At 63.7% G+C, this 225199-nt stretch carries 213 protein-coding genes, 2 tRNA genes and 2 pseudogenes (1 of these 217 cut by a window edge); 120 read left to right on the forward strand and 97 right to left on the reverse strand.

The window, feature by feature from the left end; translation table 11 throughout:
• Window positions 1-148 precede the first annotated feature (148 nt).
• A pseudogene (locus Q7V46_RS10960) lies at window positions 149-220 on the forward strand (transposase); the annotation flags it as partial.
• A gap of 36 nt (window positions 221-256) precedes the next feature.
• Here the strand turns inward: Q7V46_RS10960 and Q7V46_RS20010 are convergent.
• The 3 genes and pseudogenes from Q7V46_RS20010 to Q7V46_RS10975 form a co-directional block, all read right to left on the reverse strand.
• Window positions 257-1483: pseudogene (locus Q7V46_RS20010) on the reverse strand (histidine kinase dimerization/phospho-acceptor domain-containing protein); the annotation flags it as partial.
• Window positions 1484-1632: 149 nt separating this feature from the next.
• A tRNA-Arg gene (locus Q7V46_RS10970) sits at window positions 1633-1707 on the reverse strand.
• Between the two features lie 54 nt (window positions 1708-1761).
• A complete protein-coding gene (locus Q7V46_RS10975) occupies window positions 1762-2685 on the reverse strand; it encodes a LysR substrate-binding domain-containing protein (RefSeq protein ID WP_304913585.1) in 924 nt (307 codons plus the stop codon).
• A gap of 154 nt (window positions 2686-2839) precedes the next feature.
• Here Q7V46_RS10975 and Q7V46_RS10980 point away from each other — a divergent pair, with 154 nt between their 5' ends.
• Window positions 2840-3484 carry an FMN-dependent NADH-azoreductase gene (locus Q7V46_RS10980; RefSeq protein WP_304913586.1) on the forward strand — a complete coding sequence of 215 codons (645 nt, stop codon included), beginning with the start codon at window positions 2840-2842 and terminating at the stop codon, window positions 3482-3484.
• A 105-nt stretch (window positions 3485-3589) separates the two neighbouring features.
• Here Q7V46_RS10980 and Q7V46_RS10985 read toward each other — a convergent pair whose 3' ends face one another.
• Genes Q7V46_RS10985 through Q7V46_RS11005 form a run of 5 tightly spaced genes read right to left on the reverse strand, consistent with a single transcriptional unit; the run spans window position 3590 to window position 12593 of the window.
• Window positions 3590-7867, reverse strand: coding sequence for a translocation/assembly module TamB domain-containing protein (locus Q7V46_RS10985; protein WP_304913587.1), 4278 nt, complete (start codon window positions 7865-7867; stop codon window positions 3590-3592).
• A 21-nt stretch (window positions 7868-7888) separates the two neighbouring features.
• Window positions 7889-9925 carry an autotransporter assembly complex family protein gene (locus tag Q7V46_RS10990; RefSeq protein ID WP_304913588.1) on the reverse strand — a complete coding sequence of 679 codons (2037 nt, stop codon included), beginning with the start codon at window positions 9923-9925 and terminating at the stop codon, window positions 7889-7891.
• Between the two features lie 7 nt (window positions 9926-9932).
• On the reverse strand, window positions 9933-11120 hold the full coding sequence (locus Q7V46_RS10995) for a VWA domain-containing protein (RefSeq protein WP_304913589.1): 1188 nt from the start codon (window positions 11118-11120) through the stop codon (window positions 9933-9935).
• 25 nt (window positions 11121-11145) lie between these two features.
• Window positions 11146-11739, reverse strand: coding sequence for a GNAT family N-acetyltransferase (locus tag Q7V46_RS11000; RefSeq protein ID WP_304913590.1), 594 nt, complete (start codon window positions 11737-11739; stop codon window positions 11146-11148).
• A gap of 11 nt (window positions 11740-11750) precedes the next feature.
• Entirely contained in the window at window positions 11751-12593 is an 843-nt protein-coding gene (locus Q7V46_RS11005; protein WP_304913591.1) for a MoxR family ATPase, read from the reverse strand.
• Window positions 12594-12750: 157 nt separating this feature from the next.
• Here Q7V46_RS11005 and Q7V46_RS11010 point away from each other — a divergent pair, with 157 nt between their 5' ends.
• The gene (locus Q7V46_RS11010) at window positions 12751-13401 is read left to right on the forward strand and encodes a cytochrome c (protein WP_370690329.1); all 651 of its coding nucleotides are present in this window, start codon (window positions 12751-12753) and stop codon (window positions 13399-13401) included.
• A gap of 243 nt (window positions 13402-13644) precedes the next feature.
• Here Q7V46_RS11010 and Q7V46_RS11015 read toward each other — a convergent pair whose 3' ends face one another.
• Entirely contained in the window at window positions 13645-14079 is a 435-nt protein-coding gene (locus Q7V46_RS11015; protein WP_304913593.1) for a DUF1841 family protein, read from the reverse strand.
• An 89-nt stretch (window positions 14080-14168) separates the two neighbouring features.
• On the opposite strand from Q7V46_RS11015, the gene pcaF reads away from it, so the two are divergent.
• Together pcaF and Q7V46_RS11025 are read left to right on the forward strand one after the other, a co-directional pair.
• A complete protein-coding gene (gene pcaF / locus Q7V46_RS11020; protein ID WP_304913594.1) occupies window positions 14169-15371 on the forward strand; it encodes a 3-oxoadipyl-CoA thiolase in 1203 nt (400 codons plus the stop codon).
• Between the two features lie 119 nt (window positions 15372-15490).
• A complete protein-coding gene (locus tag Q7V46_RS11025; RefSeq protein ID WP_304913595.1) occupies window positions 15491-16366 on the forward strand; it encodes a hypothetical protein in 876 nt (291 codons plus the stop codon).
• A gap of 19 nt (window positions 16367-16385) precedes the next feature.
• On the opposite strand, the gene Q7V46_RS11030 is transcribed toward Q7V46_RS11025, so the two are convergent.
• Entirely contained in the window at window positions 16386-17024 is a 639-nt protein-coding gene (locus Q7V46_RS11030) for a trimeric intracellular cation channel family protein (protein WP_304913596.1), read from the reverse strand.
• Window positions 17025-17086: 62 nt separating this feature from the next.
• On the opposite strand from Q7V46_RS11030, the gene Q7V46_RS11035 reads away from it, so the two are divergent.
• From Q7V46_RS11035 to Q7V46_RS11045, 3 genes are all read left to right on the forward strand, one after another.
• A complete protein-coding gene (locus Q7V46_RS11035) occupies window positions 17087-17836 on the forward strand; it encodes a sulfite exporter TauE/SafE family protein (protein ID WP_304913597.1) in 750 nt (249 codons plus the stop codon).
• Window positions 17837-17891: 55 nt separating this feature from the next.
• Window positions 17892-18509 (forward strand): ParA family protein, encoded by a 618-nt coding sequence (locus tag Q7V46_RS11040; RefSeq protein WP_304913598.1) that lies wholly within the window; start codon window positions 17892-17894, stop codon window positions 18507-18509.
• Window positions 18510-18611: 102 nt separating this feature from the next.
• Window positions 18612-19067, forward strand: a complete 456-nt coding sequence (locus tag Q7V46_RS11045; RefSeq protein ID WP_304913599.1) for a MaoC family dehydratase — start codon at window positions 18612-18614, stop codon at window positions 19065-19067.
• A 36-nt stretch (window positions 19068-19103) separates the two neighbouring features.
• On the opposite strand, the gene Q7V46_RS11050 is transcribed toward Q7V46_RS11045, so the two are convergent.
• From Q7V46_RS11050 to Q7V46_RS11060, 3 genes are all read right to left on the reverse strand, one after another.
• Complete coding sequence (locus tag Q7V46_RS11050) at window positions 19104-19427, reverse strand: hypothetical protein (protein ID WP_304913600.1); 324 nt, start codon at window positions 19425-19427, stop codon at window positions 19104-19106.
• 145 nt (window positions 19428-19572) lie between these two features.
• Window positions 19573-20046 carry a tRNA (uridine(34)/cytosine(34)/5-carboxymethylaminomethyluridine(34)-2'-O)-methyltransferase TrmL gene (gene trmL / locus Q7V46_RS11055; protein ID WP_304913601.1) on the reverse strand — a complete coding sequence of 158 codons (474 nt, stop codon included), beginning with the start codon at window positions 20044-20046 and terminating at the stop codon, window positions 19573-19575.
• A gap of 188 nt (window positions 20047-20234) precedes the next feature.
• Window positions 20235-20669 carry a ComF family protein gene (locus tag Q7V46_RS11060; RefSeq protein WP_304913602.1) on the reverse strand — a complete coding sequence of 145 codons (435 nt, stop codon included), beginning with the start codon at window positions 20667-20669 and terminating at the stop codon, window positions 20235-20237.
• Between the two features lie 472 nt (window positions 20670-21141).
• Between Q7V46_RS11060 and Q7V46_RS11065 the strand changes: the two genes are divergently transcribed.
• The 8 genes from Q7V46_RS11065 (at window position 21142) to Q7V46_RS11100 (ending at window position 27613) form a co-directional block, all read left to right on the forward strand.
• Complete coding sequence (locus Q7V46_RS11065; protein WP_304913603.1) at window positions 21142-22011, forward strand: biotin synthase; 870 nt, start codon at window positions 21142-21144, stop codon at window positions 22009-22011.
• 55 nt (window positions 22012-22066) lie between these two features.
• On the forward strand, window positions 22067-22690 hold the full coding sequence (locus Q7V46_RS11070; protein ID WP_370690330.1) for a DUF2244 domain-containing protein: 624 nt from the start codon (window positions 22067-22069) through the stop codon (window positions 22688-22690).
• Window positions 22691-22789: 99 nt separating this feature from the next.
• Window positions 22790-24004 (forward strand): cytochrome c oxidase subunit II, encoded by a 1215-nt coding sequence (gene coxB / locus Q7V46_RS11075; protein WP_304913604.1) that lies wholly within the window; start codon window positions 22790-22792, stop codon window positions 24002-24004.
• A gap of 43 nt (window positions 24005-24047) precedes the next feature.
• The gene (gene ctaD / locus Q7V46_RS11080; RefSeq protein WP_304913605.1) at window positions 24048-25667 is read left to right on the forward strand and encodes a cytochrome c oxidase subunit I; all 1620 of its coding nucleotides are present in this window, start codon (window positions 24048-24050) and stop codon (window positions 25665-25667) included.
• Window positions 25668-25695: 28 nt separating this feature from the next.
• A complete protein-coding gene (locus tag Q7V46_RS11085) occupies window positions 25696-25809 on the forward strand; it encodes a cytochrome oxidase small assembly protein (RefSeq protein WP_304913606.1) in 114 nt (37 codons plus the stop codon).
• A gap of 34 nt (window positions 25810-25843) precedes the next feature.
• Window positions 25844-26452, forward strand: coding sequence for a cytochrome c oxidase assembly protein (locus tag Q7V46_RS11090; protein ID WP_304913607.1), 609 nt, complete (start codon window positions 25844-25846; stop codon window positions 26450-26452).
• Complete coding sequence (locus Q7V46_RS11095) at window positions 26449-26670, forward strand: DUF2970 domain-containing protein (RefSeq protein WP_304913608.1); 222 nt, start codon at window positions 26449-26451, stop codon at window positions 26668-26670. The genes Q7V46_RS11090 and Q7V46_RS11095 overlap by 4 nt, the downstream gene beginning before the upstream one ends.
• Before the next feature lie 61 nt (window positions 26671-26731).
• Window positions 26732-27613 (forward strand): cytochrome c oxidase subunit 3, encoded by an 882-nt coding sequence (locus tag Q7V46_RS11100; protein ID WP_304913609.1) that lies wholly within the window; start codon window positions 26732-26734, stop codon window positions 27611-27613.
• Between the two features lie 98 nt (window positions 27614-27711).
• Here Q7V46_RS11100 and Q7V46_RS11105 read toward each other — a convergent pair whose 3' ends face one another.
• Window positions 27712-27960 carry a twin transmembrane helix small protein gene (locus Q7V46_RS11105; RefSeq protein ID WP_370690331.1) on the reverse strand — a complete coding sequence of 83 codons (249 nt, stop codon included), beginning with the start codon at window positions 27958-27960 and terminating at the stop codon, window positions 27712-27714.
• A gap of 72 nt (window positions 27961-28032) precedes the next feature.
• On the opposite strand from Q7V46_RS11105, the gene Q7V46_RS11110 reads away from it, so the two are divergent.
• The 5 genes from Q7V46_RS11110 to Q7V46_RS11130 all read left to right on the forward strand — a co-directional run bounded on the left by Q7V46_RS11110 (window position 28033) and on the right by Q7V46_RS11130 (window position 32359).
• Window positions 28033-28743 carry an SURF1 family protein gene (locus tag Q7V46_RS11110; RefSeq protein ID WP_304913893.1) on the forward strand — a complete coding sequence of 237 codons (711 nt, stop codon included), beginning with the start codon at window positions 28033-28035 and terminating at the stop codon, window positions 28741-28743.
• The gene (locus Q7V46_RS11115; RefSeq protein WP_304913610.1) at window positions 28727-29401 is read left to right on the forward strand and encodes a hypothetical protein; all 675 of its coding nucleotides are present in this window, start codon (window positions 28727-28729) and stop codon (window positions 29399-29401) included. The genes Q7V46_RS11110 and Q7V46_RS11115 overlap by 17 nt, the downstream gene beginning before the upstream one ends.
• 240 nt (window positions 29402-29641) lie before the next feature.
• Complete coding sequence (locus tag Q7V46_RS11120) at window positions 29642-30796, forward strand: heme A synthase (RefSeq protein WP_304913611.1); 1155 nt, start codon at window positions 29642-29644, stop codon at window positions 30794-30796.
• Window positions 30793-31698, forward strand: a complete 906-nt coding sequence (gene cyoE, locus Q7V46_RS11125; protein ID WP_304913612.1) for a heme o synthase — start codon at window positions 30793-30795, stop codon at window positions 31696-31698. Before Q7V46_RS11120 ends, cyoE begins: the two co-directional genes overlap by 4 nt.
• A 55-nt stretch (window positions 31699-31753) precedes the next feature.
• Window positions 31754-32359, forward strand: a complete 606-nt coding sequence (locus Q7V46_RS11130; protein WP_304913613.1) for an SCO family protein — start codon at window positions 31754-31756, stop codon at window positions 32357-32359.
• 162 nt (window positions 32360-32521) lie between these two features.
• Here Q7V46_RS11130 and Q7V46_RS11135 read toward each other — a convergent pair whose 3' ends face one another.
• Both Q7V46_RS11135 and Q7V46_RS11140 read right to left on the reverse strand, forming a co-directional pair.
• Complete coding sequence (locus tag Q7V46_RS11135) at window positions 32522-33496, reverse strand: tripartite tricarboxylate transporter substrate binding protein (RefSeq protein ID WP_304913894.1); 975 nt, start codon at window positions 33494-33496, stop codon at window positions 32522-32524.
• A 118-nt stretch (window positions 33497-33614) separates the two neighbouring features.
• The gene (locus Q7V46_RS11140; RefSeq protein ID WP_304913614.1) at window positions 33615-34646 is read right to left on the reverse strand and encodes a CDP-6-deoxy-delta-3,4-glucoseen reductase; all 1032 of its coding nucleotides are present in this window, start codon (window positions 34644-34646) and stop codon (window positions 33615-33617) included.
• 80 nt (window positions 34647-34726) lie between these two features.
• On the opposite strand from Q7V46_RS11140, the gene Q7V46_RS11145 reads away from it, so the two are divergent.
• On the forward strand, window positions 34727-35653 hold the full coding sequence (locus tag Q7V46_RS11145) for an SDR family oxidoreductase (RefSeq protein WP_304913615.1): 927 nt from the start codon (window positions 34727-34729) through the stop codon (window positions 35651-35653).
• Between the two features lie 10 nt (window positions 35654-35663).
• Here the strand turns inward: Q7V46_RS11145 and Q7V46_RS11150 are convergent, their stop codons facing one another.
• Window positions 35664-36638, reverse strand: a complete 975-nt coding sequence (locus Q7V46_RS11150; RefSeq protein WP_304913616.1) for a calcium/sodium antiporter — start codon at window positions 36636-36638, stop codon at window positions 35664-35666.
• Between the two features lie 107 nt (window positions 36639-36745).
• Window positions 36746-36832: transfer RNA gene (locus tag Q7V46_RS11155), tRNA-Leu, on the reverse strand.
• A 37-nt stretch (window positions 36833-36869) separates the two neighbouring features.
• Here Q7V46_RS11155 and cysM point away from each other — a divergent pair.
• The 4 genes from cysM (at window position 36870) to Q7V46_RS11175 (ending at window position 39820) form a co-directional block, all read left to right on the forward strand.
• Window positions 36870-37772: a cysteine synthase CysM gene (cysM, locus tag Q7V46_RS11160; protein ID WP_304913617.1), complete on the forward strand. Its 903-nt coding sequence runs from the start codon at window positions 36870-36872 to the stop codon at window positions 37770-37772.
• Window positions 37773-37939: 167 nt separating this feature from the next.
• Window positions 37940-38473, forward strand: coding sequence for an NUDIX hydrolase (locus Q7V46_RS11165; RefSeq protein WP_304913618.1), 534 nt, complete (start codon window positions 37940-37942; stop codon window positions 38471-38473).
• A 42-nt stretch (window positions 38474-38515) separates the two neighbouring features.
• On the forward strand, window positions 38516-38743 hold the full coding sequence (locus tag Q7V46_RS11170; RefSeq protein ID WP_304913619.1) for a sulfurtransferase TusA family protein: 228 nt from the start codon (window positions 38516-38518) through the stop codon (window positions 38741-38743).
• A 39-nt stretch (window positions 38744-38782) separates the two neighbouring features.
• A complete protein-coding gene (locus tag Q7V46_RS11175) occupies window positions 38783-39820 on the forward strand; it encodes a D-isomer specific 2-hydroxyacid dehydrogenase family protein (RefSeq protein WP_304913620.1) in 1038 nt (345 codons plus the stop codon).
• A 122-nt stretch (window positions 39821-39942) separates the two neighbouring features.
• Here Q7V46_RS11175 and Q7V46_RS11180 read toward each other — a convergent pair whose 3' ends face one another.
• A complete protein-coding gene (locus Q7V46_RS11180; RefSeq protein ID WP_304913621.1) occupies window positions 39943-42843 on the reverse strand; it encodes a valine--tRNA ligase in 2901 nt (966 codons plus the stop codon).
• 264 nt (window positions 42844-43107) lie between these two features.
• Here Q7V46_RS11180 and Q7V46_RS11185 point away from each other — a divergent pair, with 264 nt between their 5' ends.
• Window positions 43108-44256 carry an IS481 family transposase gene (locus Q7V46_RS11185; protein ID WP_304913622.1) on the forward strand — a complete coding sequence of 383 codons (1149 nt, stop codon included), beginning with the start codon at window positions 43108-43110 and terminating at the stop codon, window positions 44254-44256.
• Window positions 44257-44825: 569 nt separating this feature from the next.
• On the opposite strand, the gene Q7V46_RS11190 is transcribed toward Q7V46_RS11185, so the two are convergent.
• From Q7V46_RS11190 to Q7V46_RS11200, 3 genes are read right to left on the reverse strand one after another with little or no spacing between them, the layout of a single operon-like run.
• Window positions 44826-45032, reverse strand: a complete 207-nt coding sequence (locus Q7V46_RS11190; protein ID WP_304913623.1) for a DUF2783 domain-containing protein — start codon at window positions 45030-45032, stop codon at window positions 44826-44828.
• Window positions 45029-46759: an FAD-dependent oxidoreductase gene (locus Q7V46_RS11195; protein ID WP_304913624.1), complete on the reverse strand. Its 1731-nt coding sequence runs from the start codon at window positions 46757-46759 to the stop codon at window positions 45029-45031. The genes Q7V46_RS11190 and Q7V46_RS11195 overlap by 4 nt, the downstream gene beginning before the upstream one ends.
• A gap of 13 nt (window positions 46760-46772) precedes the next feature.
• On the reverse strand, window positions 46773-47381 hold the full coding sequence (locus Q7V46_RS11200; RefSeq protein ID WP_304913625.1) for a VOC family protein: 609 nt from the start codon (window positions 47379-47381) through the stop codon (window positions 46773-46775).
• A 272-nt stretch (window positions 47382-47653) separates the two neighbouring features.
• On the opposite strand from Q7V46_RS11200, the gene yaaA reads away from it, so the two are divergent.
• From yaaA to Q7V46_RS11225, 5 genes are all read left to right on the forward strand, one after another.
• Window positions 47654-48430: a peroxide stress protein YaaA gene (gene yaaA, locus Q7V46_RS11205; protein ID WP_304913626.1), complete on the forward strand. Its 777-nt coding sequence runs from the start codon at window positions 47654-47656 to the stop codon at window positions 48428-48430.
• Window positions 48431-48448: 18 nt separating this feature from the next.
• On the forward strand, window positions 48449-49339 hold the full coding sequence (locus tag Q7V46_RS11210) for a 2OG-Fe(II) oxygenase (RefSeq protein WP_304913627.1): 891 nt from the start codon (window positions 48449-48451) through the stop codon (window positions 49337-49339).
• On the forward strand, window positions 49297-50223 hold the full coding sequence (locus Q7V46_RS11215; protein WP_370690332.1) for an alpha/beta fold hydrolase: 927 nt from the start codon (window positions 49297-49299) through the stop codon (window positions 50221-50223). Before Q7V46_RS11210 ends, Q7V46_RS11215 begins: the two co-directional genes overlap by 43 nt.
• 18 nt (window positions 50224-50241) lie before the next feature.
• A complete protein-coding gene (queF, locus tag Q7V46_RS11220; protein ID WP_304913628.1) occupies window positions 50242-51093 on the forward strand; it encodes an NADPH-dependent 7-cyano-7-deazaguanine reductase QueF in 852 nt (283 codons plus the stop codon).
• 479 nt (window positions 51094-51572) lie between these two features.
• Window positions 51573-51869 carry an RNA-binding protein gene (locus Q7V46_RS11225; protein ID WP_304913629.1) on the forward strand — a complete coding sequence of 99 codons (297 nt, stop codon included), beginning with the start codon at window positions 51573-51575 and terminating at the stop codon, window positions 51867-51869.
• A 53-nt stretch (window positions 51870-51922) separates the two neighbouring features.
• Here the strand turns inward: Q7V46_RS11225 and Q7V46_RS11230 are convergent, their stop codons facing one another.
• Window positions 51923-52633, reverse strand: coding sequence for a Crp/Fnr family transcriptional regulator (locus Q7V46_RS11230; protein WP_304913630.1), 711 nt, complete (start codon window positions 52631-52633; stop codon window positions 51923-51925).
• A 113-nt stretch (window positions 52634-52746) separates the two neighbouring features.
• Here Q7V46_RS11230 and Q7V46_RS11235 point away from each other — a divergent pair, with 113 nt between their 5' ends.
• The gene (locus tag Q7V46_RS11235; protein ID WP_304913631.1) at window positions 52747-53283 is read left to right on the forward strand and encodes a DUF962 domain-containing protein; all 537 of its coding nucleotides are present in this window, start codon (window positions 52747-52749) and stop codon (window positions 53281-53283) included.
• A 13-nt stretch (window positions 53284-53296) separates the two neighbouring features.
• Here the strand turns inward: Q7V46_RS11235 and Q7V46_RS11240 are convergent, their stop codons facing one another.
• From Q7V46_RS11240 to Q7V46_RS11260, 5 genes are all read right to left on the reverse strand, one after another.
• Complete coding sequence (locus tag Q7V46_RS11240; RefSeq protein WP_304913632.1) at window positions 53297-54076, reverse strand: anti-sigma factor domain-containing protein; 780 nt, start codon at window positions 54074-54076, stop codon at window positions 53297-53299.
• 10 nt (window positions 54077-54086) lie between these two features.
• Window positions 54087-54659, reverse strand: a complete 573-nt coding sequence (locus Q7V46_RS11245; protein WP_304913633.1) for a sigma-70 family RNA polymerase sigma factor — start codon at window positions 54657-54659, stop codon at window positions 54087-54089.
• Between the two features lie 95 nt (window positions 54660-54754).
• Window positions 54755-55402 (reverse strand): plastocyanin, encoded by a 648-nt coding sequence (locus Q7V46_RS11250; protein ID WP_304913634.1) that lies wholly within the window; start codon window positions 55400-55402, stop codon window positions 54755-54757.
• 11 nt (window positions 55403-55413) lie between these two features.
• Entirely contained in the window at window positions 55414-55890 is a 477-nt protein-coding gene (locus Q7V46_RS11255; protein WP_304913635.1) for a group 1 truncated hemoglobin, read from the reverse strand.
• 55 nt (window positions 55891-55945) lie between these two features.
• Window positions 55946-56899, reverse strand: coding sequence for a DUF3034 family protein (locus tag Q7V46_RS11260; protein ID WP_304913636.1), 954 nt, complete (start codon window positions 56897-56899; stop codon window positions 55946-55948).
• Between the two features lie 260 nt (window positions 56900-57159).
• On the opposite strand from Q7V46_RS11260, the gene Q7V46_RS11265 reads away from it, so the two are divergent.
• The gene (locus Q7V46_RS11265) at window positions 57160-57756 is read left to right on the forward strand and encodes a ferritin-like domain-containing protein (RefSeq protein WP_304913637.1); all 597 of its coding nucleotides are present in this window, start codon (window positions 57160-57162) and stop codon (window positions 57754-57756) included.
• A gap of 105 nt (window positions 57757-57861) precedes the next feature.
• Window positions 57862-58413: a DUF3455 domain-containing protein gene (locus Q7V46_RS11270; protein ID WP_304913638.1), complete on the forward strand. Its 552-nt coding sequence runs from the start codon at window positions 57862-57864 to the stop codon at window positions 58411-58413.
• Window positions 58414-58506: 93 nt separating this feature from the next.
• Here Q7V46_RS11270 and Q7V46_RS11275 read toward each other — a convergent pair whose 3' ends face one another.
• Window positions 58507-59568, reverse strand: a complete 1062-nt coding sequence (locus Q7V46_RS11275) for a histone deacetylase family protein (protein ID WP_304913639.1) — start codon at window positions 59566-59568, stop codon at window positions 58507-58509.
• A gap of 189 nt (window positions 59569-59757) precedes the next feature.
• On the opposite strand from Q7V46_RS11275, the gene Q7V46_RS11280 reads away from it, so the two are divergent.
• The 3 genes from Q7V46_RS11280 to Q7V46_RS11290 all read left to right on the forward strand — a co-directional run bounded on the left by Q7V46_RS11280 (window position 59758) and on the right by Q7V46_RS11290 (window position 62780).
• On the forward strand, window positions 59758-60975 hold the full coding sequence (locus tag Q7V46_RS11280) for a 6-phosphofructokinase (RefSeq protein WP_304913640.1): 1218 nt from the start codon (window positions 59758-59760) through the stop codon (window positions 60973-60975).
• A gap of 123 nt (window positions 60976-61098) precedes the next feature.
• Window positions 61099-61431: a DUF1161 domain-containing protein gene (locus Q7V46_RS11285; RefSeq protein ID WP_304913641.1), complete on the forward strand. Its 333-nt coding sequence runs from the start codon at window positions 61099-61101 to the stop codon at window positions 61429-61431.
• A gap of 275 nt (window positions 61432-61706) precedes the next feature.
• Complete coding sequence (locus Q7V46_RS11290) at window positions 61707-62780, forward strand: hypothetical protein (RefSeq protein ID WP_304913642.1); 1074 nt, start codon at window positions 61707-61709, stop codon at window positions 62778-62780.
• A 46-nt stretch (window positions 62781-62826) separates the two neighbouring features.
• On the opposite strand, the gene Q7V46_RS11295 is transcribed toward Q7V46_RS11290, so the two are convergent.
• Window positions 62827-63672, reverse strand: a complete 846-nt coding sequence (locus Q7V46_RS11295; RefSeq protein WP_304913643.1) for an enoyl-CoA hydratase-related protein — start codon at window positions 63670-63672, stop codon at window positions 62827-62829.
• A 345-nt stretch (window positions 63673-64017) separates the two neighbouring features.
• Between Q7V46_RS11295 and Q7V46_RS11300 the strand changes: the two genes are divergently transcribed.
• Window positions 64018-65592: a methyl-accepting chemotaxis protein gene (locus Q7V46_RS11300; RefSeq protein WP_304913644.1), complete on the forward strand. Its 1575-nt coding sequence runs from the start codon at window positions 64018-64020 to the stop codon at window positions 65590-65592.
• A 19-nt stretch (window positions 65593-65611) separates the two neighbouring features.
• Here the strand turns inward: Q7V46_RS11300 and Q7V46_RS11305 are convergent, their stop codons facing one another.
• A complete protein-coding gene (locus Q7V46_RS11305) occupies window positions 65612-66880 on the reverse strand; it encodes a DNA polymerase IV (RefSeq protein WP_304913645.1) in 1269 nt (422 codons plus the stop codon).
• A 67-nt stretch (window positions 66881-66947) separates the two neighbouring features.
• Here Q7V46_RS11305 and Q7V46_RS11310 point away from each other — a divergent pair, with 67 nt between their 5' ends.
• A complete protein-coding gene (locus Q7V46_RS11310; protein WP_304913646.1) occupies window positions 66948-67673 on the forward strand; it encodes an SIMPL domain-containing protein in 726 nt (241 codons plus the stop codon).
• Between the two features lie 372 nt (window positions 67674-68045).
• Here the strand turns inward: Q7V46_RS11310 and Q7V46_RS11315 are convergent, their stop codons facing one another.
• The 6 genes from Q7V46_RS11315 to Q7V46_RS11340 all read right to left on the reverse strand — a co-directional run bounded on the left by Q7V46_RS11315 (window position 68046) and on the right by Q7V46_RS11340 (window position 75211).
• Window positions 68046-68552, reverse strand: coding sequence for an anti-sigma factor domain-containing protein (locus Q7V46_RS11315; protein ID WP_370690333.1), 507 nt, complete (start codon window positions 68550-68552; stop codon window positions 68046-68048).
• 219 nt (window positions 68553-68771) lie between these two features.
• Window positions 68772-69926 carry an alpha-hydroxy acid oxidase gene (locus Q7V46_RS11320; protein ID WP_304913648.1) on the reverse strand — a complete coding sequence of 385 codons (1155 nt, stop codon included), beginning with the start codon at window positions 69924-69926 and terminating at the stop codon, window positions 68772-68774.
• Window positions 69927-70318: 392 nt separating this feature from the next.
• A complete protein-coding gene (locus tag Q7V46_RS11325) occupies window positions 70319-71314 on the reverse strand; it encodes a tripartite tricarboxylate transporter substrate binding protein (RefSeq protein ID WP_304913649.1) in 996 nt (331 codons plus the stop codon).
• A gap of 36 nt (window positions 71315-71350) precedes the next feature.
• Window positions 71351-72505 carry a mandelate racemase/muconate lactonizing enzyme family protein gene (locus Q7V46_RS11330; RefSeq protein ID WP_304913650.1) on the reverse strand — a complete coding sequence of 385 codons (1155 nt, stop codon included), beginning with the start codon at window positions 72503-72505 and terminating at the stop codon, window positions 71351-71353.
• 140 nt (window positions 72506-72645) lie between these two features.
• Window positions 72646-73533, reverse strand: coding sequence for a LysR substrate-binding domain-containing protein (locus Q7V46_RS11335; RefSeq protein ID WP_304913651.1), 888 nt, complete (start codon window positions 73531-73533; stop codon window positions 72646-72648).
• 61 nt (window positions 73534-73594) lie between these two features.
• Entirely contained in the window at window positions 73595-75211 is a 1617-nt protein-coding gene (locus Q7V46_RS11340) for a bifunctional aminoglycoside phosphotransferase/ATP-binding protein (RefSeq protein WP_304913652.1), read from the reverse strand.
• A 276-nt stretch (window positions 75212-75487) separates the two neighbouring features.
• On the opposite strand from Q7V46_RS11340, the gene Q7V46_RS11345 reads away from it, so the two are divergent.
• The 3 genes from Q7V46_RS11345 (at window position 75488) to Q7V46_RS11355 (ending at window position 78093) form a co-directional block, all read left to right on the forward strand.
• Complete coding sequence (locus Q7V46_RS11345; RefSeq protein ID WP_304913653.1) at window positions 75488-76357, forward strand: alpha/beta hydrolase; 870 nt, start codon at window positions 75488-75490, stop codon at window positions 76355-76357.
• Between the two features lie 15 nt (window positions 76358-76372).
• The gene (locus tag Q7V46_RS11350) at window positions 76373-77164 is read left to right on the forward strand and encodes a hypothetical protein (RefSeq protein WP_304913654.1); all 792 of its coding nucleotides are present in this window, start codon (window positions 76373-76375) and stop codon (window positions 77162-77164) included.
• Window positions 77165-77235: 71 nt separating this feature from the next.
• A complete protein-coding gene (locus Q7V46_RS11355) occupies window positions 77236-78093 on the forward strand; it encodes a helix-turn-helix transcriptional regulator (protein ID WP_304913655.1) in 858 nt (285 codons plus the stop codon).
• A 124-nt stretch (window positions 78094-78217) separates the two neighbouring features.
• Here Q7V46_RS11355 and Q7V46_RS11360 read toward each other — a convergent pair whose 3' ends face one another.
• Complete coding sequence (locus Q7V46_RS11360) at window positions 78218-78718, reverse strand: bacteriohemerythrin (protein ID WP_304913656.1); 501 nt, start codon at window positions 78716-78718, stop codon at window positions 78218-78220.
• Window positions 78719-78846: 128 nt separating this feature from the next.
• Between Q7V46_RS11360 and Q7V46_RS11365 the strand changes: the two genes are divergently transcribed.
• The gene (locus Q7V46_RS11365) at window positions 78847-79179 is read left to right on the forward strand and encodes a DUF805 domain-containing protein (protein WP_304913657.1); all 333 of its coding nucleotides are present in this window, start codon (window positions 78847-78849) and stop codon (window positions 79177-79179) included.
• A 190-nt stretch (window positions 79180-79369) separates the two neighbouring features.
• On the opposite strand, the gene argH is transcribed toward Q7V46_RS11365, so the two are convergent.
• A complete protein-coding gene (gene argH / locus Q7V46_RS11370) occupies window positions 79370-80821 on the reverse strand; it encodes an argininosuccinate lyase (protein ID WP_304913658.1) in 1452 nt (483 codons plus the stop codon).
• A gap of 146 nt (window positions 80822-80967) precedes the next feature.
• Between argH and Q7V46_RS11375 the strand changes: the two genes are divergently transcribed.
• The 3 genes from Q7V46_RS11375 to Q7V46_RS11385 are packed head-to-tail and all read left to right on the forward strand — an operon-like array spanning window position 80968 to window position 83398.
• A complete protein-coding gene (locus Q7V46_RS11375) occupies window positions 80968-82029 on the forward strand; it encodes a sensor histidine kinase (RefSeq protein WP_304913659.1) in 1062 nt (353 codons plus the stop codon).
• 36 nt (window positions 82030-82065) lie between these two features.
• A complete protein-coding gene (locus tag Q7V46_RS11380) occupies window positions 82066-82812 on the forward strand; it encodes a LytTR family DNA-binding domain-containing protein (protein ID WP_304913660.1) in 747 nt (248 codons plus the stop codon).
• Between the two features lie 46 nt (window positions 82813-82858).
• Window positions 82859-83398, forward strand: a complete 540-nt coding sequence (locus tag Q7V46_RS11385) for a hypothetical protein (RefSeq protein WP_304913661.1) — start codon at window positions 82859-82861, stop codon at window positions 83396-83398.
• 130 nt (window positions 83399-83528) lie between these two features.
• On the opposite strand, the gene recJ is transcribed toward Q7V46_RS11385, so the two are convergent.
• The gene (gene recJ, locus Q7V46_RS11390; RefSeq protein WP_304913662.1) at window positions 83529-85289 is read right to left on the reverse strand and encodes a single-stranded-DNA-specific exonuclease RecJ; all 1761 of its coding nucleotides are present in this window, start codon (window positions 85287-85289) and stop codon (window positions 83529-83531) included.
• Complete coding sequence (locus Q7V46_RS11395; protein WP_304913663.1) at window positions 85286-86281, reverse strand: phosphoglycerate mutase; 996 nt, start codon at window positions 86279-86281, stop codon at window positions 85286-85288. The genes recJ and Q7V46_RS11395 overlap by 4 nt, the downstream gene beginning before the upstream one ends.
• Before the next feature lie 44 nt (window positions 86282-86325).
• On the opposite strand from Q7V46_RS11395, the gene Q7V46_RS11400 reads away from it, so the two are divergent.
• Both Q7V46_RS11400 and lolD read left to right on the forward strand, forming a co-directional pair.
• Window positions 86326-87582, forward strand: a complete 1257-nt coding sequence (locus Q7V46_RS11400; protein WP_304913664.1) for a lipoprotein-releasing ABC transporter permease subunit — start codon at window positions 86326-86328, stop codon at window positions 87580-87582.
• Complete coding sequence (gene lolD, locus Q7V46_RS11405) at window positions 87575-88336, forward strand: lipoprotein-releasing ABC transporter ATP-binding protein LolD (RefSeq protein WP_304913665.1); 762 nt, start codon at window positions 87575-87577, stop codon at window positions 88334-88336. Before Q7V46_RS11400 ends, lolD begins: the two co-directional genes overlap by 8 nt.
• Before the next feature lie 23 nt (window positions 88337-88359).
• Here lolD and Q7V46_RS11410 read toward each other — a convergent pair whose 3' ends face one another.
• Window positions 88360-88809 carry an META domain-containing protein gene (locus Q7V46_RS11410; RefSeq protein ID WP_304913666.1) on the reverse strand — a complete coding sequence of 150 codons (450 nt, stop codon included), beginning with the start codon at window positions 88807-88809 and terminating at the stop codon, window positions 88360-88362.
• An 80-nt stretch (window positions 88810-88889) separates the two neighbouring features.
• On the opposite strand from Q7V46_RS11410, the gene Q7V46_RS11415 reads away from it, so the two are divergent.
• From Q7V46_RS11415 to Q7V46_RS11440, 6 genes are all read left to right on the forward strand, one after another.
• Window positions 88890-89747 (forward strand): TatD family hydrolase, encoded by an 858-nt coding sequence (locus Q7V46_RS11415; protein WP_304913667.1) that lies wholly within the window; start codon window positions 88890-88892, stop codon window positions 89745-89747.
• Complete coding sequence (locus Q7V46_RS11420) at window positions 89744-90325, forward strand: DNA-deoxyinosine glycosylase (RefSeq protein ID WP_304913668.1); 582 nt, start codon at window positions 89744-89746, stop codon at window positions 90323-90325. Before Q7V46_RS11415 ends, Q7V46_RS11420 begins: the two co-directional genes overlap by 4 nt.
• A gap of 78 nt (window positions 90326-90403) precedes the next feature.
• The gene (locus Q7V46_RS11425; protein WP_304913669.1) at window positions 90404-91186 is read left to right on the forward strand and encodes a spermidine synthase; all 783 of its coding nucleotides are present in this window, start codon (window positions 90404-90406) and stop codon (window positions 91184-91186) included.
• A 24-nt stretch (window positions 91187-91210) separates the two neighbouring features.
• Window positions 91211-93022 carry a GspE/PulE family protein gene (locus Q7V46_RS11430; RefSeq protein ID WP_304913670.1) on the forward strand — a complete coding sequence of 604 codons (1812 nt, stop codon included), beginning with the start codon at window positions 91211-91213 and terminating at the stop codon, window positions 93020-93022.
• A gap of 140 nt (window positions 93023-93162) precedes the next feature.
• A complete protein-coding gene (locus Q7V46_RS11435) occupies window positions 93163-94089 on the forward strand; it encodes a DMT family transporter (protein ID WP_304913671.1) in 927 nt (308 codons plus the stop codon).
• A 179-nt stretch (window positions 94090-94268) separates the two neighbouring features.
• Window positions 94269-95066 carry an SDR family oxidoreductase gene (locus Q7V46_RS11440; RefSeq protein WP_304913672.1) on the forward strand — a complete coding sequence of 266 codons (798 nt, stop codon included), beginning with the start codon at window positions 94269-94271 and terminating at the stop codon, window positions 95064-95066.
• 21 nt (window positions 95067-95087) lie between these two features.
• On the opposite strand, the gene Q7V46_RS11445 is transcribed toward Q7V46_RS11440, so the two are convergent.
• Entirely contained in the window at window positions 95088-96026 is a 939-nt protein-coding gene (locus tag Q7V46_RS11445; protein WP_304913673.1) for a DMT family transporter, read from the reverse strand.
• A 153-nt stretch (window positions 96027-96179) separates the two neighbouring features.
• On the opposite strand from Q7V46_RS11445, the gene Q7V46_RS11450 reads away from it, so the two are divergent.
• The gene (locus Q7V46_RS11450; protein WP_304913674.1) at window positions 96180-97172 is read left to right on the forward strand and encodes a quinone oxidoreductase; all 993 of its coding nucleotides are present in this window, start codon (window positions 96180-96182) and stop codon (window positions 97170-97172) included.
• A 91-nt stretch (window positions 97173-97263) separates the two neighbouring features.
• Here the strand turns inward: Q7V46_RS11450 and Q7V46_RS11455 are convergent, their stop codons facing one another.
• The 5 genes from Q7V46_RS11455 to Q7V46_RS11475 form a co-directional block, all read right to left on the reverse strand.
• On the reverse strand, window positions 97264-97803 hold the full coding sequence (locus Q7V46_RS11455; RefSeq protein ID WP_304913675.1) for a porin family protein: 540 nt from the start codon (window positions 97801-97803) through the stop codon (window positions 97264-97266).
• 204 nt (window positions 97804-98007) lie between these two features.
• A complete protein-coding gene (locus tag Q7V46_RS11460; protein WP_304913676.1) occupies window positions 98008-99159 on the reverse strand; it encodes an aminotransferase class V-fold PLP-dependent enzyme in 1152 nt (383 codons plus the stop codon).
• Window positions 99160-99328: 169 nt separating this feature from the next.
• Window positions 99329-99838, reverse strand: coding sequence for a signal peptidase II (gene lspA / locus Q7V46_RS11465; RefSeq protein ID WP_304913677.1), 510 nt, complete (start codon window positions 99836-99838; stop codon window positions 99329-99331).
• A complete protein-coding gene (ileS, locus tag Q7V46_RS11470) occupies window positions 99838-102747 on the reverse strand; it encodes an isoleucine--tRNA ligase (protein ID WP_304913678.1) in 2910 nt (969 codons plus the stop codon). The genes lspA and ileS overlap by 1 nt, the downstream gene beginning before the upstream one ends.
• Before the next feature lie 143 nt (window positions 102748-102890).
• Window positions 102891-103982: a bifunctional riboflavin kinase/FAD synthetase gene (locus tag Q7V46_RS11475; protein ID WP_304913679.1), complete on the reverse strand. Its 1092-nt coding sequence runs from the start codon at window positions 103980-103982 to the stop codon at window positions 102891-102893.
• Between the two features lie 156 nt (window positions 103983-104138).
• On the opposite strand from Q7V46_RS11475, the gene Q7V46_RS11480 reads away from it, so the two are divergent.
• A complete protein-coding gene (locus Q7V46_RS11480) occupies window positions 104139-104696 on the forward strand; it encodes an HNH endonuclease (protein ID WP_304913680.1) in 558 nt (185 codons plus the stop codon).
• A gap of 47 nt (window positions 104697-104743) precedes the next feature.
• Here the strand turns inward: Q7V46_RS11480 and Q7V46_RS11485 are convergent, their stop codons facing one another.
• The 4 genes from Q7V46_RS11485 to Q7V46_RS11500 form a co-directional block, all read right to left on the reverse strand.
• Window positions 104744-106120 (reverse strand): alpha/beta fold hydrolase, encoded by a 1377-nt coding sequence (locus tag Q7V46_RS11485; protein ID WP_304913681.1) that lies wholly within the window; start codon window positions 106118-106120, stop codon window positions 104744-104746.
• A 74-nt stretch (window positions 106121-106194) separates the two neighbouring features.
• Complete coding sequence (locus Q7V46_RS11490) at window positions 106195-107310, reverse strand: acyl-CoA dehydrogenase family protein (RefSeq protein ID WP_304913682.1); 1116 nt, start codon at window positions 107308-107310, stop codon at window positions 106195-106197.
• Between the two features lie 91 nt (window positions 107311-107401).
• Entirely contained in the window at window positions 107402-108583 is a 1182-nt protein-coding gene (locus tag Q7V46_RS11495) for an acyl-CoA dehydrogenase family protein (protein ID WP_304913683.1), read from the reverse strand.
• A 78-nt stretch (window positions 108584-108661) separates the two neighbouring features.
• Window positions 108662-109399: a YceH family protein gene (locus tag Q7V46_RS11500; protein WP_370690334.1), complete on the reverse strand. Its 738-nt coding sequence runs from the start codon at window positions 109397-109399 to the stop codon at window positions 108662-108664.
• A 14-nt stretch (window positions 109400-109413) separates the two neighbouring features.
• Between Q7V46_RS11500 and purN the strand changes: the two genes are divergently transcribed.
• Window positions 109414-110028: a phosphoribosylglycinamide formyltransferase gene (purN, locus tag Q7V46_RS11505; RefSeq protein WP_304913684.1), complete on the forward strand. Its 615-nt coding sequence runs from the start codon at window positions 109414-109416 to the stop codon at window positions 110026-110028.
• Window positions 110029-110229: 201 nt separating this feature from the next.
• Here the strand turns inward: purN and Q7V46_RS11510 are convergent, their stop codons facing one another.
• The gene (locus Q7V46_RS11510; RefSeq protein WP_304913685.1) at window positions 110230-111849 is read right to left on the reverse strand and encodes a peptide chain release factor 3; all 1620 of its coding nucleotides are present in this window, start codon (window positions 111847-111849) and stop codon (window positions 110230-110232) included.
• Between the two features lie 198 nt (window positions 111850-112047).
• Here Q7V46_RS11510 and Q7V46_RS11515 point away from each other — a divergent pair, with 198 nt between their 5' ends.
• Both Q7V46_RS11515 and Q7V46_RS11520 read left to right on the forward strand, forming a co-directional pair.
• Window positions 112048-113316, forward strand: a complete 1269-nt coding sequence (locus tag Q7V46_RS11515; protein WP_304913686.1) for an RsmB/NOP family class I SAM-dependent RNA methyltransferase — start codon at window positions 112048-112050, stop codon at window positions 113314-113316.
• A 177-nt stretch (window positions 113317-113493) separates the two neighbouring features.
• On the forward strand, window positions 113494-114717 hold the full coding sequence (locus Q7V46_RS11520) for a fatty acid desaturase (RefSeq protein ID WP_304913687.1): 1224 nt from the start codon (window positions 113494-113496) through the stop codon (window positions 114715-114717).
• Between the two features lie 372 nt (window positions 114718-115089).
• Here the strand turns inward: Q7V46_RS11520 and rpmG are convergent, their stop codons facing one another.
• The 3 genes from rpmG to trxB all read right to left on the reverse strand — a co-directional run bounded on the left by rpmG (window position 115090) and on the right by trxB (window position 116759).
• Complete coding sequence (gene rpmG / locus Q7V46_RS11525) at window positions 115090-115260, reverse strand: 50S ribosomal protein L33 (RefSeq protein WP_068173845.1); 171 nt, start codon at window positions 115258-115260, stop codon at window positions 115090-115092.
• 12 nt (window positions 115261-115272) lie between these two features.
• A complete protein-coding gene (gene rpmB, locus Q7V46_RS11530; protein ID WP_056269541.1) occupies window positions 115273-115506 on the reverse strand; it encodes a 50S ribosomal protein L28 in 234 nt (77 codons plus the stop codon).
• A gap of 311 nt (window positions 115507-115817) precedes the next feature.
• Window positions 115818-116759, reverse strand: a complete 942-nt coding sequence (gene trxB / locus Q7V46_RS11535) for a thioredoxin-disulfide reductase (protein ID WP_304913688.1) — start codon at window positions 116757-116759, stop codon at window positions 115818-115820.
• A 148-nt stretch (window positions 116760-116907) separates the two neighbouring features.
• Between trxB and Q7V46_RS11540 the strand changes: the two genes are divergently transcribed.
• The 9 genes from Q7V46_RS11540 (at window position 116908) to lysS (ending at window position 127740) form a co-directional block, all read left to right on the forward strand.
• The gene (locus tag Q7V46_RS11540) at window positions 116908-117582 is read left to right on the forward strand and encodes a Crp/Fnr family transcriptional regulator (protein WP_304913689.1); all 675 of its coding nucleotides are present in this window, start codon (window positions 116908-116910) and stop codon (window positions 117580-117582) included.
• 110 nt (window positions 117583-117692) lie between these two features.
• On the forward strand, window positions 117693-120053 hold the full coding sequence (locus Q7V46_RS11545; RefSeq protein ID WP_304913690.1) for a DNA translocase FtsK: 2361 nt from the start codon (window positions 117693-117695) through the stop codon (window positions 120051-120053).
• A gap of 42 nt (window positions 120054-120095) precedes the next feature.
• A complete protein-coding gene (gene lolA, locus Q7V46_RS11550; protein ID WP_304913691.1) occupies window positions 120096-120734 on the forward strand; it encodes an outer membrane lipoprotein chaperone LolA in 639 nt (212 codons plus the stop codon).
• A gap of 13 nt (window positions 120735-120747) precedes the next feature.
• Window positions 120748-122064, forward strand: a complete 1317-nt coding sequence (locus Q7V46_RS11555) for a replication-associated recombination protein A (protein WP_304913692.1) — start codon at window positions 120748-120750, stop codon at window positions 122062-122064.
• 229 nt (window positions 122065-122293) lie between these two features.
• A complete protein-coding gene (locus Q7V46_RS11560) occupies window positions 122294-123223 on the forward strand; it encodes a branched-chain amino acid ABC transporter permease (RefSeq protein WP_304913693.1) in 930 nt (309 codons plus the stop codon).
• A gap of 18 nt (window positions 123224-123241) precedes the next feature.
• Window positions 123242-124339, forward strand: coding sequence for a branched-chain amino acid ABC transporter permease (locus Q7V46_RS11565; protein ID WP_304913694.1), 1098 nt, complete (start codon window positions 123242-123244; stop codon window positions 124337-124339).
• Between the two features lie 12 nt (window positions 124340-124351).
• Window positions 124352-125122, forward strand: a complete 771-nt coding sequence (locus tag Q7V46_RS11570; RefSeq protein WP_304913695.1) for an ABC transporter ATP-binding protein — start codon at window positions 124352-124354, stop codon at window positions 125120-125122.
• A 133-nt stretch (window positions 125123-125255) separates the two neighbouring features.
• Window positions 125256-125972, forward strand: coding sequence for an ABC transporter ATP-binding protein (locus Q7V46_RS11575; RefSeq protein ID WP_304913696.1), 717 nt, complete (start codon window positions 125256-125258; stop codon window positions 125970-125972).
• Between the two features lie 220 nt (window positions 125973-126192).
• Complete coding sequence (gene lysS / locus Q7V46_RS11580; protein ID WP_304913697.1) at window positions 126193-127740, forward strand: lysine--tRNA ligase; 1548 nt, start codon at window positions 126193-126195, stop codon at window positions 127738-127740.
• 222 nt (window positions 127741-127962) lie between these two features.
• Here lysS and Q7V46_RS11585 read toward each other — a convergent pair whose 3' ends face one another.
• The 3 genes from Q7V46_RS11585 to Q7V46_RS11595 all read right to left on the reverse strand — a co-directional run bounded on the left by Q7V46_RS11585 (window position 127963) and on the right by Q7V46_RS11595 (window position 131676).
• Entirely contained in the window at window positions 127963-129741 is a 1779-nt protein-coding gene (locus Q7V46_RS11585) for a 7TM diverse intracellular signaling domain-containing protein (RefSeq protein WP_370690335.1), read from the reverse strand.
• A gap of 181 nt (window positions 129742-129922) precedes the next feature.
• Window positions 129923-130879 carry an RNA polymerase sigma factor RpoH gene (rpoH, locus tag Q7V46_RS11590; RefSeq protein WP_304913699.1) on the reverse strand — a complete coding sequence of 319 codons (957 nt, stop codon included), beginning with the start codon at window positions 130877-130879 and terminating at the stop codon, window positions 129923-129925.
• Window positions 130880-131175: 296 nt separating this feature from the next.
• Entirely contained in the window at window positions 131176-131676 is a 501-nt protein-coding gene (locus Q7V46_RS11595) for a hypothetical protein (RefSeq protein WP_304913700.1), read from the reverse strand.
• Window positions 131677-131952: 276 nt separating this feature from the next.
• Between Q7V46_RS11595 and imuA the strand changes: the two genes are divergently transcribed.
• The 3 genes from imuA (at window position 131953) to Q7V46_RS11610 (ending at window position 137518) form a co-directional block, all read left to right on the forward strand.
• The gene (gene imuA, locus Q7V46_RS11600) at window positions 131953-132777 is read left to right on the forward strand and encodes a translesion DNA synthesis-associated protein ImuA (RefSeq protein ID WP_304913701.1); all 825 of its coding nucleotides are present in this window, start codon (window positions 131953-131955) and stop codon (window positions 132775-132777) included.
• Window positions 132722-134026 (forward strand): DNA polymerase Y family protein, encoded by a 1305-nt coding sequence (locus Q7V46_RS11605; RefSeq protein ID WP_304913702.1) that lies wholly within the window; start codon window positions 132722-132724, stop codon window positions 134024-134026. Before imuA ends, Q7V46_RS11605 begins: the two co-directional genes overlap by 56 nt.
• 159 nt (window positions 134027-134185) lie before the next feature.
• On the forward strand, window positions 134186-137518 hold the full coding sequence (locus tag Q7V46_RS11610) for an error-prone DNA polymerase (RefSeq protein WP_304913703.1): 3333 nt from the start codon (window positions 134186-134188) through the stop codon (window positions 137516-137518).
• 55 nt (window positions 137519-137573) lie between these two features.
• On the opposite strand, the gene Q7V46_RS11615 is transcribed toward Q7V46_RS11610, so the two are convergent.
• Both Q7V46_RS11615 and Q7V46_RS11620 read right to left on the reverse strand, forming a co-directional pair.
• Window positions 137574-137975 carry a type II toxin-antitoxin system MqsA family antitoxin gene (locus Q7V46_RS11615; protein WP_304913704.1) on the reverse strand — a complete coding sequence of 134 codons (402 nt, stop codon included), beginning with the start codon at window positions 137973-137975 and terminating at the stop codon, window positions 137574-137576.
• A gap of 2 nt (window positions 137976-137977) precedes the next feature.
• On the reverse strand, window positions 137978-138274 hold the full coding sequence (locus tag Q7V46_RS11620; RefSeq protein ID WP_304913705.1) for a type II toxin-antitoxin system MqsR family toxin: 297 nt from the start codon (window positions 138272-138274) through the stop codon (window positions 137978-137980).
• Between the two features lie 177 nt (window positions 138275-138451).
• On the opposite strand from Q7V46_RS11620, the gene Q7V46_RS11625 reads away from it, so the two are divergent.
• Both Q7V46_RS11625 and Q7V46_RS11630 read left to right on the forward strand, forming a co-directional pair.
• Window positions 138452-138880: an ankyrin repeat domain-containing protein gene (locus Q7V46_RS11625; RefSeq protein WP_304913706.1), complete on the forward strand. Its 429-nt coding sequence runs from the start codon at window positions 138452-138454 to the stop codon at window positions 138878-138880.
• 103 nt (window positions 138881-138983) lie between these two features.
• Window positions 138984-139262 carry a DUF2277 domain-containing protein gene (locus tag Q7V46_RS11630; RefSeq protein ID WP_304913707.1) on the forward strand — a complete coding sequence of 93 codons (279 nt, stop codon included), beginning with the start codon at window positions 138984-138986 and terminating at the stop codon, window positions 139260-139262.
• 11 nt (window positions 139263-139273) lie between these two features.
• Here Q7V46_RS11630 and Q7V46_RS11635 read toward each other — a convergent pair whose 3' ends face one another.
• On the reverse strand, window positions 139274-139741 hold the full coding sequence (locus tag Q7V46_RS11635; protein WP_304913708.1) for an EVE domain-containing protein: 468 nt from the start codon (window positions 139739-139741) through the stop codon (window positions 139274-139276).
• A gap of 65 nt (window positions 139742-139806) precedes the next feature.
• Between Q7V46_RS11635 and Q7V46_RS11640 the strand changes: the two genes are divergently transcribed.
• From Q7V46_RS11640 to Q7V46_RS11655, 4 genes are all read left to right on the forward strand, one after another.
• Window positions 139807-140550 carry a hypothetical protein gene (locus Q7V46_RS11640; RefSeq protein ID WP_304913709.1) on the forward strand — a complete coding sequence of 248 codons (744 nt, stop codon included), beginning with the start codon at window positions 139807-139809 and terminating at the stop codon, window positions 140548-140550.
• A 123-nt stretch (window positions 140551-140673) separates the two neighbouring features.
• Window positions 140674-141465: an alpha/beta hydrolase-fold protein gene (locus Q7V46_RS11645; RefSeq protein WP_304913710.1), complete on the forward strand. Its 792-nt coding sequence runs from the start codon at window positions 140674-140676 to the stop codon at window positions 141463-141465.
• Between the two features lie 169 nt (window positions 141466-141634).
• Window positions 141635-142861 (forward strand): multidrug effflux MFS transporter, encoded by a 1227-nt coding sequence (locus Q7V46_RS11650; protein ID WP_304913711.1) that lies wholly within the window; start codon window positions 141635-141637, stop codon window positions 142859-142861.
• Window positions 142862-142873: 12 nt separating this feature from the next.
• Complete coding sequence (locus Q7V46_RS11655) at window positions 142874-143863, forward strand: NAD(P)H-binding protein (RefSeq protein WP_304913712.1); 990 nt, start codon at window positions 142874-142876, stop codon at window positions 143861-143863.
• 71 nt (window positions 143864-143934) lie between these two features.
• Here Q7V46_RS11655 and Q7V46_RS11660 read toward each other — a convergent pair whose 3' ends face one another.
• The 4 genes from Q7V46_RS11660 to Q7V46_RS11675 form a co-directional block, all read right to left on the reverse strand.
• Complete coding sequence (locus Q7V46_RS11660) at window positions 143935-144297, reverse strand: nuclear transport factor 2 family protein (RefSeq protein ID WP_304913713.1); 363 nt, start codon at window positions 144295-144297, stop codon at window positions 143935-143937.
• 27 nt (window positions 144298-144324) lie between these two features.
• A complete protein-coding gene (locus Q7V46_RS11665; protein WP_304913714.1) occupies window positions 144325-144744 on the reverse strand; it encodes a VOC family protein in 420 nt (139 codons plus the stop codon).
• Window positions 144745-144809: 65 nt separating this feature from the next.
• A complete protein-coding gene (locus Q7V46_RS11670; protein ID WP_304913897.1) occupies window positions 144810-145205 on the reverse strand; it encodes a tautomerase in 396 nt (131 codons plus the stop codon).
• Window positions 145206-145318: 113 nt separating this feature from the next.
• Window positions 145319-145831, reverse strand: a complete 513-nt coding sequence (locus Q7V46_RS11675) for a cupin domain-containing protein (RefSeq protein ID WP_304913715.1) — start codon at window positions 145829-145831, stop codon at window positions 145319-145321.
• Window positions 145832-146021: 190 nt separating this feature from the next.
• Here Q7V46_RS11675 and Q7V46_RS11680 point away from each other — a divergent pair, with 190 nt between their 5' ends.
• Both Q7V46_RS11680 and Q7V46_RS11685 read left to right on the forward strand, forming a co-directional pair.
• A complete protein-coding gene (locus Q7V46_RS11680) occupies window positions 146022-146186 on the forward strand; it encodes a hypothetical protein (protein ID WP_304913716.1) in 165 nt (54 codons plus the stop codon).
• Complete coding sequence (locus Q7V46_RS11685) at window positions 146176-146742, forward strand: pyridoxamine 5'-phosphate oxidase family protein (RefSeq protein ID WP_304913717.1); 567 nt, start codon at window positions 146176-146178, stop codon at window positions 146740-146742. Before Q7V46_RS11680 ends, Q7V46_RS11685 begins: the two co-directional genes overlap by 11 nt.
• Window positions 146743-146763: 21 nt before the next feature.
• On the opposite strand, the gene Q7V46_RS11690 is transcribed toward Q7V46_RS11685, so the two are convergent.
• From Q7V46_RS11690 to Q7V46_RS11745, 12 genes are all read right to left on the reverse strand, one after another.
• Window positions 146764-147525, reverse strand: coding sequence for an SDR family oxidoreductase (locus tag Q7V46_RS11690; RefSeq protein ID WP_304913718.1), 762 nt, complete (start codon window positions 147523-147525; stop codon window positions 146764-146766).
• Between the two features lie 169 nt (window positions 147526-147694).
• A complete protein-coding gene (locus Q7V46_RS11695) occupies window positions 147695-149128 on the reverse strand; it encodes an aldehyde dehydrogenase family protein (protein WP_304913719.1) in 1434 nt (477 codons plus the stop codon).
• A gap of 16 nt (window positions 149129-149144) precedes the next feature.
• Entirely contained in the window at window positions 149145-150470 is a 1326-nt protein-coding gene (locus tag Q7V46_RS11700; RefSeq protein ID WP_304913720.1) for a TRAP transporter large permease, read from the reverse strand.
• A gap of 80 nt (window positions 150471-150550) precedes the next feature.
• A complete protein-coding gene (locus tag Q7V46_RS11705) occupies window positions 150551-151042 on the reverse strand; it encodes a TRAP transporter small permease (RefSeq protein ID WP_304913721.1) in 492 nt (163 codons plus the stop codon).
• Window positions 151043-151209: 167 nt separating this feature from the next.
• The gene (locus tag Q7V46_RS11710) at window positions 151210-152181 is read right to left on the reverse strand and encodes a TRAP transporter substrate-binding protein (protein ID WP_304913722.1); all 972 of its coding nucleotides are present in this window, start codon (window positions 152179-152181) and stop codon (window positions 151210-151212) included.
• Window positions 152182-152242: 61 nt separating this feature from the next.
• On the reverse strand, window positions 152243-153361 hold the full coding sequence (locus Q7V46_RS11715) for an NAD-dependent epimerase/dehydratase family protein (RefSeq protein ID WP_304913723.1): 1119 nt from the start codon (window positions 153359-153361) through the stop codon (window positions 152243-152245).
• 7 nt (window positions 153362-153368) lie between these two features.
• Window positions 153369-154166: a 2-oxo-tetronate isomerase gene (otnI, locus tag Q7V46_RS11720; protein ID WP_304913724.1), complete on the reverse strand. Its 798-nt coding sequence runs from the start codon at window positions 154164-154166 to the stop codon at window positions 153369-153371.
• Window positions 154167-154187: 21 nt separating this feature from the next.
• Window positions 154188-154865: an aldolase gene (locus Q7V46_RS11725; RefSeq protein ID WP_304913725.1), complete on the reverse strand. Its 678-nt coding sequence runs from the start codon at window positions 154863-154865 to the stop codon at window positions 154188-154190.
• A complete protein-coding gene (gene otnK, locus Q7V46_RS11730; protein ID WP_304913726.1) occupies window positions 154862-156139 on the reverse strand; it encodes a 3-oxo-tetronate kinase in 1278 nt (425 codons plus the stop codon). Before otnK ends, Q7V46_RS11725 begins: the two co-directional genes overlap by 4 nt.
• Window positions 156136-157059, reverse strand: a complete 924-nt coding sequence (ltnD, locus tag Q7V46_RS11735) for an L-threonate dehydrogenase (RefSeq protein ID WP_304913727.1) — start codon at window positions 157057-157059, stop codon at window positions 156136-156138. Before ltnD ends, otnK begins: the two co-directional genes overlap by 4 nt.
• On the reverse strand, window positions 157056-157820 hold the full coding sequence (locus tag Q7V46_RS11740) for a FadR/GntR family transcriptional regulator (RefSeq protein WP_304913728.1): 765 nt from the start codon (window positions 157818-157820) through the stop codon (window positions 157056-157058). Before Q7V46_RS11740 ends, ltnD begins: the two co-directional genes overlap by 4 nt.
• A 361-nt stretch (window positions 157821-158181) precedes the next feature.
• Complete coding sequence (locus Q7V46_RS11745; RefSeq protein ID WP_304913729.1) at window positions 158182-159387, reverse strand: serine hydrolase; 1206 nt, start codon at window positions 159385-159387, stop codon at window positions 158182-158184.
• 208 nt (window positions 159388-159595) lie between these two features.
• On the opposite strand from Q7V46_RS11745, the gene Q7V46_RS11750 reads away from it, so the two are divergent.
• The 4 genes from Q7V46_RS11750 to egtB all read left to right on the forward strand — a co-directional run bounded on the left by Q7V46_RS11750 (window position 159596) and on the right by egtB (window position 163852).
• Window positions 159596-160474 (forward strand): NUDIX hydrolase, encoded by an 879-nt coding sequence (locus tag Q7V46_RS11750; protein ID WP_304913730.1) that lies wholly within the window; start codon window positions 159596-159598, stop codon window positions 160472-160474.
• 85 nt (window positions 160475-160559) lie between these two features.
• On the forward strand, window positions 160560-161126 hold the full coding sequence (locus Q7V46_RS11755; RefSeq protein ID WP_304913731.1) for an NnrU family protein: 567 nt from the start codon (window positions 160560-160562) through the stop codon (window positions 161124-161126).
• 282 nt (window positions 161127-161408) lie between these two features.
• Window positions 161409-162521 (forward strand): PQQ-dependent sugar dehydrogenase, encoded by a 1113-nt coding sequence (locus Q7V46_RS11760; protein WP_370690339.1) that lies wholly within the window; start codon window positions 161409-161411, stop codon window positions 162519-162521.
• On the forward strand, window positions 162518-163852 hold the full coding sequence (egtB, locus tag Q7V46_RS11765; protein WP_370690336.1) for an ergothioneine biosynthesis protein EgtB: 1335 nt from the start codon (window positions 162518-162520) through the stop codon (window positions 163850-163852). Before Q7V46_RS11760 ends, egtB begins: the two co-directional genes overlap by 4 nt.
• A 401-nt stretch (window positions 163853-164253) precedes the next feature.
• Here egtB and Q7V46_RS11770 read toward each other — a convergent pair whose 3' ends face one another.
• From Q7V46_RS11770 to Q7V46_RS11790, 5 genes are all read right to left on the reverse strand, one after another.
• A complete protein-coding gene (locus Q7V46_RS11770; RefSeq protein ID WP_304913732.1) occupies window positions 164254-164907 on the reverse strand; it encodes a YHS domain-containing (seleno)protein in 654 nt (217 codons plus the stop codon).
• Window positions 164908-164928: 21 nt separating this feature from the next.
• On the reverse strand, window positions 164929-165756 hold the full coding sequence (gene phnE, locus Q7V46_RS11775; RefSeq protein ID WP_304913733.1) for a phosphonate ABC transporter, permease protein PhnE: 828 nt from the start codon (window positions 165754-165756) through the stop codon (window positions 164929-164931).
• 339 nt (window positions 165757-166095) lie between these two features.
• Entirely contained in the window at window positions 166096-166932 is an 837-nt protein-coding gene (locus Q7V46_RS11780; RefSeq protein ID WP_304913734.1) for an ABC transporter permease, read from the reverse strand.
• Between the two features lie 133 nt (window positions 166933-167065).
• Entirely contained in the window at window positions 167066-167953 is an 888-nt protein-coding gene (locus Q7V46_RS11785; RefSeq protein ID WP_304913735.1) for a phosphonate ABC transporter ATP-binding protein, read from the reverse strand.
• Window positions 167954-167975: 22 nt separating this feature from the next.
• Window positions 167976-168842: a putative selenate ABC transporter substrate-binding protein gene (locus tag Q7V46_RS11790; RefSeq protein ID WP_304913736.1), complete on the reverse strand. Its 867-nt coding sequence runs from the start codon at window positions 168840-168842 to the stop codon at window positions 167976-167978.
• A 145-nt stretch (window positions 168843-168987) separates the two neighbouring features.
• On the opposite strand from Q7V46_RS11790, the gene egtD reads away from it, so the two are divergent.
• Window positions 168988-169992, forward strand: a complete 1005-nt coding sequence (egtD, locus tag Q7V46_RS11795) for an L-histidine N(alpha)-methyltransferase (RefSeq protein ID WP_304913737.1) — start codon at window positions 168988-168990, stop codon at window positions 169990-169992.
• A gap of 36 nt (window positions 169993-170028) precedes the next feature.
• Here egtD and senA read toward each other — a convergent pair whose 3' ends face one another.
• Window positions 170029-171312 carry a selenoneine synthase SenA gene (gene senA, locus Q7V46_RS11800; RefSeq protein WP_304913738.1) on the reverse strand — a complete coding sequence of 428 codons (1284 nt, stop codon included), beginning with the start codon at window positions 171310-171312 and terminating at the stop codon, window positions 170029-170031.
• Here senA and senB point away from each other — a divergent pair.
• From senB to Q7V46_RS11820, 4 genes are all read left to right on the forward strand, one after another.
• Window positions 171284-172270 (forward strand): selenoneine biosynthesis selenosugar synthase SenB, encoded by a 987-nt coding sequence (gene senB, locus Q7V46_RS11805; protein WP_304913739.1) that lies wholly within the window; start codon window positions 171284-171286, stop codon window positions 172268-172270. The genes senA and senB overlap by 29 nt on opposite strands.
• 61 nt (window positions 172271-172331) lie before the next feature.
• Window positions 172332-173396, forward strand: a complete 1065-nt coding sequence (gene selD, locus Q7V46_RS11810) for a selenide, water dikinase SelD (protein WP_304913740.1) — start codon at window positions 172332-172334, stop codon at window positions 173394-173396.
• 98 nt (window positions 173397-173494) lie between these two features.
• Window positions 173495-173824, forward strand: coding sequence for a hypothetical protein (locus Q7V46_RS11815; RefSeq protein WP_304913741.1), 330 nt, complete (start codon window positions 173495-173497; stop codon window positions 173822-173824).
• Window positions 173825-173966: 142 nt separating this feature from the next.
• Window positions 173967-174188 (forward strand): hypothetical protein, encoded by a 222-nt coding sequence (locus Q7V46_RS11820; protein WP_304913742.1) that lies wholly within the window; start codon window positions 173967-173969, stop codon window positions 174186-174188.
• Window positions 174189-174195: 7 nt separating this feature from the next.
• Here Q7V46_RS11820 and Q7V46_RS11825 read toward each other — a convergent pair whose 3' ends face one another.
• The 3 genes from Q7V46_RS11825 to Q7V46_RS11835 all read right to left on the reverse strand — a co-directional run bounded on the left by Q7V46_RS11825 (window position 174196) and on the right by Q7V46_RS11835 (window position 178709).
• On the reverse strand, window positions 174196-175326 hold the full coding sequence (locus tag Q7V46_RS11825) for an ABC transporter substrate-binding protein (protein WP_304913743.1): 1131 nt from the start codon (window positions 175324-175326) through the stop codon (window positions 174196-174198).
• Between the two features lie 89 nt (window positions 175327-175415).
• Window positions 175416-176999, reverse strand: a complete 1584-nt coding sequence (locus Q7V46_RS11830) for a benzoate-CoA ligase family protein (protein WP_304913744.1) — start codon at window positions 176997-176999, stop codon at window positions 175416-175418.
• 138 nt (window positions 177000-177137) lie between these two features.
• Window positions 177138-178709 carry a 3,4-dehydroadipyl-CoA semialdehyde dehydrogenase gene (locus Q7V46_RS11835; protein WP_304913745.1) on the reverse strand — a complete coding sequence of 524 codons (1572 nt, stop codon included), beginning with the start codon at window positions 178707-178709 and terminating at the stop codon, window positions 177138-177140.
• Between the two features lie 152 nt (window positions 178710-178861).
• Here Q7V46_RS11835 and Q7V46_RS11840 point away from each other — a divergent pair, with 152 nt between their 5' ends.
• The 9 genes from Q7V46_RS11840 to Q7V46_RS11880 all read left to right on the forward strand — a co-directional run bounded on the left by Q7V46_RS11840 (window position 178862) and on the right by Q7V46_RS11880 (window position 189724).
• Window positions 178862-179803 (forward strand): helix-turn-helix transcriptional regulator, encoded by a 942-nt coding sequence (locus tag Q7V46_RS11840; RefSeq protein ID WP_304913746.1) that lies wholly within the window; start codon window positions 178862-178864, stop codon window positions 179801-179803.
• Window positions 179804-179931: 128 nt separating this feature from the next.
• Complete coding sequence (boxC, locus tag Q7V46_RS11845; RefSeq protein WP_304913747.1) at window positions 179932-181587, forward strand: 2,3-epoxybenzoyl-CoA dihydrolase; 1656 nt, start codon at window positions 179932-179934, stop codon at window positions 181585-181587.
• A gap of 135 nt (window positions 181588-181722) precedes the next feature.
• Window positions 181723-183150: a benzoyl-CoA 2,3-epoxidase subunit BoxB gene (gene boxB / locus Q7V46_RS11850; protein ID WP_304913748.1), complete on the forward strand. Its 1428-nt coding sequence runs from the start codon at window positions 181723-181725 to the stop codon at window positions 183148-183150.
• 334 nt (window positions 183151-183484) lie between these two features.
• Window positions 183485-184795, forward strand: a complete 1311-nt coding sequence (boxA, locus tag Q7V46_RS11855) for a benzoyl-CoA 2,3-epoxidase subunit BoxA (protein ID WP_304913749.1) — start codon at window positions 183485-183487, stop codon at window positions 184793-184795.
• A gap of 123 nt (window positions 184796-184918) precedes the next feature.
• Window positions 184919-185548 (forward strand): DUF3305 domain-containing protein, encoded by a 630-nt coding sequence (locus Q7V46_RS11860; protein ID WP_304913750.1) that lies wholly within the window; start codon window positions 184919-184921, stop codon window positions 185546-185548.
• Window positions 185545-186387 (forward strand): gamma-glutamyl-gamma-aminobutyrate hydrolase family protein, encoded by an 843-nt coding sequence (locus Q7V46_RS11865; RefSeq protein ID WP_304913751.1) that lies wholly within the window; start codon window positions 185545-185547, stop codon window positions 186385-186387. The genes Q7V46_RS11860 and Q7V46_RS11865 overlap by 4 nt, the downstream gene beginning before the upstream one ends.
• Window positions 186384-187070: a DUF3306 domain-containing protein gene (locus tag Q7V46_RS11870; protein ID WP_304913752.1), complete on the forward strand. Its 687-nt coding sequence runs from the start codon at window positions 186384-186386 to the stop codon at window positions 187068-187070. The genes Q7V46_RS11865 and Q7V46_RS11870 overlap by 4 nt, the downstream gene beginning before the upstream one ends.
• Window positions 187030-189105, forward strand: a complete 2076-nt coding sequence (locus Q7V46_RS11875; RefSeq protein ID WP_304913900.1) for a 4Fe-4S binding protein — start codon at window positions 187030-187032, stop codon at window positions 189103-189105. The genes Q7V46_RS11870 and Q7V46_RS11875 overlap by 41 nt, the downstream gene beginning before the upstream one ends.
• A 1-nt stretch (window position 189106) precedes the next feature.
• A complete protein-coding gene (locus Q7V46_RS11880) occupies window positions 189107-189724 on the forward strand; it encodes a molecular chaperone (protein WP_304913753.1) in 618 nt (205 codons plus the stop codon).
• 113 nt (window positions 189725-189837) lie between these two features.
• Here Q7V46_RS11880 and Q7V46_RS11885 read toward each other — a convergent pair whose 3' ends face one another.
• Window positions 189838-191943, reverse strand: a complete 2106-nt coding sequence (locus Q7V46_RS11885) for a cache domain-containing protein (protein WP_304913754.1) — start codon at window positions 191941-191943, stop codon at window positions 189838-189840.
• Between the two features lie 123 nt (window positions 191944-192066).
• The gene (locus Q7V46_RS11890) at window positions 192067-193452 is read right to left on the reverse strand and encodes a sigma-54 dependent transcriptional regulator (RefSeq protein ID WP_304913755.1); all 1386 of its coding nucleotides are present in this window, start codon (window positions 193450-193452) and stop codon (window positions 192067-192069) included.
• A 477-nt stretch (window positions 193453-193929) separates the two neighbouring features.
• Here Q7V46_RS11890 and Q7V46_RS11895 point away from each other — a divergent pair, with 477 nt between their 5' ends.
• From Q7V46_RS11895 to Q7V46_RS11945, 11 genes are all read left to right on the forward strand, one after another.
• Entirely contained in the window at window positions 193930-194160 is a 231-nt protein-coding gene (locus Q7V46_RS11895; RefSeq protein ID WP_304913756.1) for a formate dehydrogenase, read from the forward strand.
• A gap of 100 nt (window positions 194161-194260) precedes the next feature.
• On the forward strand, window positions 194261-197227 hold the full coding sequence (locus Q7V46_RS11900; protein ID WP_304913757.1) for a formate dehydrogenase subunit alpha: 2967 nt from the start codon (window positions 194261-194263) through the stop codon (window positions 197225-197227).
• A 107-nt stretch (window positions 197228-197334) separates the two neighbouring features.
• Window positions 197335-197937 (forward strand): formate dehydrogenase FDH3 subunit beta, encoded by a 603-nt coding sequence (gene fdh3B, locus Q7V46_RS11905; RefSeq protein ID WP_304913758.1) that lies wholly within the window; start codon window positions 197335-197337, stop codon window positions 197935-197937.
• Entirely contained in the window at window positions 197934-198182 is a 249-nt protein-coding gene (locus tag Q7V46_RS11910; protein ID WP_304913759.1) for a hypothetical protein, read from the forward strand. Before fdh3B ends, Q7V46_RS11910 begins: the two co-directional genes overlap by 4 nt.
• A gap of 13 nt (window positions 198183-198195) precedes the next feature.
• A complete protein-coding gene (locus Q7V46_RS11915) occupies window positions 198196-199413 on the forward strand; it encodes a formate dehydrogenase subunit gamma (protein ID WP_370690337.1) in 1218 nt (405 codons plus the stop codon).
• A gap of 33 nt (window positions 199414-199446) precedes the next feature.
• Entirely contained in the window at window positions 199447-199839 is a 393-nt protein-coding gene (locus Q7V46_RS11920) for a hypothetical protein (RefSeq protein WP_304913760.1), read from the forward strand.
• A gap of 108 nt (window positions 199840-199947) precedes the next feature.
• On the forward strand, window positions 199948-200862 hold the full coding sequence (locus Q7V46_RS11925; RefSeq protein ID WP_304913761.1) for a formate dehydrogenase accessory sulfurtransferase FdhD: 915 nt from the start codon (window positions 199948-199950) through the stop codon (window positions 200860-200862).
• Between the two features lie 140 nt (window positions 200863-201002).
• On the forward strand, window positions 201003-201635 hold the full coding sequence (gene upp / locus Q7V46_RS11930; protein WP_304913762.1) for a uracil phosphoribosyltransferase: 633 nt from the start codon (window positions 201003-201005) through the stop codon (window positions 201633-201635).
• A 266-nt stretch (window positions 201636-201901) separates the two neighbouring features.
• On the forward strand, window positions 201902-204445 hold the full coding sequence (locus Q7V46_RS11935; protein WP_304913763.1) for an ABC transporter permease: 2544 nt from the start codon (window positions 201902-201904) through the stop codon (window positions 204443-204445).
• 122 nt (window positions 204446-204567) lie between these two features.
• Window positions 204568-204996: a group II truncated hemoglobin gene (locus Q7V46_RS11940; protein ID WP_304913764.1), complete on the forward strand. Its 429-nt coding sequence runs from the start codon at window positions 204568-204570 to the stop codon at window positions 204994-204996.
• Window positions 204997-205524, forward strand: coding sequence for a TIGR02281 family clan AA aspartic protease (locus Q7V46_RS11945; protein ID WP_304913765.1), 528 nt, complete (start codon window positions 204997-204999; stop codon window positions 205522-205524).
• A gap of 132 nt (window positions 205525-205656) precedes the next feature.
• Here the strand turns inward: Q7V46_RS11945 and Q7V46_RS11950 are convergent, their stop codons facing one another.
• Window positions 205657-206286, reverse strand: a complete 630-nt coding sequence (locus tag Q7V46_RS11950) for a Smr/MutS family protein (RefSeq protein WP_304913766.1) — start codon at window positions 206284-206286, stop codon at window positions 205657-205659.
• Between the two features lie 497 nt (window positions 206287-206783).
• On the opposite strand from Q7V46_RS11950, the gene Q7V46_RS11955 reads away from it, so the two are divergent.
• Genes Q7V46_RS11955 through Q7V46_RS11965 form a run of 3 tightly spaced genes read left to right on the forward strand, consistent with a single transcriptional unit; the run spans window position 206784 to window position 210008 of the window.
• The gene (locus Q7V46_RS11955) at window positions 206784-208016 is read left to right on the forward strand and encodes a tyrosine-type recombinase/integrase (RefSeq protein ID WP_304913767.1); all 1233 of its coding nucleotides are present in this window, start codon (window positions 206784-206786) and stop codon (window positions 208014-208016) included.
• Entirely contained in the window at window positions 208009-208980 is a 972-nt protein-coding gene (locus Q7V46_RS11960; protein ID WP_304913768.1) for a tyrosine-type recombinase/integrase, read from the forward strand. The genes Q7V46_RS11955 and Q7V46_RS11960 overlap by 8 nt, the downstream gene beginning before the upstream one ends.
• Window positions 208977-210008: a tyrosine-type recombinase/integrase gene (locus Q7V46_RS11965; RefSeq protein WP_304913769.1), complete on the forward strand. Its 1032-nt coding sequence runs from the start codon at window positions 208977-208979 to the stop codon at window positions 210006-210008. Before Q7V46_RS11960 ends, Q7V46_RS11965 begins: the two co-directional genes overlap by 4 nt.
• A gap of 71 nt (window positions 210009-210079) precedes the next feature.
• On the opposite strand, the gene radC is transcribed toward Q7V46_RS11965, so the two are convergent.
• Window positions 210080-210772: a DNA repair protein RadC gene (radC, locus tag Q7V46_RS11970; RefSeq protein WP_304913770.1), complete on the reverse strand. Its 693-nt coding sequence runs from the start codon at window positions 210770-210772 to the stop codon at window positions 210080-210082.
• 130 nt (window positions 210773-210902) lie between these two features.
• Between radC and Q7V46_RS11975 the strand changes: the two genes are divergently transcribed.
• The 3 genes from Q7V46_RS11975 (at window position 210903) to serS (ending at window position 213841) form a co-directional block, all read left to right on the forward strand.
• The gene (locus Q7V46_RS11975; protein ID WP_304913771.1) at window positions 210903-211349 is read left to right on the forward strand and encodes a peptidylprolyl isomerase; all 447 of its coding nucleotides are present in this window, start codon (window positions 210903-210905) and stop codon (window positions 211347-211349) included.
• Window positions 211350-211486: 137 nt separating this feature from the next.
• Window positions 211487-212458, forward strand: coding sequence for a 4-hydroxy-3-methylbut-2-enyl diphosphate reductase (ispH, locus tag Q7V46_RS11980; protein WP_304913772.1), 972 nt, complete (start codon window positions 211487-211489; stop codon window positions 212456-212458).
• A gap of 63 nt (window positions 212459-212521) precedes the next feature.
• The gene (gene serS / locus Q7V46_RS11985) at window positions 212522-213841 is read left to right on the forward strand and encodes a serine--tRNA ligase (protein WP_304913773.1); all 1320 of its coding nucleotides are present in this window, start codon (window positions 212522-212524) and stop codon (window positions 213839-213841) included.
• A 71-nt stretch (window positions 213842-213912) separates the two neighbouring features.
• Here serS and Q7V46_RS11990 read toward each other — a convergent pair whose 3' ends face one another.
• Entirely contained in the window at window positions 213913-214866 is a 954-nt protein-coding gene (locus Q7V46_RS11990; protein ID WP_304913774.1) for an inositol monophosphatase family protein, read from the reverse strand.
• A gap of 321 nt (window positions 214867-215187) precedes the next feature.
• Here Q7V46_RS11990 and Q7V46_RS11995 point away from each other — a divergent pair, with 321 nt between their 5' ends.
• Both Q7V46_RS11995 and cysE read left to right on the forward strand, forming a co-directional pair.
• Window positions 215188-215940, forward strand: coding sequence for an RNA methyltransferase (locus Q7V46_RS11995; protein ID WP_304913775.1), 753 nt, complete (start codon window positions 215188-215190; stop codon window positions 215938-215940).
• Between the two features lie 10 nt (window positions 215941-215950).
• Window positions 215951-216721, forward strand: coding sequence for a serine O-acetyltransferase (cysE, locus tag Q7V46_RS12000; protein ID WP_304913776.1), 771 nt, complete (start codon window positions 215951-215953; stop codon window positions 216719-216721).
• A 34-nt stretch (window positions 216722-216755) separates the two neighbouring features.
• On the opposite strand, the gene Q7V46_RS12005 is transcribed toward cysE, so the two are convergent.
• The 4 genes from Q7V46_RS12005 to yjgA form a co-directional block, all read right to left on the reverse strand.
• Entirely contained in the window at window positions 216756-217232 is a 477-nt protein-coding gene (locus Q7V46_RS12005) for a peptidylprolyl isomerase (protein WP_304913777.1), read from the reverse strand.
• Window positions 217233-217254: 22 nt separating this feature from the next.
• Window positions 217255-218163 (reverse strand): hypothetical protein, encoded by a 909-nt coding sequence (locus Q7V46_RS12010; protein WP_304913778.1) that lies wholly within the window; start codon window positions 218161-218163, stop codon window positions 217255-217257.
• Between the two features lie 171 nt (window positions 218164-218334).
• Window positions 218335-218940, reverse strand: coding sequence for a molybdopterin adenylyltransferase (gene mog, locus Q7V46_RS12015; RefSeq protein WP_304913779.1), 606 nt, complete (start codon window positions 218938-218940; stop codon window positions 218335-218337).
• A 5-nt stretch (window positions 218941-218945) separates the two neighbouring features.
• Window positions 218946-219611, reverse strand: coding sequence for a ribosome biogenesis factor YjgA (gene yjgA, locus Q7V46_RS12020; protein ID WP_304913780.1), 666 nt, complete (start codon window positions 219609-219611; stop codon window positions 218946-218948).
• 127 nt (window positions 219612-219738) lie between these two features.
• On the opposite strand from yjgA, the gene pmbA reads away from it, so the two are divergent.
• Window positions 219739-221121, forward strand: coding sequence for a metalloprotease PmbA (pmbA, locus tag Q7V46_RS12025; RefSeq protein ID WP_304913902.1), 1383 nt, complete (start codon window positions 219739-219741; stop codon window positions 221119-221121).
• Between the two features lie 68 nt (window positions 221122-221189).
• Complete coding sequence (locus tag Q7V46_RS12030) at window positions 221190-222074, forward strand: DMT family transporter (RefSeq protein WP_304913781.1); 885 nt, start codon at window positions 221190-221192, stop codon at window positions 222072-222074.
• Window positions 222075-222198: 124 nt separating this feature from the next.
• On the opposite strand, the gene Q7V46_RS12035 is transcribed toward Q7V46_RS12030, so the two are convergent.
• Window positions 222199-223686 carry a YdiU family protein gene (locus tag Q7V46_RS12035; protein ID WP_304913782.1) on the reverse strand — a complete coding sequence of 496 codons (1488 nt, stop codon included), beginning with the start codon at window positions 223684-223686 and terminating at the stop codon, window positions 222199-222201.
• A 185-nt stretch (window positions 223687-223871) separates the two neighbouring features.
• On the opposite strand from Q7V46_RS12035, the gene Q7V46_RS12040 reads away from it, so the two are divergent.
• Window positions 223872-225199, forward strand: partial view of a 3-(methylthio)propionyl-CoA ligase gene (locus Q7V46_RS12040; RefSeq protein WP_304913783.1) — the 5' portion only. 316 nt of this gene lie beyond the right edge of the window; only the first 1328 of its 1644 coding nucleotides appear in the window; it begins with the start codon at window positions 223872-223874; its stop codon lies beyond the right edge, outside the window.

Below are 225199 nucleotides of genomic sequence, written 5' to 3' on the forward strand. Positions count from 1 at the left end.
TCAGGGCCAGCGGGCAACAACGCCTGCGTCAACAGGCCGGATATAAGAATGCAGCCCGCCAATACCGCCAACACACAAAGCGCTTGCAACTTGGGAGGCGTCCATATAGGAGCAGATCATCGGCTTCCTCAAGCAGGCCGAGGCCGGCATGCCGATCAAGGAGTTGTGCCGCAACGGCGGTTTCAGCGATGCCACGTTCTACAAGTGGCGCGCCAAGTTCGCCGACACGCTCGTTCTCAAACCCCGGACCATTGTCGGCCACCGTGAAGCGCCAGAGCTCACCTTCGCGCTGGGCCCGCACGGACACCCTCAGGTCGCTCCGCGCGCGACCGAACTTCAAGGCGTTGCCGATGAGGTTGACGAGCACGTGCTGCAGCAAGCCCGCGTCGCCCTGCACCACGGGCAGGTTATCGGACTGCACGACCTCAGGCGCGTCGGGATACTGCCCCGCCAGAGACGCCAGGCACTCCCGAAACAGCGCCTGCATGTCCACCGGCACGGCCATCAGTGGCGCCTGTTCCACGCGTGAGAGGCTCAACAGGTCGCTGACCATGCTTCGCGCTCGCTGCGTCTCGCGCTCGATGCGGCCCAGCGCGTCGTTCAGCTTCTCGCTGTCACTGCTTTGCAGGGCGCTGCGAGCCAGGTGCACCAGCTCACCCGCGTTGCGCAGCGGCCCGCTGAGGTCGTGTGACACCATGCCCGAGAACGATTGCAGGCCGTGCACGATCTCGCGCAGCTCGGTGGTCCGCTCCTCCACGGTGGCCTCCAGCGTCTCGGCGACGCGCTGCAGTTCTTCTTCGGCGCGCGCACGTTGCCGCAGTTCGACATCCAGTGCCTGCGCATTGCGCTGCAGGATGAGTGTCATGAGGAACACGTAGGACAGCGCCAGTGGCAGTGGCATTAGCGAGCGGACCTCGGCCAGACTCATGTCTTGCAGCAGACCGAACGTGACCAGAAGGGGATGCTGCATAAACGCCAGGATCAGCACAAGCTGTCCGCCCCAGCGGTCGCGCCACCAGAGCGTGAACATCCAGATGGCGCCTGCGGTGAAGATGGTCGCGGTGGCAATCGGGCCGGCATACGCCCAGCCCGAGAGGGCAGTATCGACCGCGAAGACCAGCAATGGCATGGCCAGGGCCACGCCGACGAACACCTGGTGCGCCGGCACGCCACCCGGGCGAAAGTGCGCCTGCAGGCCTGCCGCCAGCATGCCGATGGCGAGCAGCGAGCTCAGGGGGAGCCCGATGGCGGCCATCCGCTGATCCACAACGCCCGAGAGCTCACCCACACGCATGATTCCCAGTGTTGCACCGTAGATCACGGCAGAGCCTGCGAGCCAGCGCGCATAAGGCCATGAAGAACGGCTGGCGTTGAAAAGGAACACCGCACCCAGCGCAAGAATCACCAGCGCGGCGAAAAGGCGGACGTCACCAGCGTAGACGAGAGTGTGCATGCAGTGCGACGGTTGGATCGATGCCGTCATGCTGACACAGGCGCAGCGCGAACGCACGTGAAAGGGTGCACGCTAGTGGGTGAATGTGCGCTCCCCGCCACGCCCGGCTGTCTGGCTGCGCCGGGCATTGCGCCGTCGCCCGGGTTGGGCGCAGGCAGCGCCGAAGTCTGAACTGGCTTTGGTACCACCAACAGGAATCGAACCTGTATCTAGCGCTTAGGAGGCGCTCGTTCTATCCATTGAACTATGGCGGCGAAAACCGGCGAGCTCGCATTGTACGGGTGACCGTCGGGTCGGCTCGGTGGCCGTTACATGGGCGCTTGGCGCAGCTGTTTGCTGCACACCGGCACGTATTCGCCCAGGAAGTCCAGAAAACTGCGCACCGCCGGCGACAGGCCGCGGCGCGAGGGAAACACCGCGTGGACCACGCCCACCGGCATGGACCATTCCGGCAGCAGGCGCATCAGACGGCCGTCGCGCAGTTCGTCCTCACACATGTAATCCGGCAGCCAGCACATGCCGCTGCCGCCCAGCACCGCCCGCTTCAGGGTGAGCAGATCGTCGGCAATGTAGCGTGGCCGGTACTGCAGCACGGCCTCCCGGCCCTGGGTATGCGTCAGACGGACGCTGACTTGTCCATCCGCGGCCGACATCGCCACGCTGTCGAGCTGGCTCGCTTCTTCAAGGGTGACTGGCGTGCCCTGCCTTTCAAGCAGCGCCGGGCTGGCCACCAGCACGGAGCGGGCGTCGTCCAGCCGCTTGATGACCAGGCTGCCGCTTTCCTCCAGCGACAGGCGCACGCGCAACGCCACGTCCACGCCTTCCTTCACCAGATCCACCACGCGGTTGTTCACCTCCATCTCCACGCGCATCTGCGGGTGCCGCGCGAGGTAGATCGGCATCACGTCGGCCAGCACCGTCTGCGCCAGCGTGACCGGGCACACCACGCGGATCGTGCCGCGCGGCTCCGTCTGCGCATTGGCCACCACATCGGCAGCGGCCTGCGCCGATTCGCGCATGGCCTGACAGTGGCGCAAAAACGTTTCGCCCACCTCGGTCAGCGAAAGCTTGCGCGTGGTGCGCTGGAGCAGGCGCACACCCAGCTGCGCTTCCAGCCCGGCCACGCGTCGCGACAACCGCGACTTCGGCATGCCCAGCGCCCGGCCCGCCGCCGCAAAGCCACCGCGCTCCACCACCTCTGCAAACAGCAGCATGTCGTTCAGGTCCTGCATGGGGTCATCCTCGGGGTTTCGGGGTTTTGTGCGTTCTTATTGTCCTGAATATGGAACGATTTGTCTCGAAGTCACCGGCTTATCAAATATTGACCCGGAAATCACAATAGATGCAACGCCACCTGATGTGGCCCCACCTCATCTGGAGAACCCCATGAAACTGCTTCACATCGATTCCGCCATCACAGGCGACCAGTCCGTTTCCCGCCAGCTCACCGCCCAGGCCGTGGCCGCCTGGCAAGCCACCAACCCCGGCACCCAGGTGGAGCACCTGGACCTGGCCAGGAACACCCCGCCCCACCTCAGCGCAGACGCGTTGGGCTTCCGCACTGGCCAGGCCGCCGCAACCGAAACCCAGCGCCAGGAGAACGCCCTCTCGGAACAACTGGTGAGCCAGTTCCTGGCCGCAGACGTGATCGTGATTGGCGCTCCGCTGTACAACTTCACCATCCCCACCCAGCTCAAGGCCTGGATCGATCGCGTGGCCCAGGCGGGCCGCACCTTCACCTACACCGAACAGGGCCCCAAAGGCCTGGCCGGGGGCAAGACCGTGATCGTCGCCATCACCCGTGGCGGCGTCTACTCCACCAGCGAAGCCGGCCGTGCCATGGAACACCAGGAGAGCTACCTGAAGACGGTGTTCGGCTTCTTCGGCATCACCGACGTGCGCTTCGTGCGTGCGGAGGGCTTGGCCATGGGCCCCGATGCCAAGGCGCAGGCCGTGACCACTGCCGAGGGCGAGATTCGTGCGCAAGCCGGCGTGGCGGCGAACCAGCCTGTGGTGGCACAGGCGGCGTGAAGATTGCGAATTTGACCCAGCGACTCTCTTGAGTCGGTTTGATCAAACGGAAAGGGGAGTCTGGCACACGCAGACTCCCCTTTTTTGCGGCGAAATGGAGCAAGCTCAGTCGTACTGCACCGTGAAAATCAGATCCACCGCGTTCTCCGTCCCTGCCCGCGCCCGTAGCGTAAGGTGGCGCGACAGGTCGTAGAACATGGAGACCGTGCTCATGGCGCTGGACAGGCTGTGTTCGTAGCTCAGGTACAGGTCGTCTGACAGGCGCTTGCCCAGTGTGAAGGCGGCCTCGGTGGTGCTGCCGTCGGCGGCGCTGGTTTCGCCCTGGAAGCTCACTTCGTCCAGACCGAAAGTTTTGGCGAGTTCGCCGTCCAGCAGATCCTGATTCCCCCCCAGCAGCGCGCGGGCGGCCTGTTGCAGCACGAACACCTGGGCGCCAGCAGCGGAGGCGGGTCGGCCCAGCACCAGCCAGGCGAGTTTTTCACTGTCTGGCAGTTCGGGGTCTGAGAACAGGCGTACGCGTGGCACTTGTGCGCTGCCGGTGATCTGCACGCCCACGCGCTGACCCGTTGCTTCAGGGAGCTTGCGCACCGCCAGGATGTCGAGCGACGGGTTGTCGTACGGGCCGTTGAATCGCAGGGCGCCGGTCTCGATGTTCAGCTGTTGGCCGTAAGCACGGTAGGTGCCGCTGATGGTGCGCACTTCGCCGGTGATGCGGGGGTCGGGGGTGCCGGGGGTGCTGCGCACTGTGAGCGCACCGGCCAGGCGGGTTTCCAGACCTTGTCCCCGTACCATGAATTGTTCGCCCAGGTCCAGGTTGACCAACACATCGGCCTTGACCTGCTCGGCCAGGGTGGGCTGCACTTCCAGCGTGCGGGTGGTGCGCACGATCACGTCGCTGCTCAAGCTGGGGGTGGTCTCGTCGGGCAATACAAACAGGGCCGAATCTGCCTTGAGCTGGCCGCGCAGTTGGAGCTGTGGCCCAGCCAGCGCAGCTTTCACTTCACCCGACAAGGTGAGTCGTCGGTCGGCGCGGGAGGCCACGCGCAGGCGGTTGGCGGTCACCGTGAGATCAATGAAAGGTTGACGCAGGGCACTGCCTTCGATCCTCCGCCACTCGGCGGTGCCGGTGGCCGTGAGCGTGCCACCCACATCAGCGCCGCGCGGTCCGTTGAGGCTGAAACGCTCGATGGTCACGCGCTCGCCCGCCAGCGTGGCACGCAGTTGTCCGCCCGAGAAAAAGAAGCCATCGACCACGGAGCGCACGGCAAGGTCGTCGGCCTGCAGGTTGCCGCGCCACTCGGGGGCGCCGCGGGTGCCGCTCAGGGTGGCGTCGGCGGCCAGGGTGCCGCGCACGCGCCAGCCGGGCGGCGCCAGGGCCGACCACACGCCCACCTGAGGCAACCGCGCACGCGCGGTGCCGCGCACTGGCGCACTGGTCGGCCACCATCGTTCCAGCGCGTCAGCCGCGGCGGGGGCGCCAGCGGCGGCGGGTGCGGCGAGCTCGGTGGACAGGTCGGCGCTGGCTTCGCCCAACTGCGCGCTGTCCCATCGCAGGCGGGCCTGCACCGTTCGGCCCTCTACGCCGATGTCGATGCGCGCTTCGCGAACGCCAGCAGCCACAGGCTGGTTGCCGGTCGATCCGTTGGTGGCGGGAATGGTGACGGTGGCACGGCCATTGGTGTTCGCGCGGGTGGTACTGGCCTGGGTCGCTCCTCCCATTGCCACGGCTCGGTCGCTCAGCAGCAGCAAATCGCCGCTGGTGCGTTGCAGTGAGGCGCTCAGCCGCAGGGGCTGGGCAGGGTCGCTGGGCAGGAGCAGGTCCCATTGGCCATCGAAGACAAGGTCGCCGCCCAGTCCGGCGGCGCGCAAAGGCGGCAGGCCGCCGCCCTCAACTGTGCTCAGACTGTCCACCCAGGAGAGCGGCAGACCCCGCACCTGGCCTTTGGTCTGGAGGGCGCCTGCGCGCCATACGAGGCTTTCCCAGGCGAGGGTGGGCGCAGCAGCGGAGTTCGCGCCAGTGCCGCTCCCGCTGCGCTGCACTGCGTGGTCGGGCTGCACCTTCAGCACGCCGGCGCCCGCATTCAGCGCAAGCCCTTGTGCATCGCTATCCCACTGCAAGCGGATCGGTTGTTCAGATTGCAAGGCCCAGCTCGACGCAGCGGTTGCGTGCCCAGGCTGATCCACGTGCAAGCGCAGGCGGTTGAGCGCCAGCAGACCGCTTTGCCACGTTCCGTTGGTCTGGCTGAGCTGGCCGCTGCTTTGCAGGGCGGCGCGCCACGGGGCCTGGGCAGCCGTGCCGTTGAGCTCCAGTTGCAGGCTGTTCAAGCCGCCCTGGGCTTGCAGACGCAGGTCGCTGAACGTGGCCGGGCCGGTGGCAGCGGTTTGCACTTGCAATTGCGGCACGCTGAGCGATGCCTGCAGGCGGGGTGAGGGCGCTGGCGCGGTCGGTGAGGTGGACGCTGGAGCAGGGTACCCCAGTGCGCCCAGGCCACCTTGCCATTGCGCTTCCAGTCGGGCGTTGCCTTTGGTGGCGAGCCCAGGCTGGGATTCCAGAAATGCCTTCAGCGGCGGCCCCACCATGGGCAGGGCCTGCAGCCCGCGCAGCCATGCCAGCAAGCGCGCGGCATCGCTGATTTGTATGGTGGCGGCGCCATTGCCTTGGGCGTGGGCCAGTTGGCCTTTCCACTGGGCGCTGGCACCGGGCATTCGGGCATTGAACTGGCCAGCGTAGGTCAGGGCGACGGTGTCCAGCCGGCCTTGCGCGTCCAGGGTGGCACCGGCCATGGTCAGGCGTCCCTCTTTCAGATCGAGCAGGCCTTGGGTGGGTGTGTCGGCGGCGGGCGTCCAGCGGCCTTGCAGACGCAGTTCTTCCAGACGCAGTTCGCTCAGTGACCGGTTGCCGCTGACTGTGGTGCGGGGCGGCGTTGAAGATGGGGCTGCGCGCGCCTGAATGTCAACCGCCTGGGCGTTGCCATCCACCGCGCGGGCACTGAATTCGCCACCCAGCGCGCCGCTGGCCAGCTCGCTCCACAGCAGTGAAGGCTGGATGCTGTTGACCTGCAGCGCGCCTTGCCAGTTCGTTACCTGGGTGCCGTTTGCATCGCTGGTCACATCAGCCTGTGCGGTGCCCTGCAGCTGGCCGCCCGCCAGTTGCGCTTCCAGGCGTTCCACGGTCCAGCGCGTGCCGGTCTGGGTCAGCTCGACCTGGAGCCGTTCCAGGGGCAGCCGCTGCTGGTCGGCTGGGCCGCTGTTGGCGTTGGTCAGGTCGAGCTTGGCGCGCCAGGTGGCGCCGTCGGGCTCGGCCACGAGCGACCCTGACAACGCGGTGGTGGGCGCCTGTGGCCAAAGCACGGCCAGATCGAAGGCCTGTGTGGTGGCGTTGGCGCTGAGCAAAGGCTGCGTTGCCCACGGCATCACGCGTGCAACGGCCTCCAGCGCGGGGTCCGTGCGGGTGCCTGTGGCCGTGCCGGCGGTGCTTTGCACCTGGGCAGTGATGTCGAGCAGGGCGTCGGCCCCACCCAAAGTGCCGCGCGCCTTGGCCGTTGCAAGGAGGGTGATGGCATCGCTGGTGTCGGTGTCTTCTGTGGCTTCTTTGGGGGTGGCGCCAGGCACATGGGCCTCCAGTTCGCCCTGCAGATCGAGCGCGATCGGCATGGGAGCCGAGCCGCCCAGCGTGAGTTGTGCGCGGTAGTGTCCGCCAGAGAGTTCCAGTGCATCGATCACAAGCTGGTGTGTGACGGTGACGCTGGTGCCGCCTGTATCGGGCAAGGCAGGGGTGCCATCCACCAAGCCAGGGCCGTAGCGGTACCGACCTTTCGCGCCACCCAGCGTGAGCGCGTTGCCACCCTCCAGCGTGAACCGGTCTACCGACCAGGGCACGCTCACCGACAGCGGAAGGGTGAGTTCTTGCAGGGGCTCAGTAGGTTGAGCGATTTCGGGCGCAGGGGGACGCTGGTCGTTGACCCGCAATTCCTCTATGGACAGCCCTTGCACGTGAACACCCCGACCCATCAGGGCGTTCAGCCAGAGGGCGTTGTCCCAGTTGACGCGCACGCCGCGCGCCTGGACAGACAACCCGCCCAGCGACCAGCTCAGGTCACCAATGTGTCCGCCGGCGCGAAGGCTGCCCTGCACTTGCTGAATATCCAGTTGACCGACGCTTTCAGCGCGATCCTGCGTCCAGTTCTGAGCCCATGTCAGCGTCTGCGCCAGCGAGCCCGGCGTGGCTGCCCACACCCACAGGACCACAGCAGTTGCCAATAGCAGGCCCACCAGCGTACCTGGTACCCACAACAAGACCCACCACCCGCTTCGCTGGGGCTTGCGGCCGGTCACCGCAGCGTTGGTTTCGGCGTCTTCGTTGTGTGGGGTGGGCGCGCTCATGCGATGTGTCCGGTCTCGCGCTCAGAAGCTGAAACCAACGCTGAGGTGCAGGCGCAGGCGTTTGGCGTCCACACCATAGGCCAGATCGACCTGCAGCGGCCCGACCGGACTGTTGTAGCGGACACCGGCACCCACACCCACCTTCGCGCGCAGGTCGCCCGGCTGGTTGGCCACGGCCCCCGCGTCGACGAACACGACGCTTTCCCATGCGGTGCGCACCTCATCGCGCCAGATCGGCCGCTGCCATTCGAGGCTGCCCACGGCCATGTAGCGCCCAGGGGCCACGCCGCCGTCGGCCTGGGGAATGCCGATATCTCGCAACCCGTAGCCCCGCACACTGTTGTCGCCACCGGCCAGGAAGAGCAGGGTGCGCGGCAAGGGCGCGTCATCGGCTGCGGTGATGGCGCCCCCCTGCAGGCGCAGTGCCAAGCGGCCTGAGCGCCCGGCCGGCCGGGGTTCACCAGAGGGCGTGCCCAACGATGCCACCAGCCGTTGCGCGCCATCCAGAGGCAAATAGCCGAGCCAACGCACTTCGGTGCGCAAGAACGGCCGTTGCACCGAGCCCAGCGTGGTGCCCAGGCCCAGGGTGACGCCCAGCCCATGACCACTGTTGGGAAAAGGTACGCTGTCGAATCGGCGCCGCGTCCAGCCCACGTTGGCTGAGATGGCCTCTTTCGCATCCTCACCTTCAGCGAGTCGCAGCACCGGGTTGACCGCCACGGCCCGGTCGTACTGCACGAACCGGGTGCGATCCAGATCAGGTGTTTCCTGTGACTTGCCCAGCGTGACCCGCTGGCTGGTGGTGGTGGTGAAGTCGTCGAGCTGGCGGGCGGCGCGGGCGCCTGTGCGCCAGCGCCAACCATCTGCCGCCAGGGGTGCACTCCAGTCGGTCGACAGCAACTGGTCGTTGCGCTCGTACTGCAGTTTGCTGTTGGCGCGCCAGCCCAGGCCTGGCACCCGCAGGTTGGAATGCTCGGCCGACAGGCGCGGACCGTTGTCTGTGCTGCCGCCCACGCCCAGGGTCAGCTTCTGCTTCAGGTTCTCCCGCACCTGAACGACCACGGGCGCGGTCGCCTCGCCACTGTCGAAGTCCACATAGGCAAACACCGAACCGTAGTAGCCACTGTCGGCCACGCGCTGCTGCGCGGCTTGCAGTTTTTCGAGGTCGTAGTCGCTGCCGGGAGTCAGGCCGGCCAGGCGCGCCATGCGCTCGATACCGACAGCGTCGTAGCGCTCTGCGCCCTCCACCCGGATGTCGCCAATCTGCACCGGTGGGCCTGACTCGATCTCGACGTGCAGATGTGCGCTCTGGGTGGTCGTGTCGATGTCGGCCAGGCTGTTGGCAATGCGGCCGCGAGGGTAGCGTTGCGCCGTGAGCTCGCGCAAGGCACCGGACTTCACGCGGTCCCAAGTGGGCTGCGTGAAGGGCTGGCCGCTCACGGTTGCAGTGCCTGCGCGAATGGCCTCACGCTGTGCAGCGGCTTCCGGCGCTTCGGCAATGTCACCTTTGAAGTACACATTGGACGAGCCGATTCGGGTCAAGGGCCCTGGATCGACCTGAATGGTGACGGTGCCCAGCGGATGTGTCGTCGCTTCGGGGTCCGCAGGCTTCAGCGCGATATCGATCACAGGCGCGAAGTAGCCCCGTGTGCCCAGCAGATCGCGCAGGTTGGCGGGTGCGTTGACGAGCAGTCGCCCCAGCTCGGTGTCATCCAGATCGCGCAAGCGCTGATAGCGCTGCAGTTCGAGGTTGCGCGAGAGGAAGTCGCGCAATTCGGCCTCGGCGGTGGTCAGCTGAATGTCAAAGCGGGGCTCTGCCGGCGGTCGGGGTGTTCGCTGGGGACGATTCGGTGTGGCCTGGCCTGGTGTCGCTGCTGGCGATGCTTCTTCACCCGATCCGTCGCCCGCAGCTTCACCCGTACTGCCCTGTGTGACGGGGGTGCGCTCGGTCGAGTCGGCAGTCACTGCCTGGGCCAGTGCCCAGATCGGATTTGTGCCCAGGGCCGCCAGCAACAACAGCTGTGCGGTTCGCGCACAGCGTGGGGGGGGAAGATTCATTCAGGGCTTATTTCGACAGCATGCGCATCGTGTCTTCCAGTCCTTTCAAGGTCAGCGGAAACATGCGCTGGCCCATGAGTTGCTGGATGACACTGATGCTCTGTCGATACTGCCACACGCCCTGAGGTTCCGGATTGATCCATGCAAACTTCGGAAATGCATTTGTGAGCCGTTGTAACCATTCGGCCCCGGCTTCTTCGTTGTTGTATTCCACACTGCCGCCAGGCTGCAGGATTTCGTAGGGGCTCATGGTGGCGTCGCCCACGAAAATCAGCTTGTAGTCCTTGTTGTACTTGCGGATGATGTCCCAGGTTTCGAACTTCTCGGCATAGCGGCGCCGGTTGTTCTTCCACATGTAGTCGTAGACACAGTTGTGAAAGTAATAAAACTCCAGGTGCTTGAACTCGCTCTTGACCGCACTGAACAGTTCTTCCACCCGCTGAATGTGCTCGTCCATGGTGCCGCCCACGTCCATCAGCAACAGCACCTTCACGTTGTTGTGCCGTTCCGGAATCATCTTGATGTCGAGCCAGCCGGCATTCGCTGCAGTGGAGCGGATGGTGTCGGGCAGATCCAGCTCCAGTTCGTTGCCCTGGCGCGCGAACTTGCGCAGGCGACGCAATGCCACCTTGATGTTGCGCGTGCCCAGTTCCTGCGTGTCGTCGTAGTCGCGGTAGGCGCGCTGATCCCACACCTTCACCGCCGTCTTGTTGCCACCCTTGCCGCCAATGCGGATACCCTGCGGGTTCTGCCCGCCGTGGCCGAAGGGTGAAGTGCCACCCGTTCCAATCCACTTGCTGCCGCCCTCATGGCGTTCCTTCTGTTCTTCAAGCCGTTTCTTCAGTGTCTCCATCAGCTCGTCCCAGTCCATCTTGGGCGCGTTCGCCTTCTGCTCGTCCGACAGGATGCGCTCCATCTCCTGGCGCAGCCAGTCGGCGGGAATGGGTTTGGTGAAGTCCGCGATCATCTCCACGCCCTTGAAGTAGGCGGCGAACGCGCGGTCGAACTTGTCGAAGTGCTTTTCGTCTTTCACCAGCGACGTGCGCGCCAGGAAGTAGAAGTCGTCCATGCTGCAGGCATCTGGATTGGTCGGCCCGACCACATTGGCCTTCAAAGCCTCCAGCAGCACCAGGTATTCCTTGACCGACACCGGCAATTTGGCCGAACGCAAGGTGTAGAAGAAGTCGATCAGCATGGTGTTCCCCGATTTCAGGGTGGTTTCAAGCGCGCCGCGCCAGCAAATACAGCAACTGAGCCTTGGTTTCAGGCCATTCGCCCGCGCGCATGCTGTACATCACTGTGTCGCGCACGGTGCCGTCACGGCGCAGCGCGTGACCGCGAATCACGCCATCTTTTTTGGCGCCCAGGCGCTCGATGGCTGTCTGGGAGGCGAAGTTGTAGTTGTCGGTGCGCCAGCCCACTACCTGGCAGCCCAGTGTGTCGAAGGCGTGGCCCATCATGAGCAGCTTGCAGGTGGTGTTGACATGGGTGCGCTGGGTGCTTTTCGCATACCAGGTCCAGCCGATTTCGACCCGCTTTACGGCTGGGATGATGTCGTGGTAGCTGGTGCAGCCCAGCACCTTGCCGGTGGCTTCCTCGGTCACGGCGAAGGCGAAGCGGTGGCCCTCGTTGCGCATCTGCAAGGCGGTTTCGATGTAGGCGCGTGTCTGCTCGGGCTCGGGCACCGAGGTCACGCGCAGCTTCCACAGCTCGCCGTCTGCAGCCGCGGTGCGCAGGCCGTCTTCATGATCCAGTGAAAGCGGGATCAGGGCCACGCCGTTGGCGCGCAGGGTGACGGGTTCCACAAAGGCCATGGCGCAGGCCCTCAGCGGTTCCGCTGGTTCATGAAGACCAGCTTCTCGAACAGCGTGGTGTCCTGCTCGTTTTTCAGCAGCGCACCCACCAGCGGGGGCACGCTGACCTTGCTGTCGGCGCTCTGCAGGGCTTCAAGAGGAATGTCTTCGGCCATCAACAGTTTGAGCCAGTCCAGCAGTTCGCTGGTGCTGGGTTTTTTCTTCAGACCGGGCAGGTTGCGCACGTCGTAGAAGGTCTTCATCGCTGTCTTGAGCAGGTCCTGCTTCAGGTCGGGAAAGTGCACATCCACAATCCTGTGCATGGTTTCGGCATCCGGGAACTTGATGTAGTGAAAGAAGCAGCGGCGCAGGAATGCGTCGGGCAGTTCTTTCTCGTTGTTGGACGTGATGAACACCAGCGGGCGGTGCTTGGCACGCACCAGCTCACGGGTCTCGTAGCAATAAAACTCCATGCGATCGAGTTCGCGCAGAAGATCGTTCGGGAATTCGATGTCGGCCTTGTCGATCTCGTCGATCAGCAACGCCACCGGTTGATCGGCGGTGAAGGCCTGCCAGAGCACGCCCTTGACGATGTAGTTGTGGATGTCCTTGACTTTTTCATCACCCAGTTGCGAATCCCGCAGGCGACTCACGGCGTCGTATTCGTACAGGCCCTGTTGCGCCTTGGTGGTGCTCTTGATGTGCCACTGCAGCAGGGGCAGGTCCAAGGCCTGAGCCACCTCTTCTGCGAGCATGGTTTTGCCGGTGCCAGGCTCACCCTTGACCAGCAAGGGGCGCTTGAGCGTGATGGCGGCGTTGACCGCCAGCATCAGGTCTTGTGTGGCAACGTAGTTCTCTGAGCCTTGGAATTTCATGGGGGTTACTCAACAGTGTGACGGAACATGCCCGGTGAAAGGCGTGCGGTTCGAGATGGGCGTCAAGCTCTGGCTGATTGACGGGTCTATATAATCGCGGGTTGATTTTGATCAATCGACATTTCATTGTGCTTGCAAAATGAACCAACTGTTCCCCATGACCGTCCGTTCCCTTGTCGCCGCTGCGACCTTTTCTGCGGTCGCCTTGACCGCCCAAGCCCAGGGCCTCACCGGTGATGTGGAAGCTGGCAAGAGCAAAGCTGAAATGTGCATCGGTTGCCACGGCATCCCGGGCTACCAGAACAGCTTCCCTGAAATCCACAAGGTGCCCAAGATTTCAGGTCAGTCTGGCAGCTTCATCGCCTCTTCGTTGGCCGCATACAAAAAGGGCGATCGCAAACACCCCACCATGCGTGGCATCGCGGCCTCACTGTCCGATCAGGACATGGCCGACCTCGCCGCTTTCTACGCATCCCATGCAGACAAGACCGCGCCCGAGACCCCTCGCACCGCGAGCGTTGAAGTGGCTGCCTTGATCGAAAAGGGCGCCTGCGCTTCCTGCCACGGCGCCAACTTCAGCACCCCGATCGACCCCAGCTACCCCAAGCTCGGCGGCCAGCACGCCGACTACCTGTTTGTGGCCCTGAAGGCCTACACCGTGGAAGGCAACAATTTCGTGGGCCGCTCCAACGGCATCATGGCCGGCATCGCCAAGCAGTATTCACCTGCCGAAATGCGTGCCATTGCCAAGTACCTGTCCACAGTGGAAGGCGAACTCAAGGTCGTGCCCCAGTCGCGCTTCAGGTAGGGCACAGGTAGGGCACACCCCCCTGCGCTGCTGACGCGACTTCCCCCCTATCTGACGCCTTCGGCTTGGAGGGGGGACGGCATCTCGGGCCGGCAAAGCCGGACCCTTGATGCCCCTGGATGGGCACATGTCTCTCGTTGCGGGTCCTGTGTCCACCGCAAGCGGGTTTTGTTTTCGGTTTCCGGAGCGAAGTGTCCCCATTCAGCGACACCCAGGGGGTGACACGAAGCGGCGCGGGGGTGCTCAATCCTTCGTGGCTCGCTGCCGCACATGCTCGATATAGGCCTGCCCATCCGGAGGCCGACCCGACCGCTGACTTTCCCAGAGCATGCGCCCCAGGCACTCCATCACCTCATGGTGCGCCTCGTGCAGATCGCCACGGCGGGCGGTGAGTAGCTCAACAGCCTGGCGAATGCCAGGCGGCTGGTCGATGCTGCACTGCTCGCTGATGGACAGGTGCATGGACAGGTGCAGGAACGGGTTGTCGGTCTCTGGTGAAGTCGAGCCCATGCGTGCCAGCGCGGCATCCACATCGCCCAGTTCGCCGTGGTATTCGGGGTGCTCGGCGATCCACTGCGCGGCCAGCGTTTCAATGGCCTCCATGGGCTGATCTTGCGTCGACTTGGCATGCACGGCGCAGAAAAACCGGCGCACATCGGTTTGGGTAGGGCTGAACATGGGAGGGATTGTCCCGCAAGCGGCGAACACCGGGCCCGGGCTTGGGTACAGTTCGTACCCAGGTTCACAAGGAAACAAGGAGACATCCCATGACCGAAGCATTCATCTGCGACGCCATTCGCACCCCCATTGGCCGCTATGGCGGTGCCCTCTCCAGCGTGCGCACCGACGACCTGGGCGCCATTCCCCTCAGAGCGTTGATGCAGCGCAATCCCAAAGTGGACTGGGCAGCGGTCACCGACGTGATCTTTGGGTGCGCCAACCAGGCCGGTGAAGACAACCGCAATGTTGCGCACATGAGCAGCCTGCTCGCCGGCCTTCCGATGGAGGTGCCTGGCGCCACCATCAACCGCCTGTGCGGCTCGGGCCTGGACGCCCTGGGCACGGCGGCGCGCGCCATCAAGTCGGGTGAAGCCACGCTCATGATCGCTGGTGGGGTGGAAAGCATGAGCCGTGCGCCTTTCGTGATGCCCAAGGCAGAAAGCGCGTTCAGCCGGGCCAACGCGGTTTACGACACCACCATTGGCTGGCGCTTCGTGAACAAGCTGATGAAGGCGCAGTACGGTGTGGACTCCATGCCCGAGACCGCCGAGAACGTGGCAACCGAATTCAAGATCGAGCGCGAAGCGCAGGATCGCATGGCGCTGGCCAGCCAGCAGAAGGCAGTGGCGGCACAGCAGGCCGGGCACCTCTCGCGCGAAATCACGCCGGTGAGCATTGCGCAGAAGAAAGGTGATCCGCTGCTGGTGGACACCGATGAGCACCCCCGCGCCACCACCCTGGAGTCGCTGGCCAGACTCAAAGGTGTTGTACGGCCCGACGGCACCGTGACCGCCGGCAATGCCAGCGGCGTGAACGACGGTGCATGTGCCCTGTTGCTGGCCAATGAAGCCACGGCGTCGAAGAACGGTCTCACTCCGCGTGCCCGCATCGTCGGCATGGCCACGGCTGGCGTTGCACCACGCATCATGGGTATCGGCCCCGCGCCTGCCACCCAGAAAGTGCTGGCACTCACGGGCCTGTCGCTGGCGCAGATGGACGTGATCGAACTCAACGAGGCGTTCGCCGCTCAGGGGCTGGCGGTGCTGCGTATGCTGGGCCTGCCCGACGATGACGAACGGGTCAACGCATGGGGCGGAGCGATTGCGTTGGGTCATCCGCTGGGCGCCAGCGGTGCGCGGCTGGCCACCACGGCGGTGAACCGCCTGCACGCCACGGGTGGGCGATACGCGCTGTGCACCATGTGCATCGGCGTGGGGCAGGGCATTGCGCTGGTGATCGAAAAAATTTGAAGTCCCGCTGGTCCGCAGGGGCATGGCCCCTCGCAACCAGGGTACTTTGGGGTCGGCGGTCGTGCCCGCCCGGCTTCCGGGGTTAGATTGGGTCACTCTGGTTTCACAGGTGCCTTCCCATGCAGCGCTTTTTCGCCTCGATCGCTTTCGCCAGTTCCGTGGCCCTGACGGGGTGCGCGCCATTCCCACAAGTGGTTTCGACCAATGATCCACTTGAGGGGTTGTCTGCTCGGCAGGTATTTGATCGCAGCCTGGCGGTGCACGGAGGCGACTTGCGCAAGCACCCCGGCGACATCAACTTCGCCACCGACGGTCGCTGGTACCAGCTGATCCAGCGAATCCAGCCAGTGGTCACCGATGCACGCTTCAGAGTGGCCTCACAGGAGCGGTACCGACCCAGCGAAGGCCTCTACGCGGTGCGCCACACCGGGCCCGATGGTGTCAAGCAGGTGGTGCGGTCGCCTGAGACCCTGAAGGTGCATTACAACGGTGTGCCTGAAACTGATGCTGTCAGGCTGCGTGCCACCGCCATGACGTCCGACGCGTTCCGCATGTTTCACTTCGGACCCACGTTCTTTCTGGATCGCGCGCAGACCATGACCCGGCTGGCAGATGAAACCGAAAGGGGCGTGCGCTACCACCGGCTGCTGGTTGACATGCGGCCGGGTTTTGGCGAGGCGGCAAACGACCAGGCGGTGTTGTGGATCGACGCCGACAACTACCGCCTGTACCGCATCCACCAGACCCTCAACGGGTTCGAGACCACGCAAGGCGCTCATGTGGACACGACGTTTCTCGACTACCGCCGGGTCGGACCTTACCTGTTTCCGGTGCGCTTTCTGGAGCGTGTGCGCGGCCCCTTGCGGCTCAAGGCCCATGCCTGGGAAGTGACCGGCATCGAGCTGGATCGCGGTTGGCGTGCAGAGGACGTGCGGGGCGCTGAATTCGCCGGGCCGGCTGCGCCGCCGGTGGCGGACTTTTCGACCCGGCCCTGAACTGCCCCGGCCCGTCGGATCAGTGGCGCCAGGCGGGCAACTGCCAGTTCCGCCATAGCGCCAGCCCGCGCAGGCCCGCCGTCACCCCCACACAAGCCACCAGCGCCAGCCACCCGGGCGCTTGCAGGTGCCACAGACCCACATACACCCAACCGCCGGCAAAGGCGCAAACGGCGTAAGGACGGTGGTCGTGAAAAGCCGTGGGAATCTCATTGCACACCACGTCGCGCAACACGCCGCCAAACACGCCGGTGATCAACCCCATGAGTACGGCCACCAGCGCCGGCAGTTCCAGCACCAGGGCCTGGTGCACGCCTGTGGCCGCAAACAGACCCAGCCCCAGCGCGTCGGGCCACTGGATGGCCTTGGCGGTCGGTGCAAAATGGCGGCCCCGCATGAAGGCCATGGCCAGCACACACAACGCCAACACCCCCCAAAGCATCTCCACGTGGCGCACCCAGAAAAACGGCCGCTGGTCCAGCAGCAGGTCACGCAGGGTGCCACCACCGAACGCCGCCAGAAAGCCGACCACGCACACACCCACTGCGTCCAGCTTCTTGCGCGCACCTTCCATCACGCCCGACATGGCAAAGGCCACGGTGGCCGCAATTTCCACCAGCAGGCGCAGGGTCTCGCCCCAGAATTGAACGTTTTGCATCGCGATATTGTCCCCGAGGACAGTGATCTGTCCGGCCTCCTTACCTTTGATCCACTTCCAACATGCCCTTGATCACCGACCCGTACTTTTATCTGGTGGCGATTCCCGCCGTGCTGCTGCTCGGCATGAGCAAGAGCGGGTTTGGCGCCGGCTTCGGCTCGTTGGCGGTGCCCATGATGGCGCTGGCCGTCACCGTCCCACAGGCCGCTGCGATTCTCATGCCCGTGTTGCTGGTGATGGACCTGCTGGGCATGGCTGCCTTTCGCAACAACGTGGATCGCCGGCTGCTGAAGTTCCTTTTGCCATTTGGTTTGGTGGGTATCGTGATCGGCACCCTGCTGTTCAAGATGATGGACGCACGCCTGGTGGCTGGCATCGTTGGCGGATTTACCCTGGTGTTTCTGGCGCAGCGACTGTTGTTTCCACCCAAGCCCGATTCGGTTCCGCCACCCAGGTGGGTGGGCGCATTGCTCACAGCAGCATCAGGGTTCACCAGCTTTGTGGCGCATGCCGGCGGGCCTCCCATCAACGCCTACATCATCCCCATGCGACTTTCCCCGCTGGTGTTCACCGGGACCATGGCGTTTTTCTTCTTTTTCATCAACATCGCCAAGTGGATCCCTTACGCGTGGCTTGGGCTGCTGGACCTTCGCAACATGACCACCTCGCTGGCGTTGCTGCCGTTTGCGCCCATCGGGGTCTGGGTGGGGGTGCGGATTGCTCACCGCATCCAGCCGAAACTGTTTTACCGCCTGATCTACGCGGGCATGCTGCTGACCGGCATCAAGCTGCTGTGGGACGCGTGGGGCTGACGGGGTGGGCAGGGAAGTAATATAGGGTTCGTTTCCCTGTCCCGAGGAGCTCGTCATGCCCATCGTGGTGGTTGCCAATCCCAAGGGCGGCGTGGGTAAGTCCACGTTGTCCACCAACATCGCCGGCTATTTTGCCAGCCAGGGCCATGCGGTGATGCTGGGCGATGCCGATCGTCAGCAGTCGTCGCGCCTGTGGTTGCAACTGCGCCCGCAGGCAGCGCGTCCGATCCGCACATGGGAAGTCTCCCACGACCTGATTGCGCGGCCGCCCAAAGACGTCACGCACGTGGTGCTGGATACACCCGCAGGCCTGCACGGCTGGCGCTTCAAGGACGTGATGCGCATGGCTGACAAGGTGTTGGTGCCACTGCAGCCCAGCATCTTCGACATCTACGCCACACGCAGTTTCCTCGACGAGATCGCGGAATTCCGCCATGCCGACAAGCTCAAGATCGGTATCGTGGGCATGCGCGTCGATGGCCGCACCATCGCGGCCGACAAGTTGCAGGAGTTTGTTGGTGGTCTGGGTCTGCCCGTCCTTGGGCACCTTCGGGACACCCAGAACTACATCCACCTCGCGGCGCGTGGACTCACGCTGTTTGATGTGGCGCCGGGCCGGGTAGAAAAGGATCTTCTCCAGTGGCAGGGCATCTGCAAGTGGCTCGACAACTGAGGCAGTGACGCCAGACGTGCGCGACATCCGATACCGGCGCGATCACATCCGACTGTCCCGGCCTGGACAGCTTGAGATGCCATCGAACGCTAGAGTGCCCGCATGAGAACCTTTGAAAAATTGGCCGACCTGGCCGCTTGTGTGGGTCAGGAAGTGGCGGTCAGCGACTGGGTGACCATCACCCAGGAACAGGTCAATCTGTTCGCACAAGCCACGGGCGATCACCAATGGATCCATGTGGATGCCGAGCGGGCGAAGCAGGGCCCGTTTGGCGCACCGATCGCCCACGGCTTCCTGACGCTGTCGCTGCTGCCGGTGTTTTTCGAGTCATCGATGGCCGTCACCCAGTCCCGAATGGGCGTCAATTACGGATTGAACAAGGTGCGGTTCACCGCGCCCGTGCCTGTTGGCAGCCGACTGCGCGCCCGCATGACGCTGCTGGCGAGCGAGCCCATCGAAAACGGCGGCGTCCAGATGACCTGGTCCGTGCGGGTTGAACGTGAAGGCGTTGAAAAACCTGTCTGTGTGGCCGAGTCGCTGGTGCGGCGTTACCCCTGACTCGGTGGTATTGCGCTGTCGCGCGTTCGCGTGGCGCTACTTGATGTAGGTGATCTGCTTCGGGTCGAGCCAGCCTTCGAATACCTTCACCAGGCCATTGATGCGTTCGGCAGCAATGCCCTGGTCGTGGCGCTGGGAAATCAACAGGTAGATGTCGTTGCGCAGCATCCAGAGTTCGCGCGGGGTCTTGGCGTTTTCAATCTTGAGCCGCAGGCGTTGAGCCGGCAGGCTGGTGCAATCTTCAAACGCCAGCAGCAGGTCCTTGCGAATCGCAGCAAGGTCTTTCAGCGAAGCTGTTCTCGACTTTCGAAAGCCTGGCTTCAGTGACACCCGGATGATGCGGGCAATGGTGGTGATCAATGGAGTCTCCGGGCGATCGGGTGAATCGCGCTTGTCTCGCTGCGACTCATGGGTTGACCTGAGCCGCGCAAAAAATGGTCCCTGATTGTGCCCCACCTCAACCCCTCAGCGTGAGGGGGGCAGACTACCAGAAAGGTGATGCATTTCACGCTGACGTTGTTGCAAAGTCATGCTGGCGCCAGGCCTCGAACACCACCACCGCCACCGCGTTGGACAGGTTCAGGCTGCGCTGCCCCTGCTTCATGGGCAGCCTGAGTCGTTGGGGAAACGGAAACTGGTTTCGAATCGCATCTGAAAGCCCTTGGGTTTCCGATCCGAAAACGAGCCAGTCCCCGGGCTGGAACATGGTGTCGAACACATTGTGCTGTCCCTGCGTGGTGAGGGCAAACATGCGGTGCGGCTGTGGACTTTCGCTTTGCAGGAAATGGTCCCAGTCGGTATGTCGGCGAACTTCTGCGTACTCATGGTAGTCGAGGCCTGCGCGCCTCATTTGCTTGTCATCCATGGAGAATCCGAGGGGTTCGATCAGGTGCAGCACGCATCCCGTGTTCGCGCAAAGCCGGATCACATTGCCGGTGTTGGGCGGAATTTCCGGTGCAACCAGTACCACGTGAAACATGACAGTTGAGGAGCGGTGGTTCCAGGACCGTCCAGGCGGTCCCCGAACGGAGGTTGAGGGTCAATCGACAAATGGCGGCATGATACCGCCAGGTCCTGAGGTGGCGTTTTGAGTTGTCATGAATTCTCTGCATGCCGATGTTTGTGTCAATTCACTGAAAATTGGATTTCGTGTGGCGTCGCTGTTTTTTACACAGCGGGGGTGCGCGCAAACACCAGCGCGCTGACACGAGAGACGCCGACTCCCGCTAGCGCCTGTCCTGCCGCCTGAAGCGTGGCGCCGGTGGTGGTGACATCGTCGACGAGGAGCACATGCGTACCGGCGAAGCGGGATGATTCAGGCGGATTCACAAGAAACACGCCTCGCAGGTTGCGCATGCGTTCTTCACGCGACAGGCTGTGCTGGTCGGGCGCTTCACCTGTGCGCAGCAGTGCCTGTCTGATCTTCGGTGCCACCTTCGCCTGTGTGCCCAGGGCTTGATGGTGCAGGGCTTTCACCAGTTCCCAGGATTGGTTGAATCCGCGAGTGGCAAGCCGGAGTGGCGTGAGCGGTATCGGCACCATGGCATCGCACTCGGACACCAGTTGCCGGGCCAAAGGCGTGCGCAGTATCAATTCGGCCATGGGATTTGCCCAGCCGGGTTGTTCTCGGAACTTGAACTGGGCCACGATATGGTCCCAGGGATACGCATAGTCAACCGCGACCACACACTGCCCTACCGCTGGGCTTTCGATGCGTGTGACGCAGCTCCCGCAACGACCGGTGTCCACAGCCATGGGCGCAGCGCAGCACGTGCAACGCAGGCGAGGCGCGGCGAACCGCCGAGCGCAAGCTGCACAGATGGGCTGGGATGGCCAGCTTCCGCATACCTCGCAAATCGAAGGAAGCCAGTCTGCCTTGAGCTGGAACGGGAAACGCATCGCGCCAATATACTGACGAGGCTTTGGCGGCGGCCCTCTGACCCTGTCAGATGGCGCAACGACCACCGCTACAGCTGCCGCTGCTGACCCATTCAATCGGTTTCCCCTGCCTGATTTTCACCATCGTCGCGTTGTTTTGAGCACCTCCATCGCCCCTGAGAACGTTGTGCCCGGAATGGACGCCGTCGCTGCCAACCGTTGGCGCGCGCGTGCGCGCACGGGAAGCCCCTGGTTGCATGAGGAGGTGGCATCCCGGATGGTGCAGCGGTTGCCCTGGTTCCGGGAAAAGCCTGCCAGCTGGCTGCACTGGGAGCCTGTGAACGGCGGCTTGCAGGGGCACCGCAAGTTGGGCGAATACCTGCCACAGGCCAGGTGCCATGTGAGCGCCATGAATCTGCCCCAGGCGCTGGAAGCCACACGAGATCCTGCCAAAACATTCTGGAAGACTGCGCCGTGGGTGCGCAATCGGCAACCCATGGCTCCTGCACCGGATACCCGTGTCGCCATGCTTTGGGCGAACATGGCCCTGCACCTGGAGCCCATGCCTCAGGCCCTGTTGCGCCGGTGGTCCGATCGCATCGCCGTCAACGGATTCCTGATGTTTTCCTGCCTTGGTCCGGACAGCTTGCGCGAACTGAGGCAGGTTTACCGCCAAGTGGGGTGGCCAGAGCCGGCCCATGCGTTCACGGACATGCACGACTGGGGAGACATGCTGGTGCACAGCGGATTTGCCGAGCCGGTCATGGACATGGAGCGCATCACCCTTTCGTACAGTGGTGCCCCCACCTTGTTGGCCGATCTCCGTGATCTTGGGCGCAACCTGCAAGTCGACCGCTTCCGCGCTCTGAGAGGCCATCGGTGGCGCGATCGCTTGATGGCCGAAATCGAGGCCGGGCTGCCTCGAGATCAGGACGGACGCCTGCTACTGACTTTCGAGATCATCTACGGTCACGCATTCAAGCCACAGCCCAGATCAGCGGCGGGTGGAAGTCAGTCGGTGCCGGTCGACAAAATGCGCGCCATGCTGCGAGCAACTCGACGCTGAACCTGTGCGCGGGTATGGCGAGGGCTTCGGGTGATTGATCGAGTGCCTTGCCACCTTGTCCGACTCGGATGTGGCGTCTTTGTCAGGGGAGGCCCCGTTTGACCTCGCTACAATTGACGATTGTCAAAAACTTCTGGGCATATTCCCAGCGCTGACGTGCTTGGCTTCTGTCGGGTGCGGCCTTTTGAGGTGGCGGATGTTGAGTCCAGCGAGCGACGGGTTTCGGTTGGCCTCGGTATCTGATGCCGGCTGGCATTGGACCTTGCACCGCAACTGCTCGATAACGCCAGCCCAGCTGGCATGGGTGTTTGCCGGGTTGGGTGCAGTGTCACTGGCAGTGGCGGTTTTTTTCTGGTTTCAGGGTGCGGTGCTGGTCTTGCCATTTGCCGCATTGGAGTTGCTTGCTTTGGGCGTTGCGTTTTTTGCGACGGCAAGGCATGCCACTGACGGTGAGCGGATCAGTCTCCATCAAGGTCGCCTGGTGGTGGAGGTGGAGTCCGCGGGGAGGATACACAGGAGTGAGTTTGTCGCTGGCCGGGTGCGTGTGCAACCCGTCAGGGGCCACGCCTTGATTGAGGTTGCTGGTGACGGGCGTTCGGTCAGGTTGGGGCGTTTCATTCGCACCGATCTCCGGCCCGTGCTGGCGAAAGAATTGCGTCAGGCCTTGCTCAAGGCTTGAGAGTGGGTCGAGCAGGTGGGTATCCCGACTGGAGCGGGGCTGGAAAGTTTGTTCTAATCGGCATTGATATAAATCAATACTTATATTCGAGGCGGAAAAGTGAGTAAGACGAAAACGATGGGTCCGGGTGAAAAAACTTCCTGGCTGCACAAGCTGATCGCCGCGAAACAGGTGATCGTGGGATCGGTGCTCGGTGCTGGCGTGTGGATCACGGCAGCGGCGCAGCGGGTCAATGACCTTCCTGGCGGGCCAGCCGTCAACCAGCTCAACTTTGCACCGCCAGTCACACGCATTGCTGAAATGCAGCACTGGTTGCACTGGTTCATGATGGCCATCTGTGCCGTCATTTTCGTGGTGGTGTTTGGTGTGATGTTCTATTCCATCCTCAAGCACCGCAAGTCGGTTGGCCACAAGTCGCAGGTGCTAGCCGAACCGATCTGGGTGGAGCTGGGCTGGACAATCGTGCCATTGCTGATTGTGATCGGCATGGCTTTGCCGGCGACCAAGGTGCTGGTGGCACAGAAGGACACGACCAATGCCGACCTGACCATCAAGGCGACCGGCATGCAATGGAAGTGGGGCTACGACTACATCAAGGGTGAAGGCGAAGGCATCGGTTTCCTTTCGACACTGGACAACCACCACCGTGTCATGTCCAACAGTGGCAAGCCAGAACCCACCGATGACTACCTGCTCAAGGTCGACAATCCGCTCGTGGTTCCGGTGAACAAAAAAATCCGCATCATCACTACCGCCAACGACGTCATCCATTCATGGATGGTGCCTGCATTCGGGGTGAAGCAGGACGCCATTCCCGGTTTCGTGCGCGACACCTGGTTCCGTGCCGAGCAGACGGGCGACTTCTACGGTCAGTGCGCCGAGTTGTGCGGCAAGGAACATGCCTACATGCCCATTCATGTGAAGGTGGTTTCTGCCCAGGCCTATTCCGCCTGGGTGGCCGAGCAGCAGGCTTTGATTGCTGCTGCTGCCGATGACCCTACCAAGGTCTGGACCCTGTCCGATCTCGTGCAGCGCGGTGAGTCGGTTTACGCAGCGAACTGTGTGGCCTGCCATCAGGCTGGCGGACAGGGCGCAGGTCCCATCAAGGCCCTCGATGGCTCGGCGCTGGTGACCGATGCCGATCACAGCAAGATGATCAATGTGATGCTCAATGGAGCAGCCGGGGGTGCCATGCCCGCATGGAAACAACTCTCGGACACCGAACTGGCAGCGGTGATCACGTTTGCCAAGAACAATTGGTCCAACCGGACGGAACAGATCGTGCAACCAGCCGAAGTGCTGTCTGCTCGCTGAGAGCTGGTCACCGAAAACACATTGAGTCTCAAAGGAATCGACGATGAGTGCAGTTCTTGACCACCACGATGCGCATGGGCACGACCACGACCACCACGCCCCCACCGGCTGGCGTCGCTGGGTCTACGCCACCAACCACAAGGACATCGGTACCCTGTACCTGCTGTTCGCTTTCACCATGCTCATGGTGGGCGGCGTTCTGGCGCTGCTGATTCGCGCCGAGCTGTTCCAGCCTGGCCTGCAACTGGTGAACCCCGGGCTGTTCAACCAACTCACCACCATGCATGGCCTGATCATGGTGTTCGGCGCCATCATGCCGGCGTTCGTGGGCTTTGCGAACTGGATGATCCCGCTGCAGATCGGCGCATCCGACATGGCATTTGCCCGAATGAACAATTTCAGCTTCTGGCTGATGATTCCGGCCGCTTTGCTGCTGGTGGGTTCGTTCTTCATGCCCGGCGGTGCACCTGCCGCGGGCTGGACGCTCTACGCGCCCCTGACGCTGCAGATGGGTCCCTCGATGGACGCTGGCATCTTTGCCATGCACATCCTCGGTGCCTCGTCCATCATGGGCTCGATCAACATCATCGTGACCATCCTGAACATGCGCGCCCCCGGAATGACGCTGATGAAGATGCCCATGTTCTGCTGGACCTGGCTGATCACCGCCTACCTGCTGATCGCCGTGATGCCCGTGCTGGCCGGCGCCATCACCATGACGCTCACTGACCGCCACTTCGGTACCAGTTTCTTCAACCCCGCTGGCGGCGGTGATCCGGTGATGTACCAGCACATCTTCTGGTTCTTCGGCCACCCCGAGGTCTACATCATGATCTTGCCGGCCTTCGGCATTGTCAGCCAGGTGGTGCCCGCATTTGCGCGCAAGAAGCTGTTCGGTTACGCCTCCATGGTGTACGCCACGGGTTCCATTGCCATCCTGTCGTTTGTCGTGTGGGCACACCACATGTTCACCACCGGCATGCCGGTGACTGGCCAGCTGTTCTTCATGTACTCGACCATGCTGATCGCCGTGCCCACGGGCGTGAAGATCTTCAACTGGATCGCGACCATGTGGAAGGGTTCGATGACCTTCGAGACCCCGATGTTGTGGGCCGTGGGCTTCATTTTCGTGTTCACCATTGGGGGCTTCACCGGACTGATTCTGTCGGTGGCTCCGATCGACATCCAGATGCAGGACACCTACTACGTGGTGGCGCACTTCCATTACGTGCTCGTGGCAGGGTCGCTGTTTGCGATGTTTGCCGGTATCTATTACTGGTTGCCCAAGTGGACCGGTGTGATGTACAGCGAGACCAGGGGCAAGATCCATTTCTGGTGGTCGATGATCTCGTTCAACGTCACGTTCTTCCCGATGCACTTCCTGGGATTGGCCGGTATGCCGCGTCGCTATGCCGACTACCCGATGCAGTTTGCCGACTTCAACGCCATTGCGTCTGTCGGAGGGTTCGCGTTCGGATTCGCTCAGGTCTACTTCTTCATCGCCGTGGTCCTGCCCGCCATGAGGGGCATCGGAGAGAAAGCCCCGCAGAAGCCATGGGAAGGCGCCGAAGGGCTGGAGTGGGAGGTGCCCTCACCCGCGCCTTTCCATACCTTCGAAAACCCGCCCAAGCTGGATGCCACCGCGACCAAGGTCATCGGCTGACACCGATGCTTTGAACGGATACCCACCGATGAAAACGCCCGAACAAAAAAAACACAACCTGCGCCTGGGGCTGATTCTGGCGTCCGTGGCGCTGGTTTTTTTCCTCGGATTCATGGGCAAGATGGTGTACCTTGGGGGCTGAGGCTTCCTTGCACAATCGTTAACGAGCACCAGGCATGGGACTGAAGCGCGAGAATTTCAAGATGGTCGGCAAGCTCTGCGTGATTGCGCTGGGCATGTTCGCCTTTGGCTATGCGCTGGTCCCCATTTACCGGGCCATCTGCGAAGTCACGGGCATCAACATTCTGGCGCTCTCCGAGCGGGAAGTGCCCGGGCTTCGTCCTTCGCTGCCGGCCAATACGCAGGTGGACGAATCTCGGACCATCACGGTTGAGTTCGACGTCAATGTCCGTGGCCCGTGGCATTTCAAACCCGAGGTGCGTTCGATGCAGGTTCATCCGGGTGAACTTGCCACGGTGATGTACGAGTTTCAGAACATCCAGAACCGCACCATGGCCGCGCAGGCCATTCCAAGCTATGCGCCGCGGCAGGCGACCAACCATTTCAACAAGCTGGAGTGTTTCTGCTTCACGCAGTACACCCTGGAAGCTGGCGAAAAGAAGGCCTGGCCGGTGGCGTTCGTGATCGACCCGCGACTGCCGAAAGACGTCACCACGATCACGCTGTCTTACACCTTCTTTGAAGTCGGTGGCAAGGTGCCCGCAGCGCCAGTCGACGTGCCGCTGGCCACCGGTACCCCAGCGAAACTGCCAGGCGCGGTATGAACCCACCCGTCCACAAACGCGAGGGCTCCTGGACCGGCACCGTCAAGGCGGTGTTGTGGGGTTTTCTGGGTGTGCGGCGCAATTCAGACTACCAGGACGACATCGCGAAGCTCAACCCGCTGCACATCATTGCTGTGGGTGTGCTGATGGCGTTCCTGTTTGTTCTGTGCCTCATCTTTCTTGTGAACTGGGTCGTTGCATCAGGTGCGACCGGTTGATCCGGACATCGGTTTTCATTTTTCAGACATTCAAACAAGCGCTTTGCAATTAGGAGTGAGCATGTCAGCAGCATCCCACGGTACGACGCCCTACTACTACGTCCCCGGGCCTTCACGACATCCTGTGATGGCGGCCATCGGCCTGTTTTTCGTGATCCTTGGTGCGGGTCAGTGGGTCAATGGCGCAGCCTGGGGTGCCTATTCCCTGGCCTTCGGCATGGCCTTCTGGCTGGTGGTGCTCTACCAGTGGTTCCGAGATGCGGTCAACGAAAGCGAAAGCGGCCTCTACGGACACAAGATCGATCTGTCCTACCGCTGGAGCATGAGCTGGTTCATCTTCTCCGAGGTGATGTTCTTCGGCGCGTTCTTCACAGCCCTCTGGTGGGCCCGTGTGCAGGCCGTGCCGAGTCTGGGTGGCTTTGAGAACTCACTCATCTGGCCCGACTTTTCTGCCGTCTGGCCCAGCTCGCAGGCTGGTGCGACCGCTTCACCGGCCGGTATTGTTGAGCCATTCCAGACCATGGGCCCATTCTGGTTGCCCACCATCAACACGGCGCTGCTCCTGACCTCTGGCGTCACGCTGACCATTGCCCACCACGCTCTCCAGGTGGGCAACCGGGGCAAAACCATCGCGTTCATGTGGATGACCGTGTTGCTCGGAGTGATCTTCCTTTGCGTACAGGGCTATGAGTACTACCACGCCTATGTGGACCTGAACCTCAAGCTGTCGTCCGGCATCTTTGGCTCGACCTTCTTCATGCTGACCGGTTTCCACGGGTTCCACGTGCTTGTGGGCATGCTGATGTTGCTGTTCATCACCCTGCGTCTGCAAAGGGGGCATTTCACCGCCAAGAGCCATTTCGGGTTTGAAGGTGCGGCCTGGTACTGGCACTTCGTGGACGTGGTCTGGTTGGGCCTTTACATTCTTGTGTACTGGATGTGATGGTGGCGGGAGGCGGGTGGAATCCCCGTTTCGCGCCAAAAGAAAAAAGCGCCTGCTGGCGCTTTTTTCTTTGATCGGATGCAGAACTTTGATCGGGTTCAGCCCCGCAGCGGCAAGCCCGTGGGCTGGATCCAGCCCATCAAATAGCTGATCAACACCACCACAAACAACAATATGGAGAATCCCACCCGGAATGCGAGCGCACGTGCCATGTGGTTGTTGCGGGGTGTGTCCGGGTTGGTTGCATCTGCGCCGGTACCACGGTCACCGCGCATCATGAACACCAGCGCCACGGCGAGGCTGCCGATGATCGCCACAAAACCTGCAAGGACCAGATAGTTCATCATGTCCAAGATTATCGATCTTCGGCTCCCATGGCACGAGGTGGTTCTGTGAATACACGTGACTGGCGGTTCTGGATGGTGTCCGTGGCTGCGTTGTTGACCATGGCTGCGACCGGCGCATTGGGATTCTGGCAACTCGATCGCGCCGGGCAAAAAAGGGATCTTCAGGCCCGAATTGATGAGCGCGCCCAACTACCGGCCTGGAACGCTGCGGATGTGTTGAACATGGACGGTCCTGCTGCCGGTTTGCACCGCGTGGTGCAACTCTCTGGTGAATGGGTCCCCGGGACCACGCTCTTTCTCGACAATCGGCAGATGGCAGGGCGTCCCGGCTTTTTTGTGGTCACGGCACTGCGTCTGGAAGGCAGTGCAATGGCGGTGCTGGTGCAGCGGGGCTGGGTCCCTAGAGATTTTCAGGAACGCAGTCGTGTGCCTGAAGTGTTGACGCCTGACGGCATCGTTGCGGTCCAAGGCTGGTTGGCCCCGCCGCCGGGCAAGCTATACGAACTCGGAGAGGCGGGCACCGGCCCGATCCGGCAAAATATCGACATCGAGGGTGTCTCTCAAGAGTGGGGCGTGCCCTTGCTGGCCCTCTCTGTTGTCCAGACTGGTACCGCCACAGATGCACTTCGACGCGATTGGTCGGTTGTCACTGCTGGTGTGCAAAAACATCTCGGCTACGCGTTCCAGTGGTTTGGATTGTGTGCCCTTGCAGGCTTCCTTTACGTCTGGTTTCAGTTCATTTCCCCCCGCCGAAAGCGCAGTTCCCATGTCTCAGACGCCTGACGAACCCTTGACACTGACCGTGCACAGCATGCCCCAGCTGGATGCAGCCAGCGCAAGCCGTGTAGCCAGCACACGAGCTGGCCGTTGGAAAATGGTGCTGCTGCTTCTGGTCTGTGCGGCACCGGTGATTGCTTCGTACTTCACCTACTACGTGATCCGCCCCGAAGGTCGGCACAACTACGGTGAACTGATCGATCCGCAGCGACCCGTGCCGGACATCAAGGGGACCAATGCACAGGGAGACCCGGTATCACTGCTCGAATTGAAGGACCAATGGTTGCTCATCAGTGTGGCCGACAGCGCCTGCGATGACGCGTGCCAGCAGCACCTCTACCTGCAGCGCCAGCTCAGGGAAACGCTGGGGCGCGAGAAGGACCGGCTTGACTGGGTCTGGCTGCGCACAGGCGCCGGCGAAATGAACGAATCATTGCGCGCGGCCACCGATGCGGCCCAAGTGGTGCTCGTGGATTCAGACGCCCTGGCCACCTGGCTGGTGCCGGCTGAAGGTCGGCGCATCGAAGAGCACCTCTATGTGGTGGATCCTCTGGGCAACTGGATGATGCGCTTCCCTGCCGACCTCGATCCCAAGCGGGCCAAGCGTGACCTGGACCGGCTGTTGCGGGCTTCTTCGTTTTGGGACAAGCCAGGAAGGTCATGAAGCACCCCACTCGCCGCTTCGCGTCACCCCCCTCTCTCGCCTTCGGCGGGAGGGGGGCGATACCCGTGGCCCGGCGAAGCCGGTTCCACGGTATCTCTGGACCGCGGCATTTCTCGCCGGAGGGAGTACCCCTGCAGGGGGGAACACCAGCGCCCCGGCAGTGCCGGTTGCGCGGTGTTTCTGAAGTCACTACCTTCGGTGCCCTTTCTGCAGCGATTGGCCCTTTCCACAAGCGCTGACATGGACACCCAATCCCTCTACGATCTTGCGCCCGTTGCCCGGCTCATGCTGCTGGGCGTGGTGATTGCGCTGGGGCCGCTGGCCTGGGTGTGGCTGCGCAGTCGGCATGCCTCGCCTGCGCACCGCCTTCGTCTGCTCACCCTGGTCACGCTTTTTCTCACGTTTGACCTGGTGCTTTTTGGTGCGTTCACGCGTCTGACAGATTCGGGTCTGGGTTGTCCCGATTGGCCTGGCTGTTACGGCAGCGTGAGCCCCGTGGGAGCGAGTGCTTCCATTGCCGCTGCGCAGGAAGCCATGCCCACCGGGCCGGTCACGTTCCCCAAAGCGTGGATCGAGATGATCCATCGCTATCTGGCCACCGGTGTCGGGGTGTTGATCATGGTGCTCATGGCGGTGACGTGGGTGGAGCGCAGGCACGTCACGGTGTCGTTCTGGTGGCCCTTTCTGACTTTCGTGTGGGTGTGCGTGCAGGGGGCCTTTGGTGCGCTGACCGTGACGATGAAACTGTTTCCGGCCATCGTCACCCTCCACCTGCTGGGGGGCATGGTTCTGCTGGCGCTGCTGCGAGCGCAGGCGGTGGCCTACACGCTGGCCGAGCCTCGTGGTCCCATGTCGGTGCCGCTGGGGGGCAATCTCCGGAAATGGCTGTGGCTCGTGTTTGCGCTGGTGTGGGTGCAGATTGCGCTGGGTGGCTGGGTGAGCACCAACTACGCGGTACTGGCTTGCCGCGACTTTCCCACCTGCCAGGGCAGCTGGTGGCCTTCGATGCACTTCAGAGAAGGCTTCACTTTGTGGCGCGAGCTGGGGATGAACCGGTCGGGTGATGCCATCGCTTTCCCGGCGCTGACCGCCATCCACTACGTCCACCGGCTCGCCGCCTATGTGGTGTTGCTGGCCTTGCTCTGGATGGCCAGGCGGCTGTGGTCGGTGCCGGGCATGAGAGGCACGGCCGGGGCATTGCTGTTGCTCGCGTTGTGGCAACTGGCCAGCGGCCTGAGCAATGTGGTGCTGGAGTGGCCGTTGGTGGCTGCTGTGGCCCACACGGGTGGAGCGGCCGCGCTGGTTATCGTGCTGATGGGCGCGTTGTCTGGCAGCCACGCGGTCAACGATCGTTTCCACATGTCGCAGTTCAATATTTCCAAGTTGTCCAGATGAGTGCCGCGCCCACCTCGACCGTCCCCGTGGCCATGCTGTCCACCTGGCGCCAGTTTCACGCGCTGACCAAGCCGCGAGTGATCCAGCTCATCGTATTTTGTGCCTTGATCGGCATGGTGCTGGCTGTTCCGGGGGTGCCCAGCTGGGCTCAGATTCAGCTGGCTGCCACGGCGTGTTTCGGTATCTGGCTGGTTGCCGGTGCCGCCGCTGCCTTCAACTGCGTGGTGGAGCAGCGCATCGACGCCAAGATGAAGCGAACGGCCTGGCGGCCCACGGCCAAGGGCCAGCTCACCAACATGCAAACCCTCAGTTTCTCTGCGGTGCTCTGTGCAGCAGGATCGGCTTTGTTGTACTTCTGGGTGAACCCCCTCACCATGTGGCTGACCTTTGCCACCTTCGTGGGCTACGCGGTGGTCTATACCGTGATCCTCAAGCCACTCACGCCTCAGAACATCGTGATTGGCGGGGCCTCTGGTGCCATGCCGCCGGTGCTGGGCTGGGCCGCCATGACGGGCGTGGTGTCGCCAGAAGCGTTGATCCTGTTCCTGATCATCTTCCTGTGGACGCCGCCACACTTCTGGGCGCTTGCGCTGTACCGCGTGGAGGACTACCGAAAATCCGGTCTGCCCATGCTGCCCGTGACGCATGGATCTGAATTCACCCGGCTACAGATCCTGCTCTACACCTTCGTTCTGTTCGCAGCCTGCCTCATGCCCTTCATGATGCGCATGAGTGGCTGGTTCTACCTGGTGTCGGCGGTGTTGCTGAGTATCGGGTTCTGCGGCTATGCGTTTCTGTTGTGGCGGGAGTATTCCGACGCCCTGGCACGCAAGACCTTCCGCTTTTCCCTGATCCATCTCTCGCTGCTGTTCGCCGCGCTGCTGATCGATCACTACTTGTAGTCCCACTTGCGAACCTGTCGTGGGTGGCCCCTTGAATATCCGAACTGAGCTTCACATGGGCAACTCAAACCTCACCCGACGCCGCACCCTGCTCGCTGGCACCTGCGCACTTGCGCTGACCTTGGTGGCTTGTAGCGAAAACAAGCCCGCCTTCACCGGCATCGACATCACCGGAGCCAATTACGCCACTGGTTTCTCGCTGGTCGACCACAATGGACAACCGCGCACGCTTGCCGATTTCAAAGGCAAGGTTGTGGTGCTCTTTTTCGGCTTCACGCAGTGTCCCGACGTATGCCCCACATCCATGATCGAGATGGCCGAAGCCAAGCGATTGCTGGGTCCGGACGGAGACCGGTTTCAGGGCCTGTTCGTGAGTATCGACCCCGAACGCGACACGCCTGAAATCATGCGCGAGTACATGGGAAGTTTCGATCCCAGTTTTCTCGCCTTGTACGCCGAGCCTGACAAGCTACCCGAAGTGGCCAAGTCCTTCCGCATCCACTACAAGAAGGTCGCGGGACCCACGCCCACCAGCTACACCATGGACCATTCGGCGGGCAGCTACGTGTACGACCCTCAGGGCCGCATCCGGCTGTACAACCGGTATGGCACTGGACCGCAAGCCTTGGCCAACGACATCAAGCTGCTGCTGGACCAGTGAATCTCGACGGCAGCACGTCGCAGTCGCAGAGCGCGTCAGCGCAGTGAAGAAATCGAGGCCGCTGCTGGCGTGGCGCGCCTTATCCAGAGGCACCCGAGGAACCGGCTTGCCGGGCCTCTGGTGACCCCCTTTGAGGGGGTCGAGCGCAGCGCGGCGGGGGTGTCAATCCACCTTCGCCCCGCTGAGTTTGACCATGCGCTCGTACTTGGCACGCTCGCTGTTCATGAAGGCGCCGAAAGCCTCTGGCGTGCTGGGCGCAGGTTCGGCCATCAGCGTGGCAAACCGCGCTTTCACTTCGGGTGAGCGCAGGGCTTCGGTGAACGCGGCGTTGAGCTTTGCCACGGTGTCCGCCGGTACGCCGCTCGGCACCACCAGGCCCCACCAGGTGTCGATCTCGAAACCGGGCAGGGTGTCTGCCACAGTGGGCACATCGGGCATCACCGACGAACGCTGTGCGGTGGTGACCGCCAGCGCCTTGAGGCGTCCGGCGCGGATGTTGCCGGCGGCAGTGGCAAGGTTGTCGAAGTTGAAATCCACCTGACCTGCCAGCAGCGCGGCTTGTGCCGGGTTGCCGCCGCTGTAGGGAATGTGCACCGCAAAGATGCCGGTGCGGTTCTTGAAGAGTTCACCCGCCAGGTGTCCCGCGCTTCCATTGCCGCCGGAGCCATAGTTCAGCTTGCCCGGATTGCTCTTGCCGTATCTGATCAGGTCAGCCAGGCTGTTGATGCCCAGGCGCTGCGCCGTCTCCGTGTTGATCACCAACACGTTGGGTACGCGAAGCATCTGGGTGACGGGTGTGAAGTCCTTGACCGGATCGTAGGGGAGACTGCTGAACAGCCACGGGTTGATGCCATGCGAAGCGGTGGTGGCGATGCCCAGGGTCAGGCCGTCGGGAGCCGAGCGGGCGGCAGCGCCCACACCGATGTTCCCGCCGGCGCCCGCGCGGTTGTCCACGATCACCGTGCCCAGCGAACCCTTGACGGCTTCGGCCAGGATGCGTGCGGTCACGTCAATCGGGCCACCCGCCGCGAAGGGCACGATGATGCGCGTGGTGCTGCCCTGGGCCAAGCCCAGACCGGGGACTGCCAGGCTGGAAGCGAGCAGGGCGCCTTGGGCAAGCAGGTGTCGGCGTTTCATCATGGTGTTGTCTCCTGTGGGTGAATGGTTGCGTGGTCAGGCACGCCACGCAACCAGCCGTTGCTGGTCCGAGGTGCCGGGAAAAGCCACCGCCCACTTGAGCGGGCGACGGCGTGGCTCACAGTGTGTCTGCAGCGCTGGTGAAGGAATCGGCAAAAAACTCCTCAGATGGCAAGCCTGCCAGGGTGCTGTATTCGGCGCGCGCCGATTCCACGACGATGGGCGCACCGCAGGCATAGACCTGGTGGCCAGAGAGGTCGGGGAAATCCTCCAGTACCGCCTTGTGCACGAAGCCGGTTCGGCCGGTCCAGGCGTCCTCAGGCAGGGCGTCGGACACCACAGGCACATAGCGCAGGTTCGGCATGTCGGCGAGGCGGGCTTCGATCCAGGCATTCTGGTAAAGATCGGCCGGGCGACGGCCGCCCCAGTACAGGGTGGCTGGGCGCGTGATGTTCTTGAACTGCATGTGCTCGATGAGCGCCTTGATGGGTGCGAACCCGGTGCCGGAAGCCAGCAGCACCAGGGGTTTGTTGCTTTCTTCGCGCAGGAAGAAGCTGCCGTAAGGGCCTTCAATGCGAAGAATGTCTTTCTCCTTCATGGTGCTGAAGACATGGTCGGTGAACTTGCCGCCCGGCATGTGGCGCAGATGGAGTTCCATGCGAGGGTGATCGACCTGCGTGTGTGGTGCATTGGCCATGGAGTAACTGCGACGGTCACCGTCGCGCAGCAAGAACTCCACATATTGGCCGGCACGGTACTGAAAGGCGTCGCTGGCGGGAAGCTGAAGGTTCAGCACCATCACGTCGTGTGACGCGCGTTCCAGCGAGTTGACGCGCACCGGCATTTTCTTGATGGGAAATGCGCCAGCCTCGGTCACCTGGCGCGATTCCAGGACCACATCGCTGTGGGCCACGCCGCAACAGGTGAGCACATAGCCTGCAGCTTCCTCATCGGCGCTCAGTGCCTTGGCCTGGTGGACGCCGTGAACCACGGAGCCGCTCAACAGTCTGCACTTGCAGGAGCCGCAGGCTCCGTCCTTGCAGCCATAAGGAAGACCGATACCCTGGCGGATGCCGGCGACCAGCATGGCTTCATCAGGCTCTGCAGTGAATGTGCGGCCGCTGGGTTCGACGGTGATGTTGAATGTCATACTGAACGAAGAGGTTGAACGCGCGCCGATGCTCAAACGAGCGCCCGGCAACCCATCATTGTCGCAAATTCGGAAAATGCATGAGCCTTCTTGGCGCTTTGCCCGCACGCTTTCGGCGTGAACGGGTGTTGATCATCGGATGTGGAGACGTGGGTCAGCGGGCCGCCCGCGTGCTGGGGCAAGGCCAGCGGGTGCGATTGTTTGCGCTCACGTCGTCTGCGTCTCGCGGGCCAGGCCTGCGCGCGCAAGGCATCACACCCTTGCTGGGCAACCTCGACGAACCTCGCAGCTTGCACCGATTGGCAGGCCTGGCCACGCGCGTGCTGCATCTGGCGCCGCCCCCTTCGGGTGAGCTGATCGACTGGCGGCTCGACCCTCGCACCCGCGCCCTCACGCGTTCGCTGGCGCAGCGCTCCGTGCCGCGTGCGGTGGTGTACGGGTCCACCACCGGTGTGTATGGCGACCGGCAGGGGCAGTGGGTCAGCGAATCGTCGCGGGCACAGCCACTGACGCCGCGCGCCTGGCGGCGCGTGGATGCCGAGGCGGCGGTGCACAGTTGGGGACGCGCCAGCGGTGTGCGGACCACGGTGCTGCGCATCCCCGGTATCTATGCGCCCGACCGGGAAGGCGGCACGCCCCGCGAACGCCTGTTGCGCGGCACGCCGGTGCTGCAGGCCGAAGACGATGTCTACACCAATCACATCCATGCCGACGACCTGGCGCGCGCCTGTGTGCTGGCGCTCTGGCGCGGGCAGCCGCAGCGCAACGTGAACGTGGTCGACGATACCCAGCTGAAGATGGGTGATTACTTCGACCTCGCTGCCGACCTGTATGGACTGCCGCGCCCACCCCGCGTGGCCCGGTCCAGTGCAGGCGAACAACTGTCCCTCATGCTGTTGAGCTTCATGAGCGAGTCGCGCCGTTTGACGAATCACCGCATGAAAAGCGAACTTCGACTGGTACTGCGTTACCCGTCGGTCAGCGAAGGGTTGCGAGGCGTCTGTTGAGCTCGCAGGTTCAGAGCACGCCGATGGAGCGCATCAGAAACAGGGTGTAGCCCAGGTAAATTGCCACCAGCACCGCACCCTCCACGCGGTTGACGCGACCAGGTTTCCCCCGCCATCCCCAGCCCATGACGAACAGAAGCAGCGTCAGGCCAGCCATCACGCTGAAGTCGCGCGAAAGTACCTCGGTGACCACTTCCATGGGGGCGATGGCGCTGGCGATACCCACCACCGCGAGGGTATTGAACAGGTTCGACCCCAGTACGTTGCCCAAGGCGATGTCATGTTCGCCCTTGCGGGCGGCGGCCACGCACGAAGCCAGTTCCGGTAGCGAAGTGCCTACAGCGACCACCGTGAGCCCGATGATGAGATCGCTCACGCCCAGCGATTGGGCAATGGCCACCGCGCCCCAGACCAGCAGACGCGAGCTCGCGATCAGCACGAGCAGCCCCACAGCCAGCCACATCAGCGCGCGCGGCAGCGGCATCGCATGGGCTTGCAACTCGGTTGAGGTTTCAAATGCCAGTGCATCGTTGCCACTGCGCATGCCCACGACAATCGACCAGGTCATGAGCACGGCGAACACGCCGAGCAGGACCGCACCATCCATGCGGCTGAGCGCGCCATTCCATGCCAGCACACCGGCAAGCGCGGTCACAGCCGCCAGAATGGGAAGCTCTTTGCGCAAGATGAGCGAGTGCACCGTGATCGGGTTGACCAGTGCCGTGATACCCAGGATCAGCGCGATGTTGGCGATGTTCGATCCCCAGCCGTTGCCCAGGGCAAGGCCTGGATTGCCTTGCAAGGCGGCGTTGGTGGAAACGACCATTTCCGGGGCAGAGGTGCCAAACCCCACGATCACCATGCCGACCAGCAACGGCGGTACCGAGAAGTGGGTCGCTGTGGCAGAAGCCCCTTCCACGAAACGGTCGGCGCTCCAGACCAGCAGGGCAAGCCCGGCGAGCACAGCGAGAGTTGGCATCAGCATGAAGAACTCCGTCTGGCGGGTTTGGCCTGGGCAGGGGCCATCAACAGAATCAAGGGCGAGCAACAGAAAAGGCCGCACAACGGGTGTTGTGCGGCCTTTTCAAGGTCTGGTGCCGGGGGCCGGAATCGAACCGGCACGGTGTCTCCACCGGCAGATTTTGAATCTGCTGCGTCTACCAATTTCGCCACTCCGGCAGGTGTGAGAATCCGAAATTATGGCACAGTGCAGCGTATGAAATACCCAACGATCGAAGACGCTATCGGCAAGACGCCCCTGGTGGCCCTGCAGCGCCTGGGCGCTGCCGACAACGCGGCGCGAGGCAATGTGTTGCTGGGCAAACTGGAGGGCAACAACCCGGCGGGATCGGTTAAAGACCGACCAGCGCTGTCCATGATCCAGCGCGCCGAGGAGCGCGGGGAGATTCAGCCGGGCGACACCTTGATCGAAGCCACGTCGGGCAACACCGGTATTGCGCTGGCAATGGCAGCAGCCATCAAGGGCTACCGCATGGTGCTGATCATGCCGGAGGACCTGTCCATCGAGCGTGCGCAGACGATGAAGGCTTTTGGAGCAGAACTCATCCTCACGCCCAAGAGCGGTGGCATGGAGTCCGCCCGCGACCTGGCCGACAGGATGGCACGCGAAGGCAAGGGCAGGGTGCTGGACCAGTTTGCCAACGAGGACAACCCCCGCATCCACTACGAGACCACAGGGCCTGAACTGTGGGAGCAGACCGGCGGGCGCATCACCCACTTCGTGAGCGCCATGGGCACCACCGGCACCATCACTGGGGTGTCGCGTTTCCTGAAAGAGAAGAATCCGGACATCCGCATCATTGGTGCGCAGCCCAGCGAGGGGTCGCGCATTCCGGGCATCCGCAAGTGGCCACAGGAATACCTTCCCAAAATCTACGATGCCTCACGCGTGGACGAGCTGGTGTACGTGAGTCAATCTGACGCTGAGGACATGTGCCGCCGATTGGCGCGAGAAGAAGGCATTTTTGCCGGCATCTCGGCGGCGGGCGCCTGCTGGGTGGCCATGCAGGTGGCGCAACGGGTGGAAAACGCCACCATCGTGTTCATCGTCTGTGATCGGGGCGACCGGTATCTGTCCACGGGTGTGTTTCCGGCGTGATTCGGATCACCCCCTGCGCCGCTTCGCGGCTTCCCCCCTCTCTTGCGCGCCTTTGGCGCTTGGAGGGGGGACGGCATCTTGGGCCGGCGAAGCCGTCCCTTGCTGCCCTTGGACTTGGCGCTGCCGCAGTTCGCTGCGGCCGCGCTCCGGAGCGGTGAGGTCATGAGATGAGTGTTGATTACAAGTACTGCCCGATGTGTGCCTCGCCTCTGAAAATGCTGGGGCAGGAGGAAGACGGGGGCTTCAAGGAGCGGTTGCGTTGTGCAGGCTGTGGATTCACGCACTGGAACAACCCCACGCCGGTGCTGGCGGCGATTCTGGAACTGAATGGCCAGGTTCTGCTGGCCCGCAATGCGGCCTGGACTTCCCGCATGTTCGGCCTGATCACCGGGTTCATGGAAGCGGGTGAAACGCCCGAAGAGGGCATTTGCCGCGAAATCGCGGAGGAGACCAGTCTTCGGGTAGACAAGCTGCAACTGGTGGGCGTGCACGATTTCCAGCGCATGAACCAGATCATCATCACCTACCACGCGGTGGCTCACGGTGAGGTGCGCCTGTCCCCCGAGCTGGTCGAATACAAGCTGCTGGCACCCGCGCAGGTGAAATGCTGGCGGGCGGGCACCGGGCTGGCGCTGGCCGACTGGCTTCGTTCGCGCGGACATGAGCCGCAGTTCATGGAAGATTTTTCGTCGGGAGCCTGAGGCCCGGCGACGCTTAGAATCACGCCTTTCAAGGAAACTTTCATGCACGTCAACAAAGAGCTTGATGCCCGTGGCCTGAATTGCCCGCTGCCCATACTGAAGGCAAAAAAAGCACTTGCCGACATGACCACCGGCCAGGTGCTTCGCGTGATCTCGACGGACGCTGGGTCTGTGCGTGATTTTCAGGCCTTTGCCAAGCAGACCGGCAACGAGCTGGTCGAACAGCAGACCGTGGGCGGCGATCACATTTCCGTGCTCAAACGCCGCTGACCTCAGCGTGCATCACTTGCTTGCAGGCTGAATCAAACCATGGAAGTACTCCTGGTCGATCCATTGGTGCCGGAGGCATTGGCATGGCTTCAGGAGCGGCACGATGTAAGTTTCAGGCCGGAGTTGGCCGACGACACCACTGAGCTGCGCAAGCACACCTACAAGACCCGGGCCATCGTTTTGCCGCCCTATGTCGTGGTGTCGCAAGAACTTCTGAATTTTTCTCCAAAATTGGAGGTGGTGGCGCGCATGCAGGTGTCCGCCGACAACACCGACCTGGAAGCCTGCGCGCGCCGCCAGGTGCGCGTGGTGCAGGCGCGCAGTGCCACGGTGCGCTCCAATGCGGAATACATCCTCTACGGCTTGCTGATGCTGTACCGCAGGGGCATGGTGAGCGCCCTGCTGGGGCGCAAGCTCTCGCAGATCCGCATGGGGCGGGAACTGGCGGGCAGCACGGTGGGCCTGCTGGGGCTGGCGCCGGTGGCGCACACGCTCGCACCCATGTTGCGCAGCCTGGGTGTGCGCCTGGTGGGCTACGACCCGGCGGTCCATCACGCTGCTCCCATCTGGGACAAGCTGGGTGTCGAGCCTGTCACCGTGCATGAATTGCTGGGCCGTTCAGACGCGGTTTCTTTGCAGGTGGTGTACGCCTCGCGCTTCCGGGGCTGGATCAACGAGCGCATGCTCAGTCACTGCAAGCCGGGACAGCTGTGGGTGGGGGTGAGCCGCTCTTCGCTGTTTGAACCGGAAGCCTTGGCGCTGGCGCTCTCTGATGGACGCATCGATGCTTGTCTGCTCGATGGCGCCAGCCCCCAGTTCGCCGCCGAGGGCACACCTTTGCATGGAGCGGCCAATCTGCATCTGACACCCCGGCTGGGTTCCCACACACGGGAAGCCAAGCTTCGGGCAAGCTGGTACGTGGCCCACCGAATTCATGAAACGCTGACGCCTTCCATACACAGAGATGTGCCACAAAGCGACTTTTCCGCACTCGACAGCCTGGATTTCGCCGATCCGGAAGGTCCGCCATCGATGACACCTTCGCAGTGGGATTCGCTGGCGGTACAGAAGCAGTAGGCTGAAACACCCCCCGCGCCGCAGTGCGGCTTTTCCCTCTGGAAGGAGGACGGTAGCTTAGGCCCGGCTCAGACGGTTCCCCGGTACATCTTGATGGCGTGCCTGTGGGCGGCAGGGATGGGTCAATTCAGGCGGCCCAATTGTTCCCGCACCTTGGCCAGTGTGGCCGTGAAGTCCGCCACGCGCTTTTTCTCCTGATCGATCACCGCTGGCGGGGCCTTGGCCACGAAGGCTTCGTTGGCGAGCTTGCCGTTGGCCTTGGCGATCTCGCCTTCAAGCCGGGTGGCTTCCTTGCCCAGTCGGGCTTTTTCAGCCGCCAGGTCGATCTCCATGAACAGGCACAGGCGCGCTTCGCCCACCACCGCCACCGGGGCGGCCTGTGCGGCGGCGGCCCAACTGGCTTCGTCGTCGAACACCCGCACCTCGTTGAGTTTGGCCAGGGCTTGCAGCACCGGGCCCGCGGCGCGCATGAAGTCGGCGTCGCCCACGGTGTACAGCGGCAGGCGCGTGGCAGGCGACACATTCATTTCACCGCGCAGCGCGCGGCAGGCGTCGACCAGCGACTTCAGCTTGACGACGTGTGCGATGGCGGCTTCATCGATCTTGCTGGGCTGGCTCTCCGGGTAGCGCGCCACGCTGACCGATTCACCTGGCAGGCCGGCCACCGGTGCGACTTTCTGCCATAGCTCTTCGGTGATGAACGGAATGACGGGGTGCGCCAGGCGCAGGATGGCTTCCAGCGTGCGGATCAGCGTGCGGCGGGTGGCGCGCTGCTGCGATGCGTCGCCGGTCTGGATCTGCACCTTGGCGATTTCCAGGTACCAGTCGCAGAACTCGTTCCAGACGAAGTCGTAGATGGTGTTGGCCACGTTGTCCAGCCGGTACTCGGCGAAGCCCTTGGCCACCTCGGCTTCCACTTTCTGCAGCACCGAGCTGATCCAGCGGTCGGCCTGGCTGAAGCTCAGGTAGCCGTGGAAGGGCTGGTCGACGGCACATTCTTCCTTGGTGTGGTCCTTCAGACCGCAGTCTTGCCCCTCGCAGTTCATGAGCACGAACCGTGAGGCGTTCCAGAGCTTGTTACAGAAGTTTCGGTAGCCTTCACAACGCTTGCTGTCGAAGTTGATGCTGCGGCCCAGTGAAGCGAGCGCGGCAAAGGTGAAACGCAACGCGTCGGCACCGTAGGCTGGTATACCTTCGGGAAATTCCTTTTCGGTCTGCTTGCGCACCTTGGGTGCGGTCTCGGGCTTGCGCAGGCCGGTGGTGCGTTTGTCCAGCAGGGCGCTGAGGTCGATACCGTCGATCAGGTCCACCGGGTCGAGCACGTTGCCTTCGCTCTTGCTCATCTTCTGACCTTGCGCGTCGCGCACCAGGCCGTGGATGTAGACGTGCTTGAACGGCACGCGGCCGGTGAAATGGGTCGTCATCATGATCATCCGGGCCACCCAGAAGAAGATGATGTCGTAGCCGGTGACCAGCACGCTGCTGGGAAGGTACAGGTTGTAGTCTTCGGTTGCGCCTTCCTTCTGATTCGGCCACCCCATGGTGCTGAAGGGCACCAGGGCGGATGAATACCAGGTATCGAGCACGTCAGGATCGCGCATGAGCACTTTGCCCGGTGCCTGTGCCTGCGCCTCGGCTTCGTTGCGCGCCACGATCACGTCGCCATCTTCGGTGTACCAGGCCGGAATCTGATGGCCCCACCAGAGCTGGCGGCTGATGCACCAGTCCTGGATGTTGTTCATCCACTGGTTGTAGGTGTTGACCCAGTTCTCGGGCACGAAGGTCACTTCGCCCGATTGCACGGCGGCAATGGCCTTGTCGGCAATGGAGGTGCCGCTGGTGTTCTTCTCGTTGCCCTTGGACTGCATGGCCACGAACCATTGATCGGTCAGCATGGGTTCGATCACCTGACCGGTGCGGGCGCAGCGCGGCACCATGAGCTTGTGTTTTTTCACTTCAACCAGCAAGCCGGCGGCTTCGAGGTCGGCCACCACGGCCTTGCGGGCCACGAAGCGGTCGAGGCCACGGTATTTTTCGGGCGCGTTGTCATTGATGGTGGCGTTGAGTGCCAGCACGCCGATGATGGTCAGGTTGTGGCGCTGTCCCACGGCATAGTCGTTGGCATCGTGCGCGGGCGTGACCTTGACCACGCCGGTGCCGAAGGCGCGGTCCACATAGTCGTCGGCAATGACCGGAATATCTCGGTCGCACAGTGGCAGCTTCACCATCTGTCCGATCAGGTGGATGTAGCGTTCGTCTTCCGGGTGCACCATCACGGCCACGTCGCCCAGCATTGTTTCCGGGCGGGTGGTGGCCACGGTCAGCGTGCCGCTGCCATCAGCGAGTGGGTAGGCGATGTGCCATAGAAAGCCGTCTTCTTCTTCACTCTCCACTTCCAGGTCAGACACCGCCGACATCAGCACCGGGTCCCAGTTCACCAGGCGCTTGCCGCGATAGATCAGGCCTTGTTCGTACAGGCGCACAAAAGTCTCGGTCACCACGGTGGAGAGTTTGTCGTCCATGGTGAAATACTCGCGGCTCCAGTCCACCGAGTCGCCCATGCGGCGCATCTGCGTGGTGATGGTGTTGCCGCTTTCTTCCTTCCATTCCCAGACCTTGGCGACGAAGTTCTTGCGCGCCTCGGTGGGTGTGGGCCCCATCTCGTGGCGGCTGATGCCTTGTGCCTGCAACTGGCGCTCCACCACGATCTGCGTGGCGATGCCGGCGTGGTCGGTGCCTGGCACCCAGACCGTGTTGTGCCCGCGCATGCGGTGATACCGCGTGAGGCTGTCCATGATGGTCTGGTTGAACGCGTGGCCCATGTGCAGCGTGCCGGTCACATTGGGCGGGGGCAGCTGGATCGCGAACGAGGGCGCCCCTGCCTCGGCTACACCGGTGCCCCGGAAGCCGGCACGGCCATGGCCTTTCTGTTCCCAGAAAGGGCCCCACTGGGCTTCGATGGCGGCGGGTTCGAAGGACTTCGACAGGCTGTCGAGTCCGGGCTGGGCGGGCGTTTGGGACATGGTGGGGATCCGGGGATAGTGGCGGGGGTGCGGGTGGATTGGCCCGCTCCCGGCTGGGAAACCCTCGATTTTACGGGGCGTGCCTTGCTGGCTAGCGCTGAGGATTCCGTTGTCTGTGTGTTTTGTCTTTCGTGGCGTGCCGGGTCTCGCCCCGGCGGGCGAGTTACCTTTCTTTGCGTCGCTGTATGGACCGGAGACATAGGAAACAGGTGTGCGGAGACATAGGAAACACTTTTCTTGCGCGAACAGCGCAAGGAGAGCCCTATGCCCTGGACACCGAGAGCCCTGATGGACATCAAACGCGAGTTTCTGGAACTGGCCCTCCAGGAGGGTGCCAACCGTCGAGAACTGTGCCGCCGCTTCGGCATCAGCCCCAAGACTGCTTACACCCTGCTGGCTCGGCATGAGCAGGAAGGTGTTGCCGCCCTGGTGCCACGCTCAAGAAAGCCGAACAACAGCCCCTCGCGCAGCTCAACCGAGGTGGAGCGCGCCGTGGTTGAGCTGCGTGCTCAGCACCCCGGCTGGGGTGGTCGCAAGATCGCGCGGCGCTTGAGCGAGCTCGGGCTTCTCAACGGGCCACCCCCGAGCACCGTCACCTCCATCCTGCACCGCCATGGCTTGATCTCTTGCGAGGCCACCCAGGCCGCCCAGCACTGGATCCGTTTCGAGCACGATCAGCCCAATGCGCTGTGGCAAATCGACTTCAAGGGCGACTTTGCCACCCACCAGGGCAAGTGCTATCCCTTGACTCTGCTGGATGACCACTCCCGTTTCAATCTTGCGCTGCAAGCCTGCGCGAATGTGAGGACCTCCAGCGTGCAACCTCATCTGGCAGCTGTGTTCCAGCGCTACGGCCTGCCTGCACGGATCAACGCCGACAACGGTGCGCCTTGGGGCAGTCCGAGCTCGCCGGGGCAAAGCTTGAGCGAGTTAAGCATCTGGCTCATACGTCTTGGCATACATGTGAGCCACAGCGCGCCCTACCACCCCCAAACCAACGGCAAGGTCGAGCGCTTTCACGGCTCCTTGAACACGGAAGTGCTGGCTGGGCGCAGCTTTATCAGCCTGGAGCAGGCGCAAACCGCGTTCACGCACTGGCGAGGTGTGTACAACCACGAGCGCCCGCACGATGCGTTGAATCTTCAGACGCCAGCCAAGCGCTACCGAACCAGTCCGATTCCATATGCGCAGACACTACCGGAGATTGAATACCCCACGGGGGACACCGTGGTCACGGTGAGCTGGGACGGGCAAGCCAGCTTCAAAGGGCACAAGATCAAGGTCTCCAGCTCCTTGCTCAAGCTGCCCATCGCGTTCCGAGCAGATCACGAGCGCGATGGCGTCTACGATGTGTTCTTCTGCCACCAGCGCTTCATGCGCCTGGATTTGAACCGCTTGACCACCGCTTCCTGAGACTTCGAGGTGTTTCCTATGTCTCCGCACACCTGTTTCCTATGTCTCCGGTCCATACACGTCGCCAAAGAAAGGTAACCCAAAGAAAGGCGACCCTGCTGCCAGTGACCCCTGCGCTGCGCTCCGGGGCAACCTGTGGTGCTCGCAGCGGGCGGGGTCCGTGCAAACTCGGCTATCGCCTCAAACATGCACGGCCTTTATTCCGCCCGCTGCTGCGCTCCTCGGCACCGGCAGAAGGGGCCCGAATGCGGGATCGGGCTCCCCCTCGAACAAAAGCCCCTGCATCAGGAGAAGGCCCTTTCTGCGCGAGCCGAGGAGCGCAGGCCTGGGCGGATGAAGGGCTGCGCATGTCTGAGCGCAGCGAGTTTGCGCAGACCCCGCCCTGGGTGAGCACCGCAGGGTGCCCGTAGCGCAGCGCAGGGTCTCGCGCAGCAGGGGTCGTTTTCATTGCCTGCTTTCTTTGTCGACACAAAGAAAGCAGGTGCGCCGCCGGGCGCACATCCCGGCACGCCACGAAAGGAAAAACACAGCGACAACGCAACAATACCAACCCGAGAGCCACCCGGCCCTCAAGAGGGATCCGCAGCGGGAACAGGCATCTTCCGCGCCGCCTCAACACACTCCCCCAACACCCTCGCATCCCCCACCTGATTCGCCAGCAACAAAATCAGGCGGGCATTGAGCAGCTCGGAAGCCTCCCGACTCAACCCGACGTGCGCATCCATCAGCTGCTCGTAAAACCCGTCGGCATCCTGAAAATGCGGTGTCGTTTTCATTCGGTGTCTCCTCGCAATCCCAGGGAGCGCTCAATCGCCGCCACCAGTTGGCCGTTCACGCTTTCGCCGCTGGCGGCCAGGTAGCCGTCGGGCCGCACCAGCGCCCAGGCGTGGCCAAACACATGGCAGGCGCCTTGCAAGTGGGCCTGTGGATCGCGCACATGCTCCACCGCTTGCGCGGTGGCGTCGATGCCGAGCACCTGCACGCTGCGCACCGGTGCGTCAAAACAAAGGCGGCGCAGGCGTTGCAGTGCCGATGGCGACAGATCACCAAACACCAGTACCAGCAGATCACCGGCGGCCCAATCGAGCAAGTCGTTGACGCGGCCTCTTGATCCGTCGGCCCAGGCAAAAGACACGTTCTGTACCGACTGCCCGGCGGCACTGCCCGGTGCGTAGGTGCATGCCCTTGAATGACTGTAGGGGTTGGCCACCGCCATGCGGCCGGTGTTGATCAAGCTGCGTGCGAAAGGGTATTGCCGGGCCAGGCCGATGGTGGCCTGGCGGAACAGTCGTTCGGCGCCATCGGCGGGCCGCAGAAAGCGGGCGGTGCGGTTGGTCACGCACACGTTTTGCTGCGCCGCTTCCAGGCGCTCGTCGCCATAGCTCTCCAGCAGAGCCGCGTCGGCTTTGCCGCGCAGCACGGCCGCGAGTTTCCATGCGAGGTTGTCGGCGTCGGCCACGCCGGTGTTGCCACCGCGAGCGCCGAAAGGGCTGACCACCTTGGCCGCATCGCCCATGAGGAACACGCGGCCATGGCGCAGGGCGTGCACACATTCGCTGCGGTAGGCGTAGGGGCCTACCCAGACAATCTCGACCTCCACATCGGGGCCGAACTGCCGGGCCAGTCGCTCACGCACCACGTCTTCGCGACTCACAAGTTCGGGGTCGGCGTTGGGCGCCATCTGGTAGTCGATGCGCCAGACGTCGTCGGCCATCAGGTGCTGCCACACCGCCCTGTTTTCGTTGAACGGGGCTTCGATCCAGGTGTGCCGCTCCACCGGCGGGCGGGTGCTGAAACGCACGTCGGCGATGCACCAGCGGTCGTCGCCTCGGCGCGAGTCAAACGGGACGTCCAGCCATTGGCGCAGCGGGCTGTGTGAGCCGGTGGCATCGATCACGTGGTCGGCTTCCAGCGCGTAGGTGCCCGCGGGCGTTTCCACCGTGAGCGTGGCGTAATCGGCGTTCTGCTCGAAAGCGGTCAGTCGGTTCTGCCAGCGCAGTTCGACTGTGCCCAGATCGTGGATGCGATCGACCAGAAAGCTCTCGATGTAGAACTGCTGGATGTTGATGAACGGCGGCTGACTGCTGAGGTGGAAGTTGCCCTGCTGGCGCAGGTCGAAGCTGTACACCTCGTCTTCACCGGCAAAGGTGCGGCCCACGCTCCACTGCGTGCCTTTGGCGGCGATGCGTTCAAAAATACCCAGGCGCTCGAAGATTTCCAGCGACTTCTGCGTGTAGCAGATGCCGCGCGACGAAGCGCCCTTGACACCCACTGTGTTGTCTTCGTCGATCAGCACCGCCTTCACCCCCAGGCGCGCCAGCGAGCAGGCCAGCGTGAGACCGCTGATGCCGCCGCCCACGATCACGATGGGGTAGCGCTCCACGGTGCCGCTGTGCAGCTCCGGGGGTGGCACAAACGGGTACTCCGGCAGCACATAACCGGCACCGCTGGTGAATTCGTAGTGATTGGTGAGGGCGGTGTCGCGGTAAACAGGGGGGCTCATGGGCGCGTCCCGTTCAAGGCTGCGTGCGTGCGATCACTTCAGGTCGGTCGTTCTGCTGTGGCTTGAGTGGGGCGGCCGTCTTGCCTTCAGCCCGCTCCTTGCGCCATTGCTCCTTGCGCACTGTCCATTCGGCCAGGCGGACGTGAGCGGTCTTGCTTTCTTCCAGCATTTCAAACTCGTCAGCCAACTGCGCTGTGAGTTCCAGGCGGATGCCGTTGGGATCGAAGAAGTAAATGCTTTTGAAGATGTGGTGGTCGGTCACGCCCAGCACCTCGATGTCGCTGGCTTCCAGCCGGGCCTTGGTGTTCTCCAGCTCTTGAATGGTGTTCACCCTGAAGCTGATGTGGTTGACCCACTTTGGTGTGTTCGGGCTGGGCAGCGCGGCCACATCGTCACCGAGGTCGAAAAATGCGATGAACGAGCCGTCTTGCAGGCGGAAGAAGAAGTGGGTGTACGGGCAGTATTCGCCGGTGCTCGGTACCACGTCGCTCTGGATGATGTGATACAGCGGCAGACCCAGGATGTCTTCGTAGAAGCGGCGCGTCTCTTCAGCATCCTTGGCCCGGTAAGCGTAGTGGTGCAACTGCTGAATGGGTGCTGGCGGGGGCAGGGTGGTGGGCATGTCGGTCTCCTGAAAGCCGGTAGGCAATTCACCATTGTGCAATTCATTTCCCAAAAGGAAATTCTTTATCGCTTACTCCGTGCCAGTTTGAGGGTTTCCCGGTGCGCTGTCGATGGGTTGGGAACAAATATTCCACTCCCGGCGCGGATGGCGAAGGGCAAAGTGTGTTGGTCAGAATGAAGCTGAACATTGCACTTGAACCAGGCCTCGGCCAACCCAGGCGTTTGGCGGGGGTGGCGGTTGGTTTTCTGCCCCATGCCAAAATCGCGCGCATGTTGTTCCTCATCTCTCCGGCCAAAGCGCTCGACTACGAGACGCCGGCCCACATAAACACCCACACCCAGCCGCTTTTCATGAACCAGGCCACCGAACTGATCGGTGTGCTGCGCGACAAATCACCCCAGCAGGTGGCTGAACTCATGGGCCTGTCGGACACCTTGTCTGGCTTGAATGTGGCGCGTTACCAGGCCTGGCGGCCGAAGTTCACGTCGCGCAATGCCAAGCAGGCGGTGCTGGCATTCAATGGCGACGTGTATGGCGGTCTTGACGCTGCCCACCTCGACGAAGCCAGCCTTGAATGGTTGCAGCAGCACCTGTGCATCCTGAGCGGTCTTTACGGCGTCCTGCGTCCGCTGGACCTGATGCAGCCGTACCGGCTGGAGATGGGCACCCGCCTGGTGACGCCCAAGGGCAAGAATCTGTACCAGTTCTGGGGTACCCAGGTATCGCAGCACCTCAACGAGCGCGCACGCGCCGAGTTGAGCCCGGTCGTGATCAACCTGGCCAGTGAAGAGTACTTCAAGGTGGTCGATCGAAAGACACTGGTGCCGCGCGTGGTCACTTGCGTGTTTGAAGAGCGCAAGGCCGATGGCTACAAGGTGATCAGCTTCATGGCCAAGCGCGCGCGTGGCCTGATGGTGCGGCATGCGGTGCTGCACCGGGTGACCACGCCCGAGCAGCTCAAGGCCTTTGACGCCGAGGGCTACCGGTTCGTGCCAGCCGCGTCCGGTACGGATCGGCTGGTGTTTCGACGTGAGCAAAAGGCCTGAACGGCACCTGGAGCAGACATGAGCCAGATCATCACCATCGAATTGCGGAAGTGGATTCTTGAGCAGTCTGCGGCAGGGCATTCGCATGAATCGATCCTGGCCGCCATGATGACCGCCGGCTGGGCGCGCGATGTGGCCAGTCACGCGCTGCAGAACACGCTGCCGGCACAGCAACCTGGACCACCTGCCGTGGAGGTGGCCGACACGGCGGTGCAGTCGCCAGAGCAGGGCGTTTTGACTCGGACAGCCAATGCGAAGGTTCCCGACCTGGATCTGAGCCGATCACCTCGCAAGGTAGACGCTGGCGATCGCTCCGTTGACGTGCTGGCCACACTGACCCAGCCGAGGGTGGTGGTTCTGGGCGGCTTGCTCAGCGACGAAGAGTGCGATGCCCTGATCGCAGCGGCCCGCCCGCGCATGGCACGCTCGCTCACCGTGCAGACCCAGACCGGTGGCGAAGAGCTCAACCCTGACCGCACCAGCAACGGCATGTTTTTCAACCGCGGTGAAAGCGAGTTGATCACCCGCATTGAAGCGCGCATTGCCCGGCTGCTGAACTGGCCGGTCGACCACGGAGAAGGCATGCAGGTGCTGCACTACCACCCCGGTGCCGAGTACAAGCCGCACTATGACTACTTCGACCCTGCCGAGCCGGGCACGCCGACCATTCTCAAGCGCGGGGGGCAACGCCTGGCGACGCTGGTGATGTACCTCAGCGAACCGGCCTGCGGTGGTGGCACCACTTTTCCTGATGTGGGCCTGGAAGTCGCACCCCAGCGCGGCAACGCGGTGTTCTTCAGCTACGACAGGCCCCACCCCACCACACGCACCCTGCACGGTGGCGCGCCGGTCATCGAAGGCGAAAAGTGGGTGGCTACCAAGTGGTTGCGCGAGCGCGTCTTTACATGAAGGTGCTGGGCAACGGACTGCAGTTCGAAGTCGAGGTATCTGGCGATCCCCAGGCGCCTGCCGTGTTGCTCACCATGGGCCTGGGAATGCAGCTCACGGCCTGGCCCGACACCCTGTTGCAGGCGCTGCGCGATGCAGGCTACCGGGTCATCTGCTACGACAACCGCGACATCGGGCTTTCCACGCACCTGGACCATCTGGGTGTACCCAACATGGCATGGCAGGTCATCAGGCACCGGCTGGGCTGGGCACCGAAACCTCCGTATGGGTTGCAAGACATGGCACAGGACGCTCTGGGCATTCTGGACGCGCTCGACTTGAGACAGGCCCATCTGGTGGGTGTGTCCATGGGGGGCATGATCTCCCAGCGCATCGCAGCCACGGCATCTGAGCGGGTGCTCAGCCTGACCAGCATCATGAGTTCCAGCGGCGCCCCTCGTCTGCCGGGGCCACGCAGCGATGTGATGCGTGCATTGCTCAAGCGCCCGCGCAGCCGTTCGCCCGAAGACGTGGTGGCGCACACGCTGGAGATCTTCCGCCTCATTGGCAGCCCGGCGTACCCGCAAGACATGCCGGTCTTTGAACAACACCTGATGGCAGGTGCCCGACGCAGTTACCATCCCGAGGGGGTGGCCAGGCAGCTCATGGCTGTCGTGGCCGACAGCGGACGCCACAGCTTGCTTGATAAAGTGTCCTGCCCCACCCTGGTGCTGCATGGGACTGCCGACCCGCTGGTGCCCATGGCGTGCGGCCAGGACACCGCAGCGCGCATTGCCGGCGCCCGCTTCACTTCCATCGAAGGCATGGGCCACGACTGGCCGCCTGGGGTGGCGGTGCAACTGGCCCAACATATCGTTCCCCATCTCAAGGCCGCCCGAGCCTGATTTCCCGACTTGCTGATCATGAATGCCAACATCCCCGAACACTCCCAGCTTGGCAAGGCTTCTGCCTACGCCGATCAGTACGACGCTTCACTGCTGTTCCCGCTGCCACGCGAGCCCAAGCGGGTCGAGATCGGGATCAAGGGCAGCCTGCCGTTTCTGGGTGCCGACCTGTGGACCGCGTTCGAGCTGAGCTGGCTCAACCTGCGCGGCAAACCACAGGTGGCGCTGGCCCACATCACCGTTCCCTGTGAGAGCACGCACATCGTCGAGAGCAAGTCGTTCAAGCTCTACCTGAACAGCTTCAACAACACCCGGTTCGAGAGTGCCGATGCGGTGCGTGACCGCATTCGCAGCGATGTGGGCGCGGCCATCTGGCAGGGTGGGGCAATTCAGTCATCGCCCGGTGTGCGTCTGCTCCTGCCTGAGCTGTTCGACTGCGAACCGGTTCAGGAACTCGATGGCCTGTCGATCGACCGGCTTGATGTGGAGTGCACGCGCTATGAACCCGCGCCCGATCTGCTCACAGCCGCGTTTGACGAAAAGCCGGTGGATGAAACGCTGGTCAGCAACCTGCTCAAAAGCAACTGCCTGGTGACTGGCCAGCCCGACTGGGGAAGCTTGCAGGTTCGTTACAGCGGTCCGCAGATCGACCAGGCCGGCCTGCTGCAGTACATCGTGAGCTTTCGCAACCACAACGAATTCCACGAACAGTGCGTGGAGCGCATTTACAGCGACATCATGGCGCGCTGCAAGCCGGCCAAGCTCATGGTGTACGCCCGCTACACCCGCCGCGGCGGGCTCGACATCAACCCCTGGCGCAGCAGCCACCCACAGTTGCCGCCGGCCAATGTGCGAACGGCGCGCCAGTGATTGGTTGCTGGGAAGGGTCGATCATTTCGACCGGTACGACAGGGCGTTGAACTGGGGCGCTAAAAAAGAACATTAGGTGAATTGATGATTCACCCTTATCATCAGTAGATTCCTTTCTGGATGCGCGTGCACCATACGCTGATCCAAAGAGGCTGCCAGACACCGCAAATCTTGCGCACTGGCTTCGCTCTCGGCCCCTCGCCGAACCAGCCCCCTTCGCCAAGCCGCGAACCGCTGGGCTTCTTTTCTGGCTCCATTCACACACGGCAGTTGCCCGCTTGCGCCGCAAACTGCCGATCTCCCTCCACTCGCCAGGTTCCTGGCACAACCCCGACCGATGTCCCACCTTGCGTGCGCACGTGTTCGGATGCACCTCCGGTGCGACACCCTTTTCAGGTGGAATCGAAAGAAACCGCCATCTCCCCGCGTCGTGAAGCCGTTTTTTCTGGCTGAACACGCTTCTATCGAAAGGCTCTCCTATGAGCAGCAAACTTTACGTGGGCAACCTGCCCTACTCCGTTACCGACGACAGCCTGCGCAGCAACTTCTCCGAATACGGTGCAGTGGCTTCCGCCAAGGTCATGACCGACCGCGAAAGCGGCCGCTCAAAGGGCTTCGGCTTTGTCGAAATGGGTTCCGAAGCAGAAGCCCAATCCGCTATCGATGGCCTCAATGGTCAATCGGTTGACGGCCGCTCGATCGTGGTCAACGTGTCCCGGCCGAAAGAAGCCGGCAGCACCGGCGGTGGTTACCGTTCGGGCGCTGGTCGTTACTGATCCAGCAGGCTTGTCCTGAAAAAAACCGGCGCCTTGCGCCGGTTTTTTTTCGTCTAGGAATGTCCGATGGCCTGCAGCGCATCCAGGTCGAGGATTTCGATTTCACCGCGTGAGACACGCACGATCTGCCGCTCACGCAAGTCGTGCAGCAACTGGTTCGTGGTCTGGCGGGTGAGGCCCAGCATGTGCGCCAGCTCTTCCTGCGTGATGGCGAGCACGCGTCTCGTGGCTTGTTCATTCGCCCCCAGGCCATAGCCTCTGGCCATCAGCAACAGGCGGCGTGCCAGTCGCTGTGCGCTGGTCAGCGCGGTCTGTTCCTCCAGGCTCACGAATGCCAGGCGCATTTTGTCTGCCATGAGCAGACCCAGGTCGCGCCAGTGCTGCGGGTGCTGGTCCAGCCAGGCTTGCAGCTCGCGGTGAGGCACTTGCAACACGGTGGTGGCTTCGTGCGCGTGGGCGTCGTGGGTGCGCGCTGCGTTGTCGAACACCGCGATTTCACCGAACCATGCCGGTGGGCCCAGCAGCACCAGCAGAGTTTCACGTGCGGCTTCGGGCGCGCCGTCGTGACCGGAGATGCGCACCGATCCGCTGATCACCGCGTAAAGGCCGCAGGGCGGGCTCTGCCGCAGAAACAGCACCTCACCCGCTTGAAGATGACGCACCTGCCCCATGCCGACCAGCGCATCGGCAAACGCCGGCGGCAATTGGCGGAACCAGCGGCCCGATTGCAGGATGGGCAGGTGTTGCGCTGGATCGTTGTTCATGGGGTCGCGCATAGGTGTAAACGCGTGGAGGTTGCCATTGTGTCGGCTGCCCGACAGACGATGGTCGGGAGCGTGAATGAACATGCGGGCCACGTCAACATATGAGGTGACCCATGAAAACCCTGACCGAACACCTTTCCCATTACGCCGCCTACCACCTGGACGCACGCAACGTGGCCACCCATGTGGTGGGCGTGCCCATGATCATGCTGGCGGTGGCCACCATGCTGGCCCGCCCGGTCTGGCTGGTGGGTGGACTGCCGGTGTCGCCCGCGGTGCTGGTGAGCCTGGCCTGCGTGCTGTTCTACCTTCGGCTGGACCTGCGGTTCGGCCTGACCATGGCGGTCTGGCTGGCTGTGTTCGTGGCTTTTGCTCACGGGCTGGCCGCGCAATCCACGGTGCTGTGGCTCACAACGGGCATCGGCCTGTTCGTGGTGGGCTGGGCCATTCAGTTCCTGGGTCACTACTATGAAGGGCGCAAGCCTGCGTTCGTGGACGACATCGTGGGCCTGCTGATCGGCCCTCTGTTCCTTGTGGTGAAGCTGGCCTTTGCGCTGGGTTGGCGGCTGGACCTCAAGGCCGAAATCGAGCGGCAAGTGATGCGGCCCCGGGCACAGACAGGCTCAGGGTGCAGCGGCCTGACTGTCTGAGCGGCTCAAGCTGTCACAGCATTTTCTGAATCAACGCACCCTTGAACAGCACCGGTCCGGTCGGGCCGGTTTCGCTGGGCACGCCGCCCTTGGGTTCCAGGCTGATGGCCAGGGTGGGCACTTCGCGCACGTCGGCTTCACCAGCGGTCAACTGAAGCAGCCGTTCTTCGCTCAACACCCCCAGTGAACGGGGGCCGCCTGTGGGCGGCAATGCCCAGAGCTGCAGCGATTTGTCGGCTGCTTCCTGGAAGCCCCCCACACGCTGCAAGGTAAGGCGACCGCTCTTGGGATCGAACGTGACCAGCATGGCCGCACCGGCCTGTTCGTCGTTGAGCACCGCCACGTATTCGATGGCGGGTGTGGCCTCCAGTTGCGCCTGAAGCTCACCAATCCGGGCACCCAGGTCGTCGCGCAGGCCCACCGCTGTCACCACGGCGAGCACGGTGGCCAGCGCGCCAGCTGCTGACGCACTGCGCCACACGGTGAGGTTGCGCCACCAGCCACCCGACGCCGGCGCGGGCGTGGGAATGCGGACCGCGGCCATGGAGGCCTCATCGCGTTCGGCCTGCACCAGGTTGTTGATGCGTGTCCACACGGCAGGTGAGGGCGTGTGGGTGGTCTGCAGTTCGTTCATGCTGGCGACCCGGCTTTGCCAGATGAGCGCGGCGGCGCGCACCGGCGCTTTTTCCCGGGCCAGGGCTTCAAAGCGGCGGCGCGCGCCGCCCCGCAAGGTGCCCAGCGCGTAGGCGGCGGCGAGTTGATCGAGCAGTTCAGGATGGTCGTGGATGTTCATGTGCCACCCTTCACGCGAAACGCGCCATGCATTGGCGCAACTGGTCCAGCCCGCGCCTGATCCAGGTTTTCACTGTACCCAGTGGCAGCTTGAGTTGCTGCGCCAGCTCGCCATGGCTGAGGTCGCGCAGGTAGGCCAGGCTCACCACCTCGCGCTGTTTGTTTTCCAGTTTACCCAGGCATTGGTGCAGTGCCCAGGCCTGCTGGCTGGCCAGGCTGGTGTCCATGGGGTTGGGTGAATCGCTCTCCAGCGTTTCGGCCATGGTTTCGTCCATGGTGTCGGTCAGATGGTCGCGCTCGGCCTTGCGGCGACGCAACAGATCCAGCGAGCGGCTGCGCACGATGAGTCCAAGCCAGGCCATGGGTGGGCTCAGACTGGCGCGGTAGTCCGGCGCGGTGCGCCAGATCTGCAGGAAAGTGTCCTGCAGCGCATCTTCTGCCCATTCGCTGTTGCGCACCACGCGCAGTGACAGGCCATAGAGCTTGGGCGATGTGAGCTCGTAGAGTGCCTTGAGGGCGGCTTCTTCGCGAGCCGCCACGCGGTCGATCAGGGACATCAGCAGGGCGTCGGGTTCGAGACTCATGCGCGCATTGTGAGGGAACCCTGCCGCAACTGCCCATTTGGGGGCGGATTGGCGCGCCGGCCCATGGCCGGCCAGCCGCAGCTGCCCATGTGATTTCACAATCGCCGCCGACGCGGAGTGACCTGGGTGGGCACGCTCACGGCGGTGACCGGTGCGATCATCAGCTCCGTGGGTTTGCCTTCCAACAGTTGGTCGCTGTGCCACACGCGCACGCTGGCGGCTCCTTCGGGCACGTTGCGCATGGTGGCCACGCCGTTGGCGTCGGTCTGCACCGTAAAAGGCGAGTCGGTCACGTAGACGAAGCCACGCATCGAACCGTGCAGGTGGCAGCCCAGTTGAAGGGCACCGGGCTGGGCCAATGTCACTTCCGCTGAGGCAGGCGTACCGCCTTCGATCCTGCCGGCCAGACGCAGCTCGATGCCGCTTGCGTTGCCGCTCGGATTGGTGACGCCAACAGGTACGCCACGCACGTGATGTTCCCACCCGTCGTTGTTCACGAAGGTGACGCGAGAACCGACCGGCAGCACGCTGACCGCTGGCACGAACTGCATTTTTTCTTGCGAAATGATGGCCTGCACCGGTGCAGGCGGGGTCGGCCGTGTGCCACCTGCAGGTTCGATCACGACCACGGCGTTGGGCAGCGGTTTGCCATCGCGTGCAAGCACGGTGACCTGCACGGTGGCGGCCTGCGCGATCATCGCGAAAACCGCAGCACTGGCCAGCAGCATGGGTTTGCAGTTCATGTCGAGGCCCTTCAGCGTGTGTTGATCACGTCGCGGTGCATGGGTGCCAGCAGCGCCAGCATCTGGTTCTGGCGCTTGAAGGGAATGCCTCGCGCGTCCATGCTTTGTTGCAGCACTTCCACCAGCGCATTGAAGTGACCTTTGGTCACGTCCATGTTGGCATGGGCGGTTTTCATGTCGGGACCGTTGTAGACGCAGGGGCCACCGGTGAGCTGGCAGAGCTGGTCGGTCAATGAGCGTGAAAGATTGTCGAGGTTGGTGTCGGCGAACTGATCGCCGATGCGTGGGTCGGTCTTGAGGCGCACGACGAAGTCATCCATGAGGCTGCGAATGCCGGCCTGTTCTCCGAAGGCCAGATAAAGGCCCGAGGCTGGGGCCACTGGGTAGGCCGACGCGGCCGAGGGTGCCATGGGCGCGGACTGTGCGGTGGCATGGCTGCTGCCTAAGGCCATCAGAGCGAGAGAAGCGCAGGTGATGAAGTGTTTCATGATTGGTTTGAAAAAAGGGTGGATACAGGTGGCACAAGTGGCGAAGTACCGGCGCTCAGAACGCAAACTGGGCCGACACATACACGCCCGTCTGCTTCTTGTTGTTGGTGGTGGCGGGCACCACGCGGCCCAGGTCCACATAGGCTGCGGTCAGCGACACGTTCTTGCTCGGCGCCCAGGCTATGAAGATGTCTTTCCAGGCGTCGGCGCGCAGGCCATCACCCAGGCCGGCGGCGGCACCGGCGCGCTGCAGCTTGTTGGGCATGTCGCGGTATTCGAATCCCACTGCGATGTTCTTGCTGATCAGGTAGGCCACTGAAAACTCGGGCAGAAATTCGTAGCCGTTGTCGGCACCTCCCAGGCGTGCGCCGTGGCCCAGCAGGCCGTTCTGGTTGGCTTTGGTGGCGCGCAGCGTGGCGTTGACCAGCACGCCTTGCGCAAGGAACAGTTTGGTGGCGTTCACATACACGTCGGTACCACTGCGCTTGGCACCCAGGGCATCGAGCGTGGCATCCAGCCCGCTGGACTGCAACTGCTTGTGTTGCACACCCACAGCAATCTGTGGCATCAGCGTGTTGCTGTCGAGGATCGCGTCGCCGGCGACGCGCACCTTGGCACCAAAGATGTTTTGCTTCAGGTCCAGTCCGGGCAGGCCCAGCAGTGTTCCGGTGATGCCGGTGTCGAAGTTCTGGTGGCCGAACGAGAGTTCCAGACGGTCGTTGAAGCCCACGGCCACGCCCGTGGCGGTCAGGCCGTAGTCCTGCGTTTCGACGCGGCTCAGATAGGCCGACATGCCGCGCTCGCCTTCGGTGGCCTGGGTGCCGATCACGGCCCAGGGCGAAATGCCGCCACCGGCGGCACCTTCGATTGTGCTGACGCCACCTGTCAACAGCAGCTTGCCGGTATCGGCATGTGCGGGAGTGGCGACGGCCAGCAGGACGGCGGCGGTCAACGGCAACAGGCCCCTGCTGAGCAGGGCGCAACGGTGAGGAGTGGCAAGCAGGTTCATGGGGGTGGTTGGAGGTGGGTTTGGTACAGGGAGCTTTGAGCGCCGAACCCCTGCACAAGGCTATTTGGGGTCGACATCATCAATACGCGCCACCGTCGCGAATGGATTCATGTCGGCATGAGAACTTCTAAAGACGAGCAATTTGCTTGGTTTTTCTGAATCCAGTTCCGGTGTGTCCTGCGTATTGACCGTGACGGCTGTCACACATGGCGCCCCGTCAACCAATGAACCCTCACATCAACAAGTCAACAGGACACACCATGAGCACCCTCCAGAATCCCCCATCCCTGATCACTTCACCGGCTTCGCGCCGTGGCTTCATCCGCGGTGGCGGCGCCCTCTCGGCCGTTGCGGTGGCACTGCTCGCAGGCAAGGATGTGATGGCGCAAGGCATGAAGAGCGACACGTCGAAGGACGTGGACATCCTCAACGTGGCTCTGGGTCTGGAGCATGAAGCCATCAACGCCTACCAGCTCGGTGCAGGCAGTGGCCTGCTGCAAAAGCCTGTGCTGGACGTGGCAGTGCAGTTCCAGGGGCACCACAAAACCCATCGCGATGCGCTGGTGGCCACCATCCAGAAACTGGGCGGGAAACCTGTGGCCGAGATGAAGCTTGAGGAATACGCCAAGGCGCTCAACGCTGGCGCACTCAAGAGCCAGGGTGACGTGCTCGACCTGGCCGCGCGCCTGGAGCTGGGCGCCACGAATGCCTACCTGAGCGTGATTCCCGCACTGGGCGACCGCGAGCTGGCCAAGGTCGCCGCGCGACTCGCGGCCGACGAAACCATGCACTACACGGTGCTTACCAGTGCGCTGGGCCGTTCGCTGCCACCAGGCGCACTGTCTTTCGGCGCCTGAACATTTGAGTCTCCAAGGACCGGGGCGGTCATGCGCCGCCTCGGCCTTTATTGCTGTCACTTTTGTTTTTTCAACCCTGCCTACAAGCACTTCGAGGAGTTACCCATGATCATCAAGACCACCCTGGCCGCTGCCGCCGCCCTTTCCCTCGCTGCCTGTGCCTCCAACATGAGCGCACCGTCACCCATGACGTATTCCCAGGCTGCCCTTCCCGCCGCCGTGCAGGTGCCCGCCGGCAACAAGGTGGTGATGGAAACCGTTGGCGTGGGCCAGATCACCTACGAATGCCGTGTCAAGACCGACATGCCCGGCCAGTACGAGTGGGTGTTTGCGGGCCCCGACGCCAAGCTGATGGACCGCAGTGGCAAGCAGGTGGGCACGTACTATGGCCCGCCCGCTACCTGGGAAAGCATGGACGGTTCCAAGCTCACCGCCACCCAGCTCGCGGTGGCACCCGGTGGCACGGGCAACATTCCGCTTCAGCTGGTGAAGGCCAACCCCGCCATGGGCATGGGCGCCATGCAGGGCGTGAGCTACATCCAGCGCGTGGCCACCAAGGGTGGCGTTGCGCCAGCGATGCCCTGTGGTGCAGCCAACACGGGTGTCAGGCAGATCGTGAACTACGAAGCCGACTACATCTTCTACAAGGCGGGCTGATCTTTGCCCGACCGGACCAGAGGGCACCTTCTGGGGCCTTCGGGTTCGATCTTTGCATGGCTGTGGATCTGGCCATGAACACGGCTCATGCGTTCATGCCGCGTGGTTGAATCCTTCCAGCAGATTCACAGCATTGGTGCCCACCGCCTCTACTGCGTAGCCGCCCTCGAAGGTGAAGAGCGTGGGCTGACCGGCACTGGCCAGCGCTGCACCCATGGCGAAATAGTCACCGCTCTGAAGCGTGAAGCCTGAGATCGGGTCGCCTTCAAAGGTGTCCAGGCCCATGGGCACCACCAGCGCGTCCGCCTTGAATGCGGCAACAGCGTCCAGCGCCTGGTCCAGCGCCGCGCGCCAGGTGGCAAAGTGGGTGCCGCGTGGCAGCGGCAGGTTCAGGTTGAAGCCTTCGCCTGCGCCGGTCCCTCGCTCGTCTGCATGGCCGAGGAAGAACGGGTATTCGGTCGTCGGGTCTCCGTGGATGGAGACCGTGAGCACGTCGTCCCGCTCATAAAAGATGGTTTGTGTACCGTTGCCATGGTGGTAGTCCACGTCCAGCACAGCCACCCTTGCCAGACCGCCGTCGCGCAGGGTCTGTGCGGCAATGGCGGCGTTGTTCAGGAAGCAGTAACCGCCAAAAAAATCCGGCCCGGCGTGGTGGCCGGGGGGGCGGGAAAGTGCGAAGGCACTGCGTTGGCCGGCGAGCAACGCTTGTGCAGCGGCCAGTGCGCAGGCTGCGCCGCCACGCGCAGCCGCCCAGGTGCCAGCGGTCAGTGGTGAGCCCGAATCGAACGAAAACAAACCCAGGCGCGCGGCGAAGTTGTGTGGCAGAGCGTCGGTACGGAAGCCGTTCGGATTGCCCAGAGGCCACACAGAGGGCAGGGCATCACGCTGCGCGTTCTGCGGGTCCATGGCCACCCATTCGTCCCAGGCGCTGACCAGAAATTCCAGGTAGCGTGCACGGTGTACGCGTGCGATGGCCGCATCCAGCTCGGTGTCGCCCACTGCGGGGGTTTCCAGTGCCCCCAGAGGGCGACGCTGCAGTTCAGCCAAGACAAAATCCAGGCGCGCCGGTACTTCGTGGCAGGGCACCATGCGGCCACGAAACATTTCTTCACGTCCCTGGTGCAGGTTGTGGTGGGGGTTGTAGATGGTTTTCATGTGTGGTGCGCTTGCGTTCCATGGTTCGGACCAGAAAACGGGCTGTGATGGTCTCGAGCAGGGAAATCAGTCTGACCCTGCCTGTGAAGAAGGAAAGTGTGCCACTTGGAAATGGGCGCCGCGCCGTGCATCATGATGCAGTTGCCGTCGTGCGGCGTCCGAACTCCCCTACCTATTCAAGGAAAACCCATGCCATCCGGAAAAATCCTCGTCGCCCAGGGTGGTGGCCCCACCGCCGTCATCAACCAGTCGCTCGTGGGGGTGGCGCTGGAGGCGCGGCGTTTTCAGCAGGTGCAGCGGGTGTACGGTGCTCGCCATGGTGTGCGCGGCATCGTGGATGAAGACTTTCTCGACCTCACCCAGGAAACCAGCCACAACCTGGAAGCGGTGGCCAACACGCCGTCTTCGGCGCTGGGCTCCACCCGCGACAAGCCCGACCTCAAGTACTGTCAGGAAATCTTCAAGGTGCTGCGCGCGCACGAGATCGAACACTTTTTCTACATTGGTGGCAACGACTCTTCGGACACCGTGCGCATCGTCAGCGAAGAAGCCCGCAAGGCCAGCTACCCACTGCGCAGCATCCACATTCCCAAGACGATCGACAACGACCTGGTGGGCAGCGACCACACGCCCGGTTTCCCATCGGCTGCGCGTTTCGTGGCGCAAGCCTTTGCCGGTGCCAACCTCGACAACGCAGCCTTGCCTGGGGTGTACGTGGGCGTGGTCATGGGACGGCATGCGGGTTTTCTGACCGCGGCTTCGGCGCTGGGCAAGAAGTTTCCCGATGACGGCCCGCACCTGATCTACGTGCCTGAGCGTGTGTTCGACATTCCCCGATTCCTGGCCGACGTGAAAGCCACTTACGAGCGCTTTGGACGCTGCGTGATCGCGGTGAGCGAGGGCATTCACGACGCTTCGGGCCAGCCCATCATCACCCAGCTGGCCAGGGACGTGGAGAAGGACGCCCATGGCAACGTGCAACTCTCAGGCACCGGCGCACTGGCCGATCTGCTGTGCGAGGAGATCAAGACCAAGCTCGGCATCAAACGCGTGCGTGGCGACACCTTCGGCTACCTGCAGCGCAGCTTCATCGGCTGCGTGTCGGACGTGGACCAGCGTGAGGCCCGCGAAGTGGGCGAAAAGGCGGTTCAGTTTTCCATGTGGGGTGGCGTGGATGGTTCGGTGGCCATCAAGCGCACGGGTTTTTATTCGGCCGACTACGAACTGCTGCCGCTGGAGGCCGTGGCGGGAAAGACGCGGGTCATGGAAGACGAGTTCATCACCGCCAGCGGCACCGATGTGACCGATGCCTTTCGCCTTTATTTGCGGCCGCTGCTGGGTTCGGGTATGCCGGACGCCTTCCGGCTGCGCCCCAACGGGGTGTCCAAAGTGTTGAACACCCGTTAGCAATATTGCAGGAAATGCCCGCCCTTGTCGGGAACCGGATGGCCATTGGAAGCTTCCCAGGATCAGGTTGGAATCTGACGCACCACCTTCACGACACATCCATTCGGTGTTTTTTTGACTGTCATGTTGAAGTATTTCCTCATCTTGGCCGCCAGCGTGCTGTTGAGCACGGGCGCCCACGCCGACAACTGCGAGCCTCTGCGTGCTCGGATCGAGGCCAATATCGCTGCCAAAGGCGCGACGGGCTTTACGGTCACCGTGGTCAACGCAGATGCCGTGGTCTCGGGTGACACCGTGGGCACCTGCGGCCAGGGCACGAGGAAAATCGTCTACGCGCGAGGTTCAGATGCTCCTGGCGGTGCAGCCGCGCGCCCCAAGCGCACATCCTCAGACGAGGACATCTGGGTCGAGTGCCGCGACGGATCGATGGTCAAAGGCGGTGGCTGCAAGCCCTGAAAATCCATGCCACGCCTTGTTCAAGCCCTCAATCAGAACGGGTGTTGTCTTCCCACCTTGCATGGCTTGCTGGTATGAATTGCCGGGTAACGCGGGGGTTGTTCTGGCCATCAACGACCAGAAAATCCACGAAACTGCAATCATGAAAGCTGCGTGAAGACAGCACAGTGGGCGGGTGACTCCGACCAGCAGAGCCCCCTTGGCTCCGATCCTCACCAAAAAGATCGCTCACTGACCGCTTGTTCTGGCGATTGCCTTCTTTTTTGAAGTGATGAATGATGACCTCTGACGCGCACAGCTATCTGTCTGGCCTTTCAAATCCCTTCCCTTCATCCCGCGTGACAACCAGTCACAACCAGGCTTTTTCCACGTTTCTCCCTTCCGGGTTCCGCAATCTGCGAAAGCAGCGCTACCGTGGGGAAGATTTCGATATTTCTGTCTCTGCGCTGAGCTCTGTGGACCAGGAGCACATCCGGAAGCTCTATGGGTTTGCCAAGGGCATTTACGTTCGCTGGGTAGAGATGCGGGATGCGCCGGATTGGGACGCGCTGAGGAGGATGGTCCTTTCCTTCCTGTCGCCGCCCCTGTCCACATCGGCCAAAGAGCTTGGTGTGGACTCGCTGGCGCACTGTGCGCGGGGTGAGGCAGAGCAGGCGCTGGGCAAGGTGCTTCACGATCTTCGGGGTGGGGCCCTGATGCCGCTGCAACTCTACGCGCACATGGCCGAATGGGATGCCGATCCAGTGCATCTCCGAAGCGCGGCCTTCCTTGCCCGTGATCAGGCCAAGATCATGAGAAACGTGTTGCCGGATCTGGATCCAGAGGTCCGCAGCGCCGATGAGGCCGAGAAGCCCCACTACATCCAGGCCGTGGTGGAAAAGTGGGACTTGTTCCGGTTCGAACGCGCCAATCAGGCGCCGGGCCATGTCAACGTCACCTGTGCCTACGACGGGCTGCTGGCCTCCTGCTGCCTGGAGGCTTCTGCGGTCGACCGGATCGTCTACAACTACATCAACAACGCCATTCGATTCACCGCAGGTCCTGTCATCAACATGGAGATCGTTCCTGTCGGTGACCACGCGGTGCGTTGGATCGTGGCCAACCCCATCACCCCCGACCAGGCCGAGTGGCTCAAGAAGAGCACGAACGGGGATTTGTCCAGCCTGTTTCGGGGTGGGGTGACACGGGGAGGCAATGGCCTGGGTCTTTCAAACTGTGCCGACTTTGTGGCGGCAGCGTTTGGCCTGCCTGACATCAATGCCGCGCTGGAGGGCAAGTATCTGGGAGCGGTGGTGGAGGATGGCTGGTACCTGGCGTGGGCGCACTGGCCTTCCCTCTACACCCAATAAACAAGAGCGGCGGGCGCCACCCGTTCCAGATCCGCGTATCTGCGCCTCAGCCCAGTTCCTTGAACCCCTGCAGGCGCGCCAGTGGTGTGAACTCGCCTGCCCGTTTGTCCTTCATGGCGGCAATGGATTCGCGCACGTGGGCGTTGCTCCAGATCGCGCCCTGCAGCCAGCCCATCTGGCGCAGGCTGTCTTCCACCGAGTGGTCGCGCGCATAGGTCACCGCCTGCTTGGTGCCCCAGATGGCCACCGGGGGTTTGCTGGCGATTTCTCTGGCGCATTGCAGCGCGGCGGACACCGTGGCCTCGTGCGTGTCGAACACCTCGTTGACCAGGCCATAGGTCAGCGCCTTGCTGGCGGGCATACGTCGGCCCGTGTAGGCCATTTCCTTGACCACTGCAAACGGAATGAGCTTGGGCAGGCGCTGCAGTGTGCCCACGTCGGCCACCATGCCGATGTTGATTTCCTGGATGCAGAAGAAGGCGTCGGCACTCGCGTAGCGGATGCAGGCCGTGGTGACCATGTCCACCGCGCCGCCAATGCAACCGCCCTGGATGGCGCAGATCACCGGGATGCGCAGGTTTTCAATCTTGGTGAAAGTGGCCTGCATGTCGGTGAGCAGGTCGAAGATGGCGGCCCGGCCTTCGGGGCTCTGGTCGTCCATCTGGATGGCCCCGGCAAAGGTTTCCAGTGCCATGCCTGCGCTGAAATGCTTGCCGGTACTGCTGATGACCAGTGCCCGGGCCGTTCCTTCGTTGTGAAGGGTCGTGAGCACCTCGTCCAGCTCGCGCCAGAACGTGGGATGCATGGTGTTCATGGCCTCCGGGCGGTTGAGCACCAAGTGGGCGACTTGGTCTTCAAGCCTGAATTCGAAGCATTGAATGTCTGATTGCATGGTGATCTTCAGCCTGAGTGAATGAGCGGTGGCCCCGGAGATGGGTGATTGTGTCAAGCGCTCGGTGGCTCGCTATGTCTCTTGGGTGTCTTGATCTATCTGTCATGGACAAAATTGATTGACGAACGCAAACCGCAGGTCGATGGACCTCGAAATTGCTGCACCGCTGATACTTGAAATAGTTTGTCATAGACAAAAACAATCCGGGTGATAGATCAAGTTTCCCTGTGGAACGTCGAAACCCCATCAGCGACAGTTTGTGCCACGGAGCTTCCGTGCCGACGCGCAAGACCTGCACCCGGAAGGCGTTGCAGGCGATTCAACAATTATTCAGGAGCGTCTTTCATGGCTTTCGGTTCAATGACGGTGGGCAAGCGGCTGTATGTGGGCTTCGGCCTGATGCTGGCGATTCTGGTGGCGGTCGCTGTGATGGCGATCATCAAGGTGCAGGCGATCAACACAGCGCTCAAAGCCAACAGCGAGGAACATGCAGCCATTCAGCGCTTCGCGATCAACTTCCGCGGTTCAGCGCACGATCGGGCCATTGCCGTGCGCGACGTGGTGCTCAGCAGCTCCAGTGCCGACCGCGCCAGGGAGGTCGCCACCATTGGTGAGCTGGCCCGCTTCTACGCGGACTCCGCAGGACCGCTGGAAAAGCTGCTGCAGACTTCAGCCGATGCCAGCCAGCTGCGCACGCTCTATGGCGAGATCCAGGATATCGAAAACAGGGCTGTGGCCACCACCCGCACCGTGATCGGGCTGGTGGATGCCGGCGATAACGAGCGCGCGCAGGCGCTGCTGTGGAACGAAGCCAAGCCGCAGTACGTGGCCTGGCTCGGCGCCATCAACAAGCTGATCGACTTCGAGGAAGCGAGGCTGCAGGAGCAGAACGCGGTGGCCATGGGAGAGGCCGGTCGCTTCCTGTCGCTGATGCTGGGTGCCCTGGTGGTGGCCCTGTTGTGCGGACTGGGTCTGGCATTGACGATTTCGCGCAGTATCGTGCGCCAGCTGGGCGCCGAGCCGGAGGAACTTGGCCAGGTGGCACAACGCGTGGCGGCGGGCGATCTCAGCCCTGTGCGCGGCGCCTCCAGCGCAGCGCCCGAAAGTGTGCTGTCGTCACTGGGGGCCATGCAGGCCAGCCTGGCCCATGTGGTGGGTCAGGTGCGCACCGCTTCCGACTCCATCGCCATCGGCTCGACCGAAATCGCCACTGGCAACGCCGACCTTTCACAGCGAACCGAGCAGCAGGCCTCCAACGTGCAGCAGGCCGCTGCTTCGATGGCGCAGATGAACACCACCGTACAGGGCAACGCGGACACCGCGCGCCAGGCCACCCAGCTGGCAGGCTCTGCGAGTGCCGCAGCCGAAGAAGGCGGCAAGGTGGTGAACCAGGTGGTGGCCACCATGGACGACATCTCGGCCAGCTCGCGCAAGATCGGCGACATCATTGGCGTGATCGATGGCATCGCTTTCCAGACCAACATCCTGGCGCTGAACGCCGCCGTGGAAGCCGCACGAGCAGGTGAACAGGGAAGGGGCTTTGCCGTGGTGGCCAGCGAAGTGCGCAGTCTGGCACAGCGCAGTGCCGGCGCCGCCAAAGAGATCAAGGAACTGATCGGCGCCAGTGTCGACAAGGTCGAGGCGGGTTCGCGCCTGGTGAGCGAGGCTGGCACCGCGATGGACGACATCGTGAGTCAGGTGCGTCGTGTTTCCGACCTCATCAGCGAGATCAGCGCCTCCACCATCGAACAAACCACCGGGATCGGTCAGGTCAGCGGTGCGGTTTCTCACCTGGACCAGACCACACAGCAGAACGCCGCGCTGGTGGAGCAGAGCGCCGCAGCGGCGGCGAGCCTGGAGCAGCAGGCGGGCAGGCTGGCCGAGGTAGTCAAGACTTTCAGGCTGGGACACACCAGCTGAACCTGCGGGTACGCTGAACTCAGAACAGCTGATCCATCGTCAGAGCCGGTGTGCTGGGCGGAACCGCGCCCAGCGTGGTCACTTCATCGGCCCGTCTGAGCGAGCCCACGCGCACCCCCAGCAGACGGATGCGCCGGCTCAGATCCACCCGTTTGAGACACAGACCGGCCTGGCGGCGCAGGGTGGCAGCGTCGTCGGTGAAATGCTCGATGGTCACATCGCGCGTGACGATCTGGAAGTTCTCATAGCGCAGCTTCACGCCGATGGTTTTTCCCATGTAGCCCTTTCGCTGCAGGTCGGCTGCCACCTGTTCGCACAGGCGCGTGAAGATGGCACCCAGTTCGACGCGGTCGCGCACCGCGTGCAGGTCGCGCTCAAAAGTGGTTTCGCGGCTCATGCTCACCGGCTCGCTCTCGGTCACCACCGGTCGTTCGTCGCGACCCCAGCTCACCTCATGCAGCCAGGCACCGTAGCTTTTGCCGAAAGTGTCGATCAGCCAACCTCGATCGCGTGCGGCCAGTTCGCCAATGGTATGGATGCCATGGCCTTGCAACTTGGCGTCGGCCTTGGGGCCTACGCCGTTGATCTTGCGGCAGGGCAGGGGCCAGATCAGGCTTTGCACGTCCTCAGGCATCACGACGCTGATGCCGTTGGGCTTCTTGAATTCGCTCGCCATCTTGGCGATCAGCTTGTTGGGCGCCACGCCGATGGAGCAGGTCAGGCCGGTCGCCTGGAAGATGCTTTTCTGGATCAGCCGCGCCAGCACGCGCCCACCCTCGCGCTGCCCGCCAGGCACCTCCGTGAAATCGATGTAGACCTCGTCCACGCCCCGGTCTTCCATCACCGGGGCAATTTCTGCGATGGTGTTTTTGAACAGTCGCGAAATGCGCCTGACCTCGTCGAAGTCCACCGGCAGCAGGATGGCCTGCGGACACAGCTTGGCCGCCTTCATCAGCCCCATGGCCGATCCCACGCCGAACTGCCGTGCCGGGTAGGTGGCGGTGGTGGCCACGCCGCGCCCGGTGTAGTCGGCCAGGCGTGGAAAGAAGTCGACTGGAATGCGGTCCAAAGTGTCCGGTCCCCATTCGCGATCGGGGAGGGCGCTGCGCAGGCGCGCGAACACGTCGGCTTCACGCCGCCGCCCACCACCAATCACCACGGGCAGGCCTTTGAGCTGCGGGTAGCGCAGCAGCTCCACCGACGCAAAAAAGGCGTCCATGTCCAGGTGGGCGATGCGCCTCTGATTGGGGCGATGTAAAGGGGTGGGCGAACTCACGCGGGCAAGCATAGCGGGATTACCATGGCAAGCATGTGGCGCCTGCCGCTCCCAACGTTGCCCACGGGAAAGACCTCTCATGAACACACTGTCTCGTCTGCTCACCGCCTTGCTGGTCGCTGCAGGTATTGCGCTCGCCGGCTTCGCCGTCGGTCAGGGCCTGGAACGCTTTCGCATGTCGGATCGCTCGGTCACGGTCAAGGGGCTGGCCGAGCAGGCGGTGGAGAGCGACTTTGCCATCTGGACGCTGGGCTTTCGCCGTGCGGGCGCCGAGTTTGGCGCGGTGCAGCAGGCGCTTTCGGGCGACCGCGACCAGGTGGTGGCGTTCCTGAAATCGCGCGGCTTCACCGACGACGAGATCGAGGCCCGGCCGCTGCAGGTGCAAGACCTTTACGCTCGCGAGTACGCTCAGGCAAACCAGCCCTTTCGCTTCAACGGCACGGGGCAGGTGCTGGTGAAGTCGGCCCGCGTGGCCGACGTGGAAAGCGCCGCCCTGGCGATCGACCCGCTGATTCAGGCCGGCGTGCAACTTGGCGGCGAAAACGAAGGCGGCCGCAGCGGCCCGCGCTACCAGTTGCGCGGCTTCAACGACATCAAGGCCCCGTTGCTGGCCGAAGCCACCCGCAACGCCCGGGAACAGGCCGACAAGTTCGCTGCGGAAGCCGGCGCCCGCCTGGGGCCGCTGAAGAACGCCAACCAGGGTGTGATCCGCATCACCGGGGATGATGGGAATGACTTTGATGATGGTGGTTCACGCACCAAGCGGCTAAGGGTGGTGAGCACATTTGAATATGAGTTGAGGTAGCCCGTTCGCGATTCAGGCTGTGGCTTTGCTCCCTCGCCCCTCTGGGGAGAGGGTTGGAGTGAGGGGCCACGCGCGCCCATTCTCTTCTCCTACGGCTGCTTGGTTTGGCCGGGTCTCGGCCCGGCGGCCGAGTGACTTTCTTTGTCTCGCCAAATAAAGTCACCAAAGAAAGGTGAGCCGGATGCGCTGTCCCTCCGCTGCGCTGCGGGCACACTGCGTTGCTCGGTCCAGGCGGGGTCTGCGCAAACTTGTCCGCTGCGCGGCCTTCGGACATGCGCAGCCCTGATCCGCCCGGCCCTGCGCTACTCGCCAGCGCATGACGGCGGCAGGTGGGGGCGAACTTCCCCTCAGGCGGGGAGTATCCCCATCCACTCACACCGACTTCTTGATCCACCAACCCTTGAACAACCAGGGCAGACTGGGCCCGGTTGCAGCCGACACACCACCCCTGTTTTCGGCACTCACGCCAATCTCGGTCGCGCCTTCCAGTGCGTCTGCCGCCACGGGCATCTGAAACGTTTGGTACTTGCTTTCCACCACGCCCAGTGAGCGTGGCGCGGCGTCGCCAGCGATGGCCCAGATCTGCATCGAATCCTCGCGGCCTTCGCGCACGTCGTTCAAGCGTTGCACCAGCAGCACGCCTTGCTGCGGGTCGTGCGTGATCAGCATGGCGGGCAGGTTCTGGTTGTCCTGCAGCACGGACACGAACCGAACCTGCGACGTCTGGTCCAGGCGGCCCTGCAGGTGGCTGATCTGCGCTTTGAGCTGTTCGAACATGCTGGCACTGGTGGCCCAGGCCAGCAGCAGGGCAATCATCAGCACCACGGAAGCGATGCGCCACCAGGGGCTGACGCCGGTGCGGGGAGAGGGTGAGTTCATGGAGCGTGAAGAGAGGAGTGGAAAAAGGCCGCGTACATTGTCCGACAAGCTCAACGGCCCGCATTGCGACATGTCAACCAAACCTCTTTCCGGTGCGAAATGCCCCGTCCAGCAACACCCAGGCTCCGGCTTCGCCGGTCCGAAGGTGTGCCCCCTGGAGGGGGTGACGGGCGAAGCCCGGCGCGGGGGTGGGCTCACCTTTCGGCGCGGGGGTGGGCGTCAGACTAATGGAAACGTTCCAGGCAGCAAGATGGACTTGTCCACCGTGTCCACTTGGGTGTGCCCGCAGAAAGCCATGGTGATATCGAGTTCCCTGTGCAGGATCTGAAGGCACTTGGTGACGCCGGCTTCACCCATGGCGCCCAGTCCATAAAGGAACGGCCTGCCGATGTAGACGCCTTGCGCGCCCAGGGCGCGGGCCTTGAGCACGTCCTGCCCGCTGCGGATGCCGCCGTCCATGTGGATTTCGATCTGCCCGCCCACAGCATCGACGATGGTGGGCAGGGCTTCGATGCTGCTCTGTGCGCCGTCCAGCTGTCGGCCACCATGGTTGCTCACGATCAGTGCATCGGCACCGGACTGCACCGCCAGCCTCGCGTCTTCCACGTCCTGAATGCCTTTGAGGATCAGCTTGCCGCCCCAGCGGTTCTTGATCCACTCCACGTCTCCCCAGTTGAGGCCTGGATCAAACTGTTTGGCGGTCCATTCGCTGAGGCTGCCCATGTTGTCCACCCCGCTCACATGACCCACGATGTTGCCGAACTGACGGCGCTTTGTGGCTAGCATGCCCAGCGCCCAGCGCGGCTTGGTGGCGATGTTGATGATGTTGGGAAGGGTGAGCTTGGGTGGTGCAGACAGGCCGTTCTTCAGATCCTTGTGGCGCTGGCCCAAAATCTGCAAGTCCAGCGTGAGCACCAGCGCGCTGCAGCCTGCGGCCTTGGCGCGGTCGATCAGGCGTTCTATGAACGCGCGGTCTTTCATCACGTAGAGCTGAAACCAGAATCCGGGTCCGGCATGCTCCGCCACGTCTTCGATGGAGCAGATGCTCATGGTCGACAGCGTGAACGGAACGCCGAACGCACGCGCGGCGCGTGCCGCCAGGATTTCGCCATCGGCGTGCTGCATGCCGGTCAGACCTGTGGGGGCGATGGCCACCGGCATGGCGACCTTCTGGCCGATCATGGTGGTGGCGGTGGATCGGTTCTCCATGTTCACCGCCACCCGCTGACGCAACTTGATTTTCTGGAAGTCGTCGTTGTTGGCGCGGTAGGTGCTCTCCGTCCATGAGCCGGAATCGGCGTAGTCGTAAAACATGCGCGGTACGCGTTTCTGGGCCAGCACGCGCAGGTCTTCGATGTTGGTGATCACGGCCATAGGTTTGTCTCCGGAGTTTTTTTGGGTTGCCGCGATGTTAGCGAGGTGGGCCGCAAAAGGCTTGTGAAAGCGCAACTGCTGAGTTTGAAATTTTTGATGAGACAGTCACTTGGGCGTGGCCTCATCCCCGCCTTCCCCCAAAGGGAGAAGGGGCCATACGGGCTCCCTTCCAGCAGAGAGCGTTTGCCTGCGACAACTTTCTGGCTCCTTCCCCCTCTGGGGGAAGGCTGGGAAGGGGGCTCGGCGCACAAAAACGCCATGCCCATCCCATCCAGGCCTGCAGACTCGGTCAAGCCAGCCGATCCGCTACCAGCCCGATGACGATGGAAGGCAGTGGCAGCACACACTTGCGAATCGCAGATGCCCCTTGTCAGACACGCCTGCCCAGCCGCTCACTTTGCCGTGATCTTCTGCTCCTTGATCAGCTTGCCCCATTCGGCAGACTCTCGCACCACATCGGCAGCCAACGGCCCGGCCGACATGTAGGCGGGTACGGCACCCTGCTGGGCCGCCACCTGCGCAATATCCGGCGCATCCATGACGGTTTTCAGTGTGTCGCTCAGGCGCTGCACGATGTTGGCCGGCGTGCCCGCCGGTGCCAGCACATACAGGCGCGGCACGGCAGAGAAGCCGGGCAGGGCGTCAGAGAGGGGCGGAATGTCTTCAGCCCCGCTCAGCTTCACCGGGTTCATGACCGCCAGGGCGCGCAGCTTGCCCGCACGGGCCTGGGAGATGGCCGATGTGGCGCTCACCACGCCAATGGGCACATGACCACTGATCACATCTGAGATGATCAGCGATGCCCCGCGGTACGGAATGTGCACCACGTAGCTGCCGGTCTTGCCCTTGATCATCTCAAACCCGAGGTGGTGCACCGTGCCCACGCCTGATGTGGCGTACGAGTAGCGGCCAGGGTTGTCCTTCAACATCTTCACGAACTCTGCCGGTGTCTTGGCGGGCAGTTCGTTGTTCGTCACGATCACCAATGGCAGGGTGAAGACGCTGGCCACTGGCGTGAAGCTCTTGATGGGATCAAAGCTCATTGGCGGCTGCAGGTGCTGCGCGATCAGCAGCGAACTGTCGCCCAGCATCAGGGTATAGCCGTCAGGTTCAGCGCGCGCCACGTTGTCACCAGCGATCAGGCCGGCAGCGCCTGCGCGGTTGTCCACCACCACCTGCTGGCCCAGCAGCGGCGACATGCGTGCTGCGATCAGCCGCGCCATCGCGTCGACCCCGCCGCCGGCCGCGTACCCCACGACCATGCGCACCGGCCGTTCCGGCCAGGCCTGTGCCCAGGCGCTGGTGCCCGTGGCTGCGGCCAGAGCAGCCACCACCGCCCACCGGCGGTTCAGTGAAATGCCTGTCTTGTTCCGTTTTCCGTTCTGCATGCTTGTCTCCTTGTGTTGTGTCTTGTTGTGTTTTTTTCAGGCCTTGCCTGCGCCCCGTGAGCCTGGGCGTTTGGCCAGTTCGGCCAGTCGCTCCGGATTGGGGTTGAAGCCCAGGCCCGGTGTTTCCGGCAGGCGCAGCACGCCGTGCTCGGGTTTGGGCAGGTCGTCAAACACCAGTTCACAGCACTGCACGGCCACCGAGTGGTATTCCACCAGCGATCCATTGGCCAGCCCAGCGTGCAGATGCATGTTGTGGTGAGGCCAGGCCCCGCCGTTGGCGAAGCGTGTGTTGAAAGCCGCGGCCATGCCGGCAATGCGTCCGCACTGGGTGAAACCCCCGCTGATGCACGCATTGGGTTGCACCACATCCACCGCCTGCGCCACCAGCATGTCGCGAAAGCGCGATGCCAAGCCTTCGTTCTGCCCGGCGGCCAGCGGAATCGAGGTCTTGGTCCGAAGTCGCGCCAGATTGGGAATGTCGTTCTGCGACACCGGTTCTTCAAAGAAGCTGATGTCGTAGGGCTCCACCTTCTTGGCAAGTGAAAGCGCGTGAAAGTAGTCGAGGCTGCAGTTGGCGTCGATGTAGATCTGCACGTCCGGTCCCACGGCCTCGCGCACGGCGCGAATGCGCTGCACGTCCTCGGCAATGACCCGGTCCATCGGCCGGGGTTCGTCGCGCCGCGCCAGCGCGTGGTGGCCCACGGTCATCTTCAAGCGCGAGAACCCGCGCTCCACCCAGGCGCTTGCAGCGGCAGCCAGTTCGCCACGGTCAAAAAATGCAAAGCCGAAGGTGGCGTACACCGGCACTTCAGAGCGCGCACCCCCCAGCAGGCGCCAGCATGGTTGCTCCAATGCCTTGCCCTTGATGTCCCACAACGCCAGGTCGATGGCTGCAATGGCATGACTCGCGTAGCCAGACTGCCCGCGCGGTGTGAGCAACCAGTACAGCCGCTCCCAGATCAGCTCGTGACGCATCGGGTCCATGCCGATCAAATGGTGTGCGGCAATGTCGTTGACGATGCTGCCAATCACTTCTTCTTCGGTGATGGCGGTCATGCCGGTGCCAATGAGGCCGGTGTCGGTCTCGATGGTGACGAGACAGACGGACAGGCTGGTGGTTTGTGTCCGGCTCGGCGATTTGACTTCGACCGGCAGGTTCAGCGGCGTGGCGCTGACGCGTGTGATTTTCATGTTGTCTCCTGCGTCACCATGTTGGCAACGGTTTTTCTTGTAGGGCTTGTGTGCAGTTTATGAACGGCTGTGCGTTCGCGGCAATGGCATGCGGCAAACGCTGCTTTCGCGAAACGCGAAAGCTCCACAAACCGCTGGGATCAGCTCAGGAGGGCACGAACCAGAGTGGCCGCAGCCGGCGCCAGCGGTGCATCGGTCCGGGTGGCAATATGGTGGGTGCGCCGTGCCCACGGGTCGGTCAGCGGTACGGCCGTCAGCGGCAGATGCGCCAGTTGTGGCGCCACGGCTTCCAGCGGCAGCACGCCCACGCCCAGGCCGGCCGCCACCATGCGGCACACGGCGTCAAAACCGCGCATGCGCATGCGAACGTTCAGCGGCTTGCCCGCGCTGGCCGCTGAAGCGGTCAGCCGGTTGGACAGTGCCGTGCCGTCAGAAAGCGTGATGAAGGGTTCGTCCAATGCGTCTGCCAATCGAAGGCGCTTGCGGCTCGCCAGCCGGTGCGAGCGCGGCGTCAGCAGCACCAGGGTATCGGTGAAGAACGGGGCAAACTTCAGGCCGGCGGGTGGCACAGGCAGGTCCACGACCCCAAAGTCGGCCCGACCTTCGATCAGCGACAGCGGAATCTCAGGGCTGCCGCGCTCTTCCAGATCGATGTGGATCAGCGGGTGCGCTGTCATGAATTGCGCCAGCCGTTGTGGCAACACCTCCAGCAAAGCCGACGTGTTGGCCACCACGCGCACCTGACCCTGCATGCCCTGGCTGTAGCCCTGCAGGTGTTGCGCCAGGCGGTCGGCGTCGGTCAGCAGGGCGCGGCTGCGTTGCACCAGCATCTGGCCCGCCGGGGTGAGCTTGACGCCGCGTGAAGATCGTTCGAAGACTCGGAAGCCCAGCGCTTCCTCCAGTCCCGTGATGCGTGAGCTGGCGGCTGCCACGGCCAGTTGGAGCCGTTCGCTGGCTGCGCTGATCGAGCCCAGGTCGGCGGCAGCGATCACCACGCGCAGGGTGCCCAGGTCAATCGATTCGTTCATTGGGGTCAGGATGGTTTTGAAAATTTTTGTGGCTGAGTGATCAGAACTCAGTCCTTGGACGCTACCCTGCGTCTGCGGTGGAGCCTGTCCGGCCGACGCTTTCTGGCGTCAAAGCGGCCTCGCGTTCGGCTGGGGTCAATGGTTCCACCCAGTCCAGTTGCTTCTCCAGCACTTCCACCGTGGCTTCCGACGCATCAGCCCCGCGCGCCTGGCGCTCGGTGATGCGCTGGCGCAGCACTTCCACTGGTGCGTCGCAGGCGAGGATGTGAAACGGCACGCCCGCACCCTGCGCCAGCGCCGCAAATTCGGCGCGTTCGGCCGCCCGCAGAAAGGCCGCATCCACCAGTACCGTCCAGCCGTCGGCCAGCAGCAAGCGTGCGCGCGACAGCAACGAGGCATAGGTGTCGCTGTTCGACTTGGGGGTGTAGAGCCCGCTGTTCAGGCCCGATCCGCTGGTCGCGAGCGCACTCATGCCATGCAGTCGTTTGCGCTCCACATCGGAGCGCAGGCGGATCGCTCGCCCGCTGGCCTCTGCCGCCAGCCAGCGGCTGGAGGCCCAGGTTTTGCCGCTGCCCGAGAGGCCGTGGGTGATGAGCAACAGCGGTGCGGGTGGGTGGGCGATGTCCCGCGCCAGCGCGAGGTAGCGCCTGACTTCGGCCAGGCTTGCATCGGCCTCGGGTGAGCTTCCGGCGCCACCCAGCTGCCCCAGGCGAATCGCCGCCACCTTGGCGCGCACCCCGGCGCGGTAGCTGGCATAGAAAGTCCACACGGTGTGCGCCGATACATCGCCACTGGCGTCGAGCCAGGCGCTCAGCAGCACGTTGGCCAGGCCGGGGCGGGCGTGGGCCAGCAGGTCCATCCAGGCAAAGGCCATGTCGTTGGCCACGTCGATCCAGCGCAGTGAGTCGTTGAACTCGATGGCGTCGAAAGGCAACACCTCGACTTCGCCATCGCCACCTATCAGCACCAGATTGGCCAGGTGCAGGTCGCCGTGCCCCTCCCGCACGCGGCCCTTCTGGCGCCGCCGCGAGAGCAGCGGTTCGATGGCGTTGTAGCGCTGTTCGGTCCATTCACCCAGCTCGCGCACCAGGGCGGTGTCGGCGGGGTCGGTCAGGGCCGTGCGCAGGGTGTCGAAATTGTCGCGCGGCCAGCGCATGGCCGCGGTCGGATGGCCCCAGGGCTGGTCGCTGGTGGCCACGGCGGCCCGCGCCTGAAACAGCGCCATGCGCCACGCCAGCCCAGCCATGTGCTCGGGTGTCAGTGCTCCGCGCTCGCACAGGTGGTCGAGCCGGGACGCCTCGTCAAAGCGGCGCATCTGCACCGCGAATTCGATCGGCTGCCCCGCGTCTGCCTTGCCAGGCTCGCCCCAGCGCGGCTGCCCGGGTGTGCCCAGGATGGGCAGTACCCCCAGGTACAGCTGTGTGGCTGGCCGGCTGAGATTCTGGAAGCGCCGGTTCACCCGAACCTCCGTCTCGCAGGCCTGGCGGCGCAGGGCCAGGGTGCTGAAATCCATGAAGGGAAACCGCACCGGCTTCTTGATCTTGTAGGCGAATTCGCCCGCGAGCAGCACCCAGGCGCCGTGGGTTTCCATCAGCTCCACTTTCTGCACCGGGTGGGGAAAGCGTGCCGGTTCCAGCAGGGCGTTGATAAGGGGGGGCAGGTTGTTGGTTGATGCCATGTATTCCACTGTACGGGACCCGAGGCCATGAATGGCATGACCTTTGTCAGTCGGCCTGCCAAAGAACCCGGTTTTTCGCGCTGGCTTAAAGGCTGTCATGTGCGATTTCAGCGCCGCTGAACATGCACGACACCCATGTCAAACCAGTACAAGCGCCGCGCAGCGTTGTTCCCTACCATCGGCGCGCCGACCCACTCTCCATTCGATTTGTTGCCCATGCAGCGGCAAGCAAACCTCATCCGGTCGGCATCCTTCCACCCTCAGGAGACAAGCTTCATGACCACGCAACCGAGCTTTCGGCGCATCGCCACCACCAGCAAAATGGCCCTTGCATTGCCCCTCGCGGCAATGGCCTTGGCCGCACAGGCCCAGACCAATCCACCAACCTCCGCCTCGCTCAATGCCACGGCAGGTCCTCTGTCTGTGAGCACGTCATCTGTCTCTTCGTTCGCCGCGCGCGGTTTCGGCGGCGGCACCATCTACTACCCCACGGCCACCGGAAGCTACGGCGTGGTGGCCATCAGCCCCGGCTACACCGCCCGCCAGTCCAGCATCGCCTGGTTGGGCCGCCGCCTGGCCACGCACGGATTTGTGGTCATCACCATCGACACCAACTCCACCCTGGACCAGCCCCCCAGCCGCGCCACGCAGCTCATGGCCGCGCTCAACTACGTGGTCAACAGCTCCAGCACCACTGTGCGCAGCCGGGTCGACGCCAGCAAACAGGCCGTGGCAGGGCATTCCATGGGCGGCGGTGGCTCACTGATCGCCGCACAGAACAACCCGACCCTCAAGGCGGTCTACCCGCTCACCCCATGGAGCGTGTCCAAGAACTACAGCGCCGTTCGTGTGCCCACCATGATCATCGGTGCCGATGGCGACTCCGTGGCATCGGTTTCTACGCACGCTCGGCCGTTCTACAGCAGCCTTTCTTCCAACGTGTCCAAGGCCTACGGCGAGCTGAACAACGCCAGTCACTTCACGCCCAACAGCACCAACACACCCATCGGCCGTTACGCAGTGACCTGGATGAAGCGCTTTGTGGACAGCGACACGCGCTACTCGCCTTTCCTTTGCGGCGCACCGCACGACAGTTACGCCACCCGCACGGTGTTTGATCGCTACGAGCAGAATTGCCCGTACTGAACGGGAGCCTCTGCCATGCCATCTGAAGACCATCGCCTGATGGCCCTGCTGGGCCATGGGCACAAGGTGTCTGACCGGCCTCCGTCCGCGCGGCGCAGCCCCGTGCTGTGGGGCATGGCGGTGGTCGTCGCCGTGGCGGCTGTGTTCTGGGCCCTGGGGGCGCGCGAAAGCACCATCCCAGCGGCCAGCGACGCGGCCGCTGCCGGCGTTGCCGACAAGAACGCGCTGCGCTGGTGGAACCATCCCGGCCTGGGCGCCCACGAGGCGTCCAAGGTGGAGGAGCCTCCTGTGGCAGAGGCGCCCGAGCCAGTGCCCGTTGCACCCCAGGCGTCGAAGCCTGGACTGTTCCAGCTCGATGCCACTGGGCAACTGGCGCTGGACGAGCGGACCCGGTTGGGCGTGGAATCGCTGGTGGCATTGACGGCACCTGAACAGATGCCCGCTGCACTGGAAGCGCATGTGCAAGGGCTGCCGCCAGAAGCCGCTGCCGCCGCGCGCGAGTTCGTGGGCCGGTTTGAGAGCTATGTGGACGCACAAAAAAACACGTACCCACCGGGCAGGGCGCCGTTGGTGCCTGAAGAGGGCCTGGCCGAACTGGCAGGCTTGCAGGCCCTGCGGGAGTCCTACTTTGGGCGCGAGGCGTCTCAACGCATGTATGGGGAAGAAGACGCAGTGGCCAGGCGCCTGCTGGAGCTGATGCGGGAAGACCCGGTGCCCGATGCACCGATGGAAATCAAGGCCATGCGCGCCCAGGCGCGTTACGATGCCGAACGCGATGGCGGTGGTGGCAGCGCACTGCCCCGTTAGAGCTGTTCCGAAGGGTGCGGGCGATTCGGAGCGTTGAAAGGGAGGCCCGCAGAAGCGACAAGGGAGCCCGCATGACCGCGATGCCGCCGAGTTCGAAAGTCCCGCCCATCATGGGTGGCCCTGCACACGGTGCACATGATGGGGCACGCGCGCGGCTGCAGGGCGACAGCTTCACCTACGTCTGTTCCGGCCTCGAAAGCCGGGCGTGCAGGCACGCGGTCACGCTGCTGCACACGCTGGACGCGTTCACTTCGGTGGATGTGGAAACCGAACATGGCACCACACGCGGCCAGTTGGTCTTGGTGGCGCCCCTGGTACCTCGCGTGTTGCGCGCCGGAAACGTTCCCTTCGTGATGGTGGACCTCGAACCCTCGCATCCGCAATATCGCCGGCTCCGAAACACAGATCCATCCGCAGGTGTTCTGTGCCTTGACCATTTGAATCTCAATGTCCTGCGAGACATCGGCAGCCAGTTTCTGCACCAGAAGCTGACTGGCCGCGCACTGGACAAGGCCGTGCGCGACGCGGTGAACCAACTGGCCCAAGCTTTCCCCCAGCCACCCGAGCTGGACGAACGCGTTCGCTGGATGATGTCTGCCATCGACCAGGAGCCTTCGCGCAGCCTCTCGGGCCTGGCAGAAGAGCTGTCCCTGTCCATCGAACACGCATCGCGCCTGTTCTCTAGCCAGGTGGGCGTGTGCCTGCGCACCTACAGCCTGTCCAACAAGATCCGCTACGCCGCCCGCTACATGGGTCGCGGCCACTCCCTCACCGAAGTGGCGCAGATGGCCGGGTTCGTGGATTCGGCCCATTTCGCGAAAGTGTGGACCCGCTGCTACGGTCGCCCGCCGTCGGCTTACTTTCCTGCGAAGAAGACCCGCATGGATGAGGCGAATCTGCCGGGGTGGATTCAGCCACCGTTGGAGTGATGCCGGGTCGATGGGGTGCCGTTGACACAAGAGGCGCAGCCACCAGTCCCGGCAAGACGCCCAGATTGGCTTGCTGAACAGGTCGCTGATCCATTCGAGCGCGCCGCCAGCGGCGGCGCATTCTTCAACTGCAGCTCACACTGCCACAGCCGCTCATGCTGGCCGGGCGCACGCGGCTGGGGTCTGCCAGGGTTTCGGTCTGGGTATTGAAGCCCACCGATTGCAGGTGCAGCGCCAGGCCAGCGTCCATGCTGGCGGCGTGCTGGGGGAACCATTCGGCCAAAGCCTCGGCCAGGCGCGTGATGATCTCGGTATCGCCCTGCGCAAAGTGCGTTTCCACGGCCCGCATGGTTTCCAGAATGGTCGCATGGTGAGCGGCGTGGCAGTTGTCGGCCGAGAAGCCGGTGGCCAGCATCCAGCGTTCTTCTTGCGCGAAGTGGTCCACCGTGTGGGCCAGAAACACTTTGTACAGCGGCAGTTGCTGGTCGGTGGGCGTGGTCAGCAACTGATTGAGTTGCGCCACGAACTCGGCATGGGTGTCGTCCATGCGGTCGTCGCCGACCGAAAGGGCGGTGGACCATACGAGGGCAGGCGACGTTTCAGGTGCAGTGGCAACAGAGTTCATGAGCATCACTCTACCTCTGGCTGGAGGCGGTCACTTTGATGCGGGTCAAGCCCTGTTGGCGGCGAGGCCGGCCGGGTTCCAGCCACTATGATGCGCAGAGGGTCAATCATCAACAACCGGAGGGCGAGATGAATTTCGGGGATGCAATCAAAACCTGTTTCAGCAAATATGTGGGTTTTGAAGGGCGCGCGACGCGCTCCGAATACTGGTGGTGGGTGCTGTTCGTCGTGCTGGTGTCCATTGCACTGGGTGTGCTGAAGCTGCAGATGCTCAGCGGCATCTTCTCGCTGGGTATCCTGCTGCCGTCGCTGGCGGTGGGGGCGAGGCGCCTGCACGACATCGGCAAGAGCGGGTGGTGGTTGCTCATCAACCTGGTGCCGCTGGTGGGGTGGCTGGTACTGCTTTATTTCGCGGTTCAGCCAAGTCAGCCGGGCAGCAACGAGTATGGCGGTGGACAGTGAACACCCCCCACGCCGCTTCGCGTCAACCCACCCTCTCAGGCGCCCTTGGCCTGGAGGGGTGGCGGCACCAGAGGCCCGGCTGAGCCGGTTCCTCGGTGCCCCTGGATTGTGCTGCTTCAACCGTGGTGGCAAAGCTTTGGAGTGGATCCAGCCGCGAGAGAGTTTTGCTTGAGGTGTGGGAAAGGGACACTCAGCCCAGTCTTGCGCGGTGCCGGGCAATTTGATGCAGTACCTGCACCGGCGCCGTGCCACCCAGCGTGTTGCGTGCGTTCAGGCTGCCGCGCAGGCTGAGGCATTCGTACACATCTTTTTCAATGGTGGTGTTGAAACCTTGCAGCACCGCCAGCGGCAGTTCAGACAGGTCGCAGTTGTGTGACACGGCGGCCTTCACCGCATGGGCCACAGTTTCGTGCGCGTCGCGGAACGGCAGGCCCTTCTTCACCAGGTAGTCGGCCAGGTCGGTGGCGGTGGCGTAGCCCTTCTTGGCTGCTTCTTCCATGGCGATGGCGTTGACGGTGATGCCGCCTTCCTTCACGCCGGTGGCGGGGTTCGGCTGGCCACCCACCATTTCCACGAAGATGCGCAGCGTGTCTTTGAGCGTGTCCACTGTGTCGAACAGCGGTTCCTTGTCTTCCTGGTTGTCCTTGTTGTAGGCCAGGGGCTGGCCTTTCATGAGCGTGATAAGACCCATGAGGTGGCCCACCACACGGCCGGTTTTGCCGCGCGCGAGTTCGGGTACGTCGGGATTTTTCTTCTGCGGCATGATCGATGAGCCGGTGGTGAAGCGGTCGGCAATTTTCACGAAGCCGAAGTTCTGGCTCATCCACAGAATCAGTTCTTCGCTGAAGCGGCTGATGTGCACCATGCACAGGCTGGCGGCGGCGGTGAATTCGATGGCGAAGTCGCGGTCGCTCACGCCGTCCAGGCTGTTCTGGCACACCTGCGGCTCGCCTTTTTCATCGACCATGCCCAGCGTGCGTGCCACGCGTTCGCGGTCCAGCGGGTAGGTGGTACCGGCCAGCGCGGCCGATCCCAGCGGAAGGCGGTTGGTGCGGCGGCGCACCTCAAGCATGCGCTCGGCGTCGCGGCTGAACATTTCCACGTAAGCCAGCAGGTGGTGCGCAAAGCTCACTGGCTGGGCCACCTGCAAATGGGTGAAGCCGGGAAGGATCACGTCCACGTTCTTTTCTGCCACGTCCACCAGCGCGGCCTGCAGCTCTTTGAGCAACGGCACGATCAGGTCGATCTCGTCGCGCAGCCAGAGGCGCACGTCGGTGGCCACCTGGTCGTTGCGGCTGCGTCCGGTGTGCAGGCGCTTGCCGGCGTCGCCCACCAGTTGGGTCAGGCGCGCTTCGATGTTCAGGTGCACATCTTCGAGATCGAGTTTCCATTCAAAGCTGCCGTCTTCGATCTCGCTGCGGATTTGTGCCATGCCCCGTTCGATGGCTTCGCGGTCATCAGCACCGATGATGCCTTGCGCGGCCAGCATTTCTGCGTGGGCCAGGCTGCCGGTGATGTCGGCCAGCCACAGTCGCTTGTCAAAAAAGACGCTCGCGGTGTAGCGCTTGACCAATTCGCTCATGGGCTCCGAGAATAGGGCAGACCAGGCTTCGGATTTCTTGTCGAGTTGATTGGTGGACATGGTGTTGCCAGCGGCTGGATGGAAATATGGACGGCGGGTTTCGCCAGAGGCATGGGCGGCAGCGGGTATTTGAGGATCGCTGCAGCAGACAGCACGACCGCGAGGCACCGGCCGCCCCTTTGACGGCCCTGACCTGTGATGCACCCATGAAAGATTCCCGAATTTTATCGACCTTCCAGGATCTGTCCCAGGGCGGCGGCACCCTGCCACTGTCGCAGATGCCCGAAATCGCGCGTCAGCGTGAAATGGTGTTCGACACCTGCAAGGTGGGCGTGGTGATGCGCGCGGTGCTGTTTGTGCAGACCGTGGTGGTGGTGGCTGCCATGTTCAAGGCGCAGACCTGGATGACTTTGTTCACCGAAGTGGCCGTATTCACCAGCGCGGCTTTGCCTGCTGTGCTGGTGTGGCTGCTGGCGGCTTGTGCGCTCAAGCGCCCTTTGAGTCTGCTGCCCATGCCAGCCCAGTGGACGGTGGGCGTGGTGGCTGGAGCGCTGGCAGGTTTGTACGGGTGCGGTCAGCTGGCCTGGATGGGTCTGCTGGACCATGCGCCCTGGCTGGCCAGCGCAGCGGCTGGTGCGCTGATGGCATCTGTGCTGGTGGCGGCACTGGTGTGGCGGGCCAAGGCCCGCGCGCCTGCCGGTACCACAGCGCAGCTGGCAGAGCTGCAGGCGCGCATCCGGCCGCATTTTCTGTTCAACACGCTCAACAGCGCCATTGCGCTGGTACGCGAAGAACCCGCCAAGGCCGAAAACCTGCTGGAAGACCTGAGCGAACTCTTTCGCCATGCCCTGGCAGACACCAAGGAAGCCGTGCCCCTGTGGCAGGAGCTGGAACTGGCCGAACACTACCTGGCCATCGAGCAGGTGCGGTTTGGTGACCGGCTCAAGGTGGAATGGAGCATCGACGAGACCGCTTCAAAGGCCAAGCTGCCGTCGCTGATCCTGCAACCGCTGGTGGAAAACGCCGTCAAGCATGGGGTGGAGCCCAGCCCCGAAGGCGCGGTGGTGCGCATCAGCACCAAGCGGCGCGACGGGGTGGTGATCATCAAGGTCACCAACACCGTGCCGGCTGGCAGCGGCAAGCGTGGTCATGGCCTGGCGCTTGACAACGTGCGCCAGCGCCTGACGTTGCTGCACGACGTGCAAGGCCGGTTCCAGAGCGCCCTCGTCAAGGGTGTGTTTCAAGTCCGGCTTGAAATACCGGTATAAGCAGACATTCAAGCCGGCTTGGCGACGGAGCACGACATGACACTGAAGGTATTGATCGTTGACGATGAAGCACTGGCAAGGTCGCGGCTGCGCACCCTGCTGGCCGAATGCACCGAGCCTCGCGCCGATGTGGTGGGCGAGGCCGGCAACGCCGTGCAGGCCATGGAGCACATCCAGCGTGGCCAGTGCGATCTGGTGCTGCTGGACGTGCACATGCCGGGCGTGGACGGCATGGCACTGGCGGGTGCACTGCGCCAGATGGAAGCGCCGCCTGCGGTGGTGTTCGTGACGGCCTATGCCGAACACGCCGTTCACGCCTTTGAACTGGAGGCGGTGGACTACCTCACCAAGCCGGTGCGCCGCGAGCGCCTGCAACAGGCCCTGCAGAAGGTGCTGCGCCAGCTCAGCGCGGCCGACCAGAACATCCATGACATCGGCGGCATGGGCGAAAGCCTCATCATCCAGGAGCGGGGGCGCAGCGAACGCGTCGCTTTGACGGATGTGATCTACCTCAAGGCCGAACTCAAGTACATCACCGTGCGTACCGCCGAAAAAGAGCACATCTACGACGGCGCGCTGAGCGATCTGGAACAGCGCTATGCGCATCTGTTTGTGCGGGTGCACCGCAACGCGCTGGTGGCGCGCCGTGCCGTGCGTGCGGTTGAAAAACACAACGACCCGGTCGACGGCGAAGGCTGGACGGTGCGGCTTGACGGCGTGGAAGAACGTCTGGCGGTGTCTCGCCGGCAGCTGGCCGCCGTGCGTGAAGCCCTGATGGCTTGAAGGCATTCGCACTTGGAAAAATAGTGTGAACAGGTAACGCATCGGGTTGACCGAATTGCTGACCATTCGCCAGCGCTCGGTGTTTTCCGGCTTTCACTACCAGGTGGTGAACGACAGCGAGACCGTACTCGCCGACCTCACCTGGCCCAACTACGCGCAAGCCCGCAATGCGCGTCTCAAATGGCACAAGCCGGGTTCACCCGATGGTGATCTGAAGATCGAGATGCCGCAGGGGGTTTACCGCATCGGGTTTGAATTCCTCACTCGTGCGTTTGCCAACGACCTCCGGTTCTTCCTTCAGCAAGGTGACGATGTCCAGGCCATGGCGGAGGTGATTTTCCCGAAGGACAGCATCAAACGTCACGAAGTCTTTCTGAGGCAACCCATGCAAGCCAGACTGGTTCGCGCCAACCGGTGGACGCGGAAACGCTATCTGCTGGAAGTGGACTGCAAAGTGATCGGTAGCATCCAGGAGCCACACTGGTTCAGCATGAAGCGCCAGTTGCGCATCGACCTGCCCAACGACATGCCGGTGCCGCTGCAGACCTTTCTGGCGTTCCTGGTCATCAATTCGGCGTTTCGTTGAAAACCCACCGGAGCATCCAGACAGATCCAGCGCGCGTGACCCATTCCAGAAACACCGCGGAACTGGCTTTGCGAGGCCGCAGGTGTTGCCCCCCAAGGGGGGTGACGCCGTCAGGCGGCGCGGGGGGGAGTCAAATCTCCGCGGCTTCCACCAGGAATCGCACCCGCCGCTGTCCCTGCCATTCGTCTGCGTCGAGCCGGAAGGCCAGCTTCACCCTTGCAGGCAGCGGCTCGGTGTGGCCGAACCAGATGCCGTCGACCGGCTCGCCCTGGTGCTTGAGCTTGAGCGCCAGGTGCTTTTCGCCAACCAGCCTCTGCGAGACGATCTGCACTTCTTCGCAGAACACCGGTGGCGCAAAGCCTTGGCCCCACACCTCCTTGTGCAGCGTGTCGACCAGATCGGCGCGCCGGTACTGGGTGTCGAGCGGGCCGTCAGCTTCAAAGCGGCGTTGCAAGGTGGCCGCGTCCAGCCATTCGTGGGCCACCTGTTGCAGGGCGGATTCAAAAGTGTCCAGGTGCTCTTCTTCGATGGTGCAGCCCGCCGCCATGGCGTGGCCACCAAAGCGCAGCAGCACGCCGGGGTGTCGCTTTGCCACCAGGTCGAGCGCGTCTCGCAGGTGGAAGCCGGGAATGGAGCGCCCCGAACCCTTGAGCTCGTGCTCCTTGCCGTCGGCCGCACTGGCCGCGAACACAAAAGTGGGCCGGTGCAGTTTGTCTTTCAAACGGGAGGCGACGATGCCGACGACGCCTTCGTGGAAGTCCGGGTCGAACACCACCATGGCGGGCGGGGGATCTTCGGATTCGTCGAACATGTCTTCGGCCAGCATCAGCGCCTGTTCGCGCATGTCGCCCTCAATGGCCTTGCGCTCGCGGTTGATGCCGTCCAGCGCGCGCGCCAGTTCATCGGCGCGGCCAGCGTCATCGGTGATCAGGCATTCGATGCCCAGCGTCATGTCGGCCAGTCGGCCGGCGGCGTTCAGTCGGGGCCCCAGGGCAAAGCCGAAGTCGAAGCTGGTGGCCACCTCCGGGCGCCGCCCGGCCACCTGGAACAGCGCCGCCATGCCGGGCGGCAGGGCACCGGCGCGCACCCGCTTCAGGCCTTGCGCCACCAGGCGGCGGTTGTTGGCGTCGAGTCTGACCACGTCCGCCACCGTGCCCAGGGCGACCAACGGCAGCAGGGCGTCCAGTCGCGGTTCCGTTCGGACCGAGCCGGTCGAAACCTCTGCCATGTTGTAAACCCCGCGTTCCCGCAGCTCGGCACGCAATGCCAGCAACACATAAAACATCACGCCCACGCCCGCAATGGACTTGCTCTCGAACGTGCAGCCGGGCTGGTTCGGGTTGACGATGATGCAGTCTTGTGGCAACACCACTTCGCCGTCCTGAACCGCGGGCAGGTGGTGGTCGGTGACCAGCACGTTCAGCCCGAGCTCGCGGGCAGCGCGCACGCCCGCCACACTGGCGATGCCGTTGTCCACGGTCACCAGCCAGTCGGCTCCGCGTTCCTTCACACGGCGGGCAATCGAAGGGGTCAGGCCGTAGCCGTCGGCCACGCGGTCGGGGACCAGGTATTCCACGCTGTCGAAACCCATGGGCGCACCCAGCAGGCGCAAGCCGCGCACCGCCACGGCGCAGGCGGTAGCGCCGTCGCAGTCGTAATCGGCCACGATGCAGATGCGCTGCCGGGTCGTCATGGCGTCGGCCAGTGCACGTGCGGCTTCCTGGGCGCCAAGCATCTGGCTGGGTGGCAGCAGGCGGGCGAGCGCATCGTCCAGCTCGTCCTTGCTGGTGATGCCGCGCGCGGCAAACAGGCGGGCCAGCAAGGGGTGCACGCCACCTTGTTCCAGCGCCCAGACAGCCCGTGGGGGCACGTCTCGTGTGATGATTTTCATAAGGATTCGAGCACTTTCCAGGCCGGGGTGGTCCCCAGCAGATTCTTGAAACGTTGACCCAGGCGGGCGGCTGCGCCGCGTCGCACACTGGTCCAGCGCTGCGCGTGGCGTTCACCACACAGGGTCAGCACCACAGGTTCGCCGCGCCGGGCGGCTTCGCGCAGGGCGCGGATGTCGGTGGCGTCCAGCTCGGACCAGGCCGATTGCCAGGCTGCCCAGTCGCCGCGCAAGGCGGCCTGACGCAATGGTTGGGGCATGTTGGGTGCGGCGTTGGCCGCGGGGGCCACAGCCGCAGCGCCGGCGCCACTCACCCAGAAACCGTTGACGATGTGCTGCCGGGCCGCCTCCCGCGCGTCGTTCACCGGGTGGGTGTAGAACAGCATCTGGGCCTCGCTCTGCAGCCGTTTGAGCAACTGGCTGCCGGCATGCTGGAGCGGGTTGCCGGCCATCCAGCCATCGACAGAGCGCCCACTGACGCGATCCAGGCTGGCGCAGGCCAGGCCACGCAGGGCTTCGCCGCTGGCGTGCCACCGGGTGGGCCTGTTGTAACGCAAGGGGATGCCGTCTTCGAGGCAATACGGTGCCAGTGCGTCAAAGAGGGGCCGCGCATGGGCGTCGTCCAGGCCGAACTGGTCGGCAGGCAGCAGGGTCACCTGGTCCATGCCCACCTGAAAGTGGCAAGGCGTGAACCAGGCCTGTGGCGTGGTGGGTGCATCGCTGAAAGCCGCTGCCCAGGGGGTCTGACCATCGGGAAAGGCCGTTCCGTCGGCCTGCACGATGCCCATAGCAGCCGCCTGAGCCCGTTCGTGCGGTGCGCTGAGGGTGTGGTCGTCGCCCTGGTCGGTGTGCTCCAGCACCAGTTCCGCCAGCAAGGCGTCCAGCTGCGGCAGCTTCAGCGACTTCAATTGGGCCTGGCATTCGGGCGCGCTGGCGCTGGCAAAAGGAACCAGCAGGTGCAGGCAAGGCTCAAGAGCCGTGGGTGGGGCAGACATGTCCGCATTGTCGGGGATGCCACAATCCCGCCTGGAAACCACACATGCAAACTCCCTACGAACTCATTCTTGGCTGGCGCTACACGCGCGCTGGCCGCGCCACCCGGCGCAACGGCTTCATTTCCTTCATCTCGGGTGTGTCCATGCTTGGCATTGCGCTGGGCGTGGCTGCGCTCATCATCGTGCTGTCGGTGATGAACGGCTTCCAGAAAGAAGTGCGCGATCGCATGCTGGGGGTGCTCTCGCACATCGAAGTGTTCGACGCCGCCGGCCAGGCCATCCCGAATCTGGCCGGCACCATGGCCACCATCGAAGGCCACCCGGAGGTGATCGGTGTGGCGCCGTTCGTGGCCGCGCAGGCCCTGATCGCCCGGGGCGAAGACATGAAGGGCGCCGTGGTGCGCGGCATCGACCCCGCGCTGGAACCCAGCGTGACCGATCTGGCCGCCGATCTGGCCGACACGGTGCTGCCGCGGTTGGTTCCTGGCGAATTCGGCATCGTGCTGGGGGGCGAGCTGGCCCGCAGCCTGGGCGTGATCACCGGCGACACGGTCACCCTGATCGCGCCCAGCGGCCAGGTCACGCCCGCAGGCGTGGTCCCCCGTATCCGCCAGATGAACGTGGTGGGCGTCTTCGACTCAGGGCACTTTGAATACGACTCGGCCCTGGCCATGCTGCACATGGACGATGCGGCACGCATTTTCCGTGTGGAAGGGCCCACGGGCGTGCGCGTGAAGATTCGCAACCTGCACCAGGCCCGCGAAGTGGCGATGGACCTGGTCTCGCAACTCGATCAAGGCCTGCTGGTGCGCGACTGGACGCGCCAGAACCGCACCTGGTTCGCGGCGGTGCAGCTCGAAAAACGCATGATGTTCATCATCCTCACGCTGATCGTGGCGGTGGCTGCGTTCAACCTGGTGTCCACGCTGGTGATGACCGTGACCGACAAGCGCGCCGATATTGCCATTCTGCGCACCCTGGGCGCAAGCCCCGCCAGCATCATGGGTGTTTTCATGGTGCAAGGCGCGATGGTCGGTGTCATCGGTACCGGTCTGGGCCTGCTCCTGGGTCTGGGCATTGCGTTCAACATCGATTCCATCGTGCCTGCGCTGGAAAGTCTGCTGGGTGCGAGTTTCCTGCCCAAGGACATCTACCTCATCAGCCGCATGCCCAGCGACCCGCAGCAGAGCGACATCATGCCGATCGGCCTCATTTCCCTGGTCCTCTCGTTTGTCGCCACCATCTACCCCAGCTGGCGCGCCAGCCGCGTGAATCCAGCGGAGGCGCTTCGTTATGAGTGAATTGAACCCCCACGCCCCGCCCCTGCGCGGGTCGCTGCCCCCCGAGGGGGCCGCCCATGGCCTGGGGCGGCCCGGCGCCACGGGCGAAGTGGTGCTTCGAGCAACTGGCCTGACCAAACGCTTCACCGAAGGCCGGCTCGATGTTACGGTCCTCAAAGGGGTGGACCTCACGGTGCGCGCCGGCGAAACGGTGGCCATCGTGGGCGCGTCCGGTTCCGGCAAGAGCACCTTGCTGCACCTGCTGGGCGGTCTGGACGCCCCCACCAGTGGTACGGTCGAACTGATGGGCCAGGGGCTTGCGGGACTGAATGCATCGCAGCAGGGCGATCTGCGCAACCGGCACCTGGGCTTCGTGTACCAGTTTCACCACTTGCTGCCCGAATTCAGCGCCCGCGACAACGTGGCCATGCCCCTTTGGATCCGCCGCATGCCGCGCGCACAGGCCGGCGAGCAAGCCGCGCAAATGCTCGCACGCGTTGGCCTGGCTGATCGGCTGCACCACAGGCCCGCCGAACTCTCCGGTGGCGAACGCCAGAGGGTGGCCATAGCGCGCGCACTGGTGACACAACCCGCCTGTGTGCTGGCCGACGAACCCACCGGCAACCTGGATCGCAGCACCGCCGAAGGCGTGTTCGAACTGATGATGCAACTGGCCCGTGACCAGGGCACGGCCTTCATCGTGGTCACGCACGACGAAACCCTGGCCGCCCGCTGCGCCAGGACGCTGCGATTGACCACAGGAGAGCTGACCTGAGGCGTCGTAGGCGACGCGGGGGTCTACTTCTTCTTGAACAGCAGCGGCTGCGCCATGCCTTGCACATGGATCCGCAATTGACCATCCAGCACCTGGTACCGCTGGGCATGCCGAAGCGCCTCCATGTAGCGTGACTCCTGCTCCCCAGCGCCGCCCATGCAGGCCATTTTGGTGGAAGCCATCTGGCGGAAGATGATGTTTTCACTGTCAGTGACCACCGCGCCCACAAAACGATTGCATGAGCCGTTGCCAGCCACACGACCGGATTCCGGGAACTGCAGGCTGGCTTCGGATCGGTCCATCACCGGCTGGCCATTGATGCTTTCCAGGCGCCACTCGGTGCCCACCAGCGCCACCGCACCGGCCGGTGCTGAACTGGCGCCGGCGCAGGCGGCCAAGGTCGCGAGCAGGGGCGGCAGCAGCCAGGCCATCCGGCGCAAGGTGCCTTGTGAGGACGAGAGGGGTTTGTTCATGGTGATGCTCCGCGCAAGGAAAATGAAGACGATGGGCTGTCACCGGTGATGCCAGCCTTCACAATGGTGGTTATACCGCCATGTGGATCGACACCCATTGCCATCTGGATGCCCCTGAATTCGGCCCTGACCATGCGCTGGCCGAATGGGCTCGTTCGAGCGCCACCGCTCTCGGCGTGGGCCTGTGTGTGATCCCTGCCGTGATGCGCGCCAATTTCGACACGGTGCGCTTGCTGGCGCACCGGTTGGGCGACGCTTACGCTCTGGGCATCCACCCGATGTGTGTGCCGCAAGCGGTCGAAGCCGACCTTCAGGTGCTTGACCACGCCCTCACCGAACACCGCACCGACCCGAGACTGGTGGCGCTGGGAGAGATCGGCCTGGATTTTTTCGTCCCCGCCTTGTGCGAACCGGCCATGCGCGAACGGCAGACGTGGTTCTACCGCGAGCAGCTCAAGCTGGCACGCAAGCACCGGCTACCGGTCATCCTGCACGTGCGGCGCAGCGCCGACGCCTTGCTGAAACACTTGCGCGATCTGCCCACAGGCAGCGGCATTGCACACGCCTTCAACGGCAGCGATCAGCAGGCACAGGCGTTTCTGGACCTGGGCTTCAAACTGGGTTTTGGCGGCACCGTCACCTTTGAGGCCGCGCAGAAAATCCGTCGCCTCGCGGCTTCGCTGCCCCTGTCGGCGCTGGTGCTGGAAACCGATGCACCCGACATCCCGCCTCAGTGGCTCTACACCACTGCCGCCGAACGCAGCGTCGGGCAGGTGCAGGGTGTCAACTCCCCGGCCGAACTGCCGCGCATCGGTCAGGTGCTGGCTGACCTGCGCGGACTGTCCACCGACGTTCTGGCCGCTGCCACCAGCACCAACGCCTGCGCCGCACTGCCACGCCTGGCGAAACTGATTGCTTCAGCGGCGCCCGCTGCATGAGCCGGCTGCAAGGCCTGCCCCCGTTGATTGATGACCATACCCGTTTGCTGGTGCTGGGCAGCTTTCCGGGCGTGGCGTCATTGCGCGCGCAGCAGTACTACGGCCATCCTCAAAACCATTTCTGGAAGATCCTGGGAGCTCTGTGGGGCATGCCGCTTGCCACGGCGTCGTACCCGGAACGCATCGCATCCTTGCGTGCCCACGGGCTTGGGGTGTGGGACGTCTACCAGGCATGCCAGCGGGAAGGCAGTCTGGACGCCGATATCCGCCAGGGCGAGCTCAACGATTTCGGCGTGGTGGTCCGCACCTGCCCGTTGCTGGAAGGCGTGGCGCACAACGGCGGTGAGAGTTATCGTCATGCGCGCCATGTGGCTGCTGCGCTGGGTGGGCGAATGGCCGCGAGTCCATCGGATGCACTTGAAGATGACGCAGACCCGAAGCCTGTGCTGCTCCACCGCCTGCCATCGACCAGCCCAGCCAATGCCAGTTGGTCGTTCGAACGCAAGCGTCAGGCGTGGGAGGCGGTTTTGCGCCGCCATGGCATCGCCACCGTGAGGACGTCGGCCGTGAATCCATAATGGGTGTTTGACCGATTCAGCTCGTTCCATGCACTTTTCTTTCCTTGTCTTTGGCCCTTTGGTTCATGGAGCTCGCACATGAGGGCCGGCGCGAATGCCAATGCCCGTAAGCGCACAGGGCCGCAGACCTTGCCCGAAGTGACCCTGTCCGAAGACGGCGAGGTGCGTTTCCTGCACCTGGGCACCGAATGGATTCAGGGGACCATGCTGATCGATGCGCCCTTCGACATCGAGCTGGACTATGTGCAGCGCATGATGGCCTGGCTGCTGTTTGTGGAGCCCGATTCGGTGCCCAAGCGGCGTGCCATGCAGCTCGGTCTGGGATCGGCGGCGCTCACCAAGTTCTGCTTCAAGGCGCTGCGCATGGATACCACAGCCATTGAAATCAACCCGCAGGTACTCGCCGCCTGCCGGGGCTGGTTCAAGCTGCCAGCCGATGGACCGCGTCTGCGCGTGCTGCTGGCCGATGCCGGACAGGAGATCCGCAACCCGGTACACACCGGGCAGTACGACGCCCTCCAGGTGGACCTGTACGACCACGAGGCCGCTGCACCTGTGCTCGACAGCCCGGATTTTTATGCCGACTGCCGCTCGGTACTGAATGACGACGGCATCATGACCGTCAATCTGTTTGGTCGCGATGCCAGCTACGAGCGCTCTTTGCAGAGCATCTGCGCAGCGTTTGGTGCTGAGGCGGTGTGGGCTTTCAAACCCACACGCGAGGGCAACACCATTGTGCTGGCCCAGCGCACCGCCGACCGACCCACCCGCATGGCGCTGCTCGCGCGCGCTGAAGCGGTGCAGTCGCGCTGGCATTTGCCGGCGGTGAAGTGGTTGCGTATTTTCAAGCCGGTATCCTGAGCATGAACGACTTCTGAACATCGCATGAAATCCACCGCTCAGACTCCTTTGGCCGATACCCCGCAGGGCCCGCTCGACTGGCGCTCGCTGGTGGGGTGGCTGCGCGATGACGGCGTCATTTCGGCCGACGAAGCCGAGCGCACGATCACCCGTTGCGCCTCCGCCCACAGTGCACAGCATCCGTTGCAGCGGCTGGCCGTGGTGGGCATGGCGCGCCAGGCCGACGGGCACGTGCTGGACGCCGAACTGCTCACCCAGTGGCTGGCCACGCGCAGCGGGCTCAGCTACATGCGCATTGACCCGCTCAAGGTGGATGTGGGCAAGGTGGCTGACGTGATGAGCGCCGCCTACGCCGAGCGACACAAGGTGCTGCCAGTGCAGGTGGGACCGAGCGAAGTGGTGGTGGCCACGGCCGAACCCTTCATCACCGACTGGGTGTCCGAAGTGGAGCGCCAGACGCGCAAGACGGTGCGCATGGTGGTGGCCAGCCCCACCGAGATCACCCGCTACACCGCCGAATTTTTTGCGCTCGCCAAGTCGGTACGGGCCGCCAGCAAGAGCGGCGGGCAGGGCGGCTTCGGCAGTTTCGAGCAACTGGTGGAGCTGGGCAAGACCAACAAACAGCTGGACGCCAACGATCAGGGTGTGGTGCAGGTGGTCGACTGGCTCTGGCAGTACGCCTTCGACCAGCGCGCCAGCGACATCCACCTCGAACCCCGACGCGAACAGGGCGTGATCCGTTTCCGCATCGACGGTGTGCTGCACCCGGTCTACCAGATGCCCATTGGCGTGATGAACGCCATGATCGCGCGCATCAAGCTGCTGGGGCGCATGGACGTGGTGGAGAAGCGCCGCCCGCAAGATGGCCGCATCAAGACCTTGCGTCCCGGCGTGGGCGCGGTGCGTGGCGACGAGGTGGAGATGCGCCTGTCCACGCTGCCCACCGCCTTTGGCGAGAAGCTGGTGATGCGCATCTTCGACCCCGAAGCCACAGTGAAAGACCTGAGCGCTTTGGGCTTTTCCACCCACGATGCCTCCCGCTGGGAAGGGCTCACGTGCCGGCCGCATGGCATCGTGCTGGTGACCGGCCCCACCGGGTCGGGCAAGACCACCACGCTCTACGCCACGCTCAAGCGCCTGGCTACTGAAGAGGTCAACGTGAGCACGGTGGAAGACCCGATCGAGATGATCGAGCCCGCCTTCAACCAGACCCAGGTGCAGCCGCATCTGGACCTGGACTTCGCCCAGGGCCTGCGCGCCCTGATGCGCCAGGACCCGGACATCATCATGGTGGGCGAGGTGCGCGACCTGCCCACGGCTGAAATGGCGGTGCAGGCCGCATTGACGGGCCACCTGGTGTTCACCACTTTGCACACCAACGACGCCCCCTCCGCCATCATGCGGCTGATGGAACTGGGCATTCCGCCCTACCTCATCAACGCCACCGTGCTCGGCGTGCTGGCACAGCGCCTGGTGCGTACGCTGTGCCCGGCCTGTCGCAAACGCGAAGACGAGTCGGTCGCCGAAGCCTCCAGCGCCGCGCTGGCCGATCTGGTCAAGCCCTGGAAGGTGAGTGGCCGTTACCGCCCCTACCAGCCTGTGGGCTGCATCGACTGCCGCATGACCGGCTACCGTGGCCGCACCGGCCTTTACGAACTGCTGGAGGTGACGGAAGCCTTCAAGGACCGCGTCAGCCGCGAGCCGCGACTGGAAGTCTTGCGCAAGCAGGCCGTGACCGATGGCATGCGACCCTTGCGGCTCGCCGGGGCGATGCGGGTGGCAGAAGGCAAGACCACCCTGGACGAGGTGCTCGCCAGCACACCGCCGGTGAGTTGAGCGCCGCGGCGCATGGGCACGAGGCTGGCCATTGAGCTTTGTGCCTTTTTCGGTTTTCGCCCCGGGTGTATCCGGTGCCATCCAGGCGCGTGGAGTGTCCCTTCCATCAGGCGCCTCCCCTCATCTGTCGATAATCCAGCATGTCTGCCTCGACCTCCGTGTCCTCTCCCCACCTCGCCACCGGGCTGCTGCTCGCAGGCGCCGGGTCGATTGCCTTCAGCGGCAAAGCCATCATCGTGAAGCTGGCCTACCGCCACGGTGTGGACGCGGTCACGCTCATCATGTATCGCATGCTGTTTGCGCTGCCCCTGTTTCTGGCGCTGGCCTGGTGGGCCACGGTGCACCAGGACCGTGGCGAGCGCGTGCCCCTGACCACCCGAGACGCACTGGGCGTGCTGGGGCTGGGCGTCACCGGCTACTACCTCGCGAGTTTTCTGGACTTCTGGGGGCTCGAATACATCAGCGCCAGCCTTGAGCGGCTCATTCTGTACCTCAATCCCACGCTGGTGCTGTTGCTGGGGTGGGTCATCTACAAGCGCCGCGTCACCGGACTGCAGGCCATCGCCATGTTGGTGAGCTACGCCGGTGTGCTGCTGGTGTTTGGTCACGAAGCCGACTTCGCCGGCCCTGATGCGATATTCGGCGCGGCGCTGGTGTTTGCCAGCGCCATCAGCTACGCCGTCTACCTTGTTTACAGCGGCGAACTTGTCCAGCGGCTGGGTTCGATGCGCCTTGTGGGGCTGGCCACCAGCGTCGCGTGTGTGCTGTGCATCCTGCAGTTCTTGCTGCTGCGCCCCATGAGCGCGGCGGTGGTGGCGCCGGAAGTGATCTGGCTGTCGCTGCTCAACGCGACGCTGTGCACCTTCGCTCCTGTCATCATGGTAATGATGGCCATCGAGCGCATCGGTGCAGGTCTGGCAGCTCAGACCGGCATGATCGGACCCATGTCCACCATCGCCATGGGCGTGCTCATTCTGGACGAACCGTTCAACCGCTGGATCGTGGCAGGCACGGTGCTGGTGGTGGCGGGCGTGTTTCTCGTGACGCGGTTCGGGAGGGGAAGATGACACCCCCGCAGCGCTTCGCGCTTCCCCCTCCAGGGGGCGATACCAGTGGCCCGGCGGAGCCGGATCCACGGTATCTCTGGACCTCAGACTCTCCTCGCCGGAAGGGCTTGGGTTCATCGTTTCAGAAAACCGTTGGTGCCGCTCCGGCGCCATTGAAATACTTTTAAGGAGAACACAAAATGGATCTGGGTATTGCAGGCAAGTGGGCGCTGGTGTGTGGGGCCAGCAAGGGATTGGGACTGGGCTGCGCGCAGGCGCTGGCCGCAGAAGGCGTCAACGTGGTGATGGTGGCGCGCGGAGCAACCGTTCTTGAAGCTGCTGGGGCGGCCATTGCGCAGGCGTCCCATGCCGTGAAGGTGCTCACCGTGGCGGCCGACATCACCACGCCCGAAGGCCGAGCTGCTGCGCTGTCGGTGGCGGGCGGCCCGGGTACGGCGTTCGACATCGTCGTCAACAACGCTGGCGGACCGCCGCCGGGCGACTTCCGCAGCTGGGACCGCGAGGCGTGGATCAAGGCGGTCGACGCCAACATGCTCACACCCATCGAGCTGATCAAGGCCACGGTCGACGGCATGGCCGAGCGCGGTTTCGGGCGCATCGTCAACATCACCTCCAGCGCGGTAAAGGCGCCGATCGACATCCTGGGGTTGTCCAACGGCGCACGCAGTGGTCTCACGGGCTTCGTGGCGGGTGTGGCACGAAGCCCGTTGGCAGCGCAGGGTGTGACCATCAACAACCTGTTGCCCGGCAAGTTCGATACCGACCGCATCGCGGCCACACTCAAGGCTGCGTCTGACAAGACCGGCCAGAGCATTGAAGACATTCGCCGCGCTCAGCAGGCCCAGATTCCAGCCGGGCGCTACGGCAACCCGCAGGAATTTGGCGCGATCTGTGCGTTCCTCTGCAGCATGCACGCGGCCTACATGACGGGCCAGAATGTGCTCGCCGATGGTGGTGCCTACCCGGGCACGTTCTGAAAACCGGTCGCGGTGCTGCGATCAGCGCCGCGAAGACACCAGAATCCCGCCCACGATGAGCACGAACCCCAGGGCGTGGTAGGCCCTGGGGGGTTCGTTCAGAAGGGTGGCCGACATCAGCGCTGCAAACAAAGGCGTCAGGTTCGAGAACACGCTGGCCATGGCGGGCCCCACCCGGGAGACGGCCGCCCCCCAGCAGCGGTAGGCCAGCAGGGAAGGCCCGATGGCGACAAAGATCAGTCCGGCCACCAGCGGCCAGCCCCAGACGATGTGCGATGCACCTTCATCCAGCGCCGGCAGCAGCCACCACTCGCCTGCGGTCATCATGCTGGACCACCCCAGACCCATCACGATCTGCGCCAGCAGAAACGCCGACCAGTCGGCCTTGATGGCGGAAGGCTCGGAGCCCGGTTTCGGTTTCGCCAGCAGCCAGCTGTACCAGGCCCACAGCAGCGAGGCCAGCAGCATCCAGGCATCACCCGGCACCAGTTGCACCGCCTGCAACTGCGCCCAGTCACCTCTTGAGAGCACCACCGCCACACCGGCCAGCGAAAGCACCGCGCCGATCGCGGCCCGGCGCGAAACTGCCGCACCATAAAAGAGGCGTCCCAGCAGCAGCATCCACACCGGCGTGCTCGAAGCCACCAGCGTCACGTTCATCGGGGTCGAAGTCTTGAGCGCGAGGTACTGCAGCGCGTTGTACAGGCCCACGCCCAGCAGGCCCAGCAGGGCAAAACGCCGCCAGTGCGTCCACAGCGGGCTGCCCGGGCGCAATACCCAGCCAGCAATCGGCAGCAGCATTGCAAACGCCAGCGACCACCGAAGGAAATTCAGCGTCAAGGGAGGCACGATGCCCTGCATCATCCGGCCCACCACGGCATTGCCCGCCCACATCAGGGGCGGGAGGATCAGCAGCGCGAGCGTGGTGGGAGTGAGGCGGGCAGATGGGTTCGCAAACATGGCGCCACTGTAACCACCGCCGCATGCCCTGTGCTGTTGCGGGGCTGACGCCTGTGCGGGCGGAGAGCCCGCGTGTTTCGTGGCAGCATTGGCAGTAGCATTTGCGAGTGCTTCGCTTCGCTCATTCCATCCATTCCAGACGAGGAGATAAACATGACCCAGACCAGTCGCGCCGTGCGCATTCACGCCCATGGTGGCCCCGATCAACTTGTGGTGGATAACGTGGAGGTGGGAGACCCGGGTCCGGGGGAGGTGCGCATCCGTCACCACGCGGTGGGCTTGAACTACATCGATGTGTACCAGCGTACGGGTCTCTATCCCAACACCATGCCGCTCCAGCTGGGCATGGAAGGCGCCGGTGTGATCGAGGCGGTGGGTGCCGGCGTGACGCACCTCAAGGTCGGCGACCGTGCGGCTTATGCAGCCAATCCACCCGGCAGCTATTGCGATGTGCGCGTGATGCCAGCCATGAACGTGTGCCAGTTGCCGGACGCCATCGACTTCGAAACCGGTGCGGCGATGATGCTCAAGGGCCTCACCGCGCAGTACCTGCTCAAGCGCTGTCTGCCGGTGGAAGGCCTGAACGCGGGCGATTTCGTGCTGTTTCATGCCGCCGCCGGCGGTGTGGGCCTGATCGCCTGCCAGTGGGCCAAGGCGCTGGGCCTGCGCCTCATTGGCACGGCCGGGTCGGACGACAAGTGCGCGCTGGCCAAGGCGCATGGTGCGGAATTCACCATCAACTACCGTCAGGAAGATTTCGCTGCCCGCGTCAAGGAAATCACCGGCGGCAAAGGCGTGAAAGTGGTCTACGACTCCGTGGGAAAGGACACCTTCGACAAATCGCTGGACTGCCTGATGCCGTTTGGCCTGATGGTGAGTTTTGGCAACGCCAGCGGCCCGGTGGCACCGTTCGCGCCTGGCATCCTCGGCCCCAAGGGGTCGCTGTACGTGACGCGGCAAACCTTGTTCAGCCACATCACCAGCCGGGAGCGCACCCAGGCCATGGCCGACGACCTGTTCGCGGTGGTGGAAGCCGGCCAGGTCAAGATCCGGATCGACCAGCGGTTTGCACTGACCGAAGTCCAGGCGGCCCACCGCAGCCTGGAAGCCAGAGAAACCACAGGGTGTACCGTCATTCTTCCCTGATCAGCGCCGTCCGGGGTGCGTGTGTTCGCCCCCCGGACACCATCGCAAAAAAAAGCCACCCGAAGGTGGCTTTTGATGGAGCTGGGTTCGATCAGAACTTCACGCCCACACCGACGGTGATGCCGTCGACCTTGATACCCTTGCGGTCGTAGTAGCGCATGTAGTCGCCGTTGATCGAAAGGGCGGGTGTCACTGCAAAGCTGGCGCCACCACCATAAGCGAAGCTCGTGCCTCGGTCGGAGATGCTCAGGTTGCCTGCGCTGGCGCTGACCTTGGTGGTTGCAATGCCGGCACGACCGAACAGTTCCACGGTTTCGCCCAGGCGGACCTTGGGCTTGATGAAGACGCCAGCCACGTTGTCCACCTTGCCTTTGAGGCTGGCGCCACCCACACGCACGTCGTCCGATTGCATGCCCAGGCCCAGCAGACCTTCAACGGCGAGATTCGGGTTCAGTTCGTAACCAATGATGCCGCGAACCATCGAAGGATTGACCTTGGCCGAGAAGGCGGTGTCGGTCTCTTCGAAGTTGAGGTGGCTGTAGCCAAGTTCACCGTACATGCCTTGAGCCTGTGCGGTGGCCGCGGTCAGTGCCACAGCGGAGATGGCGACGATTTTGCCTAGATGTTTCATGCGAGGGGTCCTCCGATAGAGAGTGTGAAAAATGCCGCCCTCAAAAGGGGCAACACTTCAGTGGACCACCCATTCGCATCGTTGTTCCTGCTCACAGGGAAAGCAGGCGCTACGTGTGTCTCAATAGGTAAGTGCGCGGGTGAGCGGGGATGGCTCAGGTTCTGCAGATACACCCTAAAACACCTCGGTCTCGCAGGTGGATTCTCAGGTGGATGCCGCCATCTCGGTCACACCCATGGTCTGCAGTGCCTGCTCAAGACGGTGCAGGGTGGCGGGCACGTCATGCCATTTGTCGAGTCCGAACAGGCCAATGCGGAAAGTGCGGAAATCGGCCGGTTCGTCGCACTGGAGCGGCACACCTGCGGCGGCCTGCAGGCCTGCGGCCAGGAATTTCTTGCTCGACTGAATATCAGGATCGGTGGTGTAGCTCACCACGACGCCGGGCGCCTTGAAGCCCTCGGCGGCCACACTGGAAAACCCATTCCTTTCCAGCAGCTCGCGCACCTGGCGGCCCAGCTGGATTTGTTCTTCGCGCACGCGGGTATAGCCGTAGGCCTCGGTTTCCTTCATGGTGTCGCGCAGGCGCAGCAATGCGTCGGTGGGCAGGGTGGTGTGGTACGCGTGGCCCCCGCCTTCGTAGGTCTCCATGATCTGCAGCCATTTGCGCAGGTCCATGGCAAACGTGGTGCTCTGCGTGTGGTCGATGGCGGTGCGTGCGCGCGCGCTGAGCATCACCATGGCGCAGCAGGGCGAACTGCTCCAGCCCTTCTGAGGCGCCGAGATCAGGATGTCCACGCCCGTGGCCTGCATGTTCACCCACATGGCGCCCGAAGCAATGCAGTCCAGCACGAACAGGCCGCCCACCGCGTGCACCGCGTCGGCCACGGCGCGCAGGTAGTCGTCGGGCAGCATCATGCCGGCGGCCGTTTCCACATGGGGGGCGAACACCAGCGCAGGCTTCTCGCGCGCAATGGCTGCCACCACCTCGTCAATTGTGGCGGGCGACCAGGGCGCCTGTGACTCATCGGTGGCGCGGCGCGCTTTCATCACGGTGTGGCTGGCGGGAATGCTGCCCATCTCAAAGATCTGGGTCCATCGGAAACTGAACCAGCCGTTGCGGATGACCAGCACGTGCTTGCCGTGGGCAAACTGTCGCGCCACCGATTCCATGCCGAAGGTGCCACTACCGGGCACCAGCACCGCCGAATGAGCCCCGTACACGCGCTTGAGCATGGCCGATATGTCGGTCATCACGCCCTGGAAGCGCTTGGACATGTGGTTCAGCGCGCGATCGGTGTAGACCACCGAAAACTCGTAAAGACCATCGGGATCGATATCGGGCAGCAGTCCGGGCATGGGAGGTCTCCTGGTAGGGTCTTGCAATCAGACTTTCAGATTAGCACAGGCCCTGCCCGATCGCAGCTTCTGGGGCCACTGGCGATCCAGCCAGGTGTGCTGCGTTGCCGGGCCCAGGCTGCCGCCCTCTTCTTTGCGAGCCGCGCGCAGCCGCGCCCCGGCAGCCCGGTCAGCGTGCGCGCCGGATGCGAAGGATTTCGTCGAGGATCAGGCAGATGGCACCGATGGTGATGCCCGCATCGGCAACGTTGAAGGCCGGGAAATGGCCGCCATGGAAGATGCCGGAGAGGAAAGCCCAGTGGAAATCGAAGAAGTCCACCACATAGCCGTGCAACGGGCGGTCGATCAGGTTGTTGCCGATGGCGCCACCCAGGATGCAGGCCAGCGCAAAGGAAAACAGCCGCTGCCCCCGGTGCGCACGCAGCATCCAGACGATGAACACCGTGGCAACGACACCGATGCCGGTGAAGAACCAGCGCTGCCAACCCCCCGCCGAAGCCAGGAAGGAAAAGGCCGCGCCAGAGTTGTGCACTCGCACGATGTTGAAAAAGCCCGTCACATAGGTGCTGTCGCCCAGCTCGTAGTTGAGCAGGATGAGCACCTTGGTGAGCTGGTCCAGCAACACGATGAGTGCGGCCAGACCCAGCCAGGGCCAGATGGGAGCGCGGTCGTTGTCCATCAGGCGACCTTGCGAGCTTCGCCCATGCCCGTACCTGCCGCTTCGGCCAGGTTGCTCACACAGCGGCCGCAGATCGTGGGGTGCTCAGCGTGGCTGCCCACGTCATCGCGGTAGTGCCAGCAGCGCTCGCACTTGGCGGCGGTGGCGGGCACCACCTCGATGTCCAGCGCGTCCCCTTGCAGCAAAGTGACCTGGGACACGATGAACACGAATTTCAGATCGTCGCCAAGCGAGGACAACAAGGCGTAATCAACGGCAGGCATGGTGATGCGCACGGTGGCTTGCAACGAAGAGCCCACCTGGCCCGCTTCGCGAACGGTCTCGATCTCCTTGTTCACGGCGTTGCGCAGCTCGCACACACGCTCCCACCGGCTGAGAAGGGCGGTATCGGCCGGAGCCATGCTCGCAAAGGTCTCGAAGAAGATCGAACCCTGGTTCTGCGGCCCCGCCAGCACCGGCCAGGCCTCTTCGGCCGTGAAGCTCAGGAAGGGCGCCATCCAGCGCAGCATGGCGTGGGTGATCTGGTGCAGCGCGGTCTGGGCGCTGCGGCGGGCCAGGCTCCTGGGTGCCGTGGTGTAGAGGCGGTCCTTGAGCACGTCGAGGTAGAACGCACCCAGATCTTCCGAGCAGTAGACCTGCAACTTGGACACCACCGGGTGGAACTCATAAACCTCGAAGTGGGCGAGTACCTCGGCCTGAAGCTGTGCCGCGCGGGCCAGGGCGTAGCGGTCGATCTCCAGCATCTGGTCGAATGGTACGGCGTCCCTGGCCGGGTCGAAGTCGCTCACGTTGGCCAGCAGGAAGCGCAGCGTGTTGCGAATGCGACGGTAGGCATCGACCACGCGGGCGAGGATCTTCTCGTCGATGTTGAGGTCACCCGAGTAGTCGGTGGATGCCACCCACAGGCGAACAATTTCCGCGCCCAGCTTGCTGTTGACGCTCTGGGGCTCCACTGTGTTGCCCAGGCTCTTGCTCATCTTGCGGCCCTGGCCGTCGGTGGCGAAACCGTGGGTCAGCAGACCTTTGTAAGGCGCGCGATCATGGAGCGCACAGCCCAGCAACAGCGAGCTGTGGAACCAGCCGCGGTGCTGATCGTGTCCTTCGAGGTACAGGTCTGCTTCGGGGCCGTTGTCGTGGTACGGCAGGCGGTCGTAGGCCTGCGCGTGGCTGCCGCGCAGCACATGCTGGAAGGTCGATCCCGAGTCGAACCAGACCTCCAGAATGTCGGTGCTCTTGGTGTAATTCGGCGCGTCGGTCGATCCCAGGATCTCTTCGGCAGTGACACGGCTCCAGGCTTCAATACCGCCTTTCTCCACGATGTCGGCCGCCTGATCGAGAATTTCCATGGTGCGCGGGTGCAGCTCGCCCGAATCCTTGTGCAGGAAGAACGGCACCGGCACACCCCAGCTGCGCTGGCGGCTGATGCACCAGTCGGGCCGGTTGGCGATCATGTCGCGCAGACGCACCTTGCCGTTTTCCGGGTAGAAGCTGGTCTGTTCGATGGCGTCCAGCGCCAATTGACGCAGGGTCCTGGTCGCCTTGTCCCTGGTGAAAACGCCCTCGCCCTCATCCATGCGCACAAACCACTGGGCCGCTGCGCGGTAGATCACTGGGGTCTTGTGGCGCCAGCAGTGCGGGTAGCTGTGGGTGATGGTCTGCGTGGCCATCAGGCGACCGGCGTTCTTCAGCGCCTCCAGGATCACGGGCACGGCTTTCCAGATGTGCAGGCCACCGAACAAGGGAAATTCCTCTGCGTAGGCGCCATTGCCCTGTACCGGGTTCAAGATGTCGTCGTACGCCAGGCCGTTGGCGACGCAGGAATTGAAGTCGTCCAGGCCGTAGGCGGGCGACGAGTGCACGATGCCGGTGCCGTCGGCGTCGCTCACATAATCGGCCACATACACGGGCGACAAGCGCTGGTAGCCCGCATCCACGTCGAACAGCGGGTGGCGGAAATTCAGGCCGCCGAGCTTGTCGCCTCGGGCGGTTGCCAGCACAGTGCCGGAAAGGCCGAAGCGCTCCAGGCATTTCTCAACCAGGGTTTCGGCCAGCACCAGGCAGCCCATGGGCGTGTCCACCAGTGCGTAGGTGAATTCGGGGTGGGCATTGAGCGCCTGGTTGGCCGGTATGGTCCAGGCGGTGGTGGTCCAGATCACCACGAAGGCGGACTTGCCCGCGGGCAGGGTGGGCAGACCGAAGGCGGCGGCGAGCTGGACTGCATCGTCGGTTTCGAAAGCCACGTCCAGCGTCTCGCTTTTCTTGTCGGCGTATTCGATCTCGAATTCCGCCAGCGAAGAGCCACAGTCGAAGCACCAGTACACCGGCTTCAGGCCGCGGTAGACAAAGCCACGCTCGATCACGCGTTTAAACGCGCGAATTTCACCCGCCTCATTGGCCGGGTCCATGGTGCGGTAGGGGCGTTCCCAGTCGCCGAGCACGCCCAGGCGCTTGAAATCCTCGCGCTGCTGGCCGATCTGTTCGGTAGCGAACGCGCGGCTCTTGGCCTGCATGTCGTCACGCGAGAGTTTGCGCCCGTGCAGTTTTTCGATCGCATTTTCGATCGGCAGGCCGTGGCAGTCCCAACCGGGGATGTACTGGGCGTCAAAGCCCGCCAGCTGGCGGCTCTTGACGATCATGTCCTTGAGGATCTTGTTCAGTGCGTGACCGATGTGCAGCTTGCCGTTGGCGTAGGGCGGGCCGTCATGCAGCACAAACAGGGGAGCACCGTGGCGCGCCACGCGCAGGCGCTGGTACAAACCTTCATCGTTCCACGCCTGGACCCAGCCCGGCTCGCGCTTGGGCAGGTCGCCACGCATGGGGAAAGGCGTGTCGGGCATGTTCAGCGTGGTGCGATAAGCACCGCCACCGGCGTCTGACTTGGCGGGGGGAGCAGCAGGTTTCTCAGCCATGATGGGTTCGGATAGGGCTTCGACAGGCTCAGCCCGAACGGACCGGATGCTGCTGGGACACACAAGCCACGCAGCGTGGGGAAGAGGAGAAAACCGATCGCCCTGAGCCTGTCGAAGGGCAGCGACCGGGACCGCTCATGTCGTCAAATTCGGTCGCGGGTGGTTTGGCGGTGGGTCTGCACGTAGGCCTGGGGCGGCAGCGCGGCAAAGAAGGCACGTGCGTCGTCGCAGTCGTTCGCTATTCCCCTGGTAAGGGCTTCCAGACTGTCGTACTTCAGTTCATCGTGCAGTTTGTGCAGCAGTTCCACACGGATGATTTTACCGTAGGCCTCCCCCTCGTTCAGGGCGCTCGCCATGGCCTGCGGCCATTCGAGGCAATGGGTCTCCAGCAACACGCGCCCGCCATTGACATCACCCGGGTCGAGCGAAGGTCGTATGCCAAGGTTGGCCACGCCGGGGAGCGGCGCTGAATCAGGCTCAGGGCCGAGCCCATGCACATGCACGGCGAAGATGCCGCTGGCGGCTGGCTTCCAATGGGAAAATCGCAGATTGAGCGTGCGAAAACCGTCGCCTTTGCCTGCTGCGCTGGCACCCAGTTCGCGGCCCAGCTTGCGCCCGTGGACCACGTGCCCACTGATGCTGTAAGGACGGCCAAGCAGGGCCGTCACATCGTCCATGCGACCGGCAGACAAGGCTTCTCGCACCGCCGAGCTCGACACCCGTAACCCATGCACCTCATAGCTCTGCATGCGCGCCACGTCGAAACCCATTCGGCCGCCCGCCGCGTCCAGCATGGCGTAGTCGCCTTTGCGCTGCGCACCAAAACAGAAATCGTCGCCGACCAGCACGTAACGCACCCCCAGCGCCTGAACCAGCGTGTCTTCTATGAACGATGGCGCTGTCTGCGTGGCCAGGGCAGCGTTGAAAGGCAACACCACGCATTCGTCAACACCACAGCGCGACAGTTCCTGGAGCTTGTCGCGAAGCGTGGCGATGCGGGCCGGGGCCAGCTCGGGTTTGCGGTGCAGTGCGGCGAAATAGTCTCTGGGATGCGGCTCGAACGTCATGACGCAGCTCGGCACATGGCGGTGGCGGGCCTCGCTGTTGAGCAATGCCAGCATGGCCTGGTGCCCACGATGCACACCATCGAAATTGCCGATCGTCAGCGCGCGGCCTGCTGCCGCCTGGCTGGGCTTGTTCTGTTGCAGGTTCCAGAGTCCTCGAATGATTTTCATGGGAGATATTGCATCCGGCACGGGCTTTGCATGGTGGCCGGTATTTTTGTCACAGAAGCACGGTATATTGACACACGCAGCTCGCGCGCCATCGTGGCGGATGCGCGGTGTGCTGAAGGCAGATTGTCCGGTTGTGTTTCAACATGGAGGTGGGTCTTGAAGGTTCTGAAGCTGTCTGCTCAGGGGCTCCCGCAGTCCTGGATCAGCCTGGAAGAAGCGGTGCTGCACTACGCTGCGGATGAAGTGCGCTGGGAAATGGGCGCGGAGATTGCCGTGTTCCACGGTGGTCACAACGCGGTCACCGGGCTGCAGTCGATCATCACCATCAACTCCATCATCGGCACCCAGGGGGTTCCGCGCATCAATCCCTTCGACCTGCGCCCCACCTTGACCAACAGCAAGCTGTTTGCGCGCGACCGCAACGTGTGCGCCTATTGCGGCAACCACTTTCACGAAGAAGACCTGACCCGGGAACACATTCAGCCGTTGGGGCAAAACGGGCGGGATCTCTGGATGAACGTGGTCACGGCGTGCAAGTCGTGCAACCACCGCAAGGGCAACCGCACGCCCGAGCAGGCCCACATGCCGCTGCTTTACGCACCCTATGTGCCCAGTCTGTGGGAGGATTTCATCTTGCGCAACCGCCGCATTCTGGCCGACCAGATGGAGTTCCTGATGTCCCATTTGCCGAAGACGTCGCGTTTGCACGCCTGACAAAGCCGATGTGGGCCAGTCCAGCAAGGACCGCTCCGGTTGGGATTTCAGTAGGTCAGCTCAAGCACCACCACACGGTTTTCCACTGCGGGCCATGTCCGTCCGGTGATCTGCTCTCCATTGAACACAGCAGTGATGGGGCGCACACCTTCCTGAGCCAGATTGAGCTTGGTGCTTGACACACCTGCGCCTGAGGATGGCACACCCGGCAAGGCCTTGCCATCCAAAGACATGGTGTCGCGCTCGGCATCGAAGTAGCCGCGAGGGCGGGTCAGGGTGATGGTGGATTTGGCGTCCTTGTCGGCAGCCGCTGGACGCTCGGCACGCAAATGAATCAGATCGCTGGAGCGGGGAAACGGGCTGCGGTAGATATGGGTGGTGGCATAGCCCGGTGCGCTGATCACGAATTCGTAGGGTACCCCCGCTTGCGCCGTGAACGGCCCCCACTGTCCGTCCGTACCCACAACCTTGCTGTGCGCGGCTTCGCCCAACCTTTCGCCGGTGGCGGGCTGGGTCGCGTAGACCGCGAGTTGGGCGCCGGGTAGCGCCAGGTTGTTGCTGTAGTTGCCGGTGGCCGGGTCGGTGGGCACCAGACCGAGTCCCGTGATCTTGCCATTGAGCACGATCGGAGTCTTGGGCTGGATGATGGAAGTGGTCGCATCTTTGCCGGTGATGAACCGGTAGGTGGCCTCGAAAGCCGCCTGCGAAAACGAAGTCTCGCGGTGGTCGACGCGTGGCAACACCACGTTGTTCGCACCCTTGAGTGCGGGGCCGTCGAAGCTCACGTTGGTGGGTGTGCCTTTTGCACCGATCCACAAACCGTCCGGCTGGGCAAACTTGTCGTTGTTGTCCGAGCGGATCGTCATCCACTTCACTGGCCCGGTGACTTCGTCGCCAGCGGCGTTCTTGGGTGCATTGAGCGCGGTGAGGAAGGGTCCCGTGCCTGAAAATTCATTCGCTTCGCGAAAGCCCTTGACGGCCCACACGCCGTGGTTGGGCGTGCCACCCAGAACGGCGTGGCTCACTGTCTTGTCGCCGCCACCATTCTGGATGTGGTTGCGGATCGCGTAGCCACCGCGTGAGTTGCCGACCAGCACCACCTGCTTCGCACCGGTGGATTGCAGCACCTTTTCCACTTCGCCTTTCAGGAAAGCCATGTGTTCGGTGGTCGACGTGCGCCCGGGCTGGGCCTTGCTGTCGTCGTCGCGTGCGAGCGGGTAGGGCAGGTTGATGGCATGCAGGCGCTCGCTGGGCCAGCCGTTGGATTCAAATCGCCAGACCGTGGTCTGCCAGATCGAGGCCGAGTCGCCGTTGCCGTGCACGAACACGATAGGCGGATGTGCTGCATCGGGTGACGTGGTGGCGCAGGCGGTTAGAAACAGGCCGCTGGCGGCCAGGGTGAGGAGCGTGCGGCGTGTGGTCATGGGTTGACGTGGATGTGTGAGCGGGGTGAAACAAATCGGCCCGCATTTGCGGGCCGTTGATGGAAAGGGAAGGCTTAGGCGAAAACACCCGCCGTGTCCTGCATTCGCTGCGACACCTCGCCCAGGTGGTGCAAGCTGTCTCCATACGTCATTTCAAGCTGCGTGAGCTTCTTGAAGTAGTGGCTGACGATGTATTCGTCCGTCACGCCAATGCCGCCGTGCAGCTGCACCGCCTGCTGGCCCACGAAGCGCATGGACTGCCCCAGCTGCACTTTGGCGCGCGCCATGGCTGCACGGCGCTCGGTTGTGGGCGCGTTGAGCTTGAGGCTGGCGTAGTAGCTCATGGAGCGTGCCAGCTCCAGCTGCATTTTCATGTCGGCCACGCGGTGGCGCAGCGCCTGGAAGGTGGCGATGGCCACGCCGAACTGCTTGCGTGTGTTCATGTACTCGACGGTGATGGACACCGTCTTGTCCATCACCCCAACCGCTTCGGCGCAAGCGGCGGCGATACCGATGTCCACGCCATGCTCCAGCGCGGTCAGACCATCGGTGGTGATCAGTTGGGCCGGTGCATCCTTGAGCGTCAGATCTCCTGCCCGGCTGCCGTCCTGCGTCAAGTGGCCGCTCGTGTCCACGCCCGATGCGGTCCTTTCCACCAGGAACAGCGCCATCTTGCCCGCAGCCATGGCAGGCACCACGTAGGCGTCGGCCTGATCAGCGGCAGGCACGAGGTTCTTGGTGCCCGAAAGGGTCCAACCGCTGCCCGCCGGGGTAGCGGTGGTGGTGCACACATCGAGCTTGTAGCGGGCCTTGCGCTCCTGCTGTGCCAGCACCACCAGTGCCTCGCCCGAAGCCATGCGGGGCAGCCAGGCCGCCTTGAGTTCTGCCGGGGCATAGCCGCCGAGCACACCTGAAGTGATGAGTGTCTGGGCGAGCGGTTCGAGCACGATGCCACGTCCCAGCTCTTCCATGACCACCATGCCTTCGACGGGGCCCATGCCCAGGCCACCGTCGTCTTCGCTCACATAGAGGCCCGCCAGTCCCAGCTCGGCCAGCTCGCCGTAGGCGACGCGGTCAAAGCCGCCAGCGGTGACGATGGCTCGGCGGCGCTCGAAGTCGTAGCCCTTTTCCACCCACTTCTGAACCGCATCGCGCAACGCGCCTTGATCTTCACTGAAATCGAAGTCCATTTGTATCTCCTGAAGCCGTTGTTTCGGTGCCTGTCAAATGCGCATTGCTGTGCTTCTTGCAGGGCTGTGACAGGTGCCGCCGCAGCGGAAGTTATCCAAGCACCGTCTGAGCGACGATGTTGCGCTGCACTTCGTTGCTGCCGCCGTAGATGGTGGTCTTTCGCATGTTGAAGTAGGTCGAGGCGAGTGGCGCGTTGGCCACGACGCCGCCAGGGAAGTCGCCTTGCCAGCCGGCCTCCATTGCTTCTTCAATGAAGGGCAGGCTGTAGGGGCCAGCGGCCAGCATCATCAGTTCGGTGTAGCGCTGCTGGATTTCGCTGCCCTTGATCTTGAGCAGACCGGCGATGTCGAGCGAGTTTTTGCCTGACTTTTCGGCCGAGAGCACGCGCAGCACCAGCATTTCCAGTGCCACCACGTCCACTTCCAGCAGTGCGATCTGGTCACGGAAGCGCGTGTCGTCCCAGACGCCTTCGGTCTTGGCAATGCGCTTGAGTCGCTCCAGTTCGCGCTTGGCGCGGTTCACATCCGCAATGTTGGTGCGCTCATGGCTGAGCAGGTGTTTGGCGTAGGTCCAGCCCTTGTTTTCTTCGCCGATCAGGTTTTCTGCTGGCACTTCCACGTTGTCGAACCACACCTCGTTGACCTCGCACTCGCCGTCGAGCAACTTGATGGGGCGCACCGACACACCAGGCGACGACATGTCTATCAGCAGGAAGGAAATGCCGGTTTGTGGCTTGCCCTCGGTGCTGGTGCGGACCAGACAGAAGATCCATTCACCGTACTGGCCCAGCGTGGTCCAAGTCTTCTGGCCGTTGACGATGTATTTGTCACCCTGGCGCTCGGCGCGGCACTTCACGGAAGCAAGGTCGGATCCCGCCCCTGGTTCGCTGTAGCCCTGGCTCCACCAGACTTCGCCACTGGCGATGCCGGGCAGAAAGCGCTCTTGCTGCTCCTTGTTGCCGAAGGCCATGATGACGGGGGCGACCATCACGGGGCCAAAGGGCACCACGCGCGGCGCACCGGCGAGGGCGCATTCTTCTTCGAACAGATGTTTCTGCACCGCGTTCCAGCCCGGGCCGCCAAATTCCTTGGGCCAACCCCAGCCCAGCCAGCCTTTTTTGCCCAGAATCTTCGCCCAGCCCTGCAAGTCGTCTCGCGTCAGTCGCAGGGCGTTGTGGACCTTCTGTGCGGTTTCGGCTGGCAGGTTGGCTTTGACCCAGCCGCGGATCTCTTCGCGAAACGCCTGTTCTTCAGGCGTGAATGCCAAATCCATGGGATGTCTCCTGGTGGCCGCCACGTGCTTGTGACGACATATTGAACAACACCCTGCAGTTTGGCACGACCGTTCGTTTTATTCCTGTCCGGGCTGCGACAAGCCGAGTTGTTCATGCAGGTTCTTCATCTGGTCTTGCAAAGTCGCCACGGTGTCTTCCAGCTGAGACAACCTCCGCGTGAGCGCGATCACGTCGTCTTCCGTGGCCGAAGTCCCCGAGACTGAGAATGGGCCCGGCGCAAGCAGCGCCGCATCCACCGGACCGCAGAGCAGGTGCGCCCACCGCTGTTCCCTGGCGCCCGGCGCTCTGGGCAGTTTCACGACCAGTGGACCGCCTTTATCTTCACTGCGATCCTGCAGCTCTTCCAGGAACGCGTCAACCGACGCAATGTCCAGAAATTTGTACCACCGTTCGGAGTTGAGTCGCAGTTCACCCGCTGTTTGTGGCCCCCTCAGCATCAGCATGCCCAGCAGCACGGCTGACTGCTCGGGCACGGCGACCGCGCGCATGAAGTTGTGTTCAAAGCGGGTGACGCGGCTGCCGCTGCTCTCCAGCACCAGGTGCACAGCGCGCAGTCCGTCCAGCGCCTCCAGCACCTGTGCTTCGGCCAGTTGCATCACCGGATCCCGGCTGGATTTCTGGTTGCAGCCCGTGACCAGCGTGTTGAGCGTGAGCGGGTAGCTGTCGGGTACCGTGCGGGCTTTCTCCATCAGTGTGCCCAAAGTCCGCGCTTCTGCGGCGGACAGCGGCCGTTGCCCAAAGTCGTGTCCCCGTGGGCGGGACGTTGAGTTGAAGGGGGTGAGGTCTGAGGTCATTACACTTCCCGGCCATGTCTGGCGTGAACAAAAACATCGTGATTCTGATCTCTGGCGGCGGCTCCAACATGGCAGCCATCGTCCAGGCGTCGCGTGAAAGGCAATGGGCGGCACGGTTTGGCGCGAGGGTGGCGGCGGTGGTCAGCAACAGGGCCACGGCCCAGGGACTGGAGTGGGCAGCCAGCGAAGGCATTCCGTCGGCCGTGGTGGATCACCGGCAGTTTGTGCAGCGTGAAGCCTTCGACCATGCCCTGATGGCCGAAATTGACGCCTACAGCCCCGTCTTGGTCGTACTCGCAGGCTTCATGCGCATTCTGACGCCAGGATTCGTTCAGCACTACGAAAACCGGCTGGTCAACATTCACCCGAGCCTGTTGCCGGCATTCACCGGATTGAACACCCACCAGCGCGCCATCGACATGGGCTGCCGTTTTGCCGGTGCCACCGTGCACCGCGTCACCAGCGAACTGGATCACGGCGCGATCCTCGATCAGGCCGTGGTGCCCGTGCTGCCGGGCGACACGGCAGAGGCGCTGGCCGCGCGGGTGCTGACGCAGGAACACATCATCTACCCGCGAGCGGTGGAGCGGCTGCTAGTGTGCTGTCCCGCAAATAGTTGCATGAAATGAAGCCGATGAATTCGCGCCCAGGGCAAGGCGCAAACCGCAGCGATAGCCTGTGCTATCGCGAGGATTTGCAACGCAGCCATGGGTGTGAAGGCACAGTTTCATATGCAAGTTATTTGCGGGACAGGACACTAGTGGCATAGGGTCTGCTCACACTGTTTCCAGTCCATTCTCACTTGGAAAAACAGTGTGAACAGACCCTAATCAGACGCCCTTTGCGAACACCAGACCCGCGTGTTCCCGCATGGCGTGGAACCTGATCTTGGGCCAGTTCGCCTCCACCGCACGCAGCGTGGCGGCATGGTCCACCAGCAGGGTCGGGGCGTCCACCGCGTCCAGCGCCACGCGGTGGCTGTTGGCATCGATGAACTTCTTGAGTTCGATTTCGCCGCCGTCTTCCGGTGCGCAGGTCACCCAGCGGGCCACCTGGTAAGGGCTGCCCATGATTCTGGCCTTCACGCCGTATTCGTGCTCCAGCCGGTGCGCCACCACTTCAAACTGCAACTGCCCTACGGCGCCCAGCAGCAGCACCGAGCCCGCGACCGGGCGGAACACCTGAATGGCTCCTTCTTCACCCAACTGGGTCAGACCGGCGCGCAACTGCTTGGTCCGAAGGGGGTCGGCCACTTCCACGCTGCGGATGATTTCCGGGGCGAAGAAGGGCAGGCCCGTGAACTGCAGGTTCTCACCTTCGGTGAGGGTGTCACCAAGCTGCAGCACGCCATGGTTGGGGATGCCGATGATGTCGCCGGCAAAGGCCTCGTCCAGCAGCTCGCGTCGCTGAGAGAGAAAGCTCACGACGGTGTTCGGCCGCAGATCCTTCCCGCTGCGCACCACTTTGAGTTTCATGCCGCGCACAAAATGGCCGCTGGCCAGCCGCACGAAGGCGATGCGGTCGCGGTGTGCCGGGTCCATGTTGGCCTGGATCTTGAACACCACGCCGGTGAACTTTGGTTCTTCCGGCTTGACCACGCGCTGCAGGGCAGGGCGCTCGCCAGGTGGAGGCGCCAGATCCACCAATGCATCGAGCACTTCGCGAACGCCGAAGTTGTTGACCGCCGAACCAAACAGCATGGGCGTTTGTTTTCCGGCCAGAAAATCGGCTTCGTCGAACGCGGGCGACGCACCCGCCACCAGCTCCAGTTCTTCGCGCGCCTGCTCAAACTCTGAGCCAAATCGCTCGCGGCTCTGCGGGTTGTCCAGGCCTGGCATGACTTCTTCGTCGCCACCCCGGCGATCTTCGCCGGCGGCGAACACGCGCATCTGGTCGGCGCGGCGGTCGTAAACGCCCCGGAAGGTCTTGCCCATGCCCACGGGCCAGGTGAAGGGCACCACCGTCATGCCGAGTTCGCGCTCGATCTCGTCCATCAGATCCAGTGGGGCCTGCACCTCGCGGTCCATCTTGTTCACGAAGGTCAGGATGGGTGTGTTGCGCGCCCGGCAGACCTGCAGCAGGCGCCGCGTCTGCGGTTCCACACCATTGCCCGCGTCGATCACCATCAATGCCGCGTCCACGGCGGTGAGCACCCGGTAGGTGTCTTCAGAGAAGTCCTGGTGGCCGGGTGTGTCGAGCAGGTTGATCACGCAGTCGCGGTATTCCATCTGCATCACCGACGAAGCCACCGAAATGCCGCGCTGCTTCTCGATCTCCATCCAGTCGGACGTGGCGTGGCGCGCAGCCTTGCGCGCCTTGACCGAGCCAGCGATGTTGATGGCGCCCGAGAACAGCAGCAGTTTCTCGGTGAGCGTGGTTTTACCCGCGTCGGGGTGGGAAATGATGGCGAACGTGCGGCGACGCTTCACCTGGGTGGAAATATCGGACATAGCCCTCCATTATCCCGCGCCATCCCAAATCCCAAATCCCAAATCCCAAATGCCAAGCCAGCCACCGGAGCGCGTAACTGGTCCAGCACACGCCGAAGCACGGCTTTGCCGGGCCAAGGGCGTGGTCCCCCTGGGGGGGAAGACGCGAAGCGGCGCAGGCGGGCGGGTGACCACGGCGCAGGGGGGCGACAATACCTTATGCACCCCAAAGCCTTGATAGAAGAGTCCGCGAACCTGATTGAACAGGTTTTCAAGTTCGAACACCCCGCCGACGCTGTGGTTTCCCGTTATTTTCGAGAGCACCGGTCGCTGGGCCCACGCGAGCGAGCCACGCTTTCCGATACGGTGTTCAACATCCTGCGCGAGCGCCTCAGGCTTGAATGGCTGGCGCGCTCGGGCAGCGGGTCCAAGTGGCGCCGGCTGGCGATACTGGCTTTCCCAGGCGACCGGGATTTCCTCAAGAGTGCGCTCACCGATGCTGAAAAAAATTGGCTGGATGCCTGCCTGGCGGTGACCGATGCCGACCTGCTGGCGCCTCATCGCCACAACCTGCCCGATTGGCTGGCGGTGGCGCTGCGCGCGCAGGTGGGTGCCGAATTCGACGAACTGGCGCAGAGTCTGAACCGGCCAGCGCCCTTGGACTTGCGTGTCAATGTCCTGAAAAAGAAGCGCGAGGCCGTGCTGAGCGAACTGGTTCAGGCGGGCCTGGTGTGCGAGCCCACGCCGTATTCGCCTCTGGGAATCCGCCTTCGGGGCAAGCCGTCCCTCAGCAAGGTACCGGCCTTTGTCCAGGGTGACGTGGAGGTTCAGGACGAAGGCTCGCAGTTGCTGGCGTTGTTGCTGGATGCCAAGCGCGGTGAAATGGTGGTCGATTTTTGTGCGGGTGCCGGTGGCAAGACACTGGCGATCGGCGCGGCCATGCGCAACAGCGGCCGCCTGTATGCCATGGACACTTCTGGCCACCGGCTCGATGCGCTCAAACCCCGCCTGGCCCGCAGCGGACTCTCGAATGTGCACCCGCTCGCCATCGCACACGAGCGGGACGACCGCATCAAGCGACTGGCCGGCAAGATCGACCGCGTGCTGGTGGACGCGCCGTGCTCCGGTCTGGGCACATTGCGCCGCAACCCCGATCTGAAATGGCGGCAGACCCCTGAAACTGTTGCCGCGCAAGCTCAGTTGCAGACGGCCATTCTGAAAAGTGCCGCCCGCTTGCTCAAGCCAGGCGGTCGCCTGGTGTACGCCACCTGCAGTCTGCTTCAGGCTGAAAACGAAGACGTTTGCGAAGCGTTTGGCCAATCCCACGCCAACTTTGACCCTGTGCCTGTGGCCGGTTTGCTGGAAACTTTGCACGTGCCTGGTGCCGAATCGCTTTGCGCAGGTGAGCAGCGCCAGTGGTTGCGCTTGTGGCCCCATCGGCAGGGAACGGACGGCTTCTTCGCTGCCGTCTGGCAGAAAAAAGCTTGAAAACCGGTCAAAACACCTGATCTGCATCAGTAGTTCCCACATCTGGCCCCGCTTTCGGTCCCATCTGCAGTTGGTGTTTTGCGGCGGGCCTCGTAAAATCAGGAGATATCAAGCCCATTCAGTCGGGCGGGTGAACTGATGCCTCTCGCCATCGTTGGGCGACTCTCAAGGATTTCAATGAATGCATTCGATACCGCGATCCCTGCCCTGTGGACCGGTTTGATCCAGTTTCTGGACCAGGGCCTGACCGGCGCGAGCTGGTGGCAGGCCATTCTGGTGGCGCTCCTTCTGGCGCACGTGACCATCGCCAGCGTCACGATCTACCTGCACCGCCATTCGGCGCACCGTTCACTGGATCTGCATCCCATTGCTTCGCATTTTTTCCGGTTCTGGCTCTGGCTGACCACCGGCATGGTCACCAAGGAGTGGACGGCTATTCACCGCAAGCACCACGCCAAGTGCGAGCACGAGGGGGATCCGCACAGCCCGGTGGTGTTCGGCATCAAGAAAGTGTTCTTCGAGGGCAGCGAGCTGTACCGCAGCGAAGCCAAGAACCAGGAAACCCTGGAGCGTTACGGCCACAACACACCTGACGACTGGATCGAGCGCCATCTGTATACCGGTCGATCCAAGTTGGGTGTCAGCCTCATGCTGATCATCAACGTCATGCTTTTCGGCGCGATCGGCCTGACGGTCTGGGCCATCCAGATGATCTGGATTCCCATCACGGCGGCCGGCATCATCAACGGCATTGGCCACTGGTGGGGTTACCGCAACTTCGAGGCGGCCGATGCCAGCACCAATGTGTCTCCGTGGGGCATCCTGATCGGTGGGGAAGAACTGCATAACAACCACCATACCTACCCGACATCTGCCAAGTTGTCGGTGAAGCCTTATGAATTCGACATCGGCTGGATGTACATCACCATCCTGAAGTCGGTGGGGCTGGCCACCGTCAAGAAGCTGCCGCCCAAGATGTCATTTGGCGACGTGAAGCCGGTGGCAGACGAGAAGACGCTGGAGGCCATCATTGCCAACCGCTACGAAGTGATGGCCGGCTATGCGCGTGAAATGCGGGCAGCATGCAAGAGAGAAATTGCTGCGCTGCAATCCCGCCGTGGCGATGCGTCGGCACTTCAGGTGGCCGGTCGTTGGTTGCACCGGGACGAGGACAAGGTGCCTGCTGCGGTAAGACCGCAGCTGGCGCAGGCCCGCGCCGAGCACCCGGTGCTCGACAAGATGATCACCATGCGTGAGGAGCTTCGCGCCTTGTGGTCCAGCACAAATGCCACGCGCGAACAACTGGCTGCTGACTTGCAAGCCTGGTGTCGCCGGGCGGAAGAGAGCGGCATTGTCGCTCTGCGCGATTTCTCCATTCAGCTCCGCTCCGCGCGGGTCTGAGTTGATGAGCAGGCGTGGCGGCCTGCCAACCAAAAAACCACCTTGCGAGGTGGTTTTTTTTCGCCATTCGCTTTGAAAGGTCTTCGGGCGCAACGAGCATGTACTGGTGGGCATGCCTCTTGTGGCCAGCGTTCCATGACCATGGCGAGACAGCACAGTGGTTGCATGCGATGCACGTCCGCTCCGAAGGCGCTCAGACCCGCAGTGCGTAGCACGGAGGGTGGGTCCAGTGAGCGCGACGCAGGTGACCATTTGCGCCCCGATTTTGACGACCCGACGCCATGACCGCCTATCCTCAAGGCTCAAGGCTCAAGGCGAAAAAAAGCCGCTGTGAAGACAGCGGCTTTTTCCGTCAGGAGATCCTGTGCCGAATCACTTCAGCTTGATTTCCTTGTAGTCCACGTGCTTGCGTGCCTTGGGATCAAACTTCTTGATCAGCATCTTCTCGGGCGTGGTCTTCTTGTTTTTGGTGGTGGTGTAGAAGTGACCGGTACCCGCAGTGGATTCCAGCTTGATCTTTTCGCGTCCGCCTTTGGTTGCCATGGTGTGTGCTCCTTAAGCCTGGCCGCGTGCGCGCAGGTCTGCGAGCACGGCATCAATGCCGTTTTTGTCGATCAGTCGCAGGGCGGCACCGGAGACGCGCAGACGCACCCAACGGTTTTCGCTCTCGACCCAGAAACGACGGTATTGCAGGTTCGGCAGGAACCGGCGCTTGGTTTTGTTGTTGGCGTGGGAAACGTTGTTTCCGACCATGGGCTTCTTGCCCGTTACGTCGCAGACGCGTGCCATGAGGACACTCCGATATTGTCAAACGGCCGCCACCCGAGCGATGGGGGCCTCACCTCGCCAGAAAAAGGGTGGCGGTAACCCGAATTTGCAACGCACAGCCCAATGGGCCAAATCGCAGCAAAGCCGCACATTATAGCCCGATGCGACAGATGTGGCTACCGCCAGTCGGCCCGCAGCAGCCAGGTCTCCGAAGCATGGTGACTCATTCAAGGGGCACCGCGGAACGGGCTTCGCCCGGCCGCAGGTGCCGCCCCCCTCCCAAGCCGAAGGCGCCAGAGGAGGGGGGACGCGCGCAGCGCGGCGGGGGGAGGTTACGAATTCTCCAGAAATCGCTGGGCATCAAGCGCCGCCATGCACCCGGTGCCGGCACTGGTGATGGCTTGGCGGTACACATGGTCCTGGACGTCCCCAGCCGCAAAGATGCCGGGCACGCTGGTCATGGTGGCCATGCCTTGCAGGCCGGATCGGGTCACGATGTAGCCGTCTTTCATTTCCAGTTGGCCTTTGAACAATTCGGTGTTCGGGCTGTGGCCGATGGCGATGAAGCAGCCCTTGACCGGCACGTCTTCCGTTTCACCCGATTTCACGTTCCTCAACCGCACACCGGTCACGCCCGTGTTGTCACCCAGCACCTCTTCCAGCGTGCTGTGCAGTTTGAGTTCGATCTTGCCTGTGGCCACCTTTTCCATCAGCTTGTCGATCATGATCGGCTCGGCCCTGAACGTGTCGCGGCGATGCACCAGGTAAACCTTGCTCGCGATGTTGGACAGGTAGAGCGCCTCTTCCACTGCCGTGTTGCCGCCACCGACCACGCTACAGACTTCGTTGCGGTAGAAAAAACCGTCGCAGGTGGCGCAGCCCGAGACACCTTTGCCCATGAACGCTTCTTCAGATGGCAGGCCGAGGTACTTGGCCGATGCACCGGTGGCGATCACGAGTGCGTCGCAACTGTATTCACCGCTGTCGCCCTTGAGCACGAAAGGTCGTTTGGAAAAATCGACCGTGTGAATGTGGTCAAACACGATTTCCGTTTTGAAGCGCTCGGCATGGGCCAGAAAGCGCTGCATCAGGTCTGGGCCCTGCACGCCGTCCACGTCGGCGGGCCAGTTGTCCACCTCCGTGGTGGTCATGAGCTGGCCACCTTGTGCTATGCCCGTGATGAGCACGGGGTTCAGGTTGGCGCGAGCGGCGTAAACGGCTGCGGTGTAGCCAGCGGGCCCGGAGCCGAGGATCAGTACTTTGGAGTGCTTCATTGATGCGGGCCCTGTAGGGTGGATGGGGCCAGTGGTTTAGAGTATGGGGGGATTGCTGTCGATAGAGCGCCGTCGCCTGGTTGCGATGGCAGTGGCTGGATTGTATGAAAGTGCGCTTTTCGCGCCATTCGCAACAAGGAATACACGCATGTCCATCCTGTCCAATCTGGATCTGATTCGCAGGGTTCCCCTGTTCTCCACTTTGACCCAGGCTCAGGCGGAAGCCGTTGCCGATTCGGTGGTCAAGCGCCGTTACCGGCGTGGCGAATGCATTGTTGAGCAAGGTAAAAAGTCGAACTGCCTGGCCATTGTGTTGACGGGGCGTGCGCGCGTGGTGACGACGGACACCCGTGGGCGGGAAGTGATTCTGGCCACCATGAATCCGGGTGACTACATTGGAGAGATGAGCCTGATCGACAACCAGCCGCATTCGGCCACTGTGCGCGCGGAGGTGCAGACCGACGTGCTGATCCTGGGCCGGGTGGAGTTCGCCCGTTGCCTGCCGGAAAACACCTCCATGGCCTACGCGGTGATGAAGGGGTTGGTACAGCGTTTGCGTCATGCCGATCGCAAGATCGAGTCGCTGGCTTTGATGGATGTGTACGGCCGTGTGGCGCGTGCCCTGCTGGAGTTTGCGCAAACTGGCAGTGACGGTATGTTGACCATCCGTGACCGTGTGTCCCGACAGGACGTGGCCAAGATGATCGGCGCTTCCCGCGAGATGGTCAGCCGCGTCATGAAGGATCTGGAAGAGCGTGGATTCATCGAGGTGCGCGAGGACGGCAGCACGGTGATCAAAGAGCGATTGAACTCGCTGGGTTGACGCCGCAGCCGCCTGGCTCGGTGCCAGGCGACCCGGTCGGGTCGCAACGTTTCGCGACCTGAATCCACTCTACCTTGGGGTAAGCTTGCCTCTGCATTTCGACGAGGCTTATGACTTATTCACTCAACACCCTCAACGCTGACCGCGCCAGTGCGTCTGCCCCTGGGGTGCCCCGTTTCACGCAGGAAATTGGTCTGGTGCTCGGCGCTGCGGCGCTTGCTTTCTGGTTGCTCGCCTTGTTGAGCCATTCACTGGCGGACCCCTCCTGGAGCACCACAGGTACCCGGGCAGAGGTAGGAAACTGGGGGGGGCGCCTGGGCGCGTTGCTCGCCGACGGCAGCTATTTTTTGCTGGGCTTTTCGGTCTGGTGGTGTTTTTTCATTGGTCTTCGCGCCTGGTTATCGGGTCTGGCCAGGTGGATTCGTGGCCACCAGGGGCTTGACTCGGGTGATACCACGCACGCTTCGGCCAGCGGCCGGCCATGGCACCGGCCGTGGGTTCGCAGGGTGTTGTTCTGGCTGGGCTTGCTGGCGCTGATGTGCGCCAGTGCGGTATTGGAGTGGAGCCGGCTCTACCGCATCGAGGACATGCTCCCAGGCCATGCAGGCGGCATGCTGGGGCAAGCCCTGGGCCCGGTGGCCATGCAATGGCTGGGGTTCAACGGGTCGACCATTCTGATGCTGGCGATACTGGTGCTCTGCCTGCCGCGCGTGTTTCGCTTCTCCTGGGGACATTGGGCCGAAGTGGTGGGGCATACCCTGGACGGCTGGTTTGAAGCCCGCCGTGAGAAACGCGAGGCGGTGGAGGATCAGCGCATCGGTGAGCAGGCCGCGCGAGAACGCGAAGTGGTGGTGGCTGTGGAACGGGTCGAGAGCGAAGAGCACCACCCCACGCCCATGGTGATCGAGCCCACGCTGGTGGACGTGCCCAAGAGCGAGCGGGTGGCCAAGGAACGGCAGAAGCCGTTGTTCAGCGAAATGCCCGACAGCAAGCTGCCGCAGGTGGATCTGCTGGACAGCGCGCCACTGCATCAGGTCGGTGTCGACAGCCAGACGCTGGAGATGACCAGCCGCCTGATCGAAAAGAAGCTCAAGGACTTTGGGGTGGAGGTGCGGGTCGTGGCCGCCGCGCCAGGCCCTGTGATCACGCGCTACGAAATCGAACCTGCCACGGGTGTGAAAGGTTCACAGATCGTGAACCTGGGGCGCGATCTGGCGCGGTCGCTCTCGCTGGTCTCCATCCGGGTGATCGAAACCATCCCGGGCAAGAACCTGATGGCACTCGAGCTGCCCAACGCCAAGCGCCAGATGATCAAGCTCAGTGAGATTCTGGGCTCACAGGTTTACAACGACGCCAAGTCGCTGCTGACCATGGGACTGGGCAAGGACATCGGCGGTCAGCCGATCGTGGCCGATCTGGCCAAGATGCCGCATTGTCTCGTGGCCGGCACCACCGGATCGGGCAAGTCGGTCGGTATCAACGCCATGATCCTGTCGCTGCTCTACAAGGCCGATGCCAAGGATGTGCGCCTGCTGCTGATCGACCCCAAGATGCTGGAGATGAGCGTCTACGAAGGCATTCCACACCTGCTGGCACCGGTGGTCACCGACATGAAGCACGCGGCCAACGGCTTGAACTGGTGCGTGGCCGAAATGGAGAAGCGCTACAAGCTCATGAGCAAGCTGGGTGTGCGCAACCTGGCTGGCTATAACGTAAAGATCGATGAGGCCAATGCGCGCGGCGAAATCATCGGCAACCCGTTCAGCCTGACCCCCGAGCAGCCCGAACCGCTGGAGCGACTGCCTTACATCGTGGTGGTGATCGACGAGCTCGCCGACCTGATGATGGTGGTGGGCAAGAAGATCGAGGAACTGATCGCGCGCCTGGCCCAGAAGGCAAGGGCGGCGGGCATCCATTTGATTCTGGCCACCCAGCGCCCCAGCGTGGACGTGATCACTGGCTTGATCAAGGCCAATATTCCCACCCGTCTGTCGTTCCAGGTCAGTAGCAAGATCGACAGCCGCACCATCCTCGACCAGATGGGTGCCGAGAGTTTGCTGGGCATGGGTGACATGCTTTACATGCCGTCCGGTACGGGATTCCCGATTCGGGTGCATGGTGCGTTTGTGAGTGACGATGAAGTGCACCGTGTGGTGGCCTACCTGAAAGAACAGGGCGGCGAGCCCAATTACATCGACGGTTTGCTGGAGTCCAGCGTCGGTGATGGTGAAGGTGGCGACATGTTTGGCGAACCCGGCGCCTCCAGTGGTGAAAAGGATGCGTTGTACGACCAGGCGGTGGAGATCGTTCTCAAGGACCGAAAAGCCAGCATTTCGTATGTGCAACGCAAACTCAAGATTGGTTACAACCGCGCCGCGCGTTTGCTGGAAGATATGGAGAACGCTGGGCTGGTCAGTGCGCTGACCTCCAGTGGGCAGCGCGACATTCTGGTGCCATCGCGCTCAGACTGAACGCAGCAGGAAACCTTGTCGGTGCAAACCGATCTGAAGCAGATGATCAAAACTTTTATGGCGGGCTGCGCGTTTGCGCTGGCTTCAATGGCCGCTCAGGCCGATGGGCTTCAGGACCTGGAGCGTTTTCTCAAGGAAGTCGGCAGCGCCCGTTCCGGTTTCACCCAGGTGGTGACATCGCCCAAGCGGGCGGGCGAGTCCGTGGCTCGCAGCAAAACATCCAGTGGGAGCTTCGAGTTTCTGCGACCGAACCGCTTCCGCTTCGAATACACCAAGCCGTTCGAGCAAACCATCGTCGCCGATGGTGAAACCTTGTGGCTGTTCGATGTGGATCTCAACCAAGTGACCGCACGCAAGCAGCAGGAGGTGCTGGGCAGCACACCCGCTGCCTTGATCGCTGCGGGCACCGATCTGCGGGCCTTGGGCGAAGTGTTCGAGCTCAAGGCCGCCCCGGCGCTTGACGGCATGGAGTGGCTGGAAGCGCGCCCGCTGGCTCGCGACGGCCAGCTCCAGATGGTCCGGGTGGGATTCAAGCTGGGGCAACTGGCCGTACTGGACATTGAAGACAGCCTGGGGCAGCGCTCGGTGCTTACGTTCACCGGCTGGCAGGGCAATGCCCGCTTGACGGCGGAGCAGTTCCGGTTCCAGCCTCCTCCCGGCGCGGACGTGATTCGCCCCTGAAGCCCCTCTTTTTGTGAGATCCCCACCCGCCAAGGGCGCTGCGTCCCAGCTCGCTCATGCTCCACTGGCCGAGCGCTTGCGGCCGCGTGTGCTGGGTGAAGTGATTGGGCAGCAGCACCTGCTGGGTGAGGGAATGGCACTGCGGCTCGCATTTGAATCGGGTCAGCCGCACAGCTGCATTTTGTGGGGCCCTCCGGGCGTGGGCAAGACGACCATTGCACGGCTGATGGCCGATGCATTTGATGCGCAGTTCATCACCATCAGCGCAGTGCTGGGTGGTGTCAAGGACATCAGGGAGGCCGTGGAACGTGCTGAAAGCGCGCGCACCGGTCTGGAGGCCCAGCGGACCATCGTTTTCGTGGACGAAGTGCACCGCTTCAACAAGAGCCAACAAGACGCCTTTTTGCCTCATGTGGAGTCGGGCTTGTTCACCTTCATCGGCGCCACCACAGAAAACCCTTCGTTTGAAGTGAATTCGGCGCTGCTGTCACGCGCGGCGGTCTACGTGCTCCAGCCGCTGGCAGAGGGCGACCTGCGTCAGATCATCGAGCGGGCTCAGGGCATTGATGCAGTGCCACCCATGGCAGATGCAGCGGCCGGGCGCCTGATTGCCTACGCCGACGGTGATGCCCGCCGGCTGCTCAACACGCTGGAGACATTGGCCGTGGCAGCGGCCAGCGAACAACTGGCGACCGTGACCGACGACTGGTTGCTGCGTGTGCTGGGCGAGCGCATGCGCCGCTACGACAAGGGCGGTGAGCAGTTCTACGACACCATCAGTGCACTGCACAAAAGCGTGCGCGGCTCGGACCCCGACGCCGCCTTGTACTGGTTCGTTCGCATGCTCGATGGGGGCGCCGACCCCCGCTACATGGCCAGGCGATTCATCCGCATGGCCAGCGAAGACATTGGCTTGGCCGACCCGCGTGCGCTCAGGATGGCACTGGACGCCGCAGAGGTGTACGAACGCCTTGGCACACCAGAGGGTGAGCTGGCTTTGGCGGAGTGCGTGGTGTACCTGGCCGTAGCGCCGAAGTCCAACGCGGTCTACAAGGCCTACAACGAGGCCAGGGCGTATGTGAAAAAGGACGGTACGCGACCCGTCCCCATGCATTTGCGCAACGCGCCGACCCGGCTCATGAAAGCGCTGGACCACGGCAAGGGCTACCGCTACGCCCATGATGAAGCCGATGGTTTTGCAGCCGGCGAACGCTACCTGCCTGATGGCATGCCGGATCCGGGCTTTTACCGACCGGTGGAGCGCGGCATGGAAATTCGCATCGCAGATAAGCTACGAGAGCTTAAAAAACGCAACGATCAGAATTCCTAATGCATCGCCAGTCGTGCTGATGCAATCCACTTCGGAGATCGCGTTCTAGGGAAAACCCGTGTCTGCTAAGGGCTTACGCGCATGGGGACTGCTTTGTCGCGTCGCTACAATCCGCCCACCAACCCGCAGTCTGCACCGTTACAAGGTCGAGTCTGGCGGGTTTTTTGCTAGGTTGAAGCGGACCGTCTGATCACGAATCGGGCGGCAGACAAACACACGGAGAACCTTCATGGACGTATTGCTTCAGCAGATCATCAATGGTCTGGTGCTGGGCAGCATGTATGCACTGGTGGCCTTGGGCTACACCATGGTGTACGGCATCATTGGACTGATCAATTTTGCCCACGGCGACGTGCTCATGGTGGGTGCACTCACCAGCTGGACGATCATCGGTGTGATGCGGGATGCCTCGCCGGGCATGCCGCTGTGGCTGGTGCTGGTGGTCGCCACGCTCATTGCGATGGTGGTCTGCGCCGCGCTGAATTTCAGCATCGAAAAGCTGGCTTACAGGCCATTGCGCAACTCACCCCGGCTGGCGCCTTTGATCACGGCCATCGGCATGTCGATCCTGTTGCAGACGCTCGCCATGATCATCTGGAAGCCGAATCCCAAGCCCTATCCCTCGCTGCTCTCGCGTCAGCCCATCGAAATAGGCGGCGCCGTGATCTCGGTGACGCAGATCGCCATCCTTGCCACCACCGTGATCGTGCTTGCGTTGTTGATGTGGATGGTCAACCGCACGAACCTGGGGCGGGCCATGCGAGCCACCGCCGAAAACCCGCGGGTGGCCGCGCTCATGGGCATCCGTCCAGACGTGGTGATCTCCGCCACCTTCATCATCGGCGCCATGCTGGCGGCGATTGCCGGGGTGATGTGGGCATCCAACTACGGCACGGTGCAGCACGCCATGGGCTTCATGCCCGGTCTCAAGGCATTCGTGGCCGCGGTCATGGGTGGCATCGGTAATCTGGGAGGTGCCGTGCTCGGGGGTGTTCTGCTCGGGTTGATCGAGGCGCTTGGCGCCGGCTATCTGGGCAAACTCACCGGCGGCTTCCTGGGCAGCCAGTACACCGACATCTTTGCCTTCATCGTGCTGGCCCTGGTGCTGACCCTGCGTCCTTCGGGTCTGCTGGGGGAGCGTGTGGCCGACCGAGCCTGACCGGTAAGGAGCACCCTCATGCTGAACTCCAAAGCCTTCAAACTGATCGCGTTCGTGGCGTTGGGCCTGGCCCTTCTGCTGCTGCCCATCGTGCTGCAGTCCACCGGGAGCAACTCCTGGGTGCGCATCATCGATGTGGCCTTGCTGTATGTGTTGCTGGCCCTGGGCCTGAACATCGTGGTCGGCTACGCCGGGCTGCTGGATCTGGGCTTTATCGCCTTCTTTGCCGTGGGGGCCTATCTGTACGGCTTGCTCGCATCGCCCCATCTGAGCGAAAACTTTGCCTACATCGCAGCCATGTTTCCCAATGGCCTGCACATGAACTTCTGGCTGGTGATGATCTTGGCCGGCTTCGTGGCCGGGGTGGTCGGACTCATACTGGGCGCGCCGGTGCTCAAGTTGCGAGGCGACTACCTGGCCATCGTCACGCTGGGCTTCGGCGAGATTGTGCGCATCTTCATGCTCAACCTTGACCGTCCGATCAACCTGACCAACGGGCCCAAGGGCATCAGCAACATCGATGCGGTCTCGGTGTTCGGGCACAGCATGAGTCAGCGATTGACACTGTCGCTTGGCGACTGGAGCTACACCTTCCAGCCGGTGACGTTGTATTACTACCTGATCCTGTTCTTCGTGCTGATGGCCATCGTCATCGCCCACCGGTTGCAGGACTCGCGCATCGGACGCGCCTGGATGGCCATTCGCGAAGATGAAATTGCGGCCAAAGCCATGGGCCTGAACACCCGCAATCTCAAGCTGGCCGCGTTCGGCATGAGCGCCACTTTCGGTGGCGTGGCTGGCGTCCTGTTTGCGTCCTTCATGCGCGGTGTCTATCCCGAGTCCTTCATCCTGATGGAGTCGGTGATGGTGGTGGCCATGGTGGTGCTGGGTGGCCTGGGCCACATTCCGGGCGTGATCCTGGGTGCGCTGGTACTGGCAGGCTTGCCCGAGTTGCTGCGCCATGTGGCGCATCCGCTCACCGCCATGACAGACGGTCGCCTGGGCCCAGAGATCCTGCGCCAGTTGCTGATTGCGTTGGCAATGATCATCATCATGTTGATGCGCCCGAAGGGTCTGTGGCCCTCGCCTTCGCACGGCAAGTCCCTGAGCAAGTGAGGAAGGCGAACCATGTCTGAAACCATTCTGAGAGTCGCCAACGTCTCCAAGCGCTTCGGTGGTCTCCAGGCCCTGAGCGATGTGGGCATCGAGATCAAGCGCGGCCAGGTCTACGGCCTGATCGGCCCCAACGGCGCGGGCAAGACCACATTCTTCAACGTGCTGACCGGCCTTTACACGCCTGACAGCGGCTCGTTTGAACTGGCCGGCAAGCCTTACACGCCCTCGGCCGTGCACGAGGTGGCCAAGGCGGGCATCGCACGCACGTTCCAGAACATCCGGCTGTTCGCCGAAATGACTGCGCTGGAAAACGTGATGGTCGGGCGCCATGTGCGCACGCATTCGGGATTGATCGGGGCCATGCTTCGCACGCCAGGGTTCAAGCGTGAGGAGGCCGAGATCGCCCAGCGCGCACACGAGTTGTTGAACTACGTGGGCATCGGCAAGTTCGCCGACTACAAGTCGCGCACGCTGAGCTATGGTGACCAGCGACGTCTTGAGATCGCACGCGCACTGGCCACCGATCCGCAACTCATTGCCCTGGACGAACCCGCTGCGGGCATGAACGCCACAGAAAAAGTGCTTTTGCGGGAACTGATCGACCAGATCCGGAAAGACAACCGCACCATCCTGCTGATCGAGCACGACGTGAAGCTGGTGATGGGTCTGTGCGACCGTGTGACCGTGCTCGATTACGGCAAGCAGCTCTCGACCGGGTCGCCGGCAGAGGTGCAGCGCGATCCCAAGGTGATCGAAGCCTATCTGGGCACGGGTGGAGGCTGACTTGGTCCACCCCCGCGCCGCTTCGCGTCACCCCCTCAAGGGGGCAACATCTGCGGCCCGGCGGAGCCGGTTCCGCGATGTTCTGGATGGGGACATTTCGCGCCGGATGAAGTAACGAACAAGGAATCTGGTTATGGCAAACACACTCCTCAAAATCAGTGGCCTGAAGGTCGCTTATGGCGGCATCAAGGCTGTCAAGGGCATCGATCTGGAGGTGCAGGAGGGCGAGCTGATCTCGCTGATCGGCTCCAATGGCGCCGGCAAGACCACCACCATGAAGGCGGTGACCGGATCGCTGGCATTTGAAGGTGGCGATATCGAATACATGGGCAATTCCATCAAGGGCAAGGGTGCCTGGGATCTGGTGAAAGAGGGCCTGGCCATGGTGCCTGAGGGGCGCGGCGTTTTCACGCGCATGTCCATCACGGAGAACCTGCAGATGGGCGCCTACATTCGCAGCGACAAGGCGGAGATTGCGAGCGACATCGAACGCATGTTTGTGATCTTCCCTCGTCTGCGCGAGCGCAAGGATCAGTTGGCGGGCACCATGAGTGGTGGCGAGCAGCAGATGCTTGCGATGGCTCGCGCCCTGATGAGCCGGCCGAAGGTGCTGCTGCTGGACGAGCCCTCGATGGGACTCTCGCCCATCATGGTCGACAAGATTTTTGAGGTGGTGCGAGATGTGTCCGCACAGGGCGTGACCATTCTCCTGGTGGAGCAGAATGCCCAGCGGGCGCTGCAGATCGCTCACCGGGGCTATGTGATGGACTCGGGTGAAATCACCATGACGGGTTCTGGCAAGGATTTGCTGACCGATCCCAAGGTGCGCGAGGCTTATTTGGGACACTGAGTTCCCCCCGCGCCGCCTGCGGCGTCACCCCCACGGGGCAACGCGGTGCGGCCCGTCCTGAGCTTTGTCGAAGGGCGGTTCCGCCGCGTTCTGGTCTGCGACACTTCGCGCCGGACACGACACACTTCAGTCGCATGCTGGGAGAAGGTGTCTTTCCGCCGGAACTTACAATGTCGGGTTGCGCTTTTCTAGCGCAACCCGTTTTTCATTGCAGAGCACCATGACCATCGATCACGCACCGTCCCTTCCTGCCGCCGACGACAACCAGCTGATTGCCGAGCGTCGGGAAAAGTTGAAAGCGCTTCGGGAGGCGCAGCGGCAGGGCAAGGGCGTTGCGTTTCCGAACGATTTCAAACCGGTGGACAAGGCCGCCGAGCTGTTTGCCTTGCACGGTGAAACGTCGAAAGAGGCGCTGGAAGCCACGCCGGTGCGGGCCAGCGTGGCTGGCCGCATGATGCTCAAGCGGGTGATGGGCAAGGCGAGCTTTGCCACGGTGCAGGACGCGTCCTTTGGCCCATCTGGCGGACGCATCCAGATCTACCTGAACAACGAAAGCGTGGGCGAGGCGGTGCATGCCGCGTTCAAACACTGGGACCTGGGCGACATCATCGCGGTGGAAGGTGTGCTCATGCGCACCCGCACGGGTGAGCTCACCATTCACGCGGACAACATCCGCCTGATCACCAAGAGCCTGCGGCCGCTGCCCGACAAGTTTCACGGCGTGCACGATCAGGAGATCAAGTACCGCCAGCGTTATGTCGACCTGATGACCGACGAGTCGGCCCGCAAGCGTTTCGTGGCGCGCAGCCATGCACTCTCCAGCATCCGTGATTTCATGGTGAGCCATGGTTTCCTGGAAGTGGAAACGCCCATGCTGCACCCGATTCCGGGCGGTGCCAACGCCAAACCCTTCGAGACCCACCACAACGCCCTGGATCAGCAGATGTTCCTGCGCATCGCACCGGAGCTCTACCTCAAGCGCTTGCTGGTGGGCGGTTTTGACCGTGTGTTCGAGATCAACCGCAATTTCCGCAATGAAGGCATCAGCGTCCGGCACAACCCGGAATTCACGATGATGGAGTTCTATGCGGCCTACTGGAACTACCGCGACCTGATGGATTTCAACGAGGCACTGATCCGCCACGTGGTGCGCCAGGTGCATGGCGATGTGCCCTTGAGCTATCAGGGGCAGCCGGTGGACGTGATGTCGCCGTTCCAGCGTCTCACCATACGTGAAGCGATTCAGAAATACACCGATGCCGGTGACCAGGTGGACGACGCCGCCTGGTTGCAGGTGCAGCTGAAGACGCTGGGTTTGAGCGAAGCGAAGCACCAGCTTTCCACCCGCAGCCTGCCGAGCTTGCAGGTGATGTACTTTGAGGAAAAAGTCGAAGACAAGCTCTGGAACCCGACCTTCATCATGGATCACCCCACCGAGATCTCGCCACTGGCCCGCGCCAATGATGCGAATCCGGAAGTGACCGAGCGCTTCGAGCTCTACATCACCGGCCGGGAATTTGGTAATGCGTTTTCGGAACTCAACGACGCCGAAGACCAGGCCGCGCGCTTCCAGGCCCAGGCTTCGGCCAAGGACGGCGGTGACGAAGAAGCCATGTTCTATGACGCCGACTACATTCGTGCGCTCGAATACGGCATGCCGCCGGCTGGCGGCTGCGGTATCGGCATTGACCGGCTGATGATGCTGCTGACCGACAGCCCCAGCATCCGCGACGTGATTCTCTTCCCGGCGTTGCGCCGGGAGGCTTGACCCACCCCCGCGGCGCTGCGCGCCACCCCCTCAAGGGGGCACACCTTCGGACTGGCAAAGCCGGATCCTGGGTGTCGCTGGCGCTGGATGAAGGCATTTCGCTCAGGATGGTGCGGCGCTCCCGCAGCGCTTCGCGCTGACCCTCATAGAGGGGCTGAGGGCTTGTGAATTCAGGACAGCGCAAGCGCCCCCAAGCGCCCCCAAGCGCCTCAGAAGAACGTTCTAGAAGTTCACAGTGTGGATGCTCTTGCGATTGTCTTTGCGCAGATCGTCCAGGGTACCGCGCAACCACTGCAAATGGGCTTGAGCGTCTTGCAGCAACTCCAGTCCAGGCTCGGGCAGCATCGCCACCACGATCTTGAAGCGCAGCGTGGCGCCCACTGGCAGCTGGGCTGACGGTCGAAGGCCTCCCGCGAGAATCTGGGTGGCCGCAGCCACCGCCTGAGCGGCCCTCATCGGGCCCTCCATCAGGAGTGCAAAGCTGCTGTCATCGACGCGCGTGGCGGTGTCCACATCGCGTGCCACGGCCCGCAGCAGCGAGCCTGTGAGCACCAGCGCCCGATCGGCCACTTCGCGGCCGTGCTCGCGTTCGAACCAGGCATGGTTGTCCAGGTCGATCAGAAGCAGGGCAATGGAATGGTGGTAGCGTTGCGCGCGCACCAGGCTTTCGTGCAGCCGCAGCATGCCGTTGTGGCGGTTGGTCAGGCCTGTGAGCGGTTCGGTCAGGGCCAGCGCGCGGGCACGGGTCTGGGCTTCGTGCTGAATGGACGAGCGCTGCAACAACCCGTAGAACAGCAGGGGCGCCTCGATGGCGGCCGCGATCACCATGCCGTATTGCGACAGAAACCCGGACGACAGCAGATCCAGGTTGCGCATGACCGGAAGCGTACCGGTCAGCAGCACGGGCAGGATACCCAGCGCGATCCAGCGGACCCATCGATCGCCGGTACGCCAGGCGGCCCACAGCATCGCATAGACCAGAACCATCGTCGCAGCGCCACCCAGGGTCACCGCTCGCAGGCTGAATGCTGAAGGCGCCAGCCGATCCCACACCACCAGAAGCAAGAGCACAGTGGCCAGTGCGAGCGCCGTCTGGTTCAGGCCACGACCCAGCCTGCGAGGCTGAACCACATGCCGCACGAAAAGCAGCCCCACCACAGCCACCATGGGCAAAAGCACAAATTCGGCCATGCCGTTCCAGCGCGGAGAACCGGGCCAGAGGAACTGACCTGCCACGCCAAGCGAGGAAGCCAGCGCCAGACCCAGCACCGTGATGTAGGCCGCGTAAAAAGCAAAGCTGCTGTCTCGAAACACCGCAGCATTGGCAATGGCGACGGTTGCCAGCAGCAACACCATGCCGAAATAGGCACCCAGCAAAAATTGCTGATGGATGCGAAGTTCCCGCAAGGTATTGTGGTTGTGGATGGTCAGCGGACCCGAGAACGGCACGCGGGCGTGCTCGATCCGAACCCAGTAGGTGACTGGAGCGTCGATTCGCGTGTCCAGCGCCATCACGGGAAAGCGGTCGGCATACACCCAGTCGTTCACAGCCAGTCTGTCACCGGCTCGCTGTTCGTTCCATTGACCATCGGCCGCACGGTGGAAAAGGCTGACGAGATCGGTACCGGAATGGGCCAGCTCAAGCTCCCAGTGAACGAGGTTGTCTTTCACCTGGGCGTCAAAGCGCACCCACAGCGCGGCTCTCTCTCCCAGGTTCACCCTGTGCTGCTGGTCGCGCACGGCGAAGGGCAATCGATGCTGGTGTGCCTCAACCCATTGCACCGTTTTGTCGCCATCCGGATCCACCCAGTAAAGACTGCGTTGGGCCAGCGGAATGCTGGTTTTCGCTCCACTGAGGACAATTGGTTCCAGGACAGCGGCTTGGGCCCATGCGCCAGAGGGTAGGAACAACAGGCACAGCGTCAAAAGCCTGAGCTGATGGAACAGCCTGACGAGCACACAACGGGTCTCGAATGAATGCGTTTTTCGGACGGAAAGCATGTGCGATTGTGTGCTGCCTGAGAAGGCGGTCGATTCAACCTTCCGACGGTTGCCTCGCTGTGGAGGTCAACCGGCCTGATGGGTGACGCCAACCGCATGAAAAAGCCCCGAGACAGCTGACTGGCTCGGGGCTTCGTGTGGCGAGATGGGTGCCTGCATGGCACCATCGCGGAAGGGGCGATCAGGCGTATTCGGCCAGGGCCTTGCGCATTTTCTTCATGGCAGCCACTTCAATCTGGCGCACGCGCTCTGCGCTCACGCCGTATTCGGCGGCCAGTTCGTGCAGCGTCATACCGCCCGATCCATCGTCGTTGACCTTCAACCAGCGCTCACTCACGATTCGGCGCGAACGGTCGTCCAGCTCGCTCATGGCCCGTGCGATGCCTTCGGTGGCCAACCGGTCGCGATGGGCAGATTCCAGCATCGCTGTGGGTTCGTGGTGGGCATCTGCCAGATAGGCAATCGGCCCGAAGCTGTCTTCACCGTCGTCACCTGGTGAGGGATCGAGCACCACGTCGCCGCCCGAGAGCCGGGTTTCCATTTCGCGCACTTCTTCCGGCTTCACGTTGAGCTCGCGAGCCATCACGCCCACCTCGGTGTCGGAAAGCACCTCGCGGTGGGTGTCGCCGTTCAGCGCCTCGGAGCGGAAACCCTGTTTGCGTGAGCGAAGGTTGAAGAACAGTTTTCGCTGCGCCTTGGTGGTGGCCAGCTTGACCATGCGCCAGTTCTTCAGGATGTACTCATGGATCTCGGCCTTGATCCAGTGCATGGCGTAGCTCACCAGGCGCACGCCCTGGTCGGGGTCGAAGCGCTTGACCGCCTTCATCAGGCCGACATTGCCTTCCTGGATCAGGTCGCCGTGCGGCAGGCCATAACCCAGGTACTGGCGCGCGATGGACACGACCAGGCGCAAGTGCGACATGACCAGCTGGCCAGCGGCCTCGAGATCGTTATCGTCACGCAGGCGGCGGGCAGCGCTTTGCTCTTCGTCCAGCGTGAGCATGGGCATGCGGTTGACGGCCGAAATGTAGGCGTCGAGATTGCCCAGGGCGGGCAGCGTCAGCGAGCGGCTGGCCCATGGGCTGGCCACCGCCAGGGTGGCGGTGGGCAAAATGGCGGGGGCAAGGGATGCAGACATGTTCAGAACCCTCCTCAGGTTGTCTTCCAATGATGTTAGCACTCCATGAGACAGAGTGCTAATAGATTGGTTCCCTTGACCGCATGGTGAGCCGTACCTAATGCCGTGATTCCGGACATCCTGGGTGCCGAAGAAGCCAGCCGGGGAGCTGATTTCTTGTAAATCAATGACTTACGTCTTTTTCGTTTGCTGGCGTGGTTTCAGCCGAGCCTGTACATCCAGAGGGCTGTCTGCATGAAAAACCAGGTCTCCCCTGGCGGTGATGCCTGGCCCGGTGACCGGTGTTCCCGTGGGTTTCAAAGGCGCGACAAAGAGCGGTCGTAGAAAGCGTTCGGGTAGCCCTGGCTGTCTTTGGCAGCAGATGGGTTGCCGATCTGAAGGGTGTTGCCGCTCACTTGCAGCAACACTTTCGCAGAACCCTGGTCCGACGTTCCGGCGAACTTGTCGGCGGTCACGGCGCCCACCGCCTTGGTGCCGTCGTGAGACATCACCATGCGGGTGAACACTTTCTCGACTCGCACGGCAGGACCGGAGCACGAAGTGCCGATGTAGGCATAGGCCACCACTTCGCCTGTGAAGCCGGTGGCCGATGCCTTGGTGAAGTCGGCGCGCAGGTGGGCCGAAGCACCTTTGTCGTCATAGCACTCGCTGAGCCAGGAGCCGATGTATTTGGACACCACGTCGTCCGATGGATCGTTGGGGAGGGGGTCGTCGTTACCGCCGCCGCAAGCGGTGAGTGCCGCGATGGCCAAGCTCAGCGTGACCAGTTTGAAACCATGGCGGAGTTGCGTTTTCATATCCATATCCTGAAAGAAGTGAGCAATGCATCACAGGGGAGGGGGCAGGTGACCGGGAGAGCACCTGTTCAAGTGATGCCATTCTGGCGCAGGAAGTTTTTTGATTTGCAGCGTTCACGCTGCAGATGTAACCGAAGACCTTTCAGTAAAGGCTGTGTCGGTCCATTTCCAGCGAGGATGACGTGACTTTGGCCCACCGGACCCGTTGGCAACCCAAGGTGTTGCTGGACAGTGTGCCGGCTTTCGGATACTGTACATGCATACAGTTTCATCGCCATGTCAGCCAACATTGAATCCCTTTCGCCCAGCGTTTTGACCATTGAGCGCAACCCCGCCGCCCGTCGCCCGGCGCTCTCGCCGGGTGGGTTGCCTGCGGCCGTGGCGGCGGCGCTGTGGCGGGGCGATCAGCTGGGCAGCCCGGTGTCGGCGGTGTGGCCCAGTGGTTTTGCCGAGCTGGATGCCCAGTTGCCCGGTGGCGGCTGGCCCGGCCATGCGGTGACCGACATCCTGAGTCCGCACAGCGGCACGCTGGAATGGCGCCTGCTGGGGCCGCTGCTGCGGCAGGTGTGTGCGGCCGGGCGCAGCGTGGTGGTGGTGGGGCCGCCACAGCAGCCGCACCTGCCGGGGCTGCGGTCCGAGGGCATTTCCGAGCGCCACCTGGTCTGGGTGCAGGCCGACACCGCGCCGGAACGCCTGTGGGCGACCGAACAACTGATCAAGGCCAACGCCTGCGGCGCCTTGATCGCCTGGTTGCCTCAGGCTCGGCAGGAGCAGGTGCGCCGCCTTCAGGTGCTGGCGTCCGGATGCGAAGGGCCGGTGTTTCTGTGTCGGCCCGCGTCGGCGGCACAGGTGTCGTCGGCTGCGCCGCTCCGGCTGCAGGCCCGGGTCGGCCTGGACTGGGAGCTGCACATCGACATCGTCAAGCGCAAGGGGCCGCCGCTGTTGCAGGCCCTGCGCCTGCCGTCGGTGCCCGGCGGGCTGGCGTCCGTGCTCACGCCCCGCTTGCGCCTGCCCAGCGCCTTGATCGTTCCCAGAGAGACAGACGATGTTGTGGTCAGCCCTGCTGCTCCCCAGCGCCGACGACACAGCCTCTTCCACTGACGCGGCGCTGCGTGCGCTGGCCACCTGGGCGTTGCAATTCACGCCCCGCGTGGCCGTCGCTGACGGTGCCGTGCTCATGGAGGTGGAAGGCAGCGTACGCCTGTTCGGGGGCCGGCGAGCGCTGCGCGACCGCGTGTGGAGCGAAGGCCGCGAACTGGGCGTGAGTCAGCTGGCCTGGGCGCCCAACAGCCTGGCGGCGCTGGCGCTGGCGCGTGCCGGCATTGAAAACGGTTTTCGCCAGCCGCTGCCCGTGCTGCTGGATGCGCTGCCCATGGAATGCCTGAGTGCCGTGCACCCGCACCGGCTCACGCTGGCACACATCGGCTGCCGCACTCTGGGCGACGTGCGGCGCTTGCCGCGTGGCGGCATGGCCCGGCGGTTTGACAAGCACCTGCTCGCTGCCCTTGACCAGGCCTACGGCCTGGCCCCTGAGGTGCACCAGTGGGTGGCGCTGCCGGAACACTTTCATGAACGGCTGGAGCTGATGTTCCGCGTGGACGATGCGCCAGCCTTGCTGTTTGGCGCACGTCGCCTGCTGCTGGTCATGAGTGGCTGGCTGGCCGCGCGCCACAGCGGCGTCACGGCGTTCACGCTGCGCTGGGCGCACGACGCCATGCGGTCCAGGGCAGCAGGCGAAGGCGGCGAGATCACCATCCGCACGGCCGAACCCACGCGCGACATCGAGCACCTGTGCCGCCTGTTGGCCGAGCATCTGGCGCAGGTGAAACTGCTCGCACCGGTGGGCGACCTGGCGTTGCACGCGCAAGAGGTGCACCGGCTGAAGGAGCGCAGTGCTTCCCTGTTGCCCGACGCGGTGCGCCAGGGCGAAGCGCTGCACCTGGTGCTCGAGCGCCTGGCCGCGCGGCTGGGGCCACAGCGGGTGCTGCGCCCGGTGCTGCGCGAAGACCATCGGCAGGAATGGATGTGCCACTGGCAGACTGCGCCAATGCCGTTGCCGCGCAAGCCCGCCCCCGCGCCTGACCTGCCGCAGCCCACGTTTGTGCTGCCCATGCCGCTGAAGCTGGCCGTGCGCGGGAACCGGCCCATTTACCAGGGCGAACTGCAGTTGCTGCTGGGGCCGCAGCGGGTGGAGGGCGGCTGGTGGGACCGCGATGAGGCGGCCGGCATCGCGCGCAATGTGGTGCGCGACTACTGGGTGGCGCTGTCGCAGCAGGCGGGGGTGTTGTGGGTGTTTCAGACGCGTCTGGATGAGGCGCCTGCGTGGTTTCTGCATGGGCACTTTGCATAGCATGAAGAACACCCCCCGCGTCGCCTTTGGCGCCACCACCCTGCAAGGGGGGCGACATCTGAGGCCCGGCAGAGCCGGTTCCTCGGTGTCTCTGGATGGGTGTTGCTTCTTGCGTGACAGACGGCGCCCCGGTGTGATGTTCAGTCCGGAGAGGCGCTCATGAACATCGCCGCCCTCCCCAACTACGCCGAACTGCGCTGCCTCTCCAACTTCAGCTTCCTGCGCGGCGCGAGCAAACCTGAAGAGCTGGTGGAGCGCGCCCAGGCGCTGGGCTACAGCGCCCTGGCCCTGGTCGACGAATGCTCCATGGCCGGCATCGTGCGCGCGCATGTGGCCGCGAAAAAGCAGGGGCTGAAACTGCTGGTGGGTAGCCAGTTCCAGGTGCAGTGCGACACCCCGTTCACCCTGGTCGTGCTGGCCACCAACCTCAACGGTTACGGCAACCTCTGCGAGTTCATCACCCGCCTGCGCCGCTCGGCACCCAAGGGCACGTACCGGCTGGGGCTGGACGGTGTGGATGCCGATGCCTTGCACGATTGTCTGGCCATCGCCGTGCCCGACCGCGCCTGCGACCAGGCGCAGATGGACGTCATGGCGCGGTGGTTGCTGCAGCGCTTCCTGGGCCGTTGCTGGCTGGGCGTGGAACAGTTGCGCCGGCTTGATGACGAGATGCTGCTGCACAAGCTGCGCCAGAGCAGCGAACTTACCGCCGTGCCGCTGGTGGCCGTGGGCGACGTGCGCATGCACCTGCGCTCGCGCAAGCCCTTGCACGACGTGCTCACTGCCACGCGCATCGGCCAGCCACTCACCGCCTGCGGTTTTGCGCTGGCGCAAAACGCCGAGCAACACCTTCGCTTGCGCTCGGCCCTGGCCCAGCGCTACCCGGCCGAGCTGCTGAGCGAGACCCTCCATGTGGCCGAGCGCTGCAGTTTCTCGCTCGACGAACTGCGCTACCAGTACCCCAGCGAAGTGGTGCCATCCGATGAAACGCCCACCAGCTACCTGCGCCGCCTGACCGGGGAAGGTGCGCGGCGGCGCTGGCCCGCAGGCACGTCGGCCAAGGAACGGCAACAACTGGAGCACGAGCTGGCGCTGATTGCCGAGCTGGGCTACGAGCACTACTTCCTTACCGTGTACGACATCGTCGCTTTTGCGCGCTCGCAGAACATCCTCTGCCAGGGTCGGGGATCTGCGGCCAACAGTGTGGTCTGCTACTGCCTGGGCATCACCGAAGTGGACCCGGCGCGCGCTTCGGTGCTGTTCGAGCGCTTCATATCGAAAGAGCGCAACGAACCACCCGACATCGACGTGGACTTCGAGCACGAACGGCGCGAAGAAGTCATTCAGTACCTGTACCGCAAATACGGGCGCGAGCGCGCCGCACTCACCGCCACCGTCATCTGCTACCGCCCGCGCAGCGCCCTGCGAGACGTGGGCAAGGCGCTGGGGTTTGATGAAACCGCGCTCGACGTGCTGGGCAGCGGCCACCGCTGGTGGGACGTGGATGGCCTTGCGCCCGAGCGCATCCGCGAAGCGGGGCTCGACCCCGAAAGCCTGGCCGTGCGCCAGCTGGTGATGCTCACCGGCCAGCTCATGGGATTTCCGCGCCACCTCTCTCAGCACACCGGCGGCTTCGTGCTCACGCGCGGCCCGCTCTCACGCCTGGTGCCCATCGAAAACGCCACCATGGCCGACCGCACCGTCATCGAATGGGACAAGGACGACCTTGACGCCATGGGTCTGCTGAAGGTGGACGTGCTGGCGCTGGGCATGCTCACCGCGATCCGCAAGTCGCTCGCCTTCATCAGCCAGCGCAAGGGCTTTGAATTTCGCCTGCAGGACATCCCCGACAAGGACGACGCCACCTACGACATGATCTGCGCCGCCGACACCGTGGGCGTGTTCCAGATCGAGAGCCGCGCACAGATGAGCATGCTGCCGCGCCTGCGCCCGCGTGAGTTCTACGATCTGGTGATCGAAGTGGCGCTGGTGCGGCCCGGCCCCATCCAGGGCGGTGCGGTGCACCCCTACCTGAACCGTCGGCAAGGCAAAGAGCCGGTGGACTATCCCAAGGGTCTGGACGCTGCGCTGAAGCGCACGCTGGGTGTGCCCGTGTTCCAGGAGCAGTGCATGCAGATCGCCATCATCGCGGCCGGCTTCACCCCCGGTGAGGCTGACGGCCTGCGCCGCGCCATGGGTGCCTGGAAGCGCACGGGCGGCCTGGGACAGTACGAACACCGCCTGATCGACGGCATGACCGAGCGCGGCTACGAGCTGGACTTCGCCAAGCGCGTGGTGGAACAGGTGAAAGGTTTTTCCAGCTACGGTTTTCCCGAAAGCCATGCGGTCAGCTTCGCGCTGCTGGTCTACGACAGCTGCTGGATCAAACGCCACCACCCGGCCGAGTTCCTTGCCGCCATGCTCAACAGCCAGCCGCTGGGTTTTTATTCACCCAGCCAGCTGGTGCAGGACGCACAACGCCATGGCGTGGAAGTGCGGCCGGTGGACGTGATGGTGAGCGACTGGGACTGCACGCTGGAAGAGGCAACTCCTCCGAGCGAAGTGTCCGACTCCCTCTCCCTCTGGGAGAGGGCAGGGGTGAGGGCCGGCCCACCAGAAGCCCCAGCCAACGCCCATGCCGTTAACTCACTTTCCCGCCATCGGAAGAGGGTTGGGGTGAGGGCTGTTCCCGAGTCCACCATGCCCGCCGTGCGCCTGGGTCTGTGCATGGTCAGTGGCTTGTCGAAAGACACCGCCGAACGCATCGTCGCCGCGCGTGAAGGAGCCGATCCAGCACACCGCACGGAACCGGCTTCGCCGGGCCGCAGGTGTGGCCCCCCTGGGGGGGTGACGCGAAGCGGCGCGGGGGGGGGCTTCCTTGACCCAGAAGACCTTGCCCGCCGCGCCGAGCTGGACCGGCAGACCATGCAGCAACTCGCCGCCGCCGACGCGCTGCAATCCCTGAGTGGCCACCGCCGCCAGCAGGTTTGGGACGCCGCTGCACTCAAGGCCCCTCCCGAGCTGCTCAAGGAAGCACCGGTGGACGAAGCCTCACTGGCCTTGCCCGAAGCCCCCGAAGGCGAAGCCATCGTCTGGGACTACGCCAGCCTGGGCCTGACCCTACGCCGCCATCCGCTGGCCCTGTTGCGCGAGCGCCTGCAGGCCCGTCGTTTCATGACCGCCGAAACCCTGAACAGTCTGCCCAACGGCAAACTGGTGCGCGCCTGCGGCATCGTCACCGGCCGCCAGCAGCCCGAAACCTCCAAAGGCGTGGTCTTCGTGACGCTGGAAGACGAAACCGGCGTGGTGCAGGTCATCGTCTGGAAAGCCCTGCGCGACCGCCAGCGCACCGAACTCATCCGCTCAAGGCTGCTGGCCGTGCGCGGCGTGTGGCAGCGCGAAGGCGAGGTGTGCAACCTCATCGCCGGCCACCTGGAAGACCTGACGCCGCTGCTGGGCAGGCTCGCGACGGAGAGTCGGGATTTTCATTGAGCGTGATTAGGCGGGTAGCCGTTCATCGTCAGTCATAACGTTTGGCACCTTCAAATTAAGCGGAGCGAATTTCAGTCAACAACTCCGGATGTCGATCCAGCACCTGGAGCAATTTCACCAACGCCAGCGGCGGCTTGGTCTTGCCGTTCTCATACCGGGAAAACGCATTCACACCACCCCCAAAAATCTCGGCTGCCTCACGCTGGTCCAGTGCGAGCTTCTTGCGCACGTTGACAATGAAGGCAGGGTCCACGATGGTGGCGTTCACTTGTTTGTTGAACGCCAGCATGGCGGTGCTGACGCGGGCGGCTGCCTCAGAGTCGAGCACCGCTTCGCCGCAGGCAGGGCAGTAGTCGCCTGTAACACCCGGGATGGCGGTAGTTTCGCCCTTGTAGGTGTAGGGCATGTCGCGGGTGTCGTGCACCAGTTTCGCAGCGCCGCAGGCAGGGCATTTCATGATCAGAGTTCCTTGAAAGACACGATGAGCACGTCGTCAACGACGGTAAGCTTCAGATAGACATCGCCCACCGATGTGGCGGGGCGGTACACGTCTTGCCAGATGCGGTGGTCGGCGTGGGTGGTCATGCTTTTGTAGAAGTCTGTTGGGGTCAGCGCCATCACCACAGCCATGATGCCTTCGAAGTCCAGTCCCAATGCGGCGGCGCCAGCCAAAGCCGAAAACGTGGACTTCACTTGCCCTGCGCTCACCAAGCTTTTGACCACCTGCAGCTTGCAATGCGGCGTGCCTTTTTCCATCCCTACTCCCTTTTTGCTGAAAGATTAACCAAAATGGTTAAATTTGGCAAGTAGGGTATTGATGAAGATCGGTTGGGAGGTGGTGGACTGATGCCCCGTCGCAGTCTGTCCGCATTCGCTTGTGTGAGAGACTGCAGCGCTCTCGAACTCACAGCGCGCAGACGCCCCACCCATCCGATGTCCGATTGGAAACACCAGCAAATGATCAAGGCCTCGGCATGGCCGCTGGCCGCCGAACTGCTTGCCCCCGATGTCGATTTCACGGCCCGGCTGGAGGGGGGCCTGGTGCCCCTGCATTGGGCTTGCCGGGAGGGCAAGGCCGGGGTGGTGAAGTACATGGTCGAGCACGGTGCGAACGTGCACGACCTGACCGACGATGGCAAGAGCATGCTGGAGCTGGCGATCCCATCGAACAGCTTTCAGACGGTCATGCTGCTGATCGACCGGCTCAAGGCCACGGGTGCATCAGCACCCGATGAAGCGCTGAGAAAGCGGTTGAACAATGCGTTCAGCAAAGGCCACCCCGACGCCAAAAACCGCCTTCAGCAGACGCTGCGGGATTGGGATCGCATCGCCAAGACATCGCCTTCGTCCAGATCGACCTGACCGTCTGAGATCGCAAGCCTCGTTTCACATCACCGCTCCCCACGGGTTGAAGCCGCGCCAGCGGCTTAGTACCATGGTGCCATTGCCACCGCAGGAGTGAACCATGTGCCGCAACATCAAGACGCTGTTCAACTTCGAACCACCCGCCAGTGAGCTGGAGATTCGTGACGCTTCGCTGCAGTTCGTGCGCAAACTCAGCGGCTTCAGCGTGCCGTCGAAAGCGAACGAAGAAGCGTTCGAGCGCGCTGTGGCCGAGGTGGCGGAATCGGCACGTCGGCTCATCCGTTCGATGGTGACGAACGCCGAACCCAAGAACCGCGAGGTGGAGGCGCAAAAGTCACGTGAGCGATCGGTGCAGCGCTTTGTCGTGACGCGCCACTGATGTGTCGACCCTCAACTACCCAGCATCCGCTCCGTGATCCACCGCCAGTGCTCCGCACTCACCGGTGTGATGGAGAGCCGGCTGCCACGCTGCAGCACCACCATGTCGGCCAGCTCGGGTGTGGCGCGCATTTCGGCCAGGCTGAGCAACCGCGTCTTCTTTGCGGCCTTCACATCTCGCAGCAGCCAGCGCGGCGCATCAGGCTTTGACTTGGGATCGAAGTAGGGGGATTCGGGGTCGAACTGGGTGGGGTCCGGGTACACATCCGAAGCCACATGGGCGATGCCTGCGATGCCCGGTTCTGGGCAACTGGAGTGATAGAACAGCACGCCGTCGCCCACCTGCATGGCGTCGCGCATGAAGTTGCGGGCCTGGTAGTTGCGCACGCCGGTCCAGGGTACGGTGGCTTTCGGGGCGGCCAGGGCGTCGTCGATGGAGCACTCGTCGGGCTCGGATTTCATCAGCCAGTAGGCGGTCATGGCGGGATCTTAGGCCAATCTGTCAACGGCTTCTCAAAGCGGCCGACTTGCCGTAGGCTGCGCCCATGCTGGATACCTTGTGGCCTTTGCTGCTGTTTTTTGCCTTTCCGCTGGTGCTGGTGGTATGGCTTGCACGCAGGCAAGCCCGGGAACGCCAGCAGCGTGAAGACAGCTTGCGCACAGCCGCTGTGACGCGCGGGTGGAGCTTCGATGCACAGCAAAGCGGCAGCTTGCAGAGCCTGCGCTGGCAAGGCGTCACTGTCGGCACACGCTGGACGCTGGAATACCGCCTCCACCGCAGGAGCAAGCGCTCGAAAAATACGCAGGTGCACAGGGCGGTGTGGTGGGCCGATACCTTTCGCGGCCCGGCCTCTCCCGTGCTGTTCATTGGCGTGCCCACGGATACACAGAACCCGATGCTGAAATTGGCGCAAAGCGAAGGCGTGCTGGCGTCGATGGCGCAGAAGGCCGCCGGTTTTGCGTTGGACAAGGGGCTGGACGCGTACTTCGGAGAAGAAGCCGGGCTTGAGGTGGATGCTCGCCTGCTCAAGCCGGTGGAGGCCGCTGGGCTGCCAGGCTTTATGGTGATGGCTGCCGATGTGCCGCAGGCGATGTGGTTGCTGGGAGATGGCTGGTCGAAGTCGCTGGAGGCGCTGGTGCAAAAGGCGGGGGCGAGCATTGCTGACCGGCCCTGGGTACTGGTGTTGCCGCGCCGTGTGTATGTAGCCCGCCCGGCACCGATGCGCACAGAGCAAGACGTGCAGACCATGGTGGACGAAGGTCTGGCGTTGGTGGCGTCGCACGTCTGAATTGGTCGTGCACGTGGGCCAAGCCCCGCAAAGGTGCGGGGCCTTGCAGGGCAATGATCCGGGGGAGTCGACGCAGTGCCACACTGCCTTTGCCTCCCTCCGTGTTTTTTTCTGATTGTGCCCATGCCCACCAACGACATCGTTGCCGTCTCAAGCCTTCGTCATCGCGCAAGGCGTGTGCTCTGGATCTTCACTGCTGTCGCTGCTGGCCTGCTCGGTGGCTGTGCCTTGCCACGGGCCGCGCAGGTGCCCATGGAGGCGCTGTGGTTGCCCGCTTCACCCAATCAGCCGGGCCGCACCCTCATCGTGTTCCTGCCGGGTTCGCAGGAAGTGCCGCAGGACATCGTGCGAGAAGGATTTGTGGAGCAGGTGCGTGCGCGCCATCCCACGGTGGATGTGGTGGTGGCCGACGCGCATGTGGGCTACTTCCGCAACCGGAGTTTCGAAGACCGCCTGCGTGCCGATGTGATGGCAACGGCCCGCGCGCGTGGTTATGAGTCGATCTGGCTGGCCGGCATCTCGCTGGGCGGTTTCGGCTCGCTGATGTACGCCAGAAGTGCGCCCGGCGAAATCGAAGGGGTGATCGCGCTGGCGCCCTTCATCGCGTCGCGCGATGTGCTGGCCGAGGTGGCCCAGGCCGGCGGGCTGGCAAGCTGGCAACCCACGCTGCCGCTGAAGGCCGACGATTACCAGCGCGACCTGTTGCTGTGGCTGAAGGGCTACGCCGATCCCGCGCAAGTTCGCCCACCGCTTTTCATCGGCTACGGCACCCGTGACCGGCTGGAGCCCTTCCCCGAACTGCTCGACAAGGTGCTGCCAGCCGAACGCCTGCTCAGCGCGCCCGGTGGCCATGACTGGTCGCCCTGGAAGGCCATGTGGGCCGACGCGCTGGAGCGGGCGCCACTGAAGCCCTGAGAACGGTCGGCCAGCCTTGGTCGAAAGCCTATCGGCGGGCAGGTGGGCAGAGGGAGCAAAATCCGGGTAGCCTCAGCGGAGGTTGTTGTTCCTGCACGCCAGGCCGCCTCGAACCAGAATTTTCCGACTGCCATGTCGGCGGCGAGTTGCCGCCGCTCTCGCCTCCCCCATGATTCCATCCCCCACCCGCCAGGCCCCGCACGGTCTGCTCATCGCCAATCTGCTGGGCCAACTGGCGTTTGGCCTGCTGGCCATGACCATCTGCCTGCCCTCCATGCAGGAATGGGCCGCGCTGCTCGGCTCCACGCAGGCCGCCGTGCAGCTCACCTTCAGTGGCTATGTGGTGGCCTATGGCCTGCTGCAACTGGTCTACGGGCCTTTGTCAGACCGGCTGGGGCGCAAGAACGTTTTGTTGTTCGGCCTCACGGTGGCGGGTGCGGGGTCGGTGCTGGCGGCGCTGTCCACCGACATGGCCACGCTGATTGCCGCGCGTGTGTTGCAGGGTGCCGGCAGTGCTGCGGGCATGGTGGTGGGGCGCGCGATGGTGCAGGACCTGTTCCAGGGCCCCGAACGCACCCGCGTGATGGCTTACGTGGGCATGGCCATGGGCCTGTGCCCACCGTTGGCCACGATTCTTGGCGGGCAGTTGCACGTGCGCCTGGGATGGCAGGCGAACTTTGTGTTGATTGCCGGGCTGGCGGTGGTGCTGTTCGTGGCGGCCTGGCGCGGCCTGCCGGATCACCGGCCATCGACCACGGTCCAGCCGCACTGGCTGCGGGCCATGGTGTCGTCGTACGCCCAGCTGGGCCGGGAACCGGCGTTCATCCTTTACGTGTCGATTTTGGCCATGACCACCGCCACTTTCTACGCCTTTCTGGGTGGCGCGCCCATCGTGCTGGGCAGCTACGGCGTGCGCCCCGACGGCATCGGTTTCTACATCATGTTTGTGCCGGGTTCCTACATCCTGGGCAATTACCTCACCACCCATCTGGTGCACCGCGTGGGTGACCGCCGCATGATGTGGCTGGGCCAGTGGTTCACCCTGGGGGGCATTGGCCTGATGCTGGTGCTGGCGCTCGCCGGGCTGAACACCCCCTTGGCCTTCGCCCTGCCGCTGATGTTGCTGGGCGTGGGCAACGGCTTCCTGGTGCCGCCGGCGCTCGCCGGCACGGTGGGTCTGGTGCCGGCACTGGCCGGTTCGGCCGCTGCGGTGGCGGGTTTGATGCAGCAGATGCTGGGTGCGGTGGGTGGTTTTGCGGTGGGCTTGTTCACGCACGAGACCGCGGTGAACCTGGGCTGGCTGATGATTGGTCTGGCCATGCTGGGTCTGGTGGCGCAGGTGCTGCTGCGCCGGGTGGAGCCCAAACCGGCGGGGCCGGTGCGTGCCGCGCACTGAGGGACATCACGCATGGCGCAACGGGTCTTCTGCATCGGCGCCACCGGCACCATTGGCCGCGCCACGGTGCTCGCGCTTGTGCGGCACGGGCACGAGGTGGTGTGTTTTGTTCGCCCCAACTCGGGGGTGGGCGGGCGCTTGGCGCCACAGGAATGTGAGCGCTTGTGGCCCGGCGCCACCGTGCGGGTGGGCAACGTGACCGACCCGGTCTCGCTGGTCCGAGACGGCTTTCAGGGCGAGCATTTCGACGCGGTGGTGTCGTGCCTGGCATCGCGCACCGGCACCCCACGCGACGCCTGGGCCATCGACCACCAGGCCCAGCTGCACGTGCTGGCCGCCGCCAAGCAGGCCGGCGTGGCGCACATGGTGCTGCTCTCGGCCATCTGCGTGCAGAAGCCTTTGCTGGCGTTCCAGCACGCCAAGCTTGCGTTTGAAAAGGCGCTGATCGCGTCCGGCCTCACGTATTCGATCGTGCGCCCCACGGCATTCTTCAAGTCGCTGTGCGGCCAGGTGGAGCGCGTGAAAAAGGGCAAGCCCTACCTGGTGTTTGGCGACGGCACGCTCACCGCCTGCAAGCCCATCAGCGACGGCGATCTGGCCGACTATCTGGCGGCTTGCCTGATGGATGCCAACCTGCACAACCGCGTGCTGCCTATTGGCGGGCCGGGTGAGGCCATCACGCCGCGCGCGCTGGGTGAACACCTGTTCAAGTTGCTGGGCCAGCCGGCCCGTTTCAGGCAGGTGCCGGTGGGTTTGCTGGACGGCATCATTGCCGGGCTCGGCGTGGCGGGGCGTGTGGTGCCCGCGCTGGCAGACAAGGCCAAGTTGGCACGCATTGGCCGCTACTACGCCACAGAATCCATGCTGGTGTGGGACGCGGAGGCTGGTCGGTACGACGCGGCGGCCACGCCTTCTACTGGGAGCGAAACGCTGTGGGCGTATTGCGAGCAACTGGTGCACGGGGCCGCTGCGCCGGAGCGGGGGGATCATGCGGTGTTCTGAGATCTATTCGCGCGATCAAGGAAGCTGATTCGACCGCCAGCTTTGGGCCCGGAGCGGACGCCGCACTTGCACTACAACACGTCCGGGACTGGCTTCCCCTGAGCGCGCAAAAAGCTGAACTTGTCCCAGTATCCCCGTTGAAACACGATGTGCGAATCACGCACCTGAAAGAAGCCGCAACCGCGCAGCCCAAGCGGGTCGCGCCATTCGAGTGCTGCCCATTCGCCATCCTCCAGGACTTGTTCGACGATGCACTCCATATTGGCCAATGCGAATCCAGACTCGAACATCTGGCGGATTGCCGCGCGCCCTACAACAGGAGATTCGGCCACCTGATAGTTCGTTGCATCCTCCGTATACATCTCTGTAAGGGCATCAACATCTGCACGGTTGAACGCTTCCACCCAGGCGAACACAAGCTCCCGCGGTGTCATGACTTCTCCTTTGCGTGGCTGCTCTCGTCATTTGTGTGGCCAACTTTTGTTCTTCGAACTCGGTTGCAACAGGTCCCACAGATTGCCATACAAGTCTTTGAACACAGCCACAGTGCCCTGCGCCTGTTCCTCAGGATTTCGAGTGAACTCGACCCCGACAGTCTTGTACCGTTCATAGTCGCGCCAAAAATCATCTGTATAGAGGAAGAGGAAGACACGACCACCGGTCTGCTGGCCCACGGCGGCCAGTTGACTCTCTGACGAGGCCCGTGCCAACAGCAGGCAAGCTCCTGCATGTCCATGCGGACGAACTACAACCCATCGCTTTTCCTGCGAGGGTATGGGCGTGTCTTCGACAAGTTCGAAGCCAAGTTTGCCGACATAGAAATCGAGTGCTTCTTCATAGTCGCGTACTACAAGCGAAACCAAGCCGAGTGACTGCTGCATTGGTGGTCGAATGTCTGTTTTTGGCCGACTGTAGCCGGTCTCGGCCTCAGGCTCTCAGAGCTGTCTCACGCCTCGCCGGGCTTCCAGTCTGGGCTGTAACCGCCAAGCGCCGGGTGGTACATCTCGTCCCCGTCGTGCTGAGTGAACTCGACGTTGAGTCGGTTCTCTTGCAGGCCGAGAATGTCAACGCAGTGCTGGCAGAGGGCCTTTGCTACTTGCATTCGCAGCTCGGCGGGCCGGCCTCTGCGGATGTCCAACATAAGCATTGAGACGGGAGTCGGCTCGTCCCCTATCTCTGGAATTCGCCACACCCCGCCCTCGCCCAGCTCACGGATGGCGACGCTGATTCGCCGAATGTCCACGGACATCATGCGCGCGTAGGTTTCACTCATCGCCGCGGCCAACCGCTTCTTGTCGCCTACGGAATAGCTGCAGGTCACGTCTAACTGAAGGTACGGCATAAAAAATCGATTGAACGAAGTGAGCGAATGTCCGGTCGTGGCCGACTGTAGAAGATATTCTTCAGCATTCTCCAACCGACACCCAGCCAGATAGATTGCCAAACGCTTGAGGCTCAAACACCCCCATGTGGATGCGTCGGGTCCACCCACAGCACCTGCTCCGGCTTCTCCACCGGCTCGATGTCCAGATTGATTGCCACCGCCTGGCCATCACTGCGGCAGAGCACGCACTCCAGCACCTCGGTGGGGCTGGCGTTGATTTCCTGGTGGGGCACGTAGGGCGGTACATAGATGAAATCGCCGGGGCCGGCTTCGGCGGTGAATTCGAGTTTTTCGCCCCAGCGCATGCGCGCACGACCCTTCACCACGTAGATAACGCTCTCCAGCGGACCGTGGTGGTGGGCGCCGGTCTTCGCGTCGGGGTGGATGGTCACGGTGCCGGCCCACAGCTTTTGAGCGCCCACGCGCGCGAAGTTGATGGCGGCCTTGCGGTCCATGCCGGGGGTGCTGGGCACTTTGCCGTCGAGCTGGTTGCCCGGCACCACGCGCACACCGTCGTGCTTCCAGGGTGCATCGCCAGGGTGATTTTCGGCGGCATGGTGCGGGTCGTCGTGGGGGCTGGACATGGCATCTCCTGGGTGGCGGTGTGTGCCTGTTCACTCTAACGCCGGTCTCGGGTGCGTCAAGTCCACTGGCATCGCCTGACCTCAGTCGGCTACGGGTCAAGGCAAGCATTTGCCGCACACGGTACGCGGGGGCGGGAGAATACGCAACGCATTTGCGCGCTGTGCGCGTCACGCCACCTACGGAGATCCCATGCAAGAAGACGAACGCTGCTGCGGCACTGGCACCTGCATCATTGACGAAAACGGTCTGTGCTGGTGCGGCCAGCGCTGGAACGGTCAGACCATGTGCCGCCCAGAGTCCGCAGGCGATGACGCCGAGACGGCGCACCAAGAGCGCGTGCCGGATGCCGACTGAGGCCACCCTGGCAGGCGACACGCTGATCGGTCGCATCTGGCACGAACTGGAACGCGCCACGCGGGAGCGTGATCACGCCTGGCGCACGCCGGTGCTGGCCACGGTGGGCAGCGACCACACACCGCAGGCGCGCACGGTGGTGCTGCGCGGGGCCGATCAGCAGCGCGGCGAACTGCGTGTGTTCACCGACGGGCGCAGCCCCAAGGTGGCTGAGTTGCGAGCCAGCCTGCAGGCGGTGCTGGTGTTCTGGAGCGCACCGCTCAACTGGCAGTTGCGGGTGAGGGTGGCCATGCAGGTGCTGGACAGCGGCGCCGAGGTGGCGGCGGCCTGGGAACGGATCGCTCGGTCGGCGGCGGCGTGCGACTACCTCGCACCTGCCGCGCCGGGGCAGCCGCTGCCGGGTTCAGAAGCGCAGGCGGATGCGCCTGGCGACGCGCACCATCTGACGGTGCTGGTGGCGCAGGTGCTGGCCATCGACTGGCTGGCACTGGGGCGCGACGGCCCGCATCAGCGAAGGCGGATCACGCCGGGTGGCGTGGAGCACCTCGTCCCCTGAACGCACGTGTGTGTTGCTGCTTCAGACGCAGCGCGCGCCATCCACTTCCAGGCACACGCCCGAGATGAAAGCGGCTTCCGCGCTGGCGAGGTACAGCACCGCGTTGGCCACGTCGAGCGCGGTGGAGAAGCGCCCCAGTGGAATGCCCGAACGAAACTTGCTCAGCCGCTCTTCGGTCGGCTCGCCGCCGGCAAACGAGGCGCCCAGTCCGGTGAAGGGGTTCATCACCGGGTTGATACAGTTGACGCGGATGTTGTCGGGCCCGAACTCGGCGGCCAGCGACTTGCTGGTGGTGATGACCGCACCCTTGGAGCCGTTGTACCAGGTGAGCCCCGGGCGCGGGCGCACGCCGGCGGTGGAGGCGATGTTGATGAACGCGCCGCCGCCGGTTCGCCGGAATTCGGGCACGGCGTGAAGGGTGGACAGGTAGATGCTCTTCACGTTCACCGCGTAGCAGCGGTCGAACTCGTCTTCGGGCACGTCCAGCGCGGGCTGGTTCTTGTGTGTCCACCCGGCGTTGTTGACCATCACGTCGAGCCGGCCATGCGCTTCCACGGCAGCAGCCACCAGGGCCTTCACATCGTCGGAACGGGTCATGTCGGCGCGACAGAAAAAAGCCTTGCCCCCCGCGGCCACGATCTCGGCCGTGACGCGCTCGCCCTGTTCGGTGTTCACATCGTTGACGACGACCGCCGCGCCTTCTTCGGCCAGGCGTTTGGCAATGCCTTCACCAATGCCGCTGCCTGCGCCGGTGACGATGATGGAAAGGTCTTTGACTCGCATGAATTTGAACTCCTATGAACGAAGAAACTTGATCGAGATGATGGTCTCGGCGGAGTGAAATGCCTCCATCCAGAGATGCCGTGGAACCGGCTTTGCCGGGCCACAGGCATCGCCTCCCTTCCAGGGGGGTGACGCCGAAGGCGGCGCGGGGGGTAGTCAGTCCTTGGGGTCAACCGTGCTTGATGGCGACTGTCTTCAAGACCGTGAACCCGTACAGCGCCTCAAAGCCCTTTTCGCGCCCGTGGCCGGAAGACTTCACACCGCCAAACGGCAGCTCCACGCCGCCGCCGGCACCGTAGTTGTTGATGAACACCTGGCCCGCGCGCACGCGTTTGGCCATGCGGAACTGGCGCCCGCCATCGCGCGTCCACACCCCGGCCACCAGGCCGAAGGACGTGCCGTTGGCGAGTTGCACCGCGTGGTCTTCGTCGTCGAAGGCCATGGCGGAGAGCACCGGGCCGAACACCTCTTCCTGCGCCAGCCGGTGGTCTGCCGGCACGTCGCGCAGCAGGGTGGGGGCGGCGTAGAAACCGGCGCTCGCGGCCTCCGCCACCACGCGGCCTTGTGCCACGGTGGCGATGCCATCGGCCTCGGCCTGCGCCAGGAATCCCTGCACACGCTCCATCTGGCTCTGGCGGATCAGCGGGCCCAGGTCCAGGTTCATGGCGGGGGGGCCAGCGCGCAGCTCGGTGAAGCGCTGGCCCAGCCGCTCCAGCAAGGGCTCATACAGCGACCGTTCCACCAGCAGACGCGAACCAGCGCTGCAGGTCTGGCCGCTGTTCTGCACGATGGCGTTGACGATGAAGGGCAGGGCAGCGTCGATGTCGGCGTCGGCAAACACGATCTGTGGCCCCTTGCCACCCAGCTCCAGCGTCACCGGGCAGTGGCGCTCGGCGGCAGCCTGCTGGATCAGCGTGCCCACGCGTGGGCTGCCGGTGAAGCTGATGTGGTCGATGCCGGGGTGGCGCGCCAGCGCGTCGCCCACCTCGTGGCCGTAGCCGGTGACGATGTTGATGCAGCCCGCAGGAAAGCCGGCTTCCACTGCCAGTTCGGCCACGCGCAGCAGCGACAGGCAGGCGTCTTCCGACGGTTTGACCACGCACACATTGCCGGCGGCCAGCGCGCCACCCACGCAGCGGCCAAAGATCTGCATGGGGTAGTTCCAGGGCACCACGTGGCCAGTCACGCCGTGTGGCTCGCGCCAGGTGAGCACGCTGTAGCCCTCGAGGTAGGGAATGGTGTCGCCGTGCAGCTTGTCGCCCGCGCCAGCGTAAAACTCGAAGTAGCGCACCAGCGCCAGCGCGTCGGCTTTGGCCTGTGCCACGGGCTTGCCGCAGTCGCGCTGTTCAATGGCGGCGAGTTCGTCGGCGTGCTCGGCCACCTTCTGGCTCAGCTTCATGAGCAGGCGCCCGCGCTCGGCGGCGGTGGTGCGCGCCCAGGTGCGCTCATAACATTCGCGGGCGGCGCGCACGGCGTCGTCGATATCAACCGCGTTGCTGCGCTCGATGGTGTCATAGGCCTGGCCGTCTGCCGGGTCAATCACCGGCAGCGTCTGGCCCGAGGCCGAGCGCACGGCGGTGTTGGCGATGTGGTTCAGTGCCATGGAGATGCTTTCACTGTCATTGAGGCCCGATGCTCGGCCCGATCACGGGTTCGACCACTGGCGGCTTGGCAAACACCGCATCGCGCAGGGCCAGCGAGATGGACGGCAGGTAGGTGATGAGGGCCAGGCAACCCATGATGACCAGCACGAAGGGCAGCAGATGGCCCACGATGCGGTCGAGCGAGATCTTGGCCACGGTGCAGGCGGCGAACAGGTTCACGCCGAAGGGCGGCGTGATCATGCCCATGGCCAGGTTGACCACCATGATGATGCCGAAGTGCACCGGGTCCACACCGAAGTGGATGGCCACTGGCACCAGGATGGGCGCGAGCACGATGATGGCGGCCGAGGTCTCGATGAACATGCCGATCACGAACAGCGCCGCGTTCACACCCAGCAGGAAGTAAGCGGGCGAGCGCAGCATTTCGGTCAGCCACATGCCAATCGCGTCCGGGATGCCGGCGCGCGTGATGAGGAAGGCGAACAAGCCGGCGTTGGCGATGATGAACATGATCACCGCGCTGGACAGCACCGATTTGCGCAGCACGGTGACGATACCTTTGAGCGTGAGTTCGCGGTGGATCACAAAGCCCACGATCAGCGCATAGAACACGGCCACCACCGAGGCTTCGGTGGGCGTGAAGATGCCACCGTAAATGCCACCCAGAATGACCACCGGCATCAACAGCGCCCAGCCCGCGTCGCGGGTGGCAGGCAACATGCCCAGGCGGTCATCACCGTCGTTTTTGCCCAGGCCCTTGAAGCGGCACCACAGGTGCACGAACAGCATCAGCGATGCGCCGATCAGCAGTCCAGGCACCACGCCGGCGATGAACAGTTCGCCAATGGAGACTTCTGCGGCCACACCAAACAGAATCAGCGGGATCGATGGCGGAATGACCACGCCCAGCTCGGCCGACGTGGCCTGCAGCGAGGCCGCGTAGCCCACCGGGTAGCCGTGCTTGACCAGCGCCGGAATGAGGATGGAGCCGATGGCGAACGTGGTGGCCACCGACGAGCCGGACACAGCCGCGAAAATCATGCAGGTGAGCACGCAGGTCATGGGCAGGCCGCCCTGCACACCGCCCACCAGCGACTTGGCGAAGTTGACCAGCCGGCGCGAGATGCCACCCTTTTCCATGAGATTGCCGGCCAGGATGAAGAAGGGAATGGCGGCCAGCGGGAACTTGTCGATGGCCGAGAACATCTCCTTGGGCACGAGGATGAGCTGCCGGCTGTCGAACAGCGCAATGCCCAGCACGGCCGAGCCGCCAATGGCCACGGCGATGGAAATGCTGAAGGCGAAGCACACCAGCATGGTGACGAGCAGGGTCAAAGGCATGGCGGTGTTCCAGCGGTAATCAGGGTGGAAAAGAGAGTCATGGGGAGGTGGGCTTCACTGCGCGGCTTCATGGCGCAAATTCATTGCGCGGTGGCCAGCTCTTCGTGTTTGGGATCGGCGTGGTGGGCCACCGTGGCCAGCAGCGCGAGCAGCGCACCCGCAGGAATGGCCGAATACGCCCAGGCCATCGACAGGTCGAGGCTGGCAAAGGTCTGGAAGCGCACGCGCCAGACCAGGTCAACACCGAACCACAGCACCACCGAAAAGAAAGCCGTGTTCACCAGGGTGATGATCCAGCGCACGGTGGTGCGCCACGCGCCGCGCGAGACGCGAAGCATCAGGTCGACCGAGATCAGGGCGCCCTGACGCAGGGCCACCACGGTGCCGAGCATCACCATCCAGATCAGCAGCCGTCGCATGACCTCTTCGGTCCAGGTGGACGGCTGCGAAAAAACGAAGCGCGTCACCACCTGCCACATCCCCAGACACGAGATCACGGCCAGGATGACGCAGGCCAGCGACAGGCACAGCCCGGTGACATGGCGGTCGATGGCAAGGATGAAGGATTTCATGGGCTGGTGGCGCTACAGAAAATGAGGCCCTCGACGAGCGAGGGGAAGTGAAATCCAGTCACACCAAGGGTCCGGCTCCGCCGGCCCAAGGTGTTGTGCCCCTGGGGGGAATACGGGCCGGAAGGCCCGGCGCAGAGGGCGAGTCTGTCCTTCCGGCGCAGGGGGCGTTACTTCACAGCTTGAATGGCAGCGATTTTGTCGGCACCGAACTCTTTCGCGAAGGCAGCGTAGGCAGGTGCTACGGCCTTGCGGAAGCTCTCCCCGTCGACCTTCTCGACCACCTGCATGCCTTCGCTCTTGAGCTGGGCGATGCCGTTGTTCTCGTCGTCGTTGACTTTCTTGCGCTGGGCAGCGGCGCCCTTCTTGGCGGCGTCGGTGAAAGCGGCCTTGTCGGCGGCGGACAGCTTGCTCCACACGGCAGGCGAGAGGATCAAGGCGGCGGGTGAATACACGTGGCCGGTCAGCGACAGGTGCTTCTGCACCTGCGAGAACTTGGACGCCAGGATCACTGGAATGGGGTTTTCCTGTCCGTCAACCGTGCCTTGCTGCAGCGCGGTGAACAGCTCCGGGAAGGCCATGGGCGTGGGCAGGATGCCGAAGGTCTTGTAGCCGTCCATGTGCACCTTGTTTTCCATGGTGCGCATCTTCAGGCCGTTGGCATCGGTGGCCTGGTTGATGGCGCGCTTGCTGTTGGTCATGTGGCGGAAGCCGTTTTCGGTCCAGGCCAGGTTGATCAGGCCCTTGGCTTCCATCTTCTTCTGCAGGTCCTGGCCGATGGGGCCGTCCATCACCTTGCGGGCATGGTCGTAGTCGCGGAACAGGAAGGGGATGTCGACGATCTTCACTTCCGGCACGAAGTTGCCGAGCGGGCCGGTGGAGGTGTTGACGATGTCCTGTGTGCCCAGTTGCACCGCTTCGATCTGCTCGCGTTCACCGCCCAGCGCCGAGTTGGGGAACTGCTGGCACTTGTAGCGGCCTTGTGTGCCCTTTTCCATTTCTTCGCAGAACACGGTGGAGCCCACGCCGTAGTGCGAGGTGGCCGAGGTGGCGTATCCGATCTTCAGCACGGTCTGGGCCTGCACGGCGCCCGAGGCGGCCAGGATGGCGGCGAGAGCGATGGGTTTGATGAGTTGTTTCATGGACGGTGTCTCCGTTGTGGTTAGGGGAAGGGAACAGGGGAACGCAAAAAAATGTGGGGCTTCAGCGCAGCGGTGGCAGGCCCAGCCTTGCACGGGCCTGCGGGTGGCACACCGCATCGGGCTGGTCTTGCACGTACTGCTGGAGCACGGTGGTGAAGCTGGCGTCGGCCGTCAGGCCCAGGCGCGGAGCGCGAATGCTCTCAAAACGCGCCGGCCAGGCCGACACGATGTTGACGATGGCGGCGTCGGGCACGTGCGTGATCAGGCTCATCACCTCCGGCCCGGCCAGGGCTTCGAGGGCGGCCAGCATGTCGCGCACGCTCACGGTGAGCGCGGGCAGGTTGATCGCGGTGCGTCCGCCAAAGGCCTCGCGGCTGGCTTCGGCCACGGCCATGATGCCGGCCACCGTGTTGGCCGGGGAAGACAGCGCCACGCGCGTGTCCAGGTCCACCGGGCAGGCGCTGGGCTGGCCCGCCAGGGGTTCGCGGAAAAGGCCAGACAAAAAGCCCGAGGCGGCACCGTTGGGGCGACCCGGGCGCACCGACACGGTCATGAGGCGCGCCGCGCGGCCATCGATGAAGCCCTTGCGGGTGTAGTCGGCCACTAGCTGTTCGCACACGAACTTGTGGATGCCGTAGCTGCCCTGCGGCGTGGGCAGGGTGTCATCTCGCACCACATCCGGCAAGGGCAGGGCGGCGTCGCTGCCGAACACCGCGACCGAGCTGGAGAAGAAGAACAGGGGTGGTTCGAAGGCCCCGACGCTCCCCGCTGCGTGAGGTTCGCTGCCCGCCGAGGGGGCTTGCGCCGCCATGGGGCGGCCCGGCGGCGACGCATGGCCCGCCAGTGTCTGCGCGCGGCAGGCATCGAGCAGGCGGCGCGTGGTGTCCAGGTTGGCGTGCAGGCCGAGGTCGAAGTCGGCCTCGCATTCGCCCGACACGGCCGAGGCCAGGTGGAACACCGCGTCCCAGCGCTGTGCGAAAAGGGCGGGAATTTCTGCGAGCAGATCACCGGTGTGGTGGCGCACGCGGGGGTCGGCCAGCAGGGTCGCGTCGCGCGGGGCCACCAGGTCGGCCAGCATGAGTTGTTCGATGCGCTGGCCGCGCAGTGTGCGTTGCTGCAGCAGGGTGCGGGCGAGGCGGTCGCCGAGGAAGCCGGCGCCGCCGGTGATGAGGATGTTCATGCGGTGGTCATGCAGGGGTTTTGCGTGAAGCCTGGTACAGGTGCAGCCAGCCCAGGCCTTCGCTGGTACCGGCCTTGGGGCGGTATTCGCAACCCACGAAGCCTTCAAATCCCAGTCTGTCGAGCAGGTCGAACAGGTGCGGGAAGTTCACCTCGCCGTGGTCGGGTTCGTGGCGGTCGGGCACACCAGCGATCTGGATGTGACCCACGCCGGCAAAGTGCTTCTGCAGCCGCTTGCTCAGGTCACCTTCCATGATCTGGCAGTGGTAGAAGTCCATCTGCACCTTCAGGTTGGGTGCGCCCACCTCGGCCAGCACGTCGTGTGCCTGCTGCTGCAAGCTGAGGAAGTAGCCCGGCATGTCGCGGCTGTTGATGGGCTCGATCAGCAGGCTCACGCCCAGTGGGGCCAGTCGCGCGGCGGCGCGGCGCAGGTTGGCGACATAGGAGGCACGCTGTGAGGCCGCATCGCTACCAGCGGGCACCAGACCCGCCATGGCATGCACGCGCTGGCAGCCTGTGGCTTCGATGTAGGGGATGGCCCGTTCCAGTGCGGTGGCGAATTCGGCTTCACGCCCCGGGTGGCAGGCCATGCCGCGTTCGCCGGCGACCCAGTCGCCCGGCGGCAGGTTGAACAGGGCCTGTGTGAGGTCATGCGCCTTTAGGCGCACGGCGATCTCGGCCGGCGTGTGCTCGTAGGGAAAGAGGTACTCCACCGCGTCGAAACCGTCGCGCGCGGCTGCGCCGAAGCGGTCGAGGAACGGCACCTCGGTGTACATCATGGTCAGGTTGGCGGCGAAGCGAGGCATGCTGTGTTTTGATGTTTCGGGTTACCAGAGGGTGGTGAATCGGGCCTGAAGTTCGGCAATCTGCGATTCGGTCAAGGGTTCTGGGCGGCGCTCGGTCAGCAGCCAGAGGCGCGCGGTTTCTTCGAGTTCTTCGAGCAGGGCCATGGCGCTGCCCGGGCTGTCGTGCCACACGGTGGGACCCAGGCGGTCCTGCATCACGGCATGCAGTGGTCGCAGGGTATTGGCAATCAGGGCGGCGACGTCGTCGGCCACGCTCGCATCGCCCGGCACGCGGTACGGAACCAGCGGCACATGGCCCACCTTCATCAGCTGGTAGGGGGTGAGCGGCGGCAGGATGTCGTTGTGGCGCCAGACGCCTTGCAGCGTGAGCGCCACCAGATGCGTGGAATGGGTGTGCAGCACGCAGTGCGCATCGGGCGCGGCGGCGTAAATGCGGCGGTGCAGGGTGAGGGTTTTGCTGGCGCGCGCACCGGCCAGTGCGGTGCCGTCTCCGCTCACCCAGGCCAGTTGTGCCGGGTCGATGAATCCCAGGCAGGCATCGGTGGGCGTGATGAGAAAGCCGCCGCCCTGTTCAGCCGTGAGGCGCACGCTGATGTTACCGGCGGTGGAGTGCACCAGCCCGCGCTGGAACAGGCTGGCGCCCACGCGGGCGATGTCGGCCCGCACGGCGTTTTGTGAGTCTGGCCAGGGCTGGCTCACAGTGCCACTCCCGCTTGTTGCAGGGCTTGCGCGAAGAAATCGACACCGCCGAAGTTGCCCGACTTGAGCGCCAGTTGCAACGCTTCGCCGTTGTCAGGCAATGCGGATTGTGTCCACGGCACGCCGGGGCAGATGGCGGCACCAATGCGCAACTGCTGCACACCCAGGGCCTGCACCACCGAGCCGGAGGTTTCGCCCCCGGCCACCACCAGGCGGCGCGCGCCGGCCTGTACCAAACCCTTTGCGATGTGGGCCAGCGCATGTTCCACCAGATCACCCGCCGCCTGTACGCCCAGCGCCTGCTGCACGGCGCGCACGCTGTCAGGTGCGGCGGTGGCGTAGACCAGCACCGGGCCTTGAATCAGCGCTTCAAGGGCATGTGCAAGTACCGCGACGGCGGTTTGTCGGCCTTCGTGCAGCGCCAGAGGGTCGATCTGAAACCCGGTGCGGCCGGCGCTCAGCCACTGCGCCACCTGCGCGTTGGTGGCTTCCGAACACGAACCCGAGACCACGGCGGCAGGGCCTTGCAGACGGTCCAGGTCAGCAGCGTTGGCCTTGGGTGTGAACCAGCCTCGCTTTGCGTAGGCGGGTGGCAGACCCAGGGCCACGCCCGATCCGGCAGTGAGCAAGGGCAGGTCGGCGCAGGCCTCGGCCAGGGTCAGCAGGTGGGCGTTGCTGGTCGCATCGGCCACGGCGATCTTCACGCCTTCCTTGCGCAACTGGGTGATGCGGTCCTGCGCGGCGGATGCGCCACCATCGAGTGCATCGTGACGCAGCAGGCCCACGGTTTGAGATGTTTGCGCCTGCAGCACCCGCACCAGATTGGCATCTGTCATGGGCGTGAGCGGGTGGTTGCGCATGCCCGAATCGCTCAGCAGCACATCGCCCACGAACAGGTGACCGCGGAACACGGTGCGGCCGTTCTCCGGGAAGGCGGGGCAGGCGATCGTGAAGTCGGTGCCGAGCGCGGCCATGAGCGCGTCGGTGACCGGGCCGATGTTGCCCTGCGGCGTGGAGTCGAAGGTGGAGCAGTACTTGAAGTAGACCTGCCGTGCGCCGGCGGCGCGCAGGGCGGCGAGTGCGGACAGGCTCTGTGCGACCGCATCGGTCGGTCCGATGGTGCGGGTCTTGAGCGCGATGACCACCGCGTCGGCCTGCGGCAATTCGCCTTCGGGCACGCCCAGCACCTGCACCGTGTGCATGCCGGCGCGCACCAGCATGCTGGCCACATCGGTGGCGCCGGTGAAGTCGTCCGCGATGACGCCGAGGATCATGCTTCGGCCTTGACGTTGGCTGGCAGTTCGATGCCGGCCAGCTGCGCGTAGTACTTCACCACCGCAGAATCGTCTTCGCCACCCAGACCCATGGCGGCGGTGGACAGGTACAGCTGGTGCGCAGCAGCGGCCAGTGGCAGGGGAAACTTGAGCTGGCGCGCGGCATCCAGCACGATGCCCAGGTCCTTTACGAAGATGTTCACCGCCGACAACGGCGTGTAGTCGCCGTCCAGGATGTGCGGCACGCGGTTCTCGAACATCCAGCTCATGCCGGCGGAATTGCAGATCACCTCGTACAGCTGGCGCGGCTCAGCACCGGCGCGCATGCCCAGGGCCATCGCTTCGCAGGCGGTGGCAATGTGCACGCCCGCCAGATGCTGGTTGACCATCTTCACCGTGGAGCCAATGCCGGCCTTGTCGCCCAGTCGGTAGACCTTGCCGGCGAAGCTTTCCAGCACGCTGCCGGCGGCAGCAAAGGCTTCGGGTTGACCAGAGGCCATCACCGTCATCTGCCCCGCAGCGGCCTTCTTGGCGCCGCCCGACACCGGTCCGTCGATCAGCCAGTGGCCGGTCTCGCTCAGGCGCTGTTCCCACACCGGGGGCAGGGCCGGGTCCACTGTGGCCGAGCACACCACCACGCCGCCGCGCTTCAGGCTGGAGGCCACGCCCTGCGCGCCGAACAGCACGTCCTCGGTCTGTACGGCATTGACCACCAGCACCAGCACCACGTCGCACTGGGCGGCCAGTTCCGCCACGCTTGCAGTGGCACGGCCCCCAGCTTGCTCGAACGCGGCGCACGCTTCGGCACGCGGGTCGCAGCCCCAGGTGGGTACGCCCTGGCGCAGTGCAGACAGGGCTGCGCCCATGCCCATGGAACCCAGGCCGACGACGCCCAGCGTGAGAGAAGAAGGATTGCTCATGAAGATGTGGAACCGGTGGAAGGAGGAGCCAGCAGCGCACCCAGGGCGCGACGGATGGGCGGATCGGCGTTTTCAATGCGTTGCGCCGCGTTGTGCATGTGCAGCATGGCGGCCTGGCGCGCGCCCGCTGCGTCGCCGCGCATCACGGCCTTGGCAATGGCGCGGTGTTCTTCGCGCACCTGCACCATGTAGCCACTGTCCAGCGCTTCGTTGGTGCGGGTCACGCGCATGGCCTCGCGCTGGTACTGCTCCAGAAAACCCAGCAGGCGTTCGTAGTGCGGGTTTTCGGTGGCGCGAGCGATGCTGCGGTGAAACGCCAGATCGGCCTCCACCCCTTCGGCGCCTTGCGGCGGGCAGGCTTCCAGCTGGGCCAGCGCGTCGGCAATGGTGCTGGCCTTCTCGGGTGTCATGCGCTGTGCGGCCAGTGCGGCCACATCGGCCTCCAGCCCCCGCCGGACCTCCACCACCTGCAACACGCTTTCCATCGACGTGACCACCAAAGGGTCGAACGCCAGTGCACGGGCCTGGTGGCGCGGCGCCACAAACACGCCAGCGCCCTGGCGCGAGGTGAGCAGGCCGATGGACTTCAGCCGGCTCACCGCTTCACGCACCACGGTGCGCGACACACCGAACTGCTCAGACAGCTTCTGCTCGGTAGGCAGACGTTCGTCGGGCGCCAGATCACCCGACTCGATGCGTTGCATCAGCAGGCCAGCCAGCTTGTCGGTGAGGCGTTCGGGCGCTTGAAGGGCGTCGCTCATGGGGGAATGGGTGGTCTCATTGTCTGGTTATATGGTCATCATACAAATTTGACCGAGATTGTCGGTCGGGGTTTTCCCTTGGATGCGCCCGATGCGCTTTCGCCTGCGGCAAGGGACCCGACGCGAAGCGACGCAAAGTGGAATTTCCCCGGGAGTCAGGCTCGCAGCGTGCGAAGTGACCCTTCCCAGGGGCACCGAAGAACCATCGCATGGGAGAACCCTCCCGGAGCGCGAGTTGTACTGGACGCGGACATCTGTTCCAGGGGCACCGCAGAACCGGCTATGCCGGGCTGAGGGTGCCGTCCCCCTCCAAGCCGAAGGCGCAAGAGAGGGGGAAGCCGCGAAGCGGCGCAGGGGGTGCTTACTCCAACGCAGCGTAGGCCAACGTGCGAAAAAGCTGGCGGAAGTGATCGCGCTGGTTCGGCGCCTGGGCCAGCAGGATGCCAAAGAAATCTTCAGCCGGGTCCACGAAGAAGGTGGTACCGGCTATACCGCCCCAGTGGTAGGTGCCGACCGAACCGGGCAGCGTGGACAGGCCGGCTGCGGTGCGCACCGCAAAGCCCAGGCCAAACCCGTGGCCGGGCTGCAGCAGCATGCCGTCTCCTGCAATGCTGCCCAGGTGGTCGGCCGTCATGTGCGCCACGGTGTGGGAGCCGAGCAGGCGCGTACCACCCAGTTCGCCCTTGTTGAGCATGAACTGCAGGAAGCGCGCGTAGTCGGCGGCTGTGGACATGAGGCCGCCACCGCCGCTCTCCATGGCGGGCGCCTTGCGCGGCTCGAGCACCCGCAGCGGAACGCCGCCATCGGGATCGTGTGCATAAGGTTCCGCGATGCGGTGGTGGTCGGCTTCGGGCACCACGAAGGCGGTGTCGACCATGCCCAGCGGGTCGAAGATGGCCTGTTTCAGATGCTGGCCCAGCGTCTGCCCGGTCAGTACTTCCAGCAGACGGCCCAGCACGTCGGTGGCGCGGCTGTACCCCCATTGGGTGCCTGGCAGCAGGAACAGCGGCATGGCCGCCAGGGTGCGGCTGAACTCGGCGTTGCTGCGCTCACGCGAAGCGATCTGGGCTTGCGCATACAGGCGTTGCACGTGCGCAGCACCCAGAAACTCATAGGTGAGGCCGGCCGTGTGGCGCAGCAGGTCCTGCACCGTGGCAGGCGTGGTCACGGGTTGCAACTGCACCTCGCCATTGCGCTCCACAGCCACTTGTTGATCGGCAAACTCGGGCAGGTGCCTGGCCACCGGGTCGGTCAGCAGCACACGGCCCTGTTCCACCTGCATCATGACCGCCACCGACACGATGGGTTTGGTCATCGAATAAATGCGGAAGATCGCGTCGTTCGTCATGGCCGCGCCGGTGGCCGGGTCGAGCTGGCCCAGGCTTTCCATCAGTGCGAGCTTGCCGCGCCGCCCCAGCACCGCCACCGCGCCCGGCAGGCGACCGCGCGCATTTTCGTCGAGCAACACATCCATCAGGCGGCGTGTGCGGTCGGGGCACAGGCCCAGCTCTGCCGGTTCGGCCAGGGGCAGCTGCAGTGCGGAGAGGCTGGCGGGATTCTGGGTCATGGGGACGGAGGGTGGTTGCTTGCGATCGATGCATCTTAAAGAACCTGTCGATAGGTACGCAGACACCCACCCGGTGACCCCAAGGCCCGGTTGCAGGCGACGCCCCGATGGCCAACGATCCAGCCGGTCTATGGTCTGCACGCAGATTCCGTCGGGTCCTGTCTCCCATGCAGCCTCCTCGAGCTGGCTGCTGGCGGACAATCACGGCATGGCTCTCGCAATCAATTCCGACATCGTCAACACCCCGCCGGTGCCGGCCGCCACCGTGATGGTGGTGCGTGACGGTGAGCGAGGTCTGGAGGTGCTGCTGGTGCGCCGCCATGCCAACTCCGGCGTGCTGGGTGGCGTGCATGTGTTTCCCGGGGGCAAGCTCGACGCTGCCGATCGGCAGGTGGCCGCTGCCGCGCTGGACCGGCCGGTGGCCGATTGCCTGCAGGCCCTGGGAGAAGCCGACCTGGACGCCGGCACCGCCGTCGGTCTGCACGTGGCGGCGCTGCGCGAGACGTTTGAAGAATGCGGTCTGTTGCTGGGGTTGCAAGGCGCACAAGGCCTGGTGGCACGCTTGCGCCAACAGACTCAGAATGGCACGGCTTTTGGTGATGCGGTGCAGGCGCTGGGGCTGGTGCTGCCGGTGTCGAGTTTGCTTCCCTGGTCTCGCTGGGTCACGCCGCGCGTTCCCTCGGTGACCAACAAGCGTTTCGACACGCGCTTTTTCATGGCGGTGGCTCCCTCGGACCAGGAGGCCGAACATTGCACCTTTGAAGCCACCGAGGCGGTGTGGCTTTCTCCCCGCGCGGGACTGGAGCGGTTCTGGGCGGGTGAGATCGATCTGGCACCGCCTCAGATCATGAGCCTGTGCCAGCTCGGCGGACTGGCCGACGTGGCACAGGTTCAGGCGGCCGCCCGCAGCCGCGCACCGGTGCTGATCGCACCCGAGCCGTTTGACGTGGATGGTCAGCGGGTGATCTGTTATCCCGGCGATCCGTCACACAGTTGCGCAGATCGCGCCTGGCCAGGGCCGACACGGCTGATCTACCGGAACCAGCGGTTCGAGCCCGACGGTGGGTTGGCGGCATTGTTCGTTTGAAAAACACACCGCGAGGATGCGCTCAACCACCTGTGTGCAGGAAGATCCGCTGCGCGGCACAATCGTGCCCAACTAGGAGTAGCGCATGTGGATGCTGATCGCGGGACTGGTTCTGTTTCTCGGGGTGCACTCGGTGTCCATCGTCGCGCGCGGCGGCCGTGACCGGCTGGTGCAGCGGCTTGGCGAAGGCCCATGGAAGGGTCTGTATTCGCTTGTTGCGCTGGCCGGCTTCGTGCTCATCATTTACGGCTATGCGCAGGCCCGGGAAGCGCCGGTGCTGCTGTACACCCTGCCCACTGGTTTTCGACACCTCGCGGCCTTGCTGATGCTGCCGGTGTTTGTGCTGCTGGCCGCTGCCTACCTGCCCGGACGCATACAGCGAACCGCCAAACATCCCATGTTGCTGGCGGTGAAGTTCTGGGCCCTGGCTCACCTGCTCGCGAACGGCACCCTCGCGGATGTGCTGCTTTTCGGTGGCTTTCTGGCGTGGGCCGTGGCCGACCGCATTTCGGTCAAACGCCGGGGCGCCACGCCGCAGCGCAATGGCAGCACCTTGAACGACGTGATTGCCGTGGTGGCGGGTTTGGCCATTTATGTGCTGTTCGTGGTCTGGGCGCACGCCTGGCTGTTTGGTGTGCGCCCCTTCGGCTGAGGTCACGAATCACCCCCGCCTCGCTTTGCGCGAATCCCTCAAGGGGGCGGCGCCCTGGACTGCGCACTCACATGCGCTGCAGATCCGGCTCCGGGGTGATAGAAAGAAGACCGATACCGGGTCGCGGAACCTGTTGAAGTTGCCTGCCGGGGGAACCCACGCCCCTTGTCGGCATCCACCCATGCTGTGTTTGGCCTTCAGGAGACCGATTTGACCCATTTCACCGCCACCCCAGCTGCCCGTCTTCCCTCTCCCCTTGCCCCATGGCGTGACGCGCTATGGCTGATCGGCGCCTCGCTGTTGGCCGCACCGGCACTGGCACAAGCACCGGCTGCTTCGCCCAACGTCACCACCGAGGTGGTTGCCAAGGGCCTGCAGAACGCCTGGGCCGTGGCTTTCATTGGCGATGGCCGCATGCTGGTGACGGAGCGGCCGGGGCGCATGCGCGTGGTCCAGGCCAACGGCCAGCTCAGCGAGCCACTCGCCGGTGTCCCAAAGGTGGAGGCCGTGGGGCAGGGCGGCTTGCTCGACCTGATCACGGATCGTGATTTCGAGAACAACCGTCGCGTGCACTTCTGCTATTCCGAGCCTGGCCCGGGCGGCAACTCCACTGCGCTGGCCTCAGCCCGGCTTTCGGCCGATGCAAGCCGGCTCGAAGACTTGAAAGTCATCTTCAGCCAGAAACCCAAAGTCAGCAGCCGGTTGCACTTTGGCTGCCGCATCGTGCAGGCAGCCGACAACAGCCTGTTCCTCACGCTCGGCGATCGTTACCAGCGCATGAAGGACGCACAGACGCTGGACAACCACCACGGCAAGGTGGTCCGCGTGCAACCCGACGGCACACCGCACCCGGGCAATCCGTTTCTCAACCGCAGCGGTGCCTTGCCTGAAATCTGGAGCATCGGCCACCGCAACCTGCAGGGTGCAGCCCTGGGGTCGGACGGGAGTCTGTGGACCCATGAGCACGGGCCCCAGGGCGGTGACGAGGTCAACCGCGCCGAAGCGGGCAAAAACTACGGCTGGCCAGTGATCACCTACGGGGAGAACTACGGCGGTGGCGCCATCGGCGACGGCATCACTGAAAAGGCCGGAATGGAACAACCGCTGTTCCAGTGGACGCCGTCCATCGCGCCTTCGGGCATGGCCTTTGTGACCACCGACATGTACGGCCCAGGTTGGCAGGGCAGCCTGCTGGTGGGCTCGCTGAAGTTCCGCTACCTGGCAAAGTTGCAGGTCGACGGCGCGCGGGTGGTGAAGGAAGACAAGCTGCTGACCAATCTCGGCCAGCGCGTGCGCGATGTGCGCGAGGGGCCGGATGGATTCATCTACCTGCTGACCGATGCCAGCGATGGCGAGTTGCTGCGCTTGCGTCCACCGACCGGAGCGGGGTCGTGAGACGTCCGCAGGCGCCGGCCGGTCGCCGCCCAGGTGCCCCCGCTGCCGCTGTGTCAGCCAAGCGCACCGCGCTGGCACGCCATTACCAGGCAGTGCGAGAACGCAGCCTGGCGCTGGCCGCACCGCTTTCTTCGGAAGATTGCCAGGCCCAGTCCATGCCTGACGCCAGCCCGGTCAAATGGCACTTGGCACACGTGACCTGGTTTTTCGAGACCTTTTTGCTGGAGCCTTTCGAGCCCGGCTTTCAACCCTTCCATCCGGCGTATCGGGTGCTTTACAACAGCTACTACAACGGCGTGGGCGAACAGTTCACCCGGCACCAGCGGGGCCTGGTCACCCGGCCGGATCTGGAAGGCGTGAAATCGTGGCGCGCTCAGGTCGACGAACGCATGCTGCGGCTGATTGCAGAGACCGACTGCGAAGACGCGTTGCGCCGGATCGAACTGGGCCTGCATCACGAGCAGCAGCACCAGGAACTGCTGCTCACCGACCTCAAGCACCTGCTGTCCATCAATCCGCTGCAGCCCGCCTACCTGCCTGCCTGGCCCTTGGCCCGCGTCTCGGCGGTACCGGCACGCTGGGTGGAAAACGAAGGTGGCCTGGTCGACATCGGCCATGCGGGTGGCGGTTTTGCCTTTGACAACGAAACACCGCGGCATCGGCAATGGCTGGCGCCGTACGCGCTCATGAACCGCCCGGTCACCCATGGGGAATGGCTGGAATTTGTGCACGATGGAGGCTATACCGACCCGCATTGGTGGCTCTCAAGTGGGTGGGACTGGGTGCGCAGCCAGCGCATCGAGGCGCCGCTGTACTGGACCTTGCCCAGCGATACGGGCGAACCGGTGCGCGTGTTCACCCTGCACGGCGCTGTGCCGCTGGACCCGCACACGCCGGTGACCCACATCAGCTATTTCGAAGCCGACGCCTATGCCCGTTGGGCATCTGTCACGCGCGCCGAATGGGCTGGCGCACGCCTGCCGCTGGAAGGGGAATGGGAGGCCAGCGCCGCTTCCCTGCCACTGCAAGGCAATTTCCAGGAATCGGACGCGCTGCACCCCATGCCCGCACGAAGCGACACCCCGGGTTTGCTGCAGATGTTGGGTGATGTGTGGGAATGGACCGCCAGCAGCTACAGCGCCTACCCCGGCTTTGCCCCAGCCGAGGGTGCGGTGGGCGAATACAACGGCAAGTTCATGGTGAACCAGTACGTGCTGCGCGGCGGTTCGTGTGCCACGCCAGCTTCGCACATCCGCGCCAGCTACCGCAACTTCTTTCCCACCGACGCGCGCTGGCAGTTCACAGGGCTGCGGCTGGCAAGGAGTGAGTGACACCCCCCTGCGCCGCTGACGCGGCTTCCCCCCTCTCTGGCGCGGCTTTGCCGCTTGGAGGGGGGACGCACCTGGTGGCCCGGCAAGCCGGTTCCACGGGTGCCCTGGATGGGGGCATCTCTCGCCAGTGGCTCTTTGGAACTCCCCCCTGCGCTGCTGACGCAGCTTTCCCCCTCTCTGGCGCGGCTTTGCCGCTTGGAGGGGGGACGCACCCTGTGGCCCGGCAAGCCGGTTCCACGGGTGCCCTGGATTGAGGCATCTCTCGCCGGAGGCTCTTTGGAACTCTCCCCTGCGCTGCTGACGCGGCTTCCCCCCTCTCTGGCGCGCCTTCGGCGCTTGGAGGGGGGACGGCACGTTGGGCCGGCGGAGCCGGACCCTTGGTGCCCCTGGATGGGTTCACTTCACTCCGGGTAGCCCAGTGCAGGATGGCCCACGCCTTCTGCGGCACGCCAACCAGGGCGCTTGAACCAGTCTCGCCAACTGGCCTCATCTGCCGGCCATGGCTGATCGGGGAAACGCTTTTCCCATTCGGTGCGCGCCTGTGCCATTGAACGGTGGTGGGGCACTTTGTTCAGCGTTGCGGACAACGTGGCTGAACGCCAGCCCTCGTCCTGAATGTCTTGCCAGATCGGATCTGCATGGCCGATGTGCCAGGTGGGGTCGAGTGACCACGCGGCCTGCGCAGCCGCACTGCCGAAGATGTACAGGCGCCCATCCACGATCTGCCAGTGCGTGGGATCGCTGCCGAACTTGCGGCCGAATGCCAGTCCGTGCGCGCAGAAGCCGCCGTACTGTGGTTCGTATTTCGCAGGGTCGGCGATGAAGTCGAAGCGGTTCTGGTCGGTGGCGAAGTAGTAGGTGCGCTGGAACATCACCAGCTTGTGCTGCGCGCTTCCCTTCACCTGCTTGCTTTCGGTGAAGTACGCCACCGGGTCGTGGCCCAGCAGCATCACGGGTTCGCCCGCGCGGTTGGGCACTGTGGCCCAGGGAGCGCCGCAACCACCCAGAAATGCCGTCAGAAAAAGAACAGAAAGGAATCTGAATAGGGAATGCATGACCGCCATCTTGCCCTGCATTCAGTGCGTGAGCCAGCGCCGTGCGCCGTGGCTGGCCGCGTCCACCACCGCCACCATCAGCAGCATGGCGCCCAGGATGGTGGCGGTCTTGTTCATCTGGAACAGGCCCATGTGGAAGGCGAGCAGTTGTCCCAGGCCGCCGGCGCCCACCACACCCAGCACCGCAGCGGCGCGGATGTTGTTTTCCCAGCGGTACAAGGTGTAGCTCATGAGCTGCGGCACCACCTGCGGCAGCGTGGCGTAGAGAAACACCCGCACGTTGCTCACACCGTGTGTGCGCAGTGCGGTGCCCGGGCCAGGCGGCGCATTCTCGATCGCTTCGGCAAACAGCCGGCCCAGCACGCCGGTGGTGTGAAGCGCCAGCGCCAGCGTGCCGGCAAACGGTCCCAACCCGGCCGAAATCAGCAGCAGCGCAGCCCATACCAGTTCCGGGATGCTGCGCAAGACATTGAGTACCAGGCGCGTTGGCGTGCGGGCCCATGCGCTATCGCCGTCGAACAAGCGGCTGGCCGGCAGCGCCAGTGCCAACCCTGCCACCGCCGCCAGCACGGTACCCAGGGCCGACATGGCCAAGGTTTCCCAACTGCCGATGGCCACCTTGATCAGGAACTCTCGCGAGGTGTCTGGCGGAAAGAATTCGGCCAGGAAGCGACCCATGCTTCGCGCCGCGTCAAGGGAGAAGAACTGGCCCCATTGCAGGTCCAGCGACCAGAAGCTGGTGATCACCAGCGCGATCAGCGCGGCGGTGAACCAGCAGGCTTTGCAGCGTGCGCTGAACAAGCGCGGTGGCAGTTTGTACGGCAGATTGGCTGCGGAGGGGCGGTTCATTGCGCGCGTCACCCCCATCCCAACCTTCCCCCAGAGGGGGAAGGAGCTAGGAGCCTGCGCGGCAGAAGGCATCGAAGCGAAACGTGTGGGAAAAGAGCCCAGTTCGGCGCCGATTTTGAGGACTGTGGCTGTAGCCACAGCCGGAAAAACGGGGGCGAAGTGGGACTTTTCTCCATGCGTTGCAGCCGATGTCGTTCTGCCGCGCAGGCTCCTAGGAGCATCTGAGTGCGAATGCTCACGCTCCTGCTCCTTCCACTGTTACGGATGGCAATGCCTTCGCTCCATCCCCCAGTGGGGGAGGGCTGGGGTGGGGGCCCGCCGAGCAAAAAAGAGTCACGTTCAACCCAATGCTTTCCTGAGCCATGCACTCACCCTGTCAGCCAGCGCCACAAGACCAATGAACACCAGCAACATGCTGGCCACCTCACCCCCATTGAACATCTTCATCGAGTTGTCCAGTTGCTGGCCCAACCCGCCCGCACCCACAAAACCCAGTACCACGGAAGACCGGATTGCGCACTCCCAGCGGTACACCGTGTAGCTGGTGAGCTCGGCCGCGTTGGTCGGCAGCAGGCCATAGAAAAATGCCTGCAACCTGCCACTACCGTTGCGCAGCAGGTTTTCGGTGGCGTGGGTCTCGCCGCTTTCCAGAATTTCGCCGTACACCTTGCCCAGCATGCCGCCATACGTGAGCGCAATGGCCAGCACGCCGGCCGTGGGCCCCAAACCCACCACGCGCACGAACACCAGTGCCCACACCAGTTCAGGGATGCTGCGCAGCACGATCAGCAGCCAGCGCACGGCCTGTCGCAGCGCATAAGGGCCGCGAGCCATGCGCCCCGACAGGGCCGATAGCGACAGCACACGCGTGCCCAGCAGCGTGAGCGGAATCGCCACCACCAGCGCCAGCGTCACACCCGCCGTGGCCATGGCCACCGTGCGCCAGGTGTCGCGCGCCACCATGGCCAGAAACTCTGCGTCATGCGCCAGCGGCCAGAAGCTGCCGATGAACTGCGCGGTGATCCGGAGGTTGTCAGGCTCCAGCAGCACCCAGGGCTTGAATTCCGTGGCGACGCCCAGCGGCCACAGCAGCACCAGGCACAGGCCAATCCAGAACACACGGCCCAGCCATGCCGGGTCGCGAGTGGGCGCGCGGTGGAGTGCGAGATCAGTCATGGCAACTTGTGACCAGACGCGGCGTACGGCAGCGGCGCCGTCCAGCAGCAGCCACAGAACCGGCTCTGTCGGGCTGCAGGCTGCGCCCCCCTTCCGGGGGGGTGACGCGAAGCGGCGCGGGGGGTATCCATCCCTACCTGCAATGCATGGCCACCGGTTGTGGTCCGCTGGACACGGCATCGGGCGCAGCCACCGGCACTTCACCGCGCAACTCGTGCTCGAACTGATCGTACAGCTGGGTCAACAGCTCGCGCGTCACCAAGCTTGCGGGCAGATCGAACGCCAGCGCACCGTCGCGCAGACCCACGATGCGTGGAAAGCTGGCCAGAGCCACGTCCACCTGGTGCAGTGTGGCCACGAGCGTGGCACCATGGTCCCGTGCGCTGTTCACCAGGGTGGTAATGGCTTGACGTGAGCGGGTGGGGTCCAGGGCCGATAAAGGCTCATCGATCAAAAGCAATGTGGAACCCTCTGGCCCTCGCTCATTCGGGTTGCCTGCTTCCGAGGCAGGACGTGCCATGGCAATCAACGCCCGAGCCAGTCCCACCCGCTGTCGTTCTCCACCAGAAAGCCGGTCCACACGTTCAAACAGCTTGTCGCCCAGATCAAACCGCTCCAGCGCTTCAAATGCCGCGGGAATGTAGGACGGGTAGAACAGCGAGCGCAGGCTGGCCCACAGACCCATGTGGGGCAGGCGCCCGGCCAACACCGCAGTGACCACCCGCTGCCGTGGCGGTAGCGGGGGTACCTGGGGTGCCAGGAACAGGCGGGCGCGCAGCTTCTGCAACGCACTGCGTCGCAGTTGCCATGGCGCGATGCCATCCAGGCTTAGTTGCCCGGTGGTGGGTGGCAGTGCGCAGGCCAGCACCTGCAGCAGCGTGGTTTTGCCCGCGCCCGATGGGCCGATCACCGCCACTTGCTCACCGGCCGCAATGCGCAGGCTCAGGTCCTTGATGGCGGGTGGCGCATTGCCGCGCGCGGCCGGGTGGCGGGCGCTGACCGCTTCGAGTTCCAGCTTCAAGGGGCTGAGCTCCGTGGTCAGGTCAGAGCAGGCCAGCGCTGCGTGCGGCCGTCTCCAGGCCCTTGTAGTTGTCGGGCGTGGTGGCGATATAGCGGGTGGCGCGGTTGAGCCTGAGGATCTCGGCGTGTTCGGGGTTCGCCGGGTCGAGCGCCAGCAGCGCGGCTTTCACCTTGGCCTGCATGTCGGCCGGCATGTCGGCGTGCACCGACCAGTTGTAGTTGAAGTAGCCGGGCGTGGTGAAGAACACGTCGACCGCCTGGGTGTCCACCTTGTTCTCGCTCACGAACTTGCGCCACACGGTGATGTCCAGCGCGGCGGCGTCCACCTTGCCGCTCACCACCGAGGCGATGGTGGCATCGTGGGCGCCGCTGTAGGCAATGCGTCGGAAATCTTTCTCAGGGTTGATGTTGGCCTGCAGCAGGAAACTGCGCGGCATCAGGTGCCCCGATGTGCTGCTTTGTGAACCGAAGGAAATCTGCTTGCCTTTCATATCGGCCAGACTCTTGATGCCGGAGTCCGTCTTGGCAATGAACACCGACTGGAACTTCGTGTCTTCTTCGCGCTGTGCCAGTGGCACCACTTTGCCACCCGAGCGCAGGTTGGCCTGCACGAAGGTGAAGCCGCCGAACCACACCAGGTCCACCTTCTTGTTCACCAGCGTTTCCACGGCGGCCGGGTAGTCGCTCACCGGGGTGAATTCCACCTTCACGCCCAGCGCCTTTTCAAGGTAGCTGGCCAGCGGGGTGAACTTGCGCACCTGTTCGGTGGCGGCTTCTTCTGGGATGGTGGTCACGCGGAACACGCTCTGGGCGTGAGCGAACGTGGTGGCAGACAGCACGGCGCAGGTCAAGAGTGCGCGCAGGGTGCGGGAAGGCAGGAAGTGGGTCATGAGGCATCCGGTAAAGAAGGATCGGGAGCCTTATTAGACCCCGTTCGCCAATCCCCTCGCCGGTGCGGTCACCCTGGTGGGAGCCCCTGGTCACACACAACGGGGTGTCAGCCGGTATAAACCCCCAGAGGAGACCCCCAGCCGCATGTACACCACCGACCAGCGTCCGCACTTCGTCCAGACCCACCTGACCGACCCTGGCGCCGTGCGTGCAGAGCTTCAGGCCGGTCTGCTGGCCACTCCGGCGCAGATCGCGCCGAAGTTTCTCTACGACGCCCTGGGCTCGCGCCTGTTTGACGCGATCACCGAACTGCCCGAGTACTACCCCACCCGCACCGAAGCCGCCATCTTCGCGCAGCACGGTGCCGCCATGGCCCGCCACCTGTCGGCCGGATCGGTGCTCATCGATCTGGGGGCGGGCAGTTGCGCCAAGGCCGCACGCCTGTTCCCCGTGCTGCACCCGGCCGGCTATGTGGCGGTGGACATTTCGGTGGACTACCTGCGCGATGCGCTCGGGGCGCTGCAGCAGCGCCATCCTTCGCTGTCGATGCTGGGCCTGGGCATGGACTTTTCGGCTTCATTGGCAATGGACTCCGCTGCGGCCGACTTGCTGCACACCCATGACCTGCAGGCCGCGCCTCGCACGGTGTTCTACCCTGGCTCCAGCATCGGCAATTTCGATCCCGCACAAGCGCTGATCCTGCTTCGCCAGGCCCACGCCCTCTGCCGTGAAGGTGGCCCGGGTGGCGGCTTGCTGATCGGGGTGGATCTGGTCAAGCCCATCTCTGTGCTCGAACCCGCCTACGACGACGCGCTGGGCGTGACCGCCGCCTTCAACCGCAACCTGCTGCTCAACGTCAACCGCTGGCTGGGCAGCGACTTTGCCCCTGCACAGTGGAAGCACAAGGCATTTTTCAATTCGGACGATTCGCGGATTGAAATGCATCTGCAGGCCCTGGGCGTGCAGACCGTACGCTGGCCAGGCGGCGAACGCAGGTTCGCGGCAGGCGAAAGCCTGCACACCGAAAATTCATACAAGTGGACACCGGTCGCCTTTGAAGCCCTGTTGCACGAGGCGGGCTTTGGTTCGGTGCGCAGGTGGTCGGACGAGCGGGAGTGGTTTGGGGTGTTTGCGGCGCTGGCCTCATGACCTTCGGATGAACGGCCTCCTGGACACAGGGGTCTTTCAATGCGGTTTGCCAGCGCTCCTGAAACCCGCCATCACATCGTTTCTCTGGGGTTCGAAATAGTTGCGGTAGGCCAGATGCCGCATGCGCGGATGGGTGGCGCTGCTGGCGCCCTTGAGCACCGGCCGCCCGTCGAACCAGGGGACCGAGTAGTCCACGTAGGGGTGCGGTGCAAAGCCTCGAAAAGGCGCGAAGGGCGTGGCCGTCCATTCCCACACATGGCCCCATTGGAAGCCGGGAGCGGTCTGGGTCGCAAACGCCCATTCGGCTTCACTGGGCAGGCGCCGACCGGCCCAGGCGCACCAGGCCTCGGCCTCGAAAGCGCTCAGGTGACAGGCGGCATCGTTCAGGTCCAGCGGTTCCCAAAGGCCCCAGCGTTGGCGTTCCCATTCCTGCGTGTCGATGCGCCGAAGGTAGCGCGGCACCTTTCGCTGTTGTGCGCACCGCCATGCCCAGCCGGCCTCGCTCCACCACCGTGCCTGCTCGTAGCCACCCGCTTCGATGAAGGGCAGGTAGCGCCCCCAGGTCACGGGCGTGGCATCGATCTGGAAGGCGGGCACGTGCAGGGTGTGGACACCGAGTTCGTTGTCGAAGGCAAACCCGGGCGCCTGATGGCCCATGCGCCAGTCACCGGCGGGTACCGTCAGCGTTTCGCTGGCGGCGGGGTCGGCGATGGGGCGCATGGGCGGATGGGGCAGGGCGCCACCGGCGAAAGGGTCGTGGCCCAGCGTCTGTGCCATGTAGACGGCTGCTTCCGCGTGCATGTCCTCGTGGAACAGCGCCAGCCGGAAAAAATACAGGCCATCATCGGTGTCTGGTGCTTGGCTCAGCAGCGCCAGCGTGTCGCTGAGGCTCGCCGCCAGATCCTCGGTGGTGCTGGCTGTGTCGGGCAGCGGCAGCTGCCAGCGCGAAGTGTGGGCGACCCGGCTCGAATCGTACAGGGCGTCGGTGTCAAGGCCCCGCCGGGCCTGACGCGCCGGTGTGCGCAGGGCCTGCGGGTCTGCGCGCACGCCGAGCCCACGCTGAGGGTTGCGGGCGATCCACCAGTCGGCAAACCAGCCGATGTGGCCCAGCTCCCACAGCGGTGGATTCAGCTCGGGCGAGTGCGGAACGACCGGGGGATCACCCAACGCCATACAGCTGGCCGAAAAAAGTGCCACGGTGCGTTCGCGCGCAGCCAGCAGGTGGCGCGCCAGGGCTTGCCGGTCCGCGGTGCGGGCTGCTTGGGCTTGCGACACAATGGGTGCCCATCCAATGTCCATCATCAAATCTTCGCTTTGCATCGTGACTCCGGCGCTGGCCGACGCCAACAACGGCAACTGGCAGACGGCGCGCAGATGGGCGCGCCTGCTGGCGGGCCATTATGCGGTGCGCCTGGCTCGCCAGTGGCCGGACGGGCCATCACCGGACGACCACACCGACATCCTGCTGGCCCTGCACGCGCGCCGCTCCGCCGCTTCGGTGGCAGCCTGGGCCGCCGCGCACCCGCAACGGCCGCTGGTGCTGACCCTCACCGGCACGGATCTCTACCGCGACATCGCCAGCGATGCCGATGCCCAGCGCTCGCTGGCATTGGCGCATCGACTCATTGTGCTGCAGGAACGGGGTCCGCTGGCCCTGCCTGAGGCGCTAAGGGCGAAGTGCCGCGTGGTGTTCCAGTCGGCCAGCGCACGGCAGGCGCTGCACAAGACGACGGCGCACCTGCGTGCGGTGGCGGTGGGACATCTGCGCCCCGAAAAATCACCCGCCACGCTGTGGGCCGCTGCGCAGTTGCTGACACCAAACGAGGGCATCTTCATCGACCACATGGGTGCCGCGCTCAGCCCCGACCTCGGGGTCGCGGCGCAGCAGACGGCGCTGGAATGCCCGCACTACCGCTGGCTGGGTGGCTTGCCGCATGCCTCGGTGCGAGCCCGCATGCAGCGTGCCCATGTGCTGGTGCATCCCAGTGCCATGGAAGGGGGCGCCCATGTGGTGATGGAGGCCGTGCTCAGCGGCACACCCGTGCTGGCCTCGCGGGTGGATGGCAACGTGGGAATGCTGGGGTCGGACTACGAAGGATACTTCCCCGTGGGCGACGCCACCGCGCTGGCTGATGGCCTGCGGCAGTTGCGCAGGGGCTTGGGCCACAGCACCGGCCAGCTCGCCACGCTGCAAGCACAATGCGAGGCGAGGGCGGCGCTGTTTGCGCCCGAGGCCGAGCGGCAATCGCTGCTGACCCTGCTGGCAGAACTGCGCTGAGCCGGGGCCACCCGGCGGGCACCCTTCCCACTGCAACCGATCACCCCCACTGGAGCCACCGATGAACGCACCCCTACCCACCCAACCCCGCCTGACCAGCCTTTCTCATGGTGGCGGCTGCGGTTGCAAGATCGCGCCCGGCGTGCTCAGCGAGATCCTCAAGGGCACCAGCGCCATGCCCATTCCAAAGGAATTGCTGGTGGGCATTGAAACGGCAGACGACGCCGCCGTGTACCAGCTCAACGACGAGCAGGCGCTGATCGCCACCACCGACTTTTTCATGCCCATCGTGGACGACCCGTACGACTTCGGTCGCATCGCGGCCACCAACGCCATCAGCGACGTGTACGCCATGGGTGGCACACCCATCATGGCCCTGGCCCTGGTGGGCATGCCTGTCAGCGTGCTGTCCACCGAGACCATCGGCCGCATTCTGGCCGGTGGTCAGGATGTGTGCAAAGCCGCCGGCATTCCGATTGCAGGCGGTCACACCATCGATTCGGTAGAGCCGATCTACGGCCTTGTGGCACTGGGGCTGATGCATCCGAAACAAGTCAAGCGAAATGCGGATGCGCGGGTCGGCGACCGCCTGATCCTGGGCAAGCCGCTGGGCGTGGGTGTGCTTTCGGCCGCACTGAAGAAGGACGCGCTTTCCAACGCAGGATACGAGCAGATGATCGCTTTCACCACCCAGCTCAACACGCCCGGCCCGGCGCTTGCCAAGCTGGATGGTGTGCACGCGCTGACCGACATCACCGGTTTCGGTCTGGCAGGCCATGCGCTGGAGATGGCGCGTGGCAGCGCATCCACGGTGCGGCTGGAAATGGCGCGTGTGCCCCTGATCGAAGGTGTGCGCAACCTCGCTGCACAGGGCATGGTCACCGGTGCTTCGGGCCGCAACTGGGCCGCTTTCGGCCACGAGGTGCGCCTGGGTGACCATCTGGACCCAGTGGACCAGGCGCTGCTGAGCGACCCCCAGACCAGTGGTGGCCTTCTGGTGGCCTGCGCGCCAGATACGGTGGACGAAGTGCTGGCCATCTTCCACCGCATGGGGTTTGGCCATGCCGCCGAGGTGGGCGAGATCGTGGCGGTCGAAGCTGATCAGGTGCGGTTGCGCGTGGTCTGATCGTTCTCCACCACAGATGGTCACGAACAGATCACGTCCGGTGACCCCGTGCTGTGGTGCCCTCGGGCGCACGCCCTGTTGCAGGCGTGCGTGACCGCATGAAGTTGCGTTCCACAACCGGCATCTTTGGCGCGATGCTGATCGTGTACGGGCTGGCCCTGCTACCTGCACTGTTCTTTGACGGCTATCTCGACTCGCCCGTGGGTGTGCTGTTGTTGCTGCCGTATCTCAGTGTCTACCTCTTTCACACGGCTGGCGTGCCCGGCTTGCTGGTCAATGAGGGTGCCTGCGGCTGGGGCTGGTGCGCACCCACTTTGCTGGGCTGGGCGTTCGTGGCGGTGTTCTGGTCGGGCCTGACATGGCTGCTGGCCTCGTTGATCGCAAAGCTCATCCGGATCAGTGCAGGTCGCAAGCGTTCTGGAGAATGAGGCAGCCCATGCGGTCGGAAGGGGTGTGGATTCACCACACGATACCGACATTCACAGGCTGCAAATGTGATTCAATGGCTGACTTCAATCAACGCCCTGGCAACCGCACGATAGCGGCTCAGCCGACCACTGGAGAGAAACTGTGAACCCCACCCGTCTTGTTGCCGTCTTGCTCATCGTTGCCGGCGCACTTGCCCTGGCTTATGGCGGTTTCAGCTACACCAAGGACACCACGGCCGTGAAGCTCGGGCCGCTTGAGCTCACGGTCAAGGAAAAAGAAACCGTCAATGTGCCGCTGTGGGCCGGCATTGGCGCCATCGTGATCGGAGGCGCCCTTCTGCTGGCTGGAAGCAAGAGAGGCTGACCCCGAGTCAATAGCGCAACTGACCGTCCGCACCGATGATGGCCAGCTCGACGTAGCTGGAGCCGTTGTGCGATTCGGGTGAATAACGGGCCCGGAACGGTCCAAAAGCGATTTCACCGGTGTTCTGCATGGTGCGGGTGAAGCTCTCCGTGGTGAGGTCGCGCCCGGTACGGCGCAGGCCTTCGATCAGCAGACGGGCGTGTACAAAGCCGTCGAACTGCGACGCGGATGGCACTGCATCCGGAGATTTTTTCTTCAGCAGTTCAAGGTACTCGGTGACCACCGGAACGGTGGCGCTGCGCAGCGACGGCATGATCTGCGCCAGGATGACGCCGCGCGCCCGGTCCTTGAGTTCGCGGTTGATCACGTCCAGGCTTGCTACTGAAAAGCCGTAGAAGGTGGGCTTGGCGCCCGACTCATGCACCGCCTTGATGAAGCTGGTGAAGGTGCTGCCGGCCGTGCCGAGCACCACCGCCTGGGGCTGGGCCTTGGCCATGGTCGCGGCTGCGGCGGCAAAATCGGGTTGTTTGGGGTCCACGCTGACCTCGACCGCGAAGGGCACGCCTTCGGATTCCGACGCGCGCTTGAGTTCGCCCAGCAGGGCTTTGCCAAAGCCATCGTCCTGGTAAAACACGCCCACCCGGGTGATGCCCATCTGCTTGATCTGCGACAGTATGCGACGCGCCTCGTTGCCGTAGCTGGCACGCACGTGAAACATCAGCGGGTTGAAGTTGTCGCGAAACGACGATGCGCCGGTCACCGGCCCGAACACGATGGTGCGAGAGGCTTTCAACATCGGCAGGATCGCTGCCGTCTGGGCGGTGCCGGTGTTGTGGTAAATCATGAAGACCTTGTTCTCATCGACCAGCTTGCGGGTGTTTTCCACCGTGCGCGCAGGGTCGAAGCCGTCGTCCAGCGTGACGTAGCTGATCTTGCGGCCATGAATGCCACCGGCCTCGTTGACCGCGTCGAACAGCAGGCGCGAGCCGACGCTGTATTCAGCGGTCTGCGGCCCGAGCGGACCGGAGAGCACCACCGACGCACCCAGGCGGATTTCAGTGGGTGTGACGCCGGCATTGCTGGCGTGCGCCGAAGCGCCGACGAACAGTGCGAGAACGGAACAGAGAAAGCGGACCATAAACATCCTTGCAACCGGCGGGCATCGCCGTTGCAGTGAATTATGGTTATGCAATGTAGTTATTACTAGAAATCAAATTGGCGTTTTCGTCAGGGTTTACCCCCGTCTGGTGTGGCATTTTTCTCGAATTCGCGCAACTTGAAGCGCTGGATCTTCCCTGTGGCGGTTTTGGGCAGATCGGGCAGAAACTCGATGAACCTCGGGTACTTGTAAGGTGCCAGCTTTTCCTTCACGAAGGCCTGCAATTCGGCCTCGGTGGCCTGGGCACCAGCCCGCAGCACCACGAAGGCTTTGGTTTTTGTGAGGCCTTCTTCATCGTCTTTCCCGATCACGGCAGCCTCAAGCACAGCGGGGTGTTGCACCAGGGTGGCCTCCACTTCAAACGGGCTCACGTAAATGCCGCTGACCTTGAGCATGTCGTCGTTGCGTCCCGCATAGGTGTAATAGCCGTCGGGGTCGCGGGTGTACTTGTCGCCGCTCTTGGTCCAGGGGCCCTGGAAGGTGTCGCGCGACTTGGCGCGGTTGTTCCAGTACATCAGCGCCGCGCTGGGTCCCTGGATGTAGAGATCGCCAATCTGGTTGTGCCCCTTGATGATGCTGCCGTCTTCGTCGCGCAGTTGCACCTCGTAGCCGGGCACGGCCTTGCCCGTGGTGCCGTAGCGCACGTGACCGGGCCGGTTCGAGAGGAAGATGTGCAGCATCTCGGTGGAGCCGATGCCGTCGATGATCTCCACGCCGAAGTGCTTCGTCCAGCGCTGGCCGATGTCTTGCGGCAGTGCTTCGCCGGCCGAAGAACACAGGCGCAGGGCGACCTGCTCCTTTGCCGGCAGGTCAGGACTGGCCAGCATGCCGCCGTAACCAGTGGGCGCACCGTAGAACAGCGTGGGCTTCAGGTCGACAAAGCGCTTGAAGCAGGCCTGCGGAGTGGGCCGTTCTGCCATCAGCACCACGCTCGCACCCACGCTGAGCGGAAAGCTCAGGGCGTTGCCCAGTCCGTAGGCGAAGAACAGCTTGGCAGCAGAAAACACTACGTCGTTTTCCGTCAGGGCAAGCACGCCTTTGCCATACAGCTCGGCGGTCCAGTACAGGTTGGCCTGGGTGTGTACCGTGCCCTTGGGGGCGCCGGTGGAGCCGGAGGAATACAGCCAGAAAGCGGGCTCGTCGCCGTGCGTGTCGGCGGCGCTGCCGGCAGGCTGGGTATTGAGCCATGCCGAGAAATCGAGCGCACCGGGCGGCAGTCCATTGCCAGCACGCGAGACGATGAGCTGGCGCACCTCGTGCCCCCTCATGTCCAGCGCGCTCTGCAGCGTCGGCAACAGCGCGCCGGAAACCAGCGCCACTTGTGCACGGCTGTCGCCCAGCATGTAGGCATAGTCCCTTGCGGTCAGTAAGGTATTGACCGCCACAGGCACCACGCCCGCGTGCAGCGCACCCAGGAAGCTCACCACCCAGTCGCTGCAGTCGTGCATGAGCAACAACACGCGGTCTTCGCGCCGCAGCCCCAGGGCCTGCAGAGCAGCCGAGCAACGCTGCACCTGATCGGCCAGCTGGCCATAGGTGAGCGTGCCGGCATCGTCGATCAGCGCGGTCTTGTCTGCGCGACCGGCGTTGAGGTCCATCAGGTGGCGCGCGAAATTGAAGCGATCGGGCGGGGCGGCGGTTTCCTGGGGCATGACTGTCTCCTTGTTTCTAGTGGTGGGCCGGTTCGGGGTCCGGAGCGCGAGGCCTCTGTTCCAGAACACCGCGGAACCGGCTTTGCCGGGCCGCTGGTGTTGCCCCCTGGGGGGTGACGCCGAAGGCGGCGCGGGGGGTTAATACATTACGCCTTGGCTTGCCAGCACGTCCAGTGCCGCTGTGCTTCCCTGTACCGCACTGCGCCGGTGGTAGAACCCCAGCGCACGCAGGCCACCCAGTTCCTCGCCGCCGCCCGCCCGGCCTGGTCCACCGTGCAGGCTCATGGGCATCACGTTGCCATGGCCGCTTTGCACGGCCGCGACATCGGGCGAAATGGCGTGCACGCGGCCATGGCTGTCGGCCAGTGCGGCGGCGGCGCGGGCAATGAAGGCCGGGTCGCTGCTGTACACCGACGCCACCAGCGAGCCTTCGCCGCGTCGAATCAACTCATAGGCCTGTTCTTCGTTGTCGTAGGCCATCAGGGTGGCCACAGGCCCGAACACTTCCACTTCGTGAAGCACTTTGGCCTGCAACGGCTGTCGGTGACCCAGCAGCACCGGCGCCACGCAGGCGGCCACCGTCGGGTCGGCATCGATCAGTGCGGCCGACCGTCCATCGAACAGCGTCTCGGCTTCCGTCTGCAGGTGAGCGATCCCGGCGGTCACGCTGTCGAATTGTTCGCGACTCACCAGGGCGCCCATGCGCGCGGTTTCGTTGCGCGGATTGCCCACCGTGGTCTTGGAGAGCTTGGCGCCGATGGCCTGGGCGGCGGCATCAAACAGCGCGCCGGGCACGAATATGCGCCGGATGGCGGTGCACTTCTGACCGCTCTTGACCGTCATCTCGCGCACCACCTCGCTCACCAGGAGGTTGAAGGCTTCGTCGCCTGCGGCGGCCGCCGGGTCGAGCAAGGCGCTGTTGAGGCTGTCGGCCTCGATGTTGCAACGCACCGAACGCTGCGCCACCGCCGGGTGGCTGCGTATGATGCGCGCGGTTTCGGCCGATCCGGTGAAGCTCACCACATCAAAGGGCTGCAACTGGTCCATCAGCCCGGCGGACGAGCCGCACACCACGGACAGCGCGCCTGCGGGCAGGATGCCGGCGTCCACCACGTCCTTCACCATGCGCTGCGTCAGCCAGGCGGTGGCGGTGGCGGGTTTCACGATCACCGGCACGCCCGAAAGCAGGGCGGGTGCCGCTTTTTCCCACAAACCCCAACTGGGGAAGTTGAAAGCATTGATGAACAGCGCCACGCCGCGCGTGGGGCTCATGATGTGCTGGGTCTGGAACACCGGGTCCTTGGCCATGCGGATGCGCTCGCCATCCAGCAGCAGCGTTGCATCACCAAGGGCTTCGCCCTGTTTGGCGTAGTAGCCCAGGGTGAAGATGCCGCCGTCGATGTCCACCGCCGAATCCTTGGTGGTGGTGCCGCAATTGGCGGTGGCGATTTCATAGTACGCATCGCGGTGGGTTTGCAGCACCTTGACGATCTCGCCCAGCAGCGCGGCCCTTTGTTTGTAAGTGAGCGCTCGCAGGGCTGCTCCGCCTTGTTCGCGCGCAAAGGCGAAACCTTCGGACAGTTCCAGCCCGGTGCTGCTTACGCGGACCAAGGGGGTGCCCAGCAGCGGATCCATCAGGGTGGCGCCGTTGCCGGTTCCTTCTTGCCAGCGGCCAGCGATGAAATTGGGGAGTAGGGGCGTTGGGTTCATGTTGGAATCGTCTTGTGTGGGCTGCAGGGCTGGTGGGCGGACGCGATTGGCGCTATAAATGCACTATCTTGCGTCTTGCCATTCATGCATTAAAGTGCATGTTTGGTGGGAAAGCAACCCTGATCAGGGTTAACCCTCAAAAACCATTGCCCATGAAAGAACCGGCCACCCTCGACGTCGTGCCCGAAGCTGGTACTGGCCTTGCCGAACCCGAAGAATCCCCACGCCATCCGTTCCTGCTGGCCCTGGGTGAACGGGTGCGCATGTTGCGATCGCGCCGGGGCATGACCCGCAAGGCGGTCGCGGTGGCGGCCGACGTTTCCGAGCGCCACCTGGCCAATCTTGAATACGGCACTGGCAACGCCTCCATTCTGGTGTTGCTGCAGGTGGCTCAGGCGTTGCAGTGTTCGCTCACCGAACTGCTGGGCGATGTCACCACTTCGACGCCCGAATGGCTGCTGATCCGCGAACTGCTGGAGAAGCGTAATGAGGCCGATCTGCGGCGCGTGCGTGTGGCCATTGGTGGTTTGCTGGACGGGCATGCAGCGCCCATCAACGATGCCGGGCGCCAGGCCCGCATCGCCTTGATCGGCTTGCGTGGCGCCGGCAAGTCCACCTTGGGGCAGCGACTGGCCGATGACCTCGGCTATGCCTTTGTGGAGCTGAGCCGCGAGATCGAAAAATTTGCCGGATGCAGCATCAATGAAATTCACGCGCTGTACGGCACGCCGGCTTACCGCCGCTACGAGCGCCGCGCCCTCGAAGAAACCATCCAGATCTACCCCGAGGTGGTGATCGCCACGCCGGGAGGCCTTGTCTCCGATGCGGCCAACTTCAACCTGTTGCTCACCCATTGCACCACCGTCTGGCTGCAGGCCGATCCGACCGATCACATGGGCCGCGTGGCTGCTCAGGGGGACACGCGCCCCATGGCCGCCAGCCGGGAGGCGATGGAAGACTTGAAGCGCATCCTGGCCGGGCGTTCGGCCTTTTATTCCAAGGCCGACCTGCACTTCAATACCAGTGGCCAGAGCGTGGACGACGCCTTCGATGGCTTGCGCACCCAGGTGCGGGAGGTGCTGGGCATTTTGTGACATGCATAAAAATGCATTGACGGTTTTCAAAAGATGCAATATTATTCACATCACTCGGTGCCGCAGTGATGAGTTGCAGGTCGGCACCCTTTGCTTCCCTCGCGCAGATGCACACACAGGAGACCGCCATGAACACCGACACCGTCGACTACCGCACCGACCCCAGCCAGTACCGTCACTGGAAACTCAGTTTTGAAGGTGACGTCGCCACATTGGCGGTGGACATCGACGAAGACGGTGGCATTCGCCCCGGCTACAAGCTCAAGCTCAACAGCTACGACCTGGGCGTGGACATCGAATTGCACGACGCGCTCAACCGCATCCGCTTCGAGCACCCGGAAGTGCGCACCGTGGTGGTCACCAGCGGCAAAGACCGCGTGTTCTGCTCCGGTGCCAACATTTTCATGCTTGGTGTCTCCAGCCACGCCTGGAAGGTGAACTTCTGCAAGTTCACCAACGAAACCCGCAACGGCATTGAAGACACCAGCAAGCACAGCGGCCTGAAATTTCTGGCCGCCCTCAACGGCGCCTGTGCCGGTGGTGGCTATGAGCTGGCCCTGGCATGTGACGAGATCCTGCTGGTGGACGACCGCTCCAGTGCAGTGAGCCTGCCTGAGGTGCCCCTGCTGGGAGTGCTGCCGGGCACCGGCGGCCTGACCCGCGTGACCGACAAGCGCCATGTGCGCCACGACTTGGCCGACATCTTCTGCACCACCAGCGAAGGCGTGCGTGGCCAGAAGGCCGTGGACTGGCGCCTGGTGGACGCCGTGGCCAAGCCCCAGCAGTTCGCCAATGCCGTGAGCGAGCGCGCTGCCAGGCTGGCCGCCCAGAGCAGTCGCCCCGCCGGTGCCAAGGGCGTGAATCTGCCCCGCGTCGAGCGCACCGACAGCGCCGACGGCATTGCCTACACCCATGTGAATGTGGCCATCGACCGCGCCAGGCGCAGCGCCACCATCACCTTGAAAGCGCCCACTGGCCAGCAGCCCACCGGCATCGGCGGCATCGAAGCGGCGGGCGCTGCCTGGTACCCGCTGCAAATGGCGCGTGAACTGGACGACGCCATCCTCAACCTGCGCACCAACGAACTCGACATTGGCACCTGGGTGCTGAAAACCGAAGGCGACGCGGCCGCCGTGCTGGCCAACGACGCCCTCATGCTGGCGCACAAGGACCACTGGTTCGTGAACGAGACCATCGGCGCGCTGCGCCGGACCTTCGCCCGCCTGGACGTGTCTTCGCGCAGTCTGTTTGCCTTGATCGAAGAAGGCTCGTGCTTCGCCGGCAGCCTGGCCGAACTGGCGTTCTGTGCCGACCGCGCCTACATGCTGGCCCTGCCGGACGATGCGGACAAGGCGCCCAAACTGCACTTGAGTGAATTCAACTTCGGCTACCTGCCCATGGTGAATGACCAGTCACGACTGCAGCGCCGCTTCTATGAAGAAGTGGGTCCGATGGAGGCGGTGCGTGGCGCCATCGGCAAGGCACTGGACGCCGACGCCGCCTTTGCGCTGGGTCTGGTGACCGCCGCGCCTGACGACATCGACTGGACCGACGAGGTGCGCATGGCGCTGGAAGAGCGCGCTGCCATGTCGCCCGATGCGCTCACCGGCATGGAAGCCAATCTGCGATTCGCCCAGAAAGAGAACATGGCCACCCGCGTGTTCGGCCGCCTGACCGCCTGGCAAAACTGGATTTTCCAGCGCCCGAACGCCGTGGGTGAGAAGGGTGCATTGAAGGTCTATGGCAAGGGCGACAAGGCCGTCTTTGACATGAACAGAGTTTAGGAAAGATCCCCCCGCGCCGCGCTTCGCGCGTCACCCCCCAGGGGGCGATGCGAGTGGCCCGGCAAAGCCGGTTCCACCGCACCCTGGATTGAAGACATTTCACCCCACTGATTCACCCACCCGCAGGAGACCAACATGTCCACCATCGACTACAGCGACAAGATCCCGAACAACGTCAACCTGAGTGAAGACCGCACACTGCAGCGCGCGCTGGAGCAGTGGCAGCCCAACTACCTCAAGTGGTGGGACGACATGGGCCCGGACGGCTCGCAGAATTTCGACGTCTACCTGCGCACAGCGGTCAGCGTCGATCCGCAGGGCTGGGCGCAGTTCGGCCACGTGAAGATGCCTGACTACCGCTGGGGCATCTTCCTGAATCCGGCCGAGCAGGACCGCAAGATTCATTTCGGTGACCACAAAGGCGAAGCCGCCTGGCAAGACATCCCCGGCGAATACCGCGCCAACCTGCGCCGCATCATCGTGACGCAGGGCGACACCGAACCGGCGTCGGTCGAGCAGCAACGCCACCTGGGCCTCACCGCGCCCAGCCAGTACGACCTGCGCAACCTGTTTCAGGTCAACGTGGAAGAAGGTCGCCACCTCTGGGCCATGGTGTACCTGCTGCACAAGTACTTTGGCAAGGACGGCCGCGAAGAAGGCGAAGCCCTGCTCGAGCGCAACAGCGGCAACGCCGACAACCCGCGCATTCTGGAGGCCTTCAACGAAGAAACGCCCGACTGGCTGAGCTTCTTCATGTTCACCTACTTCACCGACCGCGACGGCAAGTTCCAGCTCTGTGCTCTCGCCGAATCCAGTTTCGACCCGCTGGCCCGCACCACCAAGTTCATGCTGACCGAAGAGGCCCACCACATGTTCGTGGGCGAGTCCGGCGTGAGCCGCGTGATCAACCGCACCTGCCAGGTGATGAACGAGCTCAAGACCGACGACCCGGCCAAGTTGCGTGCCGCCGGCGTGATCGACCTGCCGACCATCCAGCGTTACCTGAACTTCCACTTCAGCGTGACCATCGACCTGTTCGGTGCTGACGAGTCCAGCAACGCCGCCACCTTCTACAGCACCGGTCTCAAGGGTCGCTATGAAGAAGGCAAGCGCACCGACGACCACGTGCTCAAAGGCCAGTTCTACAAGGTGCTCAACGTGCAGAACGGCCAGCTGGTCGAAAAAGAGGTGCCGATGCTCAACGCACTCAACGAAGTGCTGCGCGACGATTACATCAAGGACAGCGTCGGTGGCGTGGAGCGCTGGAACAAGGTGATCGACAAGGCCGGCATCCCGTTCCGTCTGACCGTGCCCCACAAGGCTTTCCACCGCAACATCGGCCTGCTCAAGGGCGTGAAGGTCGCACCCGATGGCCGTGTGGTGTCCGAGGCCGAATGGAACGCCAACCGCGACAACTGGTTGCCCAGCGAGTCTGATCGCGCATTTGTGGCCAGCCTGATGGGTCGCGTGGTGGAGCCGGGCAAGTTCGCCAACTGGATCGCGCCGCCTGTCATGGGCATCAACCGTCAGCCGGTGGACTTCGAGTATGTAAGGTTCGGATAACCCCCCTGCGCCGCTGACGCGGCTTCCCCCCTTTCTGGCGCGCCTGCGGCGCATGAAGGGGGGACGGCATCTTGAGCCGGCGGAGCCGTCCCTTGCTGCCCCTGGACTGGGGCACGCGCGCCGGCTCCGTTTGTAAGGTTCGGTGTCCCACCTATCTGCTGGCCTGCTAGCGTGAGTGTGGGTGGTTGGCGCAGTGAGGTAAAGGAGGAGCCGGCCGCAGGCCGGCGGGGGACACGAACGGAGCCGGTCACCCCAGCCCATGCGTTACCCCCACGAAGTCAATACAAGCGACACAATAGAACGCAGAACGCCACGAGAAAGCACGGAGACCGCCATGAACGCCCCCGCAGAAGCCGCTGTCATCAAGCAGCACCTGATCGACCCGGAAATCTGCATCCGTTGCAACACCTGCGAGTCGATCTGCCCGGTGGGTGCCATCACCCACGATTCGAACAATTACGTGGTGGACGCCGAGAAGTGCAACTGGTGCAACGACTGCATCTCGCCATGCCCCACCGGCTCCATCGACAACTACCGCAAGGTGTTGCGTGTGAAGGCCTACACGCTGGAAGAGCAACTGGGCTGGGAAGAGTTGCCGCCGGAGATCCCCAGCAGCGAGCTGGCTGCCTTGGCCGGCGACGCGGGTGTGCAGACGCTGGCTGATGCCGAACCGGAAGAGGTCATCGTTGCCGAGCAGGTCGCTGATCCGAGCGGTCAGACACCGCTCAACACCAGCGCGCTGGGTGCCACCCTGCCGCCCTGGAGCGCGGCCCACGCCTACACCAACCTGTACGGCCCCAAGGCCACGCAGAAATCCATCACCGCCACCGTGGTGGGCAATGTGCGTGTCACCGAAGTCGGCAAGACCGCTGGCGGCGACTACGACACCCATCACATCGTGCTCGACTTCGGCAGCATGCCTTTCCCGGTGCTCGAGGGCCAGAGTGTCGGAGTCGTCCCACCCGGTGTCGATGCCAAAGGCAAGCCACACCATGCAAGGCAGTACTCCATCGCCAGTCCGCGCAACGGCGAGCGTCCGGGTTACAACAACCTGTCGCTCACCATCAAGCGCGTGCTCGAAGACCACCACGGCAATGCGGTGCGTGGTGTGGCCAGCAACTTCATGTGCGACCTCAAGGTGGGTGACAAGGTGGATGTGATCGGGCCGTTCGGCACCAGCTTCCTGATGCCGAACCACCCCAGGTCCAGCATCGTGATGATATGCACCGGCACCGGTAGCGCGCCCATGCGCGCCATGACGGAATGGCGCCGGCGTCTGCGCCAGAGCGGAAAATTTGAAGGCGGGAAGCTGATGCTGTTCTTTGGTGCCCGCACCCAGGAAGAGCTGCCGTACTTCGGCCCGTTGCAGAGTCTGCCGAAGGACTTCATCGACATCAACTTCGCGTTCAGTCGCACACCAGGTCAACCCAAACGCTATGTGCAGGACGCCATGCGGGAGCGGGCGGCCGATCTGGTGCTGCTGCTGCAAGACCCCAACACGTATTTTTATGTGTGCGGGCTCAAGAGCATGGAAGAGGGTGTGGTGCTGGCGATGCGAGACGTGGCGAAAGCCGCAGGCCTCGACTGGGACAGCCTCGGTGCTGCCCTCAAGCGCGACGCCCGGCTGCACCTGGAAACCTATTGAAGTCGGGTACCTGGCGGGTGGAAGCCGGGCGTTTCGATTCGAAAATGCCACCCGGACCCCGGTGGGGAGATGCACAGGCGTCTGGTCGTCCCTGCACCGGATGCCGTACAGTGCAGGCCTCGTATGGAAAAAGCCACCCTCTCTGCAACGACTGTTCAGCGCCCGGCCATCGAAGTGGACGTGGTGATGCGCCGCGAGCCGGTGATCGGCCCCATGAGCCGCTGGCAGCCCTTTCGCTGGGTACTGGCCGACGTGATGGTGCGCACCAGCCCCGACGAAACGCCTGCCGACACCCCGGACGATGCCCACGAGCCGATGGCCGTGCTGCCAGTGGACGCCGCCCCCGATGCCGGCGCAGACACCACGCACTGGCTGTTCCCGCGTTTTCGGGTGATGCTGTTTCGCGACGATGCCGAAGGCTATTTCCTCAATCTCAACAGTCCCAATCCCTGCTTCTGGGTCTTCTGGCGTGCCGACGAGGCCCGCCTGCTGGATGGCGAGCCGATGGCCGTGCCGCAGATCGTGACCCTCAGCTACCACGACGCCGGGCGCTGGCTGGATGCGCAGGAGCGCGTCGACCAGGTGCCCGCGCCTGAGGAAGTGGTGGACTGGTTGCGCAGCTTTGTGGATGCCACCTACCAGCCCGAACCCAAGCGCCGCAAGCGCCCGGAAAGTTTCAAACCCCTCACAGACCGTTTCGGTCAGCCCGTGCGCATCTCCACTGAAAAGCACGGTACAGGACCCAAGACATGACGCTTCGCATTGGCATCAGCGCTCGCCTGTTGCACACCCCCCCGGACGGGCTGGGGCTGCCATTGAAGCGGTTGCAGTTTCTGGAAAGCACCATGGCGCACTGGATCATGGCCCACCGGGCCATTGCGCTGATGGTGCCCTTCGTCGACGAAGAAAGCCCACTCTCGGCCAACCGCGCGCCCATGACCGAGATCGTCGATCTGCTCGACGGGCTGGTCCTTCAGGGTGGTATCGACGTCTGCCCCGAAACCTATGGCGATACATTGCGCGATCCTGCCTGGGCGGGTGACGCCATTCGCGACCGCTATGAACTCGCGCTGCTGCGCGGCTTCATCGATGCAGGCAAGCCGGTGCTCGGGGTGTGTCGTGGCGCCCAACTCATCAATGTGTATTTTGGTGGCACCCTGGTGCAGGACATCCCGTCATTGCGTCCCGGCTCGGTCGAGCACCAGGACACCAGCCGCTACGACCGCTTGATGCACGACGTGCAATTTGTGGAAGGATCGTCGCTGCACCGGTTGTACGGCAACAGCGAACCACACCGTGTCACCAGCATCCATCACCAGTGCCTGGACCGGCTCGGTGAGGGTCTGGTGGTCGAGGCACACAGCCCACGTGACGGCATCATCGAAGCCGTCCGCCTCCAAGGCCCAGGTTACGTGCTGGGTGTGCAGTGGCATCCCGAGTTCCATCTTTCTCCCGGCGAGGAAACCCAGGGTTTGCTCGACAGCGGACCGATGATGATGGACTTCCTGCATGCGGCGCGCGCGCGGGCCGACCGCCACCAGAGTGGCGCAGCCGTCGTGCATGCGGGCATGGCGATACCGACCAGAACATGACGACCGAAGACGACAACTTCTTCTCACGCTGGTCGCGCCGCAAGGTCCAGGTGCGCTCGGGCGAGCCCATGCCGGCGGAACCGGTGGCTCCCCGCCCAGCCGCGGCTGCCGCGCCGGTGGCCGTCGTGGTCCAGCCGGCTGTGGCCGAACCGGCGCCGGTCGAAAAGCCCGAAGAAGTGCCACCCGCCCTGACCCTGGAAGACGTGGCCAGACTCACGCCGGAATCCGATTTTTCTTCCTTTGTGGGGCGCGGCGTGCCTGCCAATGTGCGCAATGCCGCCGTGAAAAAACTGTTTGCCGACCCGCGCTTCAACGTCATGGACGGGCTGGACATCTACATCGACGATTACTCCAAACCCAGCCCGCTGTCCGTGGCCGAAATGGCCAAGATGGTGGGGGCCCAGTTCCTGAAGCTGGTGGACGATCCGAACGACAAGCGCGAGCCGGTTGCGGCGACGCCATCCGGACCGGATCCGCAGCCAGTCGACGATTCCACACCGGCCGACACCGCGGCCAGCGCGCCTGCAGAAACCCCCGATGGCGCTCCCACGGACGCAGTCCCTCTGCAAGCGCCTGCCATCGATCCCACAGAACCCAACGACTCCCAAGATGACCACGCTGATCTGCAACTGCAACCAGACCATGCCCCTGGACCCCAAGGTCCTGGGCGAGGCGCTGGATGAAGACCTGACCCTGCATACCACGCTGTGCCGGCGCGATGCACCTGCGTTCCAGCGGGCCTGCCGCAGCAGCGAAGACCTGGTGGTCGCCTGCACCCAGGAAGCCCGGTTGTTCACCGAGCTCTCCGAGCAGACCGAAGGCGCTGTTTCGCTCGACGTGCGCCCGATCCATTTCGTCAACATCCGCGAAACCGGCGGCTGGGGACGCGAGGCCGCGAAGGCCATGCCCAAGATCGCCGCCTTGCTGGCGGCCGCCCGCCTGCCCGACGCCGAACCCGTGCCCACCGTGACCTACAAGAGCACCGGGCGTTTGCTGGTGATCGGCGAGCTCGATCAGGCCGAGCGTGCAGCTGGCATGGTGGCCGATGTGCTGGAGGTGTCGCTGATGGCCACTGGCGGCGCCGGGATGCAGGACCGTCGGTATCCCGTGATCGCCGCGCAGGCGCCACAGGTGCGTGGCTGGCTGGGTGCTTTTGACGTGAGCTGGACGACCGGCAACCCGATCGACCTGGATTTGTGTACCCGCTGCAACGCCTGTGTGGCTGCGTGCCCGGAAGGTGCGATTGGTCTGGATTACCAGGTCGACCTGAACCGCTGCAAATCGCACCGCGCTTGTGTGGCCGCCTGCGAGGCGGTGGGCGCCATCAATTTCCAGCGCGAACCCCGGGACCACAGCGAACGGTTCGATCTGGTGCTCGACCTGCGGCGTGATCCGGCGTTCAGCCAGCATGCTCACCCGCAGGGCTATTTCCACCTGCCGCATGGTCTGAGCGATGCCAAGGCGATCGATGCGATGCTCAAGGTGCGTGAACTGGTGGGCGAATTCGAAAAACCGAAATTCTTCAACTACAAGCAGAAGGTGTGCGCGCACGGCCGCAACGAAACCGTGGGTTGCAATGCCTGTGTCGAAGTCTGCTCGGCACTGGCCATCAGCAGCGACCTCAAACGCAACCAGATTGTTGTCAACCCCAATCTCTGCGTGGGCTGCGGCGCCTGCACCACGGTGTGTCCCACCGGCGCCATCAGCTACGCCTATCCGCGCGCCAGCGAGCAGGGCGTGAAGTTGCGCACCCTGCTGGCCACCTTCCAGAGGGCCGGTGGCAAAGACGCCGCGCTGTTGCTGCACAGCCAGGAAGCCGGCGCAGCGCTCGTCGGTGACCTGGGCCGTGCGGCGTCGCTCGACAAGTCGGTGCGCGGCGTGCCCGCACGCGTGATCCCGTTACCGCTCTGGCATACCGCCTCCGTGGGCCTGGACGTCTGGCTCACCGCGTTTGCTTATGGGGCGTCCCAGGTGTGGGTGCTGATGACGGGTGAAGAGGCGCCGCAGTACAGGGCGGCCGTGCGCGAACAGATGGCGGTGGCCCAGGCCATCGTCACCGGCATGGGCTACGCCGGCCAGCATTTCAAACTGATCGAGGCGCGCGACGCCAACGACCTGCCCGCCTTGGATGCCGCGCTGGGTGAAGCGCCGGCACAGGGCGTGAAGCGCCGTGCCAGCTTCGCGGTGCAGGCAGAAAAGCGCGCCACGCTCGAACTCGCACTCGACCACCTGCTGCAGGACAGCACCACGCAGGCAAGGACGTCCGACGCCATTGCTCTGCCCAAGGTCTCCCTGCTGGGCACCATCAACGTCAACAAAGACACCTGCACGCTGTGCCTGAGCTGCGTCAGCGCCTGCCCCGCCAGTGCGCTGCAGGACAACACCGAACGCCCCCAGCTGCGCTTCATCGAAAAGAACTGCGTGCAGTGCGGCCTTTGCGCCACCACCTGCCCGGAAAATGCGATCACACTGCAGCCCCGGTTGCTGTTGTCCGAGCAGCGCAAGCAACTGCGCGTGCTCAACGAAGCCCAGCCGTACCAGTGCATCCGTTGCAGCAAGCCGTTCGGCACGCTCAAAGGCATTGAAGTCATGCTGTCCAAGCTATCTGGCCACGCGATGTTCCAGGGCGAAGCGTTGGAGCGCCTGAAAATGTGTGGAGACTGCCGCGTGGTCGACATCTATTCGAACCCGGGCGAGGCCCGAATCACTGACCTGTGACATGAACGAACCGATCCCTGTCTCCTCCGCCCTCGACGAAGAAACCGCTCGCGCCGAGGTCTACGGTCTGCTGGCCGCGCTGTACTACGCGCCCCCCACGCCCGAACTCATGGCACAGCTGCGTGTGGCCGTGACCGAAGCCCCTGCGGCGGGCGGGTACCTGGAAGAACCCTGGCGCCAGCTCGTCGCGGCTGCCCGCAACATCGATGACGCGACTGTGGCCACCGAATACGATGCCTTGTTCGGCGGCGTGGGCAAGCCTGAGATCTACCTGTTCGGGTCGCACTACCTCAGCGGCTTCCTGAACGAAAAGCCGCTGGCCCAGCTGCGCAGCGACCTGGCCATGCTGGGACTGGCGCGCGATGAATCGATGCCGGAAACCGAAGACCATTTCGCCTACCTGTGCGAAGTCATGCGCTACCTGATCGCAGGTGACGAGGTCGAGGTGGCGAACCTGACCCAGCAGCAGAAGTTCTTTGCGGCCCATCTGCAGCCCTGGGCCAACGCCATGTGCGATGCCATTGCGGCGCATCCCAAAGCCCGCTTCTACGCCGCACTCGCCGGATTCACCAGCGCCTTCATTGGCGTCGAGGCGCAGGGCTTCGACATGCTGGCCTGACGCAAGCACCCTGAACCGTCTTTTGTGGTCTCTTCCGAGACGGTGGTGTCCCTTGAAAATGGCGGCGGCAGACCCTTCAGATTCAAGGTTCGAAAGCGCACCGCTTCAGAGGCTCAATCCATCCCACCCGGCCGTCCATCGTTGGTGCGCGCCGTGGCGCTGTCGGGTGCCTGCGGTTCGCTGTGCAGCTGAACATGGAACCGGGCGCCACGTCTGTCGGACCGGTTGCTTGCCGAGATGCTTCCGCCGTAACGCTCCACCAGTCCGACACTGATCCACAGGCCGAGGCCGTTGCCATCGTTCTTGGTGGTGAAGAAAGGTCTGAACAGCCGTTCCTGGATGTCCGGTGAAAGCCCAGGTCCGGTGTCCTCAACCGAAAGACTGGCACCGCCAGACGAATGGACGATGTCCTGCCAGTCCTCCGTCTGCAGCCGCAACGTGCCGCCATCCGGCATCGCCTGGATCGCATTGATCAGCAGGTTGATGATCACCTGCTGCAGTTCCTGGCGGTTGAAGCCCACGCGCCGGATGGCCCGGAAGTCGCGTTGCACTTCGATGCGGGTTTGCGCCAGCAGATGGCTCACCAGCACCAGGCAGTCGTCTACCGTGCGGTTCAGATCCAGGGTTTCCACATAGCCCGCGTATTCCGTGGGGCGGGCGTACTGCAGCAATTGCGTGACGATCAGGCGCATGCGCTCCACCTGTTCGTCCAGCAGCCTGAGCTCGCCTTGTACCGGCGCAGCATGTGGCCCGAGCGTTTCCCGCATCAGGTCCAGATTGCCCTGCATCACAGCGATGGGGTTGTTGATTTCGTGCGCGATGCTGGCCGTGAGTTGGCCGATGGCCGCGAGCTTCTCGCTTTTGACCAGTTGCTGCTGCGCCAGCTTCAGCGACGTGTTGCTGGCTTCCAGTTCGCGCGTGCGATCGGCCACCTTGAGGTCCAGTTCTTCGCCCCAGCGGCGCAGTGCAAGTGTTTTTTCGTCTATCACGTTCAGCAAGTGGTCGAGGTGACTGGCCAGGGCGCCCAGTTCGTCCCGGGCCGCCAATGCACCCACACGAGCTGCCGAATGGCCTTCCTCCACGCGCTGCATGGTGTGATTCATCCGCTCGACCGGCTGGAAGATGCTGCGCGCCCAGCGCACCGAAAACCAGGCAGACAGCGCCATCACGAAAAGAAAGATCAGCACCATGGCGCCCAGCATGGCGTGGCGCACCATGCGGAAGGGCGCCTCCAGATAGCCCACATACAGCATGCCGATGCGCCGGTCGCGTGCGTCCAGCAGTGGCTCGTAGGCCGACACGTACCAGTCGTTGACCACGAAGGCCCGATCCAGCCAGGTGTTGCCCGCGCCCAGCACGGTGTCTCGCACGGTCTGCGACACGCGCGTTCCGATGGCGCGCTGCTCCTGGAACAACCGCACATTGGTCGTGATGCGCACGTCGTCCAGAAACAGGGTGGCCGTGCCCTGGCTGTCGAAGGGCAGAGAACCGTCGGGGTAGACGATCCGGTTGATGTGGTCGATGAAACCCAGGTTCTGGTTCAGCAGCAGCCCACCGGCGAGCAGGGCGATCGTTTGCCCGGCGCGGTCCACCACCGGGAACGCCGACAGCATCACCATGGCGCGGTCCTCGACGTCGCGCGTCGTGGGTGCGGCATTGCGGGTGAAGACCAGCGGGATCTGCAGGCGCGGCAGCAGGTCGGGCGCCAACTGCGCCACGGTGCCGTGGTCCAGCAGCATGAGCCGCGCGGCGTTGGTGGCGGACGGCTTCGCCGGGTGGGCCAGCAGTGCCGCCAGCGCCTCGGGCATGGGATGTGCGAGCGCTTGCTCGGACAGGTCCGCACTGGCGATCGCCTGTCCGTCAGGCGCATAGAGCAGCAGAAAATCCAGGCCCAGCTGCTCCCGCGAAGCAGCCAGCTGCTGCTGCAGACCGATCGCTCGGGGCGACGATGCCTGAAGCGCCGTGTACAGGGCCAGCGAACCCGCCACGCCCTGTGTACCCGAGCCCACCTCCACCAGCACCCGGTCGAAGTAGCCACGAGCCACCGCCAGATCGCTGCGCACCTTGGTGGTCAGCAGGCGGTCGTAGGCGGAATTGCCCCAGAGCACCAGCAACAGCACCAGCAGGGGCAAGGCCACCAGCAGCGGCAGCAGCGCCATCGCCAGCAGCTTGTTGCGCACCGACGAGGCCAGCCAGTGCGGGGTGCGCCAGAGGGTCATGGCAGCTGCTTCATCGCAGTGCGCGGGACCCGTGACGCATGAGAAGGCTCTGGCCAGACGGGCTTTTCCTGTCGGCCAGTGCCGCCCATCTGAGGCGGCGGCGCGAAGCGACTCGGGGGTGGATCATCCGCCACTCCACTCCGCCACACGCCGTTCCAGCGTGCGACGGGACACGCCCAGCAAGTGGGCCGCACGGGTCTTGTCGCCCTGCACCGACTCCAGCACGTTCAGGATGTGTCGCTTTTCCAGGGTATGCAGATCGGTGGGCAATGGCTCCTGTGAATCCCTGGCCGAAGCCGTGCCGCCCGGGTACAGCGCTGACACGTTCAGCGTGCCCAGTATCAGCGATCGTTCGACCAGGTTGCGCAGCTCGCGCACATTGCCCGGCCAGCCATACTGCGAAAGAAAGCCCATTTCCTGTTCTGTGATCTGCAATGGCTCCATGCCGAGCGATGGAGCGAGTTGTGCCATGAAGTGCGCCACCAGTTCAGCGATGTCTTCTTTGTGCTCACGCAGGGGTGGGAGCAGAAGTTCAACCACCTGCAGTCGGAAATAGAGGTCCTTTCGGAACCGCCCGCTGGCCACCTCGTCACTGAGCCTGCGATTGGTGGCAGCAATGATGCGGAGATTGAGCGGTACCAACTGTTCGCTGCCCACGGGCCGGATCTTCAGGTCTTCGATGGCGCGCAGCAACGTGGCCTGAATGGACAACGGCAATTCGGCAATCTCGTCCAGGAACAGGGTGCCGCCCTGGGCGTAGTGAAACAGCCCGTCGCGTGCGCGGGTGGCACCGGTGAACGCGCCTTTTGCGTGGCCAAACAGCTCGCTTTCAATCAGGTCGGGAGAAACCGAAGCACAGTTCACTGGAACGAACGGGCCACTGGCCCGGCTGCTCTGGGCGTGCAGGGCGCGGGCCACCAGTTCCTTGCCGGTGCCCGATTCGCCTTGCAGCAGCACCGTGCTGTCGACAGACGCGATGCGCGTCATCGAGGCACGCATGTGCTGGATCGCGGGGGACTGCCCCACCAGCGTCTCGCTCAGGCCCGGTGGACTGGCCACTGCCCGTCGCAGCACGAAATTCTCGCGGCGCAGCCGGGAGCGCTCGTAGCAATGTTTGACCGCGTTCAGGATCTGAGGCACCCGGAAGGGCTTGAGGATGAAGTCCGATGCCCCCGCGCGCAAGGCTTCAATGGCGGTATCGAGATCGGCAAAGGCGGTGATCAGGATCACCTCGCCGGTGAACCCCTGCTCACGCAACTCCTTCAGCCACACGACCCCGCTTTTGCCAGGCAACGAAATGTCCAGGATCACGAGGTCGACATGGTGCCCGCGCAACCAGTCGGCGCCGTCCTCTGCGCTGCTGGCGCTCATCACGAAATGACAGCGGGGTGCCAGGGTCTTGACCAGGAAATTCAGCATGCCCTGCTCGTCGTCGACGATCAGGATCGACCAGTCCGGCCAGCCTTCGAGAGTTTTTTCAGGGACAGAAGAGAGAAGAGTGGTTTCCACCCGGCGGCATTCTACGGATGTAGCCTACAAAATCAGTAGGGTATTGGCGCAAATCCGACGCCATCCAAGGGCGTTCCAACGCCAGATCACCGGCACGGGTTGCGACAAATTGTCGCAACCCGATTGGCCAATTTGACGGAAGCGCGCAAACCCTTGCCCAAAGATCTCAGGGTTAACCCGAGAGGCTACACGGGTGCGTTGGCGCTTCGGGTAAAGACAAACGAGTGATGGTGTGGCGTGTGCGAAGCCTGCCGCCGGACTGTCATCTGCTCCTTCACACCTGGCACGCTTCTGGCTATCAAATCCGGAGCAGTTGCCGATGTTGCAGTGCCGCATGAGCCGGCGCTGTCGTGCTGCCCGACAACTCGCCGGCACAGCGGGAAAGGTCGCTTGCACGGGTTTGATCACGGGGTTAGATTCCACGTATGCAAGAAACACGCACGTGGATGTGCGTGCTCGATCAACCAGGAGAACCGCATGAGCAAGTCCCCCCTCCCAGCTGCCGGCGATGCCACGTCCCGCCTGAACCGCCGAACCTTGTTTGCCGGAGCCGGCACGGTGGGTGCCGTGGCAGCCGCGGCGGTCGTGCTGCCCCGTGTGCAGGCCGATGCCCCCAGCGCGGCCGCATCCAGGCCTGCGCCCACCCGGGGCGGTGGTTACAGCCTGAGCGAACACGTCAAGCACTATTACCAGACCACCCGCATCTGAGTCCCCTGACCCCGCTTTCCGATACTCCACGATCACCCAGTTTCTTGCCAAGGCCGGTGCACTTCGCACCTGATTCGGCAGTCCCTCCGGAGGCAAAACAATGTTGCTGACCAAAAAGACATCATCCACAGGCGGGCACGGCTCGCGTTCACATTCCAGCTTCGTGCACAACCTGCAGCGCGGACTAGCGTCTGCCCTGCCCACCATGGACCGCCGGGCATTTCTGCGCCGCTCCGGTCTGGGGGTCGGCGTGGGCTTGGCAGCCACCCAGCTCACACTGGTGAAAAAAGCCAAGGCGGCCACAGGCGGCTCCATTGACGGCACCGGCAAGATCGAAGTCAAGCGCACCATCTGCACCCATTGCTCGGTCGGCTGCGCCACCGACGCAATCGTCGAGAACGGTGTCTGGGTGCGCCAGGAACCGGTGTTCGATTCACCCATCAACCTGGGCGCTCACTGCGCCAAAGGTGCGGCCTTGCGCGAACACGGCCACGGCGAATACCGTCTGCGCTACCCAATGAAGCTGGTGAACGGCAAGTACCAGCGCATCAGCTGGGATGTGGCGCTCAACGAAATCACGGCCAAGATGAAAGAACTGAAGGAGGCCAGCGGCCCCGACTCGGTGTATTTCATCGGATCTTCGAAGCACAACAACGAGCAGGCCTACCTGCTGCGCAAGTTCGTGAGCTTCTGGGGCACCAACAACTGCGACCACCAGGCCCGCATCTGCCACTCCACCACGGTGGCTGGCGTGGCGAACACCTGGGGTTATGGTGCCATGACCAACTCGTACAACGACATGCAGAACAGCAAGTGCGCGTTGTACATCGGTTCCAACGCGGCAGAAGCCCACCCAGTGTCGCTGCTGCACATGCTGCACGCCAAGGAAAACGGCTGCAAGATGATCGTGGTGGACCCGCGTTTCACCCGCACGGCAGCCAAGGCTGACGAGTTTGTTCGCATCCGATCCGGGACCGACATCCCGTTCCTGTTCGGCCTGTTGCACCACATCTTCAAGAACGGCTGGGAAGACAAGCAGTACGTCAATGACCGCGTCTATGGCATGGAAGCTGTCAAGGCCGACGTGATGGCCAAGTGGACCCCTGAAGCGGTGGAAGAAGCCTGCGGTGTGGGTGAAGAGCAGATGTTCAAGGTGGCCAAGATGCTGGCCGAGGCCAAGCCCGCCACCATCGTGTGGTGCATGGGCCAGACCCAGCACACGATTGGCAACGCCATGGTTCGTGCGACCTGCATTCTCCAGCTCGCACTGGGCAACGTTGGCAAGAGCGGCGGCGGCACCAATATCTTCCGTGGCCACGACAACGTTCAGGGCGCCACCGATGTTGGCCCGAACCCCGACTCGTTGCCAGGTTACTACGGCCTGGCCGCCGGCTCCTGGAAACACTTTGCCAACACCTGGGGCGTGGACTACGACTGGATCAAGGCCCAGTATGCCGAAGGCATGATGGAAAAGCCCGGCATCACTGTGTCGCGATGGATCGACGGTGTGCTGGAAAACAATGAGCTGATCGACCAGGGGCCGAACCTGCGCGGCGTGTTCTTCTGGGGTCATGCACCCAACTCACAGACACGCGGTCTGGAGATGAAGCGGGCCATGGACAAGCTGGATCTGCTGGTGGTGGTGGACCCATACCCATCAGCTACGGCCTCCATGGCGGCCATGCCAGGCAAGCCGGAAGACCAGAATCCCAACCGCGCGGTGTACCTGCTGCCGGCGGCCACGCAGTTCGAGACCCGTGGTTCTTGCACAGCCTCCAACCGTTCGCTTCAGTGGCGCGAGCAGGTGATCGAGCCGCTGTGGGAAAGTCGCAGCGATCACATGATCATGCACCAGTTCGCTGAAAAGCTCGGTTTCGCCAACGAGCTGTCCAAGAACTACAAGATGGAAAAGGTCAAGGGCATGGATGAACCCTCGGTGGAGGACATCCTGCGCGAAATCAACAAGTCGGTCTGGACCATTGGCTACACCGGCCAGAGTCCGGAGCGCCTGAAGGCACACATGCGCAACATGGCCGCCTTCGACATCAAGAGTCTCAAGTGCAAGGGCACCGTGGTGGACAAGGAGACCGGCTACGACATGACCGGTGACTACTTCGGTCTGCCCTGGCCGTGTTATGGCACGCCTGAGATCAAGCACCCAGGCTCACCCAACCTGTACGACACCTCCAAGCACGTCATGGAAGGTGGCGGCAACTTCCGCGCCAACTTCGGCGTGGAGCGCGAAGGTGTGAGTCTGCTGGCCGAAGACGGCTCGCATTCCGTGGGCGCCGAGATCACCACCGGCTACCCCGAGTTCGACCACGTCCTCCTGAAGAAGCTGGGCTGGTGGAACGATCTCAGCGAGGCGGAGAAGACCGCAGCAGAGGGCAAGAACTGGAAAACCGATCCGACGGGTGCCATCATCCGGGTGGCCATGGCCCACGGTTGCCATCCGTTCGGCAACGCCAAGGCGCGTGCCATCGTCTGGAATTTCCCCGACGGCATTCCACAGCACCGCGAGCCGATCTACGGCATCCGCCCCGATCTGGTGGCGAAATACCCCAGCCACGACGACCAGAAGACCCGGTGGCGCATGCCCGTGCTCTACAAGTCGCTGCAGCAGAAGAATGTGGACGACAAGGTGCACGAAAAATTCCCGCTGATCATGACCTCCGGCCGTCTGGTCGAGTACGAGGGTGGTGGCGAGGAAACCCGATCCAACCCCTGGCTGGCCGAACTGCAGCAGGAGATGTTTGTGGAAATCAACCCCGCCACGGCGGCCGAGCGCGGCATTCGCAATGGAGAGCGCGTCTGGGTCAGTTCACCCACCGGTGCACGCCTGAATGTGCAGGCGCTGGTGACCGAGCGCGTGGGTCCGGACACCGTGTTCCTGCCGTTCCACTTCTCGGGACGCTGGCAGGGTGAAGACATGAAGCCCTACTACCCCGATGGAGCGATGCCGGTGGTGCGTGGCGAAGCCGTCAACACCGCCACCACCTATGGTTACGACATCGTGACCATGATGCAGGAAACCAAGACCACGGTCTGCAACGTTGCCAAGGCATGAGCATGACCCCAACGCTTTTCACTTCGTGTAATGCGCTGCCCCCCGAGGGGGCGCGTTTTCCCTTGGGGCGGCCCGGCGGGAAAACCAACGATTGACTGGAGACTGATATGGCAAGAATGAAATTCATCTGTGATGCAGAGCGCTGCATCGAATGCAACGGTTGTGTGACGGCCTGCAAGAACGAACACGAGGTGCCATGGGGCGTGAACCGCCGCCGCGTGGTCACGCTCAACGATGGTGTTCCCGGCGAAAAGTCGATTTCCGTGGCTTGCATGCACTGCAGTGATGCACCCTGCATGGCGGTGTGCCCGGTGAACTGCTTCTACCGCACCGAAGAAGGTGTGGTGCTGCACGACAAGGACGTCTGCATTGGCTGCGGCTACTGCTCTTACGCCTGTCCGTTTGGTGCGCCCCAATTCCCTTCGCAGGGCACCTTTGGTGTGCGCGGCAAGATGGACAAGTGCACCTTCTGCGCAGGCGGTCCTGAAGCGCACGGCAGTCAGTCGGAGTTCGAGAAATACGGTCGCAACCGGCTTGCCGAAGGCAAGCTGCCAGCCTGCGCAGAAATGTGCTCGACCAAGGCCCTGCTCGCGGGTGATGGCGATGTGGTGGCGGACATCTTCCGCACCCGCGTGCTGCAGCGCGGCAAGGGCGCGGAAGTCTGGGGTTGGGGCACCGCTTACGGCAGCGCGCAAGGAGGCAAGTCATGAAGTTTTCACGGTTTTTCCTTTCGACCGCCGTGGCAATCTCTGCCCTGGCACTGGCCGCCTGTGGTGAACAGCCACAGGAACTCACGGGCCAGGGTGTCAGGCAGGACAACGCGCCTTACCAGGGTGTGGGCAGCAGCCAGTACGCACAAGACGGCTGGAAGCCCGGTGATCGCAGCAGTTGGGAGCAGCAGTTGAAAGCCCGTGCACAGTACGGGCAAAACGACTACACCCGCATGAGCAACTGACCAGGAACGCTTTATGCACAAGCTTTTGATCACTGGTCTGCGCCGGTTCACTGCGCCTGCCTTCTGGACGGCCGCCTTTTTTGGGCTGAGCATGGGTCTGGCGAGCGCTCAGGCGCTTCAGGTCGAGCCCGCTCAGGACGATCCCGCACCGCCAGCAGCCACCGCTGCACCGGCGCAGCAGGGCGGCATACGCAGTGCCAACATCTTCGAGATCGCGCCCGACGCAAGCACCGATCCCAATTACGCCAACCAGACGAATGCGCAACGCGGGCAGGTGCAGCCTGGGAACAATGCGCCCATGTGGCGCGATGTGGGCAAGGGTGTGACTGGCTTCACCAGCCTGCCTTACCCTGAAGCCGGCAACATGATCCAGGGCTTCGTGCAGTACCCTGGCTCGCGCTACACCACAGCCGGTGAAGCGTGGCGCCAGGTGCGCAACGACTGGATCATTCCCTACGGCGGCTCGTTGCTGCTGATTGCGCTGGTGGCTGTTGCCCTGTTTTATTTCACCAAGGGCACCATCGAGCTGCATGGCAAGGAAACCGGACGCAAGATCGAACGCTTCACCTACTTCGAGCGTGCGGCGCACTGGGTCAACGCCATTGCATTTGTCACCCTGGCCATCTCGGGCATCGTCATGGCTTTCGGCAAGTTCTTCCTGTTGCCCATCATGGGGAGCATGCTCTTTGGCTGGTTCGCTTACGCGCTCAAGAACGTTCACAACTTCGTCGGGCCGCTTTTTGTGGTTTCCCTGATCGTGGTGTTCCTGGTGTTCGTGCGCGACAACCTGCCCGCCAAGGAAGACATTACCTGGCTCCTGAAGGGTGGTGGGCTGTTTGGCGGACAGGAAGTCCCTTCCCACCGCTTCAATGCCGGTGAGAAGGTGCTGTTCTGGGTTGGCGTGTTCTTGATGGGAGCCCTGGTGGCTGGGTCCGGCGTGTTCCTCGACATGATCGTGCCAGCGGTGGAATACACGCGAGCCAACATGCAGGTGGCTCACATGATCCACGCGAGCGCGGCGGCGCTGATGATGGCCATGTTCATTGGCCATATCTACATGGGCACACTGGGCATGCGTGGCGCGTACGGCGCCATGAAAACCGGCTATGTGGACGAAACCTGGGCCAAGGAACACCACGAACTCTGGTACGACGACATCAAGGCCGGCAAGATCCCTGCTCAACGCACGCCCGCCGGAACGTCTGCCAGCGATGCACCTCGCGCAGCCTGACCGATCACCGTCTTTCCTGAGACAAGGAATCCCATGAAACGCAGTCTTCTCTGCCTCTCGATGCTGCTGGCCACGTCTGTGTTTGCCAAGCTGCCCGCCCCTGTGTTGACCGACGAGGCCAAAGCCAAGGCCGAAGAAGCCAAGGCCCGGACCGCCTGGGCTGCCAAGGTTGAAAGCTACAAGTTGTGTGTGTACATGGACCGGGCGGCCAGCCATTACTTCAAGACGGCAGCCGCAACGGGCAAGCCCGTACAGCCGGCGGCGGCATTGCCCGCCTGCGCCGATCCCGGGCCGTTCACCTATGTGGCAGCCGCTGCCACCGCCGTGGCCAAGCCGGTTGAAGCGGCGGGTGCCCACTCGCCATCGACCATGGCGGTCAGCCCGCCCAGCGGCAAGGCGCCCGAGGCAGTGCCCACCGGCAAGTGATCGGCCAAATCGCCAGCCATCTTCGTTTTGTCGGCATGTGAAAGGGCCGCACCCCCGGGTGCCGGCCCTTTGACTTTGTTGTCATCGATTCTGTTGTAGTCTGCTTCCATGTCCATGCCCCACCTCACCCAGGCTCGAGCGCCGCTGACCCGAGAAGTCGAGGTCATGAACCAGCACGGGGAGCGCGAGTCGATCTTCATCCCTGCCGAACGTGATCTCACGGTTTACGTGGACAAGCGCGAGCTGGTGACCCTGATGACACTGGGCGCCCACCCCGAATGGCTGGTGCTGGGGTATCTGCTCAACCAGCGACTGGTGAGGTCCATCGACGAAATCGAGTCCGTGACGGTCGACTGGGACGTGGGCGCCGCCTCCGTCAAGACCCGTCACGGCATCGACCGCATTGAGGAGCGCACGGCCAAACGCGTGGTGACCACTGGCTGCGGGCAGGGCAGCGTGTTTGGCAACCTCATGGACGAGATCGATCAGATTCGCCTGCCGGAAGCGTCCGTGCTGCGGCAATCGGAGCTGTACGAGATCGTCAACGCGATCAGGCTCAAGGAGAGCACGTACAAGTCGGCGGGATCGGTCCATGCCTGCGCCTTGTTCGCCGGGAGCGCGCTGAGCTTGTTTGTGGAGGATGTGGGGCGCCACAATGCGGTTGATACGATTGCGGGCTGGATGGCACTGGATGAAGCTTCCGGGCCTCACCAGGCGCACGGGATGCTGCCTTCGCAGGTGGCTGATCCTTCCCATCTCAAGAAGGTTTTTTACACCACCGGTCGGCTCACCAGCGAGATGGTCATCAAATCGGCACAGATGGGCGTGGCAGTGGTGGTTTCGCGCAGCGGCATCACGCAGATGGGTCTTGAGGTCGCGCAGCGTGTGGGGTTGTGTGCCATCGGGCGGGCCACCAACAAGCGTTTTCTCTGCTACGCGAACGCCCAGCGGCTGGTGCTGGATGCCATGCCGCCTGAAGCTCCTGTGGTTTCGGCTGGCGAGTCCAAGGCCTTGTCCGCCTGAGCGCCCGACCGCGCATCGCGGGATCGGACATAAACTCCGGGGCATCCTTGTCCGTGGGCCGGGGGCAGCGGTTGGGAGACTTGCAGCGTTGCCGCACCACCACGGGGTCGACTTCATTCCCGCCCTATTGAAAGCAGCCGATGAGCCGAGCCGTTCATGTCATCGATCACCCCCTCGTCCAGCACAAACTCACGCTGATGCGCCGCAAGGAGACCAGCACCAAGAGTTTCCGGGAGCTGGCGCATGAAGTCAGCATCCTGCTGGCCTACGAACTCACGCGGGAAATGCCGATGCAGGAGATCGAGATCGAAACCCCGTTGGAGAAGATGACCTCGCGCATCATTGATGGAAAGAAAGTCGTGCTGGCGTCCATCCTGCGAGCCGGCAATGGCTTCCTTGACGGTATGTTGCAGGTGCTGCCTGCGGCCCGCGTGGGACACATTGGTCTTTACCGCGATCCCATCACGCTGAAGGCGGTGGAGTACTATTTCAAGATGCCGCAGGACATGGCCGAGCGGGACGTGATCGTGCTGGATCCCATGCTGGCCACCGGCAATTCGGCTGTGGCCGCGGTGGACCGCCTCAAGCAGACGCAACCCCGGTCATTGCGTTTTGTCTGTCTCGTGGCCTGCCCGGAAGGCATCAAGAACTTCCACGACCACCATCCGGATGTGCCCATTTACACGCCAGCGGTGGACCGGGGCTTGAACGAACACGGGTATATCGTGCCCGGGCTGGGCGATGCGGGTGACCGCATCTTTGGAACCAAATAGGTCCACCCCCGTTGCTTGCTCACTTCGTGTAACCGCATCCCACCAAGGGGCCGATACCTGCCGTCCGGCAAAGCCGGCCCGACGGTATCTCTGGAGTGGGGCATTCGCGCTGGAAGCGGTGTCTGCTCCTTCATCCCCTCTCTCTCTGGGGGAGGGGGCGCCGTGAACGTCAGACCAGCCCGTTATCCGCCAATCGCTTCGCCGTTTCCCGGTGAGCCATGCATTCCTCCTCCATGTGGCCTTTGCGAATGCGATAAGGTAGCTGGATGAGGACAACCGCCAAATCGCTTCCCATTCGCTTCTGGACCCTGGGCTGGTCTTCGCTGGTGCGCGACTGGCGAGCGGGCGAATTGCGTTTGCTGGTGCTGGCCGTCACGCTGGCGGTGGCAGCGCTCACTGCGGTGGGATTTTTTGCCGACCGACTGCAAAACGGTCTGGCGCGCGATGCCCGTGCCCTGATTGGTGGCGATGTGGTGCTCAGCAGCGACAACGTGCCTTCGCCTGCGTTTCAGGAAAAAGCCCGTGAACTGGGCTTGCAGAGTGCGCAGACCATGGGTTTTCCCACCATGGGCCGCGCGCCGGACGAGCAGGGCGGATCCGCCCGTCTGGTGGCGCTCAAAGCCGTGGGACAGGGGTACCCGCTGCGTGGCACCGTGCGCGTCGCGAGCTCTCCCGGCGCGGTCGACGAACCCACGAGCGAGATTCCGGCCCCTGGTACCGCCTGGGTGGACGCAGCCTTGCTGATTCAACTGAACCTGCAGGTGGGTCAACCGCTGCTGCTGGGTGATACCAGCTTCGAAATCGCCAAGGTGATCGTGGTCGAGCCCGATCGGGGTGCCGGCTTCATGAGTTTCGCTCCTCGCGTGATGATCAACGACGCCGACCTGGCCGCTACCGGTCTGGTGCAGCCGGCCAGCCGCCTCAACTACCGACTTGCCGTGGCTGGTGCTGATGCGCCGGTGGCCGAGTTCGCGCGTTGGGCAGACGCCGAGGTGAACAAACCCGGCGTTCGCGGCATCCGGCTGGAGTCGCTTGAAGGCGGCAGGCCTGAAATGCAGCAAACCCTGGAGCGGGCAGAGAAATTCCTCAATCTTGTGGCTCTGCTGGCGGCCTTGCTGTGTGCGGTGGCGGTGGCCATCGCGGCGCGCGGGTTCGCCCAGCGCCACCTGGACGACTGTGCGATGCTGCGTGTACTGGGCCTTTCGCAAGGCACCATGGCGCGCGCCTACACGCTGGAGTTCGCGCTGGTAGGCCTCGGTGCCAGCGCAGCCGGCGTCGCGGTGGGCTACGCGGTGCACCATGTGTTCGTGGTGCTGCTGGCAGGTCTTGTGGAGGCTTCCTTGCCAGCGCCTGGTATCGTACCGGTGCTGCTGGGCCTGGGCATGGGGCTCACCTTGATGATGGCCTTTGGCCTGCCACCTGTCCTGCAGCTGGCCCAGGTGCCACCCCTGAGAGTGATCCGCCGCGACGTGGGCCAGCTCAAGCCCGCCACGCTGGGTGTGCTGGGGCTGGGCATCGCAGGCTTTGCCGCGCTGCTGCTGGCTGCCAGCCGCGACCTTCTGCTGGGAGCCATTGCCGTGGGTGGTTTCGCTGTGGCTGTATTGTTGTTTGCTGGCGTCAGCTACATTGCGGTTCGCTTGCTGCGCGCCAGCGTCAACGAGGCCACCGCGCCACGTGCGCTCGTCATGGCCACACGGCAACTTTCTGCCCGCCCCGCTTACGCGGTCGTGCAGATCAGCGCGCTGTCCGTGGGACTGCTGGCGCTGGTGCTGCTGGTGCTGCTGCGCACCGATTTGATCGCCAGCTGGCGCAACGCCACCCCCCCCGATGCACCGAATCGCTTCGTGATCAACGTGCAGCCCGAGCAAGCCGACGCGTTCCAGAAAACCCTGCGCGAGGCCGGTGTGGAAGGCTACGACTGGTACCCGATGATCCGAGGCCGGCTGGTCACCATCAACGGACGCACCGTGCGGCCCGAAGACTTTGCAGAAGACCGCGCCCAGCGCCTGGTGGACCGGGAGTTCAACCTTTCCAACACCGCCACGCTGCCGCCGCACAACCCGGTGGTGCAAGGCCGCTGGACCGACGACGAGGCCGATGCCCTGAGCGTGGAAGAGGGCCTGGCCGAGCAACTGGGTCTCAAACTTGGCGATCGCCTGGGCTTCGATATCGCCGGTCAGGTCACCGAGGGTCGCATCACCAGCCTGCGCAAGGTCGACTGGGGCTCCATGCGGGTAAATTTCTTCGTCGTGTTTCCGCAGGCCGTGGTGCCCGACGTGCCCGTGACCTACATCAGCGCCTTCCAGGCGCCGAAGGACAACGCCCAGTTCGACAACGCCCTGGTACGCGACTACCCCAACATCACCAATGTGGACATGAGCCAGACCATTGCCCAGGTCCAGCGGGTGCTGGGGCAGGTCATCAGTGCCATCGAGTTTCTGTTTGCCTTCACCCTGGCGGCGGGTCTGGTGGTGCTGCTCTCGGCCATCACCGCGACCCGGGGAGAACGTGAACGCGAGTTCGCGATTCTTCGGGCGGTGGGTGCCAGTTCCGGCCTGCTGCGTCAGGTGCAACGCATTGAGTTGCTCGGCGTGGGGCTGCTCGCTGGTTTTCTGGCGTCCGTGGTGGCGGTTATCGTCGGGTGGGCGCTGGCGCGTTACGCGTTCCAGTTCGCGTGGACGGCTTCACCCCTGGTGCCCATTGCCGGCAGTCTTGCCGGCGCCGTGCTGGCCTTGATGGCGGGGTGGTGGGGCTTGCGCAGCGTGCTGCGCACACCGGTGGTGGAAACCTTGCGAAGGGCGACCGTATGAGATGTCCCCCCCCCCCGCGCCGCCTACGGCGTCACCCCCCAGGGGGCGACACCAGCGATCCGGCGGAGCCGGCCTCGCGGCGTCTCTGGATGGGACCTTTCACTCGCAGATGTTTTCTTCTTATGAAACCTGAAGATTCTCTGGATCCCGCTTTGTCGGCCGCTCCCCCCACCCCCTTCGAATGGATGGGCGGGGAAGATCGCGTGCGTGCGCTGGTTGACCGTTTCTACGACCTGATGGACATTGAGCCGCGCTACCGTGAACTGCGCGTGGCCCATGGCAGCACACTGGACGATGCGCGGCAGAAGCTGTTCTGGTTTCTCTGCGGCTGGCTGGGTGGTCCGCAACACTACACGGAGCGCTTTGGCCACCCGCGCCTGCGCATGCGCCACATGCCGTTTGCCATCGGCGTCACAGAGCGCGACCAATGGCTGGCCTGCATGGACCAGGCCATGGGAGAAACCGGCGTCGACCCGGCGTTGCGCGAACGCCTCAGGACCAGCTTTTTCCAGACCGCCGACTGGATGCGCAACACGCCTGGAAGCCCCTGAATGTCAACGCCCGAGCATGACAACAGCGTGGCGCGCACCACCCGCCGCGGTTCGTTCGCCATTCTGGTGTTCTGGGGGGTCATGCTGGGTGTGCTCTACCTGGGTTTCTCCTATGTGGAGCAACGCCAGCAGGCCGCCTACGTGGCCCATGCGGGCGATCAGGGTGAGCTGTTCATACCGCGTGGGCGTGACGGGCACTTCCGGGTGACTGGCGAAGTCAATGGGCTGGCCGTGGTGTTTCTGGTGGACACGGGGGCCAGCAGCGTCGCGATCAGCGAAGCCCTGGCGCAAAAAGCCGGCCTGACGGGTGGCCAGGCCATCACGCTCCAGACAGCGAATGGCGCTTTGCCCGGGCGCATGCTGCGCAACGTGCCGGTGCGGGCAGGTCACCTGGGCCCCGCGCCGGCGGTGGTGGCGGTGGGCCTGGTGGGGCTGGACGAAGACAAGGCCCTGCTGGGGCAGAGCTTTCTCTCTCGCTTCGACATCCAGATCGTGCAGCACGAGATGCGGCTGACCCCGAGGCTGTAGAAGCACTCCCCGCGCCGCCTTCGGCGTCGCCCCTGAAAGGGGTGTGACACCAGTTGCCTGTCAAAGCCCATTCCGCAGTGCTTCTGAATGTGCTCGCTTCAGGTGTTGTTGCCATGTTTCCTTGTTAAGGCATCACTTCAACAGCACCACCAGCGCGCCAGCACCACCGTCTGCAGGCCGTGCCTGCACAAAGGCCATCACTTCCTTTTTTTGCACCAGCCAGCGCAGCACCCGGCCCTTCAGCACCGGGGTGCGGCCTGGAGATCCCAGGCCCTTGCCGTGTACCACGCGCACACAGCGCAGACCGTTCTGATGGCAATCCCGAACGAACCGGCCCAGCGCTTCCCGCGCTTCATCCGTGCGCAAGCCGTGAAGGTCAATCTGTCGCTGGATGCTCCAGTGCCCTTCGCGAAGCTTGCGCGCCACGTCGGGCCCCAGGCCAGGGCGGCGGTAGCTCAGCGCTTCGTCGGTGTGCAGCAGGGTTTCCACGTCGAACTCGTCGGAGAGGGCCTCACGCATCACGGACGCTTCGTCCAGCTGGCGCTGGCGCGGCAAAGGGTCCACTGGTCTGGGCGGGTGATGCACGCGCCGCGCAGTGACCAGCGGCTGCACAGGGCCCACCGCGAGTTCGAACAAGCGCTTCTCCCGGTCCAGCCTCACCTGCCGCAGGCGCTCCGCCTCTTGTGCAGCCGCCTCGGCGGCAGCCCGCTGGGCGATCACCTTGTGCAGCGTCTTGAGATCGGCAAGTGAGCGCAGTTTCATGGTGAACCATTCTCGCGCAGGAGGAGTGACCCGCCTGATGGAGCCGGCTTTGCAGGGCCGAGGCGGGGTCCCCTCGGGCGAAGCGGCAAAGTGCTGCTGGGGGGCTTCCTCGTCGGAGCGCGTGCCCCATGCAGGGCACCCGTGGAACTGGCTTTGCCAGGCCACGTGGTGCGTCCCCCCTTTGGATGTAGCCGCAAAGCGGCGCAGGAGGCTACCGCATCCGGAGCGCGTGATCTATCCAGCGCACACCGAAGGTCCGCCTTGCCGGGCCAAAAGTGTGGTCCCCCTGGGGGGAAGTCGCGCAGCGGGGGTCAAACCATGCCCATCTCGGCCATGTATGTTGCGCTCCACATACATGGCCGAATGTGGACTTATTTGATATGTGGAGTGCGGGAGCCCTCGCGGCTTCCGTTTTGGCTTCGAAGCCACTGAACTTCACATATTGCGCAAGCCACGCGTAACGTTCGTTGCCCATCCACTACGTACGGAGGGGCAACATGTCCACCGAACTTCCCAGCAACACGCGTGCGCTTCTTGCTCGATCAGTCAATGGACCAGAGTTGATAGCGTTTTCGGCATGGCTTGGCAGCGAACGCTACACGCCGTTCGTGATCCAGCGCCATCTGCTTCGGCTTGAACAAGTCCTGCCGCGCTTGCCAGGACCCACGTGTAAAGCAGATGAATTGCACGCGGCATTCAATGCCGTTGGCCGCGGGGTGCCGAGCCGACCGCCTGCGTTCCGTGGGACCGAACGTGTCTACGCCCGGTTCTTGCTCGCACACGGGCGTCTGCTCAAGAACGAACAAGAGGGTCGCTACGCCACGCTGTGTAGCGACTACCAGCGGGAGCTGCTGGAACTACGGGGGCTGTCTCGTTCGGCGCGCGGGCAGCACGCCGGGACGGTGGCTGACTTGCTGGCTCGCGGTGTCGGACCAGACCAGGACCTGAACACGTTGACGCTGGTTGATATCGAACGGTACGTCGCTTTGCGCAGTCGCGAGGTGTCGCGTCACTCGCTGCAGCATGTGGTCGCGCATCTGCGCAGCTTCCTGCGGTTCTGCCACGATCACGGTGAGATCGGCCGACCGCTTGACGCCATCGAGACTCCCCGAACCTACCGCGGCGAGTTGCCGCCGAAGGCGCTCGATTGGTCGGTGGTCCAGGTGCTGCTTCGATCCATTGATCTCGCCAGCAAGGCTGGCCGACGCGATCACTGCATCCTGCACTTGATGGTCCACTACGGACTGCGACCGTCAGAAGTTGTGGCGCTGCGCCTTGACTCCATCAACTGGGAGACGGGCGTGCTGCATGTGGTGCAGCGCAAGACCCGTTGCGACCTGTTCCTTCCGCTGGCAAAGCAGACGCTGCGCATCTTGCACAGTTACCTTGCACACGAACGTCTCTCTCAAGGTCCGACACATCCAGAGCTGTTCTTGCGGGCGAGATGCCCGAGTGGTCCCATCGAGAACTATGCCGTCGGTGACCTCTTCAGGAAGCGCGTGCGGTTGGCCAAGCTGGAACTGCCTGGGCAGAACGTCTACCGGCTGCGTCACACGTTCGCCATGCGGCTGCTCACTCAGGGCGTGGGAGTCAAGGCCATCGGCGACGTTCTCGGACACCACAGCCTGGAGAGCACCTGCGCCTACCTGCGGCTGGATACGGACATGCTGCGCGGCGTGGCCATCGAGATCCCTGAGATCGGTCATTCCCGGGGAGAGCGCCATGCATGACGCTCTTGGCATGGACGCTTGGGACGCCGCCGTCACGGCCTATCTGACCAGCCGCCACGCGATCGGCCGGGAATACCGTAAGGAAGAAGTGATCCTGTGCCAGGTGCGCGGGTTCTTGGTTCAGGCGGGAGCCACCGATCTTGACCTCGCGCTCTTCGAGCGCTGGCGCGCGCAGTTCCAGCATCTCAGTTCGAGCACACGCGTCGTGCGCGAGCACACCGTATACAAGTTCTACCGGTACCGACGGCGCAGCGATCCCGATTGCTTCCTGCCCGACTGGGATTCGCTCACCCGTCAGAAGCCACACGCGCTGCCAATCATCATCGAACCGGGGCAAGTGGCTCAGTTGCTCGCTTTCGTGTCGCAACTGCCACCGAGGAGTCAATACTTCGCGCGAGCGCACGTCATGCGTTTGGTCGTCGTGCTGCTGTACACGGCTGGGCTAAGGCGCGGCGAGGTCGTCCGCCTGACGCTGGGCGATGTCGATGAGCGCGCCGGAGTGCTTCGCATCCGAGAGTCGAAGTTCCACAAGTCCCGTTGGGTTCCCCTGTCGATCAGTGCGCATGCCGAACTGCAGCGCTATCTGGCCGTACGGCGTCAGGCTCGTCTGGACGAGCGTCCTGGAGCCCCGTTGTTGTGTACTCTCGCATTGCGCGCCTACACCGCCGCGGGTCTGTACAGCACCTTCAAAGCCCTGCTGCGTCGCGCAGGCATCCATGACAGCGCCGGCAAAGTCCCGCGCTTGCAAGACTTCCGCCACAGCTTCGCCGTGGCGGCGCTTCTACGGTGGTACGAAGCCGATGCCGACGTGCAGTCCAACTTGCCCAAGCTTGCGCTGTACATGGGGCACGTGAATATTGTCTCTACCGCCTACTACCTGCGCTGGATGCCGGCCGTGGTGTCCCACGCGTCGGCTCGCTTCGAACGATCGTGTGCCGGCATGATCGAAGGCGGTGTCGAATGAAAGCGTCCACACCAACCGATCTTGGGCGTGAGCTGGTGCGCTTCTTCGAAGAGTTCCTGCCTGGCCAGCGAGGCCTGAGCCCTAACACCGTGCGCAGTCACCGTGACGCCATGCTGTTGTTGTTGCAGTTCGCATCAGCCGACGCCAAGCGCCCGATCGAACGGCTGCAGGTGTCCGACTTCACGACCGAACGGGTAGCCGCTTTCCTGAATCACCTGGAGGTCGATCGCGGCAACAGCATCGCGACACGCAACGCCAGGCTCGGGGCCATTCATGTGTTCGCCCGCTTCCTGGCCTCACGCAGGCCGGAGGCATTGGGTACCCTGCAGCGCGTGATCGCCCTGCCGTACAAGCGCGGTGCGCGCGAGGTGCCGGTCGAGTATCTGGAGCGCATCGAGATCGATGCGGTGTTGAAGAGCATCGACCGTAGCAGCGCTTTGGGGCGGCGCGACTATGTCCTGTTCGCGTTGATGTTCAACACTGGGGCACGGGTGCAGGAGGCGCTGGACTTGCGGCGGCGAGACGTGCGTCTGGATTCGCCACCTCAGATTCGCCTGACCGGCAAGGGCAACAAGGTGCGGCTGTGCCCGATCTGGCCCGTGACGGTCAAACTGCTGCGGGCCTTTATTGACGAACTGCCGGTACCAGAGGGTGATCCTGCTGACGCACTGCTGTTCACCAACGCCCGAGGCAGGCCGCTCACGCGGTTCGGCGTTCGCTACCTGCTGCGCCGCTACGTTGCTGCTGCGTCACAAGAAGTTCCGAGCATGCGGGACAAGAGCATCCACCCGCACTCGCTGCGGCACAGCACGGCGATCGCACTGCTCAAGGCCGGCGTGGACTTCGCCACGATCAGCCAGTGGCTGGGACATGCCGGCTTGAACACAACGATGCGCTACGCCCGCGCCGACATCGACCTCAAGCGCCAAGCCATTTCACAAGTGTTCCCGGATGCACTGACCCCGCCACGCGGGGGGCGGTTCCAGCCCGATGGAAGCGATCTGGTTGGCTGGCTGCGCCGGATGTGAGACCGATATGTGGAGCCAGCCAGTTCTGCGGTGCGCCTTCACCCATGAGGGCGCACCGCCAACTCCACATATCAAATAAGTCCACATTCCGCCATGGAGGCCGCCTGCTCGCGCGTGACGATGAAATGGTCCAGCACGCGCACATCGACCAGTGCCAGCGCAGCCTTCAAGGTCTGGGTGAGCGTTTCGTCGGCGCGCGATGGCTGTGCTGTTCCACTGGGATGGTTGTGGGCCAGCACCACCGCCGCGCAATGGTGGTGCAGCGCGCGCAGCACCACTTCGCGGGGGTAGACACTGGTTTGAGAAAGCGTGCCACGAAACAGCTCTTCCATGGCGATGAGCCTGTTCTGGCTGTCCAGGAACAGCACCGCGAACACTTCGTGGGTGCGTGCGCCCAGCTGCAGTTGCAGGTAGTCCCGAACGGCTTTCGGGCTGTCGAACAGCGGGCGCACCTGCAGCTCCTGCGCCAGCGCGCGCCGTGCCAGCTCCAGCACCGCCACCACCTCGGCGCGCTTGGCTGGCCCCAGCCCTTTCACGACCTTGAGCGCCTCCGCGCCGGTGTGCAACAGGCCACCCACGCCACCGAAGCGGTCCAGCAGTTCCTGCGCCAGCTGCACCACGTGTTTGCCACTGATGCCGGTGCGCAGCAGCAAGGCCAGCAGTTCGGCGTCGCTGAGCGCCGACGGCCCGCGTGTGAGCAGTTTTTCGCGCGGCCGCGCATCGGCCGGCAGGCTCTTGAGCCCGGTCGTGGCTGGGCCATCCATGTGTTTTTCTCCCTGTTTTCGTTCTTGAGCAGGCCGCTTTTTACAATAGGGGGTGTTTTGTTTTTCGCCTGGCCGGCGCTCTGTACCGTTTTCGGTGGCCCGACCCCCTGAATTCATCCCCTTTTCGTCCATGTCCCAAGTCCAAGAAGGCTCTTTCCTCACCCTGCACTACCGCATGACGGGGCCGCAAGGTCAGGTCATCATCGACACCTTCGGGGGCAAACCCGCCACCCTGAGCCTGGGGGCGGGTGAGCTTTCGCCCGCCATCGAGCAGCACCTGATGGGTCTGGAAGAAGGTGTGCACACCGTCATCGAGCTCGACGAAGGGGAGGCCTTTGGCGAACGCCAGCCCGAGATGGTGCAATGGGTGGCGCGCAAGCTGCTCAACGAGCTGGGTGACCCCAACGAGCAGTACGTGGCCGGCGATGTGGTGCAGTTCCCCACGCCGGACGGCCTGGGCAGCTACGCAGGCGCGGCAGTGGAAGTGCGGGAAGACGGTGCAGTGCTGTTCGATTTCAACCATCCCCTGGCCGGGCGTGCCGTGCGGTTTGAAGTGCAGCTCATCGGCATCATATGAATCACCCCCGCGCCGCCTTTGGCGTCACCCCCTCAAGGGGACGGCACCAGCCGTCCGGCAGAGCCGGTCCGGCGTTGCCACCGGGTGGCATTGCCTCAGGCGTGGCATGGTTCGCTTCGGCATAACCAAAGATTGACATGACCCCATCCCAAGAAATCATCCTGGCGGAACCCCGCGGCTTTTGCGCCGGGGTAGACCGGGCCATTGAAATTGTCGAGCGCGCACTCACCAAGTTCGGGCGGCCCATTTATGTGCGTCACGAGATCGTGCACAACACCTACGTGGTCAACGACCTCAAGGCCAAGGGCGCCATCTTCATCGAAGAGCTGGATGACGTGCCGGCCGGCGCCACGCTGGTGTTCTCCGCACATGGTGTGAGCAGGGCCATTCAGGACGAGGCGCAGCGGCGCGGCTTTCACATCTTCGACGCCACCTGCCCGCTGGTGACCAAGGTGCATGTGGAAGTGGCCAAGCTGCACCGCGAAGGGTACGAGTTCATCATGATCGGCCACAAGGGCCACCCCGAGGTGGAAGGCACCATGGGGCAATTGGACAGCGGCATCCACCTGGTGGAAGGCGTGGAAGACGTGCAGCGCGTGACGCCGGCGCAGACCACCAGGCTTGCGGTGGTGACCCAGACCACCTTGTCGGTGGACGACGCGGCAGAGATCCTCGAGGCGGTGAAGGCGCGTTTCCCGCAGGTGCGTGAGCCCAAGCAGCAGGACATCTGTTACGCCACCCAGAACCGTCAGGACGCGGTCAAGCTGCTGAGCCCCCTGGTGGACATCGTGATCGTGGTGGGCAGTCCCACCAGTTCCAACAGCAACCGCCTGCGCGAGGTGGCCATCAAGCTGGGCACACCCAGCCACATGGTCGACAGCGCCGAAGAACTGCAACCCGAGTGGTTCGCAGGCAAGACCCGTGTGGGACTGACCGCAGGCGCTTCAGCGCCCGAAATTCTCGTGCGTCAGGTGATGGATCGGATCAAGGCGCTTGGCGCCATTTCCGTGCGCACCATGGAGGGTCTTTCTGAAACCGTGAAGTTTCCCCTGCCCAAAGGTCTTCGTATCGAGGGCGAGACCGGCTCGCCCATCGAGCATCTGCGCTGATTCCGGCGCGGCCACCGTTCATCTCATGCGTGGCCCGGCGTCGGGCCTTCCAAATACCACACCATGCTCGACATTGTTCAACTGAGAAAAGACCTCGACGCCGTGATCGCGCGGCTGGAGACCCGCAAACAGCCGCAGCCTTATCTGGATGTGGCCCAGTTCCGTGCACTCGAAGCCGAACGCAAGACGCTGCAGACCCGCACCGAGGAGCTCCAGAGCCAGCGCAACAGCCTGTCCAAACAGATCGGCATGCTCAAGGGGAAAGGGCAACACGCCGAAGCCGATGCAGTGATGGCCCAGGTGGGACAGATCAAGACCGAGCTCGACGCATCGGCCAACCGCCTGGAAATCCTTCAGGCAGAGCTGCAGAACCTGTTGCTGGCGGTGCCCAACCTGCCGCACGAAAGCGTGCCAGTGGGTGCGGGCGAAGAGGGCAACGTGGAGGTGCGCCGCTGGGGTAAGCCAAGCACGTTCGAGTTCGAGGTGCGTGACCACGTCGATATCGGCGAAAAGCTGGGCCTGGACTTCGACACCGGTGTCAAGCTGGCCGGGTCACGCTTCACCTTCATGCGTGGTCCCATCGCCAGTCTGCACCGGGCGCTGGCGCAGTTCATGCTGGACGTGCAAACCCGCGAACATGGCTACACCGAGTGCTACACCCCCTACATCGTCAACAGCGAAACCCTGCGCGGTACCGGCCAGTTGCCGAAGTTCGAGGGTGACCTGTTCGCGGTAAAAAAAGGTGGACAGGAAAGCGAACCGGTGCCCGACAACCAGGCGCTGTACCTGATTCCCACCTCCGAGGTGACGTTGACCAACACAGTTCGCGACACCGTGCTGGCCGAGGCCGACCTGCCCATCAAGCTGACCGCGCACACCCCGTGCTTCCGTTCAGAGGCCGGCAGCGCAGGGCGGGACACGCGCGGCATGATCCGCCAGCACCAGTTCGACAAGGTGGAGATGGTGCAGATCGTGCACCCCGAGAAGAGCTATGAAGCGCTCGAAGCCATGACCACACACGCAGAAGCCATCCTGCAGAAGCTCGGCCTGCCGTACCGCGTCATGAGCCTCTGCACTGGCGACATGGGCTTCGGCGCCAGCAAAACCTACGACCTCGAAGTCTGGGTGCCCGCCCAGGGCACTTACCGCGAAATCAGTTCGGTCTCCAACTGCGAAGCCTTCCAGGCGCGGCGCCTGCAGGCCCGCTTCAAGAATGCCAGCGGCAAGAACGAACTCGTGCACACGCTCAACGGCTCCGGCCTGGCCGTCGGCCGTGCCCTCGTGGCCGTGCTGGAGAACAACCAGAACGCTGATGGCAGCGTGACTGTGCCTGAGGTGTTGCGGCCCTACCTCGGTGGTACCGAGCGGCTGATGCCTGCCTGAGCCGGGTAGCCACGTATCATGTGTGGTGTCGGGGCCACGCCGGTGCGCCCTCGACGGCGGAAGGCCCGCGGTTAAAACGGCGCGGCTTCGTCCGGTTTGGCAGCGTCCGTTTCCGCGCCAGCGGTTGGGCCAGGTGCGGCATCCGCTGAGGCTTCCGGGGCAACGGACGTGATCGAGCCTCTGGCCTGGCGCACAGCCGCCTTGTCTCCCGCACTGGCAAATTTGCTGTACTTGCCGGTGATGCCCACCAGTTGTCCGTAAATCTTGGGGTTCGCAGCCAGGCACTCCTTTTGTTCAAGGAAGTCGGACTCACCGGTGAAGTTGCCCACCAGGCCACCGGCCTCGGTCACCAGCAGCGCGCCAGCGGCCACGTCCCAGGGCGAGAGGCCCATCTCAAAAAATCCATCGGTGAAGCCGGCGGCCACATAGGCCAGGTCCAGCGCAGCCGAGCCAGGGCGTCGCACGCCGGCGCAACGCGGCATCACATCGCCCAGCATCTGCATGTAGGTCTGGAAAGCGTCGCCAGGCCGGAAAGGGAAGCCGGTGGAAAGCAGGCATTCGCGCAAGCCGGTGCGTTTGGCCACGCGGACGCGGCGGTCGTTCATGTAGGCGCCTCGACCACGCGTGGCGCAGAACAGGTCGTTGCGGCTGGGGTCATAGATCACGGCCTGTTCCAGCTTGTTGCCCACCATGAGCGCGATGCTCACGCAGTAGACCGGGAAGCCGTGAATGAAGTTGGTGGTGCCGTCCAGCGGGTCGATGATCCAGACGTGGTCTGCACCGCCATGTCGTCCCTCTCTTCTGCCCGATTCTTCGGCCCAGATGGCGTGGTCCGGGTAGGCCGTGAGCAGGGTGTCGATGATGGCCGCCTCAGCGGCCTGATCGACTTCGGTCACGAAATCATTGGTCTGCTTGACCGAAACGCGGACCGATTCCACGTCAAGTGCTGCGCGGTTGATGATGGTGCCGGCGAGGCGTGCGGCCTTGATGGCCACGTTGAGCATGGGGTGGAGTGTGGACGACATGAATTGTGTTCCTTGGCAGGCCAGGGCAGGCCCGCATCAGAGGCTTAGAGTTTTTCGGGCGTGTCCGAGCAGCGCGCCAACAAGTGCCCAATCAAGGCGCAAAGCACAGCCATAGCTTAGGCTATGGCGCGCATTTGCAACGCCGAGTGGGTGCCTGTTGGCGTGGTGAGCGGGCATGAGCGAAAGACTCTCAGCCTCTCAGGGTGCAAGAGCAAAACGGAAACGCCCCGACGATGCGGGGCGGCGACAATAGATGCGATTTTACCGGTACCAGCCTACTTCGGGCGGCACAGTCTGCCGCCGACCTGCGACACCCTTCACATGCTCACGCGTTTCATCTTGATCCAGACCAGCCACGCCGGCAATGTAGGCGGCGCCGCCCGCGCGCTCAAGGTCATGGGGTTTGACGATCTGGTGCTGGTGGCACCACGCTGGGCCAACGTGTTGCGGCGTGAGGAAACCATCCAGCGCGCGAGTGGGGCCAACGACGTGCTGGACAAGACCCGCGTGGTGGACACGCTGGACGAAGCGCTCGACGGCATCAGCCACTTGTGTGCCACCGCCATGACGCCGCGCGATTTCGGTCCGCCCACCCGTGCGCCACGTGCGCATTTCGAGTCGCTGATGGGCGTCGGAGTGGATCGCGAGCTTGTACCCCGGCCGGAAGGCGTGGCCTTTCTGTTCGGCTCCGAGCGCTTTGGCATGCGCAATGAAGACGTGTACCGATGCCACGCCTGTCTGAGTATTCCCACTGCCCCCAACTTCGGCTCACTCAATCTGGCGGCTGCGGTTCAGCTGATTGCTTACGAATGGCGTCAGACGTTGGGTGGTTTCGACCTGCCCCCCGTTGTGCCCGAGCGGCCCGCGGCCGATGCGCAGTCGCTCGCCGGCATGCTGCAGCATCTGGAGCAGGCACTGGTGGCCATCGACTTCCTGGACCCGGCGGCACCCAAGAAGCTCATGCCCCGGCTCAACCAGCTTTTCAATCGCGCCGTCCCCACGCCTGAAGAAATCCACATTCTTCGCGGTGTTGCCAAGGCGATGATCAAAGCCGCCGATCAGGCGAAGCGCTAGACTGCCACCCATGTTTGCCCGAATCCGCTCCGACATCCAGTGTGTGCTTGACCGCGATCCCGCGGCGCGAACCGTCTGGGAAGTGGTGACCTGCTACCCTGGCCTGCATGCCGTCTGGTTGCACCGGCCGGCCCACTGGTGCTGGACGCATGGGTTCAAGTGGTTGGGCCGCTTCATCTCGCATGTGGCCCGATGGCTCACAGGGATTGAAATTCATCCGGGTGCGAAAGTGGGCGAGCGCGTGTTCTTCGACCACGCCATGGGCGTCGTCGTAGGCGAAACCGCTGAAATCGGCGACGGGTGCACCATCTACCAGGGCGTGACGCTGGGCGGCACCTCGCTCTACAAGGGCACCAAGCGGCACCCCACCCTGGGCAAGGATGTGGTGGTGAGCGCCGGCGCCAAGGTGCTTGGCGGCTTCGAGGTAGGCGACGGCGCCAAGATCGGCAGCAACGCGGTGGTGATCAAGCCCGTGCCCGCAGGCGCCACCGCCGTGGGCATTCCGGCACGCATCATTCCCAGCAAGACGGGTGAAAGCGCCGATGTGACCGAAACCAGCCCGAAGTTCCAGGCTTACGGCATCACGCAGGAAGACGACCCGCTGTCCCAGGCCATGCGCGGCCTGATCGACAGCACCGCCAGCCAGGAGCACCAGATCGCGTTGCTGTGGTGCGCGATCGAAAAGCTCTCGCAGTCACGAGACGGTGACTGTGTGCCGCAGGATGCGGCGCGTGAAGAGTGCTTTGAAGCTGAAAAGCTGAATCAACTCGTAGGCAAGTGATTCGGCCCACCCCCGCGCCGCGCGGCAGGGGTGATCAATGATGGTGACCATGCGCTCCGTGCGCGTGGCCGTGTGAAATTTCCTCAGCCGAAGCGGCTTTCACATCCACCACCTTCACCGCAAAGTGCAGCACCTCGCCAGCCAGCGGATGGTTGCCGTCAAGGTACACGGTATCTCCCTTGATCTTCTGCACGGTGAACACTTGCTGGCGGCCCTGATCGTCCGTTCCTTCCAGCTGGCCGCCCACTTTCACACCGGGCGGGAAGTCGCGCTTGGGAATGGTCGTCACCAGGCTTTCGTCGCGCACGCCAAAGGCGTCTTGAGGTTGCAATACGAGCGTGCTCTGGAATCCCTTTTCCTGGCCTTCCAGCGCTTTCTCGATACCGGGAAGGGTGTTGTTGTAGCCACCATGCAGGTAGGCGCGCGGTTCCTTGCCGTCTTCGAGCAGTTTGCCGTGTGCGTTCGTGGCCTTGAAGGTGATGGTGACGACGGTGTCTTTGGTGATTTTCATGGTGGATCTGTGGGTGGGATGTTCAATTCAAGGTCGCCAGATGGGTTCCGAGCGATGAGAGGTTGACGAAGGTGAGGTCGTACATGGCCGTGAAGCTGGAGGCCTGCTCTGCCGTGATGTCCGAAGCGCAAACGATGAATCGGCTGCGGTCAATTTCCAGCCGCTTGCGCAGTCGCTGGTACTTGTCGATCTCGCGCCTGAATTCACCGGTCTTGCATTCGATGCAGATCGGTTGCCGCCCCGCAGGCAGGGCCACCACATCGAGTTCGTGCAGGTCTTCGTTGGCGAAGATCACCTTGACCCCGCGTGCGCATGAAAACGACAGCTTGCGGGACTGAAAAACCTGGAGCAGTTCGATGAGGGCGTACCACTCGAGCCAGCCGCCATCAAAAAACTGCCGTACCTTTGGCGCGCTCTGCAACGACAGGCGCACCACCTTTTCGAGCTTCTGGTAGTGGTAGCGAGAGAAGAGCGTCTGACTGTGTAGCTGCCTGCAGGTCGCCGTGATGGTCTGTACATCCTTCTGGCTCAGGGTGCTCAGATCCAGGTTCACGCTGGTGTGGCTTTTCCGGTATGCGTACGAGACACGATCGATCAGTTCTCCAAACAGGTCGAGGCGGTCGCCCAACAGCCGTGCCGCGTCGTCGAAGTAGCCAGTGGTGTCGACATTGGCGTGATCAAACTGGGCTTCGATCTGCCGGGACTTCAGCCATTGCTCAATGGGTGCGTGCTGAGCAGCGGTTGCCAAAAAGCTGGTGTTGAGGAGATCCACTTCCTGCAGGGAGCTCGAAGCGGCCTCTTGCGCTGTTTCGGTCGTCTGTTCGTTTGGGGCGGGGTCGTCCACTGTCTTGAGGGCCTTGATCTCCCTCATCGCAGCGGTGTAGCGTTCCAGCAGTTTCTGCACATAGAAAACGGTGTCGAAAACCGTCACGGGGGTGCTGCAGCTTTGGCACGGCACCTGCGTTCCAGCGGTGGCTGCTTCGCCCACGTGGCCACATCGGTTGCATCGGTAAATCGGCATACGGAACGATCCCCCTCTGAGCTGCGTTTTTAGAGTTTCCAGGCAACGTGACACGCTTTCGACCCGGACGGTCGGCCTGGGCTAGCCCTTGTGGGGCCGAATCGCACTCTTGGGTCGGAACCCCTTGCACACTTCGTCGTGGGTCTCCAGGTAGGGGCCACCAATGAGGTCGATGCAATAGGGCACAGCGGCAAAAATGCCGTTGACCTTCTGCGTGCCGTCGGGGTTCTTGAGGCCTTCCAGGGTTTCTGCGATGGCTTTCGGTTGGCCGGGCAGGTTGATGATCAGGCTTTGCCCGCGGATCACCGCCACCTGGCGCGACAGAATGGCGGTGGGCACAAAGGTCAGGCTGATCTGGCGCATCTGCTCGCCGAACCCTGGCATCACCTTGTGTGCCACAGCCATCGTGGCTTCGGGCGTCACATCGCGCAAGGCGGGGCCAGTGCCGCCGGTGGTCAACACCAGTGAGCAGCCTGCATCGACCAGTTCGACCAGGGTGGCGCTGATGGTGTCGACTTCATCCGGGATCAGGCGCGCATCGAAGGTGATGGGATTTTTGAGGGCGCGGGTCAGCCAGTCCTTCAGGGCTGGCAGGCCCTGGTCCTGGTAGACACCGGAGCTGGCGCGGTCGCTGATGGAGACGACGCCGATGCGCACCGGATCGGGTGTTTGGGTTTCTTGGGGCATGGTGTTCAGGCTTGCTCTTCGTCGGGATCGATGTCCACCTCGTCGCCGTCCTTGCTCAGGGCGGTGCGCACAATCTGGAAGATTTCTCTGTAGGCCTTGCCGTGGCGCACGGCCTCGCCGGCGCGCTCCAGTGCTGCGTTCGCCTGCGCGTCTTTTCGGGCCTGGCGAATGAGTGCGCGCAGGTTCTGCACATCCGCATCAGGAACACTGCTCAGCCAGCGGGTGAGGGCGTCGTCGTCGGCGATCAGCTGGTCCCGCCATTGTTCGGCCTGGTGCAGGGCCAGGGTGGCGCTGGCCGATGGTTTTCGCTGTTCTTCGATCGCTGCCTCGATGGCGGCGATGGCGTCCTCGTCGAGCCGGCGCATCAGCTTGCCGATGTACTGCATCTGCCGGCGCCGGCCTTCGAAGTTCGTGATGCGCTTGGCTTCATTGACCGCGTCGGTCAGTTTCTCGGACAGATCCAGCGTTTCGCTCAGTCTGGTGAGGGCGGGTACCCCCAGGGTGAGCAGGCTTTCGCCCAGCGACTGCAGGTGGTCGCTGTGCTTCTTCATGTCGGTCTTGCTCATGTCGGTCGAACCCTTGAGCTCGCGCTTGAGCTCCAGGTCGAGCTCGCTGCCCTCGGCGACGAAATGGCCTCGGACGTAATAGCCTTTGGTGGGTTTGCGGGACATGGATCTCTTAAAGTGGGCTTAGCGCATCGTGCAGCGGCCATGGGGGGCGGCAAGTATCATAGCCGTCGACATGAAAAAAGCCCCATCACCCCTGGTTCAAGCCCCTTTCACCCCAGCTTCCGCTTCAATGCGCGAGCCGCTGCCCGGCTTTCAGTATGCACGCAGCCAGTTCGAGGAGCTGGTTGACCTCGCCCTGGCGCATGCCAGACAGCTGGGTGCTGCCGACGCAGCCGCCGAAGTCTCCGAAGGAGCAGGCCTGAGCGTGTCGGTTCGCAAGGGCGAACTGGAGAACGTGGAGCGCAATCGCGACAAGTCGCTCGGCATCACGGTCTACCTGGGCCGCAAGCGGGGCAACGCCTCCACTTCCGATTTTTCGCCTGCTGCCGTGCGCCAGACGGTGCAGGCGGCTTATGACATCGCCCGTTTCACCGCAGAAGACCCGGTGGCCGGCCTGCCCGATCCGGAGGACGTGGCCGACACCTACGCCGACCTGGACCTGTTCCACCCCTGGGCTATCAGTTCGGAAGAAGCCATGCACATTGCACTGGCCTGCGAGGCGGCGGCGTTTGCCACCAGCCGCAAGATCAACAACAGCGAAGGTGCAGGGGTTTCTGCCCAGCAGTCGCACTTCTTCACTGCCCACATGCGCGGTGGCGAGCGCGGGCGTCCCGGCATCTTCAGTGGCGGTTACGCCAGCTCGCGTCACAGCCTGTCGGTGGCGCCGATTGCCGGCAAGGGGGCGAACATGCAGCGAGATCACTGGTACAGCTCACAACGCGCGCCGCAAGACCTGGCCACCCCCCAGGCGGTGGGGCGCTATGCCGCTGAACGCACGCTGGCGCGCCTGAATGGCCGCAAGATCGCCACCACCGAATGCCCGGTGCTGTTCGAATCCCCCTTGGCGGCCGGTCTGCTGGGTGCCTACGTGCAGGCCACCAGTGGCGGGGCGCTCTACCGCAAGACCACCTTCCTCAATGACAGTCTCGGCAAACGTGTGCTGGCCAGGCACCTGGACATCGTCGAGGATCCGCACGTGATCAACGGCAAGGGCAGCGCGCCGTTTGATGACGAAGGTGTGCGCACCGCGCGGCGCAAGGTGCTCAGCGCTGGAAAGGTACAGGGCTATTTTTTGTCCACCTATTCGGCCCGCAAGCTGGGCATGCGAACCACAGGCAATGCCGGTGGATCACACAACCTCACCCTGACCAGCCGCCTGACCCAGCCGGGTGACGACCTGCGGGCCATGCTCAAGAAACTGGGACGGGGTCTGTTCGTGACCGAATTGATGGGACAAGGCGTCAATTACGTGACCGGCGATTACTCCCGCGGTGCTTCGGGTTACTGGGTGGAAAACGGCGAAATCGCCTACCCCGTGCAGGAGATCACCATTGCCGGCAATCTAAAGGACATGTTCATGGGCATGGATGCGGTGGGCAGCGATGCCTACAACTATGGTGCCAAGACCGTGGGATCGATTCTCATCAACCGCATGAAGGTGGCCGGGAGCTGATCCTGAAACGCTGGCATGCGCGCAGTCACTGCGTCGGCCTTTGACCCCTTTCAGACCCGTTGTGATCGATGCGCCCTGAAGCACTGGCCTTGCTGGCGGCTGCCTGCTGGGCGGTATCGAGCCTTTTTTCTGCGTTGCCCGCGCAGCGCCTGGGCGCTTTTGCGTTCAGCCGTTGGCGCATGTTGTTTGCGAGCCTGTTGCTCTGGGCGCTGGCCTTGATGGGCGGCGGCTGGCGCAGCCTGGATGCGTCGGCCATGGGTTTGCTTGCACTCTCAGGCCTGATCGGCATCTTCATTGGCGACACCGCGCTGTTTGCCTGCATGAACCGCCTGGGGCCTCGGCGTTCGGGCGTGCTGTTTGCCACCCACGCATTGTTTTCAGCGGTGCTGGCGTGGGCGTTCCTGAGCGAAGTGATCTGGGGCTGGGCGCTGCTGGGCAGTGGCCTGCTGGTGGGTGGCGTGATGATGGCCATTGTCTGGGGCAAGCGCAGCGACGAATTGCATGGCTGGGAGCAGACGCGCGGCCCCCTGGCAGTGGGTGTGGGGTTGGGGCTGCTGGCAGCGCTGTGTCAGTCGGTGGCCACCCTGATGCTCAAACCTTTGATGACGACCGGCATCGACGCCGTGGCCGCCAGTGCCGTTCGGATGAGCATGGCGCTGGCGGCCCACGCCATCTTGCTGGCATTGGGCTGGCAGGCGGCCAAGGCCAGGGCACCTTTGCGCTTGAGCGATGCCGGGCTCATCTTCATGAGCGCCGCAGTGGCCATGGCGCTGGGCATGACGCTGATACTGGAAGCCATGCGGCACGGCCAGGCCGGCCTCGTGGCCGTTCTTTCCTCGGTCACACCCATCATGATCCTGCCGCTGCTCTGGCTGGTGTACCGTCGCCGGCCAGCCATGGGCGCCTGGCTGGGGGCCGTGGTGGCCGTTGTCGGTACCGCACTGATCCTCTGAGCCACTTGCGCTGTATTGGTGAGGGGGGCTCAGCCCTGAAAGCTCCAAGGCCTGTCAGAGGCAGGGTGCTTTGGTGCAGCGCAGGCCCGGGCAGCCCGTTTGCGAGCTGTGTTCCTTCGCGCCTTCAGGATGAACAACTGATCTCGATCTCGCGGGCCCAGTCGGGCGGGAAAGCCGTCAGGTCGTCCTCGCCCTCTCGTTCGTCAAACGGTGCGGCCAGTGCCTTCAAAAGACGATCCACCTCGCTGAAGTCACCTCGCTGGGCCTGCTCGATGGCGATCTGGCCCAGGTGGTTGCGCAGCACGATGCGTGGATTGACCTGACGCATCGCAGCCGCCGTGGCATCAAGAGCGTATCCGGGCTGTGCCATCAGGCGCTCTTTCCATCGCGAGGCCCAGGCATCGAAGGCTTCGCGCTGGAGGAACAGATCGCGCACCGGCTCCATCGGCCCAGCCACGGCGCCGCACAGGCGACGGAAGAAGATGGTGAAGTCCACGGCGTCCTTGGCCATGAGCTGCATCAGCGACTCGACGAGTTCGGTGTCGCCGGCCAGGACCGACGCCAGACCCAGCTTGGCACCCATGCGGCGTTGCTGTTCGGCAGGGAACAGGGCCTTGTAAGGCTCCAGCGCATCCAGTGCCTGCTGCTGGTCGTCCATCAAGGGCAGCAGCGCCTGACCCAGCGCGAACAGGTTCCAGTAGGCGATATTGGGTTGTCGCATGTAGGCGTAGCGTCCGCCGGTGTCGCTGTGGTTGCAGATGTGCGCCGGATTGAACGCGTCGAGAAACTGGAACGGACCGTAGTCGATGGTCAGGCCCAGAATGCTCATGTTGTCGGTGTTCATCACACCATGGCAGAAACCCACGGCTTGCCATTGCGCCACCATCTGGGCAGTGCGCGCGCTCACGGCCTCCAGCAGCGCGGCGTAGGGATTGCCCGGTGCTTCGCGGCAGGCTGGATAGAACCGGTCGATCACGAAGTCGGCGAGCTGGCGCATCTCGCCATGCTGGCCACCGTGCGAAAAATGTTCGAAGTGGCCGAAACGGATGAAACTGGGCGCCACGCGGGTGACAACCGCGGCGGTCTCGACCGTTTCGCGGTAGACCGGCGAGGGTGAACCTGTCACGCAAAGCGCGCGGCTGGTGGGAATGCCCAGGCCATGCATCGCCTCGCTGCACAGGAATTCACGAATCGAACTGCGCAGCACCGCTCGACCATCTCCCATTCGGGAATAGGGCGTGAGGCCGGCCCCTTTGAGTTGCACTTCATGCGGGCCAGAGGCCGTGTCCACCTCACCCAGCAGGATGGCACGGCCATCGCCCAACTGGCCGGCCCAGTGGCCGAACTGGTGGCCGCTGTACACACTGGCCAGCGGGCGCGTTCCCGCAATGGGCAGGTTGCCGGTGAGGGCATCGAGAGCGGCGGGCGATGTGAGCCAGGCCCGGTCCAGGTCCAGCAGGTCGGCCACCGCAGGGCTTGTACCCACCCAGTGTGGGGCGGGAAGTGGCGTCGGCGAGAGCAGGGTGTAGAAGGCTTCGCCCAGATCAGCGAAACGGTTGTGCCAGGCCAGGCCGAGATCCAGGCTGGCGGCCATGTCAACGGGTCGGTTCATGGCCGCCATTGTCCCCTTCGCACCAGACATGACCAGGCGCAGGGTCAATCCGGGGTGGCGACGGGCAGGTCATGTCCCGGAATCGACAGCGAAGCGTTCCCTCCCGTGGAACCCCTCGTTCATTGTGCGAAGCAAAGCGCTACGATGAAGCCGATTTCAACACTTTCACTGACAGGAGACATCCCATGCTGGGCCAGATGCAGAGCCAACCCCTTCTCATTTCTTCGCTGATCGTGCACGCCGAACGGCACCATGCCAGCGGCGAGATCGTTTCCCGCCGGGTGGAGGGTGACATCCACCGCACCACCTGGGGCCAGATTGCCCAGCGCTCGCGCCAGGTTGCCCATGCGCTGGATGGGCTCGGACTGGCCTTTGGTGACCGGGTGGCCACCTTGGCCTGGAACGGCTACCGCCATCTGGAACTTTACTTCGGCGTGAGCGGTACCGGCCGGGTGCTGCACACGCTCAACCCCCGCCTGCATCCCGAACAGCTGGCCTGGATCGTGAACCACGCCGAAGACAGTGCGGTCTGCTTTGACATGACCTTTCTGCCGCTGGTGCAGGCGGTGGCGGCCAAGTGTCCAACCGTGAAGCACTGGATCGCGCTGTGCGACGCCGACAAGCTTCCTGCCGACAGTGGCATCGCCGGCCTGCAGAGCTATGAGGCCTGGATGGGCGCGTGCCCCACCGACTACCAGTGGCCCGAGTTCGACGAAAACAGCGCCTCCAGCATGTGCTACACGAGTGGCACCACGGGCAACCCCAAGGCTGCGCTGTATTCGCATCGCTCCACCATCCTGCATGCCTACAGCGGTGCCTTGCCCGACTCGCTCAACCTCAGTGCGCGCGACAGTGTGTTGCCGGTGGTTCCCATGTTCCACGTCAACGCCTGGGGCATTCCCTATTCGGCTGCGGCCACGGGCTGCAAGCTGGTGTTTCCTGGCCCGGCAATGGACGGCAAGTCGATCTACGAACTGCTGGAAAGCGAAAAGGTGACGATGGCGGCAGGTGTGCCCACGGTCTGGCAGATGCTGCTCGGCCACCTGCAGCAGAACAACCTCAAGTTCGGCACGCTCAAGCGCACGGTGATCGGCGGCTCGGCCTGCCCGCCGGCCATGATCCACGCCTTCAATGACACCTACGGCGTCACCGTGCTGCACGCCTGGGGCATGACCGAAATGTCGCCGCTGGGCACCGTGTGCACACTGAAAAACCCGCAACTGGCCTTGCCGCCCGAAGAGCAGACCAAGGTGCTGCTCAAGCAGGGCCGTGCGGTGTACGGCGTCGACATGAAGATCGTCGACGAATCGGGCAAGGAACTGCCATGGGACGGAAAAAGCTACGGCGATCTGCTGGTGCGCGGCCCCTGGATCATTGCCAGTTACTTCAAGGGCGAGGGCGGCGACCCGCTGCGCTACGACGCACATGGCAAGGGCTGGTTTCCCACCGGCGACGTGGCCACCATCGACGCCGACGGCTTCATGCAGATCACCGACCGCAGCAAGGACGTGAT

The organism is Hydrogenophaga sp., assembly GCF_030651625.1.
In the GTDB taxonomy this organism is placed as follows: domain Bacteria; phylum Pseudomonadota; class Gammaproteobacteria; order Burkholderiales; family Burkholderiaceae_C; genus Hydrogenophaga.

Coding starts and splice junctions, on each gene's coding strand:
- Q7V46_RS10975 (WP_304913585.1), bottom strand. CDS start 2,685: ATGCAGGACCTGAACGACATGCTGCTGTTTGCAGAGGTGGTGGAGCGC.
- Q7V46_RS10980 (WP_304913586.1), top strand. CDS start 2,840: ATGAAACTGCTTCACATCGATTCCGCCATCACAGGCGACCAGTCCGTT.
- Q7V46_RS10985 (WP_304913587.1), bottom strand. CDS start 7,867: ATGAGCGCGCCCACCCCACACAACGAAGACGCCGAAACCAACGCTGCG.
- Q7V46_RS10990 (WP_304913588.1), bottom strand. CDS start 9,925: ATGAATCTTCCCCCCCCACGCTGTGCGCGAACCGCACAGCTGTTGTTG.
- Q7V46_RS10995 (WP_304913589.1), bottom strand. CDS start 11,120: ATGCTGATCGACTTCTTCTACACCTTGCGTTCGGCCAAATTGCCGGTG.
- Q7V46_RS11000 (WP_304913590.1), bottom strand. CDS start 11,739: ATGGCCTTTGTGGAACCCGTCACCCTGCGCGCCAACGGCGTGGCCCTG.
- Q7V46_RS11005 (WP_304913591.1), bottom strand. CDS start 12,593: ATGAAATTCCAAGGCTCAGAGAACTACGTTGCCACACAAGACCTGATG.
- Q7V46_RS11010 (WP_370690329.1), top strand. CDS start 12,751: ATGACCGTCCGTTCCCTTGTCGCCGCTGCGACCTTTTCTGCGGTCGCC.
- Q7V46_RS11015 (WP_304913593.1), bottom strand. CDS start 14,079: ATGTTCAGCCCTACCCAAACCGATGTGCGCCGGTTTTTCTGCGCCGTG.
- pcaF (WP_304913594.1), top strand. CDS start 14,169: ATGACCGAAGCATTCATCTGCGACGCCATTCGCACCCCCATTGGCCGC.
- Q7V46_RS11025 (WP_304913595.1), top strand. CDS start 15,491: ATGCAGCGCTTTTTCGCCTCGATCGCTTTCGCCAGTTCCGTGGCCCTG.
- Q7V46_RS11030 (WP_304913596.1), bottom strand. CDS start 17,024: ATGCAAAACGTTCAATTCTGGGGCGAGACCCTGCGCCTGCTGGTGGAA.
- Q7V46_RS11035 (WP_304913597.1), top strand. CDS start 17,087: ATGCCCTTGATCACCGACCCGTACTTTTATCTGGTGGCGATTCCCGCC.
- Q7V46_RS11040 (WP_304913598.1), top strand. CDS start 17,892: ATGCCCATCGTGGTGGTTGCCAATCCCAAGGGCGGCGTGGGTAAGTCC.
- Q7V46_RS11045 (WP_304913599.1), top strand. CDS start 18,612: ATGAGAACCTTTGAAAAATTGGCCGACCTGGCCGCTTGTGTGGGTCAG.
- trmL (WP_304913601.1), bottom strand. CDS start 20,046: ATGTTTCACGTGGTACTGGTTGCACCGGAAATTCCGCCCAACACCGGC.
- Q7V46_RS11060 (WP_304913602.1), bottom strand. CDS start 20,669: ATGGCCGAATTGATACTGCGCACGCCTTTGGCCCGGCAACTGGTGTCC.
- Q7V46_RS11065 (WP_304913603.1), top strand. CDS start 21,142: ATGGACGCCGTCGCTGCCAACCGTTGGCGCGCGCGTGCGCGCACGGGA.
- ctaD (WP_304913605.1), top strand. CDS start 24,048: ATGAGTGCAGTTCTTGACCACCACGATGCGCATGGGCACGACCACGAC.
- Q7V46_RS11085 (WP_304913606.1), top strand. CDS start 25,696: ATGAAAACGCCCGAACAAAAAAAACACAACCTGCGCCTGGGGCTGATT.
- Q7V46_RS11090 (WP_304913607.1), top strand. CDS start 25,844: ATGGGACTGAAGCGCGAGAATTTCAAGATGGTCGGCAAGCTCTGCGTG.
- Q7V46_RS11095 (WP_304913608.1), top strand. CDS start 26,449: ATGAACCCACCCGTCCACAAACGCGAGGGCTCCTGGACCGGCACCGTC.
- Q7V46_RS11100 (WP_304913609.1), top strand. CDS start 26,732: ATGTCAGCAGCATCCCACGGTACGACGCCCTACTACTACGTCCCCGGG.
- Q7V46_RS11105 (WP_370690331.1), bottom strand. CDS start 27,960: ATGATGAACTATCTGGTCCTTGCAGGTTTTGTGGCGATCATCGGCAGC.
- Q7V46_RS11110 (WP_304913893.1), top strand. CDS start 28,033: ATGGTGTCCGTGGCTGCGTTGTTGACCATGGCTGCGACCGGCGCATTG.
- Q7V46_RS11115 (WP_304913610.1), top strand. CDS start 28,727: ATGTCTCAGACGCCTGACGAACCCTTGACACTGACCGTGCACAGCATG.
- Q7V46_RS11120 (WP_304913611.1), top strand. CDS start 29,642: ATGGACACCCAATCCCTCTACGATCTTGCGCCCGTTGCCCGGCTCATG.
- cyoE (WP_304913612.1), top strand. CDS start 30,793: ATGAGTGCCGCGCCCACCTCGACCGTCCCCGTGGCCATGCTGTCCACC.
- Q7V46_RS11130 (WP_304913613.1), top strand. CDS start 31,754: ATGGGCAACTCAAACCTCACCCGACGCCGCACCCTGCTCGCTGGCACC.
- Q7V46_RS11135 (WP_304913894.1), bottom strand. CDS start 33,496: ATGAAACGCCGACACCTGCTTGCCCAAGGCGCCCTGCTCGCTTCCAGC.
- Q7V46_RS11140 (WP_304913614.1), bottom strand. CDS start 34,646: ATGACATTCAACATCACCGTCGAACCCAGCGGCCGCACATTCACTGCA.
- Q7V46_RS11145 (WP_304913615.1), top strand. CDS start 34,727: ATGAGCCTTCTTGGCGCTTTGCCCGCACGCTTTCGGCGTGAACGGGTG.
- Q7V46_RS11150 (WP_304913616.1), bottom strand. CDS start 36,638: ATGCTGATGCCAACTCTCGCTGTGCTCGCCGGGCTTGCCCTGCTGGTC.
- cysM (WP_304913617.1), top strand. CDS start 36,870: ATGAAATACCCAACGATCGAAGACGCTATCGGCAAGACGCCCCTGGTG.
- Q7V46_RS11165 (WP_304913618.1), top strand. CDS start 37,940: ATGAGTGTTGATTACAAGTACTGCCCGATGTGTGCCTCGCCTCTGAAA.
- Q7V46_RS11170 (WP_304913619.1), top strand. CDS start 38,516: ATGCACGTCAACAAAGAGCTTGATGCCCGTGGCCTGAATTGCCCGCTG.
- Q7V46_RS11175 (WP_304913620.1), top strand. CDS start 38,783: ATGGAAGTACTCCTGGTCGATCCATTGGTGCCGGAGGCATTGGCATGG.
- Q7V46_RS11180 (WP_304913621.1), bottom strand. CDS start 42,843: ATGTCCCAAACGCCCGCCCAGCCCGGACTCGACAGCCTGTCGAAGTCC.
- Q7V46_RS11185 (WP_304913622.1), top strand. CDS start 43,108: ATGCCCTGGACACCGAGAGCCCTGATGGACATCAAACGCGAGTTTCTG.
- Q7V46_RS11190 (WP_304913623.1), bottom strand. CDS start 45,032: ATGAAAACGACACCGCATTTTCAGGATGCCGACGGGTTTTACGAGCAG.
- Q7V46_RS11195 (WP_304913624.1), bottom strand. CDS start 46,759: ATGAGCCCCCCTGTTTACCGCGACACCGCCCTCACCAATCACTACGAA.
- Q7V46_RS11200 (WP_304913625.1), bottom strand. CDS start 47,381: ATGCCCACCACCCTGCCCCCGCCAGCACCCATTCAGCAGTTGCACCAC.
- yaaA (WP_304913626.1), top strand. CDS start 47,654: ATGTTGTTCCTCATCTCTCCGGCCAAAGCGCTCGACTACGAGACGCCG.
- Q7V46_RS11210 (WP_304913627.1), top strand. CDS start 48,449: ATGAGCCAGATCATCACCATCGAATTGCGGAAGTGGATTCTTGAGCAG.
- queF (WP_304913628.1), top strand. CDS start 50,242: ATGAATGCCAACATCCCCGAACACTCCCAGCTTGGCAAGGCTTCTGCC.
- Q7V46_RS11225 (WP_304913629.1), top strand. CDS start 51,573: ATGAGCAGCAAACTTTACGTGGGCAACCTGCCCTACTCCGTTACCGAC.
- Q7V46_RS11230 (WP_304913630.1), bottom strand. CDS start 52,633: ATGAACAACGATCCAGCGCAACACCTGCCCATCCTGCAATCGGGCCGC.
- Q7V46_RS11235 (WP_304913631.1), top strand. CDS start 52,747: ATGAAAACCCTGACCGAACACCTTTCCCATTACGCCGCCTACCACCTG.
- Q7V46_RS11240 (WP_304913632.1), bottom strand. CDS start 54,076: ATGAACATCCACGACCATCCTGAACTGCTCGATCAACTCGCCGCCGCC.
- Q7V46_RS11245 (WP_304913633.1), bottom strand. CDS start 54,659: ATGAGTCTCGAACCCGACGCCCTGCTGATGTCCCTGATCGACCGCGTG.
- Q7V46_RS11250 (WP_304913634.1), bottom strand. CDS start 55,402: ATGAACTGCAAACCCATGCTGCTGGCCAGTGCTGCGGTTTTCGCGATG.
- Q7V46_RS11255 (WP_304913635.1), bottom strand. CDS start 55,890: ATGAAACACTTCATCACCTGCGCTTCTCTCGCTCTGATGGCCTTAGGC.
- Q7V46_RS11260 (WP_304913636.1), bottom strand. CDS start 56,899: ATGAACCTGCTTGCCACTCCTCACCGTTGCGCCCTGCTCAGCAGGGGC.
- Q7V46_RS11265 (WP_304913637.1), top strand. CDS start 57,160: ATGAGCACCCTCCAGAATCCCCCATCCCTGATCACTTCACCGGCTTCG.
- Q7V46_RS11270 (WP_304913638.1), top strand. CDS start 57,862: ATGATCATCAAGACCACCCTGGCCGCTGCCGCCGCCCTTTCCCTCGCT.
- Q7V46_RS11275 (WP_304913639.1), bottom strand. CDS start 59,568: ATGAAAACCATCTACAACCCCCACCACAACCTGCACCAGGGACGTGAA.
- Q7V46_RS11280 (WP_304913640.1), top strand. CDS start 59,758: ATGCCATCCGGAAAAATCCTCGTCGCCCAGGGTGGTGGCCCCACCGCC.
- Q7V46_RS11285 (WP_304913641.1), top strand. CDS start 61,099: ATGTTGAAGTATTTCCTCATCTTGGCCGCCAGCGTGCTGTTGAGCACG.
- Q7V46_RS11290 (WP_304913642.1), top strand. CDS start 61,707: ATGATGACCTCTGACGCGCACAGCTATCTGTCTGGCCTTTCAAATCCC.
- Q7V46_RS11295 (WP_304913643.1), bottom strand. CDS start 63,672: ATGCAATCAGACATTCAATGCTTCGAATTCAGGCTTGAAGACCAAGTC.
- Q7V46_RS11300 (WP_304913644.1), top strand. CDS start 64,018: ATGGCTTTCGGTTCAATGACGGTGGGCAAGCGGCTGTATGTGGGCTTC.
- Q7V46_RS11305 (WP_304913645.1), bottom strand. CDS start 66,880: ATGCTTGCCCGCGTGAGTTCGCCCACCCCTTTACATCGCCCCAATCAG.
- Q7V46_RS11310 (WP_304913646.1), top strand. CDS start 66,948: ATGAACACACTGTCTCGTCTGCTCACCGCCTTGCTGGTCGCTGCAGGT.
- Q7V46_RS11315 (WP_370690333.1), bottom strand. CDS start 68,552: ATGAACTCACCCTCTCCCCGCACCGGCGTCAGCCCCTGGTGGCGCATC.
- Q7V46_RS11320 (WP_304913648.1), bottom strand. CDS start 69,926: ATGGCCGTGATCACCAACATCGAAGACCTGCGCGTGCTGGCCCAGAAA.
- Q7V46_RS11325 (WP_304913649.1), bottom strand. CDS start 71,314: ATGCAGAACGGAAAACGGAACAAGACAGGCATTTCACTGAACCGCCGG.
- Q7V46_RS11330 (WP_304913650.1), bottom strand. CDS start 72,505: ATGAAAATCACACGCGTCAGCGCCACGCCGCTGAACCTGCCGGTCGAA.
- Q7V46_RS11335 (WP_304913651.1), bottom strand. CDS start 73,533: ATGAACGAATCGATTGACCTGGGCACCCTGCGCGTGGTGATCGCTGCC.
- Q7V46_RS11340 (WP_304913652.1), bottom strand. CDS start 75,211: ATGGCATCAACCAACAACCTGCCCCCCCTTATCAACGCCCTGCTGGAA.
- Q7V46_RS11345 (WP_304913653.1), top strand. CDS start 75,488: ATGACCACGCAACCGAGCTTTCGGCGCATCGCCACCACCAGCAAAATG.
- Q7V46_RS11350 (WP_304913654.1), top strand. CDS start 76,373: ATGCCATCTGAAGACCATCGCCTGATGGCCCTGCTGGGCCATGGGCAC.
- Q7V46_RS11355 (WP_304913655.1), top strand. CDS start 77,236: ATGACCGCGATGCCGCCGAGTTCGAAAGTCCCGCCCATCATGGGTGGC.
- Q7V46_RS11360 (WP_304913656.1), bottom strand. CDS start 78,718: ATGAACTCTGTTGCCACTGCACCTGAAACGTCGCCTGCCCTCGTATGG.
- Q7V46_RS11365 (WP_304913657.1), top strand. CDS start 78,847: ATGAATTTCGGGGATGCAATCAAAACCTGTTTCAGCAAATATGTGGGT.
- argH (WP_304913658.1), bottom strand. CDS start 80,821: ATGTCCACCAATCAACTCGACAAGAAATCCGAAGCCTGGTCTGCCCTA.
- Q7V46_RS11375 (WP_304913659.1), top strand. CDS start 80,968: ATGAAAGATTCCCGAATTTTATCGACCTTCCAGGATCTGTCCCAGGGC.
- Q7V46_RS11380 (WP_304913660.1), top strand. CDS start 82,066: ATGACACTGAAGGTATTGATCGTTGACGATGAAGCACTGGCAAGGTCG.
- recJ (WP_304913662.1), bottom strand. CDS start 85,289: ATGAAAATCATCACACGAGACGTGCCCCCACGGGCTGTCTGGGCGCTG.
- Q7V46_RS11395 (WP_304913663.1), bottom strand. CDS start 86,281: ATGTCTGCCCCACCCACGGCTCTTGAGCCTTGCCTGCACCTGCTGGTT.
- Q7V46_RS11400 (WP_304913664.1), top strand. CDS start 86,326: ATGCAAACTCCCTACGAACTCATTCTTGGCTGGCGCTACACGCGCGCT.
- lolD (WP_304913665.1), top strand. CDS start 87,575: ATGAGTGAATTGAACCCCCACGCCCCGCCCCTGCGCGGGTCGCTGCCC.
- Q7V46_RS11410 (WP_304913666.1), bottom strand. CDS start 88,809: ATGAACAAACCCCTCTCGTCCTCACAAGGCACCTTGCGCCGGATGGCC.
- Q7V46_RS11415 (WP_304913667.1), top strand. CDS start 88,890: ATGTGGATCGACACCCATTGCCATCTGGATGCCCCTGAATTCGGCCCT.
- Q7V46_RS11420 (WP_304913668.1), top strand. CDS start 89,744: ATGAGCCGGCTGCAAGGCCTGCCCCCGTTGATTGATGACCATACCCGT.
- Q7V46_RS11425 (WP_304913669.1), top strand. CDS start 90,404: ATGAGGGCCGGCGCGAATGCCAATGCCCGTAAGCGCACAGGGCCGCAG.
- Q7V46_RS11430 (WP_304913670.1), top strand. CDS start 91,211: ATGAAATCCACCGCTCAGACTCCTTTGGCCGATACCCCGCAGGGCCCG.
- Q7V46_RS11435 (WP_304913671.1), top strand. CDS start 93,163: ATGTCTGCCTCGACCTCCGTGTCCTCTCCCCACCTCGCCACCGGGCTG.
- Q7V46_RS11440 (WP_304913672.1), top strand. CDS start 94,269: ATGGATCTGGGTATTGCAGGCAAGTGGGCGCTGGTGTGTGGGGCCAGC.
- Q7V46_RS11445 (WP_304913673.1), bottom strand. CDS start 96,026: ATGTTTGCGAACCCATCTGCCCGCCTCACTCCCACCACGCTCGCGCTG.
- Q7V46_RS11450 (WP_304913674.1), top strand. CDS start 96,180: ATGACCCAGACCAGTCGCGCCGTGCGCATTCACGCCCATGGTGGCCCC.
- Q7V46_RS11455 (WP_304913675.1), bottom strand. CDS start 97,803: ATGAAACATCTAGGCAAAATCGTCGCCATCTCCGCTGTGGCACTGACC.
- Q7V46_RS11460 (WP_304913676.1), bottom strand. CDS start 99,159: ATGCCCGGACTGCTGCCCGATATCGATCCCGATGGTCTTTACGAGTTT.
- lspA (WP_304913677.1), bottom strand. CDS start 99,838: ATGGACAACGACCGCGCTCCCATCTGGCCCTGGCTGGGTCTGGCCGCA.
- ileS (WP_304913678.1), bottom strand. CDS start 102,747: ATGGCTGAGAAACCTGCTGCTCCCCCCGCCAAGTCAGACGCCGGTGGC.
- Q7V46_RS11475 (WP_304913679.1), bottom strand. CDS start 103,982: ATGAAAATCATTCGAGGACTCTGGAACCTGCAACAGAACAAGCCCAGC.
- Q7V46_RS11485 (WP_304913681.1), bottom strand. CDS start 106,120: ATGACCACACGCCGCACGCTCCTCACCCTGGCCGCCAGCGGCCTGTTT.
- Q7V46_RS11490 (WP_304913682.1), bottom strand. CDS start 107,310: ATGGACTTCGATTTCAGTGAAGATCAAGGCGCGTTGCGCGATGCGGTT.
- Q7V46_RS11495 (WP_304913683.1), bottom strand. CDS start 108,583: ATGGATTTGGCATTCACGCCTGAAGAACAGGCGTTTCGCGAAGAGATC.
- Q7V46_RS11500 (WP_370690334.1), bottom strand. CDS start 109,399: ATGACCTCAGACCTCACCCCCTTCAACTCAACGTCCCGCCCACGGGGA.
- purN (WP_304913684.1), top strand. CDS start 109,414: ATGTCTGGCGTGAACAAAAACATCGTGATTCTGATCTCTGGCGGCGGC.
- Q7V46_RS11510 (WP_304913685.1), bottom strand. CDS start 111,849: ATGTCCGATATTTCCACCCAGGTGAAGCGTCGCCGCACGTTCGCCATC.
- Q7V46_RS11515 (WP_304913686.1), top strand. CDS start 112,048: ATGCACCCCAAAGCCTTGATAGAAGAGTCCGCGAACCTGATTGAACAG.
- Q7V46_RS11520 (WP_304913687.1), top strand. CDS start 113,494: ATGAATGCATTCGATACCGCGATCCCTGCCCTGTGGACCGGTTTGATC.
- rpmG (WP_068173845.1), bottom strand. CDS start 115,260: ATGGCAACCAAAGGCGGACGCGAAAAGATCAAGCTGGAATCCACTGCG.
- rpmB (WP_056269541.1), bottom strand. CDS start 115,506: ATGGCACGCGTCTGCGACGTAACGGGCAAGAAGCCCATGGTCGGAAAC.
- trxB (WP_304913688.1), bottom strand. CDS start 116,759: ATGAAGCACTCCAAAGTACTGATCCTCGGCTCCGGGCCCGCTGGCTAC.
- Q7V46_RS11540 (WP_304913689.1), top strand. CDS start 116,908: ATGTCCATCCTGTCCAATCTGGATCTGATTCGCAGGGTTCCCCTGTTC.
- Q7V46_RS11545 (WP_304913690.1), top strand. CDS start 117,693: ATGACTTATTCACTCAACACCCTCAACGCTGACCGCGCCAGTGCGTCT.
- lolA (WP_304913691.1), top strand. CDS start 120,096: ATGATCAAAACTTTTATGGCGGGCTGCGCGTTTGCGCTGGCTTCAATG.
- Q7V46_RS11560 (WP_304913693.1), top strand. CDS start 122,294: ATGGACGTATTGCTTCAGCAGATCATCAATGGTCTGGTGCTGGGCAGC.
- Q7V46_RS11565 (WP_304913694.1), top strand. CDS start 123,242: ATGCTGAACTCCAAAGCCTTCAAACTGATCGCGTTCGTGGCGTTGGGC.
- Q7V46_RS11570 (WP_304913695.1), top strand. CDS start 124,352: ATGTCTGAAACCATTCTGAGAGTCGCCAACGTCTCCAAGCGCTTCGGT.
- Q7V46_RS11575 (WP_304913696.1), top strand. CDS start 125,256: ATGGCAAACACACTCCTCAAAATCAGTGGCCTGAAGGTCGCTTATGGC.
- lysS (WP_304913697.1), top strand. CDS start 126,193: ATGACCATCGATCACGCACCGTCCCTTCCTGCCGCCGACGACAACCAG.
- Q7V46_RS11585 (WP_370690335.1), bottom strand. CDS start 129,741: ATGCTTTCCGTCCGAAAAACGCATTCATTCGAGACCCGTTGTGTGCTC.
- rpoH (WP_304913699.1), bottom strand. CDS start 130,879: ATGTCTGCATCCCTTGCCCCCGCCATTTTGCCCACCGCCACCCTGGCG.
- Q7V46_RS11595 (WP_304913700.1), bottom strand. CDS start 131,676: ATGAAAACGCAACTCCGCCATGGTTTCAAACTGGTCACGCTGAGCTTG.
- imuA (WP_304913701.1), top strand. CDS start 131,953: ATGTCAGCCAACATTGAATCCCTTTCGCCCAGCGTTTTGACCATTGAG.
- Q7V46_RS11605 (WP_304913702.1), top strand. CDS start 132,722: ATGTTGTGGTCAGCCCTGCTGCTCCCCAGCGCCGACGACACAGCCTCT.
- Q7V46_RS11610 (WP_304913703.1), top strand. CDS start 134,186: ATGAACATCGCCGCCCTCCCCAACTACGCCGAACTGCGCTGCCTCTCC.
- Q7V46_RS11615 (WP_304913704.1), bottom strand. CDS start 137,975: ATGAAATGCCCTGCCTGCGGCGCTGCGAAACTGGTGCACGACACCCGC.
- Q7V46_RS11620 (WP_304913705.1), bottom strand. CDS start 138,274: ATGGAAAAAGGCACGCCGCATTGCAAGCTGCAGGTGGTCAAAAGCTTG.
- Q7V46_RS11625 (WP_304913706.1), top strand. CDS start 138,452: ATGTCCGATTGGAAACACCAGCAAATGATCAAGGCCTCGGCATGGCCG.
- Q7V46_RS11630 (WP_304913707.1), top strand. CDS start 138,984: ATGTGCCGCAACATCAAGACGCTGTTCAACTTCGAACCACCCGCCAGT.
- Q7V46_RS11635 (WP_304913708.1), bottom strand. CDS start 139,741: ATGACCGCCTACTGGCTGATGAAATCCGAGCCCGACGAGTGCTCCATC.
- Q7V46_RS11640 (WP_304913709.1), top strand. CDS start 139,807: ATGCTGGATACCTTGTGGCCTTTGCTGCTGTTTTTTGCCTTTCCGCTG.
- Q7V46_RS11645 (WP_304913710.1), top strand. CDS start 140,674: ATGCCCACCAACGACATCGTTGCCGTCTCAAGCCTTCGTCATCGCGCA.
- Q7V46_RS11650 (WP_304913711.1), top strand. CDS start 141,635: ATGATTCCATCCCCCACCCGCCAGGCCCCGCACGGTCTGCTCATCGCC.
- Q7V46_RS11655 (WP_304913712.1), top strand. CDS start 142,874: ATGGCGCAACGGGTCTTCTGCATCGGCGCCACCGGCACCATTGGCCGC.
- Q7V46_RS11660 (WP_304913713.1), bottom strand. CDS start 144,297: ATGACACCGCGGGAGCTTGTGTTCGCCTGGGTGGAAGCGTTCAACCGT.
- Q7V46_RS11665 (WP_304913714.1), bottom strand. CDS start 144,744: ATGCAGCAGTCACTCGGCTTGGTTTCGCTTGTAGTACGCGACTATGAA.
- Q7V46_RS11670 (WP_304913897.1), bottom strand. CDS start 145,205: ATGCCGTACCTTCAGTTAGACGTGACCTGCAGCTATTCCGTAGGCGAC.
- Q7V46_RS11675 (WP_304913715.1), bottom strand. CDS start 145,831: ATGTCCAGCCCCCACGACGACCCGCACCATGCCGCCGAAAATCACCCT.
- Q7V46_RS11680 (WP_304913716.1), top strand. CDS start 146,022: ATGCAAGAAGACGAACGCTGCTGCGGCACTGGCACCTGCATCATTGAC.
- Q7V46_RS11685 (WP_304913717.1), top strand. CDS start 146,176: ATGCCGACTGAGGCCACCCTGGCAGGCGACACGCTGATCGGTCGCATC.
- Q7V46_RS11690 (WP_304913718.1), bottom strand. CDS start 147,525: ATGCGAGTCAAAGACCTTTCCATCATCGTCACCGGCGCAGGCAGCGGC.
- Q7V46_RS11695 (WP_304913719.1), bottom strand. CDS start 149,128: ATGGCACTGAACCACATCGCCAACACCGCCGTGCGCTCGGCCTCGGGC.
- Q7V46_RS11700 (WP_304913720.1), bottom strand. CDS start 150,470: ATGCCTTTGACCCTGCTCGTCACCATGCTGGTGTGCTTCGCCTTCAGC.
- Q7V46_RS11705 (WP_304913721.1), bottom strand. CDS start 151,042: ATGAAATCCTTCATCCTTGCCATCGACCGCCATGTCACCGGGCTGTGC.
- Q7V46_RS11710 (WP_304913722.1), bottom strand. CDS start 152,181: ATGAAACAACTCATCAAACCCATCGCTCTCGCCGCCATCCTGGCCGCC.
- Q7V46_RS11715 (WP_304913723.1), bottom strand. CDS start 153,361: ATGAACATCCTCATCACCGGCGGCGCCGGCTTCCTCGGCGACCGCCTC.
- otnI (WP_304913724.1), bottom strand. CDS start 154,166: ATGCCTCGCTTCGCCGCCAACCTGACCATGATGTACACCGAGGTGCCG.
- otnK (WP_304913726.1), bottom strand. CDS start 156,139: ATGATCCTCGGCGTCATCGCGGACGACTTCACCGGCGCCACCGATGTG.
- ltnD (WP_304913727.1), bottom strand. CDS start 157,059: ATGAGCAATCCTTCTTCTCTCACGCTGGGCGTCGTCGGCCTGGGTTCC.
- Q7V46_RS11740 (WP_304913728.1), bottom strand. CDS start 157,820: ATGAGCGACGCCCTTCAAGCGCCCGAACGCCTCACCGACAAGCTGGCT.
- Q7V46_RS11745 (WP_304913729.1), bottom strand. CDS start 159,387: ATGACCCAGAATCCCGCCAGCCTCTCCGCACTGCAGCTGCCCCTGGCC.
- Q7V46_RS11750 (WP_304913730.1), top strand. CDS start 159,596: ATGGCTCTCGCAATCAATTCCGACATCGTCAACACCCCGCCGGTGCCG.
- Q7V46_RS11755 (WP_304913731.1), top strand. CDS start 160,560: ATGTGGATGCTGATCGCGGGACTGGTTCTGTTTCTCGGGGTGCACTCG.
- Q7V46_RS11770 (WP_304913732.1), bottom strand. CDS start 164,907: ATGCATTCCCTATTCAGATTCCTTTCTGTTCTTTTTCTGACGGCATTT.
- phnE (WP_304913733.1), bottom strand. CDS start 165,756: ATGAACCGCCCCTCCGCAGCCAATCTGCCGTACAAACTGCCACCGCGC.
- Q7V46_RS11780 (WP_304913734.1), bottom strand. CDS start 166,932: ATGACTGATCTCGCACTCCACCGCGCGCCCACTCGCGACCCGGCATGG.
- Q7V46_RS11790 (WP_304913736.1), bottom strand. CDS start 168,842: ATGACCCACTTCCTGCCTTCCCGCACCCTGCGCGCACTCTTGACCTGC.
- egtD (WP_304913737.1), top strand. CDS start 168,988: ATGTACACCACCGACCAGCGTCCGCACTTCGTCCAGACCCACCTGACC.
- senB (WP_304913739.1), top strand. CDS start 171,284: ATGTCCATCATCAAATCTTCGCTTTGCATCGTGACTCCGGCGCTGGCC.
- senA (WP_304913738.1), bottom strand. CDS start 171,312: ATGCAAAGCGAAGATTTGATGATGGACATTGGATGGGCACCCATTGTG.
- selD (WP_304913740.1), top strand. CDS start 172,332: ATGAACGCACCCCTACCCACCCAACCCCGCCTGACCAGCCTTTCTCAT.
- Q7V46_RS11815 (WP_304913741.1), top strand. CDS start 173,495: ATGAAGTTGCGTTCCACAACCGGCATCTTTGGCGCGATGCTGATCGTG.
- Q7V46_RS11825 (WP_304913743.1), bottom strand. CDS start 175,326: ATGGTCCGCTTTCTCTGTTCCGTTCTCGCACTGTTCGTCGGCGCTTCG.
- Q7V46_RS11830 (WP_304913744.1), bottom strand. CDS start 176,999: ATGCCCCAGGAAACCGCCGCCCCGCCCGATCGCTTCAATTTCGCGCGC.
- Q7V46_RS11835 (WP_304913745.1), bottom strand. CDS start 178,709: ATGAACCCAACGCCCCTACTCCCCAATTTCATCGCTGGCCGCTGGCAA.
- Q7V46_RS11840 (WP_304913746.1), top strand. CDS start 178,862: ATGAAAGAACCGGCCACCCTCGACGTCGTGCCCGAAGCTGGTACTGGC.
- boxC (WP_304913747.1), top strand. CDS start 179,932: ATGAACACCGACACCGTCGACTACCGCACCGACCCCAGCCAGTACCGT.
- boxB (WP_304913748.1), top strand. CDS start 181,723: ATGTCCACCATCGACTACAGCGACAAGATCCCGAACAACGTCAACCTG.
- boxA (WP_304913749.1), top strand. CDS start 183,485: ATGAACGCCCCCGCAGAAGCCGCTGTCATCAAGCAGCACCTGATCGAC.
- Q7V46_RS11860 (WP_304913750.1), top strand. CDS start 184,919: ATGGAAAAAGCCACCCTCTCTGCAACGACTGTTCAGCGCCCGGCCATC.
- Q7V46_RS11865 (WP_304913751.1), top strand. CDS start 185,545: ATGACGCTTCGCATTGGCATCAGCGCTCGCCTGTTGCACACCCCCCCG.
- Q7V46_RS11870 (WP_304913752.1), top strand. CDS start 186,384: ATGACGACCGAAGACGACAACTTCTTCTCACGCTGGTCGCGCCGCAAG.
- Q7V46_RS11875 (WP_304913900.1), top strand. CDS start 187,030: ATGCCCCTGGACCCCAAGGTCCTGGGCGAGGCGCTGGATGAAGACCTG.
- Q7V46_RS11880 (WP_304913753.1), top strand. CDS start 189,107: ATGAACGAACCGATCCCTGTCTCCTCCGCCCTCGACGAAGAAACCGCT.
- Q7V46_RS11885 (WP_304913754.1), bottom strand. CDS start 191,943: ATGACCCTCTGGCGCACCCCGCACTGGCTGGCCTCGTCGGTGCGCAAC.
- Q7V46_RS11895 (WP_304913756.1), top strand. CDS start 193,930: ATGAGCAAGTCCCCCCTCCCAGCTGCCGGCGATGCCACGTCCCGCCTG.
- Q7V46_RS11900 (WP_304913757.1), top strand. CDS start 194,261: ATGTTGCTGACCAAAAAGACATCATCCACAGGCGGGCACGGCTCGCGT.
- fdh3B (WP_304913758.1), top strand. CDS start 197,335: ATGGCAAGAATGAAATTCATCTGTGATGCAGAGCGCTGCATCGAATGC.
- Q7V46_RS11910 (WP_304913759.1), top strand. CDS start 197,934: ATGAAGTTTTCACGGTTTTTCCTTTCGACCGCCGTGGCAATCTCTGCC.
- Q7V46_RS11915 (WP_370690337.1), top strand. CDS start 198,196: ATGCACAAGCTTTTGATCACTGGTCTGCGCCGGTTCACTGCGCCTGCC.
- Q7V46_RS11920 (WP_304913760.1), top strand. CDS start 199,447: ATGAAACGCAGTCTTCTCTGCCTCTCGATGCTGCTGGCCACGTCTGTG.
- Q7V46_RS11925 (WP_304913761.1), top strand. CDS start 199,948: ATGTCCATGCCCCACCTCACCCAGGCTCGAGCGCCGCTGACCCGAGAA.
- upp (WP_304913762.1), top strand. CDS start 201,003: ATGAGCCGAGCCGTTCATGTCATCGATCACCCCCTCGTCCAGCACAAA.
- Q7V46_RS11935 (WP_304913763.1), top strand. CDS start 201,902: ATGAGGACAACCGCCAAATCGCTTCCCATTCGCTTCTGGACCCTGGGC.
- Q7V46_RS11940 (WP_304913764.1), top strand. CDS start 204,568: ATGAAACCTGAAGATTCTCTGGATCCCGCTTTGTCGGCCGCTCCCCCC.
- Q7V46_RS11945 (WP_304913765.1), top strand. CDS start 204,997: ATGTCAACGCCCGAGCATGACAACAGCGTGGCGCGCACCACCCGCCGC.
- Q7V46_RS11950 (WP_304913766.1), bottom strand. CDS start 206,286: ATGAAACTGCGCTCACTTGCCGATCTCAAGACGCTGCACAAGGTGATC.
- Q7V46_RS11955 (WP_304913767.1), top strand. CDS start 206,784: ATGTCCACCGAACTTCCCAGCAACACGCGTGCGCTTCTTGCTCGATCA.
- Q7V46_RS11960 (WP_304913768.1), top strand. CDS start 208,009: ATGCATGACGCTCTTGGCATGGACGCTTGGGACGCCGCCGTCACGGCC.
- Q7V46_RS11965 (WP_304913769.1), top strand. CDS start 208,977: ATGAAAGCGTCCACACCAACCGATCTTGGGCGTGAGCTGGTGCGCTTC.
- radC (WP_304913770.1), bottom strand. CDS start 210,772: ATGGATGGCCCAGCCACGACCGGGCTCAAGAGCCTGCCGGCCGATGCG.
- Q7V46_RS11975 (WP_304913771.1), top strand. CDS start 210,903: ATGTCCCAAGTCCAAGAAGGCTCTTTCCTCACCCTGCACTACCGCATG.
- ispH (WP_304913772.1), top strand. CDS start 211,487: ATGACCCCATCCCAAGAAATCATCCTGGCGGAACCCCGCGGCTTTTGC.
- serS (WP_304913773.1), top strand. CDS start 212,522: ATGCTCGACATTGTTCAACTGAGAAAAGACCTCGACGCCGTGATCGCG.
- Q7V46_RS11990 (WP_304913774.1), bottom strand. CDS start 214,866: ATGTCGTCCACACTCCACCCCATGCTCAACGTGGCCATCAAGGCCGCA.
- Q7V46_RS11995 (WP_304913775.1), top strand. CDS start 215,188: ATGCTCACGCGTTTCATCTTGATCCAGACCAGCCACGCCGGCAATGTA.
- cysE (WP_304913776.1), top strand. CDS start 215,951: ATGTTTGCCCGAATCCGCTCCGACATCCAGTGTGTGCTTGACCGCGAT.
- Q7V46_RS12005 (WP_304913777.1), bottom strand. CDS start 217,232: ATGAAAATCACCAAAGACACCGTCGTCACCATCACCTTCAAGGCCACG.
- mog (WP_304913779.1), bottom strand. CDS start 218,940: ATGCCCCAAGAAACCCAAACACCCGATCCGGTGCGCATCGGCGTCGTC.
- yjgA (WP_304913780.1), bottom strand. CDS start 219,611: ATGTCCCGCAAACCCACCAAAGGCTATTACGTCCGAGGCCATTTCGTC.
- pmbA (WP_304913902.1), top strand. CDS start 219,739: ATGCGCGAGCCGCTGCCCGGCTTTCAGTATGCACGCAGCCAGTTCGAG.
- Q7V46_RS12030 (WP_304913781.1), top strand. CDS start 221,190: ATGCGCCCTGAAGCACTGGCCTTGCTGGCGGCTGCCTGCTGGGCGGTA.
- Q7V46_RS12035 (WP_304913782.1), bottom strand. CDS start 223,686: ATGAACCGACCCGTTGACATGGCCGCCAGCCTGGATCTCGGCCTGGCC.